At 65.6% G+C, this 230,686-nt stretch carries 189 protein-coding genes and 1 pseudogene (1 of these 190 running past the window's edge); 96 read left to right on the top strand and 94 right to left on the bottom strand.

Annotated elements, in window-relative coordinates:
- Positions 1-106: 106 nt before the first annotated feature.
- The 6 genes from QX070_RS21280 to QX070_RS21255 all read right to left on the bottom strand — a co-directional run bounded on the left by QX070_RS21280 (position 107) and on the right by QX070_RS21255 (position 7,381).
- The gene (locus tag QX070_RS21280) at positions 107-946 is read right to left on the bottom strand and encodes an ABC transporter ATP-binding protein (RefSeq protein ID WP_315739004.1); all 840 of its coding nucleotides are present in this window, start codon (positions 944-946) and stop codon (positions 107-109) included.
- A gap of 142 nt (positions 947-1,088) precedes the next feature.
- Complete coding sequence (locus QX070_RS21275; RefSeq protein WP_315739002.1) at positions 1,089-2,375, bottom strand: ABC transporter substrate-binding protein; 1,287 nt, start codon at positions 2,373-2,375, stop codon at positions 1,089-1,091.
- 58 nt (positions 2,376-2,433) lie between these two features.
- On the bottom strand, positions 2,434-3,507 hold the full coding sequence (locus tag QX070_RS21270) for a branched-chain amino acid ABC transporter permease (RefSeq protein ID WP_315739001.1): 1,074 nt from the start codon (positions 3,505-3,507) through the stop codon (positions 2,434-2,436).
- A 109-nt stretch (positions 3,508-3,616) separates the two neighbouring features.
- Positions 3,617-4,510, bottom strand: a complete 894-nt coding sequence (locus QX070_RS21265; protein ID WP_315739000.1) for a branched-chain amino acid ABC transporter permease — start codon at positions 4,508-4,510, stop codon at positions 3,617-3,619.
- A gap of 121 nt (positions 4,511-4,631) precedes the next feature.
- Positions 4,632-6,563: a long-chain fatty acid--CoA ligase gene (locus tag QX070_RS21260; RefSeq protein ID WP_315738998.1), complete on the bottom strand. Its 1,932-nt coding sequence runs from the start codon at positions 6,561-6,563 to the stop codon at positions 4,632-4,634.
- On the bottom strand, positions 6,560-7,381 hold the full coding sequence (locus QX070_RS21255; protein WP_315712912.1) for an ABC transporter ATP-binding protein: 822 nt from the start codon (positions 7,379-7,381) through the stop codon (positions 6,560-6,562). Before QX070_RS21255 ends, QX070_RS21260 begins: the two co-directional genes overlap by 4 nt.
- A 330-nt stretch (positions 7,382-7,711) precedes the next feature.
- On the opposite strand from QX070_RS21255, the gene QX070_RS21250 reads away from it, so the two are divergent.
- The 3 genes from QX070_RS21250 (at position 7,712) to QX070_RS21240 (ending at position 10,538) form a co-directional block, all read left to right on the top strand.
- Positions 7,712-8,386 carry a Crp/Fnr family transcriptional regulator gene (locus tag QX070_RS21250; protein ID WP_315738997.1) on the top strand — a complete coding sequence of 225 codons (675 nt, stop codon included), beginning with the start codon at positions 7,712-7,714 and terminating at the stop codon, positions 8,384-8,386.
- 159 nt (positions 8,387-8,545) lie between these two features.
- Positions 8,546-9,601: a GDP-mannose 4,6-dehydratase gene (gene gmd / locus QX070_RS21245; RefSeq protein ID WP_409997659.1), complete on the top strand. Its 1,056-nt coding sequence runs from the start codon at positions 8,546-8,548 to the stop codon at positions 9,599-9,601.
- The gene (locus QX070_RS21240) at positions 9,585-10,538 is read left to right on the top strand and encodes a GDP-L-fucose synthase (RefSeq protein ID WP_315738994.1); all 954 of its coding nucleotides are present in this window, start codon (positions 9,585-9,587) and stop codon (positions 10,536-10,538) included. Before gmd ends, QX070_RS21240 begins: the two co-directional genes overlap by 17 nt.
- Positions 10,539-10,604: 66 nt before the next feature.
- Here QX070_RS21240 and QX070_RS21235 read toward each other — a convergent pair whose 3' ends face one another.
- Positions 10,605-11,522: an AraC family transcriptional regulator gene (locus QX070_RS21235; RefSeq protein ID WP_315739135.1), complete on the bottom strand. Its 918-nt coding sequence runs from the start codon at positions 11,520-11,522 to the stop codon at positions 10,605-10,607.
- Between the two features lie 138 nt (positions 11,523-11,660).
- Between QX070_RS21235 and QX070_RS21230 the strand changes: the two genes are divergently transcribed.
- Positions 11,661-12,416: an SDR family NAD(P)-dependent oxidoreductase gene (locus QX070_RS21230; protein WP_315738993.1), complete on the top strand. Its 756-nt coding sequence runs from the start codon at positions 11,661-11,663 to the stop codon at positions 12,414-12,416.
- Positions 12,417-12,441: 25 nt separating this feature from the next.
- Entirely contained in the window at positions 12,442-13,236 is a 795-nt protein-coding gene (locus tag QX070_RS21225; protein ID WP_315738992.1) for an N-acyl homoserine lactonase family protein, read from the top strand.
- A gap of 12 nt (positions 13,237-13,248) precedes the next feature.
- On the opposite strand, the gene QX070_RS21220 is transcribed toward QX070_RS21225, so the two are convergent.
- Positions 13,249-14,091 (bottom strand): uroporphyrinogen-III synthase, encoded by an 843-nt coding sequence (locus QX070_RS21220; protein ID WP_315738991.1) that lies wholly within the window; start codon positions 14,089-14,091, stop codon positions 13,249-13,251.
- A gap of 156 nt (positions 14,092-14,247) precedes the next feature.
- Here QX070_RS21220 and purU point away from each other — a divergent pair, with 156 nt between their 5' ends.
- Positions 14,248-15,111 (top strand): formyltetrahydrofolate deformylase, encoded by an 864-nt coding sequence (gene purU, locus QX070_RS21215; protein WP_315738990.1) that lies wholly within the window; start codon positions 14,248-14,250, stop codon positions 15,109-15,111.
- A gap of 15 nt (positions 15,112-15,126) precedes the next feature.
- On the opposite strand, the gene QX070_RS21210 is transcribed toward purU, so the two are convergent.
- Positions 15,127-15,378 carry a hypothetical protein gene (locus QX070_RS21210; protein ID WP_315738989.1) on the bottom strand — a complete coding sequence of 84 codons (252 nt, stop codon included), beginning with the start codon at positions 15,376-15,378 and terminating at the stop codon, positions 15,127-15,129.
- Positions 15,379-15,710: 332 nt separating this feature from the next.
- Here QX070_RS21210 and QX070_RS21205 point away from each other — a divergent pair, with 332 nt between their 5' ends.
- From QX070_RS21205 to QX070_RS21180, 6 genes are all read left to right on the top strand, one after another.
- Complete coding sequence (locus tag QX070_RS21205) at positions 15,711-16,889, top strand: ABC transporter substrate-binding protein (protein WP_315712906.1); 1,179 nt, start codon at positions 15,711-15,713, stop codon at positions 16,887-16,889.
- 238 nt (positions 16,890-17,127) lie between these two features.
- Complete coding sequence (locus QX070_RS21200) at positions 17,128-17,997, top strand: branched-chain amino acid ABC transporter permease (protein WP_315738988.1); 870 nt, start codon at positions 17,128-17,130, stop codon at positions 17,995-17,997.
- 7 nt (positions 17,998-18,004) lie between these two features.
- Entirely contained in the window at positions 18,005-19,042 is a 1,038-nt protein-coding gene (locus QX070_RS21195; RefSeq protein WP_315738987.1) for a branched-chain amino acid ABC transporter permease, read from the top strand.
- On the top strand, positions 19,039-19,785 hold the full coding sequence (locus QX070_RS21190) for an ABC transporter ATP-binding protein (RefSeq protein WP_315738986.1): 747 nt from the start codon (positions 19,039-19,041) through the stop codon (positions 19,783-19,785). The genes QX070_RS21195 and QX070_RS21190 overlap by 4 nt, the downstream gene beginning before the upstream one ends.
- A complete protein-coding gene (locus QX070_RS21185) occupies positions 19,785-20,501 on the top strand; it encodes an ABC transporter ATP-binding protein (RefSeq protein ID WP_315738984.1) in 717 nt (238 codons plus the stop codon). Before QX070_RS21190 ends, QX070_RS21185 begins: the two co-directional genes overlap by 1 nt.
- Before the next feature lie 423 nt (positions 20,502-20,924).
- Positions 20,925-22,043, top strand: coding sequence for a cobalamin-independent methionine synthase II family protein (locus tag QX070_RS21180; protein WP_315738982.1), 1,119 nt, complete (start codon positions 20,925-20,927; stop codon positions 22,041-22,043).
- A 301-nt stretch (positions 22,044-22,344) separates the two neighbouring features.
- On the opposite strand, the gene QX070_RS21175 is transcribed toward QX070_RS21180, so the two are convergent.
- The 5 genes from QX070_RS21175 to QX070_RS21155 form a co-directional block, all read right to left on the bottom strand.
- Entirely contained in the window at positions 22,345-22,674 is a 330-nt protein-coding gene (locus tag QX070_RS21175) for an addiction module antidote protein (protein ID WP_315738981.1), read from the bottom strand.
- Positions 22,675-22,677: 3 nt separating this feature from the next.
- Positions 22,678-22,971, bottom strand: coding sequence for a type II toxin-antitoxin system RelE/ParE family toxin (locus QX070_RS21170; RefSeq protein ID WP_315738980.1), 294 nt, complete (start codon positions 22,969-22,971; stop codon positions 22,678-22,680).
- Positions 22,972-23,071: 100 nt separating this feature from the next.
- Positions 23,072-24,196: an acyltransferase gene (locus tag QX070_RS21165; RefSeq protein ID WP_315738978.1), complete on the bottom strand. Its 1,125-nt coding sequence runs from the start codon at positions 24,194-24,196 to the stop codon at positions 23,072-23,074.
- 86 nt (positions 24,197-24,282) lie between these two features.
- The gene (locus tag QX070_RS21160) at positions 24,283-24,975 is read right to left on the bottom strand and encodes an SGNH/GDSL hydrolase family protein (protein ID WP_315738977.1); all 693 of its coding nucleotides are present in this window, start codon (positions 24,973-24,975) and stop codon (positions 24,283-24,285) included.
- 57 nt (positions 24,976-25,032) lie between these two features.
- On the bottom strand, positions 25,033-25,410 hold the full coding sequence (locus QX070_RS21155; RefSeq protein ID WP_315738976.1) for a DUF2147 domain-containing protein: 378 nt from the start codon (positions 25,408-25,410) through the stop codon (positions 25,033-25,035).
- Between the two features lie 287 nt (positions 25,411-25,697).
- Between QX070_RS21155 and QX070_RS21150 the strand changes: the two genes are divergently transcribed.
- From QX070_RS21150 to ahcY, 3 genes are all read left to right on the top strand, one after another.
- A complete protein-coding gene (locus QX070_RS21150) occupies positions 25,698-27,047 on the top strand; it encodes a hypothetical protein (RefSeq protein ID WP_315738975.1) in 1,350 nt (449 codons plus the stop codon).
- 57 nt (positions 27,048-27,104) lie between these two features.
- The gene (metK, locus tag QX070_RS21145) at positions 27,105-28,301 is read left to right on the top strand and encodes a methionine adenosyltransferase (protein ID WP_315738974.1); all 1,197 of its coding nucleotides are present in this window, start codon (positions 27,105-27,107) and stop codon (positions 28,299-28,301) included.
- Between the two features lie 121 nt (positions 28,302-28,422).
- Positions 28,423-29,844 (top strand): adenosylhomocysteinase, encoded by a 1,422-nt coding sequence (ahcY, locus tag QX070_RS21140; protein ID WP_315738973.1) that lies wholly within the window; start codon positions 28,423-28,425, stop codon positions 29,842-29,844.
- A gap of 234 nt (positions 29,845-30,078) precedes the next feature.
- Here ahcY and QX070_RS21135 read toward each other — a convergent pair whose 3' ends face one another.
- From QX070_RS21135 to QX070_RS21115, 5 genes are all read right to left on the bottom strand, one after another.
- Complete coding sequence (locus QX070_RS21135; RefSeq protein WP_315738972.1) at positions 30,079-31,101, bottom strand: hypothetical protein; 1,023 nt, start codon at positions 31,099-31,101, stop codon at positions 30,079-30,081.
- Positions 31,102-31,363: 262 nt separating this feature from the next.
- Complete coding sequence (locus QX070_RS21130; protein WP_315739134.1) at positions 31,364-31,945, bottom strand: cytochrome b/b6 domain-containing protein; 582 nt, start codon at positions 31,943-31,945, stop codon at positions 31,364-31,366.
- Positions 31,946-31,992: 47 nt separating this feature from the next.
- A complete protein-coding gene (locus tag QX070_RS21125) occupies positions 31,993-32,265 on the bottom strand; it encodes a PepSY domain-containing protein (protein ID WP_315738971.1) in 273 nt (90 codons plus the stop codon).
- Between the two features lie 270 nt (positions 32,266-32,535).
- Positions 32,536-34,890, bottom strand: a complete 2,355-nt coding sequence (locus tag QX070_RS21120; RefSeq protein ID WP_315738969.1) for a TonB-dependent receptor — start codon at positions 34,888-34,890, stop codon at positions 32,536-32,538.
- A 327-nt stretch (positions 34,891-35,217) separates the two neighbouring features.
- A complete protein-coding gene (locus tag QX070_RS21115; protein WP_315738968.1) occupies positions 35,218-35,598 on the bottom strand; it encodes a DUF2946 family protein in 381 nt (126 codons plus the stop codon).
- 466 nt (positions 35,599-36,064) lie between these two features.
- Between QX070_RS21115 and QX070_RS21110 the strand changes: the two genes are divergently transcribed.
- Positions 36,065-36,556, top strand: coding sequence for an ATP-binding protein (locus tag QX070_RS21110; protein ID WP_315738967.1), 492 nt, complete (start codon positions 36,065-36,067; stop codon positions 36,554-36,556).
- A gap of 112 nt (positions 36,557-36,668) precedes the next feature.
- Here QX070_RS21110 and QX070_RS21105 read toward each other — a convergent pair whose 3' ends face one another.
- Both QX070_RS21105 and QX070_RS21100 read right to left on the bottom strand, forming a co-directional pair.
- Positions 36,669-37,400, bottom strand: a complete 732-nt coding sequence (locus QX070_RS21105) for an alanyl-tRNA editing protein (protein ID WP_315738965.1) — start codon at positions 37,398-37,400, stop codon at positions 36,669-36,671.
- A 175-nt stretch (positions 37,401-37,575) separates the two neighbouring features.
- Complete coding sequence (locus QX070_RS21100) at positions 37,576-38,301, bottom strand: hypothetical protein (RefSeq protein ID WP_315738964.1); 726 nt, start codon at positions 38,299-38,301, stop codon at positions 37,576-37,578.
- 60 nt (positions 38,302-38,361) lie between these two features.
- On the opposite strand from QX070_RS21100, the gene QX070_RS21095 reads away from it, so the two are divergent.
- Entirely contained in the window at positions 38,362-39,912 is a 1,551-nt protein-coding gene (locus QX070_RS21095) for a flavin-containing monooxygenase (protein ID WP_409999178.1), read from the top strand.
- Between the two features lie 174 nt (positions 39,913-40,086).
- On the opposite strand, the gene QX070_RS21090 is transcribed toward QX070_RS21095, so the two are convergent.
- On the bottom strand, positions 40,087-40,539 hold the full coding sequence (locus QX070_RS21090) for a MarR family winged helix-turn-helix transcriptional regulator (protein ID WP_315739133.1): 453 nt from the start codon (positions 40,537-40,539) through the stop codon (positions 40,087-40,089).
- 101 nt (positions 40,540-40,640) lie between these two features.
- Here QX070_RS21090 and QX070_RS21085 point away from each other — a divergent pair, with 101 nt between their 5' ends.
- The 3 genes from QX070_RS21085 (at position 40,641) to QX070_RS21075 (ending at position 43,900) form a co-directional block, all read left to right on the top strand.
- Positions 40,641-42,563, top strand: a complete 1,923-nt coding sequence (locus QX070_RS21085) for an FAD-binding monooxygenase (protein ID WP_315738963.1) — start codon at positions 40,641-40,643, stop codon at positions 42,561-42,563.
- A gap of 136 nt (positions 42,564-42,699) precedes the next feature.
- Positions 42,700-42,945 (top strand): PilZ domain-containing protein, encoded by a 246-nt coding sequence (locus QX070_RS21080; protein ID WP_315712872.1) that lies wholly within the window; start codon positions 42,700-42,702, stop codon positions 42,943-42,945.
- An 85-nt stretch (positions 42,946-43,030) separates the two neighbouring features.
- Positions 43,031-43,900 carry a tetratricopeptide repeat protein gene (locus tag QX070_RS21075; RefSeq protein WP_315738962.1) on the top strand — a complete coding sequence of 290 codons (870 nt, stop codon included), beginning with the start codon at positions 43,031-43,033 and terminating at the stop codon, positions 43,898-43,900.
- Positions 43,901-44,032: 132 nt separating this feature from the next.
- On the opposite strand, the gene QX070_RS21070 is transcribed toward QX070_RS21075, so the two are convergent.
- Genes QX070_RS21070 through cpaB form a run of 4 tightly spaced genes read right to left on the bottom strand, consistent with a single transcriptional unit; the run spans position 44,033 to position 48,367 of the window.
- A complete protein-coding gene (locus tag QX070_RS21070; protein WP_315738961.1) occupies positions 44,033-45,301 on the bottom strand; it encodes a CpaE family protein in 1,269 nt (422 codons plus the stop codon).
- Positions 45,298-46,035 carry a CpaD family pilus assembly protein gene (locus tag QX070_RS21065; protein ID WP_315738959.1) on the bottom strand — a complete coding sequence of 246 codons (738 nt, stop codon included), beginning with the start codon at positions 46,033-46,035 and terminating at the stop codon, positions 45,298-45,300. Before QX070_RS21065 ends, QX070_RS21070 begins: the two co-directional genes overlap by 4 nt.
- A gap of 32 nt (positions 46,036-46,067) precedes the next feature.
- Positions 46,068-47,537, bottom strand: coding sequence for a type II and III secretion system protein family protein (locus QX070_RS21060; RefSeq protein WP_315738957.1), 1,470 nt, complete (start codon positions 47,535-47,537; stop codon positions 46,068-46,070).
- Between the two features lie 17 nt (positions 47,538-47,554).
- On the bottom strand, positions 47,555-48,367 hold the full coding sequence (gene cpaB / locus QX070_RS21055; RefSeq protein WP_315738955.1) for a Flp pilus assembly protein CpaB: 813 nt from the start codon (positions 48,365-48,367) through the stop codon (positions 47,555-47,557).
- Positions 48,368-49,041: 674 nt separating this feature from the next.
- Between cpaB and QX070_RS21050 the strand changes: the two genes are divergently transcribed.
- From QX070_RS21050 to QX070_RS21040, 3 genes are all read left to right on the top strand, one after another.
- Entirely contained in the window at positions 49,042-49,734 is a 693-nt protein-coding gene (locus QX070_RS21050; RefSeq protein ID WP_315738954.1) for a PilZ domain-containing protein, read from the top strand.
- Positions 49,735-49,909: 175 nt separating this feature from the next.
- Positions 49,910-50,065: a hypothetical protein gene (locus QX070_RS21045; RefSeq protein ID WP_315738952.1), complete on the top strand. Its 156-nt coding sequence runs from the start codon at positions 49,910-49,912 to the stop codon at positions 50,063-50,065.
- A gap of 222 nt (positions 50,066-50,287) precedes the next feature.
- Positions 50,288-51,217, top strand: coding sequence for an aspartyl/asparaginyl beta-hydroxylase domain-containing protein (locus QX070_RS21040; RefSeq protein WP_315738950.1), 930 nt, complete (start codon positions 50,288-50,290; stop codon positions 51,215-51,217).
- A gap of 106 nt (positions 51,218-51,323) precedes the next feature.
- Here the strand turns inward: QX070_RS21040 and QX070_RS21035 are convergent, their stop codons facing one another.
- From QX070_RS21035 to galE, 4 genes are all read right to left on the bottom strand, one after another.
- Positions 51,324-53,894 (bottom strand): TIR domain-containing protein, encoded by a 2,571-nt coding sequence (locus tag QX070_RS21035; RefSeq protein WP_315738949.1) that lies wholly within the window; start codon positions 53,892-53,894, stop codon positions 51,324-51,326.
- 1,277 nt (positions 53,895-55,171) lie between these two features.
- The gene (locus QX070_RS21030) at positions 55,172-55,873 is read right to left on the bottom strand and encodes a fumarylacetoacetate hydrolase family protein (RefSeq protein ID WP_315738947.1); all 702 of its coding nucleotides are present in this window, start codon (positions 55,871-55,873) and stop codon (positions 55,172-55,174) included.
- Positions 55,874-55,905: 32 nt separating this feature from the next.
- Positions 55,906-57,711 carry an ABC transporter ATP-binding protein gene (locus QX070_RS21025; protein ID WP_315738945.1) on the bottom strand — a complete coding sequence of 602 codons (1,806 nt, stop codon included), beginning with the start codon at positions 57,709-57,711 and terminating at the stop codon, positions 55,906-55,908.
- A gap of 102 nt (positions 57,712-57,813) precedes the next feature.
- Positions 57,814-58,827, bottom strand: a complete 1,014-nt coding sequence (gene galE, locus QX070_RS21020; RefSeq protein WP_315738944.1) for a UDP-glucose 4-epimerase GalE — start codon at positions 58,825-58,827, stop codon at positions 57,814-57,816.
- 130 nt (positions 58,828-58,957) lie between these two features.
- Here galE and QX070_RS21015 point away from each other — a divergent pair, with 130 nt between their 5' ends.
- Positions 58,958-60,004 carry a glycosyltransferase family 4 protein gene (locus QX070_RS21015; protein WP_315738943.1) on the top strand — a complete coding sequence of 349 codons (1,047 nt, stop codon included), beginning with the start codon at positions 58,958-58,960 and terminating at the stop codon, positions 60,002-60,004.
- Here the strand turns inward: QX070_RS21015 and QX070_RS21010 are convergent.
- The 3 genes from QX070_RS21010 to waaF form a co-directional block, all read right to left on the bottom strand.
- Positions 59,986-60,513, bottom strand: a complete 528-nt coding sequence (locus QX070_RS21010) for an HAD family hydrolase (protein ID WP_315738942.1) — start codon at positions 60,511-60,513, stop codon at positions 59,986-59,988. The genes QX070_RS21015 and QX070_RS21010 overlap by 19 nt on opposite strands.
- A complete protein-coding gene (locus QX070_RS21005; protein ID WP_409998114.1) occupies positions 60,514-61,053 on the bottom strand; it encodes a D-sedoheptulose 7-phosphate isomerase in 540 nt (179 codons plus the stop codon).
- A gap of 110 nt (positions 61,054-61,163) precedes the next feature.
- Entirely contained in the window at positions 61,164-62,228 is a 1,065-nt protein-coding gene (gene waaF / locus QX070_RS21000) for a lipopolysaccharide heptosyltransferase II (protein ID WP_315738938.1), read from the bottom strand.
- Between the two features lie 147 nt (positions 62,229-62,375).
- Here waaF and rfaD point away from each other — a divergent pair, with 147 nt between their 5' ends.
- Genes rfaD through QX070_RS20980 form a run of 4 tightly spaced genes read left to right on the top strand, consistent with a single transcriptional unit; the run spans position 62,376 to position 68,050 of the window.
- Positions 62,376-63,356, top strand: a complete 981-nt coding sequence (rfaD, locus tag QX070_RS20995) for an ADP-glyceromanno-heptose 6-epimerase (RefSeq protein ID WP_315738936.1) — start codon at positions 62,376-62,378, stop codon at positions 63,354-63,356.
- A gap of 37 nt (positions 63,357-63,393) precedes the next feature.
- Positions 63,394-64,866 carry a D-glycero-beta-D-manno-heptose-7-phosphate kinase gene (gene rfaE1 / locus QX070_RS20990; protein ID WP_315738935.1) on the top strand — a complete coding sequence of 491 codons (1,473 nt, stop codon included), beginning with the start codon at positions 63,394-63,396 and terminating at the stop codon, positions 64,864-64,866.
- On the top strand, positions 64,863-66,140 hold the full coding sequence (locus tag QX070_RS20985) for an O-antigen ligase family protein (RefSeq protein WP_315738934.1): 1,278 nt from the start codon (positions 64,863-64,865) through the stop codon (positions 66,138-66,140). The genes rfaE1 and QX070_RS20985 overlap by 4 nt, the downstream gene beginning before the upstream one ends.
- The gene (locus tag QX070_RS20980) at positions 66,137-68,050 is read left to right on the top strand and encodes a nucleoside-diphosphate sugar epimerase/dehydratase (RefSeq protein WP_315738933.1); all 1,914 of its coding nucleotides are present in this window, start codon (positions 66,137-66,139) and stop codon (positions 68,048-68,050) included. The genes QX070_RS20985 and QX070_RS20980 overlap by 4 nt, the downstream gene beginning before the upstream one ends.
- Before the next feature lie 4 nt (positions 68,051-68,054).
- Here the strand turns inward: QX070_RS20980 and QX070_RS20975 are convergent, their stop codons facing one another.
- The 12 genes from QX070_RS20975 to QX070_RS20920 form a co-directional block, all read right to left on the bottom strand.
- Positions 68,055-69,056, bottom strand: coding sequence for a glycosyl transferase (locus tag QX070_RS20975; protein ID WP_315738931.1), 1,002 nt, complete (start codon positions 69,054-69,056; stop codon positions 68,055-68,057).
- The gene (locus QX070_RS20970; RefSeq protein ID WP_315738930.1) at positions 69,053-70,210 is read right to left on the bottom strand and encodes a glycosyltransferase family 4 protein; all 1,158 of its coding nucleotides are present in this window, start codon (positions 70,208-70,210) and stop codon (positions 69,053-69,055) included. The genes QX070_RS20975 and QX070_RS20970 overlap by 4 nt, the downstream gene beginning before the upstream one ends.
- Before the next feature lie 151 nt (positions 70,211-70,361).
- On the bottom strand, positions 70,362-74,279 hold the full coding sequence (locus QX070_RS20965) for a S8 family serine peptidase (protein ID WP_409998909.1): 3,918 nt from the start codon (positions 74,277-74,279) through the stop codon (positions 70,362-70,364).
- Positions 74,280-74,577: 298 nt separating this feature from the next.
- Positions 74,578-77,466: an NF038122 family metalloprotease gene (locus QX070_RS20960; protein ID WP_315738927.1), complete on the bottom strand. Its 2,889-nt coding sequence runs from the start codon at positions 77,464-77,466 to the stop codon at positions 74,578-74,580.
- A 197-nt stretch (positions 77,467-77,663) separates the two neighbouring features.
- Complete coding sequence (locus tag QX070_RS20955) at positions 77,664-79,775, bottom strand: TIGR04372 family glycosyltransferase (RefSeq protein WP_315738926.1); 2,112 nt, start codon at positions 79,773-79,775, stop codon at positions 77,664-77,666.
- A complete protein-coding gene (locus tag QX070_RS20950) occupies positions 79,772-80,839 on the bottom strand; it encodes a glycosyltransferase family A protein (protein WP_315738924.1) in 1,068 nt (355 codons plus the stop codon). The genes QX070_RS20955 and QX070_RS20950 overlap by 4 nt, the downstream gene beginning before the upstream one ends.
- Positions 80,840-80,881: 42 nt before the next feature.
- Positions 80,882-81,631: an ABC transporter ATP-binding protein gene (locus tag QX070_RS20945; RefSeq protein ID WP_315738923.1), complete on the bottom strand. Its 750-nt coding sequence runs from the start codon at positions 81,629-81,631 to the stop codon at positions 80,882-80,884.
- Positions 81,632-81,663: 32 nt separating this feature from the next.
- Positions 81,664-82,506 (bottom strand): ABC transporter permease, encoded by an 843-nt coding sequence (locus QX070_RS20940; protein ID WP_315738922.1) that lies wholly within the window; start codon positions 82,504-82,506, stop codon positions 81,664-81,666.
- 145 nt (positions 82,507-82,651) lie between these two features.
- Complete coding sequence (locus QX070_RS20935; RefSeq protein WP_315738921.1) at positions 82,652-83,917, bottom strand: class I SAM-dependent methyltransferase; 1,266 nt, start codon at positions 83,915-83,917, stop codon at positions 82,652-82,654.
- A gap of 69 nt (positions 83,918-83,986) precedes the next feature.
- Positions 83,987-84,727 carry an SDR family oxidoreductase gene (locus tag QX070_RS20930; protein WP_315738920.1) on the bottom strand — a complete coding sequence of 247 codons (741 nt, stop codon included), beginning with the start codon at positions 84,725-84,727 and terminating at the stop codon, positions 83,987-83,989.
- A complete protein-coding gene (locus QX070_RS20925; protein ID WP_315738919.1) occupies positions 84,724-85,260 on the bottom strand; it encodes a WbuC family cupin fold metalloprotein in 537 nt (178 codons plus the stop codon). Before QX070_RS20925 ends, QX070_RS20930 begins: the two co-directional genes overlap by 4 nt.
- Complete coding sequence (locus tag QX070_RS20920; protein ID WP_315738917.1) at positions 85,257-86,462, bottom strand: class I SAM-dependent methyltransferase; 1,206 nt, start codon at positions 86,460-86,462, stop codon at positions 85,257-85,259. Before QX070_RS20920 ends, QX070_RS20925 begins: the two co-directional genes overlap by 4 nt.
- Before the next feature lie 400 nt (positions 86,463-86,862).
- On the opposite strand from QX070_RS20920, the gene QX070_RS20915 reads away from it, so the two are divergent.
- On the top strand, positions 86,863-87,132 hold the full coding sequence (locus QX070_RS20915; protein WP_315739132.1) for a hypothetical protein: 270 nt from the start codon (positions 86,863-86,865) through the stop codon (positions 87,130-87,132).
- A 149-nt stretch (positions 87,133-87,281) separates the two neighbouring features.
- A complete protein-coding gene (locus tag QX070_RS20910; RefSeq protein ID WP_315738916.1) occupies positions 87,282-89,372 on the top strand; it encodes a TIGR04372 family glycosyltransferase in 2,091 nt (696 codons plus the stop codon).
- A gap of 86 nt (positions 89,373-89,458) precedes the next feature.
- Here QX070_RS20910 and QX070_RS20905 read toward each other — a convergent pair whose 3' ends face one another.
- The gene (locus QX070_RS20905; RefSeq protein ID WP_315738915.1) at positions 89,459-91,669 is read right to left on the bottom strand and encodes a TIGR04372 family glycosyltransferase; all 2,211 of its coding nucleotides are present in this window, start codon (positions 91,667-91,669) and stop codon (positions 89,459-89,461) included.
- A gap of 473 nt (positions 91,670-92,142) precedes the next feature.
- Between QX070_RS20905 and QX070_RS20900 the strand changes: the two genes are divergently transcribed.
- Genes QX070_RS20900 through QX070_RS20885 form a run of 4 tightly spaced genes read left to right on the top strand, consistent with a single transcriptional unit; the run spans position 92,143 to position 99,286 of the window.
- Complete coding sequence (locus QX070_RS20900) at positions 92,143-94,245, top strand: TIGR04372 family glycosyltransferase (RefSeq protein WP_315738914.1); 2,103 nt, start codon at positions 92,143-92,145, stop codon at positions 94,243-94,245.
- Positions 94,246-94,259: 14 nt separating this feature from the next.
- Positions 94,260-96,224, top strand: a complete 1,965-nt coding sequence (locus QX070_RS20895; RefSeq protein ID WP_315738913.1) for an acyltransferase family protein — start codon at positions 94,260-94,262, stop codon at positions 96,222-96,224.
- A 25-nt stretch (positions 96,225-96,249) separates the two neighbouring features.
- On the top strand, positions 96,250-97,329 hold the full coding sequence (locus tag QX070_RS20890; protein ID WP_315738912.1) for a hypothetical protein: 1,080 nt from the start codon (positions 96,250-96,252) through the stop codon (positions 97,327-97,329).
- A complete protein-coding gene (locus tag QX070_RS20885; protein ID WP_315738911.1) occupies positions 97,307-99,286 on the top strand; it encodes an acyltransferase family protein in 1,980 nt (659 codons plus the stop codon). Before QX070_RS20890 ends, QX070_RS20885 begins: the two co-directional genes overlap by 23 nt.
- Before the next feature lie 6 nt (positions 99,287-99,292).
- Here the strand turns inward: QX070_RS20885 and QX070_RS20880 are convergent, their stop codons facing one another.
- The 18 genes from QX070_RS20880 to QX070_RS20795 form a co-directional block, all read right to left on the bottom strand.
- The gene (locus QX070_RS20880) at positions 99,293-100,270 is read right to left on the bottom strand and encodes a TylF/MycF/NovP-related O-methyltransferase (protein ID WP_315738910.1); all 978 of its coding nucleotides are present in this window, start codon (positions 100,268-100,270) and stop codon (positions 99,293-99,295) included.
- A 251-nt stretch (positions 100,271-100,521) separates the two neighbouring features.
- On the bottom strand, positions 100,522-101,496 hold the full coding sequence (locus tag QX070_RS20875) for a hypothetical protein (protein WP_315738909.1): 975 nt from the start codon (positions 101,494-101,496) through the stop codon (positions 100,522-100,524).
- A 7-nt stretch (positions 101,497-101,503) separates the two neighbouring features.
- A complete protein-coding gene (locus QX070_RS20870; RefSeq protein WP_315738908.1) occupies positions 101,504-102,397 on the bottom strand; it encodes a hypothetical protein in 894 nt (297 codons plus the stop codon).
- A gap of 51 nt (positions 102,398-102,448) precedes the next feature.
- On the bottom strand, positions 102,449-103,537 hold the full coding sequence (locus QX070_RS20865) for a GSCFA domain-containing protein (protein WP_315738907.1): 1,089 nt from the start codon (positions 103,535-103,537) through the stop codon (positions 102,449-102,451).
- Positions 103,538-103,594: 57 nt separating this feature from the next.
- Complete coding sequence (locus tag QX070_RS20860; protein WP_315738906.1) at positions 103,595-104,539, bottom strand: TylF/MycF/NovP-related O-methyltransferase; 945 nt, start codon at positions 104,537-104,539, stop codon at positions 103,595-103,597.
- A 702-nt stretch (positions 104,540-105,241) separates the two neighbouring features.
- A complete protein-coding gene (locus tag QX070_RS20855; RefSeq protein WP_315738905.1) occupies positions 105,242-105,904 on the bottom strand; it encodes a class I SAM-dependent methyltransferase in 663 nt (220 codons plus the stop codon).
- A 27-nt stretch (positions 105,905-105,931) separates the two neighbouring features.
- Positions 105,932-106,984 (bottom strand): aminoglycoside phosphotransferase family protein, encoded by a 1,053-nt coding sequence (locus tag QX070_RS20850; protein ID WP_315738904.1) that lies wholly within the window; start codon positions 106,982-106,984, stop codon positions 105,932-105,934.
- Positions 106,962-107,579 carry a hypothetical protein gene (locus QX070_RS20845; RefSeq protein WP_315738903.1) on the bottom strand — a complete coding sequence of 206 codons (618 nt, stop codon included), beginning with the start codon at positions 107,577-107,579 and terminating at the stop codon, positions 106,962-106,964. Before QX070_RS20845 ends, QX070_RS20850 begins: the two co-directional genes overlap by 23 nt.
- 9 nt (positions 107,580-107,588) lie before the next feature.
- Positions 107,589-108,626: a zinc-binding dehydrogenase gene (locus QX070_RS20840; protein WP_315738902.1), complete on the bottom strand. Its 1,038-nt coding sequence runs from the start codon at positions 108,624-108,626 to the stop codon at positions 107,589-107,591.
- An 8-nt stretch (positions 108,627-108,634) separates the two neighbouring features.
- Positions 108,635-109,558 carry a transketolase family protein gene (locus QX070_RS20835; RefSeq protein WP_315738900.1) on the bottom strand — a complete coding sequence of 308 codons (924 nt, stop codon included), beginning with the start codon at positions 109,556-109,558 and terminating at the stop codon, positions 108,635-108,637.
- Positions 109,555-110,403: a transketolase gene (locus QX070_RS20830; protein WP_315738899.1), complete on the bottom strand. Its 849-nt coding sequence runs from the start codon at positions 110,401-110,403 to the stop codon at positions 109,555-109,557. The genes QX070_RS20835 and QX070_RS20830 overlap by 4 nt, the downstream gene beginning before the upstream one ends.
- 42 nt (positions 110,404-110,445) lie before the next feature.
- Positions 110,446-111,444 (bottom strand): NAD-dependent epimerase/dehydratase family protein, encoded by a 999-nt coding sequence (locus tag QX070_RS20825; RefSeq protein ID WP_315738897.1) that lies wholly within the window; start codon positions 111,442-111,444, stop codon positions 110,446-110,448.
- Positions 111,445-111,456: 12 nt separating this feature from the next.
- On the bottom strand, positions 111,457-112,065 hold the full coding sequence (locus QX070_RS20820; protein WP_315712798.1) for an SIS domain-containing protein: 609 nt from the start codon (positions 112,063-112,065) through the stop codon (positions 111,457-111,459).
- Positions 112,062-113,000 carry an SDR family oxidoreductase gene (locus QX070_RS20815; protein ID WP_315738896.1) on the bottom strand — a complete coding sequence of 313 codons (939 nt, stop codon included), beginning with the start codon at positions 112,998-113,000 and terminating at the stop codon, positions 112,062-112,064. Before QX070_RS20815 ends, QX070_RS20820 begins: the two co-directional genes overlap by 4 nt.
- 108 nt (positions 113,001-113,108) lie before the next feature.
- On the bottom strand, positions 113,109-113,831 hold the full coding sequence (locus QX070_RS20810; protein WP_315738895.1) for a nucleotidyltransferase family protein: 723 nt from the start codon (positions 113,829-113,831) through the stop codon (positions 113,109-113,111).
- A 9-nt stretch (positions 113,832-113,840) separates the two neighbouring features.
- Positions 113,841-115,328: a PfkB family carbohydrate kinase gene (locus QX070_RS20805; RefSeq protein WP_409998910.1), complete on the bottom strand. Its 1,488-nt coding sequence runs from the start codon at positions 115,326-115,328 to the stop codon at positions 113,841-113,843.
- A gap of 482 nt (positions 115,329-115,810) precedes the next feature.
- Positions 115,811-116,923, bottom strand: a complete 1,113-nt coding sequence (locus QX070_RS20800) for a hypothetical protein (protein WP_315738894.1) — start codon at positions 116,921-116,923, stop codon at positions 115,811-115,813.
- 306 nt (positions 116,924-117,229) lie between these two features.
- A complete protein-coding gene (locus tag QX070_RS20795; RefSeq protein ID WP_315738893.1) occupies positions 117,230-118,732 on the bottom strand; it encodes an MBOAT family protein in 1,503 nt (500 codons plus the stop codon).
- Between the two features lie 455 nt (positions 118,733-119,187).
- Between QX070_RS20795 and QX070_RS20790 the strand changes: the two genes are divergently transcribed.
- The 3 genes from QX070_RS20790 to asnB all read left to right on the top strand — a co-directional run bounded on the left by QX070_RS20790 (position 119,188) and on the right by asnB (position 124,608).
- Complete coding sequence (locus tag QX070_RS20790) at positions 119,188-120,237, top strand: hypothetical protein (RefSeq protein WP_315738892.1); 1,050 nt, start codon at positions 119,188-119,190, stop codon at positions 120,235-120,237.
- Positions 120,238-120,643: 406 nt separating this feature from the next.
- Complete coding sequence (locus tag QX070_RS20785; RefSeq protein WP_315738891.1) at positions 120,644-122,599, top strand: TIGR04372 family glycosyltransferase; 1,956 nt, start codon at positions 120,644-120,646, stop codon at positions 122,597-122,599.
- Between the two features lie 38 nt (positions 122,600-122,637).
- On the top strand, positions 122,638-124,608 hold the full coding sequence (gene asnB, locus QX070_RS20780) for an asparagine synthase (glutamine-hydrolyzing) (RefSeq protein ID WP_315738890.1): 1,971 nt from the start codon (positions 122,638-122,640) through the stop codon (positions 124,606-124,608).
- Between the two features lie 102 nt (positions 124,609-124,710).
- Here the strand turns inward: asnB and QX070_RS20775 are convergent, their stop codons facing one another.
- Complete coding sequence (locus QX070_RS20775) at positions 124,711-125,673, bottom strand: lysylphosphatidylglycerol synthase transmembrane domain-containing protein (protein WP_315738889.1); 963 nt, start codon at positions 125,671-125,673, stop codon at positions 124,711-124,713.
- 186 nt (positions 125,674-125,859) lie between these two features.
- Between QX070_RS20775 and QX070_RS20770 the strand changes: the two genes are divergently transcribed.
- The 6 genes from QX070_RS20770 to QX070_RS20745 all read left to right on the top strand — a co-directional run bounded on the left by QX070_RS20770 (position 125,860) and on the right by QX070_RS20745 (position 136,491).
- Positions 125,860-127,143 carry a nucleotide sugar dehydrogenase gene (locus QX070_RS20770; RefSeq protein WP_315738888.1) on the top strand — a complete coding sequence of 428 codons (1,284 nt, stop codon included), beginning with the start codon at positions 125,860-125,862 and terminating at the stop codon, positions 127,141-127,143.
- A gap of 10 nt (positions 127,144-127,153) precedes the next feature.
- Positions 127,154-128,170, top strand: a complete 1,017-nt coding sequence (locus QX070_RS20765) for an NAD-dependent epimerase (RefSeq protein ID WP_315738887.1) — start codon at positions 127,154-127,156, stop codon at positions 128,168-128,170.
- Between the two features lie 11 nt (positions 128,171-128,181).
- Positions 128,182-129,594, top strand: a complete 1,413-nt coding sequence (locus tag QX070_RS20760; RefSeq protein WP_315738886.1) for a mannose-1-phosphate guanylyltransferase/mannose-6-phosphate isomerase — start codon at positions 128,182-128,184, stop codon at positions 129,592-129,594.
- A 69-nt stretch (positions 129,595-129,663) separates the two neighbouring features.
- Positions 129,664-131,886: a tetratricopeptide repeat protein gene (locus QX070_RS20755; protein WP_315738885.1), complete on the top strand. Its 2,223-nt coding sequence runs from the start codon at positions 129,664-129,666 to the stop codon at positions 131,884-131,886.
- 81 nt (positions 131,887-131,967) lie between these two features.
- Entirely contained in the window at positions 131,968-134,187 is a 2,220-nt protein-coding gene (locus QX070_RS20750; RefSeq protein WP_315738884.1) for a tetratricopeptide repeat protein, read from the top strand.
- An 84-nt stretch (positions 134,188-134,271) separates the two neighbouring features.
- Positions 134,272-136,491: a tetratricopeptide repeat protein gene (locus tag QX070_RS20745; protein WP_315738883.1), complete on the top strand. Its 2,220-nt coding sequence runs from the start codon at positions 134,272-134,274 to the stop codon at positions 136,489-136,491.
- Positions 136,492-136,504: 13 nt separating this feature from the next.
- On the opposite strand, the gene QX070_RS20740 is transcribed toward QX070_RS20745, so the two are convergent.
- Positions 136,505-137,215, bottom strand: a complete 711-nt coding sequence (locus QX070_RS20740) for a DUF1223 domain-containing protein (RefSeq protein ID WP_315738882.1) — start codon at positions 137,213-137,215, stop codon at positions 136,505-136,507.
- A gap of 360 nt (positions 137,216-137,575) precedes the next feature.
- Here QX070_RS20740 and QX070_RS20735 point away from each other — a divergent pair, with 360 nt between their 5' ends.
- From QX070_RS20735 to QX070_RS20710, 6 genes are all read left to right on the top strand, one after another.
- Positions 137,576-138,586: a Gfo/Idh/MocA family oxidoreductase gene (locus QX070_RS20735; protein WP_315738881.1), complete on the top strand. Its 1,011-nt coding sequence runs from the start codon at positions 137,576-137,578 to the stop codon at positions 138,584-138,586.
- A 55-nt stretch (positions 138,587-138,641) separates the two neighbouring features.
- Positions 138,642-139,793 (top strand): DegT/DnrJ/EryC1/StrS family aminotransferase, encoded by a 1,152-nt coding sequence (locus tag QX070_RS20730; protein ID WP_315738880.1) that lies wholly within the window; start codon positions 138,642-138,644, stop codon positions 139,791-139,793.
- A 1,597-nt stretch (positions 139,794-141,390) separates the two neighbouring features.
- A complete protein-coding gene (gene murJ, locus QX070_RS20725; RefSeq protein ID WP_315738879.1) occupies positions 141,391-142,920 on the top strand; it encodes a murein biosynthesis integral membrane protein MurJ in 1,530 nt (509 codons plus the stop codon).
- Positions 142,921-143,070: 150 nt separating this feature from the next.
- Positions 143,071-145,380 carry a xanthine dehydrogenase family protein molybdopterin-binding subunit gene (locus tag QX070_RS20720; protein WP_315738878.1) on the top strand — a complete coding sequence of 770 codons (2,310 nt, stop codon included), beginning with the start codon at positions 143,071-143,073 and terminating at the stop codon, positions 145,378-145,380.
- 130 nt (positions 145,381-145,510) lie between these two features.
- A complete protein-coding gene (locus QX070_RS20715; protein ID WP_315738876.1) occupies positions 145,511-145,960 on the top strand; it encodes a cytochrome c in 450 nt (149 codons plus the stop codon).
- A 150-nt stretch (positions 145,961-146,110) separates the two neighbouring features.
- Positions 146,111-147,031, top strand: coding sequence for a cytochrome c (locus tag QX070_RS20710; RefSeq protein ID WP_315738875.1), 921 nt, complete (start codon positions 146,111-146,113; stop codon positions 147,029-147,031).
- A gap of 26 nt (positions 147,032-147,057) precedes the next feature.
- On the opposite strand, the gene QX070_RS20705 is transcribed toward QX070_RS20710, so the two are convergent.
- Complete coding sequence (locus tag QX070_RS20705) at positions 147,058-148,218, bottom strand: ABC transporter substrate-binding protein (RefSeq protein ID WP_315738874.1); 1,161 nt, start codon at positions 148,216-148,218, stop codon at positions 147,058-147,060.
- 237 nt (positions 148,219-148,455) lie between these two features.
- Between QX070_RS20705 and QX070_RS20700 the strand changes: the two genes are divergently transcribed.
- Positions 148,456-150,978 (top strand): EAL domain-containing protein, encoded by a 2,523-nt coding sequence (locus QX070_RS20700; RefSeq protein ID WP_315738873.1) that lies wholly within the window; start codon positions 148,456-148,458, stop codon positions 150,976-150,978.
- Here the strand turns inward: QX070_RS20700 and QX070_RS20695 are convergent.
- Together QX070_RS20695 and QX070_RS20690 are read right to left on the bottom strand one after the other, a co-directional pair.
- Positions 150,932-151,996, bottom strand: coding sequence for a helix-turn-helix domain-containing protein (locus QX070_RS20695; protein ID WP_315739129.1), 1,065 nt, complete (start codon positions 151,994-151,996; stop codon positions 150,932-150,934). The genes QX070_RS20700 and QX070_RS20695 overlap by 47 nt on opposite strands.
- 373 nt (positions 151,997-152,369) lie before the next feature.
- The gene (locus tag QX070_RS20690) at positions 152,370-152,615 is read right to left on the bottom strand and encodes an Lrp/AsnC ligand binding domain-containing protein (protein WP_172112765.1); all 246 of its coding nucleotides are present in this window, start codon (positions 152,613-152,615) and stop codon (positions 152,370-152,372) included.
- Between the two features lie 121 nt (positions 152,616-152,736).
- On the opposite strand from QX070_RS20690, the gene thiD reads away from it, so the two are divergent.
- Positions 152,737-153,537 (top strand): bifunctional hydroxymethylpyrimidine kinase/phosphomethylpyrimidine kinase, encoded by an 801-nt coding sequence (thiD, locus tag QX070_RS20685; protein WP_315738872.1) that lies wholly within the window; start codon positions 152,737-152,739, stop codon positions 153,535-153,537.
- 6 nt (positions 153,538-153,543) lie between these two features.
- Here thiD and QX070_RS20680 read toward each other — a convergent pair whose 3' ends face one another.
- Entirely contained in the window at positions 153,544-154,617 is a 1,074-nt protein-coding gene (locus tag QX070_RS20680) for an AraC family transcriptional regulator (RefSeq protein WP_315738871.1), read from the bottom strand.
- A 139-nt stretch (positions 154,618-154,756) separates the two neighbouring features.
- Here QX070_RS20680 and QX070_RS20675 point away from each other — a divergent pair, with 139 nt between their 5' ends.
- Genes QX070_RS20675 through QX070_RS20640 form a run of 8 tightly spaced genes read left to right on the top strand, consistent with a single transcriptional unit; the run spans position 154,757 to position 161,941 of the window.
- Complete coding sequence (locus tag QX070_RS20675; RefSeq protein WP_315738869.1) at positions 154,757-155,581, top strand: alpha/beta hydrolase; 825 nt, start codon at positions 154,757-154,759, stop codon at positions 155,579-155,581.
- A 47-nt stretch (positions 155,582-155,628) separates the two neighbouring features.
- Positions 155,629-156,273, top strand: coding sequence for a hydrolase (locus QX070_RS20670; protein ID WP_315712755.1), 645 nt, complete (start codon positions 155,629-155,631; stop codon positions 156,271-156,273).
- 14 nt (positions 156,274-156,287) lie between these two features.
- Positions 156,288-156,575, top strand: a complete 288-nt coding sequence (locus QX070_RS20665) for a XapX domain-containing protein (protein ID WP_315738868.1) — start codon at positions 156,288-156,290, stop codon at positions 156,573-156,575.
- Positions 156,572-158,449, top strand: a complete 1,878-nt coding sequence (locus QX070_RS20660; RefSeq protein WP_315738867.1) for an amidohydrolase — start codon at positions 156,572-156,574, stop codon at positions 158,447-158,449. The genes QX070_RS20665 and QX070_RS20660 overlap by 4 nt, the downstream gene beginning before the upstream one ends.
- A 1-nt stretch (position 158,450) precedes the next feature.
- Positions 158,451-158,876, top strand: coding sequence for a DoxX family protein (locus QX070_RS20655; protein WP_315738866.1), 426 nt, complete (start codon positions 158,451-158,453; stop codon positions 158,874-158,876).
- Between the two features lie 26 nt (positions 158,877-158,902).
- On the top strand, positions 158,903-159,793 hold the full coding sequence (locus QX070_RS20650) for a glyoxalase (RefSeq protein WP_315738865.1): 891 nt from the start codon (positions 158,903-158,905) through the stop codon (positions 159,791-159,793).
- A 30-nt stretch (positions 159,794-159,823) separates the two neighbouring features.
- Positions 159,824-161,227 carry an alginate export family protein gene (locus QX070_RS20645; RefSeq protein WP_315738864.1) on the top strand — a complete coding sequence of 468 codons (1,404 nt, stop codon included), beginning with the start codon at positions 159,824-159,826 and terminating at the stop codon, positions 161,225-161,227.
- Between the two features lie 21 nt (positions 161,228-161,248).
- Positions 161,249-161,941 carry a YoaK family protein gene (locus tag QX070_RS20640; RefSeq protein ID WP_315738863.1) on the top strand — a complete coding sequence of 231 codons (693 nt, stop codon included), beginning with the start codon at positions 161,249-161,251 and terminating at the stop codon, positions 161,939-161,941.
- A gap of 8 nt (positions 161,942-161,949) precedes the next feature.
- Here QX070_RS20640 and QX070_RS20635 read toward each other — a convergent pair whose 3' ends face one another.
- Positions 161,950-165,273, bottom strand: coding sequence for a CHAT domain-containing protein (locus tag QX070_RS20635; RefSeq protein ID WP_315738862.1), 3,324 nt, complete (start codon positions 165,271-165,273; stop codon positions 161,950-161,952).
- 314 nt (positions 165,274-165,587) lie between these two features.
- Here QX070_RS20635 and QX070_RS20630 point away from each other — a divergent pair, with 314 nt between their 5' ends.
- Positions 165,588-166,853, top strand: a complete 1,266-nt coding sequence (locus tag QX070_RS20630; protein ID WP_315738861.1) for an HlyD family secretion protein — start codon at positions 165,588-165,590, stop codon at positions 166,851-166,853.
- Between the two features lie 13 nt (positions 166,854-166,866).
- Positions 166,867-168,447, top strand: coding sequence for a DHA2 family efflux MFS transporter permease subunit (locus QX070_RS20625; RefSeq protein ID WP_315738860.1), 1,581 nt, complete (start codon positions 166,867-166,869; stop codon positions 168,445-168,447).
- A gap of 123 nt (positions 168,448-168,570) precedes the next feature.
- Here the strand turns inward: QX070_RS20625 and QX070_RS20620 are convergent, their stop codons facing one another.
- Genes QX070_RS20620 through QX070_RS20605 form a run of 4 tightly spaced genes read right to left on the bottom strand, consistent with a single transcriptional unit; the run spans position 168,571 to position 173,256 of the window.
- Positions 168,571-169,422: a fumarylacetoacetate hydrolase family protein gene (locus QX070_RS20620; protein WP_315738859.1), complete on the bottom strand. Its 852-nt coding sequence runs from the start codon at positions 169,420-169,422 to the stop codon at positions 168,571-168,573.
- A 9-nt stretch (positions 169,423-169,431) separates the two neighbouring features.
- Positions 169,432-170,754, bottom strand: a complete 1,323-nt coding sequence (locus tag QX070_RS20615; RefSeq protein ID WP_315738858.1) for an MFS transporter — start codon at positions 170,752-170,754, stop codon at positions 169,432-169,434.
- Between the two features lie 33 nt (positions 170,755-170,787).
- Positions 170,788-172,338, bottom strand: a complete 1,551-nt coding sequence (locus QX070_RS20610; RefSeq protein WP_315738857.1) for a bifunctional 3-(3-hydroxy-phenyl)propionate/3-hydroxycinnamic acid hydroxylase — start codon at positions 172,336-172,338, stop codon at positions 170,788-170,790.
- A 24-nt stretch (positions 172,339-172,362) separates the two neighbouring features.
- On the bottom strand, positions 172,363-173,256 hold the full coding sequence (locus QX070_RS20605; protein ID WP_315738856.1) for a VOC family protein: 894 nt from the start codon (positions 173,254-173,256) through the stop codon (positions 172,363-172,365).
- A gap of 174 nt (positions 173,257-173,430) precedes the next feature.
- Between QX070_RS20605 and QX070_RS20600 the strand changes: the two genes are divergently transcribed.
- A complete protein-coding gene (locus QX070_RS20600) occupies positions 173,431-174,147 on the top strand; it encodes a GntR family transcriptional regulator (protein ID WP_315712735.1) in 717 nt (238 codons plus the stop codon).
- A 2-nt stretch (positions 174,148-174,149) separates the two neighbouring features.
- Here QX070_RS20600 and QX070_RS20595 read toward each other — a convergent pair whose 3' ends face one another.
- Positions 174,150-174,806, bottom strand: coding sequence for a TetR/AcrR family transcriptional regulator (locus tag QX070_RS20595; protein WP_315738855.1), 657 nt, complete (start codon positions 174,804-174,806; stop codon positions 174,150-174,152).
- Positions 174,807-174,995: 189 nt separating this feature from the next.
- On the opposite strand from QX070_RS20595, the gene QX070_RS20590 reads away from it, so the two are divergent.
- Complete coding sequence (locus QX070_RS20590; RefSeq protein WP_315738854.1) at positions 174,996-175,424, top strand: CHRD domain-containing protein; 429 nt, start codon at positions 174,996-174,998, stop codon at positions 175,422-175,424.
- A gap of 30 nt (positions 175,425-175,454) precedes the next feature.
- Here QX070_RS20590 and QX070_RS20585 read toward each other — a convergent pair whose 3' ends face one another.
- The 5 genes and pseudogenes from QX070_RS20585 to QX070_RS20565 form a co-directional block, all read right to left on the bottom strand.
- Positions 175,455-177,029: an EAL domain-containing protein gene (locus QX070_RS20585; RefSeq protein ID WP_315738853.1), complete on the bottom strand. Its 1,575-nt coding sequence runs from the start codon at positions 177,027-177,029 to the stop codon at positions 175,455-175,457.
- A gap of 161 nt (positions 177,030-177,190) precedes the next feature.
- Complete coding sequence (locus QX070_RS20580; RefSeq protein WP_315738851.1) at positions 177,191-178,378, bottom strand: MFS transporter; 1,188 nt, start codon at positions 178,376-178,378, stop codon at positions 177,191-177,193.
- Between the two features lie 27 nt (positions 178,379-178,405).
- A pseudogene (locus QX070_RS20575) lies at positions 178,406-178,715 on the bottom strand (hypothetical protein); the annotation flags it as partial.
- A gap of 59 nt (positions 178,716-178,774) precedes the next feature.
- A complete protein-coding gene (locus tag QX070_RS20570; RefSeq protein WP_315738850.1) occupies positions 178,775-179,080 on the bottom strand; it encodes a helix-turn-helix domain-containing protein in 306 nt (101 codons plus the stop codon).
- Positions 179,081-179,183: 103 nt separating this feature from the next.
- Positions 179,184-179,663, bottom strand: a complete 480-nt coding sequence (locus QX070_RS20565) for a hypothetical protein (protein ID WP_315738849.1) — start codon at positions 179,661-179,663, stop codon at positions 179,184-179,186.
- 76 nt (positions 179,664-179,739) lie between these two features.
- On the opposite strand from QX070_RS20565, the gene QX070_RS20560 reads away from it, so the two are divergent.
- The 4 genes from QX070_RS20560 (at position 179,740) to arsB (ending at position 182,397) form a co-directional block, all read left to right on the top strand.
- Positions 179,740-180,390 (top strand): Crp/Fnr family transcriptional regulator, encoded by a 651-nt coding sequence (locus QX070_RS20560; RefSeq protein WP_315738848.1) that lies wholly within the window; start codon positions 179,740-179,742, stop codon positions 180,388-180,390.
- A 91-nt stretch (positions 180,391-180,481) separates the two neighbouring features.
- A complete protein-coding gene (locus tag QX070_RS20555; protein ID WP_315738847.1) occupies positions 180,482-180,844 on the top strand; it encodes a metalloregulator ArsR/SmtB family transcription factor in 363 nt (120 codons plus the stop codon).
- A complete protein-coding gene (locus tag QX070_RS20550) occupies positions 180,837-181,364 on the top strand; it encodes an arsenate reductase ArsC (protein WP_315738845.1) in 528 nt (175 codons plus the stop codon). Before QX070_RS20555 ends, QX070_RS20550 begins: the two co-directional genes overlap by 8 nt.
- 4 nt (positions 181,365-181,368) lie before the next feature.
- Positions 181,369-182,397, top strand: coding sequence for an ACR3 family arsenite efflux transporter (gene arsB / locus QX070_RS20545; RefSeq protein ID WP_315738843.1), 1,029 nt, complete (start codon positions 181,369-181,371; stop codon positions 182,395-182,397).
- Positions 182,398-182,431: 34 nt separating this feature from the next.
- Here arsB and QX070_RS20540 read toward each other — a convergent pair whose 3' ends face one another.
- Complete coding sequence (locus QX070_RS20540; protein ID WP_315738842.1) at positions 182,432-182,713, bottom strand: hypothetical protein; 282 nt, start codon at positions 182,711-182,713, stop codon at positions 182,432-182,434.
- Between the two features lie 344 nt (positions 182,714-183,057).
- Here QX070_RS20540 and QX070_RS20535 point away from each other — a divergent pair, with 344 nt between their 5' ends.
- The 6 genes from QX070_RS20535 (at position 183,058) to QX070_RS20510 (ending at position 187,405) form a co-directional block, all read left to right on the top strand.
- Positions 183,058-183,363, top strand: coding sequence for a PepSY domain-containing protein (locus QX070_RS20535; RefSeq protein ID WP_315738841.1), 306 nt, complete (start codon positions 183,058-183,060; stop codon positions 183,361-183,363).
- Complete coding sequence (locus tag QX070_RS20530) at positions 183,364-184,029, top strand: response regulator transcription factor (protein ID WP_315738839.1); 666 nt, start codon at positions 183,364-183,366, stop codon at positions 184,027-184,029. It begins immediately after the preceding gene.
- Positions 184,026-185,444 (top strand): HAMP domain-containing sensor histidine kinase, encoded by a 1,419-nt coding sequence (locus tag QX070_RS20525; protein WP_315738838.1) that lies wholly within the window; start codon positions 184,026-184,028, stop codon positions 185,442-185,444. Before QX070_RS20530 ends, QX070_RS20525 begins: the two co-directional genes overlap by 4 nt.
- A 107-nt stretch (positions 185,445-185,551) precedes the next feature.
- Positions 185,552-186,100 (top strand): cytochrome b, encoded by a 549-nt coding sequence (locus QX070_RS20520; RefSeq protein ID WP_315738837.1) that lies wholly within the window; start codon positions 185,552-185,554, stop codon positions 186,098-186,100.
- 60 nt (positions 186,101-186,160) lie between these two features.
- Positions 186,161-186,856 carry a VIT1/CCC1 transporter family protein gene (locus QX070_RS20515; protein ID WP_315738836.1) on the top strand — a complete coding sequence of 232 codons (696 nt, stop codon included), beginning with the start codon at positions 186,161-186,163 and terminating at the stop codon, positions 186,854-186,856.
- 297 nt (positions 186,857-187,153) lie between these two features.
- Entirely contained in the window at positions 187,154-187,405 is a 252-nt protein-coding gene (locus QX070_RS20510; protein WP_315738835.1) for a DUF3551 domain-containing protein, read from the top strand.
- 831 nt (positions 187,406-188,236) lie between these two features.
- Here QX070_RS20510 and QX070_RS20505 read toward each other — a convergent pair.
- Entirely contained in the window at positions 188,237-189,400 is a 1,164-nt protein-coding gene (locus QX070_RS20505) for an IS110 family transposase (protein WP_315737887.1), read from the bottom strand.
- A gap of 300 nt (positions 189,401-189,700) precedes the next feature.
- On the opposite strand from QX070_RS20505, the gene QX070_RS20500 reads away from it, so the two are divergent.
- Both QX070_RS20500 and glgX read left to right on the top strand, forming a co-directional pair.
- A complete protein-coding gene (locus tag QX070_RS20500) occupies positions 189,701-189,973 on the top strand; it encodes a DUF3606 domain-containing protein (protein WP_315738834.1) in 273 nt (90 codons plus the stop codon).
- A 65-nt stretch (positions 189,974-190,038) separates the two neighbouring features.
- On the top strand, positions 190,039-192,273 hold the full coding sequence (gene glgX / locus QX070_RS20495) for a glycogen debranching protein GlgX (RefSeq protein ID WP_315738833.1): 2,235 nt from the start codon (positions 190,039-190,041) through the stop codon (positions 192,271-192,273).
- Positions 192,274-192,294: 21 nt separating this feature from the next.
- On the opposite strand, the gene QX070_RS20490 is transcribed toward glgX, so the two are convergent.
- Entirely contained in the window at positions 192,295-193,212 is a 918-nt protein-coding gene (locus tag QX070_RS20490) for a LysR family transcriptional regulator (RefSeq protein ID WP_315738832.1), read from the bottom strand.
- A gap of 129 nt (positions 193,213-193,341) precedes the next feature.
- Here QX070_RS20490 and QX070_RS20485 point away from each other — a divergent pair, with 129 nt between their 5' ends.
- The 5 genes from QX070_RS20485 to QX070_RS20465 all read left to right on the top strand — a co-directional run bounded on the left by QX070_RS20485 (position 193,342) and on the right by QX070_RS20465 (position 199,345).
- On the top strand, positions 193,342-194,637 hold the full coding sequence (locus QX070_RS20485) for a D-galactonate transporter (RefSeq protein ID WP_315738831.1): 1,296 nt from the start codon (positions 193,342-193,344) through the stop codon (positions 194,635-194,637).
- A gap of 21 nt (positions 194,638-194,658) precedes the next feature.
- Positions 194,659-195,732 carry a tartrate dehydrogenase gene (locus QX070_RS20480; RefSeq protein ID WP_315738830.1) on the top strand — a complete coding sequence of 358 codons (1,074 nt, stop codon included), beginning with the start codon at positions 194,659-194,661 and terminating at the stop codon, positions 195,730-195,732.
- A 155-nt stretch (positions 195,733-195,887) separates the two neighbouring features.
- Entirely contained in the window at positions 195,888-197,306 is a 1,419-nt protein-coding gene (gene pyk / locus QX070_RS20475) for a pyruvate kinase (RefSeq protein WP_315738829.1), read from the top strand.
- A 189-nt stretch (positions 197,307-197,495) separates the two neighbouring features.
- A complete protein-coding gene (locus QX070_RS20470) occupies positions 197,496-198,308 on the top strand; it encodes a UDP-2,3-diacylglucosamine diphosphatase (RefSeq protein ID WP_315738828.1) in 813 nt (270 codons plus the stop codon).
- A gap of 47 nt (positions 198,309-198,355) precedes the next feature.
- Positions 198,356-199,345 carry a threonine/serine dehydratase gene (locus tag QX070_RS20465; RefSeq protein WP_315738827.1) on the top strand — a complete coding sequence of 330 codons (990 nt, stop codon included), beginning with the start codon at positions 198,356-198,358 and terminating at the stop codon, positions 199,343-199,345.
- Between the two features lie 10 nt (positions 199,346-199,355).
- Here the strand turns inward: QX070_RS20465 and QX070_RS20460 are convergent, their stop codons facing one another.
- Together QX070_RS20460 and QX070_RS20455 are read right to left on the bottom strand one after the other, a co-directional pair.
- Positions 199,356-201,089: a caspase family protein gene (locus QX070_RS20460; RefSeq protein ID WP_409999177.1), complete on the bottom strand. Its 1,734-nt coding sequence runs from the start codon at positions 201,087-201,089 to the stop codon at positions 199,356-199,358.
- A 154-nt stretch (positions 201,090-201,243) separates the two neighbouring features.
- Positions 201,244-202,851, bottom strand: a complete 1,608-nt coding sequence (locus QX070_RS20455) for a hypothetical protein (protein WP_315738825.1) — start codon at positions 202,849-202,851, stop codon at positions 201,244-201,246.
- A gap of 75 nt (positions 202,852-202,926) precedes the next feature.
- On the opposite strand from QX070_RS20455, the gene QX070_RS20450 reads away from it, so the two are divergent.
- Positions 202,927-204,114, top strand: coding sequence for an MFS transporter (locus QX070_RS20450; RefSeq protein ID WP_315738824.1), 1,188 nt, complete (start codon positions 202,927-202,929; stop codon positions 204,112-204,114).
- On the opposite strand, the gene dgcA is transcribed toward QX070_RS20450, so the two are convergent.
- A complete protein-coding gene (gene dgcA / locus QX070_RS20445; RefSeq protein WP_315738823.1) occupies positions 204,096-205,091 on the bottom strand; it encodes an N-acetyl-D-Glu racemase DgcA in 996 nt (331 codons plus the stop codon). The genes QX070_RS20450 and dgcA overlap by 19 nt on opposite strands.
- A gap of 158 nt (positions 205,092-205,249) precedes the next feature.
- On the opposite strand from dgcA, the gene QX070_RS20440 reads away from it, so the two are divergent.
- The 3 genes from QX070_RS20440 (at position 205,250) to QX070_RS20430 (ending at position 208,187) form a co-directional block, all read left to right on the top strand.
- Positions 205,250-206,383 (top strand): ABC transporter permease, encoded by a 1,134-nt coding sequence (locus QX070_RS20440; protein ID WP_315739128.1) that lies wholly within the window; start codon positions 205,250-205,252, stop codon positions 206,381-206,383.
- Position 206,384: 1 nt separating this feature from the next.
- Positions 206,385-207,155, top strand: coding sequence for an ABC transporter ATP-binding protein (locus QX070_RS20435; RefSeq protein WP_315738822.1), 771 nt, complete (start codon positions 206,385-206,387; stop codon positions 207,153-207,155).
- Positions 207,156-207,311: 156 nt separating this feature from the next.
- Complete coding sequence (locus tag QX070_RS20430; RefSeq protein WP_315738821.1) at positions 207,312-208,187, top strand: MlaD family protein; 876 nt, start codon at positions 207,312-207,314, stop codon at positions 208,185-208,187.
- Between the two features lie 308 nt (positions 208,188-208,495).
- Here QX070_RS20430 and QX070_RS20425 read toward each other — a convergent pair whose 3' ends face one another.
- Positions 208,496-214,108 carry a methyl-accepting chemotaxis protein gene (locus QX070_RS20425; protein ID WP_315738820.1) on the bottom strand — a complete coding sequence of 1,871 codons (5,613 nt, stop codon included), beginning with the start codon at positions 214,106-214,108 and terminating at the stop codon, positions 208,496-208,498.
- 384 nt (positions 214,109-214,492) lie between these two features.
- Here QX070_RS20425 and QX070_RS20420 point away from each other — a divergent pair, with 384 nt between their 5' ends.
- Together QX070_RS20420 and QX070_RS20415 are read left to right on the top strand one after the other, a co-directional pair.
- Positions 214,493-214,867 carry an Hpt domain-containing protein gene (locus QX070_RS20420; protein ID WP_315738819.1) on the top strand — a complete coding sequence of 125 codons (375 nt, stop codon included), beginning with the start codon at positions 214,493-214,495 and terminating at the stop codon, positions 214,865-214,867.
- Between the two features lie 83 nt (positions 214,868-214,950).
- Positions 214,951-215,271, top strand: coding sequence for a 2Fe-2S iron-sulfur cluster-binding protein (locus tag QX070_RS20415; RefSeq protein WP_315707114.1), 321 nt, complete (start codon positions 214,951-214,953; stop codon positions 215,269-215,271).
- A 50-nt stretch (positions 215,272-215,321) separates the two neighbouring features.
- Here the strand turns inward: QX070_RS20415 and QX070_RS20410 are convergent, their stop codons facing one another.
- Complete coding sequence (locus QX070_RS20410) at positions 215,322-215,786, bottom strand: thioesterase family protein (RefSeq protein ID WP_315738818.1); 465 nt, start codon at positions 215,784-215,786, stop codon at positions 215,322-215,324.
- Positions 215,787-215,960: 174 nt separating this feature from the next.
- Between QX070_RS20410 and QX070_RS20405 the strand changes: the two genes are divergently transcribed.
- Together QX070_RS20405 and QX070_RS20400 are read left to right on the top strand one after the other, a co-directional pair.
- Positions 215,961-216,989, top strand: coding sequence for an NAD(P)/FAD-dependent oxidoreductase (locus QX070_RS20405; RefSeq protein ID WP_315738817.1), 1,029 nt, complete (start codon positions 215,961-215,963; stop codon positions 216,987-216,989).
- Between the two features lie 171 nt (positions 216,990-217,160).
- Positions 217,161-217,772: a DUF2147 domain-containing protein gene (locus QX070_RS20400; protein ID WP_315738816.1), complete on the top strand. Its 612-nt coding sequence runs from the start codon at positions 217,161-217,163 to the stop codon at positions 217,770-217,772.
- Between the two features lie 661 nt (positions 217,773-218,433).
- Here QX070_RS20400 and QX070_RS20395 read toward each other — a convergent pair.
- Both QX070_RS20395 and QX070_RS20390 read right to left on the bottom strand, forming a co-directional pair.
- Complete coding sequence (locus QX070_RS20395; protein WP_315738815.1) at positions 218,434-220,380, bottom strand: hypothetical protein; 1,947 nt, start codon at positions 220,378-220,380, stop codon at positions 218,434-218,436.
- Between the two features lie 103 nt (positions 220,381-220,483).
- Complete coding sequence (locus tag QX070_RS20390) at positions 220,484-221,575, bottom strand: YbhN family protein (protein WP_315738814.1); 1,092 nt, start codon at positions 221,573-221,575, stop codon at positions 220,484-220,486.
- 384 nt (positions 221,576-221,959) lie between these two features.
- Here QX070_RS20390 and QX070_RS20385 point away from each other — a divergent pair, with 384 nt between their 5' ends.
- Positions 221,960-222,466: a ferritin-like domain-containing protein gene (locus QX070_RS20385; RefSeq protein ID WP_315738813.1), complete on the top strand. Its 507-nt coding sequence runs from the start codon at positions 221,960-221,962 to the stop codon at positions 222,464-222,466.
- 74 nt (positions 222,467-222,540) lie between these two features.
- On the opposite strand, the gene QX070_RS20380 is transcribed toward QX070_RS20385, so the two are convergent.
- Positions 222,541-222,975, bottom strand: a complete 435-nt coding sequence (locus QX070_RS20380; RefSeq protein ID WP_315738812.1) for a hypothetical protein — start codon at positions 222,973-222,975, stop codon at positions 222,541-222,543.
- A gap of 108 nt (positions 222,976-223,083) precedes the next feature.
- On the opposite strand from QX070_RS20380, the gene QX070_RS20375 reads away from it, so the two are divergent.
- The 3 genes from QX070_RS20375 (at position 223,084) to QX070_RS20365 (ending at position 225,020) form a co-directional block, all read left to right on the top strand.
- Positions 223,084-223,614 (top strand): hypothetical protein, encoded by a 531-nt coding sequence (locus tag QX070_RS20375; protein ID WP_315738811.1) that lies wholly within the window; start codon positions 223,084-223,086, stop codon positions 223,612-223,614.
- Positions 223,615-223,700: 86 nt separating this feature from the next.
- Positions 223,701-224,288: a YdcF family protein gene (locus QX070_RS20370; RefSeq protein WP_315738810.1), complete on the top strand. Its 588-nt coding sequence runs from the start codon at positions 223,701-223,703 to the stop codon at positions 224,286-224,288.
- Between the two features lie 108 nt (positions 224,289-224,396).
- Entirely contained in the window at positions 224,397-225,020 is a 624-nt protein-coding gene (locus tag QX070_RS20365) for a class I SAM-dependent methyltransferase (RefSeq protein ID WP_315738808.1), read from the top strand.
- Positions 225,021-225,073: 53 nt separating this feature from the next.
- Here the strand turns inward: QX070_RS20365 and QX070_RS20360 are convergent, their stop codons facing one another.
- Together QX070_RS20360 and QX070_RS20355 are read right to left on the bottom strand one after the other, a co-directional pair.
- Positions 225,074-225,499 (bottom strand): universal stress protein, encoded by a 426-nt coding sequence (locus QX070_RS20360; protein ID WP_315712676.1) that lies wholly within the window; start codon positions 225,497-225,499, stop codon positions 225,074-225,076.
- A gap of 53 nt (positions 225,500-225,552) precedes the next feature.
- Positions 225,553-226,095, bottom strand: a complete 543-nt coding sequence (locus tag QX070_RS20355; RefSeq protein ID WP_315738806.1) for a histidine phosphatase family protein — start codon at positions 226,093-226,095, stop codon at positions 225,553-225,555.
- A gap of 105 nt (positions 226,096-226,200) precedes the next feature.
- On the opposite strand from QX070_RS20355, the gene QX070_RS20350 reads away from it, so the two are divergent.
- The 4 genes from QX070_RS20350 to flgK form a co-directional block, all read left to right on the top strand.
- Positions 226,201-227,631: an FAD-binding oxidoreductase gene (locus tag QX070_RS20350; RefSeq protein ID WP_315738805.1), complete on the top strand. Its 1,431-nt coding sequence runs from the start codon at positions 226,201-226,203 to the stop codon at positions 227,629-227,631.
- Positions 227,632-227,728: 97 nt separating this feature from the next.
- On the top strand, positions 227,729-228,232 hold the full coding sequence (gene msrB, locus QX070_RS20345; protein WP_315738804.1) for a peptide-methionine (R)-S-oxide reductase MsrB: 504 nt from the start codon (positions 227,729-227,731) through the stop codon (positions 228,230-228,232).
- Positions 228,233-228,528: 296 nt separating this feature from the next.
- Entirely contained in the window at positions 228,529-230,331 is a 1,803-nt protein-coding gene (locus QX070_RS20340) for a flagellar hook-basal body complex protein (RefSeq protein WP_315738803.1), read from the top strand.
- A gap of 44 nt (positions 230,332-230,375) precedes the next feature.
- Positions 230,376-230,686: the 5' end (the start) of a flagellar hook-associated protein FlgK gene (gene flgK, locus QX070_RS20335; RefSeq protein WP_315738802.1), read on the top strand. Its footprint extends 1,552 nt past the window's final position; only the first 311 of its 1,863 coding nucleotides appear in the window; it begins with the start codon at positions 230,376-230,378; the stop codon falls past the right edge of the window.

Raw genomic sequence — 230,686 nt, 5'->3', positions numbered from 1 at the left:
TGCGGTCGTCATGCCCGGGCTTGTCCCGCGCATCCACGTCGTTCGTCGTTGCGGCTCGCGCGTGGATGGCCGGGTCAAGCCCGGCCATGACGAGGAGAGAGTTCGGCTACAGCCACCGCTTCCGCCGCTTGAAGCTCTTCAGGTTCTTGAAGCTCTTGCGCTGGTCGCCGGCGCCGCCGAGGTAGAACTCCTTGACGTCCTCATTGTCGCGCAAGCTGTCGGCGGTGCCGTCGAGCACCACCTTGCCCTGTTCCATGATGTAGCCGTGGCTGGCGACCGACAGCGCCGCGCGCGCGTTCTGTTCGACCAGCAGGATGGTGACGCCGAGATCGCGGTTGATCTCCTTGATGATCGCGAACACCTCCTTGACCAGCAGCGGCGACAGGCCCATCGACGGTTCGTCCATCAGGATCATCTTCGGCCGTGCCATCAGCGCCCGTCCGATCGCCAGCATCTGCTGCTCGCCGCCGGAGAGATAGCCCGCGAGGCCGGTGCGCTCCTTCAGCCGCGGGAAATAGTTGAACACCATCTCGATGTCGCTGTTGACCTCGCGATCGCTGCGCGTGAAGGCGCCGAGCTTGAGGTTCTCCAGCGAGGTCATGTCGGAGACGATGCGGCGTCCTTCCATCACCTGGAAGATGCCGCGACGGACGATCTTCTCCGGATCGATGCCGTCGATGCGCGCGCCGTCGAACATGATCTCGCCGCGCGTGACCTCGCCGTCCTCGGTCTTCAGCAGGCCAGAGATCGCCTTCAAGGTCGTCGACTTGCCCGCGCCGTTGGCGCCGAGCAGCGCGACGATCGCCCCCTTGGGCACGTCGAGGCTGAGGCCGCGCAGCACCAGGATGACGTCGTCATAGACGACCTCGATGTTGCGGACGGAGAGCAGGGGGGCGGGTGCCCCAGCAGTTGCGGCCGTCCGCAGATTTTCCAGTGTATCGGTCATGGCGACACTCTATCCGTCGTCATGCCCGGGCTTGACCCGGGCATCCACGCCTATCAGCGTGTGAAGCAAGACGTGGATGGCCGGGAGATTGTGCAAAGACGCGCTTCGCGCTTCTGCCCGGCCATGGCGCTGGTGTAAGGAACTACCACCCAGCCCATTCGGCTTTGCGCGGCAGCTCGATGGTCTTCACCTTCTCGAGCTTGATCACGCCCTTGGCCATGAGCTCGTTGAGGTCGCCATCCGTCGGACCCGTCACGCGCACGCGATAGAGGTCGACTTTCATGGTGCCGCGGTGGTCCTTCTCGGTCCAGGTCGAGGGGCTGCAGACGCCTTCCATCCCTGCGGGCACCCAGTCCTTCTTCTGGTAGAAGCCCTTGGCGACGTTCTCGCCGGTGGCGCCGCCGTTCTTCGCAGCCCACTCGATCGCCTCCTTCATGTAGAGCGACGAGCAGACTGCGGCGACGTAGTGCACCGGGCGGTAGACCTTGCCGGTCGGGTCGGACATCTTCGAGATTTCCTGCACCGTCTTCATGCCCGGCGCATCGCCGCCCCAGGCCACCGAGGTGCGCAGCGGAAAGACGACGCCGTTGGCGGCATCGCCCGCGGTCTTGGCGGCGTTCTCGTCCATGCCCCAGACGTTGGACAGGAACTGCACCTCGACGCCGGCATTCTTGCAGGCCTTCATCACCGAGATGTCGGAGGCCGCGGTGTTGCCCAGATAGGCGTAGTTGGCGCCGGAGCTCTTCAGGCTCAGGCACTGCGCGCTGTAGTCGCCGGGCGCCAGCGCGAACACCAGCGGCGGCAGCACCTCGAAGCCGAGCTCGGTGGCGAGCGCTTCGCCCGCGGCCTTCGGCGCGTTGGGATAGGGGTGGTTGGCGCCCATGTGGACGAATTTCGGCTTGCCCGGCTTGCCCTTGGCCTTCCAGTCCTCGGCCGCCCAGGTCAGCTCGGCGCGCAGCGCGTCCGAGTAGCTCGGGCCGTAGAAAAAGTTATACGGGGCGGGCTTGGCCTTGCCGCTGGTGCCTTCGGGGTCGGTCAGCGCGGCGGCGTAGGAGCCCGACATGTCAGGGATCTTGTCGTTGGCGAGGAAGCCGGTCAGCGCCTCGGTGTCCGCGGTGCCCCAGCCCATGATCGCCGCGACCTTGTTGTCCGGCGCCGACCACTTCTTGTACAGCGCGATCGCGCGCGGCACCTGGTAGCCATAGTCGTTGCTATCGACCGCGAGCTGCTTGCCGCCGATGCCGCCGTTCTTGTTGACCCAGGCGAAGCTGTCGACGACGGCCTGGCCATAGGGTGTACCGACGTCGGACGTGCCGCCCGACAGATCCTGCAGATGGCCGATCGCGATCTGCTGCGCCTGCGCCGTTGAAGCGAAGGCGCCTGCGAGCAGCGCGAGAGCCGCCGAGCCCAGCAATGATTTCATCGTCATAGTGCTTCCTCCTGTGGTGCGTTCGGGCCGGATTGTCGCCGGTCCCTGTTGGTTGAGTTCAATGTGAGAACGGATAGAGCTTCCAGTATGTCTTGATCTGTCGCCAGCGATGCGCCAACCCGTCCGGCTCGAACATCAGGAAGGCGATGATGATCAGGCCGATTGCGATCTCGCGCAAAAAAGTGATGTTGTTGTTGAGCGCGAGCGCCTTGTCGATGGCACTGCCCTTCAGATTGTGGCTGAGCCACTCCATCGATTCCGGCAGCAGCACGACGAACGCGGTCCCCATCAATGTGCCCATGACCGATCCGGTGCCGCCGATGATGATCATGGCCAGGAAGAGGATCGAGCGCTCGATGCCGAAACCCTCCTGCGAGATCACGAGCTGGTAATGCGCATAGAGCGCGCCGGCAATGCCGGCGAAGAAGGCGGCGAGGCCGAACGAGAGCGTGCGATATTTGGTCAGGTTGATGCCCATGATCTCGGCGGAGAGATAATGGTCGCGGATCGCGATCAGTGCGCGGCCGTCGCGGGTGCGCATCAGGTTGGTGACCAGGAGGTAGCAGGCCACGACATAGGCCAGCACGACATAGAAATATTGCCGGTCGCCGCGCAGCGTGTAGCCTAGAATCGAGAACGGATTGGCCGAGGCCGGCACCGATCCGCCGGAGAACCATTCGGCGCGGGAGAAGAAGTCGAGCAGGATATATTGCGCAGCGAGGGTGGCGATGACGAGATAGAGCCCCTTCAGCCGCGCTGCCGGAAGGCCGAAGATCAGACCAACGAGGGCCGTGATCACGCCCGCGAGCGGGATCGCGAAGAACACCGGGATGGCATAGGTGTTGTTGATGTAGGCCGAGGTGAAGGCACCGAGCAGGAAGAAGCCGGCCTGGCCGATCGAGATCTGGCCGGTGAAGCCGACCAGGATGTTGAGGCCAAGCGCCGCGATCGCAAAGATGCCGATCTGGATCGAGACCGACAGCCAGTATTCGGAGAACACCTGCGGCGCGAAGCACAACAGGATCACGCCCGCAATCGCGAAATTGCGGCTGGTTCTGGTCGGGAAGATCGTGGTGTCGGCCGTGTAGGAGGTGCGGAAGTCACCGGCGGGGATGGTGGAACGTGCGACCATGGCGGGCTCTATCTCGCCTGAGGCTTGAATTGCGTCATGGGCTCGCCCTTCTTTTTTGTTTGAGCACGATCGTTACCGAAAACCGGCCTCCACTTTTCGGCGATCATGCTCATATCCGTTCGATGTCTTTGGTGCCGAACAGGCCGTAGGGCTTGATCATCAGGATGATGATCAGGACGTAGAACGGCGCGATCTCGTAGAGATTGCCCCAGTGCAGATACTGGCTGTCGACATATTGCGCGATGTTCTCCAAGAGGCCGATGATGATGCCGCCGAGCACGGCGCCGCCGACGGAGTCGAGGCCGCCAAGGATCGCCGCCGGAAACACCTTGATGCCGTAGGCCGACAGGCCGGAGGAGACGCCGTTGACCACGGCGACGACGACGCCGGCCACGGCGGAGACAGTCGCCGAGATCGCCCAGGCCATCGCGAACACGTTCTTCACGGAGATGCCGAGCGACTGCGCGACCTGCTGGTTGAAGGCGGTGGCCCGCATCGCCAAGCCATATTTGGACGCTTTGAAGAACCACGCCATGCCAAGCATCATCAGGACCGACACCACGAGGCTCATGACATAGACCGTTTGGATTTGCAGTCCGAACAGGTCGACGGACGTGCTGGCGAACACCGGCGGGAACGGCTGCGGGTTGACGCCGAACATCCATTTCAGCGCCGCCTGGAACACGGTCGACAGACCGATCGTGACCATGATGACGGAGATGATGGGCTCGCCGATCATCGGCCGGAGGATCACGACCTGGATCACGATGCCGAACGCGAACATGAAGACCAGCGTGAGCGGCATGCCCACCCAGAACGGCACTTGATATTTCGTCAGCAATGCCCAGCACACCCAGGCGCCGATCAGGAGCAGCTCGCCTTGCGCGAAATTGACGACCTGCGTCGCCTTGTAGATCAGCACGAACGACATCGCGACCACGCCGTAGAGCGTGCCGACCACGAGGCCGTTGACGAGGAGTTGGAGGAGGAAGGCGGTGTTCATGATCGGTCTCACTCGTCATCGCCGGGCTTGACCCGGCGATCCATCGCATCAGAGATTTTCGCAATAGGATGGATGCGCGGGTCGAGCCCGCGCATGACGATCTCATGTGACGGAAGACTCATCACTCCGCGGCCTCCGCCATGGGTCCATGGCCGCCGAGGTCGACGACCTTCAGCGTGGTGCGGATGCGCTGGGTGGTGCCGTCCTGGAAGCGGATGACGGTGTCCACCGGGATGTCCGGCTTGCCGCCATAGATCCCGTCGATGATGCCGGCGTATTTCTCGTTGATGACGCTGCGGCGGACTTTGCGGGTGCGGGTCAGCTCGCCGTCGTCGGCGTCGAGCTCCTTGTAGAGCAGGAGGAAGCGGGCGATGCGCTGCGCCGGGGGCAAGGTCGCGTTGACCGTTTCCACTTCCCGCTGCAGCAGCGCATAGACCTCGTTGCGCGAGGCGAGATCGGAGTAGGTGGTGAACGCGATGCGGTTCTTCTCCGCCCATTTCGAGATGATCGAGTAGCGGATGCAGATCATCGCCGCCAGATGCTCGCGGCCGGCGCCGAGCACGACGGCTTCCGCAATGTAGGGCGAAAATTTCAGCTTGTTCTCGATATATTGCGGCGAGAAGCGCTCGCCGCGTGCGGTCTCGGCGAGATCCTTGATGCGGTCGATGACGACGAGCTGCTTCTCTCGGTTGAAATAGCCGGCATCGCCCGAGTGCATCCAACCGTCCTTGACGTCGGCGGTCGAGGCCTCCGGGTTCTTGTAGTAGCCCAAGAACATGTTCGGGTGGCGCACCAGGATCTCGCCGATGCCCTGGCTGTCGGGCTGGTCGATCTTGATCTCGATGTCCTGGGACATCGGCACGCCGGTCGTGTCGGGATCGACCTTGTCGTCGGGGTGCAGCGTGTAGGCCCCCAGCAGCTCGGTCTGGCCGTAGAGCGTGCGCAGGGGCACGCCCATGGCGCGGAAGAACTTGAACGTGTCGGGCCCGAGCGCGGCGCCGCCGGTGGCGGCCGAGCGCAGCCGGGTGAAGCCGAGCCGGTCGCGCAGCGCACGGAACAGCAGCAGATCGGCAAAGCTCGAATGCTGACCCTTCCCCAGCGCGGCGAGGCCGGTCGACATGCCCAGATGATAGAGCCGCTGCTTCAGCGGCGAGGCGTCCATGACGGCGGCACGAACGTCGGCCGCGATCTGCTCCCACACCCTTGGTGCGAACAGCACGAAGGTCGGCGCGATCTCGCGGAAGTCGTTCATCATCGTATCGGGCTCTTCGACGAAGTTGACCTTCATCCGGCAGAGCAGACCTTTGCCGAGCACATAGACCTGTTCCATGATCCAGGGCAGCGGCAGCACCGAGACGTATTCATCGTTGGGGCCCTTGGGATCGAAGCTGAGATAGGTGGCGCAGTGTTTCAGCACGCGCGCCGCTGAGAGCATCGCGAGCTTGGGATGCGATGTCGTGCCCGAGGTGGTGCAGAGGATCGCGACGTCATCGCCATTTGTCGCATCGACCATGTGGTCGTAGAGGCCGGGCTCGCGCGCCGCTCTGTTGCGGCCGAGCTCGGCGAGCTTGTCGGCCGGCAGCAGCCGGGGATCGTCATATTTGCGCATGCCGCGCGGATCGGAATAGACGATGTGCTTGAGCACCGGCACGCGGTCGGCGAGGTTCAAGAGCTTGTCGACCTGCTCCTCGTCCTCGGCGAAGACCAGCCGCGCCTCGCCATAGTTCAAGAGATAGGCCGCCTCGTCATCGAGCACATCGCGATAGAGGCCCAGGCTCAAGGCCCGGATCGCGTGGGTCGCGATTTCGGCCGCGACCCAGTCCGGCCGGTTGTCGCCGATGATTCCGACCACATCGTCCTTGCCGAGCCCGAGCTCGACCATGCCGAGCGCGAAATCGCGCACGCGCGCCTGGTAGTCGGCCCAGGTGAAGGTGCGCCACAGCCCGAGATTCTTCTCGCGCAGCGCAATCTCCTTGCCGTGCTCGCTTGCATTGAGGCGCAGCAGCTTCGGATAGGTGTCGGCCTGCCGGACGCGCCCTGCATAGTCCATCATGCCGCGTCCTCCGCGATGGACGGCGCCTCGTCGGGATCGACCAGCAGCTCGTCCTCCTCGCCGAGATAGGCGCGCTTGACGTGGGGATCGGCGAGCACGGCGGCCGGGTCGCCTTCGGCGATCTTGCGGCCGAAATCGAGCACCATGACGCGATGGGAGATGTCCATGACCACGCCCATGTCGTGCTCGATCATCACGACCGTCATGCCGAATTCCTCGTTGAGGTCGACGATGTAGCGCGCCATGTCCTCCTTCTCCTCGAAGTTCATGCCGGCCATCGGCTCGTCGAGAAGGATGAGATGCGGCTCGAGCGCCATCGCGCGCGCCAGCTCGACGCGCTTGCGCAAACCGTAGGAGAGGGTGCCGGCCGGCGCCTTGCGCACCGACTGCAGGTCGAGGAAGTCGATGATCTGCTCGACCTTCTCCCGATGCTTCAGCTCCTCCCGCCGTGCGCCGGTGAGCCAATAGAGCGAGCCGGTGAGGAAGTTGTTCTTCAAAAGGTGATGCCGCCCGACCATGATGTTGTCGAGCACGCTCATGTGGTGGAACAGCGCGAGGTTCTGGAAGGTGCGGCCGATGCCGATGTTGGCGCGCGCGCTCGGCGGCAGGCCGGTGATGTCGCGGCCGCGATGGAACAGGCGGCCCTCGGTCGGCTTGTAGCGGCCGGAGATGCAGTTGACGATCGAGGTCTTGCCGGCGCCGTTGGGGCCGATGATCGAGAACAGCTCGCCTTCGCGCACGCCGAAGCTGACGTCGGTCAGGGCTCTCACCCCACCGAAACGCAGCGAGACTCCGCGCGCTTCCAACGTATAGTCCAAGTCGTCCTCCCGAACTGTCTTCGGCGCTTGGCGCGCTCTTTAGGCATTGTGTCGTGCGACGTTGAGTTCGTCGCATCGGTTGCAATCCTATCCCGGGCATCGGTTCCGCGCCATCCGACGAATGACGGGCCACCCGAGCGGGTGCATTTTGCCGCATCTCAGGCGCGCGTCATCCCGTCCCAGGATGCGCGAGTCGAAGGCGGTGGTCCTCGATAGGGGAAAGCGCTATCAGGAACTGTCTTGCGCCTGACATTTCCCAGGCAAATTTCACCGCAGGATTGTTGCGATGCAATATGATCGCCGCGAGCTTCGACGAGACGAGATGACGGCTTGATCTCTTCCGATACCCTTCTGCGCATCGCGCCATGGTCCTGCCATTTGAAGCCCGAGGAAATCGACACCGCCTCGTCCGGCATCGTCGAGCGTTCCTATGCGGCCAACGAGCACATCTTCGTTCGCGGCGACCCGTTCGAATACTGGACCGGCATCGTCACCGGCCTGGCCCGCATGAGCACGGTGTCACGCGGCGGCAAAGCCACCACCTTCGCCGGCATGTCGGCGGGCGCCTGGTTCGGCGAGGGCAGCGTGCTGAAGAACGAGCCGCGCCGCTATGATGTCGTGGCACTGCGCGATACGCGCGTCGCGCTGATGGAGCGGCCGACCTTCATGTGGCTGTTCGAGAACAGCGTCGGCTTCAACCGCTTCCTCGTCACCCAGCTCAACGAGCGGCTCGGCCAGTTCATCGGCCTGGTCGAAGTCGGCCGCACCTTGGATGCGACGGCGCGGCTCGCCCGCAGCATCGCTTCGCTGTTCAACCCGATCCTCTACCCGAATACGACCCGTCACCTGGAGATCACCCAGGAGGAGATTGGCGCGCTCTCGGGCCTGTCGCGGCAGAATGCCAATCAATGCCTGAAGACGCTGGAGCGCGAAGGCCTGCTGCGCGTGGAATATGGCGGAGTGACGGTCATCGATCTCGACAGCCTGCGCTGTTACGGGGATTAGATTCCGCTTTTCGCAGGCCCCTTCAGGGTCTATCCGGCGCTGGTTCGTCGTTGAGCTTGACCCGCGGCCTCGGCTGTGGACTGCTCACCGGGAACTCCGGCCTTGAAGGGCCGAGACGGTGTTGGAGTGAGTATGGCGGGGCAGGATTGCAGCGGTCGCGTGGCGCTGATTACGGGCGTCACCGGCCAGGATGGCGCTTATTTGGCCGAATATCTGCTCGGCCTCGGCTACACCGTGCACGGCATCAAGCGGCGGTCGTCATCCTTCAATACCGCGCGGGTCGATCATCTTTACCAGGATCCGCACGAAGGCAACGTGCCGTTCCTGCTGCATTACGGCGACATGACCGATTCCACCAACCTGATCCGGCTGGTGCAGCAGATCCGCCCCGACGAGATCTACAATCTCGCCGCCCAGAGCCATGTCGGCGTCAGCTTCGAGAGCCCGGAATACACGGCCAATGCCGATGCGCTCGGGGTTCTGCGCTTGTTGGAAGCCATTCGCATTCTCGGCATGGAGAAGCAGACGCGCTTCTACCAGGCCTCGACCTCGGAGCTGTACGGTCTGGTGCAGGAGATCCCGCAGCGAGAGACCACGCCGTTCTATCCGCGCTCGCCCTACGGCTGCGCCAAGCTCTATGGCTACTGGATCACCGTGAACTATCGCGAGGCCTATGGGATGTTCGCCTGCAACGGCATCCTGTTCAACCATGAGAGCCCGATCCGTGGCGAGACCTTCGTGACCCGCAAGATCACCCGCGGCGTCGCCCGCATCGAGATCGGCCTGGAGGAGACGATCTATCTCGGCAATCTCGAGGCCAAGCGCGACTGGGGCCATGCGCGCGACTATGTCGAGGGCATGCATCGCATCCTGCAGGCCGATACGCCCGACGATTTCGTGCTGGCGACCGGTGAGGCCCATTCGGTGCGCGAGCTGGTCGAGCTCGCCTTCGCCGAGGTCGATCGCCGCATCGAATGGCGCGGCGAGGGGGTCGAGGAGACCGGGATCGACGCCAAGTCCGGCAAGGTGGTGGTGCGGATCGACCCGACCTATTTCCGCCCGACCGAGGTCGACCTCTTGATCGGCGATTGCAGCAAGGCGCGCGACAAGCTCGGCTGGAAACCGAGGACGAGCTTCGCCGAGCTGGTCAAGGAAATGGTCGCCAGCGATCTGTGCGCCGCGCGGCGGGAGGCGAGCATTGGCAACGCCGTTTGATCTCGGCGGCAAGCGTGTCTTCGTCGCGGGCCATCGCGGCATGGTCGGCAGCGCGCTGGTGCGGCGGCTGGCGAGCGAAGGCGTCGAGCTGCTGACGGTGCCGCGCAGCGAGGTCGATCTGCGCGATCAGGCGGCCGTGTTCGCCTGGTTTGCCCGCGCCAGGCCGCAGGTCGTGTTCCTCGCCGCGGCGAAGGTCGGCGGCATCGTCGCCAACAACACGCTGCGCGCCGAGTTCATTTACGACAACATCGCGATTGCTGCCAATGTCATCCACGCCGCGCATGTGAACGGCGCCGAGAAGCTGATGTTTCTCGGCTCCTCCTGCATCTATCCCAAGCTCGCCCCCCAGCCGTTGCGCGAGGACGCCATGCTGACCGGGCCGCTGGAGCCGACCAACGAGCCCTATGCGATCGCCAAGATCGCCGGCATCAAGATGGTCGAGGCCTATCGCAGCCAGTACGGCGCCGACTTCATCAACGTGATGCCGACCAATCTCTATGGTCCCGGCGACAACTACCATCCTGAATACAGCCACGTCGTCGCGGCGCTGATCCGCCGCTTCCACGAGGCCAGGCTTGCGGGTGCCGGCGAGGTCGTGGTCTGGGGCACCGGCACGCCGCGCCGCGAATTCCTTTATGTCGACGACATGGCGGATGCCTGCGTGCATCTGATGAAGACCTATTCGGATTCGGAGCTGGTCAACATCGGCACCGGCGAGGACATCACGATCGCCGATTTCGCACGCGTCGTTGCAGCGGCCGTCGGCTACACAGGAGCCATCGGCTTCGATACCTCGAGGCCCGACGGCACGCCGCGCAAGCTGCTCGACGTGTCGCGGCTCGCGAAGCTCGGCTGGCGCGCCACGACCTCGCTTCAGGACGGCATCGCGCGCGCGTATCAGTCGTTCCTCACGGAGACGGGGCACGGCGCAGCGTAACGTCCGTCCTTGCGAAGCCGTCCAGAATCGAACGCGAGACGCTGACTTGCTCCGCCGCAAACCCTGTCATTCGGCCGCGCGTCCCTCGGCGGCTCCTTGCACAGCCCCTATCTTGCTGCGCACCGCCTTGATCTCGCGCACCGGCGACGAGCCGAACATCCGGCCGTATTCGCGCGTGAACTGCGGCACACTCTCATAGCCGACGGCAAAGGCCGCGCTGCCTGCGGTCATGCCCTCCGCCAGCATAAGCCGTCGCGCCTCGATCAACCGAAGCTGCTTCTGGAACTGGAGCGGCGACAGTGAGGTGAGGCTGCGGAAGTGCTGGTGGAATGACGACGGGCTCATGCCCGCGACGGCCGCCAATTGCTCGACCCGCAAGGGCCGTGCAAACTCGGTGCGCAGCACGGCCACTGCGCGTGCGATACGCTGCGCGTGGCCATCCGGCCAGCCGAGACGACGGATCGCCGTTCCGTGCCGGCCGGTCAACAGCCAGTAGTGCATCTCGCGCAACAACTGTCCCCGCAGCACCGGTATCGATTCCGGACGATCGAGCAAGCGCATCAGACGTAGTGCAGCGTCGGCCACCTCGCGATCGGTCGGGTCGACTCGGACCGGCGCCTGGTCGTCTCCGCCGGCGTCATCCATCTGTGCCGAGAGATCGGTGAGAATCGCCGGATCGAGCTCGAGCACGAGCGAGAGATAGGGCGCCGCGATGCTTGCGCGCGTGATCTGGCTGACGGTCGGCACGTCGGCCGTGATCAACAGCGAATCCCCAGCGGAAAAGCCGAAGCCCTGGCCGCCCATCGTGACATGCTTGCTCCCCTGCACGACGAGGCAGACCAGCGGCCGCGAGATCGCGTAGAGGAGGCCGCTGGGCGCGGTCGCCCGTACGGTCATCAGGCCCGGGATTGGTGTTTGGCCAATACCGGCACCGTCGGCATGGGCTTCGGCGTGGCGGCCCACGGCGTGAAGGAGCGTGCTCATCATGGTCCGAGCCTAATCGGTCGACGCCGGCGATGCACCGCATTTTGGAGGATTAGGCAAGAAGCGGCGAGCTTCCGGCAACAAAGGCGCGCGCGCCTGGTCGATATCGGGGTGGTCAAGACCGCAGGAGTTCAGACCATGACCAAGATTGCTCTCGTGACCGGTTCGAGCCGAGGCCTCGGCCGCAACGCCGCGCTCAACATCGCCCGCCGCGGTGGCGACGTCGTCCTCACCTACCAGTCCAGAGTGGACGACGCTCACGCGGTCATGGCGGAGATCGCTGCGCTGGGCCGCAAGGCTGTCGCCTTGCAACTGGACACCGGTGACGTCGCAGGTTTCATGTCGTTTGCCGAGCGGCTGCGGACCGCGTTGCGCGAGACCTGGGGCCGAGAGACGTTTGACCATCTCGTCAACAATGCCGGCCATGGCGACTATGCCTTGATCGGCCAGACCACTGAGGCGCAATTCGATCGCCTGGTCGACGTCCATTTCAAGGGCGTCTATTTCCTGACGCAGACATTGCTGCCATTGCTCGCCGATGGCGGCCGCATCGTCAACCTGTCCTCCGGCCTGACCCGTACGTCGTTTCCCGGTTACGCCGCCTATGCGGCGGTCAAAGGCGCGGTCGAGGTGCTGACCCGTTACATGGCGAAGGAATTGGGGGGCCGCGGGATCGCGGTCAACACGGTGGCGCCCGGCGCGATCGAGACCGATTTCGGCGGCGGGGTGGTTCGCGACAATCCCGAGATCAACAAGGTGTTTGCGGACATCACCGCGCTCGGCCGCGCCGGCCTGCCCGACGACATCGGGCCGATGATCGCGAGCCTGCTGTCGGAGGACAATCGCTGGGTCAACGCGCAGCGGATCGAAGTCTCGGGTGGACAAGGCATCTGAGACGAGCAAATCCGGGAGATCTCCCATGTCAGTTTCAGCAGGACCCGCCGGCACCATCGATCGGCTCTACGTGCTGGATGCCGGGCTCGCGGTCGCGCCTGATCGATCGGTTTATACGCCGGGACAGTGGGAGGGCGAACAGGTCACGTTGAGCTGCAATGCCTACCTGATCCATCGTGGCGGCGCCTGGATCATGTGGGATACCGGCATCGAGGATACGATCGCAGAGGAGGCCGGCGGCCGGATCATCGCCCACGGCATCAGGGGCGTCGTTGCGCGCCCGATCGTCAGCCAACTCGCCGATATCGGACTTGTGCCCGAGGATGTGGCGACGGTCATTCTGTCTCATGCGCATTTCGACCATGTCGGCAATGCGCGGCTGTTCGCGCATGCCACGTGGCACATCCAGCGGGACGAGCATCGGGCGATGTTCGGTCCCGACTATCGACAGCATGGCTATGTGCCTTTGCTTTATGAATGCCTGAGGCAGGCAAAGGTCGAACTGATGGACGGAGACCATGACATGTTCGGTGATGGTTCGATCCGTGTGATCGCGACCTCAGGACATACGCCAGGGCACAGTTCGCTGCTGGTCCGGCTCGCGAACACCGGGCCGATCCTGCTGTCAGGCGACGTTGCGCATGACCGCTACAACATGGAGCATCGCCGCGTGCCGACCATGAACGCCGATGCGGAGCAGTCGCAACGATCGATGGCGCGCGTCGATGCCGTCGTTCGGGCCGAGGGGGCGCAGCTCTGGATCAACCACGATATCGTGCAGAATGCGACGATCGCACACGCGCCGTCCTACTTCGATTGAGTTCCGGGCCGTTCAGCTCGTCGCCGTCCGCGGCGGCTTTCCACTGAGCGTCACCGCCATGGCCGAGATCAGCGGTTTCATGAAATAGGCCTCGCCCGCGGGCGTGATCGTCGGCGCAACGCCATGGGCATGCAGCTCCTCGGTGACCACAGGCCCCACGGAGGCGATCGGCGTGCGCGCCAGTCCCTGGCGCAGGCGGTCTTCGACGCCATGTGCCTTGGCGACGTCGAACAGCCGCCGCGGCTGGCCCGAGCTCGTCAGCGCGATCGCGTCGACCTTGCCGGCGATCATCTCGTCGATCGCGGTGAGGATGTTCGCATCCGCGGCCTTGGCGTCGTAGACGTAGGGCAGCACCGGATCGACCTCGGCGCCCGCGGCCGCGATGGCGCCGATCAGCGCCGCATGATCCTTGTCGGGATAGAGCTGGAGGCCGAGCCGGTGGCCTTTGAGGTCGAAGCGCGCCAACAATTCGGCGACGCCTTCCGACGTCGGCTTCTCGGTCGTGACCTGCGGCTCGAGCCCGAGCTCGCGCAAGGCGCGGCCCGGCTTGGGGCCGCGGGTGAACTTGCGGGCCTTGCGAAGCGCCGCGATGAATTCGGTCTCGAGCCCGATTCTCCGCACCACCGTCATCAACCGCCGCAGACCTTCGCCGGTCATCAGCACGAGATCATCCAACGGCCGCTCGATGCAGCGGCGGATCCAGGCCTCGATCGGCGCGGGGTCCGGCGCATCCTGGATCGTGAACATCGGACATTGCAGCACGTCGGCGCCTTGCTCGGCGAGCAGCCGCGAGAACTGCGCCTCCTCGCGGGTTTCCAGGATCAGGATGCGGTTGCCGGTCAGCCTGTCAGCCATGGCGATGCTCGAAGTTTGAGAGTTGATGTTTTGTTCATCCTGCCCCCGCGCCGAGCGTTGGCGCAAGGGCGTGGAGGGTGATAGAGCAGGGCCCGAACGGGCGCCAAGCCTGCCGCATCATTCATCCTCACATCATCCGCCCGGTACGTCATCGCCATGTCCGACCACCAGTATGTCCTGACCCTGTCCTGCCCGGATCGTCCCGGGATCGTCTCGGCCGTTTCGACCTTCCTCGCCCATAATGGCCAGAACATTCTCGATGCCCAGCAGTTCGGCGACTTCGAGACGGGTCACTTCTTCATGCGGGTGGTGTTCACGGCCGCCGATCTCGCCGTCAACCTGCCGGCGCTGCAGACCGGCTTCGCCGCGATCGCCGAGCGCTTTGCGATGGACTGGCAGATGCGCGACCGCGCCGGGCAGCGCCGGGTGATGCTGCTGGTGTCGAAGTTCGACCATTGTCTGGTCGACATCCTCTATCGCTGGCGCACCCGTGACCTCGCGATGATTCCGACCGCCATCGTCTCCAACCATCCGCGCGAGACCTATGCCGGGCTCGATTTCGGCGACATCCCGTTCCACCACATGCCGGTGACCAAGGACACCAAGCGCGACCAGGAGCAGGCGATCCTGAAGCTGGTCGATGAGACGAAGACCGATCTCGTCGTGCTGGCGCGCTACATGCAGATCCTGTCGGACGAGATGTCGGCGAGCCTGTCGGGCCGCTGCATCAACATCCATCATTCATTTCTGCCGGGCTTCAAGGGCGCAAAACCCTATCACCAGGCCTATGAGCGCGGCGTCAAGCTGATCGGCGCCACAGCTCATTACGTGACCCGGGATCTCGACGAGGGTCCGATCATCGACCAGGATGTCGAGCGCATCAGCCATCGCGACACGCCGGAGGACCTCGTGCGCAAGGGCCGCGACATCGAGCGGCGCGTGCTGGCGCGGGCGATCCGCTATCACCTCGAGGATCGCGTCATCCTCAACGGCCGCAAGACCGTCGTCTTCATGGATTGATGTCGCGACCGCGCGTCAGCGGCCGGGGACGGTCGCCTGCGCGTTGGCGTTCGACTGCGTCTCCTTGTCGCGTTCGGCGGCCGGCATCTGCCGCTGCCGCTCGCGCTCCTGCATGAAACGGTCGTATTCCGGGGTTCCTGGACGGGGCGGCGCACCGGCCGGCAGGCCGCCGGCCCATTGCGGCATCAGATCGCCCATCCCCGCGCCGACCTTCTCATTGATCGACGAGCAGCCGGCGAGGATCGGCCCGGCCACGGCCAGAAGCATCGTTGCGGCCGGAAAGAGCCTGGTCCGGGGGTGGCGTCTGGCCGGCATTGACGGGGGACCTTTCGTGCTGCGGGCGACCCGCGGCCCGGACCCTAACGATTTGCCATCAATTGGTAAAATTTGGCCGTTCGATGATGTAGGTATTAATATACCAATCACGGATTGGTGGTTCGTGGCGGAAACCTACCGTTCACGAAGCCTCCCATGATCGCCATTGACAACGGGGTCCCGAGTCCGCAGCGATGCGCCCGCGATATCGTGAACGAGATCGCACGGTTAAGACAACAATGGCCGGGGGCTGCGGTCCTGATCCGACCAGGGAGGTAGTTTCAATGTTCGTGCGAAGCAAGACACTGACGCTCGCCAGTGCGGCTCTTGCCGCGGCTGCGCTCGCGTCCGGTGCGGCGCGGGCCGAAGACGCATTCAAGATCGGCTTGATCGTGCCGATGACCGGCGGCCAGGCGTCGACCGGCAAGCAGATCGACAATGCCATCAAGCTCTACATGCAGCAGAACGGCGACACCGTCGCCGGCAAGAAGATCCAGGTCATCCTCAAGGACGACGCCGCGCTGCCCGACAACACCAAGCGTCTGGCGCAGGAGCTGATCGTCAACGACAAGGTCAACGTGATCGCCGGCTTCGGCGTGACGCCGGCGGCCTTCGCCGCCGCGCCGCTTGCCACCCAGGGCAAGATTCCGGAAGTCGTCATGGCCGCCGGCACCTCCATCATCACCGAGAAGTCGCCGTACATCGTCCGCACCAGCTTCACCCTGCCGCAGTCCTCCACCATCATCGGCGACTGGGCGGTCAAGAACGGCATCAAGAAGGTCGCCACCCTGACCTCGGACTACGCGCCGGGCAACGACGCGCTGGCCTCGTTCAAGGAGCATTTCACCGCCGGCGGCGGCGAGATCGTCGAGGAAATCAAGGTTCCGCTGGCGAATCCCGACTTCGCTCCCTTCCTGCAGCGCATGAAGGACGCCAAGCCGGACGCCATGTTCGTGTTCGTGCCGGCCGGCCAGGGCGGCAACTTCATGAAGCAATATGCCGAGCGCGGCCTCGACAAGAGCGGCATCAAGGTGATCGGACCGGGTGACGTCACCGACGACGACCTGCTCAACGACATGGGCGACGCCGTGCTCGGCGCCGTCACCGCGCACATCTATTCGGCGGCGCATCCGTCGGCGAAGAACAAGGAGTTCGTCGCGGCCTACAAGAAGGCGTTCAACAGCCGTCCAGGCTTCATGGCGGTCGGTGGCTACGACGGCATCCATCTGATCTACGAGGCGCTGAAGAAGACCGGTGGCAAGACCGACGGCGATTCCCTGATTGCTGCGATGAAGGGCATGGCCTGGGAGAGCCCGCGCGGTCCCATCTCGATCGATCCGGAGACGCGCGACATCGTTCAGAACGTCTACATCCGCAAGGTCGAGAAGGTCGACGGCGAGCTCTACAACGTCGAGTTCCAGACCTTCGACGCCGTCAAGGATCCGGGCAAGGCCAAGAAGTGACGCGATAGGCGTCATCTCAAGCGCGCACGGACCGTGCGCTCCCTCCCCCGCCTGCGGGGGAGGGCTGGGGTGGGGGCACCCCACGGCACACGCGTCGTGTGGAGAGATTTCCCCCACCCGGATCACATCGTTCCGATGCGATCCGACCTCCCCCGCAAGCGGGAGAGGCGCAGACTGAGCAAGCGTTGTATGCATGCCCTTCGGATGAAGGGATGACCGGGGACTGAAACTCGACTCCATGACCGCCATCCTCACCAACCTGTTCGACGGCGTCGCTTACGGCATGCTGCTGTTCGTGCTGGCCTGCGGGCTCGCCGTGACGCTCGGCCTGATGAACTTCGTCAACCTCGCCCACGGCGCCTTCGCCATGGCCGGCGGCTATGTCTGCGCCGTGCTCGTCAACCGAATGGGATGGCCGTTCTTCGCAGCGCTGCCGCTGGCCTTCGTCGCGAGCGCCATGATCGGCGCGCTGCTGGAGCGGACACTCTATCAGCATCTCTATGCGCGCAGCCATCTCGACCAGGTGCTGTTCTCGATCGGACTCGTCTTCATGACGGTGGCCGCTGTCGACTACATCATGGGCTCCTCGCGAATCTTCATCAAGCTGCCGGACGTGCTGCAGGGCCAGTTCGACGTCTTCGGCGTCGGCATCGGCCGCTACCGGCTGATGATCATCGTGATATGCGGCCTGCTTACAGTGGGGCTGCAGCTGGTGCTCTCCAAGACGCGGTTCGGCAGCCGGCTGCGCGCCGCGGTCGATGATCCGCGCGCGGCGAGCGGCCTCGGCATCAACGTGCCGCAGGTGTTCGCCTTCACCTTCGCGTTCGGCTGCGGACTGGCCGGCCTCGGCGGCGCGCTCAGCGCCGAGATCCTCGGCCTCGATCCGTACTTCCCGCTCAAGTTCATGATCTACTTCCTGATTGTGGTCACCGTGGGCGGCTCGTCCTCGATCACCGGGCCGTTCCTGGCCTCGCTGCTGCTCGGCATCGGCGACGTCGCCGGCAAATATTACGTGCCGAAGCTTGGCCCTTTCGTCATCTACACCATCATGATCGTGATCCTGATCTGGCGCCCGAACGGTCTGTTCGGTCGCACGGCGACGCGGTGAGGATCGCATGACGACGAATGCACAAACCGAGGTCGGATTTCACGCCAGGCAGCACGGCCGCTGGCACTGGAGCGAGTTCGCCTTCTGGATCGTCGTGCTGGCGGTTGGCCTCGCGTTTCCATCGCGCTACCTGATCATGACCGAGATCCTGCGGCTGGCGCTGTTCGCTCTGTCGCTCGACCTGATCCTCGGTTACGCCGGCATCGTCTCGCTCGGGCACGCGGCCTTCTTCGGCGTCGGGGCCTATTGCGCGGGCCTGCTCTCGGTGCACGGCATCATCAATGAGCCGGTGCTGGCGCTGATCGTGGCGGGACTTGCCGCCACTGTGCTTGGCTTCGCCACCAGCTTCCTGGTCATCCGCGGTGTCGACCTGACGCGACTGATGGTGACGCTCGGCATCGCGCTCTTGATGGAGGCGCTGGCGGAGCGCTTTTCCAACATCACCGGCGGCACCGACGGTCTCCAGGGCATCGACATCCAGCCGATCTTCGGCGTGTTCGCCTTCGACATGTTCGGCAAGACGGGGTTCTTCTATGCGCTTGCGGTGCTGTTCGTGCTGTTTCTGCTGGCGCGGACGATCGTGCACTCGCCGTTCGGCCTGTCGCTGCGCGCGATCAAGAACAATCCGCTGCGGGCCGCCGCCGTCGGCATTCCCGTCAACAAGCGGCTGATCGCGATCTACACGGTCGCGGCGTTCTATGCCGGCATTGCCGGGGCGCTGTTCACGCAGACCACGGCACTGGCCTCGCTCGACGTGTTCTCGTTCGAACGCTCCGCAGACCTGGTGCTGATGCTGGTCATCGGCGGCTCCGGCTATCTCTATGGCGGGCTGATCGGCGCCGCCGTGTTCCGGATGCTGCAGGAGCTGTTCCAGTGGATCACGCCGCAATACTGGATGTTCTGGATCGGCCTCGTGCTCGTCGTCATCGTGCTGGTGGGCCGCCACCGCATCCACGCCTATGCGCTGTGGTTGCCCAACCTCATCCTGCGCCAGATCGCCGGCCGCAAGGCCGCGGTGGCCCTCACCGATAACGAGGCGCCATGACCTACGCATTGGAAACCCGCGGCCTCGACAAGCATTTCGGCGGCCTTCACGTCACCCGCGACCTGTCGCTGCAGATCGTGCCGGGCGCGCGCCACGCGCTGATCGGCCCGAACGGCGCCGGCAAGACGACCGTGATCAATCAACTGACCGGCGTGCTGGAGCCGAGCGCGGGGCGCATCCTGCTCGAAGGCCAGGACATCACCGACCTGCCGGTGCACAAGCGCGTGCTGCGCGGCCTGTCGCGCACCTTCCAGATCAATCAGCTCTATCCGGACCTGACGCCGCTGGAGACCATCGGGCTTGCCGTGTCCGAGCGCCTCGGCGGCGGCGGCAATTGGTGGCGGCGCATGGGCACGCGCGACGACATCAATGCCGAGATCGCCGAGACGCTGGAGAGCTTCCGCCTGCTCGACGTGATGAATGATCGTACCTCGACCTTGCCCTATGGCAAGCAGCGCCTGCTCGAGATCGCCGTCGCGATCGCCGCCAAGCCCCGCGTGCTGCTGCTCGACGAGCCCGCCGCCGGCGTGCCCGAGGGCGAGCGCAAGGACATTCTCGCCGCCGTCGCCGCGCTGCCGCGCGATGTGACGGTGCTGCTGATCGAGCACGACATGGATCTCGTCTTCTCCTTCGCCGACCGCATCTCGGTCCTGGTCTCCGGCGCTCTGCTGGTCGAAGGCACGCCGGACGAGGTCGCGCGCGATCCGCAGGTCAAGGCGGTCTATCTCGGCGAGGCTGCGTGATGACCGATCTGCTGACCATCGAGAACCTGCGCGCCGGCTACGGTCAGGCGGTCGTGCTGCCGAACATGTCGCTCAAGCTGCCCGAGGGACAGGTGCTGGCGCTGCTCGGCCGCAACGGCACCGGCAAGACGACGCTGATCAATTCCATCGTCGGCGTCACCCGCCGCTTCTCCGGCAAGCTGGCCTTGGCGGGCACCGACATCACGAGCCTGCGCGCCGATCAGCGCGCCCGTGCCGGCATCGGTTGGGTGCCGCAGGAGCGCAACATCTTCCGCTCGCTCACGGTGGAGGAAAACATGACCGCGGTGGCGCAGCCCGGCCCCTGGACGGTCGAGCGCGTCTACCAGATGTTTCCGCGGCTGAAGGAGCGCCGCAACAATTTCGGCAACCAGCTGTCGGGCGGCGAGCAGCAGATGCTGGCGATCGGCCGCGCGCTGACCCTGAACCCGAAGGTGCTGCTGCTGGACGAGCCGACCGAGGGCCTGGCGCCGATCATCGTCGAGGAGCTGCTGGCCGCGATCGGCACCATCAGCCGGGCCGGCGGGCTGTGCTCCATCATTGTCGAGCAGCACGCGCAGAAGCTGCTCGCGCTGGCCGACCGCGTCGTCATCCTGGAGCGCGGCACTATCGTGCATGATGCCCCGTCGAGCGCGCTGAAGGCCGATCCGGCGCCGCTTGAGCGGCATCTGGGGGTTGCGAGCGCGGCGGCGCATTGACCCGATCAACCGGCTCGACGACAGCCGGGCAGCGTCATCTTCAGTTGCAGTTGTGATATGGTTCACGCACGCGGTGCGGGAGTCGATTGCGGTGTGTCGCGCCGCCTTTGCCACATTGGTATGCAGGATTCGTCATCGCAGGGAACGATCGTGAAGCGCCGACAAAGGGCAACCCGGCCCTTCCGCCTCGCCCCACCCGGAGACGGTCGCAAAATCACCCCTGGATGATTTCTGGCAGCCCAGGCGAGTGGTGTGGCGGGGGACCGGGCCAAGCTCCCCGTTCCAACGGAATTGTATACCGATCGGATACGGGGTAGGGGATGGACCCGTCCATGACGCTTTGCCCGGATCGCACGCCAAGGCAGATCGCAACCGGCCCAACAAGTCTATCCAACGAATCGACGCCTTCCAAGGAGTGAGCACATGCAACGCACCAAGCCCCCATTCCGCGCCGACGAAGTCGGCAGCCTCTTGCGGCCCCAGAAGATCAAGGAAGCCCGCGCCAAACTCGAGAAGGGCGAGATCTCGGCCGACGATCTCCGAAAGATCGAGGACATGGAGATCGAGAAGGTCGTGCACCGCCAGGCCTCGACCGGCCTGAAGCTTGCGACCGATGGCGAGTTCCGCCGCTCCTGGTGGCATTTCGACTTCCTCGCCAAGCTGACTGGCTGCGAGCTGTTCCATCCCGACACCGGCATCCAGTTCACGGGCGTGCAGACCCGTCATGACGCGGTGCGCGTGATCAGCAAGCTCGACTTCCCGACCGATCATCCGATGCTCGACCATTTCCGCTTCCTGAAGAAGCACGCCGACACCGCGCATGTGACGGCGAAGATGACGATCCCGTCGCCGGCCGTGCTGCACTTCCGTGGCGGCCGCAAGTCGATCTCCAAGGACGTCTATCCCGATCTCGACGCCTTCTACGAGGATCTCGGCAAGACCTATCGCAAGGCCGTGAAGGCGTTCTACGACGCCGGCTGCCGCTATCTGCAGTTCGACGACACCGTGTGGGCCTATCTGTGCTCGCAGGACGAATTGCAGAAGGCCAGGGAGCGTGGCGACAATCCTGATGGCCTGCAGCAGATCTATTCGCGCATCATTAACTACGCGATCGCCGAGCGGCCCGCCGACATGACGATCACGACCCACGTCTGCCGCGGCAATTTCCGCTCGACCTGGATCTCCTCGGGCGGCTACGAGCCGGTGGCCGAGACCATGCTCGCCAACACCAACTACGACGGCTACTTCCTGGAGTATGACAGCGAGCGCGCCGGCGGCTTCGAGCCGCTGCGCTTCCTGCCCAAGGGCAGCAAGGTCGTCGTGGTCGGTCTCGTCACCTCGAAGGTCGGCGAACTCGAGAAGAAGGACGACATCAAGCGCCGCCTGGAGGAGGCCTCGAAGTTCGCCCCGCTCGACCAGCTCGCGCTGTCCCCGCAATGCGGCTTCGCCTCGACCGAGGAAGGCAACATCCTCTCCGAGGAAGAGCAGTGGGCCAAGCTGCGCCTCTGCGTCGAGCTTGCCGAGGAGATCTGGGGGAAGTAAGCCTGCGGACAGGAGCCCATTGAAGTCAGACCCGTACCTTACCCGGGGCGGCTGACTAAGACGGTCGCTTCGGAACAGGATCGCCGCGGCAAATGCGCGGCGATCCTTCACGGCGATGGATGCAAGAGCCGCCATGTCCGTGACCTGATTTTGACGATTGCGATTTCAATAGGTCTGGTCGAGGTGGACTCATCAAGCCGCCCAAGCAATCCCGTCGGGTCTTGGCTCTGTTGCAAGAGGCCGATGATCTGCTGAATGGCTGGTAACGACCAGCACATTCAATGCCATCTCGAAGATCTCACTACGCGGCCCGGCGGCCCGCCTTCTTGGTGGTCTTCCGCTTCGGAGCCCTCTTAGGCGGAGCCGAGGTGAGCTTCACGCCGAGAGCGCGGAGCACTTTCAGGATGGTGGCGAACTCCGGGTTCCCGTCTTCACCAAGCGCCCGATAGAGCTGTTCGCGACGGATGCCGGTTGCCTTTGCGACTTCCGACATGCCGCGCGCCCGGGCAATTGTGTTGATCGCGGCGCGGATTTCATCAGCGGTGCCGTCCTCAAGCGCCGCGGCCAGAAACTCGGCTTGGGCCTCCGGCTCTGCAAGATATTCCGCGGCATCGAAGCGCGTTGTTGCCATTCGCTACCCCTCTCTCTCGGCCAGTTCTTGAGCGCGCCGGATATCGGAACGCTGGGTGCTCTTGTCACCACCGCAAAGCAGGATCACCAAGACGTTGCCTTTCTGGCGAAAATAGACCCGATAGCCGGGGCCGTAATCGATCCGCATTTCGGAGACGCCCCCACCAACGGGCTTGCTGTCCCCGAGGTTGCCACCTTCAGCACGGGCAATGCGGGCAGCAATACGTGCCTTTGCTCTCGCATCTCGCAGACCAAGAAGCCATTCCTTGAATTCGCTGGTCTGCCGGATTTCGAGCATGAAAGAGTGTATCTTAAAAGGTACAGAGGCGCAAGGGTGCGAGAGCGAGGCGCGCCGGCAATGCCCTCCTGCCCGAGCGCTGGGCTCGGCGGTCTTGCGATCAAGGTTGGGCGGCCGGAGCAATCCGCCCCGTTTCGTTTTTGCGTAGCAGTGCGCGACGAATCAGCCGCTGCGCTGGCGCCTCGAACCCGCGATAGGTGACGTACGCCGCCGACAGGGTCAGCGCCATGAAGCCAATCCAGAACGACTGGCTGCCGTATGGAATTGCTCGTCCTAAAAAGCCAAAAACCAGTGCGATCGCAAGCTGGATCGGGAAGTGCAGCAGATAGCAGGAATAGGTCATGTTGCCGGCGGCCTGCAGCAGGTTCTCGATGCGCCGCGGCAGGGCGATCGGCCTCGCGCAGGCGAACAACAGGATCGGCGTGGTGACCAGCAGCAGAGCTGCGGCCCGCTCGGCCAGCTCAATGCCGGAGATCCAGAGAGCGACCGGAATTCCGACAGCCGCGCTCAAAGCGAGGGCCTCGAGCTTCGGCCGATACCAGGCATCGGCGACGCTCTGCCGCGCCATGGCGGCCAGTCCGCCGGCATAGAAGAACACGAAACACTTGCCGACCAGTGTCCCGCTCGCGATGCCGGCCAGGATCATCGCCAGGTTCAACAGCGGTGATGTGGTGACGAAACGCAGCGCCAGGAAGAACACCGCATAGGCAAGGACCTCGATCGAGACCGACCAGATCGGGCCGTTGAAGCTGACCCCGGTCGGCGGCAGCCAGTCGCTCGCCATGAAAAGCTGGGCGACGAAATGAGCGAGATCGTTGCTCTGGTAGACGAAGAAGAAGCCGTGCTGCGCGACATAGAGGGCCTGCAACCCCGCGACCAGCAGCAGCGTTGCGAGATGCAGCGGATAGAGCCGCGACAGCCGGTTGACGAAGAAGGTCCAGCCGTCGACCGTGCCGTCCGGGATGATCGCGCCGTACTTCCAGAAGAAGATGAAGCCCGAGATGCACCAGAAGATCACGACGCCGTATTCGCCGAGATCATAGAACGGAAACAGGACATTGTAGAACGGCAGCTCGCTGCGGACGAGATCGACAGGGGCATCGGCGATGTAGGCGAAGTGCGGGTAGTGCCACAGCAGCACCGAGATGGTGGCGAGGAAACGCAGCAGCTCGAGCCCGAGCAGCTTGTGAGTCCCAGGCGATGTCGATGTGTGAGGCAGGGCCATGCGGTGATCGTTAACCGTCTCGACGGGATGTGCGGTCCAATCCTAGCCGGCGCGAAGTGAAGGATTGTTTTCGCTGCCTGCGGGGATCAGCGGCAGGCGAGCTCGGTTCCCTGCAGGATCGCCTGGTCCCAGGATCGATAGCCCGTGGCATTCAGATGGATGCCTTCGAGCGTGAACGGCGACTCCATCGGCGGCAGGGGCAGGAAGGTCGCGCCGGTGCGCCTCGCGAGGTTCGGCAGCATGGCGCGATAGCCGGTGATGCTCGCCATGGCGGCCTTCTCCATGGCCGGCGTGAATGGCCCGCGCGCCTCGACGAGGGGAAACTCAGCGATGAAGATGCGCGTGGTGAGCTTTGACAGCTCGCGCAGCAAGGCCTCGTAGCGTCCAGCGAAGACCTCGCTGGAGTCGGGCTTGGCGGTCAGTGCATCGTTCACGCCGAGGGAGACGATGATCGCGAACGGCCGCTTCGGTCCGAGTGCGGGCTTGAGCCAGCCGGCGAGGTCGCTGCGCGTCCCGGCGCCGGCGAGACCGGCGTTGACGACCGGATGCCCGCAGGTGCTGGCCGGCAGCGTCGCCGCCTCGACGATGCTGTCGCCAAGCACGATGATCGGATCATCGGGGCGCGCCAGCAGGTTGTAGTGGATGATGAGCTGGCGAACCGTCCGGTGGTCGCTGCCGGACGGCGCCGCAGAGCGGCGCACCAGCACGAACGTCGCGGCTGCCGCGGCAATCACCGCAAACAGCACAAAACCCAGTCGCGCCTGTGCCTTCGCTGCCATGTGGACGATTGGTGCCCTCGATCGGTGAAACCGTAGTGCAAATTCGCAAACGGAGCTCTAATTCGCCCGCGTCCAGGTCGAGGACCGGCAGACGATGCCGCCGAGCGCGCAGCCCGCGGTCGTCAAGGTGCCGCCCGACAGCGTCATCTTGGCATCGTAGGTCTTGCCGTCATCGGGATTGCTGTAGCTGCCGGCCCAGGCATTGGGTCCGGTCGGCTTCATCCCGGAGAACAGCCGCTGGCCGACCTTGGCCGGGGTGTCGGTGCCCTCCTTGATCCAGACCAGTGTGCCGCAGATGGCGCCGCCGCAGGGGGTGAACTTGACCTTGGAGGCGCCGCTCTCGCGCAGCCAGACGCCGGTGACGTCGTCGGCGAGCGCCGGGCCTGCGGCCAGCGCGAGCGAGAACCCAAGTCCAAGGACAAAACGACCGATCATGCGTGCCTCCCTAATCCTTCGAGACGAGCTTGTTGCTGGCGGATCGTGTCGGCGATGCGGCGGGCCGACGGCGATACGCTTCGTCTCCATTGTTCAACAAAGATAGCAGGTTCGGACATGCTGCACCTCGCGACCGGGCGTGCCGATGTGGCGCGACAGCGGCGTATCCGGTGTTTCTGCGTCCGGAAGGTTCCGGGTTCGGGCTCTTTCCAATGGTGGGCAGATGGTGCTAGGAGGTTGGGCCAGGGGCGCGCTGCCCACTCATGTTTCCCACCCCGCCGGGCCGAATGAAGAACGACCAGCTGCTCGCCCAGATCACGGAGTTCTGCCGCCAGTCCGACATGGCGGAATCGACGTTCGGCCGGCGCGCCGTCAACGACGGCAAGCTCGTGCAGCGGCTGCGCGAGGGCAAGCGCATCACCATCGACACGCTCGACCGCATCCAGGCCTATATCGCGGCATCCACCGGCACCCTGCCGCCGCCGCGGCTCGATGTCGTGCCCGAGAAGCGCGATCCCAAGAGCAATTTCCGCTTCTTCGAGAACCGCCAGAAATATCTCTTGTTCGTGCACACCTGCAGCGAGAAGCGGGTGGTGGCGGAACGCGTCGGTCTCGAGCTCGCCAGCATCCATCCCCGGCCCCCGGCGCTGCGGCTGTTCGATGCCGGCGTCGGCGACGGCACCGTGCTGTCGAAGGTGCTGCGGACCATGCATGGCCGCTTTCCCCACATCCCGTTCTATGTCGCCGGCAAGGAGCTGAGCCTCGAGGACGTCCGGCTGACCTTGGAAAAGGTGCCGGACCGGCTGTTCGAGCACCCCGCCAGCGTGTTCGTGTTCACTAACATGAACTATGCCGAGGCGCCCTGGCTGACCCCGGCCTCGCCGTCGGTGGCGGCATCGATGATCTGGCACGAGGTCGTGCTGCAGGGCGATTCGTCGGGGGATTTCGAGACCCAGATCGCGGCGCTGAAGCCGTTCCTGGAGCAGAACTGGCGCGCCAACGTCTCCCAGCGCACGGGCATGCCGGTCTATGAGCGGCCGATCGCGCTGGTGCTCTACCGCGAGGATCACCGCTTCCTGCTCGACGGCATCATCCCGCGGGCCGGGCGGGTCGAGGCCAATTTCGACCTGATCATCGCCTCGCAGCCCTACCGGGCCCGTTCCTCCGTCAATTTCCGCGCCAAGCGCATCATCGCACCTCTGGCGAGGGCGCTGAAGCCGGGCGGGCGGCTGATCGGAATCCACTCCCACGGCCAGGATCCGGGCCTGGACATCATCCAGGCGGTCTGGCCCGGAGAAAATCCTTTCTCGGTCAGCCGCCATGAGCTATTGCGCGCCGTGAAATACGAGCTCGGCTCCAGTGGGCGGGACTTAAATTTTAACGCCTATGCGGACAATCGCTCGATTTTCAGGTATGAGATGGAGGCTCTGCCCAACGAGGTCACCGGTACCATCGGAACCTCGACGGCCTTTGCAGCCTGGAACGCGGCGGTGTATGTCGCGCAGATCGAGGAAGACCGCCTGACGGAGGTCGCCCACTCGTCTCGTGCGCTCGACGCCGCCAGAGAGGTTCTGCGAAAGCACAACGGGCTGTGGTTCTACGACGAGTCCTACGTCATCTCGCGGCGTCGCGACTGACATTCCTTAGGGATCAATACAAACGACCGCCGTGGGCGGCGAAGAAGGGGTTGCTTGATGCGCGCGTCATATCTGTTCACCTCGGAGTCGGTGTCCGAAGGCCATCCGGACAAGGTTTGCGACCGTATTTCCGATGAGATCGTCGACCTGTTCTACCGCGAAGGGCCGAAGGCCGGCATCGATCCGTGGCAGATCCGCGCCGCGTGCGAGACGCTCGCCACCACCAACAAGGTCGTGATCGCCGGTGAGACCCGCGGCCCGGCTTCGGTTACCAACGAGCACATCGAGCACGTCGTCCGCGAGGCCATCAAGGACATCGGCTACGAGCAGGAAGGCTTCCACTGGAAGACCTGCGACATCGAGATCCTGCTGCATCCGCAGTCGGCCGACATTGCGCAGGGCGTCGACGCGCTGCAGCCGGGCGAAGTCAAGGAAGAGGGCGCCGGCGACCAGGGCATCATGTTCGGTTACGCTTGCAACGAGACGCCCGATTTGATGCCGGCGCCGATTTTCTACGCCCATAAGATCCTGCGCCTGATTTCGGAAGCCCGTCATTCGGGAGTCGAGAAGGTGCTGGGCCCGGACTCCAAGAGCCAGGTCACCGTGCGCTATGAGAATGGCAAGCCGGTCGGCGTGCGCGAGATCGTCGTCTCGCACCAGCACCTGGTCGAGGACATGACCTCGGCGCAGGTGCGCGAGCGCGTCGAGCCCTACGTGCGCGAGGCGCTGCCGAAGGACTGGATCACCAAGGACACGATCTGGCACATCAACCCGACCGGCAAGTTCTACATCGGCGGTCCCGATGGCGACACCGGCCTCACCGGCCGCAAGATCATCGTCGACACCTATGGCGGCGCGGCCCCGCACGGCGGCGGCGCCTTCTCCGGCAAGGATCCGACCAAGGTCGACCGCTCCGCGGCCTACGCCGCCCGCTACCTCGCCAAGAACATCGTCGCTTCCGGTCTCGCCGACCGCTGCACCCTGCAGCTCGCTTATGCCATCGGCGTGGCGCGGCCGCTGTCGATCTACATCGACACCCACGGCACCGGGAAGGTTTCCGAGGACAAGCTCGAGAAGGCGGCGGCCGAGGTCATGAACCTTACCCCGCGCGGCATCCGCTCGCATCTCGACCTCAACCGCCCGATCTACGCGCGCACCGCGGCCTACGGCCATTTCGGCCGCACGCCGGACAACGAGGGCGGCTTCTCCTGGGAGAAGACCGACCTCGCCGAAGCGTTCAAGCGCGCGGTGTAGTTGTTAGGGCCGTCATTCCGGGGCAGCGCAATAGCGCTGAACCCGGAATCTCGAAGTGATGGATTCCGGGTTCGCGCTGACGCGCCCCGGAATGATGTTTTTTGACAAACAGGAACCCCACATGACCGCCAAGCCAGGTTTCACCGACTACATCGTCAAGGACATTTCGCTCGCCGAGTTCGGCCGCAAGGAGATCTCGCTCGCCGAGACCGAGATGCCCGGCCTGATGGCGACGCGTGAGGAGTATGGCCCGAAGCAGCCGCTGAAGGGCGCGCGCATTGCGGGCTCGCTGCACATGACCATCCAGACCGCGGTGCTGATCGAGACGCTGAAGGCGCTCGGCGCCGACATCCGCTGGGTCTCGTGCAACATCTACTCGACCCAGGACCACGCCGCCGCGGCGATCGCTGCCGCCGGCATTCCGGTGTTCGCCGTCAAGGGCGAGACGCTGGTCGACTACTGGGACTACACCGCCAAGCTGTTCGACTGGCATGGCGGCGGCCATCCGAACATGATCCTCGATGACGGCGGCGACGCCACCATGTACGTCCATCTCGGCCTGCGCGCCGAGAACGGCGACGCGGCGTTCCTCGACAAGCCTGCCTCCGAGGAGGAGGAGGTGTTCTTCGCGCTGCTCAAGAAGCAGCTCAAGGAGAAGCCGAAGGGCTACTTCGCTGGTATCGCCAAGTCGATCAAGGGCGTCTCGGAGGAGACCACCACGGGCGTGCACCGTCTGTATGACATGCAGAAGGCCGGAACGCTGCTGTGGCCCGCGATCAATGTCAATGACAGCGTCACCAAGTCGAAGTTCGACAACCTCTATGGCTGCCGCGAGTCGCTGGTCGACGGCATCCGCCGCGGCACCGACGTGATGATGTCGGGCAAGGTCGCGATGGTTGCGGGCTTCGGCGACGTCGGCAAGGGCTCGGCCGCCTCGCTGCGCCAGGCCGGCTGCCGCGTCATGGTGTCCGAGATCGATCCGATCTGCGCGCTGCAGGCGGCGATGGAGGGCTATGAGGTTGTGACGATGGAGGACGCCGCGCCGCGCGCCGACATCTTCGTCACCGCCACCGGCAACAAGGACATCATCACCATCGAGCACATGCGCGCGATGAAGGATCGCGCCATCGTCTGCAACATCGGCCACTTCGACAACGAGATCCAGGTCGCCTCGCTGAAGAACCTGAAGTGGACCAACATCAAGCCGCAGGTCGACGAGATCACCTTCCCCGACGGCAAGCGCATGATCCTGCTGTCCGAAGGCCGCCTGGTGAACCTCGGCAATGCGATGGGCCACCCGTCCTTCGTGATGTCGGCGTCCTTCACCAACCAGACGCTGGCGCAGATCGAGCTCTACGCCAACAACAAGGACGGCAAGTACAAGAAGGAAGTCTACGTGCTGCCGAAGTCGCTGGACGAGAAGGTGGCGATGCTGCACCTCGCCAAGATCGGCGTGAATCTCACCAAGCTGCGCCCCGACCAGGCCTCCTACATCGGCGTCAAGCCGGAAGGCCCGTTCAAGTCGGACCACTACCGCTACTGATAATCCGGCGCGACGCGCGGCGGAGACGGTGAAGGCCGGGGCATTGCCCCGGCCTTTTGTTTTGTCGTCATCGATGCTCCGAAGATGGGACGTCGTCATTGCGAGCGAAGCGAAGCAATCCAGGGTGTCGCGCGCGACTCTGGATTGCTTCGTCGCTTCGCTCCTCGCAATGACGGAGAGAGTGTGCGCTCTACGAAATCAGCGAGATACTGCCACCTGCAGTGTACGTGACAATCACCCTGTCCGCCGCGAGGCCAGCGCCGACGCGCGCACCGCCTTCGTGCGCTTTGCCGCATGATGCTCCGGTCGCGCGGCGATCCGCTTGCCCTTCTTCGTCTCCGCCGCCGCCACCCTCACCGCAGGCGCGCGATGCTTGGCATATTCCTCGCCGTCGACCGGGCCGACATGCGGCGGGTCGCGATCGAGATAGGGCCGGCCGATGCCAAAGCTCTTGCCGTTGGCGTCGACCCATTTCCATAACTGCTCGGTCGCCACCCAGCGCTGCGCGCGCGTCGCGCCGTTGACGCTGACGATGTCGGCCGCGAGTCCATGGCCGTAGCCGCCGCGCAGGCTGCCGCCGTGATAGGAGCGGTTGCTTGCGGCCTTCAGGCCGCTCGCGATCTCCTGCCGATAATCGTCGCGGAAGCCGCTGGTGATGCCCGGCGCGAGACCCGCGGCCTCGGCGGCGTGCAAGGTGTGAAACAGCTTCAGCTTGAAGCCGCGGTCCATGCCGCCGATCACGTACTCCATCATGCTGCGGCCGACGCGCTCGGCCGCCTTCGGATCCTTCCAGGTGAAGTCGTTGTCGACCAGCTTGGTGAAGCTGCGCGTCACCTTCACCATGCGCCCCTTGCGCTTGACCGTGACGACGCGGCGCTCGGTCTCGCGGATCTTGTCGAGCTTCGGCGCGCGCTCGTACAGCGCCCACAGATAGCGATCGATGCAGGCATCGATGGCGGGGCACTCGTCGAGGATCTCGATGCGGTCGGCGCTGGCGACGGTGGGCCGAGGCGGTTCGGTCGCTGCGCTGGGCGCGGCCTGTTCGTCCGCTGGCAGGACGGCCGATGGCGTGATCGACGCGGTCGTCAGCGCGGGCTCGGCTGCGGTCGGCTGCGGCGACGTCGCGATCGGCTCCGCGACGACGGGCGGCGTCGCCGCCTCGATCTCGGCGGCGGCCGCGGGCCATGCCGCCGCACAAGCTATTAGGACAACGGACCGACACAACGCACGGGTCGAAAGCTGCTGCGAGCTCATCATCCGGCCTCCCCCAAATCCGAGCCCCTGCTGGTGAGGGGCGGTCAGGCATCCGATACCTGCGATTGTTCGGTGCAAGACGGCCCGGCGCAATAACGCATCTCCGCGCCCGCGCAGCTTTTGCGAGAACTGTGGCCTGCGTGCAACGCTCGTGAGTTCCGTGTGTGGCGCGATTCGCCGCGAACGATCGTTCGGCGACGACAGATGATGGAGACCGCAGGGCCTCCGGCTGACGCCCTACGCCGTACTCGGCTGAGCCGGCCAGTCAGCTCGTGCGCGAGCTGCGCCGCAGCAGCTTCCGCCCTGTCAGCATGGCGCGGGCGAGATTCTCGCGCTGCAGGCGGCTCACCAGCACCACGCCGGCGACATGCAGCACCACCAGCGGGATCAGCAGATATGACGTCACCTCGTGGGTGTCCTCGACCCACCAGAGGCCGAAGAAGCGCACGGTCACCTGCATTGCGCCGGTCACCACGGAGACGATGAGCAGAAGCAGCAGTGCGAGCTGCATCGCCGTGCCCGCAGGGTTCAGCCCGAGATAGCGTCCGGTCCTGCCGCGCCGCAGATTCCACAGATAAGCGGGCGTCGCGCGCAGCCGGGCGCCGATGCTGCGGAAGCGCGAATGGCGGGTGCCGATGATGCCCCAGATCAGGCGGAACGCAAGCAGTCCGAGGATCGCGTAGCCCGCGATCCGGTGCAGGCCGTCATGGACGTTCGGCGTCACCCACGCGACGAGCACCAGCACGGCCAGCATCCAGTGCCACAGCCGCAGCGGAAGGTCCCAGACCCGTACGGTCTCGGCGGCGTCCCGGTGTTTCAGGCTGGCGCTGGGGGCTGTGCCGTGCATGGCTTTCACGTCAGGTCATCCAGCACGCTGGACGACGCTTGCGCCAACTACTTGGCGATCGTGTGCTTCAGGCTGAGATCCTCCGGGCTGTAGAACAGCTCATACAGCTTGCCGCCCTTGACGCCGTAGACCTCGTAGCAGGTGCCCTCGACCTTCGAGCGGCGCACCTCGTAGCCCGCATCCTTCGCCTTGGCTTCCGCCTCGGCCGCCGGCTTCCACGACGCCTTGTCGAGCTTGGTGCAGTCCTTGTAGCCGTCCGCCAAGGCCGGCGAGATGGCGGCAAACGCGACAGCGAGCGCGGCCGCAATGGTCAGTCTCATCAATCCCTCCAATGAGCAAATACAAATACGATGCATCGTGGGATCAGTGGAGACGGCAACCGCCCCGATGTGTCAACGGAGCGGCGGCTGGAATTGCTCTTAGAGCTTTTCCAAATTCGCCAGGGTCGCGATTTTTCAGCCGAGAATCGCAGACGGTGTGATGCGCGACGTTACGTCTCGCTCGCGCTGCTCATCGCGACACTGTGGTCGTCTGGCGTCCGCTCTCGCCCGGTCCCGCTGGCGGGACAGGGCGAGATGCGAATGCCGGCGTCAGAATTCCAGGTTCGCACCCAGATAGAACGAACGTCCGGGACCGGGAACGGCGGTGCCCCACATCGTCGCGGTGCCCGATACGCCGCCGCCGGTGGCAGCGACGGTGCCGGCCTCCTTGTTGAACGACATCGATGCGCCCTCGCCGATATAGGCGCCGCCGAGCGGCAGGTAGTAGAGCTTGTTGAACAGGTTCTCGACGCCGAAGCTGATGCGCAGCTTCTGCCAGCTGTAGTTGCTGCGCAGGTTGACCAGGCCGTAGGCCGGGGTCTTGAGCTCGTTGCGCGCGACGGAGACGTCGGACTTGCGGCACACCATCACCAGCTCGAGGCCGCTGTCCCAGCCGTCGAGCCGGTGCGTGAGCGTCAGCTTGCCGTTGATCGGCATGATGTTGTAGAGGCCGCCTCCGGTGTCGAGGTTCCTGCCGTTGGTATAGCTCAGGACTCCTTTCAGGCCGAAATCGCCGATCGGCGTCCTGCCCAGCGCCACCTTGCCGGACAGATCGAAGCCGTACAGCCGCGCCTGCTGGTTCATGTATTTCATGATCACGAACTGGTTGGCGACGGCAGGCGCGGCAGCGGTGTTGGTGGCGGCCTTCCACTGCACCGCATCGATGTAGTCGCGCACATGGGTGTAATAGGGTGTGAGCCGTATCTCGGCCTCATGGTCGGCGCTGTGCCAGGCGCCGGTGAAGCTCACGGTATGGGCGACCTCGGGTCTCAGATTGGGGTTTCCGAGATAACCGTTGCCGTCGCCGACGAAATTGTTCATCTCCAGCGCCATGGTGTTGCGCGACCAGGAATAGCGTTCGTACAGATTTGGCGACCGGGTCTTCTGCATCGCGCCGAACTCGAAGGTGAGATGGGCGCTCGGCGTATTCCGGAACAGCGCCGTCAGATCGACATTGTTGTCCTTTCGCGAGCGATCCATGGCGTTGAACGCCGCGCGGGAGCCGACCGAGCTCGTCTCGTACATGCCGGACATGAACCCCGATGTCAGCGGCGTGGTGCTGGTGTTGTAGCCGACGACCGGTCCGGTGTCGGTCTCGACGCGTTCGAACCGCACGCCCAGCAGCGACAGCCAGGACGGGCTCCACTTCGCCTCCCACTCGCTGAACACGCCGGCCCGGTCGCGCTTGCCGCCGTTGATGTTCCAGAACGTCAGCGGCGCCATGCCGCCGATGCAGTTGCCGACGCCGCAATCGGGGGCCGGCGGCCACCAGTCGTCGAGACGATAGGTCTGCAGGTCCACGCCGACGCGGACCACGTCGCGGGGCGACAGCGTGATGTCGGCCTTGGAGGTCAGGCCGTTGGTCTTGGTGCGCGTATACATCGGCATGCCGTTGACCGGATAGCTCGCACCCGTCGTGTTCGGCGGGCGCAGCGTGCCATACGAGAGCAGCCGATCGCCGCCGAAGTTCATGTAGTGATCGACGGACTGGTGATAGAGGCGGGTGTCCAGATCGCCCCAGTCGAACCGGCCGAGATGGTGCAGGTTGAGGCTGTAGGCATCGTTGCCCAGCATGTCCATGCGCTGGTTCGGGTAGAGCTGATAGGGGACCTCCTGCACTCCCGCCTTCAGCTCGATGAGCTGGCCGTCCTTGCTCCAGGCGATGCCCATCAGATGATTCCTGGTCTCGTAGGCGGATGAGCCGACCTGATCGAGGGGAAGCACCGGCGTGATCGAACTCCTCAGGGTGAAGTTCTTGAAGTTGCCGCCGGCCGTATAGTTGTCTGCCTTGACCGCAGCGCCGCTGTAGCTGACGCTGTAGTTCTCGGTGGCCATGGTGGCTGACAGGTTGACGCCGCGCACGTTGCCGTTGCTGCGGTAGAACGTGCCGATGCTGCCTTTTGTCAGCAGGCTCTGCCCCGGCGCCGCGAACAGGGCCGCCGGCGAGCTGACGGCGACGGTGCCGCCGATCGAGTCGCCGCCGACGCTCACGGGAGTGATGCCCGCCCAGACCTTGGCTGCGGCGACCTGGGCCGGATCGATGTAGGACAGCGCCGGATTCATGTGATTGGGACATGAGGCGATGGTGTCCATGCCGTCGACCTTGACGCGCAGGCGGTCGTCGGCGAGGCCATGGATCGCCGGCAGGCTCGAGGCCCCGCCGGCCGAATAGAGGCTGACGCCGGGCACATCGGCAAACAGCGCAGCGGTGTCGTTCGTGATGGCGCGCTTCGCCAGGATGTCACCCGGCGCAACCGAAGTGGCGCCGGGAGGCGAGGCGACGCCGTCGGATGAGGTCGCCTGCGGCGGCGGCGCGCTTGCCGGATTGGTCGTCGCCGCATGTGCGCCCCTGCGGCGGACGGCCGTTCGGGCGGCCGGGCGGGGCTGCGGGACAGTGACCGTCACCTGCGGCAGCGTGGCGGCAGAGCGAGCCCGCGATGGGTCCTGCGCAAGCACGGGGCTCGAGAGGGCGAATGCCAGTAGCGCAGGCGATGTCAGCACGGTGGTTGAGCGGAGCAACCGCCGCCGGACGGGTGTCGAACATTGGTCCATGATGGGATCTCGGAATAGGAATGGGAGAGGCGTCCGGCGGCGAGCGCGCCGTGGCCCCGTGAACATGTCGCGACGAGGCGGCTGCGGGCACGGCTGCGGCGACCGCCGGACGGCAGCCCACAGCGCGCGCGGACGAGACCGGCCGCATCGTGACGGGATGAGATGTCTGGAGTGATCGGCCTAGACGGCCGCCGGTGGTCCGCGAGCGACCGGCAGTTCGAGCGCGGGCCGGAGCGCCGCAACGACGTCGATCCGCTCGATCAGGATCGCCACGACCACCGGCATCGGCCGCGCCACGGCGGGTACGTGCGGGACGGCGACGCCGCGTCCGAGCGCACAGAACGGACAACTCGCGCATTGCTTGGCCGCAGTGCCGATATCGTCCGACGACGGACCGTCGGTGGAGCTCTGACAGATGATGGCGACGGTGTCGGGAGCCGCAACCGCAGCGCTCATTGCGGAGAGCGCCAGCGCGGACTGGAAGATCAGGGCCCATGCCGCGAACCAGACGAGAGCGCCGCCGAGCCGCGACAGCGCTGCGCGGCGCCGCGCTGAGCGCATGCGCGCCTCACGTCGTCCTGATGCGATGCCTTGTAGTTGACGCCCCTGACGAGCCACCGACTGACGCCCCCGTCCCTCGCAACTACCTACAGGAGCGGACATCCGGTTGGCAATGGACGACACGCGGCCGGCTCGACTCCCGTCGCAGTGGATCAATTCGGCCACAGTGAAGTGACTTCAACTCATTCGCGAGCGGCCGGCGCGACTGAAACGCGCGCGGGCCATTCTTGCGAGTCGAACTCAATCGCGGCGGGGTCTCGCGACGGATGACGGCCGGGCCTGGACGCCGTCAGCGACATCTGTCAAATATAGCCTCATGACCTTCCGCATTCGCATCGCAGGCGCTGCCGTCAGCAGCCGAATTACCGACCCGGCCTGATCCGTCGGGCCGGGCGCTTCTGCCTGTGAGAATTGCCTGTGAATGCTCTTGGCGCCCGAAGAGGCGCCGTATGCGAGGTCTGTATCCGTGTCTCCCAACCAACCGACGCTGCACCTCGTGTGCGGCAAGATCGCTGCCGGCAAATCGACGCTCACCGCGGAGCTCGGCCATCGCTCGGCCACCGTCGTGGTCGCCGAGGACGACTGGCTGGCGCGGCTCTATCCCGGCGAGCAGAGCAGCTTGGCGGACTACGTGCGCAATTCGTCACGGCTGCGCAGCGTGATGGGGCCGCATGTCGTCGCGCTGTTGCGGGCCGGCGTTTCGGTCGTGCTCGACTTCCCCGCCAACACGCCGGCGAGCCGCGCCTGGATGCGCGGTCTGTTCGAAGCCGCGGGCGTGTCGCACCAATTGCATCACCTCGACGTCCCCGACGAGGTCTGCAAGGCGCGGCTCCGCGCCCGCAACGCAGAAGGCCGCCACGCCTTCACGGTGACCGATGAGGAGTTCGACCTGTTCACGAGCTACTTCGTGGCGCCGACGCCCGAGGAGGGATTCGACGTGATCGCGCATCGGACGTGATGCCGCTCGCGGATGAGCGAAGCGACATCCGGGTTCACCGGCACACTGCGTGAGACCCCGGATGTCGCTTCGCTCATCCGGGCTACGTGTCGTGAGCCGCTGCAAGTCGCTCCTAAGCGCTCTGCATTCCGATCCTGAAGCGCCGATTCTGCCGGCCCTTGTTGTCGACCTTGAGAATGCGGATGGGCCGCGCCTGCGCCGTCGAGACCAGATGCGTGCCGCCGCAGGCTTGGCGGTCGAGGCCGTCGATGTCGACGATGCGGATCAGGCCGTCGGCCTGGCGTGGCGGGGCGACGGATTTGGCGCGGAACAGGCCAGCGGTCGCCTGCGCCTCGTCGTAGCCCATGTCGAAGGCGCGGACCGGGCGGTCGTCGGCGATCGCGGCGTTGACCGCATCCTCCACCGCGCGCAACTGCTCCGGTGCGACCTTGGGCAGGTCGAAGTCGACGCTGAACTCGTTGGTCTCGGTCATACGGACGCCGGTCAGCAGCGCGCCGTCGAACAGCGTGTAGACGGCACTGTTGACGAGATGCGCCACCGTGTGCTGCTCGTTCATGCGCTGCCGGAACGCCGGATCGACGCGCAGCTCGATCGCCCCTTCCGGGATGGCGTCATCACCGATCAGGTGCCAGATGCCGTCGGCGGTCGGCTCGAACCCGGTGACGACGCAGACGATCCCGTTCCACGCGATCGTGCCGCGGTCCGGCAACTGGCCGCCGCCGCCGGGATAGAACGGCGAGCGCGCCACCAGCACCGCGCCGGGGCGCGCGTCGAGCGCGGTGATGTCGAGATCCAGCACGTCGGGACGATCGACAGCGAAAGGGCGGGGCAGGAAGTCGGTCATGCAGAACGGCTCGCAATCGCATAGCCCGGATGAGCGGCACGACGTCCGGGTTCATCGAGACGGCGTGTGAGGCCCTGCATATGGCTGCGCTCATGCGGGCCACGAAGCTACGACGATACGCAGCATCGTCGCGCTGCGCAAATGGCCGTTCCTGGCTCGGCCGCAGCGCCGGGTCTCAACGGCATGCGGCCACCGTGAACCACGGCATGCGAAACGCGCCATCGCCCAGGCGCAGGCACACGGTGTCGCCCGGCTGCAACCTTTCGTACAGCGCCTGCGCAACATGTGCATCGGTGGCTCTCGCGAACGGGCCCCACGGCTCGAGCGTCACCTGATGTGTGGCGAGCCGGCTGTGGCCGAGATGCTTGGCGAGCACACGGCTGCGCAGCAGCGCCGGCGCCGAGCGGTCGAGTGCGGTGTTGAACTGACCAAGCGCCCCGAACGCATAGGCGGCGACGAAGAGAGCGGCGAGCAGCAGCCGCCAGCCGCGGCGGCGGAGCTGGGTTTCGAACCGCGCGGCGACGATGAGGAAAATGATCGCGACCGCGGTCGCGAAGGCCGTCAGCGGCAGCCAGTCGACGAGGTTGATGTCCGACAGCGTGCGCGCGGCGAGCGTGCCGGCCGCCACGATGCAACCGGTGCCGAGATTGGCGCCGTAGCCGGAGCCGAGGCCGATGCGGAACCGGCCGGGAAAGCGCAAGGTGAGGACGAGCGCCAGCAGCGGGATGACGGTGACGACCGCGATCAGCTGGCCGGCCGGAAAGCTCGGGAACAGCGACCAGGCTGCGAGCCCGATTGCGAACAGCGAAAAGCCCAGGGCGATGCGCTGCGACGGCGCGCCACTGCCGTCCCGGCTGTCGCTGTCGCCGGGCCTGTCGTCGCGCGGGTGGGGAGCGTTCATCACCAGATCCGTATCGAGGGTGTTTCCCGCTGATAGCGAAAGAGGGTTGACCGACGACGAATGCGCCGGCGATTTGACAGCGACGAGCCGGGTTGCGACTGTCCGCAGCCAGAGCAAGAAAGCCGCACCAGGAAACGCCAGGAACACCTCATGTCAACAGAGCATGTCGACGTGCTGATCGTCGGCGCCGGGCTGTCCGGCATCGCCGCCGCCTATCATCTGCAGCACAAGTGCCCGGGCAAGCACTTCGCGATCCTGGAGGGGCGAGGCGCGATCGGCGGCACATGGGACCTGTTCCGCTATCCCGGCATCCGCTCCGACAGCGACATGTACACGCTCGGCTATTCGTTCAAGCCGTGGACCGATCCGAAGGCGATCGCCGACGGGCCGCAGATCCTGAAATATGTCCAGGACACCGCGACCGATAACGGCATCGACCGCCACATCCGCTTCAACCATCGGGTCCGGCGCGCGTCGTGGTCGAGCGCGGACGCACGCTGGACCGTCGAGGCCGAGCGCCGGACGGAGCAGGGCACGGTCGAGACCGTGCGGATGACCTGCGGCTTTCTGTTCATGTGCTCCGGCTACTACCGCTACGAGTCGGGCTATCTGCCGGACTTCAAGGGTATGGCCGATTTCAAGGGCCGCATCGTGCATCCGCAGGCCTGGCCTGAGGATCTCGACTATGCCGGCAAGCGCGTCGTCGTGATCGGCTCCGGCGCGACCGCGGTCACATTGGTGCCGGCGATGGCCAAGTCCGCCGCGCATGTGACGATGCTGCAGCGCTCACCGACCTATGTGGTGTCGCGCCCGGCGCAGGACGCGCTCGCCAACAAGCTGCGCCGGCATCTGCCCGCTGGTCTCGCCTATCACCTGATCCGCTGGCGCAACGTGCTGTTCGGGATGTACTTCTTCCAGCTCAGCCGGCGCAAGCCGCAGCGGGTGAAGCAGCTGATCCTGGGCGGGGTACGCGCCGCGCTGGGTCCCGATTACGACGTCGCCACCCATTTCACGCCGCGCTACAACCCGTGGGACCAGCGGTTGTGCCTGGTGCCGGACGGCGACCTGTTCAAGACCATTCGCGAGCAGCGCGCCTCGGTGGTGACGGCCGGGATCGAGACCTTCACCGAGCGCGGCCTGCGCCTCGCCGACGGCCGCGAAATCGAGGCCGATATCGTGGTCACCGCGACCGGGCTGGTGCTGCAGGTGCTCGGCGGCATCGAGGTCGTCGTGGATGGCCGCACCGTCGATTTCGCAAAGACGCTCAACTACAAGGGGATGATGTATTCCGACGTGCCGAACCTGGCGGCGACGCTCGGCTACACCAACGCGTCTTGGACGCTGAAATGCGACCTCACCTGCGAATATGTGTGCCGGCTGCTCAACTACATGGACCGGCACGGCTACCGCCAATGCGTGCCGCACAATGACGATTCCACCGTTACGCCGCTGCCGTCGCTGAGCTTCAGCTCCGGCTATGTGCAGCGCGCGGTTGCCGACCTGCCGAAGCAGGGCTCGAAGCGGCCGTGGCGGCTGTACCAGAACTACGCCCTCGACATCGTCTCGCTGCGCTTCGGCAAGGTCGACGACGGCGTGATGCGGTATTCGTGAGGGCAGGGGGGCACGAGCGGCGCTCGCCTCTATGACGTCAGCTTGGGGCGGCTCTCTCCACATCGTCATGGCCGGGCTGGATCCGGCCATCGATGTCGTTGGGCTTGGAAGAACGCGGATGCCCGGAACCGGTCCGGGGCATGACGGGTAAGCAACCAGCAGTTTGCTTGGCGCTTACCGCTCCGCCGCCCCCTCCCGCAGCGGCGCGCGGCTGAGTTCGTTGGCGGCCGCAATCGCCTTGCGCATGAGGCGCACCAGCTCGTTCGCCTCGGCCTCGCTGAGGCCGCGCACCATCAGCCGCTGCGCCGCCTCGACCGCCGGCGTGATCGCCTCCAGCGTCCTTCTCCCCTCATCGGTGATCAACAGCTCCCGTGACCGGCGGTCGCGCGCGCTCGCACGGCGGACGACGAGGCCCTTCTGCGCGAGCCGGTCGATCACGCCGGTGATCGTGGTGCGGTCATAGGCGATCAGGCCGGCCAGCGTGATCTGGTCGATGGCCGGGTTGGCCGCGATCGCCGCCAGCGCCGCATATTGCACCGGCGTGAGGTCGAAGCCGGCCGCTTCCACCTCCGCCAGGAACACCGCCACGGCGATCTGCTGAAACCGGCGCGCCAGGTGCCCCGGCATGTCCCGCATCTCGGTCAATTCGAATCTCCTGTCACGAGCTTGACAAGTATACTGATGATCAGCATACTGATCAATAAGGAACAGCGAGGGAGGGTGGTCACGTGCAGTTTCATCTCAACGGCTTCCAGCCGGGCGATCCCGAGATCTTCGACGCGGCCGAACGTGTGGCAAGCCAGGGTGCGCAAGGCGCGCTACCGGGCGAAACCGATGTCCTCATCGTCGGCTGCGGCCCGGCCGGGTTGAACCTCGCTGCCCAGCTTTCCGCTTTTCCGGACATCAGGACCTGCATCGTCGAGCAGAAGCCGGGCCGGCTGCTGCTCGGCCAGGCCGACGGCATCGCCTGCCGCACCATGGAGATGTTCCAGGCCTATGGTTTTGCCGAGAAAGTGCTGAGGGAAGCGTGCTGGATCAACGAGACCACGTTCTGGAAGCCGAGCGACCAAGACAGCAAGCATATCGCGCGCAGCGGTCGCGTGCAGGACGTCGAGGACGGCCTGTCGGAGATGCCGCATGTCGTGCTCAACCAGGCTCGGGTCCACGATTTCTTCCTGGACGTGATGCGCCGGTCGGCCGCGAAGCTCGAGCCGCATTACGCGCGGCGACTGCGCGATCTGCGGATCGATCCGGCCGCAGGCGTCGACGCACACGGCGTGACCGTCAGCTTCGATCGCATTGATCCGGAGCATGAAGGCCCGGTGGAGACGGTGCGCGCGCGCTACGTCGTCGGCTGTGATGGCGCGCGCAGCGTCGTGCGCAAGGCGATCGGCCGCGAGCTGCACGGGGATTCCGCCAATCATGCCTGGGGTGTCATGGACGTGCTCGCCGTGACCGATTTTCCCGACATCCGCTTCAAGTCGCTGATCCAGTCCGCCAAGGACGGCAGCCTGCTGGTGATCCCGCGCGAGGGCGGCTATCTCGTCCGGCTCTATGTCGAGCTTGCCAAGCTCGAGGTCGGCGAGCGCGTGGCGGGGCGCAACATCACCGTCGACGAAGTGATCGCCAAGGCACGGCGCATTCTCGCGCCATATACGCTCGAGGTGAAGGAGGTCGCGTGGTGGTCGGTCTATGAGATCGGCCAGCGCATCACTGACAAGTTCGACGACGTGCCGGAGGCCGAGGTCGCAACGCGGCTGCCGCGCGTGTTCATCGCCGGCGACGCCTGCCACACCCACAGCCCGAAGGCGGGGCAGGGCATGAACGTGTCGATGCAGGACACGTTCAATCTCGGCTGGAAGCTCGCCGCCGTCCTGGGCAAGCGTTGCGCGCCGCAGCTCTTGCACAGCTATTCGGCGGAGCGGCGGGCCATCGCCCAGGAGCTGATCGATTTCGATCGCGAATGGGCAGGAATTCTTGCCTCCGCCGCCAAGCAGGGCGGCGCCGACGCGGCCAAGACCCAGGACTATTTCGTCCGTCACGGCCGCTACACGGCGGGCACCGCCACGCACTATCGACCCTCCGTTCTCACCGGCGACGACACCTTCCAGCCGCTCGCCACGGGCTTCGTGATCGGCAAGCGCTTTCACTCGGCGCCCGTGATCCGGCTCGGCGATGCCAAGCCGGTGCAGCTCGGCCATGTCGTCCAGGCCGACGGCCGCTTCCGCATCTTTGCGTTCGCGGCGGCGGAGGATCCAGCCGCGCCGGAGTCCGCCATCCGCCGCCTATGCAAATTCCTCGGCGAGGATTCGGCCTCACCCGTGCGCCGACACACCCAAGCGGGCGCCGACATCGATTCCGTGATCGATCTGCGCGCGGTGTTCCAGCAGGGGCATCGCGAGCTCGCGATCGAACACATGCCGGAGCTGCTGCTGCCGCGGAAGGGGCGTTACGGCCTCATCGACTACGAGAAGATGTTCTGTGCCGATCTGAAGAGCGGCCAGGACATCTTTGCGATGCGCGGCATCGATCGCGCGGCGGGCTGCATCGTGATCGTGCGGCCCGATCAGTATGTCGCCGACGTCCTGCCGCTCGACGGCGTCGGGAGACTGTCGGCGTATTTCGACGGCGTGCTGCTGCCGGTCCGCTGAGGCACGCCGATGGTAAACGAAACCCAAATCCGTCCCTCGGATTTCCAGGCTTTGCGCTAGTCAGATCCCAAGGTTTCCTTGCTACAAACGAGGTCTCCGGAATGGACGATTGAGTGGGTGAGACGTCGAAATGTTGATGTTGGCGAACCGTCGCAAGAGTGAACGTCGGCTGTGCAGGAGGATCGCGAAGATTCACTACGGCAACGGCAGCCTGCCGCGGGACTGCACGGTCACGGATATTTCCGACGGCGGCGTCAAGGTGATCGCCGAATTCGTCGAGATTCCCCCGCAGTTCACCATCGTCTTCGCGCCCGACCACCAGCGCAAGTGCCGGCTGGCCTGGCGCATCGGCTGCGAGTTCGGCGCCGAATTCATCGATTGAGGCGGGCCGGCCGCGCCTGCTTAACGGGACCTTAGGGTTAATCTGCCAGCGTGCAGATCATCAGGTCTCGAAGTAGTTCAGTTGCATGCGTACGCGGCCCCTTCGCTCTCTCCCTCTGCTCCGGCCGGCTGCGTTCGCGCTGTCGTTCACGGCCGTGCTGCTCGGTCTCGGCGCCTGCCAGACCACCGATCTCAGCGAGGTCACGGGGGCACTGGGCGGCAATCCCGAAAAGAGCCGCGCTGCCGCTGCCGACCCGCGCGCCGAGATCGATCAGCTCCGCGAGCGCTTCCGCGCCAATCCCAACGATCCCGAGGTGGCGCTGCGCTATGGCAGCGCCCTGCGCGGCACCGGCCAGCGCTCGCAGGCCGTCGCCGTGCTGGAGCAGGCGAGCATCGCCAGCCCCGGCAACAAGGCGCTGCTGGCGGCCTACGGCCGTGCGCTCGCCGACAACGGCAATTTCCAGCAGGCGTTCGACGTGCTCAGCCGTGCGCATTCGCCCGAGGATCCCGACTGGCGCATCCTGTCGGCGCAGGGCGCCACGCTCGACCAGATGGGGCGCAACGAGGAGGCCCGGCAATACTACATGACGGCGCTGAAGATCGCCCCTGACGATCCCTCGGTGCTGTCCAATCTCGGCCTGTCCTACGCGCTCTCCAACGAACTGCCCAAGGCCGAGGAGCAGTTGCGCAAGGCCAGCGCACACCCCGATGCCAGCCCGCGGGTCCGGACCAATCTTGCCGTCATCGTCGGCCTGCAGGGCCGGATGAGCGAGGCCGAGAGCATCGCGCGGTCAGGGCTGCCGCCGGAGCAGGCCAATGCCAGCGTCGCCTATGTGAAGCGCATCCTGGAGCGCCGCAAGATCGCGCAGCGCGAGCTGTCGCCGCGCCGCGACCGTCCGGTGGCCGGCGAGCCCGACAAGGCGCTGGCGCGGGCGCTCAGCCGGTCCGACGACTAGAGCATGATCCGGAAAAGTGGAAACCGGTTTTCCCTCGCGACAAACGCCAAAGGCGTTTGCGCGGAGATCATGCTCAAACAAGCAGATGAGATCATGATGCCATTCCGTGGAATCGCATCATGATCTAAGGCGCTATTTTGCGCCGAGAAGTTTCGCGATCGGCGCCAGCAGCGAGCCGCGCTGCGGCTTGTGGTCGATCCGTCCCGTGAGCCGGTTCGCGATGTCCTGGAACAGTTTTGGCGTGCGGCTCAGCCCCGATATCTCCGCGATCATCTGGCCGTTGTTGGCGGCGGTGCCGAACAGCTTGCAGTCGAACGGGATGATCGCGACCGGCTCGGCCTCGACGGTCTTGGCGAAGCGCTTCAGGTCGATCTCCGGCCGCTTGGGCATGCCGACCTGGTTCAGGCAATACAGCGGCGGCCGGTCGTTCGGGCGCGAGGCCTTGAGCACGCTCAGGAGATTCTTGGCGTTGCGCAGGTTCGCCAGATCGGGCTCGGCGACCACCAGGATGTCGTCGGCATTGATCAGCGCATGCCGCGTCCAGGCCGACCATTGGTGCGGCACGTCGAGCACGATGCATTGCTGGGTCATGCGCAGGGTGTCGAAGATCGCGTCGAACGCATCGGCGCCGAAATCATAGACGCGGTCGAGCGTCGCGGGGGCGGCGAGCAGGTTGAGATTTTCGGTGCATTTGGCGAGCAGGCGCTCCATCAGCGCCGTATCCGGCCGGTCCGGCTGGAACACGGCGTTGGCGATGCCCTGCAGCGGATCCTGGTTGTAGTCCAGTCCCGCGGTGCCGAACGCCATGTCGAGATCGATGACGACGGAATCCAGCGTCAGGTCGCGCGCCATGCTCCAGGCGACGTTGTGGGCGACGGTGGAGGCGCCGACGCCGCCCTTGGCGCCGACCACGGCGATGATGCGGCCGGTGATGACGGCCTCCGAGGCCGAGAACAGGCTGCAGACCGAGCGGATCACGTCGATGGTCTCGACCGGGCCGATCACATAGTCGTTGACGCCGCGCCGGACCAGCTCGCGATAGGCGACGCCGTCGGACGGGCTGCCGATCAGCACCACGCGGGTGCCGGGATCGCAGACGCTGGCGAGGTCGTCGAGGCCGCCGAGAATGTCGCCGCCGGGCCTGGTCTCGATCAAGATGACGTTCGGCGTCGGCTGCGAGTGATAGGTCTCGATCGCGCGCGGCATGCCGCCCGCCTTGATCGTGATGTGCGCCTTGCCGAGTCTTCGGTCCTGGCTCGCCGCGAGGATCGCGGCCGAGGTCTGGTCGGTTTCGCAGAACGCCTGCACCGAGACGCGCGGGACCGGCGCGATGTGATCGTCGAGGGCCGGGCCGGTGGGGCCGGGCTGCTCATCCTGGCTCTGACGGGACGCGTTGATCATTTGCCTGTATCGCTGAGCTTGGCCTTGTCTGACTCCGGATACGCCACCGCCGTCGACTCGCCCTTGCGGTACTTCTCGAACAGCGCGGAGCGGCGCGGCGTGTAGGCGGCCATCTCCGAGCGCGGCTGCTCGAGATCGGCCGGGTTGTCGATCATCGCAGCGAGATTGCGCTGCGTGGCGCAGCCGAAATTCTGATAGTGCTGGTTGCTGCTGTAGCCGGGATTGTTGATGTTCGGCCCGAGATCGTCCGGCCACAGCCCGCAGGGACCGGCGACGGCGGCGATCTTCGGATAGCTCAGCCGGATGACGGCGAGCTGCCGCGGATCGTCGGGCATGGTGTTGCGCATCGAGATCGCGTGCGAGGGAACGCCGCCGGCGGTCAGCACGGCGCGGATCTCGCGATAGGCGTCGGCCGCGGCGCGCGCATTCGACGTGCCTGCCGGCACCTCCGCCATGATCCCGCCGGTGCCTTCGCGCAGCCATGAGCGCGCGAGCCCCGCGACGTCCACGCGCTGCTGGTAGGTCAGGCCGCCGCGTCCGCTGCCGATGAAGACGACGGTCGACTGCCGGCCTTCCTCGATCGCGATCGGATGGCGGATCTTGTAGTCGTCCGGGATCGTCGCGACGACCTCGCCGGTGGTGGTGTTGCAGGCGCCGAGCGTGAGCGCCAGCCCCGCGATGGCGCCGATCCGGCGCAGCGTGCGTCCGCCGTCTGGTGTGGATGTTGCCGACATGATCGTTCCCCCGTACCCGTCGTCCCGCAATCTCAGTCGATGATGAAGCCGAAGCCGGCCGGCTGCCCCGTGGCCGCGTCGACCCTGGCGGCGATGCCGTACAGCCGGTTCATGCGGCCGAGCAGCGCCGACTCCGAGTCGGTGGCCGGCGCGAAGCCGTCGTCCGGACGCGACAGCTCCTTCTGCGCCACGGCGCGCACGACATAGGGCGTCACCAGCACCATCAGCTCGGTCTCGTTGTTGACGTAGTCCTGGCTGCGGAACAGCTGGCCGAGCACCGGCAGCTGATTGAGCCCGGGCAGGCCGTTGATCGCCTGCTTGGTCTGGTTCTGGATCAGGCCGGCCATCGCCATCGAGCCGCCGGAGGGGATCTCGACCGTGGTCTCGGCGCGGCGGGTGCGGATCGCGGGGATCGTCACCGACGAGGTCGAGGCCGAGGTCAGCGCATACGACACCGTGATCGCATTGTCGTTCGACAGCTCCGACACCTCGGTCATCACCCGCAGGCTGATGCGTCCTTCGCTGAGCACGACCGGCGTGAAGTTGAGCGAGATGCCGAACTTCTTGTAGGTGATCGACGTGCTGCAGACCCGCGTGGTGGGATCGCAGGAATAGCCGCCGGGAATCGGGAATTCGCCGCCGGCGATGAAGGTCGCGGATTCGCCGGAGATCGCGGTCAGATTGGGCTCGGCCAGCGTCTTGGTCACGCCCGCCGTCTCCATCGCGCGCATCGTCGCCGAGACCGACGACAAGCCGCCGCCGGTGGCGGAGAGGCCGTTGGTGCCGACCAGCGACCTGCCATAGGCGGTGAACGGGTTGGTGTTGTTGAAGTTCACGACCGCGGTGCCGTAGGTCATGCTGGCGCTGAGATCGATGCCGAGCTGCTTGACGATCTCGCGCCGGACCTCCGACACGTTGACCTTCAGCATCACCTGGTCGCGGCCGCGCACGACGATCGAGTTGACCACCTTGTCGGCACCGCCGACGAGGCGAGCGGCGATCTCGCTGGCCTGCTGCGCCTCGACCGGGCTCGACACCGATCCGGTCAGGATCACGCCTTCGCCGACGCCGTCGATCTTGACGCCGGGAATGCTCTGGCTCAGCGCCTGGCGCACGCCGTTGAGATCGCGCTTGATCGCGATGTCATAGGCCGCGACCTGCTGTCCCTCGCCGTCGAAGAACACGACGTTGGTCTGGCCGACCGCCGCGCCGATGATGTAGGCGCGCCGGGCCGAACGGACGACGGCGTTGGCGACCTTGGGATCGGCGACCAGCACGTCCTTGACGTCCTGCGGGAAGTCGACGACCACGGACTTGCCGATGCCGAGCGAGAGGAAGCGAACCTTCGACGACCCGACCGACACCACAGGCGTCTCCAGCCTGTCGTCAGCCGCCTTCACCGGCGTCAGCGCCGGATTGAGCGCGAGGCCGATCACGGCCGATGTCGATAGCGCGCGGACGACCCACGTCCCGAATTTTGCGCGTTGATGCCCACCCATCATCTTCCTCGTCCTTTCGGTCACTTCTGCGCCGTGAGCGAGCTCGTGATCCCATAGCGAATGATCTCGATGGCGCTGCCCCGTCGCGCCATCTGCTGCTGTTGCTGCGTCTCGGTCTTGTTGCCGTCGGCGGCGTTCACGTCGGCGATGCTGCGCAGCGCCAGCGCCAGCGAGCCGGCCTGTCGCGCGCGCGCCAACGTCTCGGCCTGCTCGGGCTTGAGCTCGAGCGTCACCGTCTTGCCGACGACGGTGTTCTGGCCTTCCTTCTCCTTCGGCGCCTGGTCGATCGCGAGCACGCGGACGTTGGAGAGAATGATCTCGGAGCTGACGAAGTCGGCGGCACCGGGCTTGTCCGGATTCTTGTCGCGCTTCGACAGGATGACGTCGACGCGGTCGTTCGGCAGGATGAAGCCGCCGGCGCCGGTCTCGGGCGAGATCTCGGTGGAGATCGCGCGCATGCCTGCAGGCAGGATCGCCGCCATGAAGCCGGAGCCGTCCGCCTTCACCAGCTTCTGCTCGCGGATCGGCTCGCCGATCACGAACGGCGAGCGGGCGATGGTGCCGACCAGCTGATTGGCCGCCTCGGGACGGTCGCCGCGCCGGATGAAGATGTTGCTCGCGGCCTCGGGCCAGGTCTGCCAGATCAGGTCGCCGGGCTTGATCGCCTGACCGAGCCCGATGTCGTTCTTGGCGACCAGCACCTCGACCGTCGGCAATTGCACGACCGGCGCCGCCGGCGTCTGCCGCTGGCCGTCGGAATTGCTGACCAGATAGGCCGCAACGCCGCCCGCGCCGAGAGCGATGGTTAACACCACGATGCGTGCGGTCATCATACGCGTGACTACTTTGCTTACTCATACGCCTGGGGCGACGCGCGAGCCGACTGACAGCCGTCCCCCTCACTTACGACTAAGCGGCAATAGTATATGCGAAATTGAACAGCATAGGCGGCAGCCGCTGCCGTGCGGACCGATTGCGCAAGTGGTGAACAGGTTGTTAGCGAGCAAATAGCGAAACGACGCGAACGTGTTAGCTGTTTGCTGGCAGCGCGGTTGCGCGCGCTGATAGTTGCTCACCCGATTGAATGAAATTGTGAGTTGCAGCCGCGCCTCGGTGGTCGCCCGTTAGGATGAATCATTGACTAATCACGTTGAACGCGAACGCACTCTCATCGTGAGACGGTGTGCGTCTTGACGCGATCGCGCCGCGGCTGATGCGATCAGCCGTTCGTGCCTGGGACGAACACGTGCCGCGCCCCACCGTAATCTGACGGGCCGGCATTTTCAGAAAGCGGAAACGGGTTGGACATACGATTCCGTTGAGCGGGATTTCCGTTTCGGATTCAGATTTCCTCAAGAATTTGCGCGCACGGTCCGGGGCATGGCGGCTTTGCCCATTTCGAGTTAGTTCGACCGAAAATGCACGCAGAAATTGTAACAGGCATATCGTGCCTCGGCGGGGGCCGGGCCATCGTCGGGGACATCATGGGTTCGAGGGGAGACGTGCAATGTCGGTTGCTCGATTCCTGAAGCAGCGCGCGGTCAGGATTCAGGCGGTCGGGTCCTACACGCTTTCGAACTGGTATTCCCCGGAAGGACGGCTGCGATCCTTCGCCTGCCGCACCACGCGGGTGTCGCCGTTTCGCGCGCTGCTCGAGGTGCCCGTGGTCGGCAAGGTCGGCGATCGTCTGACCTCGTATTTCCGCGACTTCGGCAAGTTCGAAGGCGAGATCAGCGACACCGTGCATGGCGGCTTTCTGCTCGAGCTGGAGATGACGCGCGCCGAGCGCGCCAAGCTCGCCGAGAAGCTGGTCTGGCTGGAGAAGAAGCAGAAGGATCCGTCGATCCGCGACTCCCGCCGCGATGCGCGCTTCGTGCCGAACTCGCCGCATTCGGCGCTGACGCTCGCCGACGGCCGTTGCATCCCGTGCTTCGTGATCGATGCCTCGATGTCGGGCGCGGCGGTGTCGGCGGAGATCCAGCCGGAGATCGGCACGCCGCTGGCGGTGGGCAGTTGCATCGGCCGCGTCATCAGGCATTTCCCCAGCGGCTTCGCCGTCCGCTTCGTCGACCAGTTGCCAGGCGCCAACGAGCTCGAACGGCGGGTGATCACGCCGCCGGCGCGCCCGATGCGGCGGAAGCTCGTGGCCCACGGCGATGACCGCCTGATCGGGGCGCCCGAGGACTTCTTCCTGGTGTGACGGCGGCGCTCCTGCGGCGTTCGACGGCGGCCGCTCCGGCCTGCGCGGTTTCGCGTATGGAGCGATGGCGGGAATCGCGGCATGGGAACTGGCGGCCGTCCGCACGGTTAACGCGATGTTAATCGGCATCGTGAAAGCTTGCGTTGCCGGGTGCATTGCCAGGAGGACCAGTCCCATGGAGGCCCAGAAGACCGCGGTGGATGCCATCGTCGTCCTGACCGGCTGCGACCGCGATGCGGTGGCCGTCTTCATCCGCCGCATGTATCTCGCCGGCGTCCGGGACCCCAAGCGGCTGACCTTCAAGGGCCTGCAGGAGCTGACGCGGGCTTAGCATGATTGCAGCCGGGGCCGGCGGCTGTTGCAGCCGGGTCACGCCGTAGAACTTTCAACCCCGATTCCCGTTCACAACCCATGTGCGAAGGGATGCGGCCGGCCGCGCTTGCGGCTAAATTGAGGCGCTTGGCCGGCATCAGAGCACCATCTGAATCCTCGCCCAGAAGGCGACACGGTTCTGCGCAACACGCTCTGAGCGGCCGGATCATGGGTACCGGACATGCTCAGACAGCTCTTCGCGCCACAGCTCATCGGCCTCTACATCCTGATCGGGGCCACCCTCTACGTTCACTTCCGCGGCAAGCAGCGGCTGCGCTTCGCCCGCCAGCTCGGCGACCACTCGACCTATCTCGCCCCCTATAACGTGCTGATGTATGCCGGCTCGGCCGTGCCCAACACGCCGGTGATCCCGGTCGAGCAGTTTCCCGAGCTGAAGACGCTCACCGACAATTGGCAGGAGATCCGCGAGGAGGCGGTACGCCTGTTCGACGAGGGCTTCATCCGCGCCGCCGCCGCCAACAACGACTGGGGCTTCTACTCGTTCTTCAAGAGCGGCTGGAAGCGCTTCTATCTGAAATGGTACGACGACTTCCTGCCGTCGGCGCGCACGCTGTGCCCGAAGACGGTCGAGCTGCTGAACGCCATCCCGAACGTCCACGGCGCGATGTTCGCGATGCTGCCGCCCGGCGGCAAGCTCGGCGCCCACCGCGACCCGTTCGCCGGCTCGCTGCGCTATCACCTCGGCCTCGTCACGCCGAACTCCGACAAGTGCCGCATCCTGGTCGACGGCGTGCCCTGCGTCTGGCGCGACGGCGAGGCCTTCATGTTCGACGAGACCTTCATCCACAGCGCCGAGAACGCCACCGAAATCAACCGCATCATCCTGTTCTGCGACGTCGAGCGCCCGATGAAGCTCGGTTTCATGACCGCGATCAACCGCTGGGTCAGCCACCACATCGTCAAGGCGTCTGCGACCCAGAACATCGAGGGCGAGCACGTCGGCGTGCTGAACAAGGTGTTCGGCAAGCTGTACGAGTTTCACCTGGCGACGCGCAAGGTGAAGGCGTGGAATCGGACGGTGTACTACGCGGCGAAGTACACGCTGACGGTGGTGATCGCGGGTGCGATCGTGGTGTCGGCGTTTCGGTGAAGGGGAGTAGGACGGATTGGCGGAATGCAATCCGCCGTTCTTCGGCAACAAGGAACGCGGCCAAGCATGCATACGCCCTTCGATTGTCGCGTCTATGCGCAGCATTCTATGACGACTCCGCAAAATCGTACTCGAAGGCAAAGTTGTAGTCTGCTCGAATTTGCGCGGCCATACGCCTTAACTCGATTGCGTCAGGTGCAAGAGTTTCAGCTAGCTCTGCTTCGACCTCCAATGCTTTGGCGTATAGGATCCATTCCTCCGGTCCTTTTTCTGGAAGCTTATCTAGGAGTTGTCTTGCATCCTTCGGTCGCTTCTGTTCAATCAGCAGGCTTGCGTCGAGACTAACCACTGCATCGCTCGACCCTGGAAAGCTCTTGACAAAATCGATATCCCTTCTCGCGACGTCGTACTTGCCGTGTTTTGCTGCGCAAACTGCTCGAATGGAGCGAACTCGTATGCTGTCGACGCTTTCGGTCGTAAGCAAATGATTAAGTATCTCCAATGCAGCCTTGAAGTTCTGCTTCTTCATAAGCAGTTGCGCCATGCGTATGTCTGATTGACCGTTATCATCAGGCATCTGTCGAAGTCCACGAATCGCCGCTTCTGCTGCAGCGAAGTCATTTCGCGCTAAATCTACTCCGATCTGAAAATCAGCAAACATCGCGCTATCGCGTATTAAGTCAGAATTGTTGCGGAGCAATTTTCGTAAGTCCGCTAGTCGGCCAGATTTCTTATAGGCAAGAGCTAGTTCGTGGACCGCCGATCTATTCAGTTTTTTGTCTCGTGCCGCTTCGATTAGTAGTTCTATCGCTTTCGAATACTTTCTTTGTCGTCTAAGCGAGTGTCCACGTAAAAAGGCAACTGACCGGTAGCGCTTTTTCTGCATTGTTTCGATAATCTCATCCGCATCTAAGTATTTTCCGAGCCGAATATTGGCGCGGGCGACGGTCGATAGCACCTCTTCTCTAGCGGCCTCGCTCATCTTCATTTGATCGGAAAGATGACCCCACCGGATTACGAGGTTAAGTTTTTCAGGGTCGTCTTTTCCGCGAGCGTACGTGTCTCTCAAAACATCTACTAGCATACCGGGAGTCAGTAGAGGGCGAAGTTCGGGCGGAAGTGATGATCCCTCCAGGGAGTGCATAAAAACGAACGCCTCGAAAAGATCGTTGTTAAACTTCCCCTTTGCCTGCGCTTCTTTCCATTCTGCGGACATCTGCCTTGCGAACTTCTTCAGGAGTTCGGGCGAAGTAACATTGAATCTGCGATAGAGGAAGCGGATGGCTGGCGATATTGAGTATAGCGGTCCTGTCGCTGTAATAAGGCAGCCAAGGACCAAATCGTCGACGGCTTTGAAAAAACGTTCGTGGCTAATGTTGTTGTCTGATGTAAGTATTCTCTCCAAAAGCCCTCCATTCAGGGACGGTACCCAGCTTAGCAGAGAAAGTATTTTGCGTTGATCGTCAGAGAGTGCTTCGGACTCAATGTTTTCACCGAGTATAGTGTTTTGAATATTGAAGAGTTGGCGAGGGTCGCGCTCTAGAGTGTGTGCTCCTTTGATTGCCGCCAGTCGGATCGCTGCGTTTGCAACGTCGGCATGTCCGCCGATTGCACGAATAAGCTCATTTGAAATCGACATATTCTGTAAGCCGAATCGCTCAGAGGTTCTAATCATGAGCGCTCGGATATCTTGATCATCTAGTTCTTCAACTCGCATTTGTACCACATTGTCGGTCGCTTCGACGGTCTCGTGCGGAAGTTGGCGGTTGCTGATAGCGAACAGAAGTGCCTCTTTAGGTATGGCTGAAAGCAGTGGAAGTACCCAGTCTTTCGGTGCTCCTGAGTCTTCAAAAAAGCCGCCGGCCGAAACAACCGTAACGGCTTGTCCAAGGCGACTAAAGTGATCAATTAATCGGATGACTTCTGCAACTTGATTTGCAAGGCTCAGATCTTCAAATGTCTTCCGTTCTCGTATAGCTTCTGTCGTTGGAATAACGGGCGAGATCTCCGTTCTGAGCGACTGAAAAAGGTCGATTAAATCAGCTGAACCCGACAGAGCTAGGGTGGGTCCAAAAGTTAGATTGGCATCAGTGGAGAGTGCGCTGCGCATAAAATACGCGGCAAATGTCCGCCTACCCACCCCACGGAAGCCAGTCAGAAAATATGCATTCGGACTTCTGCGCTTGCGCGCAACGTGGTCAGCAGCGATTCTTTCAAGCCTGTCTAATGTCTTGCCTCGACCAATTACCCTGGGGGCTCCTGGTGAAAGCCCGACGTTTGGTTCCAGCAGGATGCCTGTGATGTATCGTGCTATGTCAGCCTCAGACCAGCCCGCTCTCGGTATCCAGTAATTTCGGAGCCACTCAGGTAGGTCTGAAAGTTGGACGTCGTGGTCAGTAGGAAATACGAGGATGCGATGGTTCTTCTTCTGTATTTGCTGTAGCCTTGCAACGTCGATTTCAAAGCCAACCCAAGGTGATTGTTGGCTGATCTTTGAGGCAAATAGTACGAAGATAATGGAATCTTGTACGTACCTCGCCATTTCTTCGAGGAGGCGCTTGCCATTGCTGAAGCTCTCTTCGTAGAAGTAGGCTAATCCGGCTGGAAGTCGGCGACGAACTGCGGCTACAAACTCTTTGTCTACATAAGATAGGGAGAGAAACACCTTTGTGCTCATGAATGCCTCACAAGTTGTTGTTTCTACTCAATTCGGAATTGCGTTGGAAAAATCGAAGTCGTCGTGCTGGGCGTGAATCGGGTTATGATATACGTTTACGAGTGGATTGTTTAGAAACAATCGGGTGACTTCACTTGGGTTCCGGGCTCGTCATCCGCATTGCTCTAGATCTTCGCAGACTCGTCAAGTGTTCGGTAAAACATTAGCCTCTTGACGTATTCGCCAAATCAGCATTAGAATATTACCCATCCCGTTGCACGGTAGGGGACGGTTCGCGGTCGTCACGGACGTTGGCAGCGGGGAGCGGTGGACGCGGGCGGCGGCGTGTGATGAGCACGGACGAACGCTTGGCTCGCGGACGGTGAAGGCGTGTGGTTCTGATACTCCGATGCTAGTGTCAACGTCGCGACGAGGCTATGCCTCGCGCGGGGGATGGTGGCCAGAAAGCCCGGTGCACCAGGAAGAGCACGCTATAGCCTGTTAAAACCATCGTGCGGGGAGGGCCGGGTGTGTTCGGCCAGACCTGTGGTACCTGCCGCCTGCATTTTTTTCGCAGGCGGGCCACGGGCGCGGCCAGCGCCCGGCCTTCCCTGCGCCCTCCATCTGGAGAGGGCGAGAGTTGGAGCATCACTCGGGCGCGGAATGCGTCGCGAGAAGGTGGGTGCTCGTCTCAGCCTGAACGCTGTTTGAGATTGTGGATCAGTGTAGCCGCAAGGGCGGTGCCCACCCTCCCCTGGAGGGGGAGGGTCGCTCGCGCGCAAAGCGGGCGAGCGGGGTGGGGTGATCTCTCCACGCGCACCGGTGCCAGAGGAGAGATCACCCCACCCCGCTTCACGTGTCGCTTCGCTCCTCGTGAGGCGACCCTCCCCCTCCAGGGGAGGGTGAACCAGTCCTCGGCTGCGATTGGGCTTCAATGAAGGAAAGCCGTTCAGGGCGCGGACTGCGTCGCGAGAGCGTGGATGCTCGTCTCAGCCTGAACGCTGTTTGAGATTGTGGATCAGATGATGTCGCAAAGCAGGTCTCACCCTCCCCTGGAGGGGGAGGGTCGCTCGCGCGCGAAGCGGGCGAGCGGGGTGGGGTGATCTCTCAGCGGGCGCCGGTGCGAGCGGAGAGATCACCCCACCCCGCCTCACGTGTCGCTGCGCTCCTCGTGAGGCGACCCTCCCCCTCCAGGGGAGGGTGAACCCGGTGCTTGGCTGCGATCGGGCGCCAGACCGAAAAAAGCCGCGCAGAGCGCGGCTTTTTGGAAGTGTTGCGAGGACCGTGGGCGCGTCGGCTTACGCCGCCGCTGGCCCAATCGACACCTTCAGCGTGCCGACGCCGTCGACGCCGCATTCGATCTTGTCGCCGGGGACGATCGCGGCGACGCCCGCGGGCGTGCCGGTCATGATGATGTCGCCGGCGCCGAGCTCGACCTGCTGGGAGAGCTTCCAGATGATCTCCGGCACGTTCCAGATCAGCTCGGAGAGGTCGCCCTTCTGGCGCTCGGTGCCGTTGACCGACAGCCAAATCTTGCCGGTCGACGGGTGGCCGATCTTGGCTGCGGGCTGGATGGCCGAGCAGGGCGCGGAGTGGTCGAACGACTTGCCGACCTCCCAGGGGCGCTGCATCTTGCGGGAGGCGAGCTGCAGGTCGCGGCGGGTGAGGTCGATGCCGACGGCGTAGCCGTAGACGTGCTCGAGCGCCTTGTCGGTGGGGATGTTGAGGCCGCCGCTCTTCAGCGCGACCACCAGCTCGACCTCGTGATGCATGTCCTTGGTCAACGGCGGGTAGGGGATCACGGCGCCGTCCGGCTCCAGCATGTCGGCATGCTTGGCGAAGAAGAACGGCGGATCGCGCTCGTCATTGCCCATCTCGCGGATGTGCTCGAGATAGTTGCGGCCGACGCACCAGATGCGGCGAACGGGAAAGACGCCGGCTTCGCCCACCACGGGCAGCGACGGTTGCGGCAGGGCCGGAATGACGGTGGAGGCGCTCATGAAACGATCTCGGGTGCGGTGAAATGGGAGGATCAGGACGTCGCGGTCATGGGGATCACGTTCGGCCCCATGTCGCGCTGTTGCAGGCGGAAGAACGAAGCATAGCGGCCGCCACGGCGCAACAGATCGTCATGCCGGCCGCGCTCGACGATCTCGCCGGCCTCGACCACCAGGATGGCGTCGGCGTTCATGATGGTGTGCAGGCGATGCGCGATGACGATGGTGGTGCGGTTCTGGCAGAGATGCTCGATGGCCTCCTGCACCTGCCGCTCGGACTCGGAGTCCAGCGCCGCGGTGGCCTCGTCGAGCAGGATGATCGGCGCGTTGCGGATCAGCGCGCGGGCGACCGCGATGCGCTGGCGCTGGCCGCCGGAGAGCTGGGTGCCGTGCTCGCCGACCGGGGTGTCGTAGCCGAGCGGGAAGCTCATGATGAAGTCGTGGGCGCAGGCCGCCTTCGCCGCCTCGATGATCTCGGCCTCGGTCGCGCCCGGCTTGCCGAAGGCGATGTTGGCGCGGATGCTATCGCGGAACAGGTAGACGTCCTGGCCGACATAGGCGGTCTGCTCGCGCAGGGAGCGGCGCGACACGTTCGAGATCGACTGACCGTCGATCAGGATGTCGCCTTCGGTCGCCTCGTAGAAGCGAAGGAGCAGCGCCAGCACCGTCGACTTGCCGCCGCCGGACGGGCCGACCAGCGCGGTGACCTTGCCGGGCTCGGCGACGAAACTCATGCGGTTGAGCACCGGCTCGTTGTCGCGATAGGCGAAGGAGACGTCGCGCAGCTCGATCCTGGCCTGCGTCAGCTTCAGCGCCGGCTTGTCGTCGTCAGGCTGCTCGCTGGCGGGGCTGTCGACCACTTCGAGCAGCATGCGCGCGCCGACGAGCTGGCTGTTGAGATCGATGTTGAGCCGCGCCAGCCGCTTGGCCGGCTCGGTCGCCATCAGGAAGGCGGTCATGAAGGAGAAGAACTGGCCGGGCGTGGCGTTGAGCGCGACCACGGCATAGCCGCCATACATCAAACAGCCGGCGACCGCGAAGCCGCCCAGCATCTCCATCAGCGGGTTGGAACGGTTCGAGACGCGGGCCATCTTGTTGGCGTTGCGCTCGACCACCGCGATGTTCTCGTCGATGCGGGCGCGCATCGCGTCCTCGAGCGTGAACGCTTTCACGGTGCGGATGCCCTGCAGCGATTCCTGCATCGTCTCGAGGATGTCGGCATTGCCGGTGAACTGGCTGTGCGCGAGGCCCTTGATGCGCTTCACCAGCTTGCGCAACACCAGCATGGCCGGCGGCACGACGACCAGGCCGAGCAGCGACATCCAGGGATCCTGCGCGACCATCACGGCGATCATGCTGATGAGCAGCAGCAGGTCGCGGCCGATTGCGTTGATCAGCATGGTCAGGACGTCGGTGATCGACTTGGCACCGGCGGTGAGGCGGGCCAGGAACTCCGACGAATGGCGCTCGGAGAAGAAGCTGATGCTCTCGCTCATCAGCTTGGCGAACAGCTGGCGCTGGTTGTTGGCGAGGATCGCGTTCGAGATCTTCGACAGGATCACCGCGTAGCCGTAGGTCGAGACGCCCTTGACGAACAGCAGGAGCACGGTGACGCCGGAGAGCACCGCGATGCCGGGGATGCTCTTGTCGACATAGGCCTTGTTGATGACCTGGCCGAGGATGTAGGCGGCGCCGGCGCTGGCGCCGGCCGAGACGGCCATCAGCGCGAAAGCGGTGAGATAGCGACGCCAGTAGAGGATGCCCTGTTCCATCACGAGGCGGCGGATCAGGATCGCGGCGCCATAGGGATCGTCGGTGATCTTCTTCGGAAATTCGGCCATTCTGGTCCCTGGCCGCCGGGACAAATCGCCGGGCGGACAGCAGTGCTTGCCCGCTCGGGGCGGCTTTTTCAAGCCCCCCGGCGTCCGGCTAAGTCGTTGATTCTAGGCCGAGGCCCGCTGCAGCGTGCCGCTGTGGCGTTCCAGGAACAGTTTCTCCTCCCAGGTCAGGGCGTGGGCGGCGATTGTTTCCAGATCGTCATAGGTCGGGGTCCAGTCGAGCAGCGCCTTCAAACGGCTGGTGTCGGCGACCATGCTCATGATGTCGCCGGGGCGGCGCGGCGCGTATTGGACGGGAATGGCGCGGCCGGAGACGCGCCGGACGGCCTCGATGGTCTCGAGCACGGAATAGCCGCGGCCGTACCCACAATTCAGCGTGACCGAGCCGCCGCCGGTGCGCAGATAGGCCAGCGCGGCGCGGTGCACCTGGACGAGATCGCAGACATGGATGAAATCGCGGATGCAGGTGCCGTCGGGGGTCGGATAGTCGGTGCCGAAGACGTCGATCTTGGCGCGCTGGCCGGTCGCGACCTCCATCGCGATCTTCATCAGATGCGTCGCGCCGACCGTGGCAAGCCCGCTGCGTCCGAACGGATCGGCGCCGGCGACGTTGAAGTAGCGCAGCACCACGTAGTTGAGGTCATAGGCCGAGGCGACGTCGTGCAGGATGATCTCGGCCATCAGCTTCGAAGTGCCGTAGGGCGAGGTCGGACGGGTCGGCGCGCTCTCGGGCACCGGCACCTCGTCCGGATTGCCGTAGACGGCCGCGGTCGAGGAGAACACGAAGCGGCTGACACCGCGCTTGACCGCCGCATTCAACAGGCTGCGCGTGGTCATCGTGTTGTTGCGGTAGTACAGCAGCGGATCGCGCACCGATTCCGGCACCACCACCGAGCCCGCCAAATGGATGATGCTGTCGACGCCGTGCTGGCTGATGACGCCATCCACGAGATTTTCATCGCCGGCATCGCCGATGAACAGCGGTACGCCGTCCGGGACGAATGCGGAAAAGCCGGTCGAGAGGTTGTCGATCACCACGACGCTTTCGCCGGCTTCCGCCAGCGCCAGCACCATGTGGCTGCCGATATAGCCGGCGCCGCCGGTCACGAGCACGGTCATTGTTTGACGCGATCCCTGTTTGTTTTCCGGCAAACTAACGCCGGCGAAGTGAAGGACCTCTTGCGTGCATAGCGAACTGGCGGCGATGCTTAATGTTGCGTATAGGGAACCGCTGCAATTGGAGTGAGTGGTGCAAGCCGAGCGTGTTTCTGCCGCCGATCTCGACGTGATCGTGCCCAACCTGCACCGGCGCTATTCCGGCGTGACGGCGACCAACCGGATGGTGGCGCCGAAGCTGGCGCAGCGCGTGCGCGCCGCCTGGCTCGGTTCCTACGCGCCGGATGGGATTGCGCGGATCGGTGCGAGCGGCCTCTTCAAGCTGCGGGGTCGGCGGCGGCCGCTGATCTGGCACGCGCGCCGCAACAACGAGATGATCGTCGGCGTGATCATGCGCGCGCTCGGCTGGCCGTTCAAGCTGGTGTTCACCTCGGCCGCGCAGCGCCATCACAGCTGGATCACGCGTTGGCTGATTCGCCGCATGGACGCGATCATCGCCACCAGCGACATCTCGGCGTCCTATCTGAAGCGCGACGCGACGGTGGTGACGCATGGCGTCGACACCGAGATCTATACGCCGCCAGCGGATCGCGCCGCGGCCTTCGCCGAGAGCGGACTGCCGGGAAAATATGCCATCGGCTGCTTCGGCCGCGTCCGTGCGCAGAAGGGCAGCGATGTGTTCGTCGCCGCGATGTGCCGGCTGCTGCCGCGTTTTCCGGATTTTTCCGCCGTGCTGGTCGGCGCCGTGACGCCCGAGCAGATGCCGTTCGCGAGCGAGCTGAAGAAGCAGATCGCCGCCGCGGGCCTGGAGCAGCGCATCGTCATCACCGGCGAGCTCGACATCGCCGACGTGCAGCGCTGGTACCAGCGTCTCACGATCTACGCCTTCACCTCGCGCAACGAAGGCTTTGGTCTCACGCTGATCGAGGCGATGGCCGTCGGTGCGGCGCTGGTCGCGGCGCGCGCCGGGGCGGCGGAGATCGTGGTCGAGCATGGGGTCACAGGCGTGCTGGTCCCGCCCGGCGACGTCGATGCGCTGGTCACAGCGCTCGAGCCATTGATGCAGGATCCGGATGCCGCACAGGCGATGGGCGCGCGGGCGCGGCAGCGCGTGGTGGAGAAATTCAGCCTCGAGGCCGAGGCCGACAAGATCGCCGCCGTTTATCGGCGACTGGTCTGAGCGATGATGTCGGCGACGAACGCATCGAGATCGCCGCCGGCGAACAGGAAGCCGGGCAGGCCGGCCGCCTCGGCGGCGGCGATGTCCGAGGCGCGGTCGCCGATCACGAAGCTGCCCTCGCGCCTGATGGGCCAGTGCTGCATCAGGTCGAGGATCATGCCGGGCGCCGGCTTGCGCCAGGGATGCTCGCGCAGATAGCGCTCGACCGAGCCTTCGGTGTGGTAGGGGCAATAGCGGATGTCGTCGATCACAGCCCCCTGCGCCGCGAGCTCCGCCCGCATCCAGTCGTGCAGATCCATGACGTCATCTTCGCTGAACAGACCGCGGGCAACCCCGGACTGGTTGGTGAAGAGGAAGACGTGATAGCCGGAGTCATTGAGGCGCCGGATCGCGTGGGCCACATTCGGCATCCAACGGATGCGCTCGCGCGAGCCGATGTAGTTGTCGTCGTGATTGATGACGCCGTCGCGGTCGAGAAACGCCGCCGGCTTGAGCTGAGCAGTCGTCATCTAGCCCTCGTCCTGCATCAGCGCCGCTTCGATCACCTCGCAGATGCCGTGCGCCGTCGCGAGGTGGATCTGCTGGATCAGCGGCGTGTCGTCGCTCGGCGCCACCAGCATCTCGTCGCACGATTCGCCCATCGCGAGGCCTTTGGCGCCGGTGAAGCCGACCGTGACCAGCCCGCGCTCGCGCGCCTTGCGCAGCGCATTGAGGATGCTCGGCGAGCGGCCGGAGGTCGAGATCGCCAGCAGCACGTCACCCGGTGTACCGAGCCCTTCGACCTGGCGGGCGAAGACATGATCGAAGCCGTAGTCGTTGCCGATCGCGGTCAGCGCCGAGGTGTCGGTGGTCAGCGCGATGGCGGCATAGGCCGGCCGCTCCTGCTTGTAGCGGCCGACGATCTCGGCCGCGATGTGCTGGGCGTCCGCCGCGCTTCCGCCATTGCCGACGATGAGCAGCTTGTGGCCGCCGCGCAGCGCCGCGATGATCCTCGCCGCGATCCGTCGGGCGCTGGCGAGCATCGCGGCATCGTCGGCGGCGCGCTCCATGGCTGCGCGGGAGCGGGCGAGATGGTTGGCGATCGGGTCGGGTGCGCGGGTCACGTGGCGGCTCGGGTTACGTCAGGGCCGGTGTATGGGGCGCGGTGCCGCTTCGCAAGCTAGTGCGCGACCGGTATCGCCGCGTCAGCAAGGATCCGCTGGGCGATGGTGGCAACATCGGTCGCCGGAATGTCGCGCATGCAGCGGTGGTCGTTCATCCGGCAGACCGGGCGGTGGCAGGGCTGGCAGGGGACCTGTGTCCTGGTCTGGACCGTCGCCGCAAGACCGTTCAGCGGCGCCCAATGGTAGGGGCTGGTCGGACCGAAGATACCCATGGTCGGCGTCCCCAGCGCCGCGGCGATGTGCGTGAGCCCCGAATCATTGGAGATGGCGACGCCGGCCGCGGCCATGGCCAGGATACCGTTGCGCAAGTCGGTTCCAGTCAGGTCGCGGACGGCCGGTCCGCCGGCGGCGACGATCTCGGCGGCCAGCGCCTTCTCGCCGGGGCCGCCGACCACCCAGACGTCGAGGCCGGCATTGCGCAACAGCCGGGCCGCCTCGCCGTAATAGGGCCAGCGCTTGGCGGCACCCACCGACCCCGGTGCCAGCGCCACGGCCGGGCTGTTTCCCAGGTCATTGGCCTCGCGCCAGCGCGCGACGTCCTCCGGCGGCACCCGCAGCTGCGGGACCGGCCATTCCGGCGGCAGCGGCGCCCCGTCGGGCAGCGCCAGCGCGGCATTCTTGTCGATGAAGCGGGGCAGCGCCTTCTCGCCCCAGCGCCAGCGGTTGAGCAGGCCGAAGCGGACCTCGCCGACGAAGCCCACCCGCTCGGGGATGCCGGCCAGCGCCGGTGCCAGCGCCGATTTCCAGGTTCGCGGCATCACCAGGGCGGTCCGATAGCGACGTTCGCGCAACATCGCGGCGAGCTGCCATTGCCGGCCGAGCGCCAGCCGGCTGCGCGGCAGATCCCAGACGATGCCAGAGCGGACCCCGGGCATGTAATCCACCAGCGGCGCGCACAGCGAGGTCACCAGCAGGTCGACCGGCCGGTTCGGCCAGCGCTCCTTGAGCACCCGCACGACGGTGTGGCCGCGCACGAAATCGCCGATCCACATATAGGGAATGATCAGGATCGGGCTGGTGTCCGCCGCGTCCACCTCGACCTTGGTCGAATTCGAATTCATTCTTTGTCTGCCTGGCTTTGGCGCGCTGGTAGCCGCTCGGCCGCCGCAGGTAAAGTGGCCCGAGCGAGCCGACACCAAAGCGCTTACACTTTGCCGTCGCATGCGCTACGCGAGGGCGGGGTTTTCGGGATCAGGACGGGTTGCTGAATGTTGCTGGTGACCGGCGGCGCCGGGTTTATCGGATCGAATCTGGTTGCGGCGTTGAACGACGCGGGACGCACGGATGTCGTCGTCTGCGACACGCTCGGCAGCGAGGGCAAGTGGCGCAACCTCGCCAAGCGGCAGCTGGCGGACGTCGTGCCGCCATCCGATCTGGGCGAATGGCTAAGGGGCCGTCGGCTCGACGCCGTCCTGCACATGGGAGCCATTTCCGCCACGACGGTCACCGACGGCGACCTCGTGATGGAGCAAAATTTCCGGAGTTCGCTGCGCCTGCTCGACTGGTGCACCGAAAGTTCCACGCCGTTCATCTACGCCTCGTCGGCGGCGACCTATGGCGACGGCGCGCAGGGCTTCGTGGATGATCCGTCGCTCGCGGCGCTGAAGACGCTGCGGCCGATGAATCTCTATGGCTGGAGCAAGCATCTGTTCGACATGGCGGTCGCTGCGCGCGCCGAGCGCGGCGAAAGGCTGCCGCCACAATATGCCGGGCTCAAGTTCTTCAACGTGTTCGGTCCCAACGAATACCACAAGGGATCGATGATGAGCGTGCTGACCCGCCGCTTCGACGACATCAAGGCCGGGCACACCCTGCAACTGTTCAAGTCGCACCGTGAAGGCATCGCCGATGGCGACCAGCGCCGCGACTTCATCTACGTCGACGACGTCGTCCGCGTGATGCTGTGGCTGTTGGCCTCTCCCACCGTCTCGGGCCTGTTCAACGTCGGCACGGGACAGGCGCGCAGCTTCAAGGACATGATGCTGGCGGCCTATGCCACGCTCGGTGCGACGCCCCGGATCGAGTACATCGACATGCCCGAAGCGATTCGCGGCAGCTACCAGTATTTCACCCAGAGCAAGGTCGACCGGCTGTTGGCCGCCGGCTACAACGGCGGCTTCACGTCGCTCGAGGACGCGGTCGCTGGCTATGTCCGAGACTATCTCGATTCTACCGACCGCTTCCGCTAGACGATCTGGTTCTGACCACTCACCGAGACTGCCGCTGATGTTCGACTTTGACGATCTCTCGCAAGCGATCGCCCGCCAGACGGTGCTGTGCATCGGCGACCTCATGCTGGATGAGTTCGTCTATGGCGAGGTGTCGCGGATTTCCCCCGAAGCGCCGGCGCCTGTCATCGCGGTCCAGCGCAGCGAGATCAACATCGGTGGCGCCGGCAACGTCGCGCGCAACATCGCCGCGCTCGGCGCTCGCTGCATCTTCGTCGGTCTCGTCGGGCAGGATGCGGCCGGCGACCAGCTGGAGGCCGAGCTCGCCAAGGAGGGCGGCATCGAGAGCGTGCTCGTGCGCGATCCCTCGCGGCCGACGACGCGCAAGGTGCGCTTCGTCTCCGAGCATTTCTCCACCCACATGCTGCGCGCCGACTGGGAGCGCGCCTCACCGGCGATCGGCGAGGTCGAGCAGAAGCTGATCGAGGCCATCCTGCCGCTGATTGCGCGGGCCGACATCGTGCTGCTGTCGGACTACGCCAAGGGCGTGCTCACCGCGCGCGTCCTGCGCAACGTGATCGACGCGACCCGCAAGGCCGGCAAGCGCGTGATCGTCGATCCCAAGAGCGCAAATCTCGCGATCTATCGCGGCGCGAGCGTGCTGACGCCGAACCGCAAGGAGTTTTCGGAAGCGACCCGCAGCCGGGCCGAAACCGAGCACGAGATCGCCGCGGCCGCGCAGGATGCGATCTATCTCGCCGACTGCGAGGCAATTCTGGTGACGCAGAGCGAGCGCGGCATGACGCTGGTACCGCGCGAGGGCGATCCGATTCACGTGCCGGCCTATCCCGTGAAGGTGCGCGACGTCTCCGGCGCCGGCGACACGGTTGTTGCCGTGCTTGCCGCGACGCTCGCGGCCGGCGCCGCCTGGGCGGATGCGTTGCGGATGGCGAGCGCCGCTGCGGCGGTGGCCGTCAGCAAGCACGGCACCGCCAGCGTGACATCGGCCGAACTGCGCCGAAAGATCCTGCCGCATGCCTATCGTGCCGCTGAGGAAAAGATCATCGAGAGCGATGACGAACTCGCCGCCCGGGTCGAGGGGTGGCGGGGAGAGGGCCTGCGCGTCGGCTTTACCAATGGCTGCTTCGACATTCTGCATCCCGGCCACGTCAAGGTGCTGACCGCGGCGCGCGCCGCCTGCGACCGTCTCGTGGTCGGGCTGAACAGCGATGCCTCGGTCAGGCGGCTGAAGGGCGAGAGCCGCCCCGTTCAGGACGAGCGCGCGCGCGCCGAGGTGCTGGCCGCGCTCGAGGCGGTTGATGTCGTCGCCATCTTCGCGGAGGACACGCCGCTCCGCTTGATCGAGCTGGTCCGGCCAAGCGTGCTGGTCAAGGGCGGCGACTATACGCGCGAACAGGTGGTGGGGCACGAGGTCGTCGAAGCCGCCGGCGGCGAGGTGATTCTGATCGACATCCTGAAAGGGCACAGCACGACCGCGCTGGTCGATCGCGCCCGGAGCGAGACGCAATGAGCGCGCTGGCAGGTCATCCCGGCCCAGCGCTGCTGGCGCGCCGCTGGCGCGATCCGGCGGCGTGGCGGACGACGGTCGATGTCGTGGCGATCTTGCTCGCGGCGTCGCTGCCGTGGTCGACGTCGCTGGTGTCGATCCTGGGCGTGGTCATGCTGATCACGATGCTGCCGTTTCTCGACGTCGAGCGTCTGCTGCAGGTCCTGAAGCGGCCGATCTCGCTGGCGCCGATCGCGCTCTTCCTGTTGGCGCTGATCGGAACGCTGTGGTCGGACGTGGCGTGGGGCGCACGGCTCTACGCGGTGGGACCGGCGGCGAAGCTTCTGGTGCTGCCCGCGCTGCTCTACCATTTCCAGCGGTCGGAGCGCGGCCTGTGGGTCTTCACCGCGTTTCTTGCCTCCTGCGTGCTGATGGTCGTGGTGTCGACCGCGGTCGCGTTCAATCCTGCGCTCGCGCTCAAGGCCAATGCCGATCGCGGCATCTTCGTGAAGAACTACATCGACCAGGGCCAGGAGTTCTCGCTCTGCGCCGTGGCCCTGGCCTATCCGATCGCCCAGTTGCTGCGCGCCCGCCGCTTCCTTCCGGCCGGCCTGCTCACCGCGATCATGATCGCGTTCCTCGCCAACATGATCTTCATCGTTGTCTCGCGTACCGCGCTGGTGACGATCCCGATCCTGCTTGCGGTGTTCGGGCTGATCCACTTGAAATGGCGCGACAACCTGCTGATCGCGGCCGGTGCCCTTGCGCTGGGTCTCGCTGCATGGACCGTGTCCCCGCAATTGCAGGGCAAGGTGGCGACGTTCACGAGCCAATATCAGGACTACAGGAACGATCGCGCCGTCACGTCGATCGGCGAGCGGCTCGAATTCTGGCGCAAGTCGTTGCGGTTCCTGGCCGACGCGCCGCTGATCGGACACGGCTCGGGCTCGACGCGTCACTTGTTCGAGCTGGCCGCGAGCGGGTCGCGCGACCTCTCCTCGAGCCAGGTCGTCGGCAATCCGCACAATCAGACGCTCTACGTCGCGGTCCAATGGGGAGCGTTCGGGATCGTCATTCTCTACGCGATGTGGGCCGTGCACCTCCTGCTGTTCCGCGGTGACGGGCTGGTGCCCTGGATCGGACTTCTCGTGGTCGTGCAGAACATCTTCACCTCGCTCTTCAACTCCCACATCTTCGATTTCCACGAGGGGTGGATGTATGTCATCGGCGTCGGCGTGGCCGGCGGCATGGTGCTGCGATCGAGGATAAAGCCCGATGCGGAGCCCGTCACAGCATGACGCGCCTCTCGCAACTCACCTCCCGGAACCTGCTGATCGCCGCGCATGACCTCCTGGTCAGCGTCGTCGCGCTGTTCGCGGCGTTCTATATCCGCTTCGAAGGCGCCAGCACCTTCTGGGAGCGGGTGCCGCTGCTCTTGCAGATCCTGCCGTACTTCATCGCCTTCAGCTTCGTCGTCTTCTACTTCTCGAACCTTCTGACGACGAAGTGGCGGTTCATCTCGCTGCCGGACGCGCTGAACATCGTCCGCGTCGCGACCGTGCTGACGCTGGCGCTGCTGGTGCTCGACTACATCATCGTCGCGCCGAACGTCCGCGGCACCTTCTTCTTCGGCAAGCTCACGATCATTCTCTATTGGTTCCTGGAGATCTTTGCGCTGAGCGCGCTGCGTTTCGCCTATCGCTACTTCCGCTACACGCGGGTGCGACGGCACGCGCGGTCCGAGGACGCGGCCCCTGCGCTCCTGATCGGCCGAGCGGCCGACGCCGAGGTCGTGCTGCGCGGCATCGAGAGCGGCGCGGTCAAGCGCATCTGGCCGATCGGCATTCTCTCGCCATCGGCCGCCGACCGGGGGCAGTTGATCCGCGGCGTGCCGGTGCTGGGCGGGATCGATGATGTCGAGGACGTCGCCGCCGACTTTGCCCGTCGCGATCGGCCGATCGCGCGCGCCCTGATGATGCCGACCGCGTTCGATCCGGACTGTCATCCGGAGACCTTCCTGATGCGGGCGCGCCGGTTGCGCCTGATCGTGAGCCGCCTGCCGTCGCTGGAGAGTGGCGATGCGCCGAGGCTCGCGCCGGTCGCGGTCGAGGACCTCCTGCTGCGGCCGAGCGAGAAGATCGATTACGGCCGGCTGGAAGCGCTGGTGCGTGGCAAAACCGTCGTGGTGACCGGCGGCGGCGGCTCGATCGGCGCCGAGATCTGCCAGCGCGTCGTGGCATTCGGCGCGGCGCGGCTGCTCATTCTGGAGAATTCCGAGCCGGCGCTCTATGCGATTACCGAGGCGCTCGCCGCCGATCCCGAGGCGAACGTCGCCGTCGAGGGGCGCATCGCCGACATCCGCGATCGCGACCGGGTGTTCGCGCTGATCGGCGAGTTCAAGCCGGATCTGGTCTTCCACGCGGCGGCGCTGAAACACGTGCCGATCCTCGAGCGCGACTGGAGCGAGGGCGTCAAGACCAACATCTTCGGCTCCATCAACGTGGCCGATGCCGCGGTGGCCTCAGGGGCCGAGGCCATGGTGATGATCTCGACCGACAAGGCGATCGAGCCGGTGTCGATGCTCGGCCTCACCAAGCGCTTCGCCGAAATGTACTGCCAGGCGCTCGATCGCCAGCTCGCCGACCGGCCGACGGGACGGCCGCCGATGCGGCTGATCTCGGTGCGATTCGGCAACGTGCTGGCGTCCAACGGCTCGGTGGTGCCGAAGTTCAAGGCGCAGATCGAGGCGGGCGGCCCCGTCACGGTGACGCACCCGGACATGGTGCGCTACTTCATGACCATCCGCGAGGCCTGCGATCTCGTGATCACGGCGGCCTCGCATGCGCTGGCGCCGCAGCGCCCGGATGTCTCGGTCTATGTGTTGAACATGGGCCAGCCCGTCCGCATCGTCGATCTGGCCGAGCGCATGATTCGCCTGTCCGGCTTGCAGCCCGGCTACGACGTCGAGATCGTGTTCACGGGCATCCGGCCCGGCGAGCGCCTGAACGAGATCCTGTTCGCGAGCGAGGAGCCGCCGGTCGAGATCGGCGTCGCCGGCGTCATGGCGGCCACCCCGAACGAGCCTCCGATGCAGACGCTGAAGGCATGGATCGCGGCGCTCGATCAGGCGATCGCGCGCAATGATCCGGTGACGATCAAGTCGGTGCTGAAGGATGCGGTGCCGGAATTCGGCTCGAGCGCGGCCTGAGTCTTCAATGGCGCCGCCGCGAGAAGCGGCTCAGCACCCAGGTGACGGCGCCGAGACCGAAGACGAGCAGGATGGCGTCGGCCGTCATGGAACGCTGCGCGACCGAGATGGCTGCGAGCGTCGCAAGCACGACATTGAGGATGAACACCTCGCTGACGACGCGCGAGACGGTGAAGCCGTTATCGGTGGCCTGTTGATAGAAATGCGTGCGGTGCGCCGCCCAGAATGACTCGCGCCGTGCCATCCGCCGCAACAGGGTGAAGGTGGCATCGATCAGATAATAGAGCGGCAGCAGCAGCGCCGCCGCGACGTAGCCCTGCCAGGCAAGATGGAGCAGGCCCCAGCCGAGCAGCAGCCCGATCGGCAGGCTGCCGACATCACCGAGAAAGACTTTTGCGACGGGACGGTTGAAGGGCGCAAAGCCGAGCATGGTGCCACCCAGCGCCGCAGCGATGGCGGTCGCCGGCCAGGGCAGTTCACCGGAGAGGCCAAACAGGGCGAGAGTCGCCGTGATCGGCACGGCCTCGGCCACGGTCATCAAATCGAGCCCGTCCATGAAGTTGACGAGGTTGACGAACCACAGGCCGGCGATCAGCAGCAGCGTGCGCTCGACCAGCAGTGGCATCGGAAACAGCTTGAGGTCAGCCGGTGCCGTGAACAGGATTAGGCCGACGGCGATCCCCTGCAGGATGAACCGCGGCAGCACCGGGATCGGCCGGATGTCGTCGACCAGGCCGACCAGCGCCAGCATCGGTGCCGCGATGAACAGCATGAGCAGCGGTGCAAAGCCCGTCACGGATGCAAAGGCGCCGCCGACCACGAGCGTTGCGCCGACGACGGCAATGCCGGCACCCTGGGGCGTCGGGATCTTGTGTGAGGAGCGCGCGTTGGGCCGCGCCAGCGCGTAGCGCTGCAGCACCGGGCGCAGCAGCACGATCAGCACACCGCACATTGCGGCCGCGAGCACGGCAATGGTGACGAGAATTGCGGCTGGATGGACGATCATCCGCGCGCGTCCGGCGCCGAGGTGAGGCGGTCATAGAGCGCGACCACCGAGCGGCCGATGATCCTGGCCGAGAGCTTGTCCTCGACCAGTTGACGGGCCGCCGCGCCATAGCGGGCGCGCAGCTCGGGCGAGGTCGCCAGCTGCGCCATTGCCTGCGCCAGCGCGGGCGCGTCCTCGACCGGCACGGAGAGGCCGGTCTGGCCGTGGATCGCGATCTCGCGGCAGCCGGGTGCATTGGTGGAGATCAGCGGCCGGGCGCAGGCGGCGGCCTCCAGCAGGCTGACCGGAAGTCCTTCGCGATGCGACGGCAGCACGGCGACGTGGCAGCGGCGCCAGAGCTCGGTGATGTCCTTGATCTGGCCGAGCAGGGTGATGCCCGGTTCCTTCCGCCAGGCCTCGACCTCCTCGGCCGAGACCGAGGCAGGATTGGCCGGATCAGGCGAGCCGGCGATCAGCAACTGGACGTCGCGGCCCTGCTGGCGCAGCATGCGGTGCGCAGCGACCAGGGCGCGGACGCCCTTGTCGGTCAGCAGCCTTCCTGCGAAGCCGAAGGTGATCGGTCCGTCCGGCTCCGGCAGCGGCTGGAAGCGATCGGTGTCGACGCCCGAGCCTGGGATCAGCGTGATCTTGTCGCCCCGGACGCCCATGGCTTGAAGCGCGTCGCGATCATCCGGATTCTGCACCAGCACGCAGCTCGGTGCCCGGTTCATCAGCCGCGGCAGCAGCCACAGCAGGCCCTGCTTGAGCAGACGCGAGCGCCAGCTCGCCGACGTGAACACATAGCCGAGGCCGGTCATGGCATTGACGACCGGAGTGGTGCGTCCCAGCGCGGCGAGCGATCCGAGCACGCTCGATTGCAATCCGGAATGATGCACCACGTCGGGGCTGATCGCAGCCTCGACGGCGCGGATCGCGCGGATCGTGGGCAGGGCTGATGACGGCGACAGCCCGCCGCGCTGGAATGGGATCGGATGCAGCATGAAGCGCTCGGCGGCGATCGCGGCGGCGCCGGCATTGACGTTGGTCGCGACATGCACCTCGTAGCCGGCCTCGCGCGCTGCGCGCGCCATCGGCAGGCGGTGCATCAGGAAGGCGTAGTCCTCGTTGGCCACGTAGAGCAGGCGGCGCGGCGAAGGGAAGCGGGGCGGGGACATCAAACTCACGATCTCGGGCGGTCGAAGCGCCGTATAGGCCAAGAGCGACCCTCGCGCGAGCCGTTATCTGTCCTGTGACGGGCGGAAAACCACCTGCCGGGCACCCTTCGACCCCGAACGGCGGAGACGACGCCTCGAATGCCGCCGGTCCTCAGACCAGATGGAAGCTCGACAGGTGAGACAGCAGCTCGGCCGTCGACACGTGCTGAATCGTGATGGTGTCCAGTACCGCATCGGTGATGACGGCGTTGCCCGCGGCGTCGTCGTGGATGGCGGCCTGCAATGCGGACGGGTCTGCGAAGATGCTCTGGCTGAACGCGATCTTGTCGGTGCCGACCGCAAAGTCGGAAATGCTCACCTGACCGAAGTGCTCGGCGAACACGAAGGTGTCGTGACCCTGCAGCGACACCGATTGGGATGCCGTGCCGCCTGCTGACGCTGCCACGCCCGAGATCAAAGTGCCGGAGATCAAAGTGCCATCCTGGCCGTCAGTGGCGAAGTGGAAGTTGTCCTGCGACAGCGGGCCGACGAAATGCAGCGACGCGCTGTTCGCCCCATCGCTCAGCGACAGCATTCCGCTGGTTTCGTCGAAATGCATCTGAAGCGACGTGAATGCGATGCTCTTGAGATCGATCTGAGCGGCCGTGCCGCCGAATCCAATGAGATTGCCGCTGAAGGATGGCGCGGCGAGGACCAGATCGACAGCGCCCGACGTCGTGGCCGCCTGTGCGCTAGCCGTCAGCGAGCTGATGGTCGGGATCCCGATCGTGCCGTCGCCGTTCAGGTCCTGATGGAAGCTGCTCTCGAGGGCTTCAAGGGACGACGAGCTGCCGGAAACGGCGCCGATGGCATTGCCGGTGTAGTTGCCGCTGCTATCGGTGTTCCAGACCGTGTAGAGGTCGGAGCCGTTCATCTTCCAGGCGACCTGATAGCCGCTGCCCGAGGCCTCCGCAGCGATCGCCGCCCAGCCGCTGAGCTGGCCGGCAACGATGACGTTGCCGCCGAACATGACCTGCGTTGCGGTACCTCCCGACACCGGCGCCATCAGGTAGGTCGTGCCCGACAGCGACAGGCTGGTCGACCCGAGCGCTTCGATCACGCTGCCGCCCGGTGTCACGCTCGGGGCGCCGATGGTGCCGTCGCCGTTCAGATCCTGGTGGAAGCTGGGCTCCAGCGCTTCCAGGGATGCGGAGCTTCCCGCAACCGCGCCGATGACGTTGCCGGTATAGTTGCCGCTGCCGTCGGTGTTCCAGACGGTGTAGAGATCGGCGCCCGCCATTTTCCAGGCGATCTCATAGCCGCTGCCGGACGTCTCCGCGGCGATCGGCGCCCAGCCGCCGAGCTGACCGACGGTCACGATGCTGCCGCCGAACATGATCTGCGGGCCGGTGCCGCCGCCGACGGGATTGAGGAAATAGCTCGACCCGGCCAGCACCAGGCTTGTCGATCCCGCGGCCTCGATGACCGTGCTCGGAATGCCGATCATGCCGTCGCCGTTCAGGTCCTGGTGAAAGTTCAGCTCCAGCGCCTCGAGCGCGCTGCTGGTCCCATTCACTGCGCCAATGGCATTGCCGGTGTAGTTGCCGCTGCTGTCGACGTTCCAGACCGTGTAGAGGTCGCTGCCCGCCATCTTCCAGGCGATCTGATAGCCGCTGCCGACGGCTTCCGCAGCGATCGGTGTCCAGCCGCCGAGCTGTCCGGGGCTGACGGTGCTGCCGTTGAAACTGATCTGCGGACCTGTCCCGCCTGCGACCGGATTGAGGAAATAGCCGTTGCCGGACTGTACGAGGCTGGTGGTCCCCACGGTTTCGATGACCGTGGTGACGACGCCGATCGTGCCGTCGCCGTTCAAATCCTGATTGAACGACGTCTCGAACGTTTCGAAAGCGGACGAGCTTCCGGAGACGGCGCCGATCGCGTTGCCGTTGTAGTTGCCGCTGCTGTCCACGTTCCAGACGGTGTAGAGATCCTGACCCTGGAATTTCCAGGCGACTTCGTAGCCGCCGCCTCCATTGGATTCGACGCCGATCGGCATCCAGTTGCTGAGCTGGTGAACGACCACGTTGGCGCCGTTGAACCGCAGCGCCACCGAAATGCTGGTCCCGATGGTGTTGAGATCGTAGATCACGCCGTACTGGGCGAGGCTGACCGATCCGAGCGCCTCGACGATGGTGTTGGCGAAATAGGGCGCCGCACCGACGGCAGGATTGATCTGGGCCAGGCCCGCGCCCGCCACCGCCTGGTTGCTCATCGGTATGGCGGTCTGCTGCAGGATCTCCGAGACGTCGGCGTAGCTCAGCGTCGAATTGGCCGTCAGGATCAAGGCCGCGATCGCAGCAACGCTGGGGGCGGCTGCAGACGTGCCGTAAAAGGCGGTGAAACCCGAGACCGTCGTTGCGATGTTGTCGATGCCGGAGACCACGACAGGGCTGAGCTGAAGCGGCGTTGCGAGGCGTGTGCCGTCGTTGGCAAACAGGATCTCGGTTCCGGCTCCCGATGACGAAAAGCTTTCCGAGACCGGGGTATAGCCAAATGCCGGCGTATTGGCGCTATTGACCGCTCCGACGGTGATCACCCCCGGTGTCATCGCGTGACCGAAAACCGTTCCGACATTGGCGCCGGTGATGGATACGGGGACACCGTTGCCAGCCAGGATCTCCTTGATCGTCGATGGCGTGGGACCCGAAACGTCCGCAATGACGATCTGATAGGTGCCGGACACCGAGAAATGCAGGCCGATCCACGGATTCTGATAACTGTTGGGAACGTGTCCGAGGTATTGTCCATTCTGGTACACGTTGACCGAGAGATGCGACGCGGCTTGACCCCAAGCCTGGTCCCATTGCACGAGCAGGTTGGCGCCCGCGGTCACGGTGATGGTTTGCGCGATGTTGCCGCCGAAGCTCAGCGCATTGCCATCGTAGTACATTCCTCCGATGCTGCCGGAGATCGAGGTCCAGGACGTCTGATAGGCCGAGCTTCCATTGTTGCCGGCCGACGTCACATAGGTCACGCCCATGGCCTGAACGGTCTGAATGGCCTGGGCGACAATGCCGTTCTGGAAGAACGGCTCGTCGGAGTAGCTCACATCATCGACGATGACCTTGCAGCCGGCATTGGCAAGCGCGATGATGCCGTTGGCGAAATCCTGCTCGCTCTGGAACGCCGTATAGAACGCAAGGCTCGCATCGGGCGCGATGTCGTGGATGATCTGCATCATCGCACGGCCTTCGTCACTGCCCCCGGAGGGCATGTCCTTCAAGATCTGGATCTTGGAAGCGGAGGGCAAGGCTCCGCTGGCTTCGTCAGCCGTCGCGCCGCCGAGATTGTCGAAGCTGCTGGAGAGGACACCGATCTTGAGACCGGCTCCCGTCACGCCGGTGGAATTTCCGCCGAGCGCCTGCACGACCTGGGCGCTGGTCGCACCCTGTCCATTCGCGGCCGACGCGATGGCTTCCGTCACCGCGTCCTGAAGCGACGGCGCGGGCTCGCCGCTCGGTCCGGCGTGCGCTGTCGCAACCTTTCCGGGGCCGCTCAGCGACCATGTCTGCAGCGATGCGCTGGCGCTTGACCACATCTCGACGCTGATCGAGAGGACGACTCCGCTCGAGTTGATGCTCTGCCCGGCATGCGCCGGTTCGATGGAGACGTTGCCGGCAATCGGTGTGGTCGGATCGACGGACGTCTCCTGGGTGACTTGCCAGGTCGAGCCGGCGGCCACCGTCCAAGCCGTTGGCTCTGCCGCCTCCTGCGCCGACGTTTGGGCCCGCGCGCTCACGTCGAAGAACTGTGCGACCACCGTTGCCCCGGCGTCGCCTTGCGCGAGGATGCCGGGCGTCTCGCTCGGAGCATCGGCGGTCGGCGCTGGGGCCGCAAGATCGATCTGCTCGGCCGGGCCGTGCTGCGTCTGCTCGATGGTGGAGGCCGGCTTGGGTTCGTCCGCGACGTCCGCGGCAGGCTGCTGCACATGCAACTCATGACGGCCAGCAGCAGGATCGAAAATGAGGGACTCGGCAGCTTCACGCCAACGGTCAGGGATGTCTTCGGTGCGGCCAGATTCGTAAAGCATGCATGCAACGATGGTGATCCTGTCCTCGAGGCCGACAGGCGAAATGGAATTGAAGCATCGTGCAATGATGCCCCTCGATCTTGTATAAAATTGTACCGAAGAATGGCGGCTCCGACCATACGCCATTGTTCGATCTGTCCGATCGAGTTCAACCATTGATTGTATTCAGGAGGACGGCTATTGCCGCGGGTTCAAGCTAGCCTTCGCAGGGGGCCACCCCGGACAGAGGCAGAGATCGGAGAGGGCGTTGCGTCGGATTGCTCCTGTCAGCCCGCCCCGAAGACTGCTGGCGTGCCGATCAGACCAGGTGGAAGCTGGACAAATGGGTCAGCAGGTCCGCCGTCGTGACGTGCTGGACGGTGATCGTGTCCTGCGCGGCATCGGTGATCACGGCGTTGCCGGCCGCATCGTCGTGAATCGACGCCAACAGCGCCGCCTGACTTGCGAACAGGTTGTGGCTGACGACGAGCGTGTCGCTGCCCAGATGGAAGTCGGCGATGCTGACCTGACCGAAATGCTCGGCGAAGACGAAGGTGTCATGTCCTGCCAAGGAGACGGCTTGTGGAGCCAGGCCGCTCGCCGGATCCGCGGTCGCGGCGATCATCGTGCCGCCCTGGCCGTCTTCGGTGAAACGGAAACTGTCCTGCGACAGCGGTCCGAGGAAATGCAGGGAGGTGCTGCTCGCGCCGTCGCTGAGCGACAGCAGCCCGCTGCTGTCATCGAATTGCGCCCGCAGCGAGTTGTAGGAGATGCTGTTGAGGTCGATCTGATCGCCGCTGCTGCCGAACCCGATCAGATAGCCGCCGAAGCTGGCGGGCACCGTCAGGACCACGTCCGGGCCACCGGCCAGCGTCACGGCTTGCGTGCTCGCTGCGACGTGAGCGGGCACACCGATGGTGCCGTCGCCGTTCAGATCCTGATGAAAGCTGGTCTCCAGCGTCTCCAGCGCTGCCGAGCCGCCCGGAACGGCGCCGATTGCATTGCTGACGTAAGCGCCGCCGCTGTCGGTATTCCAGACCGTGTAGAGATCGACGCCCGCCATCTTCCAGGCCACGAGGTAGCCGCCGCCGGAGCTCTCCGCGCCGATCGGGTTCCAGCCGCCGAGCTGACCCGCGGTGACGACGCTGCCGCCGAAGACGATCTGTGGCCCGGTGCCGCCACCGACCGGATTGAGGAAGTAGGTCGAACCGGATTGCACCAGGCTCGTCGACCCCAGGGATTCGATCACGGCCGAGGGGATGCCGATCGTGCCATCCCCGTTCAGATCCTGATGGAGGTTCGTCTCCAGCGCTTCCAGCCCGCTGTTGGTGCCATTGACGGCGCCGATCGCGTTGCTCGTATAGGCGCCACTGCTGTCGGTGTTCCAGACCGTGTAGAGGTCGGCGCCGGTCATCTTCCAGGCGATCTGATAGCCGCCACCGACGGTGTCCGCCGCAATCGGCATCCAGCCGCCGAGCTGACCGACCACGAGAACAGAGCCGCCGAACTTGACCTGGGGACCTGTGCCGCCGCCGACCGGGTTCAGATAGTAGCTGGACCCGGACTGCACGAGGCTGGTCGATCCCAGCGCTTCGATGACGGTGGTCGGAATGCCGATCGTGCCGTCGCCGTTCAGATCCTGGTGGAGGTTCGTCTCCAGCGCTTCCAGGCCGCTGTCGGTCCCGCTGACCGCACCGATCGCATTGCTCGTGTAGGCGCCGCTGCTGTCGGTGTTCCAAACCGTATAGAGGTCGGCGCCGGCCATCTTCCAGGCGATCTGATAGCCGCTGCCCACGACGTCGGCGGCGATCGGCGTCCAGCCGCCGAGCTGACCGACCACCAGATTGGCGCCGCCGAACTTCACTTGCGGGCCCGTACCACCACCGACGGGATTGAGGAAATAGCCGTTGCCGGCCTGGACGAGACTGGTCGATCCGACGGCCTCGATGACGGTCGTCGGAATGCCGATCATGCCGTCGCCGTTCAAGTCCTCATGGAAGGACGTCTCGAACGCCTCGAACGCGGCCGTGCCTCCCGAGACGCCGCCGATGGCGTTGCCGGTGTAGTTGCCGCTGCTGTCGACATTCCACACCGTGTAGAGATCCGCACCCGACATCTTCCAGGCGACTTGATAGCCGCTGCCGCTGGTCTCGCCGGCGATCGGGGTCCAGCCGCCCAATTGTCCGGGCTGGACGACGCTGCCGCCGAACTTGATCTGCGGTCCGGTACCGCCGCCGACCGGATTGAGGAAGTAGCTCAGTCCGAGCTGGACCAGGCTGGTCGATCCCAGCGCCTCGATCGTCACCGGCGTTGCGGAAACGAGATGGAAGCCGAGCGCGTCCATCTGCTTGAGATCCACGGCCGTCAACGTCTGCAGCGTGCTGTAGGTGTAGAACTCGTTGAACGGATCGTTGCCGCCCTGCACGCCGCTGTTCAGGAAGTCGCTGGGGTCCGAGGACTGGCCGTAATCCGCGAGCTTCGTATAGCCGCCATCGAGGGAGAAATAGGCGGTCCCCGCCGTCGCGCCGCCGGTCATCAGCCGGACGCCCGGGCTGGAGAAGCGGAACAGATCGAACACGTCCGGCTGCGGCCCGTAGGGCACGCGGCCGAACGCGTGCGTCAATTCGTGCAGCGCCACGCCGACCAGCAGGTTTGAGTTGATGTCGGTCGCGAAGGTCGCGCTGCCGTCGTCGGTGGTCGCATCGTTGGCGCCGAGGCCGCCCCACAGCTTCAGCTGCGAATTCCACACCGCGACGTAGGACTGTCCCTGGATGCTGGATCCCGCCGGCAAGGCATTGAAGGTGGTATCGCCTGGGCTGGCATAGTTGATCAGGTTGGACCTGACGGAGGAGTAGCTCATCCACTGACCGCCGTCAGGACCGGCCGCCGCGCCGCCGCCGACGCCGCTATAGTCGATCTTGATATTGACGGTGATGCGATCCGAGATCATCGAGGTGAGGATCGCGGCGGCCTGCTGAATGCCGGCGCGAAAGCTCGCAGGCGCATTCATCGCCGCCGTGTCGAACAGCAGGTTGATCGTCAGTCCGCCGGCGCTCACCGCGGTGACGGCGCCGATACCCGCGAAATCGCCTTGCGCGAGCAGGGATTCGACGGCTTCTTCGGGAAGCTCGACGGGGTTGGACGGAGGAGGGCCGACCCCCTCGTCGATCGGGTCGGTGTTAGGGGAGCCCTGTAACAACGCTGGCATTGCCTCAGTCCCTGCCGTTCGGATCGACGGAGCACGGATCGCAAATGTCGAGTCTCGCTCAAGGCGATTCGCGACCGTGCCGACGTTACCTATCAGGCCGATCGTCTTGCCCGAAGGTTAATGGGCGTTGCGAGAGCGCGGAAAACGACGGGTGGCGACTGATGTGGGCGTCGATCGAACGGGCTTCGGTCGCGCGTTCATCCCAGCAATTCCGGAAGCCGATCGAGAAAATCCGGCACTGGTAATGCAGCACCAAAGTTATAGGGATTGCCGCTGAGTGCGGCGCGATAGCGATCGAGCAGGGGCCCTCCTGCGCGCAACGACCGGCCTGGTTCGTCCAGGCAGTCGAGCTTGTAGCGAACCGCTGCGGCGATGTCCTGCGCGGTATTCGGATGGATATCGAGACCGTGACGCGCCAGCACGGCTGTGTCGATCAGCAGCGCCTGCAAGGGCTGACGATAGGTCTCACGTAGCGACAGATAGCGCCGCGTACGGCGGTCGTAGACCGGGCGCACGGTGAAGTCGGTGTGCTCATGCCAGAACTGGCAGTCGTTGGAGATGCAGTTGACCAGCAGCATCGGCGTTCCCAGTGCCTGCACGGCCGTGGTCAGGCCCGATGTCGTGCCGACGAACAGACGAGCGGCGGCGCAGAGATAGAGGTCCATCTCCGCCGATTTGATGTCGCTGTGCGCGTAGTCGAACACGCCGGCCATGCCGCGCAGCGGCGTCATGCTGCGATCGCCGAGCCTGACCACGGCGCCGCCGCGTGCGGTGATCGCGGCGATGGCATCGAGGTAGTCGCCGACATTGGCGGAGCGATGCTGCCGCGTGGTGCCGGGCCCGTCGCCGTGATAGCCGCCCTCGCGGATGTGCATCGCGACGAACCAGTCGGCGGTGACACCCGCGGCGCGCAGCCTGGCAGCCCCGGTTTCCATCAGCTCCGATGGGACCTTCACGATCGGCCGGCGCTGCTGTTCGGCCCAGGCGACCTGCGCACGCGACGCCGCGTGGGCCCATGGCTCGGCCAGGCCGTCCTTGCCCCGGACGGCGATGAACTGGTCGCCGACCAAACGCTGATACGGCAGCAGATCGTCGACGAGAGCGGGGTCTTCGACGATCGTGACATGCGGCGCGAACAGCCTGAGGAAAGGCTGGTTGACGACCTTGCTTGGCGGGGCAAGCAGCACGTAGTTGGCGCGCGGCAGCATGCCGAGCGCGGCCATGCGCAAATGGCAGTCGATGAAACCGATGTGGCCGATCAGCGTCACCCATTCGTAGCCGAGCAGCCGGACCGGAAGCGCGGGATCGAAGATGTTGCTGGTGGAGGCGATGCGCTGGATCAGCGCGTCGGGAATCGACCATTTGGCCGCCAAGGCGTCCTGATGGTCGAGCGCGGCCTGATAGCAGCGGAACGTGTCCTCGTAACGGCCCTGGTGATAGAAGTTCTCGCCGAGCTGGATCAGATTGTCGTAGATCAGGAGCTCGCCGGCATGCTCCAGCTCCCAGGCGCTCGGCGTGTAGGTCGATGGATCATAGCCGCCGGCATAGTTCTGGTGCGCCATCACCGAGCGAGGATCGCGTGCGACCGACGCCTCGAAGCACGCGGCGGCCTGGACGTGGTCGCCCGCCAGGGCATGGACCGCACCGAGCTTGCGCAACGCGTTGCCGTCGCCCGAAGCCGCAGCCGCTGTCAGGAAATGCGCCGCGACCGGAAGATTGCCGCGATACATGTGAGCGACGCCGACCGCGAAATTGATGGCGAAGCTGTCGATCGTCTCGGGCCGTGGCACCTCACGCACGATCCGGTCATAGGCGCTGCACAGCGCCAGGGTGGTGAAATAGGCCTGCGCGCCCACACCGGCCCGCGCGCGCACGTTGCTGCGGAAGATCAGGTTCAAGATCCGCACGGCACGCAGCGCGCTCAGCTTGCGGCTCGCGGCGAGATGAACCTGCGCCGCCGCGGCCAGCGTGGTCGAGGTCGTCAGCGCCAGAACCGGGCCGATGAACGTGCCTCGTTCGAGCTGCTTGTTCATCAGCCGCAGCAATCTCGCGCCGGCCGGCGCAACGACCAGCCTGCTGTCGACGATGTCGGCGGCGCGGGTGGTCAGCGGCAGCAATTGCCGGCGCCGCGCGCTCAGGAACGCATAGAGACGGAACGCCGATGCCGTCAACCACGTCCGCGGCGACCAGCGGCTTCGCGGCGCCTGCGGCGATGGTTGCTCCGTTGGCATGGCGCGCATTGGCGCCGCCATCGCCTTCCGCGCGCCGAGGCGATGCCGGAGAGAGCCGAGGGGGGCGCGGACCGTCATGACGCGCGATAGCCGGGCGTAGCGGACAAGATCGCCCGTCGTGTGGCGGTCTGGGCGAGCAGGCGAGACAGCGACATCGGCCGCGTCCGCAAGGTGATCCAGGCCAGCGCAGCCAGGCGGCCGCTTGAGCCGAGGCTCAACATCAGCCCAAGCAGGTGCGTATCGAGCGCATTGCCGTCGAGCAAGGCGGATACGCGCGCTGCCTTGGCCGACGCTGCCGTATCGCCGCCCAGTACCATCCGCGCTGCGCCGAAGCGATTGCGCCGGGCGAACACATCCTCATAGCCCATTGGGAACAGCCTGCTTTGCGCAATCAGCGCGCCGATCTCCGCGAGCTTGGCGTCGAGCGAGGCCGGATCGGTTGCCGTCGCCGTCGAATAGTTCTGGCCGTGGATGCGCCAGTAGCCGAGCGCCTCGGCGACGAAGTAGCAGCCATAGGTCAAGGCCAGCCGCCGGGCGAGAAAGGCATCGGAGAACGAGCCGAGCTTGACGTCGAACCCGCCGAGCGCCTGCAAGGCCGTGCGGCGATAGAGCGAGGTCGTGCCGGAGAAGTAGTTGTCGCCCTGCCGCAGGATTCGGCGGACGTCCGCGGGCGCCAGCATCGCCGATGACGACGCGGGCAGCATCATCGGCCGCAGCATCCGTCTTGCGGACGGCCCCTGAGGGCCGATGATCTCGCAGCAGGCGAAGACCAGGCCGGCTTCGGGATGGTTGGCCGCCTGCGCCATCGCCTTTTCGAGATAGGCCGGATGCAGCGCATCGTCGGCGCCGAGAAATCCGATCCATTCGGTGTCCGCGATCGCCAGCGCCTCGTTCTGGCCGCGCACGACGCCCTGGTTGGCGTCGTGGCGGATCAGCCGCCAGCTCGGCCGGTCCGCTACGAAGCGTGAAATGACCGCGATGCTGTCATCCGTCGAGCAGTCGTCGATGATGATGACGCGGTCTGGGGCTCGGGTTTGGTTCGCGATGCTGCCGAGCGACTCGGGCAGGTAGTGGGCGTGGTTGAAGTTCGGGACGACCAGCGTGACGGTCGGGGAGGCGGCGCGGGCGGTCGTCGTGGTCATGGTTCAGCGAGCTTCCTGCCGCATGCTGTCGAGCCCGGCCGCTCAAACCTTGGGCAGCTCTTTGAGAACGTCGTCCAGGGCGCCGAAGGCCCGCACGCGGCCGCCATCGAGATAGAGCCCGAGATTGCAGGTGTCGCGCAGCAGGCCATGATCATGGGTGGCGAGCACGACGATTCCCGAGCGCATCGTGATGTCCTGCAGCCGGCCGTGGGTCTTCTTGCGGAACTGCGCGTCACCGACCGCGATCCACTCGTCCATCAGGATGATGTCGCCGTGAATCGAGGCTGCGATCGAGAACACCAGACGCAGCAGCATGCCTGAGGAATAGGTCCGGATCGGCAGCTCCAGATAATCGCCGAGCTCGGCGAATTCGGCGATCTCCGGCACGCGCTGCTCGATTTCCTCGGGCGAGAGCCCCAGGATCAGGCCGCGCGTCCTGATGTTCTCATACCCCGACGCCTCTTCGTCCATGCCGAGACCGATGTCGAACATCGGAACGTTCCGTCCGACGACCCGCAACGAGCCGCGCGTGGGCTCGTAGATGCCGGCGAGCACGCGGATCAGCGTGGTCTTGCCGGCGCCGTTGTGGCCGATCAGGCCGAGCCGGTCGCCCTGCTTCAGGGTGAAGCTGATGTCGTCGAGCGCCTGGACGAACTGGAACGAGCCGTCGCTCTTCGAGACCCGGCCGCCGACGCGTGAGGCCGCCTTGATGGCCAGATGCCGGAATGATCGTGCGTTCGGCGGCGCGACCGGAAATTCGATACCGATTTGCTTGGCTTCAATGAGAGTCATTCGAGGCGGATCCAGAGCTCCTGGCCATGATATCAGGCCCAATACACGACGCGCGACCGATAGCGCGTGTAGATATAGATCATGGCGGCGGTCAGGACCGCGACCGATCCAATGGCACCGGCCCAGGTCGCAAGGCCGGGAACGTCGCCCATCAGCGGACCGCGCGTGACCGCCAACAGATAGGCGATCGGATTGAGCGTGACGATGAACTCGCCGCCGCGGATGCTCGACGGTTCCCAGATGATCGGAGAGACGAAGAACAAGAGCTGCAGCACCGCCGCCATGACCGGCGGCACGTCGCGATAGCGCACGCAGATCATTGAGACGATCACCGAGGCGCTGACGACGAAGACGTAGACGATCATCAGGCCGAGGATGGCCAGGACCATTCCGAATCCGATCGACCATGGATAGACGAGCCAGATGAACGGGATCACCGCGATGTTGTGCAGGAAGATGATCAGATTGCGCTGAACCATACGCATGACATGGATCAGAATCGGCATGTCGACGGCCTTGATCATGCCGCCTGCATTGATCATCGTGTAACAGGCTTCGCTGAGCGAGGACGAGATGAAGCTCCAGATGGTCATGCTGACCATGAAGTGGGGCAGGTAGGTCTTCATGTCGGCGCCGAGGAAGCGGCCGGCCACCGTGCCCATGATCAGGGCGGTGATCGCGTTGGTGGCCGTGATCCACCACGGGCCCAGCATGGTACGGCGGTATTTCGATCGGATGTCACCGGCAGCGAGCGCGCGCCAGGTGACGTGACGGGTGATGAAAGGTGCGATGTCCTCGCGGCAGCGCGCCCAGGAGATGCGACGCCGATCCGCAACCACGAACCGCTCGACCTGTCCATCGGTCAGGGTGGTCATCCTTGTACCTCGCGTGAGCCGTAAGTGTTTGTCTTACCAGCCGAATGCGGTTGGACCCCCGCCACGCCGGCGGCCAATCGCCGGGGCTTGCTGGACCATGTTACGAGGGCACTGTCAACCGGTCAGCTCAGGCCGCCGCCGCGGCTCAGATCGCCACCGAGCCCGCGGCGCCGACGATCCGCGGCTCCGGCAACGGCACCAGGAATCGGCCGCCTGCGTCCAGGTAGGCTTGGTTGCGCTTCAGGATCGGGTCCGCATAGATCCAGGCGAGGATGACGACGATGTCGGGCTTTCGCGTCGCGAGCTCGCTGGAGGGCAGCACCGGGATGTGGGCGCCCGGGCTGAAGCGGCCGTGCTTGAGCTGGTTGTCGTCGACGATGAACTTGATCCGGCTTTCCAGCTCGAAATGGTAGAGCAGGGTGGTGGTGGTGGTCGAGGCGCCGTAGGCCGCGACCAGCTTGCCCGCGGCGATGGCCTCGTCGAGGGTGGCGAGCACCCTGCGCTTGCAGTTTTCGATGGCGACGAACCAGTCCCGGTAGATCTGCGGCTTGGTGACGCCGCGCCGCTCCTCCTCGGCGATCAGTTTCGACAGCTCCGCCGAGCGCGGCCGCTTGCCGGTCGATTTCGGCTGCGCAAAGGCCCGGATCGAGCCGCCCTTGGTGCCTGTCCTCTCGACATGGAACAGCGTCATGTCGTGCCGGTTCAGGAAGGTCTCGAGCGGGATCAGCGCGTGATGCGAGACGTGCTCGTGGTAGATGGTGTCGAACACCATGTTGTCGATCATGTCGACGATGTAGGAGACCTCGAAAACGAAGGCGCCGTCGTCGGCGAGCAAGAGGCGGATGCCCTTCACGACGTCGGACATGTTGTCGATATGCGCAAACACGTTGTTGGCGCAGAACAGCTTGGCTTCGCCCTGCTCCGACTTGATGCGGGCCGCCAGCGCGCTGGTGAAGAAATCCGGGATCGTCGGCACGCCTTCCTTGGTGGCGGTCGCCGCGATGTCGCGGGCGGGGTCGATGCCCTGCACGCGCATGCCCTCGTTCTTGAACGCCTTGAGCAGCGAGCCGTCATTGCTGCCCATCTCGGCGACCAGGCTGCCCTTGGGTATGGCGAGCGAGGACACCACCGATTGCGTATAGCGCTTGAAGTGCTCGACGAGGCCGAGCGAGACCGAGGTGCGGTAGGTGTAGTCGCGAAACAGGATGTCGGGATCGACGACGTCGAGATTCTGCAGATGGCCGCAGTCGAGGCAGAGATAGCAGTCGAGCGGGTAGAGGTCCTGGGTCTCGCTCAGCCGGTCCGCCGTCACGAACGCGTCGCCGATCGCCGAAGGCCTGATCGGCAGCACGTGATCGAGCGAGGTCGAGCCGCACAGGCGGCAATCGGTCTTGTGCTTGACGTGCTGCATGAGGTGTCGATCCTGGGTTGGCGATCCCGCAGGCGGGATGGTCGGCCGGAGAGGAGTTTGCGGCGGCTTTTACAGGCCCGCGAAGCTCTTGGCGACCTCTTCTTGCCAGACTGTGGACACTCCGCCATCCAGGAACAGGCTCTGCCCGTTGATGAACGAAGCGCGCGGGCTGCAGAGGAAGTCGAGGGAGTCGGCGCATTCCTCGGCCGTCCCGAGCCGGCCCAGCGGGACCAGCTTCCGGTAGGTCTCCATCAGCTTCTCGTTCTGCTCGTAAAAGATGCGCGATTCGCGCTTCAGATAGGTCAGCGGCATGATCGCGTTCACGCGGATGCCGCGCCGGCCGAGCGTCGCGGCGTAATGCCGGACCATCGCATTGAGGCCGCCCTTCACGACGTGGTAGCCGACCGGCTGCGAACTGCCGACGAATTCGGCATAGACCGAGCTGACCACGCCGATGGCGCGATCGCCATCATCAGCGAAATGGCCGGAAAAGCCCTCGATCAGGTCGCGCGAGGCGGTCAGGCCGACCTGGATTTCCCCGGCCCAGGGATCGCCCTGGCCGCGAAAGCGCTGGCTCAGGACGAGGTAGCGGACCGGGCCGCTGGCCTCGGCGATCTCACCCCAGAGCCCGGCAAAGCTCTCGCTGCGCTCGAGATCGGCGGAAAAATGCTTCAAGCCGGGCTGATCGGGAAAATCGGCCGGGCGCTGCCGCGACACGACGCTGACGGCGCAACCGCGCGCCAGGAAGCGTTCGACGACCACGCGGCCGAGGCCGCGGGTGCCGCCGACCACGACGGCATGGCTGGTCATGCGGCGGCGTCCTGCCGTGCGGCGACACGCCGGACGAGATCGGCCTGATAGGCCTCGGCCCCGGCGGTGTCGCTGTCCTCTGGCGCGAAGTCGGCGAACACGCTGGCGCCGGGGCGGAACGGGCCGTTGGTGATCTCGTGCACGATCAGCAGGTCGCTGCGGATGATCAACGTATGGAAGAACGCGTTCGACATCCGGTAGTAGAACGGCCGCGCTCCGCCCGGCGGCCCCAATTCGACCACGCGCTCGATCCGGCCGTCGTCGTCGAACACCACGATATCGACCTCGCCCTCGATGATGTGGAACGCTTCGCTCTTGCCCGGGTGCTTGTGCGGCCGGATGTAGGAGCTGGAATCGATCGCGATGATCATTTCATGCAGGGTGTCATCGCCGTCCGGATGGGCGTTGATCCGGGCCCGCCGCTTCGGGCTGGCCTTCACCGCGGCCTTCAGGGTGCTGATCTCGGACTGCCCGACCGCCGCAATCGGGCCCTCGGCGAGGAACACCTCGGGGGATTTCTGGACGAGCGTCATGCGTGATCCCTCATGATCGAATTGTCGAGCGCGGCGTAGATCGAGCGGAATTCCACGCCCCTGGCGGCAAGCGGAGCAAGCTTTTCACGCACCTTGCCCTCGATATGGGGGGCCACGGCGAACAGGCACAGCCTGATCCGTTCGTCATCCAGCAATCGTTGCGAGCCTACCACAGGCGTATGGAGGCCGGGGGGGAAAAAGCCCGCCTTGTCGGCGTCATCGTCGACGGCCACCGCGATCAGGTCGGCCAGGCCGAAGGCGTTGACGAACATGATGGCGTGATGGCCGATGCCGAACAGCGCGATCCGGTCGCGGTCGGGACCGGCCAGGGCCATCAGCTTGCTGCGCAGTTGCGCGCGGGTGGCGGCGAAATTGTCACGATAGGCCTGGAACAGGCTGGAAGGTCCGCGAGGCGCGACCGGCGGGGCGGGACTATCGGCCGGGGTGAGGACGGCGACCAGGGCATCTTCCAGGGCGCCCGGATAGCGAAGCAGGGCCAGAACGCGATAGCCGCTCACCTCAGCCAGACGCCGCAGCGTGTCCTCGACGAAGTAGCAGCTGTGCTCCTCCCACAGGAAGCAGTAGTCGCGCGCCGCGAGGAACTTGCTGCTGTCGGGGACCTCGATCAGCAGCAGGCCATCGGGATTTAGCAGAACCTTGAGTGCTTGCAGCGCCTGCACCGGCTCCGGCGTGTGCTCGAGGATGTAGCGGCACGATACAATGTCGAAAGTGCCAAGCTGCGCCGCTTCTGCAGCCAGCCGTTCGGCACGGAGGGTGGCCTGCCAGGTTTCCAGATAGGGATAGCGCCCCGGAGCGCCGTCGACACCGAGCGCAAGGGCGCTCGCGGTGAGCCCGCGGGCCTGCAACCTGCCCAGCAGAGGCCCCTCGAACGGACCGGTGCCGAGGGCGGTGCAGGCCCGCGGCTTCAACGACAGCAGTTCTCCGACCAGGGCGTCGAGATGGCCTTCCGGCTCCCGGTAGCGGATCCATGGCACCTCGGGAACAAGCACGTCTGGCGGTGGAGGCTCGCGGAACTGGACGAGCTGACACGTGTCGCACGCGACGATGTCGAGGGTTATCCGAAGCTGGACATGGTTCTCACGCGCGAACCGGTTGCAGACCGGGAGCTCACCAAGCGGGAGCGCCTGCGTGGAGATCGGCTGACCGCACAATCGGCAGCCGGATCGTGGTCCGGTGGACATGGCTCGGCTGGATCGCTCGATCAATGGACACGCTCAGGCTCGCCGCTGCGTCCAGCGCGCCGGCTGCTATGGATGTTGCCATCTGGAGGCAACCTCCATAGCAGTGTAATCGGGAACATGACAACGTAAAATGTTCGGCTTGGCACAGACCCTGGAACTCGCGTCATTTGTGATGTTTCGCGTTACTATTGCTCTTTGAGCGCTCGCATCACTCCTTCTCGGTTCAACCGACGAATCAGTGTCAAGAACGCCAGTAGATATTTGTTCTACAGTAGCGGGGATTGTGCGACTGGGCAGTCTTCCAGCGAAGATGCTACACATGATGACCAGGGGCTTTGGCGGCTATTGTTCCGCCGCATGAGATCTAACGTTGGTAAGAGGGGGCGCCGGCGTGAAGGATATGGTTTTCGTTTTAAGATCGATCTTGCGCACCGTCTGCGTGAGCACGGTCCTCTTCTGTGTTCTTCTTGCAGTCGGCGCAGGGTTCCTCAGCGCCTTGCTTGCGGGATTTGTGGCTTTCGTCTTCATCTTGCTGGGGATCGGCCGGCTCGTGCTCGAGCGGCTGGCTCTGTGGTCGACAATTCTGCTGATTATCGACAGGGCAGGGCTGTTGCCGATCACCGAGTGGGTTCACGGGATCATCACGCTCATTGGTCGCGGGTTGGCTTGACAGCCCGACAGGCATGCGGCGTGTATTGCCGACAGCCAATTCGAGACAGGCGACAAACGGCATAGCCTTCTCCTGGTCTGCCGCAGGGCGGTCTGGATGTTCGAGAACGGGGGCCTGGCCGTGAGCCGAAGACGGATTTGGGGTAGCCGATGCAGCGCTTCAAGGAGCCGCTAGTTCTGCAGAGCCCAGTGCGCAGACGCGGATTCCTTGAGCTGTTCAACGCACTGGAGACTCTGCCAGCCGAATCGGCCCGTTGGGGAGAGCAGTCTCTGCTGGGGCCGCAGCGATGGGCGCGCATCCTGATCGTCGGGACTGCCAAGCTGCTGCGCCTGCTGCCGCCGCGGCTGGCCTTCCTGATCCTCGCCTTCTTCGAGATCGGAGACCTTCGCGATCGCCGCCTGCTGCAAAGAGCCTATCAGGTCTACTGCGCGTCTCTGCTGGCGAAGGATCCGGACCTGCGGCTTTCGGGATTGCTCGGACGGTGCTTTCCAATGCTGTCAGCGGAACTGCTGCTTCGGATCGGGGCCGATTGGGAAGCCTATGATCTGGTCCTCCAGGATCAACTCGCAGCCCGCTCGCCGGAACTGGCGAACATGATGATTCGCGCGCTCTTCGAGCTCGGGGAGTTCGACAAGGCCTATCGGCTGGCCTCCCAGCTGGATCTGAGGGCAAGGTCGGAATCGGAGATACATCTCGCCTTTCTCAAGGGCATGCTTGAGATCATGGTGGGCAACGAGGCCCGCGCCGTCGAATGCATGTCGGACGCATGCCGTGGCATTCCCGACTACATGCGTCCTCACCAGAACATGGCGTCGCGGCCGGCGCGGAACTATCATCCCAACCCCCTCGATTTCACCTGCGGCTCCGCGGGCAGGCTGTTCGATCTGTGCAACTTCACCGGTCAGCGCGTGACTCATGTCGGCTCTGGCGACGTCGGCATCGGTCTGTTCACGAGAGCGCTTGCGGCGCAGTCGGAGCTGCTCGGCAAGGCGGCGCCGGCCGTATCAGCGGAGGCCAGCCACCTGTTGCGCAGGTTGGGAATTCCACTGGAGCAATTGCGGGTCCTTCCCGAGGAATGGACGACCCAGATCGGTCACCTCGGGATGCTGGACATCCTGTTCCGAATGCGCGACCTGGGGTGGTGGTCGGGAAGACCGCTGATCGTCGTGCGACCGAACTGCGTGGCGAACAGGGCGTTTCTTCGGCTGTTCGAAAGGTTCGCCGATATCGTCGTGATCGGGGAAACCATCTCTCACGCGCTCGGCGAAGAGCTGCTGTCGCTGCAGCGTTGGTACGGCATGAACTTCAATGTGTTTCGACTGCCGAACGGCGACGTGGTGCCGTGGCAGGAAGCCGGGGCGCTTGCCATCCTGCAGTGGGAGCGGGATGGCCGCGGGCATCCCTTGCGCGACGAGTATGACCGCATCTACGAGGCGGCGCCGAAATTGCAGGACGACTATCGGCGGATGCGCGAATCCTGGGGCATGAAGCCGGACGACTGGTACGTGTGCCTGCACACCCGCGACGGTTCCCATTATTCCGAGGTCGACGGCACCGGCCAGACCCATCGCAATGCGCCGATCGAGACCTACCTCGATGCGATCCACGCGGTCACCCGCAGGGGCGGCTGGGTGATCAAGCTCGGTGGTCCAAATTCACCCGGACTTCCGCCGCTCGACCGTGCAATCGATTATGCTCAGAGCAAGTTCAGATCCGAACTGATGGACATCTGCCTCATCCGGAATGCCAAAGCCTTCATTGGCACGACTTCAGGATTGACGAATGTAGCGATCAGCTTCGGCATTCCAAGTGCCCTCGTGAATTGCATCACCACGGATCCGCAATTGTGGAACAGCGCTGTTCGGTTTGCGCTGAAGCCGGTGCGTCTCGCCGACGGAAGGATGCTGACCCAGACTCAGCTCACCTCGCCCCCCTGGCGCTGGCGCTTGTTCGACGCCTGCGTTCTCAACCGCAACGGAGCGCAGCCGTTGAACAACACGTCAGACGAAATCCTCGCGGTCGTCGAAGAGGTCGTCGATCTCGCTTGCGGGCACGCGGCCAACACCGCCTCGCAGCAACTCCTGTCGCTCTGGAGGGAGCAGCTTCTGCTGCCTCACTATTACGGCGGCGGCACGATCAGTGCCCACTATCTCGCGAAGTACGAAAGTGCATTCTTGGTGCCTGGACCGGCTCCGCTGCGGAAGAGCCTCCCCGAGGCCGCCATGGCACGACAACGCTAGTCCGACAGCACGCCCAACTATTCGCGGCCGACGTCCTCAGGTGCGCGCCTGGCCCAGGCGGCATCGCTCGATGCGTTGCGCTGTCCTCACGGTTCTCTCAGCAGGTCCTGAGCGTATTTCTCGAGGAAATACCGGCTCGGCCGTGAACTGCCGAAGAAGCCCGGCACCTGGACGTGACGCTCCCATTTGCCGTCCACGCCGGGGGCGGGTCCTTTCCGCCGGGGATCGGAAATTTCGAGCACCTCGCGCACGGCTTCCAGGATTTCGTCGGAGCTGCTCTCGCTCACGACGAGTTTGGCACGCGCCATGGATTCATGGGTCGGGTAAGCCCAGCGATACTCTTCTGAGGTCCATTCGCTCAGCGAAAGCATCTGGCCGTCCGCCCTGTGCACGGGCTTGAGCGCAAAGCGGGTGTCCGTCGACCACAGCAGGCCGATCGAGCTCAATGCATTCACCATCGCGGTGGGGATGCCGAAGCTGCTTGCCACATAGGCAAAGCCGGAGGTCGTGCCGATGAACATGCGGGCACGGCGCATCAAGTGAATGTCCATCTCTGGAAACGCATCGTCGCTGCGGGCATAGTCCACCACCCGTTCCATTTGCGGGAACGGCGGCACCTTGCGACCGCCCATCCGGACAACCCATCCGCCGCATTCGGTGATGTGGCGGACCGCATCGAGATAGCTCGCGAGCGACGCGTTGCGGATGGATTCACCGACGCCTTCGGTATCATTCCGGGTCTGGGCGTCGCGCACGTGCAGGCAGACGAACCAGTCGCCGTCTGCCATGCCCCACCTGCGCCGGTAGTCCTGGTACGTCTGCTCGACGCGGTTGTCGGCAAGCAGTCGGCGGTCGTAGATGTCGCGCAGCGGAAAGCTTCGTTGCCGGCTTTCCCATTGCTTGAGCGCGAGTGAGCCCGCATCGTTCCAGTACACCGCGCGTCCGTCCTCGAAGCGGAATGCCTGGTGGGAATCCCCGATGAACGGGGTGAGGCTGGCGAGTTCGTGCCATAGTCCGGCGCTGACGTTCTCGCCCAAGGTGAGCGTCGGACAGATCTCGGAGAACAGCGACAGGAACGGCTTGTTGGCGATCCGGTCCTTGTAGGCCAGGAGCAGCGGCTGGCCCTGCCACCACTCCATCTCGCGCATCATCAGATGAACGTTGAGATGGCCGTTATGCCCGATCAACGCGCTCCAGTCCGGAGAGAGCAGCCTGACGTCCGACAGATCGGTGTCGAGCTTCTTGAGAAGGGCCTTGAGCTCGGGGCTTGGCGCGGGAAGATGACGGCGCAACCGCTTCTGTGTCTCCGTCAGCTTGGTGTAGACCTGCGGGACATGGAAGCCCTCGCCGCTGTGATATGTCGTCAGCAGAAGGTGGCGATAGGCGTAGAACAGGTTGATCTCCGACAACACCTTGCGCTGCGGATGGTCGGCGGGAAAGCGCTCCCAGTATTGGCCGCGGTCCTCGCGTGCGGCGAGGATATCGTCGTGCCGGGGGAGACCGAGCTGAGTGACGAGGGTCTCGATCAGCTCCTTGTCGCAGAAGAAGTTGGGAACGTAGCGGTCGAGCGGGGCTTCGAACAGCTCGGGGTCGCCGTCTCGGCGCGCATCATATTGCCGTCCTTCGAAGGACGTCTGCTCGAAACGAAAGTTCCGGTGCTCCAGCATGATCTTGATCAGCTCGGCAAACCGGCGCAGGTCTTGCGGACGAAGTGCGGTCCAATTGATGGTGTGGGCCTGCGCCAGCAGCTCCATGAAGTAGCCGGACGTCAGCTTTTTCGTCAGCTTGCCGATCGCCTCCATGAACTCGTCATCGACCCGGTCCCAGTCGATTCTGGGAAACAGCTCCAGAACGCGCTTCTCCTTCTCGCACATGAGAAGGAAGAGAATCAGCTCGTTGCAGTACTGACCCGAGTGGCCGCGGGCGAGCACCCATTGCATCTCCTTTTCGATGTCGGGACCGCAGAAATAGCGAAACTGCCGGTCAAACTCGTTCCGGTGTGCATAGCGGTGGAAGACGAGCGCCACCATGAAGGCCTGTTTGAAGGTCAACAGGGCGAAGATCAGGTCCTTCAAAGATTCCGCCCGTTCCTGGCCGGCTGCATTCAGAAGCCAGCCGATCGCTCTCGCGGCACGTCCGGCGAGGTTCGACTTCAACGCTTGTACCCGACTGCGTTGACGTGGCGCGGGATGCCCGGCTGGATCTGAGTGAACGGACTCGAAGAACATTTCCAAGGCCCCATGACGATATCGAAGGTTTCTCCGGCGCACTGCTTCTGCAGCCCAACCGCCCGGCATTGAAACGGGCCTGCCAGCTTTCCAGACCAGACAGGGATTGCGCGCAGGCGTGGCAGGAGCATAGAGCGCGAGTCGGTTGGCCGCCAGTCCAAGCGCTCGCCGCCTGTCAGGAGAGGGGGACTTGAACGGACCGCTGCCAACGACGATGGCAGCTCTCCGACGGGCCGTTCGGATGGCTGTTGGGCTCGCGAGAGCGGGTCCGGGGCCCCTGGGGCGTCGGCAAGTCCGGCGGCAGTGCTTCGCCCGATTGAAGCCGGGCGCGCCGCAATTCTGACGGTCTCGCCACAAGCGAGGGAGGCGAATTCACGCTGTCTCCGATGCAGGCATCACTAGGCACAACGTGCGGCTTATGTCCCCGAAGGCGGATCTCGAAGGCGGGCGCGGCGGCTCCTTCCGCCGGATTCGGGTTGATCGGGTGGGGCCTTCACAGTAATCGTTGCCTGCTGTTTCCGAGGTTGCGCCGGAGGTGCGGTTTGCCGCTCGACACCATTTCGACCGAGGGCCCGCCCGTCGGCAGCTCTCCGGTCCGCGACCTGACGCTCGCGGAACGTGCATTCGGACGGCATTATCCTCTATTGCGCCTTCTCGCGCGGCTTCCGGGTCGGCATTTTCTGCGCAATCTGGCATTCACGGTGTTGCCGTTCAGGGCGAGGTTTTGGCTGACGGTACAATTCCGCCACTTCTTCCAGCATCCGGGCCTGGACCGCCACTTCGTCTTTTTCTGCGGTCCCTTTCTGGGCCGGTACTTGCCCTGGATCTTCAACAGCCCTGTTTGGGAGCGCTACCCGAACGAGGTGGCATTCTATCTTCTACTCGCCGGGTACCGGAAAGAAGCGCTGCCGTTGTTCCGCCGGTTGAAGTGGGATGGAGAGCACCCGATTGCCGAGCTCGCCTTGCACGGAACAGGCGTCGTCGGTGACGGATACTCGATGGATATGCTGACGCAGATCCATTATCTTGACTGGCAGCAGGCTGCCGAGCGGTCGCCAGCGATGCGGACCTTCGTCCGGCTGATGTTGGAGCATCGCAACTTTCAATATGAAGAACGGGCTTTTCGCGGGCGTGTCGAGTTCGATCACGTTCCGAGGGACGTTCCGGCCGAGCAGTTCATTCCTTATTTCTTCCGCGACCGCGAGGTGATCGCGCGCCTGATGCAGGAACTCGGTCTCGTCGATTCGACGGGTGTCCTTCGAGAGCTGGATGAGTCCGGGCAGTACTGGGAAAGCCTCCCCGCGCATCTGCCTGATCGCGGGGTCTGTCTCGACATCTACTTGTTCTATGCTTATCGCGAACTCCTGCTCAGGACTTACCACAACGGTGAAGGAGATAAGGTCCCTCTCGTTTACAGACGCGGTCTGGACACGCAACGTCGCCTTCGCCGTCATCTTCCGAAGCCGTCTGCCGAGCTGAAGCGTGTGCTCGATGGGATCGGTGCCGAGCTCGGCGATGTCAGATTGCTCTCACCCGATTGGAGCGCGCTGATCGGTCACAATGGTCATCTGAACGTGCACCTGATGATGCGGAGCATGGGCTGGTGGAAAGGACAGCCGGTCCTGCTCGCCTACAAGGATCGGATCGCCAACAAGCCTTTCCTTTCCCTGTTTTCCGAGATCTGTCCGACGCTCACCCTGGGCGAGAACGTTTCTCCCGGTGTCTGGTACGAGCTCGCCAGCCTGACGCCTTTCCTCGGTGACTCGCATCAGGCCTTCCAGTTCGAGGACGGCCGGACGATGTATTGGAACGATGCAGGCGCGATGGCTCTCCAGCAGTGGGAGCGCGAAGGCAAGGGGTTTCCGTTGCGCGACATCTATGACGCGCGCATGCAGGCGGACGACAGGACCGAAGTACTGTACCAGGCGCTGCGTCGGAAATGGGGGCTTGCACCCGGCGATTGGTTCGTCTGCCTGCACATGCGCGACGCCGAAGCGCGCGGCGAGACCCTCGGCACGGGCGAGTCGATCCGCAGTGCCACCATCGGCAACTATCTCGACACCGTCCGCTACGTCACCCAGCAGGGCGGCTGGGTGATCCGCATGGGCGGACGCAAGGCGCCGCCGCTGCCGGACATGCCGCGCGTGGTCGACTACGCGAGAAGCGAGGATCAGGTGGCGGAGATGGACATCCACCTGATGCGCCGCGCCCGCATGTTCATCGGCACGACCTCGGGCTTTGCCTATGTCGCGAGCAGCTTCGGCATCCCGACCGCAATGGTGAACGCCCTGAGCTCTGTCGGCCTGTTATGGTCGAAGGATACGCGCTTCTCGCTCAAGCCCGTGCATACGCGCGAGGGGCGCATGCTGTCATTGAGCGACGTCACCTCCGAGACCTGGCGCTGGACGTTTCCGACCTATGAGACGGTCAAGGCTGCCGGCCTCACCGTCGGCGAGAGCTCGGCCGACGAGATCCTGGAGACCACCCGGGAGGTGCTGGATCTGTCCTCCGGGGCGCCGCCCGTCATCCCGCCGGTCGACGATGCCTGGGAAAAATGTGTGAACATCCAGGGATTCTTCGGCAACTCGCGACCGTCCCGCTATTTCCTGGACAAATATGCGGCGTCGCTGCTCGATCGCTCCTGAAACGAACCGGTCCGATGAACTTTGCACAACCGAACATGTCCCTGGAAGAAGCCCGCGCCACGCCGCTCGGCTACCGCGAGGAGATCGACGGTCTGCGCGCCGTGGCCGTGCTGCCGGTTCTCCTCTACCACGCGTTTCCCTCAGCCGTGCCCGGCGGCTTCTACGGCGTCGACATCTTCTTCGTCATTTCCGGTTATCTGATCACCGGAATCATCCACAAGCAGATGCTGTCGAAGACGTTCAGCATCGCCGATTTCTATGCTCGCCGGATCCGCCGCATCTTTCCGGCACTGATCACGGTGGTGCTGGTCACCTTCCTGATCGCCTGGTTCCTGCTGCCGCCGCGCGAGCTGAAGTCGCTCGGCACCAACATCGCCGGCGGTGCCGTCTTCATCCAGAACTTCGTCCTGCTCGGGCAGGTCGGCTATTTCGATCTTGCCGCCGAGAAGAAGCCGTTGCTGCATCTGTGGTCGCTGGCGATCGAGGAGCAATACTACATCGTCTGGCCGCTGCTGCTGATGCTGATCGGCTCATGGCGGCGCAGGAGCCTGGCGATCACGGTCGCGCTGGCGGCGGCGTCGTTCGTCGCGTGCCTGATCGTGCAGCCGCGCGCGCCCGACTATGCGTTCTATCTGCCGGTGACGCGGGCTTGGGAATTGCTGGTCGGCTCGGCCCTCGCGCTCTGGGTCAATGGCCGCAGTGCGGAGGCTCGTCCGCAGCCGCTGATCGGCGTCCCGCTCGTCCGCGAACTCATCGCGCTGGCCGCGATGCTCGCGATCGTGGTCGCGTTCTGGCGCTACGGTCGGCTCACCCCGCATCCGGGCGTTCACACGTTGCTGCCCGTGCTGGGCGCAGCCGCCTTGATCGCGACCAGCGGCACGCTGGTGCATCGCTATGTACTGTCGTCGACACCGGCCGTCTTCGTCGGCCTGATCAGCTATCCGCTCTATCTCTGGCACTACCCGCTGATGGCCTATGCGCGCATCCAGTTCATCGATGCGGTGCCGGTGTGGGTCATGGTCGCGATCATCGTGGCCAGCATGGTGCTGGCCTGGGCCACCTACCGCCTCATCGAGCGGCCGATCCGCTTCGGCCGGCGCCTGGTGCCGCTCAAGGTCGGCGGACTGCTCGGCGGCATGGTCGCGCTGGGCATCGTCGGCGTGGTCGCCGACCGCACCAATGGCCTGCCGGCGCGCATTCCCGCCGAGCTTCGCGGCTTCATGCTGGACGGCAGCGAGACTGCCCGCTTCTGGCGGGCCGACAAATGCCTGCTGAAGCCGGATCAGAGCGCGTCCGAATTCTCTCCGGAATGCGCGGGCACCGGCCGCCATCCGCTCATTTTGGTCTGGGGCGACTCCTATGCGGCATCGCTCTATCCGGGACTTGCTCATTTCGGTGCCGAGCGGGGATTCGAGGTCGCGGAATTCACCGCCTCCGCCTGTCCGCCGCTGCTCGGTTTCGTCCATCCGGAACGGCGGTTCTGCAAGGGCGCGAACGACTTCGTCATCCAGAAGGTCGCCGAGCTGAAGCCGGATCTGGTCCTGTTCTATTCGACCTGGAGCTATGGTCCGGACGACCTGCGCAATGGGCTGGATAGAACGGTTGCCGCCTTGAAGGAGCTCAATGTTCCGAAGATCGTACTGCTCGGGCCGCCGGCGACTTGGCTCGGCGAAAGCCTGCCCGCGAACATGCTCGACTATTATTTCCGGACGCATTCGCTGTTGCCGGAGCGCACCAAGTTCCGCTCCAACGACAACTGGACGCGGGCGCTCGACGAGTTCCTGGAGGCGCACGCGCAGCGCGTGGGCATTCAATACATCTCGGCGCGCCGCATGATGTGCAACGACGACGGATGTCTCGCCCGGATCGGCGCGGACGGATCCGACCTGACCGCGTATGACAGCGGCCATTTGACCTATCCCGGCTCCGTCTTCATTGCCAGACAGGCGCTGGAGGCGTTGCCTGGCTTCGACAAATAGCCGCGTCGTCCGCCCCGGGGCCGCCATGGATCGTCGGACAGAGCAGACCGGTTGGGCCGGGCATGAGGCCGGGGACGGCCTCGGCCGGGCAGGGCGCTATCTCGCCAGCCTGCTCGGGATGACGGCGGCGATGCTGGGCGGTGTCAGCCTGTGGCTGGCTGCGCAGGGCGGCGACCATTTCAGCGCGATCAGCAGGGCCGGCGATCGGTCATGGTACCGCAATTTCGGCGGCGACAGCATCACCGAGATCCAGGACCAGGATCTGTTCTACCATGGCATCGGCCGCTCGATCGACAACGCCCGCCGGGCCGACGTCATCATCCTCGGCTCGTCCCTGGTGTCGTTTGCGGTCGACGAGACCGTCATGCGCGAGCGCCTCGAGCAGCCTTACGGCCTCAAATTCTACAACATGGCGTTCGTCGGCGTCGCCAGCGGCGAATTCGCGCGGCAGATCGCGCTGAAGCATCACCTCCGTCCGCGCCTGTGGATCTTGAACGCCGACGATGGCGGAGGCGGCGGCAACTTCTTCCACCGCAACCTCACACGCGCGTTCGGCGCCGACGTCCGTCCGATCCCGAGCACGAAGCTCAGCCGTTTCGGCGCGACCTACGAGATCATCCGGCGCAATCTGCGCTGGCGCTTCGAGGACGTGACGCGGCCATGGCGCCAGGCGCTCGCCGGTCCGCGGGCCGGACCGCTGCCGCGCTTCGACCGCGATGATCGCACCGGCGCAGCCGACATGAGCACGTTTCCGCGCTTTCTCGCCGAAGGCAATCCGGGCGTGAAGATGACGCGCGATCCCGACTGTCACACCACGCCCGACGTGATCGCCAATGCGCGTGACCTCGTGCAGTCGCTCGGCGCGCCCGTGGTCTTGACTTTCGTTCCCAATTTTCACGGCTGCCTGACCCAGGTTCGTGAGATTGCGGATGCCGTCGGCGTCGAGACGGCGCTGCCGGCGCGGACCGACTATTCGAGCTGGGATGGCGGCGGCCATCTCGACGCCAGGGGCGCGGCTGACTTTACCCGCGACCTCGTCGGCGCTCTGGAAAAGACGCGAGCGTTTCAGGGAATGCGTGAGAATGGCGATCACCGAAAGCCTTGATCATGCGGCCGCAGCGGATCGCCATGAGCGGCCGATCAGCCGGGCGCACGCGCTGCTCTATCGTCCCGACATCGACGGCCTGCGCGCGATCGCCGTCGTCGCCGTGCTCGTCTTTCATACCTTCCCGCGGCTGCTGCCCGGCGGTTTTGCCGGCGTCGACGTATTCTTCGTGATCTCCGGCTATCTGATCACGGGCATCATCGATCGGCAGTGCGCGGACAAGAGCTTCAGTTTTGCGACCTTCTACGCCCGCCGCATCCTCCGGATCTTCCCGGCTCTCATCACCGTGGTGCTGGCGACGTTCGTGATCGCCTGGTTCGTATTCCCGGTCGCCGAGATGGAAGCGCTCGGATCCAACATCAAGGGCGCCGCCGCCTTCATCGAGAACTTCATGCTGCACGAGCAGATCGTGGGCTATTTCGATCCCGGTGCGGAGCGCCTTCCGCTGCTGCATCTGTGGTCGCTCGGCATCGAGGAGCAGTACTACATCGTCTGGCCCGCGATGTTCGTGCTGATCGCCCGATGGCCGTCACGGAAGGCGGCCATGGTGGCCGCGCTCGGGCTCGGGTCGCTGGTGGTCTGCCTGTCGACCCCTGCAAGGGAGGCGGCGTGGGCATTCTATTCGCCGACCACGCGGGGCTGGGAGCTGCTGGCAGGCTCGCTCCTGGCGGTGTGGCTGCGGCAGCGTGCCGATCGCCCGATCGGTCCGACCACCAGCAGCATGCTAGCGGCTGTTGGTGTGGCGGGCATCGCCGTCGCCTTCCTCGCGTTCAGCGCAGCCTCGCCATGGCCCGGCATTCGCACCATCGTCCCCGTGCTGGCGACCATGGCCCTGATTGCGGCCGGCGGCACGCTGGTTCAGCGGGTGTTGGCGTGGCCCGCGCTGGTGTTCGTCGGCCTGATCAGCTACCCGCTCTATCTCTGGCACTTTCCGCTGATCGCCTTCACCAAGCTGCAGTTCGGCGGGGCGGCTCCGGCGTGGATCCTGCTCGCGGTGCTCGGGCTGAGCGCCGTGCTGGCCTTCCTCACCTATCGCTTCATCGAGCTGCCGATCAGGTTCGGAGCCGCGCCCGTCGCGTGGCGGGCGTGGTCTTTGCTGGCCGTGATGGCGGCGATGATCCCGATCGGCGTCGCGGCGACGAGCACGCGCGGCCTGCCGGTCCGGTTCGCGCCGGAGATCAGGGGCTTCATGCTGTCGGGCAGCGAGACCAATTCGCATTGGCGCCGTGGCCGCTGCCTGCTGCTCCTGCAGCCTGCCTCCGCATTCGGCGCCGACTGCGCCGGGCAGGGACGCCGGCCGCTGCTGCTGATCTGGGGCGATTCCTACGGCGCGGCGCTCTATCCGGGGCTGCTGCATCTGTCGACGGAGCGCGGCTATGACGTCGCGCAATATACGGCCTCCGCCTGCCCACCGCTGATCGGCTACACCTTGGAGGCCCGGCCGTTCTGCAAGAGCATCAACGACGACGTCGTGTTGCGGATCGGCCGTCTCCGGCCGGACGTCGTCATCCTCGACGCGACCTGGGGCCACGCCGAGTCCGTGCTGCGCGAGGACCTGCCGCGCACGGTCGCGCTGCTCAGGGCCAACGGCATTGCGAAGATCGTGCTGATGGGACCGCCGCCGAGCTGGCAGGGCGTCGGCCTGTCGCACAACGTGCTCGACTACTACCGGCAGACCGGAACGGTGTTGCCGGAGCGGACCCTGTTCCGCTCCAACGACGAATGGACGCGCGGCCGCGACGCGCTGTTTCGCGAGCTGACCCGTGAGCTCGGCATCGATTACATCTCCGTGCGCGACGTGTTCTGCAACGACGAAGGCTGTCTCAGCCGGATCGGTCCGGACGGCTCGCAATTGACGGCATTCGATCCCGGGCACCTCACGGTGCCCGGTGCCGTCTTCCTGGCGCGCCACACCATCAACAGCCTGCTTGGCCCGGCCCAGCGGCCGTCGCCGTGAGCCGCATTACTCCGGATCAGCCGGGATGCCGCGATAGGCGTGGATGATGAAGCGGGTGCCGCCGACCGAATAGTCGCCGCCGTTGGAGGCCTCGATCGCGAACATCTCGACCAGCTCCTTCCAGGCCTGCCGTTCGCCCGTGGTCGGAATGGCACGATTGGCGTTCCAGTCGTCGAAGCAGATGACGGCGCCGGTCGAGATCATGCCGCGCTCGAACAGTGGGACGAGCGCATCCATGGTCGACTGGTAGAGGTCGCCGTCGAAATGGATCATCGCAAACCGCGTCTCGGGCGGCAGCGTCTTCACGGTGTCGGCGAACCAGCCTTCGTAGAGCTGAAAGCGGTGCGGCGGAATAATCTTGCCGATCACGGCGCGCAGCTGCGGCGCGGCCAGCACCTTGCAGCCGCCCTTGGCCCACGCGCCGGAGATGACGTGCGGAGCGACCTGGTCGACCGGCGAGGTGATCTCGGGAAGGCCCTCGAAGCTGTCGAACAGGCGCAGAATACGGAACGGGTTTTCTCCGGACGCGCTCTTGCCGAGCGGCTGGCGCTGCAGGTCGAACACCATCGACGTGGCGATCGCGCGGGCGCTGAAGCCGCCCATCGTGCCGAACTCGGCGATGTCGCCGTTGACATGGGCGCTGTTGACGTATTGGACGCACAGGGTGAGCGTCTTGGCGATCTCCTGTGCCGGCAGGATCAGCACGTCGGCATAGCTGTAATATGCGCCGGGCGAGGGAAGCTGCCGCGCGCTGTATTTCTCCAGCGCGATGTCCTGGATGATGCGTCCGTCATCGACAGTGTCGGCGGACGGGGCTGCGATTGCCACGGCCGGAGGCCTTTCCTGTACGGTGGCGCTGCTGCCGTTCCCGTAGGGCCAGGGCAGCGGCGGCTCGAACATGATCGCCCGTTTGACCGAGCGCATCCAATACAGCGCGTCCGGCGGCAGCGAGGTGGCGAGCGCATTCTTCAACGGTTGCAGCATTCAAATTCTCCAACGCGGCGCTGTTCGATGACCGCAAAACGGCCTTGAGGGATGGCGCAGATGCGACGCTGCGCCGAAGAGAGGTGTTCGCCTGGCAACGCCCGACAGGCGGCGTCACGTCGAGACGGGATCGCGCGCTCGGTGACGGCGATATCGGCGGTGAGTGCGCGCCTTCTGCGTCGCGCGCAAGCCCACCTGCTGCCTTCTGGCTTAGCCGTCCTCCATCCATGGTGCAAGCGGGCGGCCATGCGTCAATAGAGGCTGGCAGCCCGGCGTCCGTCGGCCAATGCGTCGTGGGCGTCGGCGGGCCGCTCCTTCGGCAGCTTGACGAAGAACGGGTCGGCGGGCCAGTGGTTCATGCCGACGACCATGATTGTCATCTCCTCGTCGGGCATGCGCGGCATGAACACCAGATCGATCGCGGAGCGTGTCTTGTGCGATGGCGGGCTGCCGCGATGCATGAGGCGGGTCGCATCGAACACCAGCAGATCACCAGTCTTGCCCAGAACCGTGTGCTCCCGGTAATTCGCGTCGCGATACTGGAACGGACCGGTCTGCTCGTCGACATCGCAGAGATAGAGCACGCCGCGGATGACGCCGGCCGGGCAGCCGTCGCTGTGCCATTGCTGGGGACCGATACCCTCGGTCAAATGCGGCTTCGAGCGCACCAGCCGGACATTGGCGACCTTGGCGGGGCAGCCGAGCACGCCGCGGAAGAAGGAATCGAAATCGCCGCCGCTGAACAGCGCGTGCAGATAGTCGACGAGCGCCGCCGATGGCATCCCGGTCTGTAGATCCTGCGTGTAGGGAGCGACGCTGTTGCCGGCCCAGTCCCATGCCGAGTGGCGGTTGCTGACGTCGCGGTCGAAGCTCTCGGTTTCCCGGAACATGGCCGCCTTTTCCGGATTCGTGCTGATCACCGTGACGCCGTTCTGCTGGAAGGCGACGATCTTGTCGGCGAGCTGGCTCGGCGTCTTCTGCGGATCGAACTTCGGCGCATGGGCCGTGCACATCGGCGGCGCGCTGTTCGCGGCCGGCAGCAGCGTCAGCTGGCGCGGCTGCGCCGTGCCGTTCTTGTCCGCGGGGGCTGCGTCTGGACTGGGATGTCCGTTCAGGCGGTCGAACGTGTCGGCCCGCACCAGGCGGTAGCCGAGAGCGCTGAGCGCCTGGTTGACGCCGCCCTTGAGCCGCTGCTTGGCAGTGCTGATCATCGGTCCCAAGGCCATGATGTCCTCATGCTGCGTTCGGCTTGGTGGGCTGGAACGGATCCAGGCCGCACGCCATTCGATAATAGAGTTCGTATCGCGGATGATTGGCGACGAGGCCGCGGCTGTCGATCGCATGATCGATCAGCGACTCGAGCAGGAGACGGGCGCCCTTGGGCGGCAGATGCACCCCGTCGAAATCGAACTCCGGACGCAAGAGATCGCCCTCGGTCAGGTCGGGCCAGCGGTCGACCGTGAAGAGGTTCACCGAACGCACCTTCTGCGCCAGCTTCCAGTTGAACGCCTGAACCAGCTTGGTCCGGACGGAGACAGGGCAGTCGTAGTTCTGCAGCTCTCGGATGCGCGCTTCCTGCCGGGTCGGGGGAACGACGCTCTGCACGTAGACGCGCTTGAAGCCGGCCTTGACCAGCTGATCGAGCCCGGCGACGAACGGCCCGAGCCGTGCCTCGATCGCCTCGTCGATGAGATCCCACGGCACCAGCGGCTTGTCGAGCAGAGGCAACGTGGTGGCGAACGGCGGAACGAAGTCGTGGGTGTCCTTGAGGAGTTGCAGGAGCGGACCGCGAACGTCGATCTCGCCGACGGTGATCATGATCAGCGGCGGCCGCACGGCCTGGCCGACCGCCTTGGCAATGGCGAAATCGACCTCGTCCATCGACAGATGCGTCGCGCGTCCGTTGCGCACCAGGCCCTCATATTCGAGGAAGGCGATGAAGTCAGGATGAAACTCGCCGGTGGCGGGATCATAGAACTCCCGCGCCGTGGCGCCGGGGATGTACTTGGTACGGGCCATCACCCAGGCGCCGGTCCACCGCTCCCGGAACACCATGTTCCGATACGGCAGGGAATGGCTGTCGCCGACGATATAGACCGGCAGAACCGCTTCGAGCTCGGTGTCCACGCTGATACGTCCCCCTCACATCACAGGCTCGGCCGCGGCCGCCGCTCGTCCTCAGTTGTTACGGCTCGCGGCCAGTGCGCGGTAGAACTCGTCCTCGTCGCAGATGATCTGCGGCGCGGCCGGAGGAGCCGCCGGTTGCATTCGTTCGTCATCACGTGCGGATCGCACCTCTGCGCCAGCGTCCTCGCCGGTGAACTGCGCGAAGAACAGCTTCATCGCGCGCGCGACGCCTTCGGACGTGACCGAGCGCGCATCGTCGGCGAAATACGCCCCCGCGTTCTTCGCATTGGTGATGATCTCGTAGGACGCGAAATAATGCACGTTGTCGAAGCGCCGGACCATCTCCTCGGCGGCGACGCGCAGCACGCTCTTGGAATAGGTCGTGGCCTGCAGCACGTGGCGCGGCTCCATGGTGGCGGCGAGCGGGACCGGCGAGACCGTCAGGATGATCTGCAGGCGCGGATTTGCTGCCGACATCAGGTTGATCGCCTCGGCAAGATAGCCGGTGGTCTCCATGACCGATAGATTGTGGAACGCGTATTTGGCATCGTCGAAGTCGCCAGCGCTGCCGCACCCCGGACAGGTCGGATACACCGTGCCGTCGAGCTTGGACACCCAGCTCTCGGTCAGACCGAGCGTGAAGATGAAGATGTCGGTGGTTTCGAAGAGCCGCCGCACCGCCTGCAAATGCCGCTTCAGATCTGCTTCGGCCTCGACCATCGAGACGTAGCCGCGCGGCGTGATGCGGGGGCGCAGCAGATCGAACACCCAGCCGTCGCTGTCGGTCCAGAACTGATCGGCCGGTTGGAAACCGCCGAAGGCGCGCTGCAGCAGTTGCAGCAGTTGCAGGGTGCTGTAGATGTTGCCGTAGCGCGCGGAGAACACGCCATAGCCGAAGCGCTCCTCCTGCTCGGGCGTCAGATGCGGCGGCGCGGGCTCGGTGACATAGTAATTGTAGCCGCGCTCCTTCAGGGCGCGCGAGATGTGCTGCGCGAAGCAACTGCCGGCCGAGGCGACGCGCTGATCAGGACCGAAGCGGAGCCGCGCGGTCAGATGAGGATCGAGATCGGATGGGCTGCGCTCGGCAACGGCCTGACGCCAGAAGCTGCTCGCGGGCAGCGTGGTGTAGGGACAACTCATGCACTCACCCTCTGACCGCATGGGGCCGCGACGCAACGAAAGCGAAGCGCATGCTGCTCAAGCCCTCGGCTTCATTCCGAGATAGGAATGAATGATGAACTTGGTGCCCTGGATCGAGTAGTCGCCGGAATGGCTGGCGACGATGTTGAAGCGGCTGACGAGGTCGGCCCAGGCCTTGCGCTCGCCGGCCTCGGGGTCGGCCTCGTTGCAGTTCCAGTCGTCGAAGCAGAGCACGGCGCCCTTCGAGATGAAGCCGCGTTCGAAGCACGGCACCAGAGCATCCATGGTGGATGAGTAGAGGTCGCCGTCGAAATGGATCAGTGCAAAGCGCGTGTCGTCCGGGAGCAGCTTCACCGTGTCGGCGAACCAGCCTTCATAGATCTCGACCCGGCTGGGCGGAATGATGGCCTCGACCATGGTCCGCAGATCCGCGGCGCTGAGAATCCTGCAGCCGCCCTTCGACCAGGTGCCCGATTTCACGTGCTGCGACTCGAGGTCGACCTGCGCCGTGATTTCCGGCAGGCCCTCGAAGCTGTCGAACAGGCGCAGCTTGCGCAGCGGCTGGTTCGGCTGATAGCGCGGGTCGAACACCATCGCGTTCGCCAGGGTGCGCGCGGTGAAGCCGCCCATGGTGCCGAATTCGGCGATATCGCCTTTGACATCGGCGCTGTTGATATACATCACGCTCAAGGTCAGCGTGCGCGCGATCTCCTTGGCGGGCAGGATCAGGACGTCGTCGATATCGAAGAACAGGTACGGCGCGCTAATCTTGTGGGCGTCGAGCCGTTCCAGGGCTTCGGTCTGCCGCGTCCGCGGCTCCGACCCCGCTCCGGCGGCCGGCGCGGGGACCGGTTGAGGCTCGGGTTCGGGCTTTGGCTCCAAAGCGGCCTGCGGCCGTTCCGGAGGCGGCTGCCCCATCAGCGCGCGCTTGATCGAGCGCAGCTTGAACAGGGTCTGGGGGGGCAGGCCTTCGGCGATCGCCACCTTCAACGACTTCGTCATGACAGCCCCGTTCCCTGCCGCTCGCGATGTTTCGCTGCCAATCTATAGATACATTTTGCAAAGATCGCAAAAGCGGCATGCGGGATCCGCACTCGTTTTGCGTGGGTCTTCAGCCGGGGAGGCCGACAAAGCCGCAATCCGGGTCGCCGGCGCTCGAGCCGGTTCCGACGTGCGCGTCGACGACGAATTGGCTCGCATCTTCAGGTGCATCACCCTTGTCCAGTCAGGTGACGAAAAATATTCTTCTTTCGTTTTTCCAGAAAACGTGGTTTTCTCTCGCCATCCCGCCTCGTGCAGAGGGACGTACGCGTCGTCACGATACGTGGAGGTGGGCTGCGATGGACGTGACGGCTGCGCCCGACGAGCGCAAGCGTTACGGACGGCGAAGTCGTGTGGTCCTGGCCTCTCGACGCTGAGGTCTGCGCAACGCGCCAAAGGCGCGTTGTCGCAAAATGGGGGCAAGAACGCCGATCCCCAGGGAGAGCACGAAGGACACCGTTAAAACCGATCGCGCGGGGAAGGCCGGGATGTCCCAGCCGAACCTGTGGTACCTGCCGCCTGCATTTCTTTCTGCAGGCGGGCCATGGGGGCGGCAGGCTCCCGGCCTTCCTCGCGCCCTCTCAATCGAGAGGGCGACGATCTACAGCAACACTCGGACGCCAATGCGTCGCGAGAGCGCCTGTCGACGCTCTCAGCTCGCACTCATTCGAAGAAGATGAATTCGTGGTCGCCGGTGTAGCCGGAGCGCTTGAATTCGAACGCCCATTCCTCGGGGGTGTGGAAGATGCGGCAGGTGAGCTGCCAGTACATCAAATTCACCTTCTCGCGCTCGTTGCGGTAGCCCTCGACGCAGAGATATTTGGCGCCGCGGCTGACGCGCTCCATCTCGCGCAGGGCGGCATCGAGATCGTAGTTGTAGAGGTTGTGCAGCGTGTTGATCGAGATGACCAGATCGAAGTGCTTGTCGGGGTAGGGCAGCTTGGCCGCGCTGCCGACCTGGCAGAACGGCTTCACGCTCTCCATCGTGTGCTCGACGCCGTAGGACGAGACGTCGATGCCGGCGACCTCGAGATCCGGGATGGCCTCGCGGAAATCGTGCAGAATGAAGCCCTTGCCGGAGCCGACGTCGAGCACGCGCATGCCCGGCTTGATGCCGTACGTCTCGATCATCGCGTCGGCGACCTTGCGCCAGCGGCCGTCATATTTGTAGCCGCCATAGCCGGTCTCGCGGCTGCCGTCCCAATAGTCGTAATCGTACTTGATCGCCATCTCCGCGACATCGGCCTTGTCGCGCTGGGTGACGCGCGCGAGATAGTCGCGCTTGGTCGATTTGTGGACGAGACTGACGAACTCGCGGTAGGCCATGAAGATCTCCGGGCGTGGGATTGTCGGTTAGTCGGATGTGGCGCCGATCAGGCCGAGCTGCGCCTCGGCCTTGGCGAGCTGCGCGGCGCAGCGCTGCGCCCAGGCGCCGGTGTCGGCGAAGGCGCGCCTGATGGCGCCGAGCGGCAGGAAGTCGTTCAGGATGATGCAGGTCCACTTGACCTGGTAGGCATCGAGCAGCAGCCGGCAGCGCGCGACGCTGGCCGCGTCAAGCCCGAGGCCCTCCGTCAGCCGCTCGATGAAATGCTCGTGCACGGCCAGCGGCACCGGCACCTCCGGCTGGCAGAAGAAGTCCGACACCAGCTTGGCCGGGTCGTCGCGGCCGGCATATTCGAAATCGAGGAAGGTCAGCTTGCCCGCGTCGTCGATCAGCGCGTTGTGGAAGCCGAAGTCGGACGGCGATAGGCAGACCTGATCGGCGGGGATGGCGGCCTCCAGGCCGAGCCCTTCGGCCGCGGCGCCGCTCAGAATGGTCGCCTTCACGTCGGCCCAGGCCGGCTGCAGCCGCGCCGCCACGAATTGCCGGGCCTCGGCCACATGCGGCACGTCGGCATCGAGCGTCGCCAGCCGCGCGACGCGGCGCTCGACGGTCGCAATGTGCTCGGCCAGCGAGAAGCAGGCCTCCGAGCCCGGCGCCAGCGCAGGGCGGGGCGGGGCGTTCACCGCGAGCACGAAATCGATCGCGGCCTCGACATGAACAGGTGCCAGCTCGGCAGCCGTCAGCTTGCGTCCTTCGACGAAGCTGTAGAGGCCAGCCTGCTCGGCGCGGTCGCAGGCCAGCGGTTCCGGCACGACGCGGACGCCGCGCGACCAGGCATGGCTGATGAAGCTCCATTCAGCGCCGAGCCGGTCGCGGGTGTCGCGGGCATCGGTGAAGTAGCGCTTGAGGACCAGCGGGCCGTCGGCGGTGTCGACGCGAAAGACCTGGTTGTTGCGGCCGCCGGCCAGCCGCGTCAGCGCCCTGGGGCTCGCCTTGCCGGCCTGCGCGGTGAGGCGCTGCGCCAGCGCCAGCAGCGCGGCATCGGCGCCCGCGCTGGCCTCAGCCGCGGTCACGGACGACATCCGCCGCGATCTCAGCCCAGGAGGTGCGGCGCTCATAGCCCGTGGCCTTGGTCGCGAACTGGTCCTCCGGATCGAACAGCACCTTGCGCATGCCTTGCGGAAATCCGGCCATGGCCAGGATCTCCGGCAGGTCGTCGACGAACAGCTCGCAGGCCAGCGCGTGGGCGCGGGCGACCTTGTCGTCCTTGGTCAGCTCGAAGAACACCCGCTCCGGCGCGATCTGGCCGGGCGCTGATCCCATCAGGCCGCGGTCGGTCAGGAAGCCGCGCGCCGCGGCATGCATGTCGTGCTTCGGTCCGAGAATGGGGTGCCGGGTCTTATGGCTGACGATGAACAGGTCATGGCCGGCGGCACGGGCCGCATCGACGAATTCCGCGAAGCCGGGGTAGGGCGACACCAGATCCATGCGGGCGCCGTAGACATAGCCCTGCAGCTCGGTGAAATCGTCCTTGCGCCCGCTGCCGTTGAGATGGTCGCGGACGCTGTTCTTGTCGCGGCCGAGATCGGCCGGGATCAGGCCGCGCTCGAGTGCTGCCGCATGAAACACGCCGTCATAGCAGGCGATCGTGTTGTCGAAGTCGATCCCGATCCGCATGGCCTGGACTTAACGCAGCGACATGTCGATCAGCGGACGGCCGACCTTGCCGGCGGCCAGATCCTGCAGCGCCTGGTCGGCCTGGGCGAGGCTGTAGGGCTTCGACAGGAGATCCCGCACCGGGAAGCGGCCGGAGCTCAGCAGCCGGCCGTAGCGGCCGTAGTCGCGATCCGGCACGCTGTCGCCGCCCCAGGTGCCGAGCAGGCTCTTGCCCTGGTTGAAGACGCCGGGATTCAGCGTGAGCGCCGCGCCATGCTTGGCGTTGCCGATGACGACGGCACGGCCGCCCTGCTGGCGCGTCGAATTGATCGCCTGCTCCATAACGGCCGGAATACCGGAGGATTCGACCGCGAGATCAACGCCCTGCGGCACGATCTTCTTGATCTCGGCCAGCACGTCGCCACCAGCGTCGATCACGTGGGTCGCGCCGTAGATATGCGCCAGCGCGCGGCGGGTCGGATTGGGATCGATGCCGATCACCGGCATGGCGCCCGCGAGCGCCGCCGCCATCAGCGCGTTGAGGCCGATGCCGCCGGTGCCGAACACGGCGACGGCGTCGCCCGGCTGGACCTTGAGCACGTTGTAGACCGCGCCCATGCCGGTCGGCGCCGCGCAGCCGAGCAGCACCGCGACATCCATCGGCAGGTCGGGCGGCAGCAGGGTCAGGCGGTTCTCGCTGACGACCGCATGGCGCTGGAAGGTGGTGACGCCGCCGGCGTTGACCTTCTTGCCGTCCCAGTCATAGACGGCGCCGCCGGCCTCGATGCCCGTGCCCTTGATCCAGGACAGCACGACCTTGTCGCCGACCTTGACCTTGGTGACGGCGCTGCCGGCCTCGATCACCGTGCCGGTACCCTCATGGCCCAGGCAGTGCGGCACCCATTTGTCCTCGCCCTTGTCGCCGCGCCACTCCATGACCTGCGTGCCGCAGGCGCCGGAATAGGCGATCTCGACCAGCACCTGGCCCGGCTTCAACGCGGGGGTCTCGATCTCGGCCAGCACGAGCGGTTGGCCGGTCTGGACCAGGAGGGCAGCTTGGGTCTTCATGTGATGTCTCAGCTCAACGCGTGGATGATCTTGTCCGCGATCTGGTGGCCGGTCAGTCCCAGCACCTCGCGGGCATATTCCTGTTCGCCTGATTTCTTGAAGAAGGCGTCCGGCGTGCCGAAGCGCAGGAACTTCTGGTGCTTCGTCTCGGTGTCGGCGAGCCATTCGGAGACGGCGGAGCCGAAGCCGCCGATCAGCGAATGCTCCTCGATGGTCGCGACCAGCTTGAAGCGGCTGAAGGCCTGCTTGAGCTTGTCCTCATCCAGCGGCTTCACGGTGTGGAAGCTGACGACCTCGGCGGAGATGCCCTTCTCCTTCAATCTATGTGCGGCTTCAATGACTTCCGGCAGCATGTTGCCGGTCGAGAGCAGGCAGACGTCGGAGCCTTCCTCGATCGTGATCGCCTTGCCGATCTTGAAGTCCGTGATGGGGCCCTTGTGAACGACCGGCTCACCCTTCTTGCCCATGCGGATGTAGACTGGGCGGTCCTGCTGCATGGCCGCGCGCAAGGCGCCGCGCACCTCGAAGGCATCGCCCGGGCAGATCACGACCATGTTCGGGATCGAGCGCAGGAACGAGATGTCCTCGCAGGCGTGGTGGGTCGGGCCGAGGCCGGAATAGGCGAGGCCGGCGCCGACCGCGACGATGGTCACGGGGACCTCGTGATAGCAGACGTCGGTGCGGATCTGCTCCAGGCAGCGCGTCGTCACGAACGGCGTGATCGTGTAGGCGACCGGGCGCAGGCCGTTCATGGCCATGCCGGCGGCGACGCCCATCATGTTGGCCTCGGCGACGCCGCAGTTGAAGAAGCGGCTGGGGTGCTTGTCCTTGAACTTGTCGAACAGGCGGTTGCCGATGTCGCCCGAGAGCATGACGACGCGGCTGTCCTCGTTGCCGAGCTTGGTCAGTTCGTCAGCGAACGCGTTTCTCATGACAGGCCGAGCTCCTTGAACGACTTGACGACTTCCTCAGCGGTCGGGGCGCGATAGTGCCAGTTGTTGTCGTCCTCCATGAACGACACGCCCTTGCCCTTCACGGTGTGGGCGATCAGCGCCACCGGCTTGCCCGAGCCGTTCGGGATGTTCTGCATGGCTTCCGCCAGCGCGCCGATGTCATGGCCGTCGATCTCGTGGGCGTCCCAGCCGAAGGCGGCCCATTTGTCGCGCAGCGGCGCCAGCATCAGGGTTTCGTTGGAGCGCGCGGTCGCCTGCCACTTGTTGTAGTCGACGACGACGCAGACATTCTCGAGCTTCTGGGCGGCGGCGAACATCGCCGCCTCCCACACCGAGCCCTCGTTGTTCTCGCCGTCGGAGAGCAGGGCGAACACGCGGTAGTTCTCGCCCTTGATGCGCCCTGCGAGCGCCATGCCGCAGCCGAGCGGCAGGCCGTGGCCGAGCGAGCCGGTGGCCGCCTCGACGCCGGGCAAAAGGTTCGCCGGCGGATGCTCGGCGAGCCGGCCGCCGTCCTGGCAGTAGGTGTCGAGCTCCTCGATCGGGAAGTAGCCCTTCATCGCCAGGGTCGCGAACAGCGCCGCGGCGGCATGACCCTTGGAGAGGATGAAGCGGTCGCGCAGCGGGTCGGAGGGATTCTTCGGGTCGATGTTCAGCACATGCCAATAGGCTGCGGTCATCGCATCGGCGCAGGACAGCGACGAGGCCAGATGCGCGGCCTGCGCCTTGTGCGACATCTCGATGATCTTGCCGCGCAGCCTTGCGGCCTGCGCCTTCAGGGCGGCGGCGTCAGGCTTGGCCGCCGGGCTCCGGACTGCAACGTTCATCGTGCTCTCCAGTCGCGCTTCTCCGGGAAGCGCAGGGATCGATCAGGGTTTATGTTCGTACTTGGTCGGCAGCTTGGCCATGACATCCTCGAAGCGTCGCGCCCAGGCGATGACGTCGTCGATGCCCTGTTCCAGCGAGTAGGTGTCGCGCCAGCCGAGCTCAGTCCGCAGCTTGAAGCTGTCGAGCGTATAGGCAGTGTCCTTGCCGGGACGCTCCGGGCCGATCTCGACGCAGTCCTCGAAGGTCTTGCCGAGGCGGGCCAGGATCATCTCGACCAGCGTGCGGATCGAGACCAGCTCGTAGCCCGAGATGTGATAGGTCTCGCCGAGCTTGCCGCTGCGACCGATCTTCACCGTCGCATCCGACACGTCGGTCATGTGGATGAAGACGCGGATCGACTTGCCGCCGCCGTCGAGCCGCAGCTTCTGCCCGGTCATCGCCGCCACGATGGTGCGCGGCACGATGCGATAGAGCTGCTGGCCCGGGCCGTACACATTGGCCGCACGTGTGAAGACCACGGGGAACTGGTAGTTGGCGAAATAGGTGCGCAGGCTCATGTCGCCGGCCGCGCGCGACACCGCGTAGGGCGTCGACGGGTTGAAGGCTGCGTCCTCGCGCACCCAGCCCTCGGTCGAGCCGTAGACCTCGGGCGTCGTGACGTGGACGTAGCGGTCGAGGCCGTCATAGTTGCGCAGGATGTCGTGCAGCCGGACCGCGGAGACGACGTTGGTCATCATCCAGTGGTCTGGATACAGCCAGCTCTCGCCGACCATGCTCTGCGCCGCGAAGTTCACGACGTGAGTCGGCCGCTCCGAGGCCAGCAGCGCCTTGAGCGCATCGAGATCGTGATTGAGATCGACGCGCTGGAAGCGGACCTTGCCGGGACGCTTCTGCCACTTGTACGGCAGGAAGGCGTCATGCGGCTCGTCCGAGCGGCTGGTCGCGATCACGTCGTGACCGGCCGCGGCCAGGAAGTCGACGAAGGTTGCGCCCGAAAACGAGTTCGAGCCGAGGATCAGGTACTTTTCGTTCGCAGCCATCGTCCCTGTCCGTCAGACCTCGCGCGTCGTGATGATGTCGCCGCGCTGGGCGTACAGCCACTGCATGATCATGTGGCCGATCACCATCTGCGCGTCCTCGGCGATCTGCATGTCGTCGACCGCGAAATGGATCGGCACGTCGGCGAGGGCCTTGGCCTTGCCGCCGGAGAAGCCCAGCACGGCATAGCTGGTCATGCCGATCTTCTTGCCTTCTTCCAGCGCCTTCAGGATGTTCGGCGAGTTGCCGGAGCCGGAGAAGGTGATCAGCACGTCGCCCTTGCGCGCGAGCACCGCGAGCTGCAGCGAGAACACCTGGTCATAGCCTTCGTCATTGGCGAGGCAGGTGATCACGGATGGGTTCGACGACAGCGAGTGCACGCGCAGACCCGAGCCTGGCGTCTTCGAGAGCGCGTAGAGGAAATCGTTGGCGAGGTGGTTGGCGTTGCCACCGCTGCCGCCATTGCCGCAGAAGAACACCTGCCGGCCGGTCTGCCAGCAGTCGCGCAGATCATAGGCGAGCTTCTCGACCGGGCTCCAGTCGAAATCCTTCAGCACGGTGCTGAAGCGGCTGGTGTAGTCGGCGAACAGGCTGCCGGGGGTCTTGAAGGCCAGGACGTTCATTTCACGACCTCCTTCTCCATCCATTTCAGATTGTACCAGCGATCGTCGTTCTTGAGCTGGCCCTGCGAGTACATGCCGATGATTTCCTTGATCGCGTCTTCCACTGTCTTCTTCGGGCGGAAGCCGGTCGCGAGCAGGCGATCGGAGTTGACGCGATAGCTGCGCGGGTCGTTCGAGGGCGTCACGATGACCTCAGCCGGCACGTGCTTGGTGACCAGATTGGCGATGTCGAGGATCGAGATGTTCTCGAAGCCCGCATTATAGATCCCGGTGTGCTCAGGATGATCGAGCAGGAAGAGATAAAGGTCGGTGATGTCGTCGATGTGGATGTTCGGCCGGGTCTGGTCGCCGCCGAACACGGTGATGCGGCCGTTCATCAGCGCCTGCATCGTCAGCATGTTGACGGAGACGTCGAGCCGCTGGCGCGGAGAGTAGCCGCACACGGTCGCGGGACGGACGATCTGCACCACCATGTCATCCTTGTAGGACAGCACGATGCGCTCGCCGCACATCTTGGTCTTGTTGTACTCGGAGATCGGCAGCAGCTCGAGATCCTCGGTGACCTGCTCCTCTTCCTTCACGCCGTAGACGCTGCCGGAGGACGCGTAGATGAAGCGCTTGATGCCGTGGCGATAGGCGCGGTCGGCGAGCTGCATCGTGGCGAGGCAGGAGATCTCCCAGGTCAGCTTGGGGTCGAGATCGCCGCACGGGTCGTTGGCGACGCTGGAGAGATGGATGATGGCGTCGACCCCGGTCAGGTCGATGGCGTCGGGATTGCGGACGTCGCCCTGGACGACGGTGAGATCCGGATGCGGCTCGAGGAAATTGCCGAACCACATGATGTCGAACGCGACCACCTTGTGGCCGGCCTTCAAGAGCTTCGGCACGAGCACGCTGCCCTTGTAGCCGCACGCTCCGGTCACGAATATCTTCATCTGAGCAATCCCCGTGGCTCGCCTGTCGTGTCGCCGGCTGGCGCGTCGCGCGCACCTTTATACAAATTGGCTAGGGAAGGCGACCAGCCCGGCGGCGCAAGCCGCCCGTCAGACGTCCCCGCCACGGCGCGGTTCGTGATTAAACTCCAAATGGGCCCGGCGCAAGCTTTCCGGGTTACCGATATCCCGATGATAACCGCTGGTTTCCACGCACAAAATGCGTCCGAGATAGTTGGGGATGATTTCGGTGGAGAGATCGACGATCGGCTTTCCCAACGCGGCGATGTCGGTGATGACGGCAGGATCGAACACGTAGACCGCGCCATTGGCGAGGTTCCCAGGCGGATTCTTGACCTTCTCATGGAAGGCGATCACCCTGTGCTGATCGTCCAGCTCGAGAATCCCGCACGAGCTCGGATCATCGGTGCGGAACGCGAGCATCGTCATGATGCAGCCATCAGGGCGGTTGCGATGGGCGGAGAGCAGCCCCGCGACGTCGAAATCCGTCAGATTGTCGGCGTGAGCCACGAGGAAGGGCTGGTCGCCGAACCAGGCGCGGTTGGCAAGCACGGTGCCGCCCGTCCCGAGCAGTTCATCTTCGTGAACGAGATCGATGCGGTCCCGCCAGCGCGATTGCGCCACGTGCACGCGCACCTGTTCGGCGAGCCAGTGTGTATTGAGCAGCGCGCGCTCGATGCCGCCTTCGAACACGAGATCGAGCCAGTAGTCCAGCAATGGCCGGTCGTGCACACGCACCAGGCATTTCGGCGTCGTATTGGTCAGCGGGCGCAGCCGGCTTCCGATCCCCGCCGCGAGCAGGAGGGCACGCATGACGACATCCTACTCCTGGCTGAACCCGGTCTCGTCGATTTCCCGCACCAGCTCTGCCGTCGTCAAGGGAAGGTTGCCGACGCGGGAGACCTGGAGGGCGGCCGCCAGCGATCCGAGATAGGAGGCCCGCCAGATATCGGCGCCCGCGCGCAGGCCCATCGAGCAGGCCATGAAGAAGCTGTCGCCGGCGCCGGACACGTCCTTCGGCGACGGATTGAACGCCGGCAGCCGGTCCGAGGTGAAGGTGCCATCCGCCAAGGTGTTGATCAGCGCGCCTTCGGCGCCGAGCGTGATCACCAGATTCTTGGTGCGGGCCCGCTCGACCAGTCGCTCGCTGATCACGGCGAGGCCCGAGATGAAGTCGTTCAGCGCGACGCGCGCCTCGCGCTCGGTCGGCGTCAGCAGGGTCATGCCCTTGAAGCGGGAGACGTCGCCGGTCTGCGAGGACACCTGGCTGTCGGCCGCCATCATCACGCCCTGTGCGCGGGCGCGATCCGCGATCGCGTCGACCAGATCCTGCGGCAGGCAGCCATAGTTGAAGCAGGAGAACAGCAGCAGATCGCAGGTCTTCAAGGCACGCTCGACCGATGTCAGCATTTGCCGCTGCAGGTCGGCGTCCGAGGCGTGCTGGCGCAGATGGTTGACCCGCAGCAACGTCTTGTTGAGCGCGCGAAAACGCTGTTTGCGCGTGGTCGGCCGGCTCTGGTCGGTGAAGGCGTTGAAGTTGACGCCATGCTGTTCCAGCGTGTTGCGCGCGAATCGCGCCGCCTCGTCGTCGCCGACGAGCGTGAAGAACTTCACGTCCGCGCCGAGGCCATGGGCATGCGCCGCAACCGCGCCGGCACCGCCGACGAAGGTGCGGGTCATCAGCGGCGTCACCACGATGGTCGGATCCTCCTGGGACATGCCGACCGCATCGCAGGTGACATATTCGTCGACGATCAGGTCGCCGATGACGGCGACCCGCATGCCGGAGAGCTTGCGGAGCAGATCCTTCAGATTCGTGATCTCGAAGCCGTGGCGCTTGGGAAATTCCTGCGGTTTGCGAACCGTGGAGATGTCGATGTTGGCGTCGCGTTCCAGCAGCGACAGCGACGCAAAGCGCAACTCACCGGACGAGAAGATCAGCCGCCCGCCATAGACGTCCACGGCCTCCTGCTCGGGATTGGCGCGATCCTCGAACTCCTTGCCCTTGACGACGACGGTCGGCTTCAGATGCGCGATGAAGTCGGACGCCGACCTATCCAAGCGCACGGCATGGTGCACAAAGGCGATGGAACGCACATTTTCGAGGCGCATGTCCTGCGCCAGGGTCACGCCGGGCGTCGAATCGGGATTGACGCCCACGACCAGCACGTCGGCCTGCTCGGCGGCGAACTTCAAGAGCCGTAGATGTCCGGGGTGCACGACGTTGAAGTTGCCGGACACGAACGCAATCGTCTCCCCGGAGTCACAAGAGGCGCGAACAGTCTGGCAGGCCAGATCCATCTCACTCATATCGATCACCTGATCCAAGGAATTCGCCTCCGGCTCGATCGGGCTGAGGTAGGACATCCGGCCACCGTGTCATTCGCCGGCCGAAGAACTCCGATGCAAAGCGTCGCTGTCGCCCGGCACATCTGCACCGCGAATCCCGTTCCGATCTGCATCTTTCATGCTCGACATTGATTTCGTTGCGAAAAAAACAAGCGTGACCCCGAGATCGGAGCGATGGAGGGGCCGGCGGCCGATCATTTCCAATGGTCTCTTTATCAGGTGTGCGCAGCAGCACAAACAGTCCTGTTAGCTTGCGGTTGTGTGGTCGCGTCGGAATGCGGCTTCCGGAGAGCTCATCGTCCTTCACGGCAATGCTCGGCGCTGTGCAGACGAATCAGGCGAAGGATGGATCCAAGAATGCTCCGGCGAGAGACGGACTGCGTTGCGCTGGTCGGCGGGCCACGCGGAAAAGCCTCGGGGACGCCAGTCTCTCGCAGGACGTCTCAGTGATAGAGGTCGAACTGTTCACCTTGTCCTTTTTCAAGATCGGCCGTCAACGCGCTGCGGTCGATCAGCGGAAACAGCTTGCTGAACTCGGGGCGGTCCAGCAGTGCGAGGTAGGTCTTGAGCATGCCCCGTTCCGAAGGATGCGCGGGATCGAAGAAGTTGCCGGCATCGCGCGATATCTCGGTGCGGCTCATGTCGAAGAACTGAATGCCTAGCTGCGCAAATCTTTCGACGGTCTGTGGACTCCTGATCTCGCGCCAGAGTCCGGAATAGGGCCAATAGGCCTCATCGGTGTCGAGAAAGGCGGCAGCGCTCTCCAGGAGCGGATACTGGATTGCAATCACCGAGAACCCGCGCTCGCGGGACAGCCGAGACAGCCGCTCGATCTCGCCAAATTCGCGTTCGCTGAGATGGGGCGCGCCCGGAAACGAGGAGGTGACGTATTGAGCGCCGCGCGCCAAGGTTTCGGCTGCTGCATTCCGGTAGGGTGGCGCGACCATGACGGAACCATCCTTGCGGAACCCGAACTTGCCACGGATCGCCTCTGTTCCTATCAGCCTGTTGTTGTCAACAGGCTCGAGCTGCGGCGTCATCATGGCCGAACGGATTGCATCGAGGTCTCCGTGGGCCCGCGTGACGAAGTCTGCGACGTCGTGCAGCTTCCGCCGATGCGAATCGATGCCCTGGGCGAAGTCCATCGTGCGTTCTTTCCGCCAGACGTCAGCGAGGAAATCGCCAAACAGGAAGTAGTCCAGCGCTACGACGACTACGCGCGGCTTCGCCACCGTGGTTGCGCGATCGACAAAGTCCACAACGTGCGTGAGAGGCCAAGCCGTCAGGCACGCATTGTAGGTCACATAGGGGCGGAACATCTGCTCGCGCGCCTGACCGCACCGCGAACTTCCTACCAGCAGAACCTCAGGACGGACCTGTTTGATTCGTTCGAGCTTGTAGGGTGCATAGTCCTTGAAGGTGCCGAGCCAGACCAGCCGTTCTGTGCGCGATTGCTGGGCTGCAATCATGGAGAGCGGAACGGTCGCGCCCAATCGCCAGCCGGCCCATTCGAAAACAGCCAGCAGCGGCAGGAAAACGACAGCAAACAGCGCCACTACGATCGCAAGATACCGCGCCAAAGTTCGAGCCCGCCTTGATGATTGTGCTTCGGGAGTTAGCGAGTTTGGCTCGCAATCCGCGTCGTGCTGGGAGTTGGTTGCGCTAGAATCAGGCTAATAGCTTGGCGTGGTTGCCGCAAGCGGATGATGCGCCAGCGCCACGCCGCCTGCCTGGACAGCTTCGACGAGAACATATTCGGATTCCTCAGCAGGATCGGCGCGATCGACGGCCCTTCTGCGTTCACTAAGCCAGAATGTCGGTGGCGAGGGCTCGAGGCCCGTCGCTTGCCACGCCCGGCTCGTTCAGAATTGGAAGTAGAGGAACTGCGAGGTGTCTCCGGCAATGATGTTCATCAGAACTGCCGCCACGAGCGCGATGGAAGTTCCGATTGCCCACGGCAAGGACGGTCGCCACTTCAGGTTCAGAATGCTCCAGGGACGAGGGTTGTGGTAGGTTTCCAGCCCGACCTTCCAACGCTCGAACATTGTGTTCACGTTGGGCAGGGTGAAACAGGCGACATAGCCTGCCAGGATCGCGATCATGACGCGCGGATCGACGAGGTTCGTTGCCGTGATCTTCTCCGGGTTGGACAGGGCGAGCATCCCCTTGATCAGCCTGACCGCGGCATTCGGATTGTCGGCCCGGAAGAAAACCCATGCCAGAACCACGACGAACTGTGTCAACAATAGAGCCGCCACCGCATACCAGGCGGTCGCCGACAGGCGGGTGAGGGCCGGTCGCTGCGCGACGAATTTGCTCCAGCGATGATTGACGATCAGAAACAGCCCGTGCAGGGCGCCCCAGATGATGAAGGTGAAGCCGGCGCCGTGCCAGAGACCGCCGAGCAGCATGGTGGCGAAGAGGTTGGCGTTTCTCCGGTGCTCGCCGTAGCGGTTGCCGCCAAGCGGGATGTAGAGATAGTCGCGCAGGAAGCGCGACAGCGAGATATGCCAACGGCGCCAGAATTCGACGATGCTCAGCGACTTGTAGGGGGAATCGAAGTTGAAGGGCAGCCGGATCCCGAACATGATCGAGATGCCGATCGCCATGTCCGAGTAGCCTGAGAAATCGAAGTAGATCTGCAGCGAGTATGCGAGCGCGCCGCCCCAGGCGTCGATCAGGTGAAGGTGGCTCGAATTGGCGGCCTGGAACACGGGATTCGCGATCAGGCCGAACCCATCCGCGATGAACGACTTCTTGAATAGCCCAATGGTCAGAATCGTGAGGCCGACCGCGACTTTTTCGAGCGAAATCCTTCGGCTCTCCTCCGAGCCGAATTGCGGCATCATCTCGCGGTGATGGAGGATCGGGCCGGCGACCAGATGCGGGAAATACGTGACGAACAGGCCGTATTTCACGAAGCTTCGCTCATCGGAATACCCCCCGTAGACGTCGGCGAGGTAGGCGATCTGGGTGAAGGTAAAAAACGAAATGCCGAGCGGGAGAACGATCGCGAGCGAGGGGTGTTTCGACGCGGTGATCGCATTGAGGATCTGGATGCCGAAATTCGTGTATTTGTAGAACGCGAGCGCAGCCAGGTTGAGCGTGATGGCAGCTGAAAACAGGCCAGTGCGGAGCTTTCCGGTCTGTCCGGCAATCAGCAGGCCCATCGTATAATTGAAGACGATGGAGACCAGGATGATCGGGACGAAGTGAATGTCCCAATAGCTGTAGAAGGTGAGCGACGCCGCGGTGAGCCAGCTGAGGCGCACGACGGGGGCGGCGAAAAAGCGAGCCAGCAGAAAATAGCCGACCAGGGTCACCGGCAGGAACAGGAACAGAAACTCAAACTGCGTGAAAAGCATAACAAGTTTCTTGATGTTGCTGCATATTGCGTTGCTTTATCAATGATTGAGGGCGCTGCCAAGTTGGGTGCACCTCTCCCGCTGCGAATTTCGGGGGATGCCGCCTCCTGACGGCAGCGACGTGCGGCCGGCCTCTCGAAAAGAGCGGGCCCTTTTCGATCAATGATTCTTCTGCTATGGCAGCTCGAAAATCTGACCAACGACGCCAATCCGACGACGCCATGATGGGGTTTCGCGCAATCACTCTCGCCGATGATCGTAGCGGCGAGGAAACCCTCTATGGGCCATGCAGATGACATCCCGATAGGTCTGCGCTCTCGCGCGCAAAGCAAACTGGGGAGGAGCGGGAAACCCTCTGTTCCACCGGCTGACGTCGTGTCTAGACTCTCGTTGTCGAAGCCGAAAGCAGCTGCCACGACACCCACCGAGACAACCTATCGAGCGGGAATTGCGTCATGTCGACAGTCGGCCGGTCTGCACCGGAAAAGTCAGCTGAACCGGGTGGATTCGGGCGCTATCTCATCGCAGTCGGAATTGTGGGCCTGGCGGCCGCGTTCGCGTTTTCGCTCGGTTTGTCGCTGTTCTCGTCCGACGTGTGGACGTTGCGCGATGGAGTGCTGCAGATTCCGCGCCAAGGCGACACCAACTGGTATCGTGATTTCGGAGGCCGCAGCATTCCGCAGATCCAGGACCAGGATATCTTCTACAGCAACCTCGGAGGATCGGTCGAAGCCGCCAAGCGGGCTGACATTGTCTTTCTTGGTCCGTCCTTCGTCAGCTATGCCGTGGACCGGCAGACGCTCGCGCAATCGCCGGTGCTCGGTCGATTGGGGATCTACAACATGGCCTTCGTGGGCATTCGCGGCGGTGAGTTCTCGCGGCTCGTGATCCAACGCTGGAAAATCCGTCCGCGTCTGTGGATCATCAATGCCGACGATCAGTTCGTGCACTTTTTCAGCAACGATCTCAACGTCACTCTTGGTCCGCAGAAACAGCCCATTGCCGCCGTCCAGCGCAATCGAATGCGGGGGTACCTGACGGTGATCGGCCGCAATTTGCACTGGCGTATCGAGGACTTGGTTGCGGCGTATCAGAATGGCTATTTCTCGCCCACCGGCCTCTATCGCAACATCACTGATGGTGACATGGCGCTGGATGCCAATCCGGGCTACGTCGCCTTGGGCAACAAGCCGATGCTGTCGGCCCGCAATCCTGACTGCCATACGACCCCCGCGATTGTCGACTATGCGAAGAGATTTCTCAATGAGGTGGGCGGAGAGGCCGTGCTCACATTGGTCCCGCATAGCCAGTCTTGCGTCCAGCAGGCCGCAGAACTGGCAAGGGAATTGAACATCGAGCTGATCGCGCCGCCATTCGATGGCCTGACGACGATTGACGGCGGCGGCCATTTGGATCGGCAGGGCGCTCAGGTCTTTACGAGCCATCTTGCTCGCGAGATCGTCAAGACGGCGGCCTTCAAACGGGCATTTCCCGACGGCAAATGATTGTGCGGGATTTCAGCAAAAGGAGACGCCGGCGCCATGCCGGTTCGTCCGAGACGTCGACGTCTCCCTGCCATCAGGGGCGATGTGACCAGGTGCGGTTGGATGCCGGAATTTCTGAATTCTCCTCTCTCTTAGGTTTGCTCGCGTTCATCCCCATGTTCGGCTTGGAAAATTCCCGACACCTCTGTTATAGGTGCGATCCAAACGGTTCAATCCCTGGTTGGCATTTGCGGGGCGATGTCTCCTTGGGGGAATCTCGCATCCGACCCGGCGAGCGTGCTGTCCTCATCCCGAGAAGTGATCCCGGGCGCGCAGCGCAGGCGACTTGAACGGCCGGTCGTCCAAGCTCTGCCTTGATCCGAACGCGCGGAATCGGGGATTTCAAGGTTGTGTGGAACTTGGTCGTATGAAACTGCAAAAGCGAAGGCCGATGCGCGGCGGGCGCCGACGGTTTGTCTACCAGGTCTTTGTCATAGTCGGGGCGACCCTCAATCTGCTGCCGCGACGCGTGGTGTTCCTTGGCCTGGTGATCGCCTTCGCCGCGAGACTTCCGCTCAGGCGGCGCCTGGCTCAGGCGTATTTTCCCTATGTGACGTCATATCTTGCAACTCGGCCGGAGTTTCGTTTTTCGACAGCTCTCAGCCGCCATTTCCCCGCTGCCTCGCTTCGAGCCCTGAGCAGCATCGGTGCCTATCGCGAGGCCGCCGGCATGGTCGGCCGCGATGCCTTGGCGTCCGATGACGCGGAGACCAGATACGCGCTGGTTCGATCCTTGTTCGAGCTGGGCGAGTTTTCGGAGGCGCGCGACGCCGCGGCAGGAGCGAAGCCCGAACAGCTCGAGGCGATGGTCGATCTCGCCTTCTACAAGGCCATGGTCGACCTCATCGAAGGGGATGAAGCGGCGGCGCTCGATGCGATGTTCTGGGCGTGTCGGAGCAGCCTGCATTTTTTCCGTCCCCACCAGAACATCGCGGCTCGGAATTCACCGCGTTACTTCCCGAACAGCCTCGATTTCCTCTGCGGGGCTCGCGGCCGGCTGTTCGACCTGTGCAACTTCACGGGCCAGCGCGTGATGCATGTCGGTCGCGGCGAGATTGCAATTCGCTTGTACGAGCGGGCTTTGAACGTGCAGCAGGAACTCCGGGCATCGCCGCCACCGCTTTCTGATGAGTTGAGGCGGCTGCTCGACCGGCTCGGCGTGACCCTGGATGCGCTGCGGCTCGTTCCTGAGGAATGGGCGACGCAGATCGGCCATCTGGGCATGCTCGACATCCTGTTTCGCATGCGAGAGCTGGGCTGGTGGTCAGGCGAAGCCGTGATCGTCGTCCGCCCCGACAGCATCGCCAATGCGGTCTTCTTCAAGCTGTTTGAAAGTTTCGGCAAGGTCGTGGTGATCGGTGAAACCGTATCGGAGCGACTGGGTGAAGAACTGCTGTCCTTGCAGCGCTGGTACGGGTTGAATTTCAACGCGTTCAGGCTGCCGGACGGGCGGGTCGTACCTTGGCAGGACGCCGGTGCGATCGCCATCGAACAATGGGAGCGCGAGGGAAGAGGGCATCCGCTGCGTGACGCCTACGATCGGAGTGCGGCCGCCGCAGCGGCTGGCTTCGACGCGTTCCGTTCCAGCCACGGCATGAAGCCCGACGACTGGTATGTGTGCCTGCACACGCGGGACGCTGCGCACTATTTCGAGTTCATGGGCACAGGGCAGACCCATCGCAATGCGCCGATCGAGACGTCTTTGGACGCCATTCGTCTGATCACCACCCATGGCGGATGGGTCATCAAGCTCGGTGGTCCGAACTCGCCGAGGCTTCCGCCGATGGCTCGCACGATCGATTACGCGCTGAGCGAATTCAGATCGGAGCTGATGGACATCCACCTGATTCGCCATGCCCACGCATTCATTGGGACGACGTCCGGGTTGACGAATGTCGCTGTCAGTTTCGGCATTCCTTGTGCGATCGTGAATGCGATCACGACCGACGCCCAGCTGTGGAACAGCAACGTCCGTTTTGCCCTCAAGCCCGTCAGGCTAGCAGACGGCACCGTGCTGACGCAGCATCAACTGACGACGTCGCCCTGGCGCTGGCGCGTGTTCGATGCGGCCGTGCTGGGCCGGAGCGGTGCGCATCCGGAGACCAACTCGGCGGACGACATCCGCCACACGGCCGATGAGGTCCTGGCCATCGCCGACGGTCGGTTGGCTGAATTCGAAGGCGATCACGATGGCGCAGGACTGTTGTCGCGCTGGAGGCGTGCGCTGGGGCTGCCCTATTACTACGGCACCAGCCGTCCGAGCCTCGGTTTCCTGGCCAATCATGAGACGGAGTTGCTGCGCGACGCCGTCGAGGGCCACTGAGCCATGCAGATGGGGGACGGGGTGGCGGAGATGGCACCATGTGCGGCATAGCCGGCCTGCTTCGCCCCGGCGGAGCCGACGAGGCCCAACTGACCGGGATCATTGATCGCATGACGACGGCGCTGGCGCATCGGGGGCCAGATGCGTCCGGCACTTGGATCAGCGCTGCGAGGGGCCTCGCCTTCGGACATCGCCGTCTGGCGATCCTCGATCTCTCCGAGGCCGGGGCGCAGCCGATGCACAGTGCCTGCGGGCGCTACACCGTCACCTTCAACGGCGAGATCTACAACCATCTCGATGTCCGTGCCGAGCTGGAGGCCGGTGGCGACGCGCCGAATTGGCGCGGTCATTCCGATACCGAAACGCTGCTCGCCGCGATCAGCCGATGGGGCGTTCGACCGACGCTTCAGCGCCTGATCGGCATGTTCGTCTTCGGGCTGTGGGACGCCGAGACTCGGCAATTGATCCTGGCACGCGACCGCTTCGGCGAAAAGCCGCTGTTCTACGGCTGGAGCAACGCTGATCTGGTGTTCGGCTCCGAGCTCAAGGCGCTGGCGGCGCATCCCTCCTGGGCGCCGTCGCTCGACCGAGCGGCGCTCACGGCGTTCATGCGCTATTCCTACGTGCCGGCGCCCGCCACGATCTGGACCGGCATACGCAAGCTGCCCGCGGCGTCGTTCGTGAGCTTCCCCGCGGATGCGGCTCCTGGCGGCTGGCCGCTGCCGCAACCCTATTGGTCGCTGCGCGATCGTGTCGCCGCCGCTCAGGACGATCGCATTGCCGACGAGGGCGAGGCGGTCGAACGGCTGGAGCAGCTGCTGTCGGTGGCCGTGAAGCGACAGTGCTTGTCGGACGTGCCGCTCGGCGCGTTCCTGTCCGGCGGCGTCGATTCGTCGACGATTGTCGCCCTGATGCAGGCGCAGGCGGGCCAGCCTGTGCGCACCTTCAGCATCGGCTTCGCCGAAGGCGGCTACAACGAGGCCGAGGACGCGCGCAACGTCGCGCAGCATCTCGGCACCGATCACACCGAGCTCTATGTCGATGCGCGGACCGCGATGGACGTGGTGCCCAAGCTGCCGCGGATCTATGACGAGCCGTTCGCCGACTCCTCGCAGATCCCGACGCATCTGGTCGCGCAGCTCGCGCGCCGGCATGTGACTGTCGCATTGTCAGGTGACGCGGGCGACGAGCTGTTCGGCGGCTACAACAGGCATGTATGGGGCGGCGCGCTGCAGGCGCGCCTTGGTCGCGTGCCGATGTCGCTGCGGCGTGCGATTGGTGCCGTTCTCGGTGCGATCGCCCCAGAGCCGGCCGATACGGTTCTCAGGGCGCTGCAGCCGGTGTTGCCGGCCCGATTGAAGGTTCGGCATGCCGGCGATCAGGCGGCCAAGCTCGGCCGCGTCATTGCCGCCGACGGCTTTGATGGCCTCTACCGGGCGCTGTGCTCGATCGATCAGGATCCGGCCGGGACGGTGGTGGGCGGCACGGAGCAGGAAAGTTGGGCAGGGAACGAGATGCGGCAGCTTGCGGCGCAGCTCGACCCGCTCGACCGCATGACCCTGGCGGACTCCCTCAGCTATCTCAGCGACGACATCCTGCAGAAGGTGGATCGCGCGGCGATGGCGGTGGCGTTGGAGACGCGCGTGCCGTTCCTCGACAAGGACGTCGTCGAGTTTTCAGCCAAGGTTCCTTCCAGCATGAAGGTGCGGGACGGTCGCGGCAAATGGCTGGTACGACAGGTGCTGTATCGCCACGTGCCGGCTGAGATGATCGATCGGCCGAAGACGGGCTTCAGCATTCCCCTCGACGCGTGGCTGCGTGGGCCGTTGAAATCGTGGGCCTCGGACCTGCTGTCGCCGGAGCGGCTGAGGCGGCAGGGTCTGTTCGATCCGGTGCGGGTGACGCGCATGTTCGACGAGCATCTCAGCCGCCGCCACAATCATTCCTACTGGCTTTGGAACGTGCTGATGGCGCAGGCCTGGCACGACGAATGGGCGCGCGCCGCCTAGAGCATGATCCGGAAAAGTGGAAACCGGTTTTCCGAAAAGATCATGCTTAAACAAAGAGATGAGATCATGATGCGATTCCGTGGAATCGCATCATGATCCAGGTCAGTCTTCGACCGTCGCGGGAACGGCGAGGCGGCCAGCGCTCTTTTCGGCGCTGAGAATCCACACGAGTCCGCCCATGCCGCCGACGATGAAGTAGACCGCGCCGAACAGGATCGAGACCACGGTGCCGTCGGCCGGCGCAAGCCCGGCATAGCCGAATGCGACCATCATCGTCGCCTCGCGGACGCCCCAACCAGCGATCGAGATCGGCAGCATCGTGATCAGCATGATCGGCGGGGTCAGCAGGAACAGTTGTTCGAATGCGGCTGGCGCCGCGATGGAGCGCACGGCGCACCAGGCGATGACGACGGCCAGCACGTGGATCGAAAGCGACAGCACGGCGATCTTCGCGGCCGTGGTCCGGCCGAAGATTACCCTGTTCGCGATCACCGAGCAGGCATAGACGTGGCGCGTCGGCCACCACGCCTTCATCCACGCCGCCGGCAGATGGCCGATGGTGAGGAAGCCGACGCCGGCCGCCAGTGCGGCGGCGTCGACCAGCACCAGGGCCAGGCGCCCGTGCTGGTCGGCGATCATGCCATAGCTCCACGGCAGGCTCGCGACGATGATCAGCGCCAGCGCGATGAAGCCGACGGCGCGGTCGGTCAGGATCGAGTAGCTGGCTGCGCGCCAGCCGGCGCCGGTGCGCCCGATCAGCCACAGCCGCACGGCGTCGCCGCCGATCGAGGACGGCAGGGTCTGATTGAAGAAGGCGCCGATCATGTTGTAGCGGAACGCCTGCATGTCCGTCAGCGGCGCGCCGCACAGCGCGGAGATCTCGCGCCACCGCAGGGCGCCGATGAAGATCTGCACCAGCGTGATGGCCACCGCCAGCCCGATCCAGCCGATGTTGATCTGACTGAGCCGCTCGCGGATCGCCGCAAAGTTGATCCCGCGCAGAGCGAGATACAGCAGAGCCAGCGACACCACGATCCGGAGGAGAAGAATCAAAAACGCACGCATGCCAGGCTGGCTTCGCTCTTGGTTGAAACGGTCCAAGCCGAGTGCGATACGCGCAACGCCCGTCCTGGCAGGGCCGGACCCCGGGTAAGGGGAGCCGTAGCCGCCCCTTGCGGTCCTGATGCCCCGGTGGCTAAACAGTCGCAGGGGTGGCGTCAATGGCCTCCGAAACGACCGGAATATCAATTTATGTCTCATGGCCGGAAGATTGCGGTGATAGGCCTTGGCTATGTCGGCCTGCCGGTCGCGGCTGCGTTCGCGCGGACAGGCTGCCCGGCGATCGGGTTCGATATCGATGCGGCCCGCGTCGCAGAGCTGAAGGACGCCAGGGATCGGACCTGCGAGGTCGATGCGGGCGATCTGCGGCGGCCGGGCCTGCGCTTCACCAGCGAGCCGGCCGATATCGAGACTGCCGATTTCTTCATCGTCACGGTTCCGACCCCGATCGACAGCGCACGTCGGCCCGATCTGGGCGCCATGCTGGCCGCGACGCGCGCCGTTGGCGCCGTTCTGAAGCCCGGCGACATCGTCGTCTATGAGTCGACCGTCTACCCGGGCGCCGTCGAGGAAGACTGCGTCCCGTTGCTGGAGAGCTGCTCGGGCCTGAAGGCGGGGGCCGATTTCAACGTCGGCTATTCGCCGGAGCGCATCAATCCCGGTGACAAGACGCATCGCTTCGAGACCATCACCAAGGTCGTCTCGGCACAGAACCCGCAGACGCTCGAGATCGTGGCGGCCGTCTATGGCTCGGTCGTCACGGCCGGCATCCATCGCGCGCCCTCGATCAAGGTCGCCGAGGCGGCCAAGGTGATCGAGAACACCCAGCGCGATCTCAATATCGCCTTCATGAATGAGCTGTCGCTGATCTTCCAGGCGCTCGAGATCGATACCGGCGACGTGCTCGCAGCCGCCGCCACCAAGTGGAACTTCCTGCCCTTCACGCCCGGCCTCGTCGGCGGCCACTGCATCGGCGTCGATCCCTATTACCTCACCTATCGCGCCGAGAAGGCGGGCTACCATCCCGAGGTCATCCTGGCGGGCCGCCGCATCAACGACGAGATGGGCCGGCGCATTGCGCGCGAATGCATTCGCGGGCTGCTGCGGCGGAAGGGCCGGGGGGGCGTCGTCACCATTCTCGGCATGACGTTCAAGGAGAATGTGCCGGACATCCGCAATTCGCGGGTGATCGACATCATCAGCGAATTGCAGTCGTTCGGCGTCGAGGTGCAGATCGCCGATCCCCTCGCCGATGCAGCGGCGGTGCACGAGGAGTATGGCATCGGCCTGACGGCGATCGAGGCGCTGCGCCCAGCCGACGCGGTGGTGTTGGCCGTGTCGCACGATCAGTATCTCGCCGGAGGCTGGGCTCTTGTGCAGGGCCTGCTGCGCGAGGAGAGCGGCCTCGTGCTCGACGTCAAGATGAAGCTCGACCGCGCGAGCAAACCCGCCGCCATCGAACTGTGGCGACCCTGACGGAGCGACCATGGCAGATCATCCCATCCTCGTGACCGGCGCCGCCGGCTTCATCGGATTTCACCTGACGCAGCGGCTGCTCGCCGAGGGACGGCAGGTGGTCGGCATCGACAACATCAACGCCTATTACGATCCGAAGCTGAAGGAGGCGCGGCTCGACCTTCTGAAGGCGGCGCCCGGCTTCACCTTTCACAAGCTCGACCTCGTCGACCGTGCCGGCATCAAGGCGCTGTTTGCCCAGCATCGCTTTCCCGCCGTGGTGCATCTCGCGGCCCAGGCCGGCGTGCGCTACTCGCTGGAAAATCCGCACGCCTATGTCGATGCCAATCTCGAGGGCTTCATCAACGTCCTCGAGGGTTGCCGCCATCATGACTGCGAGCATCTGCTGTTCGCATCGTCCTCATCGGTCTATGGCGCCAACACCAAGCTGCCGTTCTCGGTCAAGGACAATGTCGATCATCCGATCAGCCTCTATGCGGCAAGCAAGAAGGCGAACGAGCTGATGGCGCATTCCTACAGTCATCTCTACCGCCTGCCGGCCACCGGGCTGCGCTTCTTCACCGTCTACGGCCCCTGGGGCCGTCCCGACATGGCGATGTTCCTCTTTGCCAGGGCCATCCTCGCCGGGCAGCCGGTCAAGCTGTTCAATCAAGGCCGGATGCGGCGTGATTTTACCTATGTCGACGACATCGTGCAGGCCATCGTCCGCCTGATCGGCCGCCCGCCCCAGGGAAACCCGGATTGGGATGGAAACAGGCCCGATCCGTCGAGCAGCCGGGCGCCATGGCGGATTTACAATATCGGCAACAATCATCCCGAACAGCTGATGGACGTGATAACACTACTAGAGAAGGAGTTCGGGCGGCCGGCCATCAGGGAGATGCTGCCGATGCAGCCCGGCGACGTCGAGGCGACCTATGCTGATGTCAGCGACCTCGAACGCGACATCGGCTTCCGGCCGGCGACCTCGATCGCCGACGGCATCGGACGTTTTGCGAAATGGTACCGCGACTATCACCGAATTTAACGGGTTGATTCATGACCGGACGCATCATTCCTCTCATCATGTGCGGCGGCGCTGGGACCCGGCTGTGGCCGGCATCGCGGGAGGTTCGCCCGAAGCAGTTCCTGCCGCTGTTCGGCACCCGTTCCACGTTCCAGGACACGCTGCTGCGCGTATCCGATGCCGACTTGTTCGAGCGGCCGATCATCATCACCAACCTGGCCTATCGCTTCATGGTGCTGGAGCAACTGGCCGAGATCGGCATCGAGGCCGACGTCCTGCTGGAGCCGATGCGGCGTGATTCAGGCCCGGCCATCGCAGCCGGAGCCGCCTTCGCCCAGTCGCGCCATCAGGACGCTGTCGTGCTGGCACTCGCGGCCGATCACGTCGTTCGCGACACCGCGGCCTTCCTCGCGGCGTGCCGGCAGGGGCTCGCTGCCGCCGAGGCCGGCCGCATCGTCACCTTCGGCGTCAATCCAGAGCGCGCGGCCACCGAATATGGCTATATCAGCCCGGGTGCATCGGTATCCGGGGAAGTGCGGGCCGTCGCAAAATTCGTCGAGAAGCCGGATCAGCCGACCGCCGAGCGCTACATCCGCGAGGGCTATCTCTGGAACAGCGGCAACTTCATGTTCCGCGCGTCGGTCCTGCTCGATGAATACCGCAAGTTCGATGCGGGCAGCGTGCAGACGGTGATCGACGCTGTCTCCAAGGCCGGCCGCGACCTCGGTTTCATCATCCTGGATTCCGATGCCTTCGCGGCGGCCAAGCCGATCTCGATCGACTATGCCGTGATGGAAAAGACCGGACGTGCCGCCGTGGTGGCGGTGTCGTGCGGCTGGTCTGACGTCGGCTCCTGGCACGCGGTCTGGGAACTGTCCGACAAGGACGGGCAGGGCAATGCCGCGCGCGGCACCGCCGTGTTCGAGGATTCCCGCAACTGCAACGTGGTCACCGACAAGGCGCTGGTCGCGCTCGAAGGCGTCGACGATCTGGTCGTGGTGGCGGCGCAGGATGCCGTGCTGGTGTCGCGCCAGCGCGATGCCAACGGCTTGAAGCGGCTGGTCGCGAAGCTCAAGACCGTGGCGCCCGAAGTGACCGAGGCGCACATCAAGGTGCACCGGCCCTGGGGCAGCTATCAGTCGGTCGACAATGGCGAGCGTCATCAGGTCAAGCGCATCATCGTCAAGCCTGGCCAGCGCCTGTCGCTGCAGAAGCACTATCACCGGTCCGAGCACTGGATCGTGGTGCGCGGCGCGGCGCGGGTCACCGTGAACGAGACCGTCAAGACCGTGCATGAGAACGAATCGATCTACATTCCGATGGGCGCGGTGCACCGGCTGGAGAACCCGGGCAAGATCCTGCTGGAGCTGATCGAGGTCCAGACCGGGTCCTATCTCGGCGAGGATGACATCATCCGCATCGAGGACGATTACCGCCGCGAGTAGGGCGGGTCTCGCCTCGAATCACGCGAGCCGTGCTAGACAGCCCCGGACGTCGTCCGCCGGAGAGCTTCGTTGCAAAGCACGATCGGATCGCGCGCGTTCCAGAATGCGCGCCTGCAGAAGAAGAATCGCAAGCAGGCCGATAGCCTGCTGCCGAAGGCCGTCGAGGCCTACCGGGCGGGCCGGCATGCCGATGCCCAGGCCATCTGCGGACAGGCTCTGGCCCTCGTGCCCGATCATTTCGACGCCTTGCACCTTCTCGGCGCCTCCGCGCTCGATAGCGGCCGGCTCGACCTCGCCGAGCAGGCCCTGACCCGCGCGGTCGCCGTGGAGCCGCGCAATGCCGAGGCCCTGGCCAATCTCGGCCTGGTGCTGTTCAGCATGAAGCGCTACGAGGAGGCGCGCGCGGTACAGGAGCGCGCCGTTGCGCTCAAGCCCAATTTTGCCGCGGCGCTGACGAGCCTCGGCAACACCCTGATGAACATGCAGCTGTTCGCGCAGGCGATCGAGATGCATGACCGCGCCATCGCCCTCAAGCCGGACTTTGCCGACGCTTATTGCAATCGCGGCATGGCGCAACTGCTCCTGCTGCGCAACGAAGAGGCCAAACAGAGTTTCGACCGCGCCTTGGCGCTGGCGCCGCGGCACATGCAGGCGACGTTCGGCAAGGGACTGGTCAGCGTCAATCTGCGGCATCTCGAGCAGGCGCTCGCTGCCTTCAACGCGGCGCTCGCCATGAAGCCGGGGACGGCGGCGGTCATCGCGCAGCGTGGCCGTCTCTACGTGCAGATGGGACGGTTCGCCGAGGCCGAGGCCGATTTCGATGCTGCGCTGGCGACCGACCCCGGGCTGGAGGCGGCGCTGCTCGGCAAGGCCCATGTCTGCGTGCTCACCGAGCGGATCGCGCCGGCCATGGTGGCCTGCAAGCGGGTGCTTGAGCAGAATCCGGCGTCGGAGGTGGCGCTGATCTGGCTCGGCACGTGCCTCGCAAAGCAGGGCGATACCGCCGGCGCCATCCAGCACTTCGACCGCGCCCTCGAGATCAAGCCGGATTTCGAGGATGCGATCATGAAGAAGATCTTCGCGCTCGATTTCTATCCCGGCGCCGACGTGGCCGTGCATCAGGCTGTCCGCCGCGAATGGTGGGAGCGGATCGGCGCGCATATCCCGCAGCGCCAGCTTGCCGCCATCGACCGCGATCCGGATCGCCGCATCACGGTCGGTTACGTGTCGTCCGACTTCCGCAGCCATTCGGCCGCGCTGACCTTCCTTCCGGTGCTGCGCCATCACGACCACGCGGCATTCAAGGTCATCTGCTACTCGTGCTCGCCGCTGGTCGATTCCGTGACGGAACAGTGCAAGGTCGCGGCCGACGGCTGGGTCGACGGCTCTCAATTGTCCGACGATGAGTTGGCCGATCGCATCCAGGCCGACCAGGTCGACATTCTGGTCGATCTCTCCGGCCACTCGGCCGGCAATCGTCTCACCGTGTTTGCCCGCAAGCCGGCGCCGATCCAGGTCACCGCGTGGGGCAACGCGACCGGCACCGGATTGCCCACCATGGACTACTTCTTTGCCGATCCGGTCACGGTGCCATCGGCGGTGCGGCCGCTGTTCGCCGAACAGGTCTACGATCTCCCGGCGCTGATCACGACGGATCCGCTGCCGGGAGCGCAGGCGACGCCGCTGCCGATGCTGCGCAACGGCCACGTCACGTTTGGTGTCTTCAACCGCGTCGACAAGATCTCCGACGAGGTGCTGAGGGTCTGGTCGGCGCTGCTCCAAGCGTTGCCGGACGCCCGCATCGTCATCAAGAACGGCGCGCTGGAGGACGCATTCCTGCGCGACACGCTGATCGCCCGCTTCGCCGCGCACGGCGTCAACGAGAGCCGCCTCACCTGTCTCGGCGCCTCGATGCGCCACGAGCACATCGCAGCGTTCGCCAACATCGACATCTCGCTCGATCCGTTCCCGCAGAATGGTGGCGTCAGCACTTGGGAATCGCTGCAGGCCGGCGTGCCCGTGGTCGCCAAGCTCGGCAGCAGCGCGGCGTCGCGGGCCGGCGGCGCGATCGTCAAGGCGATCGGGCTCGACGACTGGGTGGCCGAGGACGACGAGGGGTACATTGCGATCGCCCTGAAACACGCGGCGCGGCCGGCCGAGCTCGCTCAGCTCCGTGCGGAGCTGCCGACGCGGGTGGCCAACTCGGCCGCCGGCAATGTCGAGACCTACACGCGCAAGGTCGAGGAGGGGTATCGCCAGTTCTGGCGCCGCTATTGCGCCACTGGCGGCTGAGGCCCATCCGTCGCGGCCTGAAGCAAGGTCGCGCGTGAACAAGCCCGATATGTAGTTCCACGCGTTATTCGGAGGCCGTCTTTGGCAAGCGATGTCGGTTCCCGCGCGTTTCAGAATGCGAGGTTGCAGAAGAAGCATCGCAAGCAGGCCGATGCGCTGATGCCCGCGGCCGTCGCCGCCTATCGCGGCGGTCGCCGTGCCGAAGCCCAGGCGATCTGCAGCCAGATCCTGGCGCTGCTGCCCGATCATTTCGATGCCCTGCACCTGCTCGGCGTGACGGCGCTGGACGGTGGCCAAATTGATCTCGCTTCGCAGGCGCTCACCAAAGCCGTCGAGATCGAGCCGCGACATGCCGAGGCGCTCTCCAATCTCGGCCTCGCGCTGTTCAACCGCAAGCGCTTCGAGGAGGCGCGCAAATACCAGGAGCGGGCGATTGCGCTGAAGCCGACCCTCGTGGTCGCGCAGACGGGTCTCGGCAACACGCTGATGCGCCTCGGCCTGCCGGACGAGGCGATTGCGGCGCATGACCGCGCGATCGCGCTGAAGCCCGACTATGCCGACGCCTATTGCAACCGCGGCATGGCGCTGCTTCCGCTCGGTCGCAACGCCGAGGCCAATCAGAGCTTCGATCGCGCACTGTCGCTCAATCCGCGCCACATGGAGGCGATGTTCGGCAAGGGGCTGGCGAGCATCAACCTGCGTCATCACACCGAGGCGCTCGCGGCCTTCGATGCCGCGCTTGCCGTCAAGCCCGGTGCGCCGCAGGTGCTGGCGCAGCGCGGCCGGCTGCATCAGATGGCCGGCCGTTTCGACCAGGCGAAGGCGGACTACGAGGCGGCGCTGGCGCATGATCCGATGCTGGAGATGGCGCTGCTCGGCAAGGCCCAGCTCGGCCACTTCAAGGACGTCGCCCAATCCGTCGATGCCTGCCGCAAGGTGCTGGAGCGGAATCCGCGCTCCGAGGAGGCCTGGTTGTGGCTCGGCATCTGCTACGCCAAGCAGGGCGAGGTCGTTGCGGCCGTCGAGCATTTCGATCGCGCTCTTGAAATCAGGCCCGATTTTGCCGAGGCCATGACTGCGAAGATTTTCACGCTCGAGTTCATGCCGGAGGCCGACTTTGCGCTCCAGCAGGCGGCACGGCGCGAATGGTGGCAGCGGATCGGCGCCAACGTCCCGCGCCGGCCAGCGTCGAAGCGCGATCTCGACCCGGAGCGGCGTCTGACGATCGGCTACGTCTCCTCCGACTTCCGGAATCATTCGGCCGCGCTGACATTCCTGCCGGTGCTCAGGCATCGCGACCCGCAGAATTTCGCAGTCGCCTGCTACGCCTGCTCGCCGGTGCAGGATGCCGTCACGGCGCAATTCCGTGCCTGCGCCGATCTCTGGGTCGACGTCGCGCAGATGTCGGACGACGAGCTCGCCGACCGCATCGACGCCGACGGCGTCGATATCCTGGTCGATCTCTCCGGCCACTCCGCCGGCAATCGCCTGCCGCTGTTTGCCCGCAAGCCCGCCCCGGTCCAGGTCACGGCCTGGGGCAGCGGCACCGGCACGGGGCTGCCGACGATCGACTACTTCCTGGCCGATCCGGTCACGGTGCCCGCAACGGTGCGTCATCTGTTCGCCGAGCAGGTCCATGACCTGCCGGCGGTGATCACCACTGAAGCGCTGCCGGACATCGCGCCGACACCGCTGCCGATGCTCCGCAATGGCTTTGTGAGCTTCGGCGTGTTCAATCGGTTGGACAAGATCTCCGATCCTGCGCTGATCGTCTGGACACGGATCATGCAGCAGCTGCCGGACTCGCGCATCGTGATCAAGAGCAGCTCGCTCGATGATCCCCTGTTGCGTGACCGTCTCCTGGCGCGCTTCGCCGCGCAAGGCGTCGCGCCGGAGCGCGTGGTCTGTCTCGGCTGGTCGACGCGCGAGCAGCAGATCGCGCAGTTTGCCGAGGTCGACATCTCGCTCGATCCGTTTCCGCAGAATGGCGGCGTCAGCACCTGGGAGTCGCTGCAGGCCGGCGTGCCGGTCATCGCCAGGCTCGGACGCAGCGCGGCGTCGCGCGCCGCGGCGGCGATCGTCACGGCGGTCGGGCTCGGCGAGTTCGTCGCCGAAGACGACGACGGGTATGTCGCGCTCGCCGCGAAGTGGGCCTCGAAGCCGGCTGAGCTGGCGAAGCTGCGGACCGCGCTGCCGGCGATGGTCGCGGGCTCGGCCGCGGGCAATGTCGAGACCTACACGCGCAAGGTCGAGGAGGGCTACCGCCTGTTCTGGCGTCGCCATTGCGCCAGCGCCGGCTAGTCTTTGTGTCGCGGCATCCGGTGGTGCCGCACGTGATGTCACTGCGTTCCCGCGATCTGCACGCCGCCCGTGGAGGCAAGTCTCTTGACAAGCAATGTCGGCTCTCGCGCCTTCCAGAATGCGAGACTGCAGAAGAAGCATCGCAAGCAGGCTGACGAGCTCATGCCGCGCGCCGTGGCGGCGTATCGTGCCGGCCGTCACGCCGAGGCGCAGGCGATCTGCAGACAGATCCTGGCGCTGCTGCCCGATCATTTCGATGCGTTGCACCTGCTCGGCGTCACGGCGCTCGACGGCGGCCAGCCCGATCTCGCCGAGCAGGCCCTGACCAAGGCGGTCGAGATCGAGCCGCGGCATGCCGAGGCGCTCTCCAATCTCGGCCTCGCGCTGTTCAACCGCAAACGCTTCGAGGACGCGCGCAAATGCCAGGAGCGGGCGATTGCGCTGAAGCCGAATCTGCTCGTGGCGCTCACGGGTCTCGGCAACACGCTGATGCGCCTGGGGCGGCCGGAGGAGGCGATCGCCGCGCATGACCGGGCGATCGCGCTCAAGCCGGACTATGCCGACGCCTATTGCAATCGCGGCATGGCGCTGCTTCCGCTCGGTCGCAACACGGAGGCCAATCAGAGCTTCGATCGCGCGTTGTCGCTCAATCCGCGCCACATGGAGGCGATGTTCGGCAAGGGGCTGGCGAGCATCAACCTGCGCCATTCCGATGAGGCGCTGGCGGCCTTCGACGCTGCCCTCGCCATCAAGCCCAACGCCGCGCAAGTGCTGGCACAGCGCGGCCGGCTGCATCAGCAGGCCGGACGTTTCGACAAGGCGATGCCCGATTTCGAGGCCGCGCTGGCGCTCGATCCGCGACAGGAGGTGGCGCTGCTCGGCTTCGCGCAGCTCAGTGTGATCAGGGACAACATCGCGCCGGCTATGGACGCTTGCCGCAAGGTGCTGGAGATCAATCCCGCGTCCGAGGTCGCCTGGACCTGGCTCGGCGAATGCTTCTGCAAGGAGGGCGATCTCACGACCGCCCTGCAGCACTTCGAGCGCGCGCTCGCGCTCAAGCCCGACTATGGCGATGCGATCACCGCCAGGATCTTCCTGCTCGACTTCATGCCAGACACCGATTTCGCCCAGCACCAGGCGGCGAGACGCGAATGGTGGACCACGATCGGCAGCCAGGTCGCGCGCCGTCCGCCGCCGGTGCGGGATCGTGATCCGGAGCGGCGCCTGACGATCGGCTATGTCTCGTCCGACTTCCGCAGCCATTCGGCGGCGCTGGTGTTCCTGCCGGTGCTGCGTCATCACAACCACGCCGCGTTCGAGGTGATCTGCTACTCCTGCTCGCCGCTGCGCGATACGATGACGGACCAGTGCCGCGCGGCCGCCGACCTCTGGGTCGACGCCTGGCAGATGTCGGACGAGGAGCTGAGCGATCGCATCGAGGCCGATCAGGTCGATATCCTCGTCGATCTCTCCGGCCATTCCGCCGGCAACCGGCTGCCGGTGTTCGCGCGCAAGCCGGCGCCGGTCCAGGTCACGGCCTGGGGCAGCGGCACCGGCACCGGCCTCCCCACGATCGACTACTTCTTCGCCGATCCGGTGACCGTGCCCGAAGCTGCACGTCATCTGTTCGCCGAGCAGGTCTACGACCTGCCGGCCGTGATCACCACCGATCCCTTGCAGGGATGGCAGCCGACGCCACTGCCGATGCTGCGCAACGGTTACATCACCTTCGGCGTCTTCAACCGGATCGACAAGATCTCCGAGCCTGCGCTCGCGCTCTGGTCGCGCCTGATGGGCGCGCTGCCGGACTCGCGGATCGTCATCAAGAACGGCGCGCTCGATGAACCCTTGCTGCGCGACGGCCTCGTCGCGCGGTTCGTGGCGCATGGCATCGCGCAGGAGCGCATCACCTGCCTCGGCCTGTCGACGCGCGATCTGCACATCGCGCAGTTCGCAGGCATCGACATGTCGCTCGATCCGTTTCCGCAGAATGGCGGCGTCAGCACCTGGGAGTCGCTGCAGGCCGGCGTCCCCGTGATCGCGAAGCTCGGCCACGGCGCGGCAGCGCGCGCGGCAGCCGCCATCAACACGGCGGTCGGGCTCGGCGACTTCGTGGCCGAGGACGACGACGGCTACATCGGTCTCGCCCTGAAGCAGGCCGCGCAGCCTGCGGCTCTCGCGAAGCTGCGCGCGGAGCTGCCGGCGATGGTTGCCCGCTCCGCCGCCGGCAATGTCGAGACCTACACGCGCAAGGTGGAGGAGGGCTACCGCCTGTTCTGGCGCCGCACCTGCGCGTCCGCCTGACAGGCGGTCGAAGCTATAGCCGCGCGGCACCGACGATGCGCCCCTCCGGGCTTTCGAGCAGCACGGCCGCATCCTCGCCCTCCGGCATCGGCTCGGTGAGGCGCAGCGCCGTGCCGCTCCAATCGCCGAGCGTGCGCACCGAGCGCACCACGTTCAGCTCCTCCAGCGTGCGGCCGTCATTCTCGCCGCGGCGGATCGCCGTCTCATGCCGATGATCGAAGCCGACCAGCACGACGCGTCCACGTCCTTCACCGCCGCCGACCTCGACCGCGAGCTTGTCGCCATCGCGTGCGAGCTTGACCGGCGCCGCCGTCGCGCTCGCGCCCCTGGCGCGATCGATCGCGGCTCCCACCTCGGCCCTGTTGGAGCCGACATGACCCGTCACCCCGTCGACGACGATCTCCGGCGTGTAGGAGCCGTCGCCGAAGCGGCTGCCGTAGCGGGCCTGGCGATCGGTGGCGGCCGGCAATGAGAACGGGTCCTTCCAGCCCAGCCGGTCCCAATAGGTGACGTGAAAGGCCAGCGGCAGCACGTCGCGGCGCTGCCGCACCAGCTCGTTCAGATAGGCATTTGCAGGCGGGCAGGAGGAGCAGCCCTGCGAGGTGAAGAGCTCGATGACGACAGGCCGATCCACGGCGGCAGCCGACGGCGACCACGGGGTAAGCGAGGCGAGCAGCACGGCGAAGGATGAGGCGTAGCGGAGCGAGGCGAGGCTGAGGGTCATGGGTGTTCTCCCGCGATGTGACGTGATCTCCTTCGCTGGCGGGATCCACCGCGTTACCTCCGGCTGCGGCCAACACGCAGGCGTGAAGGCGCCGCAACCGTTCTGTCCGCGGCCTGTCGTGACGCGTGAACAGGGCACTTGCCACACGTGAAGGGCATCGCGCACGCCGTTCAAAAGACAGCGGTTTTCGTCCGAACCCGATGTAACTTTCTGAATCAAATCGTGTCCTGAAAAAGGTTTCCGCATTCGCCTCGCTTCAACCGGCATGCTAGGAGAGCTTCGACCGGTGATTTGCAGTTCGTTAACCGTCATGGCCAATCCGTGACGTCGCAATCCGGGGACATTGATGGGGTCGATGACATGAGTTCCAAGGGGGCGGGCCACAAGGCCGAGCTGAGGCAGGCGCTGCGAGTCGGCGTCATCGGAGCCGGCGTGATGGGCAGCAACCATGCCCGCGTGCTCGCCGGACTGCCCGATGTGCACTTGGTCGGCGTGGTCGATCCGCTGCCCGCCCATCGCAACCGCGTCACCGAGCTTGCGAACTGCCCGACCTTCGAGACGCTCGATGAACTCGTCGCCGAGGGCGTCGACGCGGTGACCGTCGCGGCTCCGACGCATCTGCATCACGAGCTCGCGCTCGCCTGCATCGCCCGCAAGGTGCACCTGATGGTCGAGAAGCCGATCGCCTCGACGGTGGACGAGGGCAGGGAGATCGTCTCGGCCGCGCATCGCGCCGGCGTCACCCTGATGATCGGTCATGTCGAGCGCTTCAACCCGGCGGTGGCCGCGATCAAGAAGGCGATCGCCGGCGAGGACCTGCTGTCGATCGCGATCACCCGCGTCGGCCCGTTCCCGCCGCGCATGTCCAATGTCGGCGTCGTCATCGATCTCGCCGTGCATGACATCGACCTCATCCGCTGGTTCACCGAGTCCGACATCATCGAGGTGCAGCCGCAACTGTCGAGTGCGGTGGCGGAGCGCGAGGACATCGCGCTCCTGCAGTTCCGCACCGCCTCCGGCGTGCTCGCCCACATCAACACCAACTGGCTGACGCCGTTCAAGGCGCGCAACGTCACCGTGGCGACGCGGGGCAAGTACATCATGGGCGATCTGCTGACGCGCCAGGTCACCGAGTGCTTCGGCTTCAAGCCGGATGGTAGCTACTCGATGCGCCATCTCCCGGTCGGCCATGACGAGCCGCTGCGCGCCGAGCTGATCGCGTTCCTGCACGCGGTGCGCTCGGGCACGGCGCCCGCGGTCACCGGCGACGAGGGCGTCGCGAGTCTGGCGATCGCCACGCAGTGCCTGGAGACCTCGAGCCATCGTCCCGCCGAGGCGGCTGCTACCAAGCGTCGCGCCGTGGCCGGCTAGCCGGCCACGCCTCCGCTTCACCCTCTTTTCTCGATCCGAACATGTGTCAGAGCTCATGAACCAGCACCTGCGCCATCAGCCCATTCCGTTCATCGACACCGCCGCGCAGCGCCAGCGGCTCGGCAAGTCGCTCGATGAGGCGGTCGCCCGCGTGCTCGCGCACTGCCAGTTTCTCGGCGGCCCCGAAATCATCCAGCTCGAGAAGGAGCTGGCTGAATTCTGCGGCGCCAAATACGCGGTGAGCTGCTCCAGCGGCACCGACGCGCTGCTGATGGTGCTGATGGCCCAGGGCATCGGCCCGGGCGATGCCGTGCTGTGCCCGTCTTTCACCTTCTGCGCGACCGGCGAAGCCGTGGCGCTGACCGGCGCCACGCCGGTGTTCGTCGACGTGCTGGAGGACACCTTCAACATCGATCCGGCCTCGCTCCACCGCGGCATCGCAACCGCCAAGCGGCTCGGTCTCAAGCCGAAGGCGGTCATCCCGGTCGACCTGTTCGGACAGAGCGCGGACCACGATGCGGTCGCCGCGATCGCTGGGGACGAAGGCCTGTTCGTGCTCGACGACGCCGCGCAGGGTTTCGGCGCCAGCTACAAGGGCCGCCGCATCGGCACCTTCGGGCTGGCGACCGCCACCAGCTTCTATCCGGCCAAGCCGCTCGGCTGCTTCGGCGACGGCGGTGCCATCCTCACCGACGATGCCGGCCTCCTGGAGCGCCTGCGCAGCGTGCGCGCCCATGGCGGCGGCAGCGACAAATACGACAACGTCCGCCTCGGCCTCACCGCGCGGCTCGACACCATCCAGGCCGCGGTCCTGATCGAGAAGCTCAGGATCTTCGAGGACGAGATCGTCGCGCGCAACAAGGTGGCCGAGCGCTACACGGCCGCGCTGGCCGACGTCGTGAAGGTGCCGCGCCTCGCCGAGGGCTGCACCTCGGTCTGGGCGCAATACACCATCCGCCTGCCCAAGGGCATCGACCGCGACACCTTCGCCGCGGCGCTGAAGGCGCAGGGCATTCCGACCGCGATCTACTATCCGAAGTCGATGCATCAGCAGACCGCCTACCGCATCTTCCCCAGCGCCGATGGCGGCCTGCCGGTCAGCGAGCAGCTCTCCGCCGACGTCATCAGCCTGCCGATGCACGCCTATCTCGACGAGCCGACCCAGGCTCGCATCATCGACGTCGTCCGCGGCGCACTTCAGGGCTGAGGCATAAGGCATCGTTGACGTCACGCCGCTTGCAGCGGCGCGGCTCACAGCCCCGGCGGGCGGTCTGCCCCGCCGACAGTCCCAACCAACACTGTCGTCCCGGCGAACGCCGGGACCCATACCGCGTGATCTCCGAAACGGGCAGGCGGCCCGTTCCGCGCACCCCACCAGCTGCACAGCGTATGGATCCCGGATCTGCGCCCGCCGCCGCTTCGCGTCGGCCGGCTTGTCCGGGATGACAGCGGAGTGGGAAGCGCGCCTCTCGCCTCCCCACCGGCGTCGCACGTGCTGACGCGGGATCGGCATATTCACCGTCATTGCGAGCGAAGCGACTTGTCCGCCATAGCCCGAAGGGCGACGGCGGAAGCGATCCAGAGTCCCCATGCGCGACTCTGGATTGCTTCGTCGCTTGCGCTCCTCGCAATGACGGCGGTGAGACATGACTCCGCTCTCTCGCGGCGCATCTTCGCGTCCGAGCTTTGCCGATGGACCCACCCTCTCCTCGAAGAGGGCACGGGGAATGCCGGGCGCTGGCCGCACCCATGGCCCGCCTGCGGAAAAAAATGCAGGCGGCAGGTACCACAGGTTCAGCCGAGACATCCCGGCATTCCCCGCGCGATGGTTGGAACGGCTGCTTCGCGTTCTCCCCGGTGCTCCGGGCTTTTTGGCCACCGTCATCGGCACTGCGCCTTTGCGCATCAGCACCGACTTGGCATCAGCGTCGGGATGCCAGGACCACGCGACTTGACCGTGCGCATCGATGTCGTTCGTCGGCATGGCGAACCACGCTGCAACATCGACACACCCACCGCATCCCGCCTCAACGTCCGTGACGACCGCGAAGCGCCCCTCTGATCGAAGCGGGACGGCGGCATACAATCATGATTTCTGGTAAAAAGAAAGATAATCTTTTTCAGAGAAGGGCTGAATAGGGATATGCGTTTGAACTGGCTCGCGAAATGAGTTTTCGGCGCGGCCGGTTAGCGGAGCGTAATCCGCCGTCATGGCATGCCTAATATTGCGCGCAAAAATGTGTGAGCTGGTTACGTCCGCATACCACTGTCGACGATATGGACGATGACGCGACATTTATTGGTGTTCGCAACGAGCGTGGCGGATTACGCTCCGCTACTAACTAATCCGGCCTACGGGCCTGAACGGCCTTATCTTCTTCCATGTTGTCCATTACTCTGCGTACGTCATGCTTACTGCACCAATGATTGCGACCAAAGCTGTCAGCAAACCCGACCCTAACGCACTTGTGGCTGAACCAGTCAATTTGCCGTGGAAAATACGAACTGAACGATTCGCCAACAATAATCTTTTTTGGTAGCCCTCCGCTGAACGGTCCGATGCTATGGTCTAGCCGTTGGGGCGATGGGGAAGCAAACGGGCGCAATATGCAGATCGCCATGTGCGAAAACCTGCTGCAAGCGGGGACAGGTTTCCAGCCGGCGCCCGCTGGCCCCAGAAATCCATGCTAGCCGTTGCTTCAAGCGGGACGGGGGGCGCGCGACAGGGCGCCGCATTTTGGCCGCACGCGGCAAGAACGGACGTTCCGCTTCAAACTCCCCGCCCAATGCTCTAGAAGCCCCCCATGCTCGGACGCATTTTCACGGTCGGCGGCTATACGCTGCTGTCTCGGCTCACCGGCTTTGCCCGCGACATCATGCTGGCGGCGATTCTTGGCGCCGGGCCGGTGGCCGACGCCTTCTTCATTGCGTTCCGGCTGCCCAACCATTTCCGGGCGATCTTCGCCGAGGGCGCGTTCAACGCCGCCTTTGTGCCGGCCTATGCGCATGTCCATGGCGAGAAGGGGCCGGTCTCGGCGAGCCTGTTTGCCGACCGCATCTTCACGCTGCTGCTGGCCTCGCAGATCGTGCTCTTGATCCTGGCCTGGGTGTTCATGCCGCAGGCGATGACGATCCTGGCGCCCGGCTTCACCGACGATCCGGTGCAGCGGGACCTGGCGATCACGCTGACGCGGATCACCTTTCCCTACCTGCTGCTGATCACGCTGGTGACGCTGTATGGCGGCATGCTCAACGTGATGCAGCGCTTCGCCAGCGCGGCGGCGGCGTCCATCTTCCTTAATCTCGCAATGATGGCGACCTTGGCGCTGGCGGCGTTCTTTCCCGGCGTCGGTCATGCCGCCGCCTGGGGCGTGCTGATCTCCGGCTTCCTGCAATATGTCCTGCTCGCCGGCGATCTCGCCCGCCATGGCGGGCTGCCGCGCTTTGCGCCGCTCAAGCTCGACGATGACATCCGCGCCTTCTTCAAGGCGCTCGGTCCCGCAACGCTCGGCTCGATGGGCACGCAGGTCGCGATGTTCGCCGACACCATCATCGCGACGTTCCTGCCGGCAGGCGCGATCTCGGCGCTGTATTACGCCGATCGTCTCAACCAGCTGCCGATCGGCGTCATCGGCATCGCCATCGGCACGGTGCTGCTGCCGGAGATGTCGCGGCGGCTGACGGCGAATGACCAAGAGGGCGCCATGGAGCAGCAGCGCCGCGCCTTCGAGTTCACATTGCTGTTCTCGGTGCCGTTCGTCGCCGCGTTCCTCGCCGTGCCCGACGTGATTACGCGGGCGATGTTCGCGCGCGGCGCCTTCACCAAGGGCGATGCGGCGGCGGCGGGGGCGACGCTCGCCGCCTATGCCGTGGGGCTCATTCCGTTCGTGATGATTCGCAGCGCGGTCTCGACCTTCTATGCGCGCAAGGACACCGCCACACCGGTGAAGGCTTCGCTCACGGGGCTGACCGCCAACGTCGTGCTCAAGGTGCTGCTGATGGGCTCGCTCGCGCAGGTCGGTCTTGCGCTGGCGACGGCTGTCGGCGCGTGGATCAACCTGCTGCTGGTGCTCGGCTTCGCCGTGCACAAGGGTTATCTGCGTTTCGATCGGCGGCTCACCATGTCGCTGATGAAATTTGCTGGAACTGGCGTGGTGCTCGCGGCAACGTTGTGGGCGACGGCCTTCGTGGCATCGACCCATCTCGCATCGCTCGGCCGCATGCAGGATGAAGCCGTTCTCGGTCTGCTGATCATCGTCGGCGCCGTCATTTATGCGGGCGCCATTCTCGTTCTGTTCGGCCCGCGCTGGCTCAAGGCGCTGGTGCGGCGCTGAGGTTTGCGCTGCAGCATCGCTTGCTGGCATGCCTGCCGAGAGTTGACCGCGCGTGTTGCGGCGCCGGCCATATGGCGTTTGCGCGAGTCCTCGTTCCGCTGCAATATGCCGTCCAATAGTTGCGACAATGCAAGCGGGAAGTGAAACCAGATGGCAGCTCCTATCAAGTTCGGCGTCGGACAAGGCGTTCTCCGGAAAGAGGACGACGCGCTGATTCGCGGCAAGGGCCGCTACACCGATGATCTGGCGCCGGCTGCCGCCTTGCATGCCCTGGTGCTGCGCTCGCCGCAGGCCCATGCCAAGTTCACCATCGACGTCACCCAGGCGCGGCTCTTGCCGGGCGTGGCGCTGATTCTGACCGCCGCCGACACCGCGGAGCTCGGTGGGCTGCCCTGCCTGTTCAACCTCGAAACCGATCCGTTCACCGCGCCGCCTTATCCGATCCTTGCCAAGGACGAGGTGCGCCATGTCGGCGATGCCATCGCCTTCGTCGTTGCCGATACGCTCGATCACGCGCGCGACGCGCTGGAGGCGATCAAGGTCGAATGGACGACCTTGCCGGCAGTCACCGGCGTCGTGAATGCGATCAAGCCGGATGCGCCGCAGGTGTGGGCCGAGCACAAGGGCAACGTCCTGTTCGACGTTGCGATCGGCGACAAGGCCGCGGTCGAGGCCGCCTTTGCGAAAGCGCATGCGGTCGCCGAGATCCGCATCGTCAATCCGCGCGTGGTGGCGAGCTTCATGGAGACGCGTGCCGCGGTCTGCGAATACGACACCAAGCGCGACCATCTGACGCTGACGGCGGGCAGCCAGGGCAGCCACCGCCTGCGCGACATTCTCTGCCAGAACGTGCTGAAGATCCCGACCGAGAAGATGCGGGTGATCTGCCCCGATGTCGGCGGCGGCTTCGGCACCAAGCTGTTTCCCTACCGGGAATATGCGCTGCTCGCGGTCGCCGCGCAGCGGCTGCGCAAGTCGGTGCGCTGGGCCGCCGACCGCTCGGAGCATTTCATGGGCGACGCGCAGGGCCGCGACAACGTCACCACCGCGAAGATGGCGCTCGCCGAGGACGGCAAGTTCCTCGCGATGGACGTCGACCTGATGGGCGACATGGGCGCCTATCTCTCGACCTTCGCGCCCTATATCCCGCATGGCGGCGCCGGCATGCTGCCGGGGCTCTACGACATCCAGGCCTTCCACTGCCGGGTGCGCACGATCTTCACCCATACCGTGCCGGTCGACGCCTATCGCGGCGCGGGCCGCCCCGAGGCGGCCTATGTCATCGAGCGTCTGGTCGATGCCTGCGCACGCAAGCTCGACATGAGCGTCGATGCGATCAGGCGCAAGAACTTCATTCCGCCGCGCGCGCTGCCCTACAAGACCGCGACCGGCAAGGTCTACGATTCCGGCGACTTCAACGCGCATCTCAAGCGCGCGATGGAGATCGCGCAGTGGAAGGAGTTTCCGAAGCGCGCCAAGGCCGCCAAGAAGCACGGGCTGATCCGCGGCATCGGGCTCGCGAGCTATGTCGAGGTCTGCGGCACCATGGGCGAGGAGACCGCCAATGTGCGGCTCGATCCCAATGGTGACGTCACCATCCTGATCGGCACGCAGTCGAGCGGGCAGGGCCACCAGACCGCCTATGCCCAGATCGTCGCCGAGCAGTTCGGCCTGCCGCCGGAGCGCGTCCACATCCACCAGGGCGACACGGCCGAAATCGCGACCGGCCTCGGCACTGGCGGCTCGGCCTCGATTCCCTCCGGCGGCGTCAGCGTGCAGCGCGCCACCCATGAGCTCGGCGACAAGCTCAAGCAGATCGCCGCCGAAGCGCTCGAGGCCGGCCTCGGCGATCTCGAGATCGCGGACGGCGTGATCCGCGTCGCCGGCACCGACCGTGCGATCTCGTTCGCCGATCTCGCCAAGCGTCCGGGCACAGATCCCGCCAAGCTCAACGGCAGTGCCACCTTCGCCAGCGCCGACGGCACCTATCCGAACGGCACGCATGTGGCCGAGGTCGAGATCGATCCGGCGACCGGGATCATCAAAATCGTCAACTACGTCATCGTCGACGATTTCGGCGTGACGCTGAATCCGCTGCTGCTGGCCGGCCAGGTGCATGGCGGTGCGGTGCAGGGCATCGGTCAGGCGCTGATGGAGCAGGTGGTCTACAGCAACTCCGACGCTCAGCTCGTCACCGGCAGCTTCATGGACTACGCGCTGCCGCGTGCCGCCGACGCGCCGTCCTTTACCTTCGAGACCCACAACGTGCCCTGCAAGACCAATCCGATGGGTGTCAAGGGCGCGGGCGAGGCGGGCGCGATCGGCTCCTGCCCGGCTGTGGTCAATGCGATCGTCGAAGCGCTCTGGCGCGAGTACAAGATCGATCACATCGACATGCCGGCGACCCCGGAGCGCGTCTGGATTGCGATCCGGGAGCAGCATCGCCGTCATAGTCTCTGAGTACTCTCCCTCCGTAGCCTCTCCGATATCCGCCTCAATTCCGGAATAATCCGCGGGCTGAGGGGTTGATCTAACCGAGCGACCCGTTCAGGTGGGCTGGACGGGATTGTGACAACAAAGGAGCGAATTGATGAAGCGGACTGTCGTGGCTGTCGCAGCTTTGCTGCTAGGGGCGGGCGCCGTGATGGCACAGCAGGATCTGGTCAAGCATAGCCAGGACACGATGAAGGCCAACGCCAAGAACCTCGGCGGTGTTCTCATCGCCATGGTGAAGGGCGAGAAGCCGTACGACCAGGCCGCGGTCAATGCCGCTCTGGCGCAGCTCGACGAGACGGCCAAGAAGCTGCCGACGATGTATCCCGCCAGCGTCAAGGGCGCGAAGTTCGAGGGCGACTACAGCCCGTCGCCGAAGATCTGGGAAGACCATGCCGGCTTCAAGACCAAGATCGACAGCTTCGCCAAGGTGGTCACCGAGGCCAAGGCGAAGATCAAGGATCTCGACAGCCTGAAGGCGACCGCGCCGGCGATCGGCAAGGAGTGCGGCGGTTGCCACGAGACCTTCCGGCTCAAGGCCAGCTGACCTGATGTGATCTCATGCGAGGGGCGAACGCGTGCTGCGCGTTCGCCCCGTTTGTTTGTGCGCCCGAGCGTCCTGTCGTATCGATCGCCGCCGACGCCTTGGAGCTTGCGGCGAAAACCACGACATCCTCCCCGCCGTGACGGAGCGACCATGTTGCGACGCCTTCTGCTTGCTGTCTGTGTGCTCGGTGCCGCGGGCCTTGCGGTATTCTGGTGGCTGACGAGCCCGTCGACCGTGGTGCTCGCGGCGGCGACACGGGCGCCTGATCTCGCCAATGGCCAGGAGATGTTCAACATTGGCGGCTGCGCGTCATGCCATGCCGTCCCGAACCAGCCGGATCGACTGAAGCTCGGCGGCGGGCTGCCGCTGACCTCGCCGTTCGGCACGTTCTACGCGCCCAACATCTCGCCCGATCCTACTGACGGCATTGGGCGCTGGAGCGAGGCCGAGTTCGTCAATGCGGTGGTGAGGGGCGTGTCGCCGGGCGGCAGCCACTACTACCCGGCGTTTCCCTATCCCTCCTACGCGGCCGCGAAGATCGACGACGTCCGCGATCTCTTCGCCTACATGAAGACGCTGCCGCCGGTCGCCGGGGCCTCGCGCGCGCACGACATGCCATTCCCGTTCAACATCCGCCGCACCGTCGGGGTCTGGAAGCTCTTGTTCTTCGGTGACAAGCTCTTTGCCGCCAACGCCTCGCGCCCGGCGGAGTGGAATCGCGGCGCCTATCTGGTCAATACGTTCGGCCATTGCGCCGAATGCCACAGCCCGCGCAATGCGCTCGGCGGCATCGTCTCGGCGCAGCGTCTGGCGGGTGGGCCCGATCCGGAAGGTCAGGGCTTCGTGCCGAACATCACCCAGAAGGGCCTATCGGACTGGAGCGAGAGCGACATCAGCTATTTCCTCGAGACCGGACAGCTGCCCGACGGCGACAGCGCCGGCGGCTCGATGGCGCGGGTGATCCGCAACACCTCGCAGCTCACGCCCGAGGATCGCAAGGCGATGGCGGTGTATCTGAAATCGCTGCCGCCGGTCGAAGGCCCGCCGAAGCCGAAGAAGCCCGCGGGCTGATCAGTTCGGCCGGTGCGCAACGCGGATCAGATCGGCTTGAAGCTGCCGTCGCTCTGGATCACCGTCAGCGACACCGGCGGTGGATTCTCCTTGCGCGCGTTGCCGAAGCTGACCACCAGCCCGCCGATGTCGAACTGGCCGACCTCGTTGATGATGCGCAGCAGCTCGGCGCGGGTCGGGTTAGGCCCGGTCATCGCCAGGGCGCGGGCCACCAGGCGGCCGGTGATGTAGCCCTCGAGCCCGATGAAGTCCGGCGTCTGGCTCGGATCGAGCGTCTTCATCGCGGCCTGATAGTCGGCGACGATGCGGAGGTCGGTGTCCCACGGAAACGGCACCACCTCGGAGACGATGACGCCGCGGCCTTCCGGGCCGAGCTCCTTGGCGAGCGCGTTGCCGCCGACGAAGGAGACCGCCGTGAAGGTCGGGTTGAAGCCGCTGCGATGCGCCATCTTGATGAACTCGGCGCACGGGCCGTAGGTGCCGACCAGGATCACCGCTTCCGGCTCCGCGCGCCGGATGACCTTGAGCGCCGCGCCGACCGCGCGCGTGTTGCGCTCGAACGTGCCTTCGGCCGCGAGCTCGAGGCCGCGGCGATCGAGATGTGTCTTCACGCCGGCCAGCACGTCGCGGCCGAACGCGTCATCCTGATAGAAGATCGCGATCCGGGTCAGGTGAAGCTCTTCGGTGAGGTACTTGATCGAGGCTTCTGCCTCGGCCGCGTAGCTCGCGCGGATGTTCACGATGTTCTGGAATTCGGGCGCCCGCAGGAATTCGGCGCCCGAGATCGGCCCGATGAAGGGGACGTCGTTCGACGCCGCGATCGGAGCGGTGGCCATCGCGGTCGGCGTGCCGACGGCGCCGATCAGCGCGAACACCTTATCCTCGTAGATCAGCTTGATGGTCTCGACCACCGAACGATCGGGATCGTAGCCGTCGTTGCGGCTCGCCAGCTTGAGCCTGCGTCCGTAGACGCCGCCCTTGGCGTTGAGCTCGTTGAAGGCCGCCAGCAGTCCCTGGCGCGCCGCCTGGCCCAGCGCGGCCGACGGGCCTTCCAGCGCCGCCACCTGGCCGAACATGATGGAGTCGTTGGTGACGCCGAGCTCGTCGGCGCGCGCAGGCCCGGGCGGGAGCACGCCGGCGATCAGGATGAGAACGATGGAGATCCGAAGGCTTGAAAACCAGTTCATTGCGATCTTCGATGCACGGGTACGCTGGATGACAACTCAGTCTAGGCGTGTTGAATGAAGACCTCGCTAAGGACGTGGCCCGCGCTTGATCGCGTTTTGGGTGGCCCTCAACAGTCAGCCGTTAACCAAGCCCCGGTTTCTGGTACTCCACAACGGATCATCTTTGACCGTCCTTAACTTACCGCGGCCAGCATCGGCCGCATCGTGGTGAGGGGCAGCCGTTTGGCGGGGGCCATATTGCAGGTTGAAGAGTACAGCGCACCGACGCTGCCGGAAAAGGATGATGCTCGCAGCGGTAGCGGGCGGGAGAGGCTGCGCGCGTCGTTATCGCGATACCGCCTTTATCGCCCTGCGATCATCGCGGCATGCGTCGGCGTCGTGCTGTCGGTCGTCGGGACGGTTGCCGTGGGACGCTGGGAAAACCGGCTGGCGCGCACCGATTTCGAAGGCGTGGCCGAGGCCCAGGCGATCCTGGTCCAGAACGGCGTCAACGAATATGTCAGCCGGCTGACCGCGCTGCGCACCCGCTTCGAATCCGCCAACGACGACATTACCCGCAGCGAGTACCAGACCTTCAGCGCGCGCCTGTTCGAGGCGCATCGCGGCATGCTCCGCCTGGCCTGGCTGCCGCGGATCAAGCGCAAGGAGCGCGGCGAATACGAGGCGGCGGCGATCACCGATGGCGTTCCCGCCTTTCGCATCAAGTCCTATCCCGACGGCACGGTGGCGCCGGAGAGCGACGAATACTATCCGGTCTACTTCTCCACCGAGGCGAAGACCTCCCCGGTCTACGGTCTCGATTATTGGAGCATTCCCGACCATCGCGCCGTGCTGGAGCAGTCGCGCGACTACGACGTGATCGGCGCGCTGCGCACGCGTCAGAACCTGATCAATCAGAACGAGCGCAACAACGCCGTGATGATCGGCATCCCCGTCTACGCCAAGGGGACGTCGCGCACGACGGTCGCCGACCGCCGGCGCAATCTCAGCGGCTTCATCATCGGCGTGTTCGACCTGCCGACGCTGCTGCAGTCGGTGCGCGCGAACAATCCCAACAGTCCGGCGCTTGCGATCAACCTTCTGCCGCCCGAACGCGTGATCAACGCCTCCGGCGTGGACCCGCAGCGCTGGCCCGCGGACCCCAGCATCTGGTCGACGACCTTGCGCATCGGCGATGCCGACTGGGTGTTCCAGGCGGCGCCCGCCGGCGGCAGCCTGATGGCGAGCCACAATCGCGCGCTGGCGCTGTATGCGGCCGGCATGGCGACGACGATCTTCCTCGCCGTGTATCTCGCGCTGTCGAGCCGCAACGCCCTGCAGCTCGCGCTCGCCAATCGCCGCGTGCTCGAGCTGGCGCAGACCGACGCGCTGACGGGCCTCGCGAACCGCGCCTTCTTCCTCGAGGAGATGGAGCGCATCAACGACGAGAAGAACGGCCGCTTCACCGTTTTCCTGCTCGACCTCGACCGCTTCAAGAACGTCAACGATTCACTCGGTCATGGCGCCGGCGACGAGCTGCTGGTGCAGGTCGCGCAGCGGCTGAGATCGCAACTGCGCGACGAGGACGTGCTGGCCCGGCTCGGCGGCGACGAGTTCGCCCTGATCCAGGCCGGATCCGCCGACCAGCGCGCCGCCGCGATCGAGCTTGCTCAGCGCATCACCAAGCTGATCGCCGAGCCGTTCCAGCTCGCCGGGCAACGGGTCGAGATCGGCACCAGCATCGGCATCTCGCTCGCGCCCCAGCACGGCCGCGACCAGGAGCACCTGCTCAAGAAGGCCGATCTCGCGCTCTACCGCTCGAAATCCGCCGGCCGCAGCTGCTACACGCTCTACGACGATGCGATGTCGGCCGAGCTCGAGGCGCGCAACACGCTCGAGGGCGATCTGCGCGACGCCATCGCGCAGTGCCAGTTCGAGGTGCACTATCAGCCGTTCTACGACGCCGAGACGCGCGAGCGGCGCGGCGTCGAGGCGCTGGTGCGCTGGCGTCATCCGGTCAAGGGGCTGGTGCCGCCGGACAAGTTCATCCCGCTTGCGGAGTCGACCGGCCTGATCGTGCCGCTCGGCGAATGGATCATCGGGCGCGCCTGCGACGACGCCACCGCATGGCCGGACGACGTCAAGATCGCCGTCAATCTGTCGCCCGTCCAGTTCAAGCAGGCGGAACTGTTCGACGTCATCCAGTCGGCGCTCGCGAGGTCCGGCCTCGATCCGAAGCGTCTCGAGATCGAGATCACGGAGTCGGTGCTGCTGGAGCGCGCGGCCGAGAACGAGAGCTTCATCGACAGGCTGAAGGGCCTCGGCATCTCGCTGGCACTCGACGATTTCGGCACCGGCTATTCGTCGCTGCGTTCGCTGACGGCGTTCCCGTTCAACAAGATCAAGATCGACAAGTCCTTCGTCGCCAATCTGAGCGTGCGCAACGAAAGTGCCGCCGTCATCTCCTCGGTCGTGACGCTGGCGCGGGGGCTTGGCATCCAGATCACCGCCGAAGGCGTCGAGACCGAAGAGCAGCTGGTGCAACTGCGCTCGCTCGGCGTCAACTTCGCGCAAGGTTATCTGCTGGGCCGGCCGATGCCGGTCGAGCAGCTCGAGCAGCATCTGGAGATCGCGCGCGCTGCGTCCGAGGCCGACGAGCCGCAGCCGGCCGAAGACGCATCTGAGGACGGCGCAACCGAGGACGACGATCCGCACTCGGCGGCCGTCGTCGCGCTCATTCCCCGGTCCGGGGCGCTGCTATCCCTCGCATCCAACGGCTGAGCGGCGAGGCGGTTTCGGCGTCCGCGTCGACCGACAGGCGTGGCGAGCCCAGCATGGCGGCCTCGCGCGCGGCGCTCGGCGTGATGCCGTAGGCGGTCTTGAACAGCCGCGTGAAATGCGCATCGGTCCCGAGCTGCCAGCGCCGCGCGACCTCGCTGATGCGCAACGCCCGCGATCCGGTTCCCGCGAGATCGAAGAACGCACGGTGCAGTCGGCGGCGGCGGATGTAGTCGGCGATGCCGCCGATCGGCGCGAACAGGCGATAGAGCGACGCGCGAGACATCCCGAAATGCAGCGCCACGGCGTCGGCGCTGAGTTCGGGGCTCGACAGCCGCGCTTCGATATATTGGCGGACGCGGAGCAGCGAGGCGTCCGGCGTCACGCTGCGGTCGGCATCGCGGCGTTCGAGCTCGCCGCGCAGGCACGCCGAGATCAGTGCGATCGTGCCCTCGACCGCAGCCTGGCACTCGTCGAAACTCATGCGCGGCGCATAGTCGAGCAGTGCGCCGAAGTGCCGCGCCAACAGCGGCGCCAGCGCGCCGCTGCGCGGCAGCACCAGGCCGTGCAGGTCGTCGACCTGCAGCAGGCGCGCATCGAACATCGGACGCGGCACCACCAACGTGACGTTCTCGAACGGCGTCGCGCGCGTTTCGAGTGTCTGGGCGAGATCGAGCACGCAGAGGTCGCCGGCCTCGACCCGGATCGGCGAGGCGCCCGCGACGCCCTCATAGCTGCCGTTCACGTAGAGCTGCAGGATGATGTGATCCACGCCGCTGCGGGCGACGGTCTCGGCCGATCGCCGGAACCGCTGGCCGCTCGCACGGGCCGATCCGAGCAGGACGGAGCCAAGCGCGTAGGACAGGACGTCCGCCCGGAACGGAGCGGCCTCGCCGGCCGCGAGCTCGTCGACCTCGAAGAACGTCGACGTGGCCTCACGCCACGCGGCAATGTTGGTCTCGGTGTCCATCTGCTCGGCGGAAAAGCCATAGCTCGGCAGCAGGGACGAAACGGCTTTGATCTCACTCTTCACACGGCGCCGCAGTCATTCTTGAGTTTTCGTCTCAACTTCTTGATCGACCGTATCGGATCGGTCGCCCGCCTTGACCCGATGCTCCGCGCACCGGTTATAGACGCCTATCGCCAAGTTGCCCGAAAGGAAAGCCGGGCCGTTCGACGGTCCCCCCATGACCCCTCGCGATCGAAAGGTCCGGCTTTTCAGCCTGCTGACACGCACTGGCGGACACGGCCCTCCGGCCGCCCACCGTCTTTCATGACGAAACCATGCTTGACTCATTTTCAGGACCTCGGCGCCCGTCGGTCACGACGGGCGCCTTTGTCGTGAGGCAGGTGGCCGACGGGCAGGCCGTCCCCGGGCTTGGACGAGCTCGTCGCTAGGTGGCGCCGAAGGCCTTGAACGTGATGATGGTGTGGGTGTCCTGAATGCCCGGCAGCACCTGGACCTTCTCGTTCACGAAGTGGCCGATGTCGGTGGCATTGTCGACGTAGAACTTCACCAGCAGGTCATAATTTCCCGCCGTCGAGTAGATCTCGGAGGCGATCTCGGCTTCCGCCAGCGCATTGGCGACCGTGTAGGACTGGCCAAGCTTGCACTTGATCTGGACGAAGAAGGGAACCATTGCGGGCTGTCTCCGGAAGGCATCTTTCGCCTCAATATAGCGTTTTCCGGCGAAGTCGATACGCTTTCTCCGGTGGCCGGGCCTGCTTGCCGGGCGCGGCCGGCCCGCGCTAGGAAGGGGCATGAGCACCCCCGTCGCACTCACCATCGCCGGTTCGGATTCCTCCGGGGGAGCCGGTATCCAGGCCGACCTCAAGACCTTCGCGGCGCTCGGCGTCTATGGCGCCTCGGTGCTGACGGCGCTGACCGCCCAGAACACCAAGGGCGTGACCGGGGTGCACCTGGTGCCCCCCGATTTCGTCACCGCGCAGATCGATGCGGTGTTCGACGACCTCGCCGTCGGCGCGGTCAAGATCGGCATGGTGGCGCAGGCGCCGATTGCCGACGCCATTGCCGCAAGCCTTGCGCGCTGGGCGCCGTCACATGTGGTGCTCGATCCGGTGATGGTGGCGACGTCGGGTGCCCGGCTGTTGCCGGAGGATGCGATCGACGCGCTGCGCCGCGGGCTGATCCCGCGGGCGTCGCTGATCACGCCGAACCTGCCCGAGGCGGCCGCGCTGCTGGACGAGCCGGTTGCGACCTCCGACGAGGCGATCGCGGCGCAAGGCCGCCGGCTGCTCGCGCTCGGCTGTCCGGCCGTGCTGATCAAGGGCGGCCACGGGCAGGGCACCGACAGCACCGACTATCTGATCACCGCGGATGGCTGCATCGCATTGGCGTCGCCGCGCATCGACACGAAGAACACCCACGGCACGGGGTGTTCGCTGTCGTCGGCCGTGGCCGCCGGGCTGGCGAAGGGCGAGAGCCTCGAGGCGGCCGTGCGCAATGCCAAGGCCTTCATCTCCGGCGCCATCGCGGCGGCCGAGCGCTTCACCGTCGGGCATGGCCACGGCCCGGTGCATCATCTGTACCGGTTCTACTGATTGAGATCACCCGATTCTGGTTCGAGCCGTGCGCATCAGCCGCGCGGCGGCGATCTCCTGCTGATGTCCCCCCATCACGCGGGCGCGATATTCGCCTGGTGATTCGCCGAACCAGCGATTGGACGCGCGGAAGAAGGTGCTCTGGTCGGCATAGCCGAGCAGATAGCCGATGTCGGTGAGCGTCATGCGGAAATCGGCGAGATGGCGCTGGGCGAGCTCGCGCCGCGTGACATCGACGAGATCACTGAAGGAGAGGCCTTCATCGGCGAGCCGGCGCTGGAAGGTGCGATCGCTCAAGCCGAGCTCGGCGGCAATGGCCGAGCGCAACGGGCTGCCGTCGGGCAGCAGCTTGGCAATGGCGATGCGGGCGCGGTACGCGGTGTCGGCCGTGACCAGCCGCTCCAGCGCCTCGCCGGCGATGCGATCGTGGATCGCGGCGAGCTCGGGGGCCGAGGTGGTCAGCTTGCAGGCGAGATCCTGATCCGATACCAGAAAGCCGTTGAACGGTGCATCGAATTCAAGCGGGGACTGGAACGCCCTGTTGTAGCACGCGATCGACAGCGGCACAGCGTGCGAGAAGCGGGTGGCGAGCGGCGTCAAGCGACGGTCCAGCATCCACCGGCATAGATTGAGCAGATTGACGACGCCGTAGTCGTAGCGCTGCCGCGGAATCGGGCATTCACCGCCGAACACGTCGGTCCGCACCCAGCGGCCGCCATTGCCCTGCTCGAGCGTGATGGTGACGGCGTCACTTACCAGGCACATGTAGCGGATCAGGCGCGTCAGCCCGGCGAGAAGCGTGGGGCTCGACATCATGGCGTAGCCGGCGACGCCATAGTTGTCAGGCCGCGGCGCATCGAGCTTGGCGAGCCCGATGTCCGGATTGCCCGAACGCTCCGCCGCCAGCACCCACAACCGGCTCAGTGCCTCGGTCGGCCAGCGGCGATCGCAATCGTCGAGATCGTCGATCGACAGGCCGACCTCGGCGAACAGCGCGGCCGCATCCAGACCTTGCTCGTTCAGTGTCGTCGCGACGCCGCGCATCCAGGACGACGATGTGGTTCGAATCTGCTGAGCCATCCCTTGGCCTTCTGGAGCCAGTGCTTTGGCCTCCTCGGGTCATTGTGCAGATGCACATGAGATTGCATAGCACCGGGCATTGGCGATCGCGACACGAAATTCGTTGTGCGACCGCATGGCTGGCGCGCAGGAGAAAATCATGCCCGTTCTGAAAACCAATGACGGCACAGAGATTTACTACAAGGATTGGGGCTTCGGCCAGCCGATCGTGTTCAGCCATGGCTGGCCGCTGTCAGCGGATGATTGGGATGCGCAGATGCTGTTTTTCCTCAATCACGGCTTTCGCGTCGTCGCCCATGACCGCCGCGGCCATGGCCGCTCGGCCCAGGTCGCCGACGGCCACGACATGGACCATTATGCCGACGATCTCGCGGCATTGACCGCGCATCTCGATCTCAAGAGCGCGATCCATGTCGGCCATTCGACCGGTGGTGGCGAGGTCGTGCATTATCTGGCGCGTCACGGCGAAAGCCGCGCGGCCAAGGCGGCGATCATCGCTGCCGTGCCGCCTCTGATGGTCCAGACCGCGGCCAATCCGGGCGGACTGCCGAAGTCCGTGTTCGACGACTTCCAGACCCAGGTCGCCACGCGCCGCGCGGAGTTCTATCGCGACGTCGCCGCTGGGCCGTTCTACGGCTACAACAAGCCCGGCGCCAAGCCGTCCGAGGCCGTGATCCAGAACTGGTGGCGCCAGGGCATGATGGGCAGCGCCAAGGCGCACTACGACGGCGTCGTCGCATTCTCGCAGACCGACTTCACCGAGAATCTCAAGAAGATCACGCTGCCCGTGCTGGTCATGCACAGCGAGGACGACCAGATCGTGCCTTACGCGGATTCCGCGCCGCTGTCGGCCAAGCTCCTGAAGAACGGCACTCTGAAGACCTACAAGGGCTTTCCGCACGGCATGCCGACCACGGAGGCCGCGACCATCAACGCTGACCTCTTGGCCTTCATCAAGGGCTGACGCCCTCGCGCGTCCTTCCGCATCACAAATCTGTCACGGAGATTCTCATGTCGAAGCTCGAAATGCTGACCCCGCAGAACTGCGCGGTCGCGCTGATCGACTATCAGCCCGCGATGTATCAAGGCGTGCAGTCGCACGATCGCCTCGGCGTCTTCAACAACATCCAGATCGTCGCCAAGGCGGCCAAGCTGTTCAAGATCCCGACCGTGCTCACCACGGTCGCCAAGGACTCGTTCTCCGGTCCCTTCATGCCGGAGGTGACCGAGCTGTTTCCGGAGCACGACATCGTCGACCGCACGGCGATGAACTCCTGGCTCGATGCCGGCTTCCGCAAGCAGGTCGCCGCGACCGGCCGCAAGAAGTTCATCATCGCGGGACTCTGGACCGAGGCCTGTGTGCTGTTCCCGACGCTCGACATGCTGCGCGAAGGCTATGAGATCTACATCCCGGCCGATGCCTGCGGCGACCTGTCGCTCGAAGCGCACAACCGGGCGATGGACCGTGCGGTGCAGGCCGGCGCGGTGCCGATCACCTCGTGCCAGTTCGCCTTCGAGCTGCAGCAGGACTGGGCGCGTGCCGAGACCTATGACGGCATGATGGAGATCCTGAAGGCGCATTCGCCCTACGGCATCCAGATCCGCTTCTCCAAATGGGCGCTTGGAGAGCACGCCTCGGAGGGCGGGGCCAAGTAGTCCCGGGACGAACGATGAAGATCTATCTGTTTTCGCTCGGGGCAGGGCTGCTGGTCGGCGTGATCTACAGCCTGCTTCAGGTCCGCTCGCCGGCGCCGCCGCTGGTGGCGCTGGTCGGCCTGCTCGGCATCCTCGTCGGAGAGCAGGTGATCCCCGTGGGCAAGCAGCTCCTGAACGGCACCACGCTTGCTGCCGCGTGGCAGAAGGCGGCCTGCGCCACGCACATCTTCGGCCTGCTGCCCGGCCACCACGGCCGGGCAGAGACGACCAATTCTACCGCGCAGAATGAGAAGGCCTCATGACCGATTACCCCGATCTCATCCTCCATCGCGGCCTGTTCACGACGCTCGATCGGTCCAATCCCACGGCGAGCGCGGTGGCGATCAAGGGCGGCGCCTTCACCGCGGTCGGCCACGAGCAGGACGTGATGAAGCTCGCCGGTCCCCGAACGAAGATCATCGACCTGAAGGGCCGGCGCGCGCTGCCGGGCCTGATCGACAATCACCTGCACATCATCCGCGGCGGTCTCAACTTCAACATGGAGCTGCGCTGGGACGGCGTGCGGTCGCTCGCTGACGCAATGGCGATGCTGAAGGCGCAGGTCGCGATCACGCCGCCGCCGCAATGGGTGCGCGTGGTCGGTGGCTTCACCGAGCACCAGTTCGCCGAGAAGCGGATGCCGACCATCGATGAGCTCAACGCGGTCGCGCCGGACACGCCGGTGTTCCTGCTGCATCTGTATGATCGCGCCATTCTCAACGGCGCCGCGCTACGCGCCGTCGGCTACGACAAGGACACGCCAGAGCCGCCCGGCGGCGAGATCGCGCGCGATGCCCAGGGCAAGCCGACCGGATTGCTGCTCGCGAAGCCGAACGCCGCGATCCTCTATGCGACGCTCGCAAAGGGCCCCAAGCTGCCGTTCGACTATCAGCTCAACTCCACGCGCCATTTCATGCGCGAGCTGAACCGGCTCGGCGTCACCGGCGCCATCGATGCCGGCGGCGGCTTCCAGAACTATCCGGACGACTATGCCGTGATCCAGAAGCTCGCCGATGACGGCCAGCTCACGATCCGGCTCGCCTACAATCTGTTCACGCAGAAGCCGAAGGGCGAGAAGGACGACTTCCTGCGCTGGACGCAAAGCTCGTCCTACAAGCAGGGCAGCAACTACTTCCGCCACAACGGCGCCGGCGAGATGCTGGTGTTCTCGGCCGCCGATTTCGAGGACTTTCGCGTGCCGCGACCGGACATGCCGGCCGAGATGGAAGGCGAGCTCGAGGAGGTCGTGCGCATCCTGGTCCAGAACAGGTGGCCGTGGCGGCTGCACGCGACCTATGACGAGACCATCTCGCGCGCGCTCGACGTGTTCGAGAAGGTGAATCAGGATACCCCGCTCGACGGGCTGCACTGGTTCTTCGATCATGCCGAGACCATCTCGGACCAGTCGATCGACCGTATCGCCGCGCTCGGCGGTGGCATCGCCGTGCAGCACCGCATGGCCTATCAGGGCGAGTATTTCGTCGAGCGCTACGGCTTTGGCGCGGCGGAGGCGACGCCACCGGTGAAGACGATGCTCGACAAGGGCGTCAAGGTCTCCGCCGGCACCGATGCGACGCGCGTCGCCTCCTACAATCCGTGGGTCTCGCTGTCCTGGCTGGTGACCGGCCGCACCGTCGGCGGCCTGCGACTGTATCCGCAGCGCAACTGCCTCGATCGCGAGACGGCGCTTCGGATGTGGACCGAGAACGTCACCTGGTTCTCCAACGAAGAAGGCAGGAAGGGCCGCATTGCGGTCGGGCAGTTCGCCGATTTGATCGTGCCGGATCGCGACTTCTTCTCCTGTGCGGAGGCCGAGATCGCCGACATCACCAGCGACCTCACCATGGTCGGTGGCCGCATCGTCTACGCAGCCGCCGCGTTCAAGCCGCTGGACGACGCGGCTCCGCCGCCGGCGATGCCGGATTGGTCGCCGGTGCGCCGCTTCGGCGGCTATGGCGCCTGGCTGGAAAAGGGCGACGATGGCACCGTCCGCGCCCAGGCGATGCAGATGTGCGGCTGCGCCAGCGCGTGCGGCATGCATGGCCACGACCACGCGCGGGCATGGTCCTCCAGCCTGCCGGTCTCCGATCTCAAGAGCTTCTGGGGCGCGCTCGGCTGCGCCTGCTGGGCGGTCTGAGATGGCGGGGATGTCCGACACGCCGCGGCCGATCGCCGCGGTGCTCGACTGGCGCTGGCTGTGGCCCGCGGCGCGGGTCGCGCTGGTTTCAGCCTATCTGATCGGCGGCGTCCAGAAGTTCATGGACTTCCCAAGCGCCATCGCTGAGCAGGCGCATTTCGGCCTGCAGCCGGCGGCGCTGTGGGCGTCGGCCGCGATCGCCGTCGAGCTGATCGGCTCGGTGCTCGTCATCGCGAACAGGTTCGTCTGGCTCGGCTCCGGCGCGCTCGGTGTGCTCACGCTCGTTGCGATGCTCACCGCCAATGATTTCTGGCACATGGCCGGCCATGAGCGCTTCATGGCGCTGAACGCCTTCTTCGAGCATCTCGGCCTGATCGCCGGCCTCGTGCTCGTCTCGATCATCTCCTGGCGCGCGCGCCGCGCTTGATCCACATCTGCTCATTCGAGGTCGTCATGGTCCGTTCCCGTCATCTGCTCGGTGCCGTCATTGCCACCACGCTGCTCGCCGCGCCCGCTCTCGCCAAGGACGCGGCGCCGCTGATCGGCGTGGGCGCGCAATACGACACCACGCATGTCTATGTCGCGCCCGACGACGTCGAGAAGTTCGCTACCTCTTTCCTCGCCACCTTCGGCGGCCTGAGCACCAAGCAGGTGGTTGCGACGGTGACGCCTGCTCCGAGCAGCACGACCTCGCAGCTGCTGCAGACGCCGGTCGGGACCGTCTCGCTGTTCGGCTTCAAGACACCAATCCCGTACCCATTCGGCGCCGAGCGCACCGGTTATCTCGTCACCGATCTGGACGCGGCGATCAAGGCGGCCAGGACCGCCGGCGCCGACGTGGTGGTTGCGCCGTTTCCCGATCCGATCGGCCGTGATGCGGTGATCCAGTGGCCGGGTGGCGTCAACATGCAATTGTACTGGCACACGACGAAGCCGTCCTACGCGGCGTTCCAGACCGTTCCCGACAACCGCGTCTATGTTTCGCCCGATCGCGTCGAGGCCTTCACGCGCGCCTTCCTGCGCTTCTCCAAGGGCAAGGTCGTCTCTGAGGACCCCAAGGCGCCTGGGGTCGAGATCGGTCGTCCCAACGATCACTATCGGCGCCTCCGCATCGAGTCGGTGTTCGGGCGGATGACCGTGCTCGTGACCGACGGCCATCTGCCATATCCGTTCGGGCGCGAGATGACCGGCTACGAGGTCGCCGATCTCAAGGCGACCCTCGACAAGGCGAAAGCAACAGGCGCGACCGTGCTGGTCGAACCCTTCACCTCGGATAAGCGCGAACAGGCGGTGGTGCAGTTTCCCGGCGGCTATGTCGCGGAGATTCATGCGCCGTCGAAGTAGGGTATTGCTGCGATTCCCGAGAGGTGACGGATGGCGTGGGTCCTGAGAAAGACGGTGGTCGCGAGCGCGCTGCTCGGCGCGCTATGTGCGGCCACGTCAGCTCTCGCCGAGGACAACGCCTCACGTCCGGCGATCCGTACCAACCGCTGGCAGGAGGACTGGTCGGTGCTCGCCGATCCCGCGCTGCGCACGGCGCCATCAGATCCGATCAAGTACATCCCGCTGCAGCAGGATCATCCGCAGAGCTACGTCTCGTTCGGCATGAACCTGCGCGAGCGGTTCGAGAGCCTGGATGCCGCGAGCTTCGGCATCGGTGGAACGAAACCCGATCAGCATGTCCTGCAACGGCTGCAGATCCATGCCGACGCACATCTCAACGAGCACTGGCAGCTGTTCGTCCAGCTGGAGGACGACCGTGCCTTCGGCAAGGCCAAGATCACGTCCGTCGACCAGGACCCGCTCGACCTCCGGCTCGCCTTCCTCGCCTATGTCAATGCGACGGAGAAGGGCACCTTCAAGGCCCGGGTCGGGCGCCAGGATTTCGACTTCGACCTGCAGCGCTTCGTCTCGTCGCGCGACGGGCCGAACGTGCGCCAGTCCTTCGACGCGCTGTGGGCCGACTGGGAAAGCGGCCCATGGCGCTTCATCGGGTTCGTCAGCCAGCCGGTGCAATACAATCTGGTGCGCCCGTTCGACGATACGTCGAACGGATCGTTCCTGTTCCACACCTTCCGAATCGAGCGCCAGGTGCTCGGCACCAACGAGCTGTCGTCGTATTATTCCTACTATCAGCGTGACAATGCGCGCTTCCTCGACGCAGCGGGTGCCGAGCAGCGCCACGTGCTCGACATCCGCTTCGCCGGCAAGCTGGCGGGCTTCGACTGGGATCTCGAGGCGATGGGGCAGGCGGGCTCGGTCGGGACGAAGCAGATCCGCGCCTGGGGCGCCGGGGCGCGCGCCGGCTACACCTTCGCCGATTTGGCTTGGCAGCCGCGCATCGGCCTTCAGCTCGACGGCGCCTCCGGCGACCGCCATCCCGGCGACAGCAGGATCGAGACCTTCAATCCGCTGTTCCCGAACGGCTATTACTTCACGCTCGCGGGCTTCACCGGCTACACCAACCTGGTCCACCTCAAGCCGTCGCTGACGGTGAAACCCGCGACCGATCTGTCGTTCATGGCGGCCATCGGCCTGCAATGGCGCGCGACGACGGCGGACGCGATCTACGTCCAGCCCAATGTCGCAGTGGTCGGCACGGCCGGGCGGGGCAGCGCATGGTCCGGCGTCTACGCGCAGCTGCGCGCCGACTATCGCTTCAGCGCCAATCTCACCGGCGCGCTGGAAGCCGTGCACTACAAGATCGGTGATGCGCTGCGCCGCGCCGGCGGCCACGATAGCGATTACATCGGCATCGAGCTGAAATACGCGCTCTAAACAACGAAGGTAGGACCACACATGTCGCAATTCGTGTCCCGCAACGTTGTGCCGCTGCTGCTCAGCGTCAATGCCGGCTATGTCGACACGGCCGGCTTCCTGGCGCTGCAGGGCCTGTTCACGGCGCACGTCACCGGCAACTTCGTGACGCTCGGCGCGGCGCTGGCGCTCGGGACCTCGGGCGCGGTCGCCAAGCTGCTGGCGCTTCCGGTGTTCTGCGTGGTCGTGATCGCGACACGCCTGACCGGCACCTTGCTGTCGCGGCGGGGGGCGCGCGCCTTCGAGATCCTTATCGCGGTCAAGCTCGTGCTGCTGATCCTCGGCGCCGCGCTCGCGGTGCATTTCGGCGCGTTCCATGATGGCGACAGCCGCGAGGCGATCATCACCGGCATGGTGCTGGTCGCGGCGATGGCGATCCAGAACGCCGTGCACCGGATCCATCTGCCGACCGCGCCGCCCTCGACCCTGATGACCGGCACCACGACGCAGGTGATGATCGATCTCGCCGACAGGATCTATGTCGGTGACAAGGGCCAGGCGCCGCCGCCCGCGCGGCTCATGCAGATGGCCATCAACGTGCTCGCCTTTGCGCTCGGCTGCGGCGGCGCCGCGCTGCTGTTCGTGCGCCTGGGCAGCTGGTGCTTCGTCGTGCCACCGGTCGTTGCCGCGCTGGCTCTCGTCGTGCGTCTCGCCGGGCCGGAGCCGGCGCGCTGAGGACGCTGTCAGGTGCCGGTGCCGAGCGCCGGCTGCACGTTCGGCGCGGGGGCCGTTGGCGGCAACCGCGGCAGTGATGGCGCGACCTGGGTGTCGCCGTCGCAATGGACCGCGTAGAGCAGTCCGAGCGGGTTGCCGTGCTCGCGGAGAAATTCCCGGCGCAGGCTGAGGAACGTCTCACCCAGCGGTACGCCGTCGAGAAAGCTCTCGAAGAAGCGCTTCGCCCAGGCCGTGGCGAAGATCGCCGGCGTCTTGCATTCCGTCCCAACCACGCCGCGCGCGCCCTTGGCCATGAAATACGGCACGAAGCCGTCGTAGAACGCCGGCGACAATTCGGCCGACTCGCAGGCGTTGATGAAGACGAGGGGGTTGCCGGGAAGCAGCTTGCTGGTCGGGGCGTCCAGGCTGAGCTCGCCCAGCGTGATGCCGGCATCGGTCAGCACCAGGCTGGAGCCGTCGGGACCGCCGGGATCGTCGAGGCCGGTCGCCCGGGCGTGACAATAGAGGTAGAGGATCTGGTCGTTGGTGGTCTCGTCGGCCAGCGCCTTGACCAGCTCCTTGCTGGTCGTGCGCGAGACCACGTGGACGTTGCGGCGTGCCGCCTTCTCCGCGACCCAGAAGCGCTGCTGCTGGGCGACGAGGTCGGCGCCCATCTGCCGGTCGATGTTGTCGTTGACGTTGACGCTGATGCTGAGTTCGGGCTTGTCGCTGGGGATCAGGCAGTCGGAGACGCGCGGCGTGTTCTGCATCGGGATCTGCTCGATCACGTGGCGCATGCCGATGAAATTGTCCCAGTCGAGCTTGGCGCCGGCCGAGGCATCGCCGACATAGAGCAGGCCCCACGGCACCGTGGTCGCCTCCGCCACGATCTGCAGCTTCAGCCGCCTGGAGCGGTCGCTGGTCAGCTTGCGCAGGAATTCGCCGATGTCCTTGGAATCCTGCGCGGCGGCGGGGCCGAAGAACAGCTTCGTGAACAGTGCCGCTCCCGCGCGCGCCATGATCTTGAGCGCGGCGTCGCGGTCGGCATCGGCGATGTCGATCCCGCTCTGGAAGACGAAGCTGCCGGCCGCGTTCTGATAGGTCACGACCTTCATGAGCTCCTGACGCGCGATCTCGATCGACTTGGCGAGGTAGTCCGGCAGCAACGGCAGCCGGGCGCGCACCGTGACGGGCTTCCAGACGAGACAGTCGTAACCGCCCGCGATCGGCATGATCGACAGGCCGACGTCGCGCGGATTGAGCACGCTGGCGGAGGAATAGGGCCGGCCATGCGCGCCCTCGACGCGGGGCGAGGGCGCTGCGCCGACATCGATGACGAGGTCCATCTGCTGGACGAAATTGCCGTCCTTGTGGACCGTCGCCCGCAGCGCCGACGGGCCGAATTTCTTCGGCGACAGGTCGAACCGCGCCTTGTTGCGCGACTTGCCTGTGCGCGGCAGCCGCAGCGGGCGGCTCTTGTCCGACAGCTCGAAATCGTCGCTGTCGAGCTGGATGGTCAAGGTGACATCGGACGTCCCTTCCGGGAACAGTTGCTCGTCGGCGAGCGGCACCGACGAGACGCCGCTCTGCTGGATGTCGACGTCGAAAGCGAAGGTGTACCACTGGCCCGGCTTCAACGGCTCATCGAGATCCTCGAAGCCGGCGTTGATCCAGCGCTGCTCGCCGGACGGATAGGCTTTGCGGTTCTCGAACGGGGGTGGCTGCGCGACCGGCGGCGCCGGCACCCATTGCGGATATTGCAGCTGAACCTGCTGCTGCTGGTCTTCCTGCTGCCGCTGCTGCTGCTGATGCTGACCTTGCTCCCGCTGCTGCCGCTGGGCCGGCTCGACCTGCTGCTGATCCTGCTTCTGCACCTGCTCCGGGAACGGAGCACGCTCGAACGTCCGCTGACGCCAAAGCTGCTGATCGTCGCCCTGCTGATGGAGTTGCCTGAAGTCGGGGCTGAGCAGCCCGCCGCCCATGCCGGGTTGCGGCTTGACGGCTGCGGGTGCAGCCAGGATCGCAGCCCAGAAAGCGTGCGCCACTTCGGGGTGGGCGATGTCGCTGTGGGCGCCGGCTGCGCCGCCGCCGTTCCTGATGATGCGGCTCGCCTCGATGTTGTAGACCCGGCCGCTGCCGAAATTGTAGCTGAAGCCGACATCCTGGATCGGCATGTCGACGATCGCCAGGGGCTGGGTGCCGCGGACGCCGAAGCTGCCGATGGCGCCGTACAGCGGATAGTCGGTATCGAGCAGATATTGCTGCTTGAGCCGCGCTCCGAGCGGGTAGAACCATCCGTTGGCCCGGTCGTAGCTCGAGCGGGTGGTCACGAAGGCGCCGCGCACGAGCCCCTTGAGCAGCGTGCGCCGGAAATAGCCCTGCGTCGGCGCGGCCTGCGGAATGTTCTCGGCATAGCACCACAGCGACAGTGCGCCCTGGACCAGGAACATCGTCTCGACTGGACGCGGCAGCGCGCGGCCGTCGGGCGTGCCGGCGACGGCCGCCGACACGACGATGCAGCCGAAGCTGTGGCCCATCAGGTGAACCCGGGCCGTGGGCGCCGCCTGCTGCAGTCTGACGAGGACATCATGAGCGCCGGCCTCGCCGAACTGGCGCGCGCGATCCTTCATCTTCCAGAACGACAGGATGCGGAGCGGCGCCAGCAGCGCGTCGCGCAGATCATCGCCGAGGCCCAGCGTCCCGGCGGTTGCGTCGGCCGGCGCGCTCCGCGCCTCGCTCACGATCACGGACGGATCGAACCGGTCCTGCTCGGCGCCGGGGCGTCCGCTCGCATCGCCCATCGCAAGGCCGGCCGCGGCGAACAGCCTGAGATAGGCATCGCGCATCGCGTCCGGCAACGTGGCCGCCGCCGGCGCAATGCGCGCCTGCTCGAGGATCGAGCGGATGTCGGCGCGTGCCGCCGGGGTGTCGGCAATGCGGGCCGCATAGCGTTCTACCTCCGCCTCGAGCGATGCCGCCGGTGTGTCGGCGGACAGCAACCCGCCGCCGCCCGATGGCAGCGTCTCGTCTCCGAACGGCAGGCTCGGCCAGTGCAGTCCGATGATGACGGGGGCAAAGCCGGGACGCTGCCGCGCGGCGGCGAGCCGATCCGCTTCGAGCGCCGCCATGGCGGCAAGCCAGCGATCATACTGCTCGATCGCCGCAGGGACGTCGCCCATCCAGCCATGGCTCAGCAGAAGAATATCGGTGACCGCCCCGCCCAGCGTCTGGAGGCGGTTCACCACCATCTCGCTCGCGAGCGAACCGTCGGCCTCTCGCCGCTCCTGCCCCGTCGCGTCGAAGGCGATGAGCACGTATTGCAGGTCTGAGCCTGGTACCTGACGGACGGGCATGCGCGCCTCGCAATATGACCATGTCGGCACCCGCTGTGGTGCTTGGTTGCCGACCCTAACAATTTCTTATTATGCGTGTGTTGTATTTAGCCGAGTTCATCGAGTCAACGCGATGACGTGAGGCTGCAACCCCGGCTGCGTCACGCAGTTGGTCCTGCTGACGGCGGACCGCGGTGAAGGCGCAGGGGATCGCGCGCCGGCGGCCTCCGATGACGAAAAGTTTAGCTGTCCGCATCGCGGTCCGCCATTGCATCCCATCTGCATAATCCCCAATTCTAGAAACGAAACGGTTCCGTTCTATTCAAGGAGACGTGATGACACAGCAAGCTCTGTCATCGGCTGAGGTCCCATCGGCGGCCAACGACGGTCCGGCGGTCTCGGCCCGCGATCGTGCCGTGCGGCAATGGCGCGGGGATGCCTCCGGCGAGACTCCGCAGCAGATCGAGGCCAAGGCGCCGGCTGCGGAGCCCGGCCCGTCGCCGACGGAGCACGGGCAGCGCCAGGAGGGGTCCCGGAGGAGCCTGATCCGGCGGCATCCGCTTGGGGCAGCGCTGGGTCTCGTGCTGCTGCTCGCCGTCAGCGCCGGCGGCTACGTCTACTACGATGCGGCCGGTCGCTATGAGACCACCGACGACGCCTTCATCGCGGCCCGCCAGTTCTCCATTGCGCCAAAAGTCTCCGGCTACATCACCGCCGTCCCGGTCACCGACAACCAGCACGTCAAAGCCGGCGACGTGATCGCGCGCATCGACGATCGCGACTACAAGACTGCGCTGGCGCAGGCCGATGCGCAGGTGAAGTCGGCGCAGGCGGCGATCCGCAACATCGATGCGCAGATCGAGGTGCAGCAGGCGCAGATCACCGCGGGCCAGGCCCAGGTCGAGCAGGCCCAGGCCGGGCTGACCTTCGCCGAGCAGCAGGCCAAGCGCTATCAGGACCTCGCCCGCACCGGCTCCGGCACGGTGCAGAGCGAGCAGCAATACACATCGCAGCTCCAGCAGCAGAAGGCGGCGCTGACCTCGGCGCAGGCCAACCTCTCGGTCGCGCAGCGCCAGTTGGAGTCGCTGAAGGCGCAGCGCGAGAGCGCCGAGGCCAACCTCACGCAAGCCCAGGCACAGAGCGACCAGGCGCAGCTCAATCTGTCCTACACCACCGTGACCGCGGCGCAGTCCGGCCGCGTCGTCAATCTCAGCGCCGCCGACGGTCAGTTCGCAGCCCAGGGCACGGCACTGACGATGTTCGTGCCAGACGAGGTCTGGGTCACCGCCAACTTCAAGGAAACCCAGCTCGACCAGATGCGCCCCGGCGAGCCCGTGACCTTGGAGATCGATGCCTATCCCGAGCGCGAGATCCGTGGCCATGTCGCCAGCGTGCAGTCCGGCTCGGGCCCGGCCTTCTCGTTGCTGCCGCCGCAGAATGCGACCGGCAACTATGTCAAGATCGTGCAGCGCGTGCCCGTGAAGATCGAGATGGACGATCCGCCGACCGACGTCGCACTCGGGCCGGGCATGTCGGTGGTGCCGACCGTGCGCGTCGATCCCAAGCCGTCGCTCTATGAGCGGCTTAAGGCTGCGCTGTGAGAAGGCTGATGCCATGAGCGAGGCCGCTGCTCTCTCCGCGCCGCGCGCCGGCAGTCCCTGGATCATCGCCGTGCTGGTTGCGCTCGCGACCTTCATGGAGGTGCTCGACACCACCATCGCCAACGTCGCGCTGCCCTATATCGCCGGCGGCATGGGCGTCAGCCAGGACGAATCCTCCTGGGTGGTGACGACCTATCTCGTCTCCAACGCGATCATCCTGACCGCCTCGAGCTATCTCGCCAAGCGTTTCGGCCGCAAGACCTTCTTCCTGCTCTGTCTCGGCCTGTTCACCGTGAGCTCGGTGCTGTGCGGCTTCGCCTGGAATCTGCAGGTGCTGCTGCTGTTCCGGATCATGCAGGGCCTCGGCGGCGGCGGCATGGTGCCGGTGGCGCAATCGATCCTGGCCGACTCCTTTCCCCCGGAAAAGCGCGGCCAGGCCTTCGCGCTGTTCGGCGTCGCCGTGGTCGTGGCGCCGGTGGTCGGCCCGACGCTCGGCGGCTATCTCTCCGACAACGCGTCGTGGCACTGGTGCTTCCTGATCAACGGCCCTGTCGGTGTTGCGGCAATGATCCTGATCGGACTGATCCTGAAGGAGCCGGCCCCAGTCACGGCGGAGCGTCGCAAGCAGGCGCACGGCTTCGATGTCGTCGGATTCCTTCTCGTCGCGACCTTCCTCGGCGCGCTCGAACTGATGCTCGATCGCGGCCTGGAGGACGACTGGTTCGACTCGCGCTTCATCATGGTCACCGCCGCGGTCTGCGTCGCGGCCTTCATCGCCATGATCCCGTGGGAGATGAACCGGAAGAATCCGACCGTGGACGTCCGCATGCTGGCGTCGCGCCAGTTCGGCGCCAGCTTCCTGGTGATGCTGGCGACCGGCGCGATCCTGCTCGGCACCACGCAGATGCTGCCGCAGATGGTGCAGCAGGATTTCGGCTACACCGCCACCTGGGCCGGCCTCGTGCTGTCGCCGGGCGGTCTCGTCACCATGGCGATGATGTTCGTCGTCGGACGCCTCTCGGGCAAGGTGCAGCCGAAATACATGATCATGACGGGCGCCGCCGTCGTGGCGTTCGCGATGTACGACCTCACCCGGGTCTACGCCAATGTGGATTTCTGGTTCTTCGCCGAATCCCGCATGCTGATCGGAATTGGCCTGCCGCTGATCTTCCTGTCGATCACGACCGCGTCCTACAACGGCATTCCGCCTGAGAAGACCGACCAGGCCTCGGCGCTGATCAACGCCGCGCGCAACACCGGCGGCTCGATCGGCGTGTCCTTGGCGGCCAACATCCTGGCGCACCGTGCGCAGTTCCACCAGAGCCGGCTGGTCGAGAATGCGATTCCGTCCAATCCGGCCTATCAGGACACGCTGCACCAGGTGACCAACTACTTCACCGCGCATGGCAGCTCGCTGGTCCAGGCGCAGCAGCAGGCGCTCGCCTGGATCGGCCAGACCGTGCAGATGCAGTCGTCGCTGCTCGCTTATGTCGACGTCTACTGGGCGCTGATGCTGATCTCGCTGTCGGCGATTCCGCTGGCGCTGACGCTCCGCAAGGTCAAGCTCGGCGGCGGGCCGGCGATGGCGCATTGAGTAGGCACTGTGGTTCGGCTGTCATTCCGGGGCGATGCGCAAGCATCGAACCAGGAATCTCGAGATTCCGGGTTCAGCCCTGGCGGGCTGCCCCGGAATGACGGTCAAGAACATCAGGGGCGCTCACACCGTCTCGTCCGCGATCCCGTTCCGCAGCAGACCGATCCGGTCGATCTCGACCTCGACGACGTCGCCGGGCTTCATCCACAGCGGGGGCGTGCGGCGGGAGCCGACGCCGCCGGGCGTTCCCGTGGCGATCACGTCGCCGGGCTCGAGCCGGGTGAACGACGAGCAGTATTCGATCTGGCGCGGGATATCGAAGATCATCTGGCTGATCGTGGCGTCCTGCACCACCTCGCCATTCAACCGTGTCTGCAGCCGCAGCGGACCGAGATCGTCGATCTCGTCCGGCGTGACCAGCCACGGGCCGAACGCGCCGGTCGCGGGAAAATTCTTCCCCGGCGTGAACTGGTGGGTGTGGCGCTGGAAGTCGCGCACGCTGCCCTCGTTGTAGCAGGCATAGCCGGCGATGTGCTGCCAAGCCTCGCTGCGCGGGATGTAGCGGCCGGGCTTGCCGATGACGATGGCGAGCTCGCCCTCGAAATCGAGGTCGGTCGAGACGCGCGGGCGGATGATGTCGGTGAGATGCCCGGTCTGGCTGTTGGCGAAACGGCCGAACACCGTGGGGTTCTCGACCTCGGAGCGGCCGGTCTCCTTGCGGTGCGTCTCGTAGTTCAGGCCGATGCAGAGGATCTTGTCCGGGTTCGGGATCACCGGCAGGAAGCTGATGGCGGAGAGCGGATACCGCCTCGCGCCCGAGGCCGCTGCGGCCGCCTCCTTCAGCGCGTCCGCTGCGATCGCCGATTTCAGGTCGGGGAAGCGGTCGCGCAGGATAGCACCGAGATCGGCGATCTCAGTGCCCTCGACCAGTCCCCAGGTTGACGCATTGTCGATGGTGAAGCTTGCAAATCTCATCCGATGTCCTCAGGTCGAAACCGCCGCTACGGCGGAGGGAGAAGCCGGTTCTTGCGCCGATTTCGCGAAGCGCGCGATGGTGCGCTCCGGGAAGATCAGCGCGAAGGCCGAGATGGCGCCAACGATCAGCACGCCGGCGGTGAATGTCATGGCGTGGGCGTAACCGAGCGGCGCGTTGTTTCCGGCCTCGCCGACGATCCAGCCGGTGAGCGCATTCGACACCAGCGCGGATGCCGCGTTGCCGGAGTAGATCACGACGATGAGCCGGCCGCGCTGGATCGCCGGCGCCACGGCGCCGAGCGCGACGGGGCCGAAGATCGTGGTGAGGCTCGGTGCGGCGAAGGCGATCGCGATACAGGCGAGCTGCAGCGGACCCGTCGTGACGATGCTGAGCAGCAGCGCACAGCCGGCGGCGAGCAGCGCGAGGCCCGAAGCGTGGCCGAGGCAGGCGCGCAGGCTGAAGCCACGACGCTGCAGGAATTGCGTGAGCCAGGAGCCGCCGAGCAGCAGCGGCGACTGGAACAGATAGATCCCTGAGATGATCCAGCCGACATCGACCTGCTTGTAGCCGAGCCCGAGCTGCAGAAAAGGCGGCAGCCAGGTCGCGGACATGCCGACGATCCAGTACGACGCGGTCGACATGATGATGACGCCGATCACGGTCGGATCGGCCCACAGCACGCGCGCCGGCAACGCCTTGTCCTTCGCCGCCGAAGCCTCCGGCGCAAGGGCGGAGTAGGGGCCTTCGCCGCCGACCAAGAACCAGCCGAGCATCCAGGCGAGGCCGAGCAGGCCGCAGAACAGGAAGCCGGTGCGCCAGCCATAGCTCACGATGACATAGGTCAGGATCGGACCGCCGGCCAAGAGACCGACGCTGATGCCCTGCAGCACCACGGCGCTCGGCACGCTGCGCCGGTCGGCGGGAAACCAGTTGTAGCAGGCGTGCAGCGCGGTCGGCAGTCCCGGCCCTTCGCCGGCGCCGAGGATGATGCGGCAGATCACCAGCACGGCGATCGAGCCGGAGAAGAAGATCGGGATCTGCGTCGCCGACCAGACGCCGGCCATGATCAGGAGCAGCCATTTCACCGGGAAGCGGCCGACGACGAACATGCCGACCGCCATGCCCGACAGCGAGAACAGCAGGAAGAAGCTGCTGCCGATCAGGCCGAACTCCTTCGGGCTCAGACCCAGCTCCTTCATCATCGGCACGGCCGAGAGGCCGAACACCAGCTTGTCGAAGAAGTTCAGCGTCTGGAACAGGAACAGCATGACGAGGACGGCGATCGCGCGTCCTCCCACACTGGGTCTGGCGGTGTCGGATGATGTCGTCATGGCGTTTCCCCGTTTGATAGTCTCTTGTTTTGATTAGTGCAGTCGTTCGTTCAACTCGCTCAGCAGCGCGGCGAGCTCCGGCGCGTCCGTCGCGACGCCGTAGACATAATGGTCGGGTCGCACCAGCGCGGCGCTGCAGCCGTGGCGTTCGAACCAGCGTGCGACGACGGCGCTCTCCTCGTGCAAGCCGTGACCGCCGATGACGATCACACTGATCCCGGCGTCGCGGGTGGCAGCGTCGATCGAGCTCGAGTTCAGCGCACCCCGCCCGTCGAGGACGAGCCGCCATCCGGTGCCGGCGACGATATCGAGCAGGGCACGCCCGCCATCACCGACGATCCAGGGCTGCGGAAACAGCGTGCCATTGGCCGCGTTTGCCTTGGTCGCGAGCAATCCCTGCGTCAGCGGCGGCACGATCTCCTGCCGGGTGATGGTGCGCGGCACGCCGCCGCCTTCGGCAAGGATACGCGCATCGCGTGCCGCTGCGGCCTCCGGATCCTGCTCGCAGATGACGCGGCCGATCGCCTTGATGCGCGTGGTCAGCTCGCGCACATGCGTGCTGCGCTCGATCTCGTAGCTGTCGAGCAGGGCCGCGGTCGATTGTCCGCGCAACACGCGCGCGAGCTTCCAGCACAGATTGGCGGCATCGCGCAGGCCCTGGCACATGCCCTGGCCGATGAAGGGCGGCTGCTGATGCGCGGCATCGCCGGCGAGCAGGACGCGGCCCTGGCGCCAGCGGCTTGCGACCAGCGCATGGAAGCGATAGCTTGCCGCGCGCCACAGCGTGGCGTCCTCGGGCCTGAGCCAGGGGGAAAGCAGCTGCCAGACCTGCTCCGGCTGCTCCATCGCCTGGCGGTCTTCCCCCGCTCGCAGCATGATCTCGAAGCGACGATGGTCGCCGGGACCCATGATGTAGGTGGTCGGACGCGCGGGATTGCAGAATTGGGCTGCGGTGGCCGGGAGCTTGCTGACGCCGCCGTCATTCACGAGAAGATCGACCACCAGCCACGGCTCGTCGAAGTCGAGATCGTCGAAGCTGATGCCGAGCTGCTGGCGCACGGTGCTCGAGGCACCGTCGCAGGCGATGACATAGTCCGCGGTGACCTCGCGCATCGTGCCGTCCGCCCGCTGCAGCGTGATGGTCGCCGCCGTTGCATCCTGCCGGATTGCGACGAAGGTCGTGCCAAGCTCGACCGTGACGGAAGGACAGCGGCGAACACGATCGCGCATCACCTGTTCGACCGGCGGCTGCGTGAACACCATGCTCGGCGTGTAGCCGAGAGGATAGGGCTCGCCAACCATGTCGATGCGGCGGATCAACTGCCCTTGCGCGCCGAAATGCTCGGACGCGGGGAACGGCGCGACGTAGCGGCTGACTTGTTCGGCGATGCCGAGATTGTCGAACAGCCGCATGATCTCGTGATCGAGCGCGATCGCGCGCGGCTTGTCATAGATGTCGATAGCGCGGTCGATCGCGAGCGTTTTGATGCCCTGCGTGCCGAGCAGGCTCGCGGCGATGGCGCCGGTCGGACCGAAGCCGATGATGACGGCCTCGAAATGCTTGTGATCTGACGTGGCGGACATGGAAACTCGGAGTTGGAGAATGAGTCAGGCGGCGTAGCCGACCGCGAGCTGCGCGGCCTTGACGTGCTCGGCCTTGGGCGGAGCGATGCCCCATTGATCGGTGCGGCCGGGCGGCCAGACCCAATGCTCCGGCCCGCGCACGACGTAGTCGTCGTCGACCTGCAGCACCTCGGCGGTGTATTCGATCACGGTGCCGACAGGATCGATGAAGTAGGCGAAGACATTGTCGCCGGGGCCGTGGCGTCCGACACCCCAGGCGATCGGATGACCGGCATCGATCATGCGGCCCGCGCCGCGCATCACGCCCTCCCAGGTCGGCATCAGGAAGGCGACGTGGTTGAGCCCGTTGACCTTCGCCGCAGCGATCACGACGGCATGGTGGTCCGAATTGCAGCGAACGAAGGCCATCGCCGCGGAGCGGTCGGTCAGGCGGAAGCCGAGCGCCTTCTGGTAGAATGCCGCCGAACGATCGACATCGGTGCTGTTGAGGTTGACGTGGGCGAGCCGCTCCGGGAGCTCGGGCCGCGGCGGCTTGGCGTCGTGCCTGATGTCGCCATGCACGAAGCGCAGCACGCCGCCTTCGGGGCCGCGCAGGCTCATGATCACGCCGCCGTCGGGGCCGAGGTTCGGCGCTGGCGCTGCGATCAGCGTCGCGCCTTCATGGATGGCGTTGCGGCCGACGGCATCGAATTCACTGGAATCGGCGAGGCGGAATGTCACCGCCTGCAGCTCGGTGCGCTCGCTCCGGTGCAGCGCCACGACGTGATGGTCGCTGCCGGTTGCACGGAGGTAGACGATGCCGTGGGCCTCAGCGACGCGCTCCAGCCCCCAGGTCTGTCGATAGAACGCTTCCGAACGCGCGAGATCTGGCGTGCCCAGATCGACGCTGCGCAGAGCCGCGACCGGAAACCGGGTCATGAGCGTGTCCTCCTGCGCGATGCCCGGGTGAGGACGCGCGACGTTTCTGTCCATGGCCGGCGAAACCGGCTCGCCCCTTTTATTACAGAAAAAATCGAAATCAATCAGAATTTATAAATTTTATGTTCTGTGGCCCGGCTCTATATATGTCGTCTGATTCAGAGGAGATCGGACGTGGATGCGGTTTTGGAGGCCGAAGGGCAGGGCCCGTCGACCCAGGCGAGTCATGTGTATGACCGGCTGCGCGAGGACCTGCTGTCCGGCCGGCTGGCGCCGTCGCGCAAGCTGCAGATGCGGTTTTTGACCGAGACCTATCAGACCGGGCAGACGCCGCTGCGCGAGGCGCTCAACCGCTTGACTGCCGACGGACTGGTCGAGGTGCGCGAGCAGCGCGGCTTCTACGTCAAGGACATCAGCCGCGCCGAGCTCGCCGAGCTGACCAAGACGCGCTGCTGGGTCGAGGCGCTGGCGCTGCGCGAGTCGATGGCGGCGGCGACGCCTGATTGGGAGGAGCAACTGGTGCTGGCGCAGCATCGGCTCAGCCGCGCGCCGCGCTCGCTCAGCGCGACGACGTTCGAGGACAATCCGGAGTGGGAGAGGCTGCACCGGATCTATCATCGGGTCCTGATCTCGAACTGCGGTTCGCAATCGCTGATCGCGTTCTGCGGCCAGCTTGCCGACCAGCTCTATCGCTACCGCCGGCTGTCGATCCGCAAGGCGTTTCCGTCACGCCCCGTCGGCGATGAGCACGCCGACATCGTAAACGCCGTGCTCGACGCCGACACCGAACGCGCGGTTGCGCTGCTCACAGCGCACTATCAGCGCACCGCGGACGTCATCCTGCAGGACGAGACGATCTTTCCGGAGCTGCGGAAGGACAAAAAGATTTAGGATCACGTCGTCGCGGCGAGGAAGAAGTCGACGCGCTTCTCGACATGCGCCTGGGCTTCCTTCTTCAGGGCGCGCATGTCCTCGCCGAGCAGGCTGCGAATCAGCACGGCGAACACGACGAGATCGAGGAAGATCCGTGCGCTGTCCTCGATGCGGTCGGCCGAGAAGGCGCCCTTGCCGGCGAGACCTTCGGCGCGCGCGAGCTCGCCGATCGCATGGCTCACATTGCAGGTGGCGCGCTTGCGCGCCGTGTCCTGGATCTCGAGCGTCAGCTCGGGAAAGCGCGGACTTTCCGCAATCGCGGTGCGCATCAGGCCGATCGTGTCCTCGACGAAGGCGCGCTCGATCAAGGTGAGCCCGAGGCTGATCAGCCGGGCGCGGAAGGTGCGGCCCTGCGGCACCAGGTTCTCATACTGCGTGTTGCGCGCGGCCTGGCGGCCGATGACGGCCGCGAACAGCGCGGCCTTGCTGGGAAATCGCGCGTAGATGGTCGGCTTGCCGGCGCGCGCGGTCTGCGCGATCTCGTCGACGCTCGCGCCTTCGAAGCCGTTTGCGAGGAACACGGTCTTTGCCGCGTCGAGAATGCGCTCCTCGACCTCGCCGGCACGTTCGAGCGGAGGCCGCCCCACCTTGCCGCGCGCCGTCTTGGAAGCAACCATTCGATCCGCCATGGCTTTCTTTCGAGGCCTTTGTGTTCCCGTCCTGTTTGGCACAGGGGTCGGGATTGTTCAATCAACGCGGCCTGGGCCGCTGCCCATGCCTGGGCTGTTAACGCGTGCCACGGAATATCGGCTTGCCCGTGGGGTCTCGAACACCGAGACTGCACAAAACGATTTAGGAGGAAAACCATGGGACGGACATTCGTTCATTTGGCGTTGCTCGCCGTCGCCTGCGTCGCGGCCGCGCCACTCGCTCATGCTGAAACCGTCGTTCTGAAGTCTGAACTCAAGGCAGCCAACGAGGTGCCGCCGAACGCGTCCGCCGCGTCGGGCGCGGCCGAAGCGAGCTTCGACACCGCAACCAAGACGCTGAGCTGGAAGGTTACCTTCTCCGGCCTCAGCGGCCCGCCGATCGGCGCGCATTTCCACGGGCCCAGCGAGCCCGGCAAGAACGCCGGCATCGTGCTGCCGTTCAAGAGCCCGGAGCCGCCGATCACGGGCTCCGCCGTGATCACCGATGCGCAGGCGGCCGATCTGCTGGCCGGCAAATGGTACGCCAACGTCCACACCCAGGCGAACCCGGGCGGCGAGATCCGCGGACAGATGACCAGGCAGTGAGGCGTGTGCCCGACGCGCGCGGGCTCGCCGTCACGCGGCCAGTTCCGGCTCGCCGGCCTGGCCGGGAACGGCCGAGGCCCGGCGCACGTCGAGGAACTGCTTGAAACGGCCGAGCGACATCGGCTGTGCGACCAGATAGCCCTGGCCTTCCTCGACGCCGCAGGCGACCAGCGCATCGACCTGCTCCTGATGCTCGATGCCCTCGGCGACCACGGACATGTCGAGCTCGCGCGCCAGCGCCACCAGCATCTGCACCACCACCACGGCGGACTGGTCGCGGGTGATCGCGTCGACGAAGAACTTGTCGATCTTCAGGATGCGCGCGCCGAGCCGCTGGATGTAGGACAGGCCGCTATGGCCGATGCCGACGTCGTCGAGCGCGACGCGGAAGCCGAGCTCGCTGAGCTCCTTCACGACATCAGTCGCCTTGGTGAGATCGGCGAGCTCCTCGCGCTCGGTGACCTCTAGCACGACTTGGCGGGGGGAGACCGACGAGGATGCGACCGTCTTGCGTAGATCGTCGATGAAGCGGTCGCCGAGCAGATGGCGCGGGGTGATGTTGACGGACAGCTTGAACAGCTTGTCCTGCTTCATCTCCGGCTGCAGCTCGCGCAAGGCGGTCTTGAGAAGCTGCCAGGTCAGCTTCTCAATGCGGCCGGTGCTCTCGGCGAGCGGGATGAAGCTCATCGGCGGGATCAGTCGGCCGTCCGGCTTCTCCCAGCGCGCCAGGATCTCGCAGCCGACGATGTCGCCGGTCTTCAGTCGGAAGGTCGGCTGCACATAGGGCTTGAACTCGTTGGCCGCGAGCGCGCGATCGAGCTCGGCGACCGGGTCCACTGGCCGGCTGAGATAGCTCGCCAGCAGCAGGCCGAACATGCCGCCCAGCGTGCCGGCGGCGAGCATCGTCAGGAGATAAGCGAGGTCGCGGCGCGCGCTCAGGCTCTGCGGTCGCACATGGATCGTGGCCTGCAGCGGATAGCGGTCGGACACGGTGGTGAAGGCGACGGTCTGCGCCGGCGTCTTGGCTGATGTCTCGGGTTGATAGCCGGCCACCTGCTCGCCATCGGGCAGGGTCAGGGTGACGTTGCTCTCGGCGCGCAGGCCGACCGGCATCACGTCCAGCAGGTTGCCGTCGATGCGCAGGATCGCCGCCAGCGACCGTTGCGCGTCGATGTCGCGCATCACGCCGAACGCGGCGCCGGTGAACTGCTCGACGCGGAACAGCCGCAGCTCGCCGTCGGCGGACTTGAACATCTCGTCGCGCCGCGCCCAGCCATTGTCGAATTCGAGCGTTTCGGAATAGGCCGCGCACTCGACCGCGCCGCCGCGATCGACGGTGCGGATGTCCTTGATGATGGTGCCTTGATAGACGTGAAGGCGCAGCGCCTGTAGCGCGACGGCGCTGCAATCCATCGGTCCTTTCGCGATCAGACGGTTCAGGATCGATCCGGCCGAGTCGATCGCGGCCTCGGAACGGCGCAGCGCCACCTTGCTGAGCTCGCTGAGCTGCCGCGCGGTCTGGTTGCCGATCAGCGCGGTCACGGCGAAATCGGCGCCGGCCAGGAAGATCCCGACGCAGGCGGCCACCGCCCCGACACGAAGCATGTGTTTGCGCTGCAATGCCATCGTGTGGTGAACACCCCCGTATGACCACGGGTATCCTTCAATCCAACCTTCAACTTTCCGTATATGCGCCCCAGGATGCCCGTCCGCAGCGGCAAGGTGGGCTGTGCGCGCAGCAAGCTGGTTAAGGAAGTGCTACCGGCTCAGGCCGCCTTGTCGGTCGTGCTGCGCGGCACCGCCGCCTCGGCGCGCCCGGCCGGGAGCAGCATCAAGGCGGCCAGCGCCGACAGGCTGAGGCTCGCCGACACGATCAGCACGCCGCGGCCGAGCCCGTCGATCAGCAGGCCGAACAGCAGCGGCGCGAAGGCCTGGCAGATCCGTGACGGCGCCCCGATCAGGCCGAGCCGGTAGGCGTAGTTGACGGGGCCGAAGATCGCGAGCGGCAGGGTGCCGCGAGCGATCGTCAGGATGCCGTTGCCGGAGCCGTGCAGCAGCGCGAAGGCCGCCGCGGCGCCGCCGCCGAACAGCCCGATCGTCACGGCGGCGATCGGATGGGTGATGCAGGCGAGCCGCGCCGAGGCGAGCGGATGGAAGCGGCTGAGGAAGCCGGCCTCGAACACCCGCGCGGCGACCTGCGCCGGCCCGATCATCATGCCTGCGAACAGCGCCTGCGCCGGCGTCGCGCCGAACGCCTGCATCAGCCGCGGCAGATGCACCGCCATCGCCGCGGTCACGGTCCAGGCCGCGGCCATCGCAAACGCGATCAGCACCATCGGGCGGTCGAGCGGGATGTTCGGCTTGCCGGTCGGCATCTCGCCGGGCGCCATCTGGGTCGCACGCGGCAGCGACAAATTGAGCGGCAGGCCGATCACGAGGTGCGCGGTCGCCCAGGCGAAACAGGTCTCGCGCCAGCCGATCGTCGCGAGCCCCAGCGTGCTCAGCGGCCAGCCGACGGTGGAGGCGAAGCCCGCGATCAGGGTGATGCCGGTGATCGCGCCGCGCGCATCCTTGCCATAGATGCGCCCGAGTGCGCCAAACGCGGCGTCATAGAGGCCGAGCCCCATGCCGACGCCGAGCCACAGCCACGCCAGCGCCATCACCCACAGCGAATGCGACAGGCCGAGCAGCGCCAGCCCGATCGCCAGCACGATGTTGGAGGCGCACAGCACCTGACGGCCGCCGACGCGGTCGATCTGGCGGCCGATGCGCGGACCCAACAGGCCGGAGATGATCAGCGAGGCCGAGAACGCGCCGAAGAACCAGTTGTTGGACAGGCCGAGATCCCTGGCGATCGGGTCGGCGAGGATCGCCGGCAGATAGTAGCTCGATCCCCAGGCCAGCGTCTGGGCGGTGCCGAGAGCGATGACCACGCCCAGCCGTCGTGCCTGCATTCCGTTAAACCTCTGCTTGGCTCTACGTCACGAACAGCCGCAGCCGCTGCGGCCAGCCTCCTTGGCCTTGGCATCATCGGCACAGCAACTGTCTACGCCGGACGGCGCCGGTCCGCCACAGCAGCCGGACAGGGCTGCAATGCTCTCCAGTCCGCCGCGGGTGCAGACGCCGGTCTCCGGCAGCTTCAACGGCGCTGCCGCCGCCGAACGCCTTCGCGGGATCGTCGCTGCGCAACAGCCAGATCGCCTGCGTGCCCGGCGCGTCCTCGGCCAATGCGGCCAGGTCGATCAAGGTGCCGATCGCCGAGTGGCCGGCGCCGATGATCGCGACCGTCTTGGCGTCCGTCATTTACTACTCCTATATTTCTAGAAGTATCGAATTAAAAGGCGAGATCATCAAGCGGCCGGCCTCGCGGTGCCGCAGTCGCGCTCCTCGACGCAGCATTCGGAAACCAGAAAGCCGAGCAGGGACCGCATCACGTCGTATTCGGCATGGCAGACCAGCGTCGTGCCCTCGCGCATCTGCGAGATCAGCCCGACCGCGACCAGCGTCTTGACGTGGTGCGACAGCGTGGACGCCGGGACCTTCAGCCGGCCGACCGGCATCCCGGCATGCCCGGCGCGCACCAGCGCGCGGTAGATCGTCAGGCGCGTGGTGTTGCCAAGGGCTTCCAGGCGGGCAGCGGCGTCATCGAGCTTCATGGTGTGGAGGATGCGGCATGCGGCCCGCCGGAGTCAAACGATATTTCTAGAATATTGGAAATATCTATGAGCGCGCGCCGCGCGCGGTCGGTTGTCCGGCGCGCTATCTCAGCCGGTAGCCGGCATGGCAGCCGACGCAGGCGGCCATCGTCTCGCCGAGCGCCTTCAGCGCCGGCTTGAGGTCTCCGGTTACGCCCGCGTTCTGCGCTTCGATGGCGAACCGGCTCGCCGCCTTGTGCATCGTCGTTCCGGCCTCCTGCATGCCCTGCGGCATGAACCCGGCGACCTCAGCGGCACCGTGCAGCCGCAGCGAGCTCATCCCCAGGCGTTGCTCGGCGATCTGGCCTGCCTTGTCCGGCTCGCCCGCCGCCAGCGCGTCGTTGATCTGCTGCAGCGCCAGCAAATGGTCGCGCATGTTGGCGAGGGTGTGCTCGGCGAGATCGGGGGGAAACGCCACCCGCTCGCGCGGGTCTAGCGGAAGCGCCCCGTGGCTGCCGTGGTCGTGATGGCCGTGGTGCTGCGCCGTGGCGATGCCGGCGGACGCAACGAAGGCCAGCACAATGGCGGCAAGACGCAGGCGCATGAGGACCTCCATTTGAGCGAACGCGGTGACGTCTTCCCTAGACCGCGCAGCCGGCGGCACATATGATCCTGATCATATGCCGAGGATCATCCATCGCCCGCCCGAGGGCACGCGCCCGCCGCTCGACTGGCGCGCCCTTGCACGGCTGTCGCCATTGCTTGCCGCTCTGCCGGCGGCCGCTCGGTTGCAGACCCGGCACATCCAGGTGCCGCACCAGGGCACGGTGTTCTGTCGGGGCGATCGGCCGCGGGCGATGTTCTTCGTGCTGACCGGCGAGGTGCGATTGCTGCGCCGCTCGCGCGCCGGCGACGACATCATCCTGCAGCGTGCGCGGCGGGGCTTTCTCGCCGAGGCCAGCCTCGATCAGGCGTCGTATCATTGCGACGCCGTCGCGGCGCAGGATTCAGCGCTGCTCGCGATCGACCGCAAGGCCTTCGCCGAAGCGTTGCGTCGTCCCGAGATCGGGGACCGATGGTGCGATCATCTCGCCCGCGAGTTGCGCAAGGTCCGGGCACAGTCGGAGCGGCTCAGCCTGAAGACGGCGCGCGAGCGGATCGTGCATTTCATCGAGACCGAAGGGGAGGGCGGCGAGGTCGAGCTCGGCCGGTCGAAGAAGGACTGGGCCGCCGAGCTCGGCGTCACCCATGAGGCGCTCTATCGCGCCCTGGCACGCATGGAACGGGACGGCGAGCTCATCGTCGACGGCACCCGCCTGCGCTTGCGATGAGCCTTCGGGCGTGTCGTCTCCGTTCGTCGACAACGACCATTCGAACTCGTCGGCCTTGACGCCGACTCTATCTATCGATAATTCTGGATATATGGAAAACGAACAAGCCGTTCTGGCCTTGGCGGCGCTGGCGCAACCGACGCGCCTGCAGGCCTTTCGCACCCTGGTGCAGCACGAGCCCGACGGTCTGCCGGCCGGCGAGCTCGCACGTCTGCTGGAGGTGCCGCAGAACACGCTGTCGGCGCATCTGTCCGTGCTGGCGCGCGCCGGCCTCGTCAGCTCGATCAGGCACAGCCGATCGATCGTCTACCGCATCGACCTCGCGCAATTTCAGAAGGTCGCGCTGTTTCTGCTGCAGGACTGTTGCGGCGGCCGACCGGAGGTCTGCGCGCCCGTCGTCGCAAGCCTCACCCCCTGCTGTCCGCCCAAGCGCAAGGAGAAGAATCGTGTCTGACCGCGTCTACAATGTGCTGTTCCTCTGCACCGGAAATTCGGCGCGCTCGGTGCTGGCGGAGTCGATCCTGCGCAAGGACGGCGCCGGCCGCTTCCGCGCCTTCTCGGCCGGCAGCACGCCGAAAGGCGCGGTGCATCCGTTGGCGCTCGAGCTGCTCAGGCGCATGGACTATCCGACCGACGATCTGCGCTCGAAGAGCTGGAGCGAGTTCGCCGTCGCCGGCGCGCCGGCGATGGATTTCGTCTTCACCGTCTGCGACAACGCCGCCGGCGAGGCGTGTCCGATCTGGCCGGGGCAACCGATGACCGCGCATTGGGGCATCGAGGATCCGGCGGCGGCCGAAGGCACGGAGCTGGAGAAGCTCGCGGCGTTCACGACCGCCTTCCGCTATCTGAAGAACAGGATCGACGCCTTCATCAATCTGCCGCTCGGTCGCATCGATTCGATGTCGCTCGGCACGCGGCTGCGCGAGATCGGGACGGGCGAGGGGGCAACGTCGTTCCGCTCCGACGTGGCCTGATCTGATGACGATCTTCGAGCGCTATCTGACGGTCTGGGTCCTGCTCTGCATCGTCGCAGGCATCGGTCTCGGCCATCTCATGCCGGGGCTGTTCGCGGCTGTCGCGTCGGCGGAGGTGGCGCGGGTCAATCTGCCGGTCGCGGCCCTGATCTGGCTGATGATCATTCCGATGCTGCTGAAGATCGATTTCGCCGCGCTCGGCAACGTGAAGGAGCATTGGCGCGGCATCGGCGTCACCCTGGTCGTGAACTGGGCCATCAAGCCGTTTTCGATGGCTCTGCTCGGCAGCGTTTTCATCGGCCATGTGTTCGCGCCGATGCTTCCCGCAAGCCAGTTGTCGTCCTACGTGGCCGGTCTGATCCTGCTGGCGGCGGCGCCGTGCACGGCGATGGTGTTCGTCTGGTCGAATCTGTGCGAGGGCGAGCCGCACTACACGCTGAGCCAGGTCGCGCTCAACGACGTCATCATGGTGTTCCTGTTCGCGCCGCTGGTGGGCCTGCTGCTCGGCGTCGCCTCGATCTCGGTGCCATGGACCACCCTGCTGCTGTCGGTGCTGCTCTACATCGTTGTGCCCGTCGTCATCTCGCAACTCTGGCGTCGCGCCTTGTTGCGGACGAAGGGCGGGGCATTGGAGCGCACCTTGCGGGTGCTGCAACCGGTCTCTCTCGCGGCGCTGCTCGGTACGCTCGTGCTGCTGTTCGGCTTCCAGGGCGAGCAGATCCTGAAGCAGCCGGTCGTCATCGCGATCTTGGCCGTGCCGATCCTGATCCAGGTCTATCTGAACGCGGGGATCGCCTATTGGCTCAGCCGCCGGCTCGGCGTGGCTTGGTGCGTCGCGGCTCCGGCCGCCTTGATCGGCGCCAGCAACTTCTTCGAGCTGGCGGTTGCCGCCGCGATCAGCCTGTTCGGGCTCGACTCGGGGGCCGCGCTTGCGACGGTCGTCGGGGTTCTCGTCGAAGTCCCCGTGATGCTCTCGGTCGTGCGCATCGTCAGGGCGACGCGTCGCTGGTACGAAGCGGGACTGCCGGCCTAGCTCCGGTCAGTGCTTCGCCAGGGGCCGGTTCGCCTCACCGCCGCGGCTCGTCCTGATCGTCGTCGTCGCCTTCGCGCTCGCGGCGGGCCGGCTCGTAGCTCAGCGGCGGGCTTTCGGCCCGCGCATGCAGCGCCGCAAGATGCGGGTAGGCCCCAAGACCAGCTCCAAGACCAGCTTCAAGATCAGCTTCAAGACCGCCGTCCACGGCACGGGCCACCGGCACCAGCGTGGGCGCCGTCTCCCGGCTGGCTTGTGACATGGCCAAGATGCCGCCCAGCCCCGCCAGCACGGCTGCCAATGTCATCGTCTTACGCATGCTCGTCTCCGAACTCACCGCCCCCGGCTCGCTCCGTCCTGAAGCGATCATGTTGCAACGAGACTGACGGCATCCCGTCGGGTCGTGTCAGCGGGGAGTCAGCTTGCCTCGGGCAGGATGCCGATCCTGTGCGAGTTTCCACCCCCGCATCTGTCTGATGCGCAATTCCGACATCGGAAGTTCAAACTATCATCCGCACCACCTCGTTAGCATTTGCGAATGCTCCGCAATTCGTGCCCCGCAATTCGAACCAGTGGCGAGAGCGCAACGAATGACGACGATCTCTGAAGATGACGGCGTCAGGCCCCGGAAGGATCATGCATTTGCCTCAAATTGGACGGTTCATGCGCATCACGGCATCTGCGATGCTGATCTCTACGGCTGCGTCCGCGGCGACGGTGGCGCGCGAGGATGATCGTGAGCGCCGTGATGCCATGCGTCATGCCGTGGAGGCGGGCGACGTCTTGCCGCTGTCGCAGATCCTGCCGAGATTGCGTGGCCGGGTCGCCGGCGACGTGATGGGGATCGATGTCGAGCGCCTGCGTGGTCGCTGGCGCTATGAGTTTCGGGTGATCGGCCGCGATGGCCGCGTGCGTGAGGTCTATGTCGATGCGCGCAGCGGCGAGATCGAACGGATCGAGGAAAAGTAGATGCGTGTGCTGCTGGTCGAGGATGATCCGCGGCTGGCGTCCGACCTGGTGCGGACGCTGCAGGCGGCGGGCTATCTGGTCGAAACGTCCGACAACGGCGAGCAGGCCTGGTTTCTCGGCGACACCGAGGATTATGGCGCCGTGATCCTCGATCTCGGCCTCCCCGGCATGGACGGCCTGTCGGTGCTGAAGCGCTGGCGCGGCGTGGGGCGACACATGCCGGTGCTGATCCTGACGGCGCGCGCGAGCTGGGCGGAGCGGGTCGACGGCATCGATGCCGGCGCCGACGACTATCTGCCGAAGCCGTTTCGCAACGAGGAGCTGCTGGCGCGATTGCGCGCGATCGTGCGGCGGTCCGCCGGCCGTGCGGCGCCGGTGCTCTCGTCCGGCGACCTGACGCTCGACGAGCGCCAGATGAAGGTCAGCCTGTCCGGCGTGCCGGTGACGCTGTCGCAGCTCGAATACCGGCTGATCGCGTATCTGCTGCGGCAGAGCGGGCGCGTCGTGCCGCAGCATGAGCTGGAGGAGAACGTCTACGGCCTCGGCCACGAGCACGATTCCAACGCGCTCGAGGTGCTGATCCGGCGCGTCCGCAAGAAGCTCGGCGCCGACATCATCGAGACCCGCCGCGGCTTTGGCTACATGATCCCGGAGACGGCGGAATGAGGCTCGGCTCGCTGCGGCTGCGGCTGGTGGCGGCGGGCACCATCGCGCTGCTGGTCGCGCTCGGCGTCGCCGGCTTCGGCATGGTCGTGCTGTTCAAGCGCCACGTCGCGCGGACGCTCGCCTCCGATCTCGACATTCACCTGCGCCAATTGCTGAACGGCCTCGAGGTCGATGCGGAAGGGCGCATCGTGGTCGCGCGGCCGCCGGCCGATCCGCGCTTCGTGGTGCCGCTGTCGGGGCTGTACTGGCAGATCTCGGACGATCATGGCCAGTTGCTGCGCTCGCGCTCGCTGTGGGACACCATCCTGCCGCTGCCGATCGACGAGCCCGGACCGAGCGACGTGCATCAGCATGAGCTCGCCGGGCCGGATGGCGAACACGTGCTGGTCGCCGAGCGCGGCATCGTGATGAATCCGGAAAGCCAGATACGCGTGCGCGCGGCCGTGGCCTACGGCCTCGACGGTGCCACCAGCGCGGTGCTGACCTTCGCCAAGGATCTGTCGATCGCGCTCGCCGTGCTGGCCGTCATCCTCGCCGTCGGCACGTCGGTTCAGGTCACTCTCGGCCTGCGTCCGCTCGGCGTGCTGCGCCGTGGCGTCGCCGAGATCCGCAGCGGTCGGCGCCAGCATCTTCCCGTGGACGTGCCGACCGAGGTGGCGCCGCTGGTCGAGGAGGTCAACGCGTTGCTCGATGCGCAGCAGCGCGAGATCATGCGCTCGCGCAGCCGTGCGGCCGATCTCGCTCACGGCTTCAAGACGCCGCTCGCCGCCCTCACGGCCGACGCCGCGCGCTTGAGGGAGCTCGGCCAGCTCGAGCTGGCGCGCAACATCGAGGATGTCGCCGAGGCGATGAGCCGGCAGGTTGATCGCGAGCTGGCGCTGGCGCGGCTGCGCGGCAAGGCCCGCGGCGGGCCGGAGGCCGCGACCGAGCTCGCGCCTTTGGTGAATGCGCTGCTTGGGACGCTCGGCCGCACGCCGGCGGCCGCCCATGTCAGCTTCGATGGCGAGGTGCCCCCGGGCCTGAGCGTCGCCATGGATCGGACGGATCTCGCCGAGGTGCTCGGCAATCTGCTGGAGAACGCCGCGCGTCATGCGGCGAGCACGGTTCGCATCGTCGCGAATGCGACCCCTCTGATCGTCATCGTCGAGGATGACGGTCCGGGCATTCCGGACGCGAAGATCGGCCGCGTGCTCGAGCGCGGCGGCCGCCTCGACGAGCAGGGGCCGGGCAGCGGGCTGGGGCTCGCGATCGTGCAGGACGTGCTCGAAGCCTATGGCTGGCGGCTGCAGATCGGCCGTTCCGAGCTGGGCGGCGCCAGGATCACGATCGCGCCGGCCATCGTCTCGGCGCTCCGCTGGCCGCAGCCCGCGATGTCCCAGGCGACCCCGGCGCCGTCCATTCTGACAGTAGGCTGACATCCCGCGTCAGCGGCGCGACGCCCCCGGTCAGCTATTACCTCAGGTCATGACGCCCCGCGCGGCTTGCCACCGCGGGGGTGCCCAATGGTCGAAGGAAGCTGATCATGCGTATTCGAAATTCCGCCAAGGCGTATGGGTCCGTCGCGATCGGGCTGCACTGGATCGTCGCCGTGCTGGTGCCGGCGGCCTGGATCTCGGGTCATCTCGGCGACATCCTGCCACGCGGCTCTCATGACACGGGTCTGTTCATGCACGTCTCGCTCGGGCTGGCGATGCTGGGCTTTGCGCTCGCGCGCTTGGCCTGGCGTCTGGCCGATCCGCCGCCGGCGCCTGAAGCGACCAAATTCGGCGCGTGGACCGTTCACGTCGGCGAGATCACGCATCTGCTGATCTACGGCATCATGTTCGCCATTCCGGTCCTCGGCATCGTCACCCAGTTTGCCCGCGGCTACGGCTTGCCGGTGTTCGGCCTGTTCGAGATCGCCTCACCCTGGGTCGGCGACCGCGGCTTCGCCCACGACTTGAAGGAGATGCACGAGGCGCTGGCCAATGGCCTGATGATCCTGATCGGCCTGCACGCCGGTGCGGCGCTGCTGCATCATTACTGGCTGCACGATCGCACCCTGCGGCGGATGGTGCCGGGACTGCGGTGATCGGTCCTGTCATCCGGGCCTGCTAAGAGGCCTCCGTCGATCACGCCATCGGAGGCCGTCATGCCGGCAACGCCGCACATCGAAAAGCACTTCACCGCGTCGGAAGTCGTCCGCGACGTCGTGATCGGCATGGCCGACGGGCTCACCGTGCCGTTCGCGCTCGCCGCCGGTCTTTCGGCTGCGGTCGCCAAGACCGACGTGATCGTCACCGCCGGCCTTGCCGAGGTCGTCGCCGGCGCGATCGCGATGGGGCTCGGCGGTTATCTCGCCGCCCGCTCCGACGCCGAGCACTATGCCGCCGAGGAGAAGCGGGAGCACGACGAGATCGAGCACCTTCGCGGCCGCGAGGTCGAGGAGGTTGCGGCGATCTTCCGCGGCTATGGTCTCGAAGGCCAGGCCTTGGCGACCGTGGTCGACGCCATCGCGTCCGATCGCAAGCGCTGGGTCGACTTCATGATGCGCTTCGAGCTCGGTCTCGAACGCCCGGATCCGAAGCGCGCGCCGGTCAGCGCCGTGACCATCGGCGGCTCCTACGTGATCGGCGGCCTGATCCCGCTGATCCCCTACATGCTGGCGCCTGACATCTCGTCCGCACTCCGGATCTCCGTGATCGCGACCGGCATTGCGCTCCTGATCTTCGGCGCCATCAAGGGCCACTTCACCGGCGTCAACAAGATCAAGTCCGCGCTGCAGACCGCCCTCGTCGGCGGCCTCGCCGCCGGCGCCGCGTTCTGGCTGGCGCATCTGTTCGGGTAGGGCGGGACAGGATTGCGGTCGAGGCCATTCGGAAGAAGGTCACTGGGCCGGTCATGATTGACGAGGGACCGTAGGGTGGGCAAAGGCGCGCCGGGGTGAGGCCTTGTCGGGCGAGCTTTCGCGCGCGCCGTGCCCACCGCCCGCACCCAGCGCCGCCGATGGTGGGCACGCGCCGCCTTTGGCGTCGCTTTGCCCAGCCTACGGCAGCGTCGTCTGCGGCAAAGGGCTTTACCCGAGTTCGAGATCGCCGCGCCGGCAGACCCTTTCGGATTGATCAGCCTCGTGCCATGATGTGTGATGATGCGCGCGCTTCTCCTCATGACTTCGATCACAGTGCTTGCAACCGCTCCGGCCGCAGCTCAACGGTTCGATGGCATTGATCCGGTGTGCCTCCAGACATGGGAGTGGGGCGGTTCCAGCACAATCTCGTGCCAGTATAGGTCGTGGGAGGCGTGTAGAGCGGGGGCTGCGGGCATTTCGGCCATGTGCTTGCCGAACCCCTATGCACAACGGCCGTCTGAGCCAAGCCGCCGTCGGCCGCCCCGGTAGGCGCCGATAGCGGCCTGACAAGACCCCAATCGTCAACGGAGCAGGCACGCGCCGCCCGATGCTTGCTCGGGCTGATCGGAACCAGTCTGTATTTCTGAGAAAAATAAATCTGTTGCCATTTTTCGGAAATCGTGCTTGATTGTCTCCATCCCGTGCTCCTCGAGAGGGGCGCTTCGCGATCGTCACGGAACGTTGGGCGCGGGATGCGGTGGCTGTAGGATGCCGCAGCGTGGGGCGACTCGCGCAGACGAACGGCAGCTTGCGGACGCGAAGTCGCGTGGTCCTGGCGCCCCGATGCTGGCGCCAAGTCTTCGGGCGATGATCCCGAGGGCGACGGTGACTAACAAGCCGGTACACCGAGGAGATCGCGAAGTAAGCGTGAAAACCATCGCGCGGGGAATGCCGGGATGTCTCGGCTGAACCTTGTATGGGGAGTAAGTTGTCAAGAGGGGCGTCGTTTGTTGGGGGCGGTCTTTGGCGCCAAGGAGAGGCGCGGTCAAGGCTGGCCGAAGGCCACCGCCGGAGGCGGCGCGTCAGCGGCCTTGAGCGCGCCGAGCTTGGCGCCATCATGGCGCGCCCGCAACGCGCGGTGTCGCGATGGCAGGCCGGACGTGATGCGAGGATTGGGCCGTGAACGACAATGCGGAACGACCGCATCACCTTGTATCCGGTCGGGCGCGAGGCCCGGTACCCTGATCTTTCATGCACGGGGGAAGGTAAGGCCCAGTCAAGACGGGACCCCTCTGTGAGAGCGGGAGGTTTATGCCCCCGGTTCAGCACGGTCACGCGTCGGTCCTGGCTCACGTCGGCTGTCATGGCGCGCGCAGCCGTTTACGAAGTTGGACGCAGCACGGCGCCTTCGGGAACAACGCCGGTCACCAGATAGCGCCACAGCGCCACCATCAGCTTGCGTGCCAGAGCGACAATGGCAATTCGCCGGATGCGTCCCTTGATGTCGCGCACCCGCTCGCGGAACCAGCGTGTCAGTGCGCTGTCCGGCTGATGAACGGTCCATAGCCACGCCAGCTCGACCGCGAGCTCACGGGCGCGCCGGTTGCCGGCTTTGCTGATGCCCTGCTCACGGCTGCGCTCGCCACTGTCATAGGGCGTGCCGGTGAGACCAAAGTAGCTGCCGACCTGACGACGGTTGTCGAAGTCGCGATAGAACACCTCGTTGACCAACTTCTGGCCGCCGACCGGGCCGATGCTCCTGAGATCCATGAGCTGCATGATCCTGGCTTCCGGCGAGCCGGGCCGAGCGGCGCACAGCTCGGCTTTGCTTTTGGCCTCGAGCTCCTTGAGCTGCCGTGCCACCAGGCACAGTCGCTCGTGTTCGCGCACGATCTCTTCCTTGAGCCGCACCGGCAGTGGACGACCGTCGCCAGTGCGCAGGCTGGCAAGGCTTTCCAGGAACGAGCGATCGAGCGGGTGGACGTCGCGAATGCCCTGGCCGTGCAGCAGTCCCTTGATGCGGTTGCTGTGAGCCGTGCACTCCTGGATCAGGCGATCACGTTCACGGGTACGGCGCTTGCGATCCTCATCCTCGACGCTTGGCACGTGGACGATGCTGCAGACCCGAGGCTCGCCCCGCAAATGGGCGAGGAACGCCCGCATCAGCTTCTCCAGATCGATCCGGTCGGTCTTGGCGCGCCGGGCACGACGGTTCACCTCGATGCTGGAAGGGTCGACCTCATGATTGACGATGCCTTGTCCGCTCAGCCATCGGTGCAGCCAGTGGCCATCCAAGCCTGCTTCGTAGCATGACAGGATGCGCACCGGCCGGCCGCCCCCGGCAGCCGCAGCCTTCTTGCGCATGTCCGCAAGCCGGGCCGCCAAGGCGGCCAAGTCACCGCCGCCGATCGTGTACCGGCTCAGTTTCTGCGAGCCAGGAAGCAGCACGCCGAGCTTCCATTTCGCTTTGCTCAGTTCAAACGCGAGGTAAACCGTGGCATGCTCCGCCGCGGCGGGTGTGTCAGTGCGATCGAGCTTGATCATCTTGATCCTCCGAGGGCCGGATGGTTCGGAAATCCAATCCTAACCCTTCTTGACCACCCGCCGCCCCATAGGATCTGTGGTGACTGCCGCCTGCTTTTTTTCTGCAGGCGGGCCATGGGGGCGGCCAGCTCCCGGCATTCCCTGCGCCCTCTGCCTGATCGGGGGGCAACACCGATGACATCACTCGGGCGCATGGCGCCGCGAGAGCAGTGACGCACGTCTTCACGGCGATGCCCAGGGGAGGGAGCGCGGGAACCAAATTCCGCACTCAAGGTTAGCTGGCATGCAGGAGGACTCCCGATGCGCCGTCCGAAGATTCAGCCGTCCCGCAACAAGCTCGACATGACCGATCAGGCCCAGGTCCGCGTGGTGACCAAGCGGCTGAAGATGTCGCCTGGGGAATTGTCCGAGATGGTCGAACGCATCGGCAACTCCATCGCAGCCATCACCAAGGAAGTCGCGCAGCAGCGAGCCGCGAAGGCAGCGCCGGAAGGAGCCGTGATCGCGTCGGTGACGGTGACCGAGACCAAGGCGGAAGTGATCGTGCCGGACGAGACGCCAGCGGCAACCTAGCAATCGACGCTGATCATCGAGACCCCCGGCAATAGATCTGGGGAATTGGACGAAGGGGGCAAAGGATGGACCAACGCACCGACCTCGGTGACGCGTTGACGCGGGCCGCATTCAACCTGCGCAGGACCAAGATCAGCGAAGGCCGGCCGTTTCCGCTCGGCGCCACCTGGGACGGGCTCGGCGTCAACTTCGCGATCTTTTCCGCGCACGCGACCAAGGTCGAGCTGTGCCTGTTCGACGACACCGGCGAGACCGAGCTCGAGCGCATCGAGCTGCCCGAATACACCGACGAGGTCTGGCACGGCTACCTGCCGGCCGCGCGGCCCGGCACGGTGTATGGCTATCGCGTGCATGGACCCTACGAGCCGGACGCCGGTCACAGGTTCAATCCGAACAAGCTCGTGATCGACCCCTATGCCAAGCAGCTCGTCGGCAACCTGCGGTGGGGGCCGGAGCTGTTCGGCTATCGGCCCGATCATGCCGACAAGGACCTGTCGTTCGACGACCGCGACAGCGCGCCCTTGATGCTGAAGTGCCGGGTCATCGATCCCGCCTTCACCTGGGGCACCTCACGCAAGCCGGAAATTCCGTGGGAGCGGACGATCTTCTACGAGATGCACGTCAAGGGCTTCACCAAGCTGCATCCGCTGGTGCCCGAGGCCGACCGCGGCACCTTCGCCGGTCTCGCGCATCAGGACATTCCGGCCTATCTGCGCTCCCTGGGCATCACCTCGGCCGAGCTGTTGCCGATCCACGCCTTCATCGACGACAGCTATCTGGTCGAGAAGGGGCTGCGCAACTACTGGGGCTACAATTCGATCGGCTTCTTCGCACCGGAGCCGCGCTATCTGAAGACGCCGTTCGCGACCGAATTCAAGACCATGGTCAACCAGTTCCACGCCAACGGCATCGAGGTGATCCTCGACGTGGTTTACAACCACACCGCCGAAGGCAACGAGCTCGGGCCGACCTTGTCTTTCAAAGGCATCGACAATGCCAGCTACTACCGGCTGATGCCGGACCAGAAACGCTACTACATCAACGACACCGGCACCGGCAATACGGTGAACCTGTCGCACCAGCGCGTGCTGCAGCTCGTCGCGGACTCCTTGCGCTATTGGGCGACCGAGATGCGGGTCGACGGCTTCCGCTTCGATCTCGCCACCATCCTGGCGCGCGAGCCCTATGGCTTCGACGAGGGCGGCAGCTTCCTGGATGCCTGTCGTCAGGACCCTGTGCTGTCGAGCGTCAAGCTGATCGCCGAGCCCTGGGACATCGGTCCGGGCGGCTATCAGGTCGGCCAGTTTCCACCGGGCTGGGCGGAATGGAACGACAAGTTCCGCGACACCGCGCGTGCGTTCTGGAAGGGCGATGGCGGCACGCTCGCCGATTTCGCCAAGCGCATCTCCGGCTCGGGCGATCTGTTCAACAAGCGCGGCCGCCGCCCCTGGGCGAGCGTGAACTTCATCACCGCGCATGACGGCTTCAACCTCAACGACCTCGTCTCCTACAACGACAAGCACAACGAGGCCAATGGCGAGGATAATCGCGACGGCCACAGCAACAACCACTCCTGGAATTGCGGCGTCGAGGGACCGACCGACGACCCCGAGATCACCGCGTTGCGCGAGCGCCAGAAGCGCAATCTGCTGGCCACGATGCTGCTGTCGCATGGCACGCCGATGCTGCTCGCCGGCGACGAGTTCGGCCATACCCAGAACGGCACCAACAACGCCTATGCGCAGGACAATGAGACGACCTGGCTCGACTGGATGGGCATCACGCCGCAGGGGCGGGCGTTGCGCGAATTCACGCGCAAGCTGATCGCCATGCGCAAGGCGTTTCCGATCCTCTATCGCAGCCGCTTCCTGATCGGCTCGCACAATGAGGACCTCGGCGTCAACGACGTGACCTGGCTCGACCCGTCGGGCGAGGAGATGACGACGGAGCAGTGGACTGACGATCACGCGCGTTGTTTCGGCATGCTGCTCGACGGCCGCGCCCAGGAGACCGGCGTTAAGCGGCGTGGCTCGGATGCGACGCTCCTGCTGGTCTACAACGCGCATTTCGACGTCGTGAACTTCACGCTTCCGTCCGTGCCCGAAGGCCATAATTGGCTGGCGCTGCTCGACACCAACCAGCCGGATGCACAGCCGCAGTCGTTCCCGTTCGGCCACGTCTACGCGGTGACCGGGCGATCGCTGCTGGCACTCGGCCTGTCCTCGGAGCAGCAGCCGATGCGCAGCCTGCGCCATGGCCTCGGCGCGTTGCTCGACGTCGCGGAGGCGCCGCTGGGGTAGGATGTTCGGCGGATTTTGCGGTCAGGCACCGCGGGCGTATTTCGCAAGCCGCGCGTCGAGCACGCCGAGCATGGCCTCGCGCGCCGGATCGCGCGAGCCGCGCAGCCAGACGGCCGCGAGCGGAAGCCGTCCGGCGGTGCTGCCGCGTGTCATCCGCAGCGGCACGAAGCGGACGCCTGAGACCGCGAGCCGCGAGGTCCAGCGCGGCACGATGGCAATGCCGAGTCGCGCGGCGACGAGATGCACGATGGTCTGCTTCTCATCGGCGAACTGCGCGATATCCGGCGACAGCTCGGCCTGTGCGAACAGCTTCATGGTGAGGTCGTGGCTGTGCGGGCGCGACCGGCGGTCCGGGACGATCAGCGGCTGGTCGGCGATGTCGGCGAGCGAGACCGCGGCACGCGAGGCCAGCCGGTGCCGCTGCGGCAGCGCCACCACGGCGCTCTCGCTGAGCAGCGCGCGGAATTCGAGCCTGATATCGGTGCGCTCGGGCGGCCTGACAAAGGCGAGGTCGAGCGCGCCGGAGAGAATCTTGGGCAGCAGCCGGATCGTCTTCTCCTCCATGAGCTGCACCGCGATGTCGGGATGCCGCGCGCGAAAATCGTGCAGCAATTGCGGCAGCAGCCCGGCGGCCGCGCTGTCGATGGCGCCGACGCGCAGCCGCTGCGCCTTCGTGCTTCGGGTACGGCGGCGGAAGCCGGTTTCGACCGCCTCGACGCGGGCCAGGATCGCCCGGGCGTCGCGCAGCAAGGTCGTGCCGTGCTCGGTCAGCGACACCGCGCGCGTGGTGCGGGCGAACAGCGGCGTCGCGAGATCCTCCTCCAGCAGCTTGATCTGGCGTCCGAGCGCCGAGGGCAGCATCTGCAGCCGCTGCGCCGCCTTGCCGAAATGCAGTTCCTCGGCGGCGGCCACGAAGCAGCGGAGCTGGTGCAATTCCATGGTGGGATCCTGAAGAGGCGATGGGCCGGATTATATCATTTTTTTGTATAATGATGCGAGCATTGAAGCCGGCCTGGTTCGCCGCCTACGCTTGTCAGATCAACGACAAGACGGGATAGGGAGGTGACGATGGCCGGAGAGCTGGAGATGCGCGTGCTGCGCAGGATCACGTTGCGCATCGTGCCCTTCATCATGCTGCTCTACTTCGTAGCCTTCATCGACCGTGTCAACGTCGGCTTCGCAGCGCTGACCATGAACAAGGACATCGGGCTGTCAGCCTCGGCCTATGGCTTCGGCGCCGGCATCTTCTTCTGGGGCTATTTCCTGTTCGAGGTCCCCTCCAACCTCGCGCTGGACAAGTTCGGCGCCCGCATCTGGATCGCGCGGGTCATGATCACCTGGGGCATCGTCTCCGGCGCGATGGCGTTCGTGCAGGGACCGACGAGCTTCTATGTGTTGCGCTTCCTGCTTGGTGCTGCGGAAGCAGGCTTCTTCCCCGGAATCATCCTCTATCTCTCCTACTGGTTCCCGGCCCGCCAGCGCGCAGCCGTCACCGCGCTGTTCATGGCCGCCGCGCCGCTCTCCACGGTTCTCGGCTCTCCGGTTTCCGGCGCGCTGCTGGAGATGGACGGCATTCTCGGCTTCAAGGGCTGGCAGTGGCTGTTCCTGATCGAGGCGCTGCCGGCGGTGCTGCTCGGCTTCGTCGTGCTCGCCTACATGACCGATCGTCCGGAGCAGGCGCGCTGGCTCGCCGACGACGAGCGCGACTGGCTGGTGCGCACGATGAATGCCGAGCTGGCGAGCAAGGCCGCCACCGCCAGCCACAGCATCTGGCGCGGGTTGGCCGACATCCGCGTGCTCGCGCTCGCGCTGGTCTATTTCGGCACATCGGCCGGCCTCTACACGCTCGGCGTCTGGGCGCCGCAGATCATCAAGCAGTTCGGCCTGTCGTCGTTCGCCGTCGGCTTCCTCAACGCGGTGCCACCGACCGTGGCCGTGGTCGTCATGATCCTGTGGGCGCGCCATTCCGACCGCACCGCCGAGCGCACCTGGCACGTCGTGCTGGCCTGCGTCGTCGCCGCCGTCGGCCTCTGGCTGGCCGGGCTGTCGACCAGTGTCGCCGCCGTGCTCGCGGCACTTACGCTGGTCAATGTCGGCATCTCCTCCTCGAAGCCGCCGCTGTGGAGCATGCCCACCATGTTCCTGTCCGGCTCGGCCGCCGCGGCGGGCATCGCGACCATCAACTCGATCGGCAATCTCGGCGGCTTCGTCGGTCCCGCGATGATCGGCTGGATCAAGGACCAGACCGGCAGCTTCAACGGCGGGCTCTATTTCGTCGCCGGGCTGCTGGTGGTATCGGCGGTGCTGACCCTGTTGCTGTCACGTTCACAACGTGCAAAGGCCGCTGCGGCCACGCAATCCTGACCCATCACACGGAGCCCTTTCATGCGCACCCATTCCATCGCCGCGATTCCCGCCGACGGCATCGGCCCCGAGGTCATCTCCGAAGGTGTCCGTGTGCTCGAGGCGCTCGCCAAGCGCTCGGGCGACATCAGCTTCAACGTCAAGACCTTCGACTGGGGCTCGGACTACTACAAGAAGCACGGCGTGATGATGCCGGCCGACGGCCTCGCCGAGCTGAAGACGTTCGACGCGATCTATTTCGGCGCGGTCGGCGCTCCCGACGTGCCCGACCACATCACGTTGTGGGGCCTGCGGCTGCCGATCTGCCAGGGATTTGATCAGTACGCCAATGTGCGGCCGACCAAGATCCTGCCCGGTGTGGCCTCGCCCTTGCGCAATGTCGGCGTCGGCGATCTCGACTGGGTGATCGTGCGCGAGAATTCCGAGGGCGAATATGCCGGCATGGGCGGTCGCGCGCACCGCGGCCTGCCGGAGGAGGTCGGCACGGAGGTTGCCGTCTTCACCCGCGTCGGCGTCACCCGCATCATGCGCTACGCGTTCAAGCTGGCGCAGTCGCGGCCGCGCAAGTTCCTCACCGTCGTCACCAAGTCGAATGCGCAACGCCACGGCATGGTGATGTGGGACGAGATCGCCGCCGAAGTGGCGCGGGAATTCCCCGACGTGACCTGGGACAAGATGCTGGTCGACGCGATGACCGTGCGCATGACCCTGCAGCCGAAGAGCCTCGACACCATCGTGGCGACCAATTTGCATGCCGACATCCTGTCCGATCTCGCCGGCGCGCTGGCCGGCAGCCTCGGCGTGGCGCCGACCGGCAACATCGATCCGGAGCGGCGCTTCCCCTCGATGTTCGAGCCGATCCACGGCTCGGCCTTCGACATCACCGGCAAGGGCATCGCCAATCCGGTCGCAACATTCTGGACCGGCGCGCAGATGCTCGAGCATCTCGGTGAGCGGGACGCGGCCGCGCGGCTGATGGCGGCGGTGGAGAAGGTGTGTGCAGCCGGCATCCTCACGCCCGACGTGGGCGGCAAGGCGACGACCAGGGAGGTGACCGACGCCGTCATCGACGCGATCCACGGCTCCAACGTCTGAGGCGTGCTGTTCTCTTGCACAATTCTGGCGTGTTTCGTGTCGCGCTTGCAATGGACGCTGCGGGGCGTATATCAGCGCTTCCGCTGCGTCCGCGCATGCCAATCACATGCGTGTCATAGAGACGCGAGACACGGCTTAAGGAGAAAGGACCCATCATGCGTCGTCACCGTCGAGCCAAGATCGTTGCGACTGTCGGTCCCGCGAGCAATTCTCCGGAGATGCTGAAAGCGCTGTTCCTCGCCGGTGTGGACACCTTTCGTCTCAACTTCAGCCACGGCACCCAGGCCGATCACGCCAAGGTCCATGCCGCGATCCGCGCGCTCGAGAAGGAAGTGCAGCGGCCGATCGGCATCTTGATGGATCTGCAGGGTCCTAAGATTCGCGTCGGCACTCTGCGCGACAAGAAGATCCAGGTCGAAGTCGGCGAGACGATTCGATTTGTCCTCAACGGCACCGAGGGCGACAAGACATCGATTCCGTTGCCGCATCCGGAAATCTTTGCGGCGGTCTCGCCCGGTCACGATCTTCTGATCGATGACGGCCGCGTGCGCGTCCGCGTCACCGGCCTTGGCGACGACTGGATCGAGGCCAAGGTGATCGTCAGCGGCGCGATTTCCAATCACAAGGGCGTCAATCTGCCGGGCACCATTCTGGAGCTGTCGCCGCTGACGGCCAAGGACCGCTCCGATCTCGCCTTCGGGCTCGAGCTCGGCGTCGACTGGGTGGCGCTGTCGTTCGTGCAGAAGCCGTCGGACGTGCTTGAGGCGAGGGGCCTCATCAACGGCCGCGCCGGCATCATGTCCAAGATCGAGAAGCCGGCGGCGCTGGAGCGGATCGACGACATCATCCAGTTGTCGGACGCGATCATGGTCGCGCGCGGCGATCTCGGCGTCGAGATTCCCAACGAGGACGTGCCGGGTAAGCAGAAGGAGCTGGTGCGTGCCTGCCGGCTCGCCGTGAAGCCGGTGATCGTCGCGACGCAGATGCTGGATTCGATGGTGGCGACGCCGACGCCGACGCGCGCCGAGGTCTCGGACGTCGCCACTGCGATCTATGACGGCGCCGACGCGGTGATGCTGTCGGCGGAGTCTGCCAGCGGCCAATACCCGCGCGAGGCGGTGGCGATGATGGACAGCATCATCAAGGCCACCGAAGGCCACAAGATGTATCGCTCGATCGTCGAGGCGACGCAGCCGGGCGAGGAGCAGACGCCGCCGCATGCGGTGGCAACCGCGGCGGCCGATCTCGCCTCGGCGATCCACGCCAGGGCGATCGTGGCCTATACGTCGAGCGGAACCTCGGCCTCGCGCGTTGCGCGCAAGCGGCCGAGCCTGCCGATTCTGGCGATCACGCCGAACGAGGACACCTCGCGGCGCATGTGCCTGCTGTGGGGCGCGCACAGCGTGCTGTCGCAGGACGTGCAGAGCTACGAGGAGATGGTCGAGCGCGCGACCTTCTTCGCCGTGCAGGAGGAGTTCGCTGAAGCCGGCGATCTGCTCGTCGTCGTTGCCGGCATCCCGTTCGCGCGGGCCGGCACCACCAACAATCTGCGCGTCGTCACCGTGCCGAGATAGGAGGCTGATTTTCCCTGTTCGCGCCGCCCGCCTGTCGCCTGATTGTCGCACCCCGCTGGTATCGCGGGGCAGTGACGAAGGACGTCGCGAGTCGAACGAGCGGTGTCCGGTCGCGGTCCGGCAGGATGGGTTCTGCCGGTGGGGCGTTTCGTCATCGCGGTGTCATCAGGGACTGTTAGGTGGGCGCGCATGGGACTTGAGACTGCTGGTGAAGAAAGCCCGGCTCGGCGCTTTCGGACGTTGTTCATCTCGGACGTTCATCTCGGAGCCCGCGGCTCGCAGGCCAATCTCCTCGTCGATTTCCTGCGCCACCATGATGCAGATACGATCTATCTGGTCGGCGACATCATCGACGGCTGGGCGCTCAAATCGAGCTGGCATTGGCCGCAGTCGCATAACGACCTGGTGCAGAAGATGCTGCGCAAGGCACGCAAGGGCGCCAAGATCGTCTACGTCCCCGGCAATCACGACGAGTTCCTGCGCGGTTATTACGGCACGCATTTCGGCGGCATCGATGTCGTCGAGAACATCGTCCACACCGGCGCTGACGGCAAACGCTATCTGGTGATCCACGGCGACATCTTTGATCTGGTCGTGCAGAACGCGCGCTGGCTCGCCCATCTCGGCGACAAGGCCTATGACTTCGCGATCCAGATGAACCGTCTGGTCAACTTCTTCCGTCGCATGTTCGGCGTTCCCTATTGGTCGCTGTCGCAATGGGCCAAGCAGAAGGTCAAGAACGCGGTGAACTACATCGGCGCGTTCGAGACGGCGCTGGCCTCCGAGGCGCGAAGGCATGGCGCTGACGGCGTGATCTGCGGCCACATCCATTGCGCTGTCATCCGCGATCAGGACGACATTCGCTACATGAATTGCGGCGACTGGGTCGAGAGCTGCACGGCGCTGGTCGAGCACGAGGACGGCCGCTTCGAGATCCTCACCTGGACCGATCCGCTGCGGCAGCGCGCGCCGGTTCCCCAACTGGCCGCTCGCGCCGCCTGACACCGGCTCCCTTGCCTCTCGGCAATCGGGCGCGGTAAAATAGGGGCATGACAGCTCATTCCCCGATCCTGCCCGTGACCGCCGCCGACATCGATGCGGCGGCACGCGTCCTCGCGCCCGTGGCCGTGCGGACTCCGCTGCTGCCGGCTCCCGTGCTGAGCGAGCAGTTCAAAGCGAACGTCTTCGTGAAGCCGGAGGTGCTGCAGCGGACCGGCTCGTTCAAGTTCCGCGGCGCCTACAACAAGCTGGCGTCGATCCCGCAGGCAGCGCGCGGCAACGGCGTCGTCGCATTCTCCTCCGGCAATCATGCGCAGGGCGTCGCCCATGCCGCCACATTGCTGGGCATGGACGCCACGATCGTGATGCCCTCGGATGCGCCGGCGGCCAAGCGCGAGCGCACCAAGGCGTTCGGTGCCGAGGTCGTGCTCTATGATCGCGATCGCGAGGACCGCGAAGCGATCGCGCGCGACATCGCAGCAAAGCGCGGCTCGACGGTGGTGCCGCCCTATGACGATCCCCACGTCATCGCAGGGCAGGGCACCGTCGGTCGTGAAATCGCCGAGGACCTTGCGGCGCTCGGCCTGTCGCCGGATCTGGTGATCGTCCCGGCTTCGGGCGGTGGACTGCTTGCCGGCGTCTCGACCGCGGTCAAGGCGCGCTTTCCCAGCACCCGGATGGTCGTGGCTGAGCCCAAGGGCTTTGACGACCATGCGCGCTCGCTGCGGGCCGGCCACCGCGAGGCCCATGATGCGAAGGGACGCACCATCTGCGACGCGCTGATGGCGGCGATTCCGGGCGAGATCACCTTCGCGATCAACAGCCAACTTCTGTCGGCTGCGGTCGAGGCCTCGGATGAGGAGGTGGGGCGCGCGGTCGGCTTTGCCTTCCGGGAGCTGAAGCTCGTCGTCGAGCCCGGTGGTTCAGTCGGGCTTGCGGCATTGCTGGCTGGCCGGCTGGATGTGGCGGGCAAGACGGTGGTGATCGTTTTGTCCGGCGGCAATGTCGATGCTGAGCTCTACGCCAGGCTGATCGCCTGACGATCAAGCCTCAGTGAAAGCTGAGGCCGCCTTTTGCAGATCCCCCACCGCCGATCCGCAGTCCGGACTGCGCGACGTGCGGCGTGCCCCGCGTCGGGCCGCCCTGCATCCCTCCTTGGCCACGCGCCATCGACGGACGCGACGCGTTGACGTTCGGCTTGAACGGTCCGGAATTGCCGGGGAAGGGACGCCGGACCTCGCGGGTGTCGAATGGCCGCCCAGGACTGCGCTTCACTGGGTCGCGCTGGATCTTCGCGGCGACAGGCGGATTTGCCGGCGGCATGATCCTGTCGCGCAACCTGGTCTGAGCGATAGGCCTGGGATCGACGACCTTGTTGGGACCCGCGTTGTTGATGGCATTGCCTTTCGTGACCACCGTTGGCGGCATCGGTCCGCGCGGCGGCACGGTGGTGACCGGCAGCTTCGATTGCAGGCCTGGATGGCTCTGGATCTGGGCGCCGGGATTGAACGGCCGCGCGATCGGTGCCAGTTGCGGTGGCATGATGAGACGGCTCGGTTGCAGCACGGGGATGGGCCGAGGCTGTCCCTGCAGCCGCAGCGCGACCGGCGCATATGGGCTGTCGGCATAGGCTTCTCGGAAGCTCTGATAGGCGGCCGGCGAATTCGCCAGCACGGCCTGGTGCCACGCCGCGGCCTGCACGAGGCCAGCGAGCAGTGCGCGGATGCGGTCGGCGAGCGGATCGCGCGGGTACATCGCGATGAACTCGCGATAATACTGCGGACGATTCTCCGACAGCACGTAGTCATAGGCCTGCCGCACGGAACGGCTCGGCAGGTCGGCGGCCATCTGCACCACCGGCGCGTTCTCCGGCGCGCGCGCTGCGGCAACCAGGGATTCGCCGAAGAAGGTGAAATCACTGGTCAACGACGAGCTTTCCCACGGCGTCTGTCGACCATCGGTGCTCTGGTTCACCTGCAGGCGAATGCGCTTGAACAATTGCTCGATCGGCAGGTTCGGCTGCCGCGCCAGGTTCAGGAACGCCTGCGCGTACGGGCTGTGCTCGCCACGCCCGTCGAGCGCCTCCTCGCCAGGCGAGGTCGAATATCCGAGGATGGAGCCGTTCGGTGCGTCGACGATGGCAAGTCCGCGTCCGGCATCGTTGATGGCAGGGAATGGATTGTTGCGGCAGGCGTCCAGCACGACGATCCGCATGCGGCTCGGGATGGCGTCGAGCGTTGCCATCAGGTCCACCAGACGGATCGTCCCCGTCGCCAGGTCGGAGGGCGCTGAGATACGGGCATCGATCGGGATCAGATAGTTCTCGCCCGCGAGCTGAACCCCGTGGCCGGCGTAGTAGACCATTGCCACGGTGTTCGGGCCGTTTGCTGCCACCCGGCTCGAAAAATCCTGGACGACCTTGAGCATCTCGTTCTGCGTCAGGTCGGTCGCCGTGATCACCTCGAAGCCGGCCGAGTTCAACAGCTTGGCGACAGCATGGGCGTCGTTGTCCGGGTTCTCCAGCGGTGGCGCGTTCTGATAGCTCGCATTGCCGATCACGAGTGCGACGCGTGGCTCGGCTCCTTGAGGGATCGCTGCGGGGGTGTTGCTCTCCTTTGCAGGTGAGGGAGCTGCCAGCGCGCGCGGTGGCGTGTGAAGGTTGTCGATCTCACTGCCGGCGGCGAACGCCGAGTCCGGGCCGACCCAGGCCATCAGGCCCAGCAGCGCGGACATGAGCAGGGATTTCCAGGCGGATGTTACAGCGCGAAATTTCGGAACGGACACGGCGTTCTCCTCGAGCATGCGCCAAGCGAATGGCTTGAGGATCAGGCTACGCAGATCACGCAGCAGCGTACGTGATCCGCGTCACCTATCAACGCAGCACCTTTCGGTGCTCAGTGATCGGGGTTCGATAGGAGGTGGCCGAGACGCTCTCGCCCTACGAGAAGAATGCGATCTTCTCAGGCTGGGTCATGCGACGGATCGGCGCCAGCAAGTCATTGGCGGGCGCCTGTGGCCGCTGCAGAAGGCCGTTCGACAGGAGCGTCGATCCCAGCGACGGCTCGTAGGCAGGCCTGGGCATCGCGGATGCACTGGTGCTGTGAGCCGCGGCGGCGGTCGGGCGGACCTGCTGGCTCGGCGCAACGTCGGCCTGCGGCGCTGCGGGAGATTGAGCTGCGACCGCAGCCGCCACGGCGGCCAGGGTCTCGATGGTGATCGCCTCCGGAAGCGGTGCCGATACGGGCACGCTGGGGACTGGCGCCGGGGCTGGAGGCGAGGCCATGCGCGGGGCAGCCGCGGGCGGGGCCGGCATCGGCGGGGCATACATTGGCGGGGCAGACATCGTAGGCGCAGCGGGAGCCGACGCCGCCGTGGCAACCGGGACTTCTGCCGTGGTCAGCGCGAGATCCGGCTCCGACGGCGCCGGCTCGCTGAAGCTCGCGACGATGTCGTCGTCGACCGAGGTTGGCTCCTCAATGTCGAAGCCAAGCGTCCTGGCCCGGCTGAACTCCTCGTCGTCGATCGGATCGGGAGCACCCATCTCCGCCGCGACCAATTCCAGGATGGCTTCGTCGTGGGCTTCTGCGGCGACAGCGTCATCCAGGGCCGCCGCGGCGTGCTGCTCGATTTCGAGAAGGGTTTCGTCCACCGACGGCTCGGTCGCAATTTCGGGGGGCTGCACCACCGCCGCAGCGTCGGTGTCAACCATCCTGGCTTCAACCGCTGCGGCCGCCATGATCGCGGTGTCAGCGCCAGAGGATGTCTCGACCGATTCGATCGCGGCCACCGCTGCAACGAGCGGAATGGTCATCTCGAGCCCGGCTTGGGCCGCCTCCGTCTGTTCCGGCACGGGCAACGGCCCCGAAGCCACCTGCGGCTCAGCCGAGACCGTCGCCTCCGCAGCCGGACCCGATGCGACATCAGGTACTGGCGGGGCGGCGGACTCGGTCGCCGGCTTGATCTCGTCAGCCGCGGGCGGAACGCTTGCTTCCGCCGCGTCGAGCTCCTTCAGCCGCGTCTTGATGATCTCGAAGGCCGCAAGCAGTGCGACCTTGGGGTCGGCACTCGCAAGCTGGTCGCACGCGGCCTCGATCGATGTGACCTGTGAATCGATCAGGTCGCAGATCCGGGAATCGGCGCCGATCTCGCGCCAGCGCCAGGAAATTTCCTTGATGATTCGGATGCCCTTGCGCACCGGCGCCAGGTTCTGCTCAAGGGCCATGCTGTCGACCGCAGAGGCTGCGGCGAGTGCAGCGTCTTCGACCGAGGCGCGGATCGCGGCCAGCGCCTCGGGCAGCGCCTTACTGTCGGCCTGCTCGAACTCCTGCTGCTGCTGACGCTGCGAGGCCAGCGCATGCTCGATGCGGGCCACGGCGTCGAGCACCATGCTGGTGTCGGCATTGCGGTTGCGTTTGGCGTATTCGCCGAGGAACCAGCGGCCTCGGGACGTCTCCATGAAGGCGTCGCGGATCGCCTCGTAATCGGCCTCGTTCGGCTGAGCCGCGCGGGCGGATATCGGCGAGAGGGCGAAGACTTCATCGACCATGGCAAACCTATCGCGCACATTGCTGCGCGTTGGCATAACGATCACCATGATATTGATCGAATCGCAATTGAATTGATGCCACTGTCCCGACAAATCTCCACCACATCGCCGGTATTGTCGCGCCGATTCGCGGACAGGTTGGGGCTGTTCTATGGCGCGGTGTTCATGCTGTCGGGGACGCATCTGCCGTTTTTCCCCGTGTGGCTACGGGCGATCGGGCTGGACGCCTCGTGGATCGGTGTGATCATCGCGGTTCCCGCCGTGACCCGCTTCACCGTCCTGCCGTTGATCACCGCGGTTGCCGAGCGCCGGCAGGCCCTGCGCGCCGCGATGCGGCTGACCACCTTCGCAACGGCATCGGGCTTTGTGGTTCTCGCCTTCCAGCGCGAACCTTGGCTGGTATTCCTGGTCTACGTGGCAACCTGCTGTCTATGGACACCCGTTGTCCCGCTGACGGACGCTTATGCGCTCCGTGGCGTGATGAGCTATGGCCTGAACTACGGTCGCCTGCGGCTGTGGGGATCGGCCGCATTCATCGCCGGAACGCTGCTGTGCGGCGGGGTGGCCGACCTCGCGCCGTCGTCCGAGCTGATCTGGATCATCCTCTTGGTCGCGCTGTGCGGTGCGGCAAGCAGCCTGCTGCTGCAGGCGCTGCCGCCCCTGCCGCATGGCGCCGGCCTGGCCCGGGACGGGCGCAGTCCGCTGGGCCATCCGAGCTTCCTCTGCATCATCGCGGCTTCGGCGCTGATCCAGGCCAGCCACGCGGCCTACTACACGTTCTCCGCCATCGCGTGGAAGGCGCAGGGCTTCAGCGGGCTGACCATCGCTTGGCTCTGGACCATGGGCGTGCTGGCCGAGATCGTCGTGTTCGCCCTGTCACCACGCTTCACGTTGGCGCCCGCCAACCTGGTCATGATCGGTGCAGCGGCGGCCGTGCTGCGCTGGAGCCTCACGGCTCAGGAGCCGCATGCAGCCGGGCTCGCCGCGGTCCAGATCAGTCACGGCTTCACCTTCGGGCTGACCCTGGTCGGAACCATGGGGCTGCTGGTCCGCCATGTGCCGGCGCAACTGACGGCGCGCGGGCAGGGCTATTATGCGGCTGCGAGCGGCGTGGTCGGCTCGGCGGCATCGGCCCTCTCGGGGCCGGTCTATGCGGCCTATGGACCCGGTGTCTACTACGTGATGGCCGCGATGGCCGGAGCGGGTGGCGTCCTGATGTGGATCGCGCACCGAAGCCTGTCGCTTCAGCCCCACAACGCCTGATCGGGCGGATAGACCAGGCTGTCCTCGTAGTGCAGGCCGTGCTCGCAATCCTCGGCGAGCAGCAGCGGTCCGTCCAGATCGACGAAACGGGCGAGCGGCGTCAGCAGCATGGCCGGTGCCATCGAGAGCGATGTCGCCACCATGCAGCCGACCATGATGTCGAAGCCGAGCGCGCGCGCGGCATCGGCCATGGCAAGCGCCTCGGTGAGCCCTCCGGCCTTGTCGAGCTTGATGTTGACGGCGTCGTAGCGTCCGCGCAGCGCTTCGAGCGAGTTGCGGTCGTGCACGCTCTCGTCGGCGCACACCGCGAGCGGGCGCGCGATGTTGGCGAGCGCTTCGTCGTTTCCTGCGGGAAGCGGCTGCTCGACCAGCGTGACGCCGGCGGCGGCGCAGGCCGCGAGATTGGACTCCAAATTCGCCTCGGTCCAGGCCTCGTTGGCATCGACGATCAGTTGTGACTGCGGAGCTGCCTCGCGCACGGCTGCAATCCGCGCCGGATCGCCGTCGCCGCCGAGCTTGATCTTGAGCAGCGGGCGGTGCGCGGCCTTGGCCGCAGCTTTGGTCATCACGTCGGGGGTCCCGAGCGAAATCGTGTAGGCGGTCACGCATGGCCCCGGCGCGCGGCGTCCGAGCAGGTCCCAGATGCGCCGGCCGCTCCGCTTGGCTTCAAGGTCGAGCAGCGCGCAGTCGAGCGCATTGCGCGCCGCCCCCGGTGGCATCGCCGTCTGCAGGGCGTTGCGGTCGAGACCAGAGGCGATCGCATCGCGCATCGCGAGCAGCGCGCTCAACGATGCCTCGGGGGTCTCGCCATAGCGCGCATAGGGCACGCATTCGCCGCGGCCGACGATCGTGCCGTGTCGCACTTCCGCGATCACCGTGACCGCTTCGGTCTTGGCGCCGCGGCTGATCGTGAAGCTGCCGGCGATCGGCCAGTGGCCGATCCGGGCGTCCAGTATTGGAAAACCGTTGGAAGTCATTTGAAAGTCTGGCGATTTGTGAACCGGAATGAGGCGCTTGGGGCTTGCGCGATCTGACCGACTATGGCTGTTGATAGTGGTCTCCGGCAAGGTGGTAGCGACGCGGTGGGATTTTTCTCGTCAAGGAGCGGACGTCCGAGGCTCCGAGGATGGCCGTCGTGAAGGGCGGCCCTGATTTGCAGCGCAGTGGCGATGGCAACGCGCTGTCGCTGCGCGCGACCGGCGCTTGGACTGCGCCCTTTGCGCCGTCGCTCGAACGGCTTGTCGCCGATGCCGAAAAGCTCGCCGGCAAGAAGATCGATGTCTCGATCGACGTCTCCCAGGTGTCCAAGCTCGACACGTTCGGCGCCTGGCTGATCGAGCGGCTGCGCCGCAGCTTCACGACCGGAACCGTCGAGGTCCGGATCGATGGGCTCTCTGCGAACTACGCCAGCCTAGTCGACGAGGTTCGCCGCGTCAGCACCGCGCCCAATGGCGACGCGACGATGGTGACCATCACCGGCATGCTCGGCCAGATCGGCCTCAGTGTCGCCGGCATCTTCGGCACGGTCGCCGCGCTGATCGACATGCTCGGCGCCGTGATCGTCGCCAGCGGCCGGGTCCTCGTTCATCCCCGCAGCTTCCGGCTGACCTCGACCATCCATCATCTCGAGCAGGTGTGCTGGCGCGCGGTGCCGATCATCGTGCTGATCACCTTCCTGATCGGCTGCATCATCGCCCAGCAGGGCATCTTCCATTTCCGCAGGTTCGGCGCCGACATCTTCGTGGTCGACATGCTCGGCGTGCTGGTGCTGCGCGAGATCGGCGTGCTGCTTGTGGCGATCATGATCGCCGGCCGCTCGGGCAGCGCCTACACGGCCGAGCTCGGCTCGATGAAGATGCGCGAGGAGATCGATGCGCTGCGTACCATGGGCTTCGATCCGATCGAGGTCCTGATCCTGCCGCGCATGCTCGCGCTGGTGATCGCGCTGCCGATCCTGGCCTTCCTCGGCGACATCGCCGCGCTCTATGGCGGCGGGCTGGTGGCGTGGTTCTATGGCGGCGTCGATCCCGAGGCCTTCCTGCTGCGCCTTCGCGATGCGATCTCGATCGATCATTTCACGGTCGGGCTGCTCAAGGCGCCGGTGATGGCGGCGGTGATCGGGATCGTCGCCTGCGTCGAAGGACTGGCCGTGCAGGGCAGCGCCGAGTCGCTCGGGCGCCACACCACCTCATCGGTGGTGAAGGGTATCTTCTTCGTCATCGTGATGGACGGCGTGTTCGCGATCTTCTTCGCCGCGGTCGGGATGTGACATGACGCAGGAGATGTCCGATCCGATCATCCGCGTGCGTGACGTCACCGTGCAGTTCGGCAAGACGCGCGTGCTCGACGGGCTCGACCTCGATGTCAAGCGCGGCGAGATCCTGGGCTTCGTCGGTCCCTCCGGTGCGGGCAAGTCGGTGCTGACGCGCACCATCATCGGCCTGGTGCCCAAGCTGTCGGGCAACATCGAGGTGTTCGGCGTCGATCTCGACGCCGCCGATCGTGCCGGCCGCCGCGCCGTCGAGCGGCGCTGGGGCGTGCTGTTCCAGCAGGGCGCGTTGTTCTCCTCGCTCACGGTGCGGCAGAACATCCAGTTCCCGGTCCGGGAATATCTCAAGGTCTCGCAGCGTTTGCTCGACGAGATCATGGTCGCCAAGCTGGTGATGGTCGGATTGCGGCCCGATGTTGCTGATCGTTTCCCGAGCGAGCTGTCGGGGGGCATGATCAAGCGCGTCGCGCTGGCCCGCGCGCTCGCGCTCGATCCGGAGCTGGTGTTCCTCGATGAGCCGACCTCGGGGCTCGACCCGATCGGCGCCGGCGATTTCGACGAGCTTGTCCGTACCCTGCAGCGCACTTTGGGACTGACCGTTTTCATGGTAACCCATGATCTCGACAGCCTGTATACGGCGTGCGACCGCATCGCCGTGCTGGGCAACGGCAAGATTATCGCTGCGGGATCGATGGCCGACATGCAGGCCTCGGAACATCCGTGGCTCCGGCAGTATTTCCACGGCAAGCGTGCACGGGCCGTGATGGGTTAGTGCGTAGCGCCCCTCGGGGCGATTATTTTTGTGAGCGGGAGTGGGGACTCCTGCGACATAGCTGATGGGGTGGGTGCCGCAGTCCGGCGCCAACCGAGAGCGCATGGGAGCGGCGGCTGGGATCTCCGCTGCGACGTGCCGGTACCGGAGTTGGTAATGGAAACGCGGGCGAATTACGTCCTGATCGGATCGTTCACGCTGGCAGTGATTGCCGCGGCGGTCGGGTTTGTCCTCTGGTTTCAGAGCCTGCACACGACCAAGCAGCGCAGCCCGCTGCGGGTCGTGTTCGAGGGGCCGGCCGCGGGTCTGCGCAACGGCGGCAGCGTCAACTTCAATGGTATCCGGGTCGGTGAGGTCATCTCGGTCAAGCTCGACAATCCGCGCCGCGTCGTGGCGCTGGCGATGGTCGAGAACAACGCGCCGATCCGCAAGGACACCCTGGTCGGGCTCGAGTTCCAGGGACTGACCGGCGTCGCCGCGATCTCGCTGAAGGGCGGCGAGGAGGCTGCGCCGCCGCCGCCGCTCGACGAGGATGGCGTGCCGGTGCTGCGTGCCGATCCGACCCGGCTGCAGGACGTGACCGAAGCGATCCGCGCCACCCTGCAGAACATCAACAAGGTGGTCGCCGACAACCAGGACGCCGTGAAGAACTCGATCAAGAACCTCGAGGTCTTCACCCAGTCGCTGGCCCGCAATTCCGAGCGCATCGATGGCGTCATGAGCCGTGTCGACGGCATCATGGGCAAGGCCGATACCCTGATGCTCGGTCTCAACACGCTGGCCGGCGGCAAGGATGGCGGCGAGCTGTTCCTGACGGTGAAATCGATCCGCGAGCTCGCCGAGGATCTGGACAAGCGCTCCGGCGCGCTGATGGCCGATGGACGGCGCACGCTGTCCGACATCAGCCGCGCCGTGAACAATTTCGATCGCAATCCGACCCGGGTCCTGTTCGGGGCCAGCAACGCCAGCCCGAGCAACGCCCAGGCCTCGCAGCCCGCGCCCGCACCGCCGGCGGCGACGGGACGGCGGTGACGCGAGCGAGTTGCGAATAGGGAAGTAGCGAATAGGGGCGCGCGGCAGCGGACTGCGCTCCATCGTTGTCGCTATCCACCGCTGCTGGCTGGCTACGGAGCACGTCGCACACCGTTGTGCCGGCGATGCGGGGCCCGAACGGCCAAGGCCGAAAGCGCCTTCATTGCATCTCCAAACGCGAAGCGGAGGCCTCGTGGCCTCCGCTTTTTCTTCTTGTCGCAGCGCTGGTTCTACTGAACCCTTCGCTACTCGCTACTCGCTACTCGCTACTCGCTACTCGCTACTCGCTACTCGCCCATTCGCTCCTATCACGCCAGCCGGCCGGCGGCGTGGGCGAGCAGGGTGTAGACCAGCCCGGTCTCCGAGGTGAGCTGGGCGCGCAGCGCCTGCGGGTTGCGGTCGTCGCGGGCGACCTCGTCGAGCAGCCGTTCGAACTCGGTGATGTAGCGGTCCACCGTCTGCTTGAAGGTGCGGTCGGCGCGGTACTTGCGGGCGACCTCGTCGAACGCCTTCTGGCCGGCCGGGGTGTAGAGACGCTTGGAGAACGCCTTGGTCTCGCCGCGCTGGTAACGGTCCCACATCTCGGCCGCGAGATTGCGGTCCATCAGCCGTGCGATGTCGAGCGACAGCGACTCCAGCGGATTGCCCGGCTGCTGCTGGGCCGGTCCGCGGCCGCGCGGCGCTGTCTGGCCGGCGGTGCTGTTGTCGGCCCGGTTGAGCAGGTCGGACAGCCAGTTGTCGCTGCGCTGATCGGCGACCGGACCCATCGGCGGCGCCTCGACCCGGCGCGGCTGCGGCGGCGGGGCCGGCGGCTGCATGCCGAGATCCGGCGGCGGCAGGTTGGCGACGCTGGTCGCAGCCGGCTCGCGCAGGCGCATGTCCGGGCGGCCGCCGACGGCTGCGGCGACGATCGGCTCTTCCTGACGGATCACGGCTGCGGGAGCGGCGACCGCGGCGGGACGCGACGCGCTGACCACGTCGAGACCGCGGCCGTGATGCGCGACGATCCGGTTGAGCTCGGCCAGCGCCTCGATCTGGTCGACGATGACCTTGCGCATCTGCGCCGTGCTCTCGGCGGCCTCCTGCGGCATCTCCAGCACGCCGCGGCGCAGCTCGTTGCGCGTCGCTTCGAGCTCGCGATGCATCTCGGCGGTCATCTGCTTCATGCTCGACACCAGCGTGGCGAACTTCTCCGCCGACTGCTTGAACATCGCATCGGCTTCCTGCGTGCTCTGCTGGTAGATCTCCTGCATCTGCGACGTGGTGAGGCGGCGTTCCTCCTCGGCGTTGGCGCGGATGGCCTCGAACTGCCGGCTGAGCGCGGTCGAGCCGGCCCCCGCCGTTTCCGCCACGACCCGGGCGATGTCGCGGGCGCGCTCCTCGGCGGCCGCCAAGGACTCGTCGAGCAGGGTGGTGAAGCGCGTCAGACGCTGGTCGAGATCGGCGGTGCGCAGATCGATGGTGGTGACCAGCGATTCCAGCGTCGTCTTGCGATCCGAGATCGAGACGGTCGCATCGCGGTTGCTCTGCTCGACAATGGCCGCCGCCTCGATCAGCGCCTTGCCATGCGCGTCGAACTGGCCGGACAGCGAGTTGAGATCCTCCAGCGCCCGCGACGTCTTGGAGTTGAACACGTTGAGCTGGTCCTCGAGCGTCTGCGTCGCGGTGCCGTTGCGTGCCGTGACGTCGTTCATCGCGGTGACGAAGTCGGCCACCCGGGTGACCAGCGCCCGCTCCAGCGAGTTGAGGTTGTCGTGGGCGCCGGTCAGGACCTCCTGCAGCAGGATGTTGCCCTCGCGCAGACGTTCGAACAGGGCGACCGTGTCGGTGCGCAGGATCTTGCTCGTCTCCTGCATCTCGGTGACCGCAGCCACCGAGACCTGGCGCGACTGCTCGATCGCCGCGCGCGAGGCCTGCTCCAGCTCCTTGAGCGACTTGGTGATCGCGGTGGTCGCGAGCTCGCCCGCGGAGGTGATGGTGCGGGCGACCTCGGAGCCGTTGCCATTGACGCTCTGGGCGAAGTTCTGGCCGCGGACCTCGATCGCCTTCAGCGCATCGGTGGTGACGCGATCGATCTCGATCGTGAGCTGGTTGGTCTTCGAGTTCAGCGTCTCGACCAGCGTGCCGCGCTTGCCGTCGAGCATCTGCGACAGTCGTTCGCTCTGCTGCTGCACATAGGTGACGATCTCGTCGGTCTTGCCGGTCATGGCCGAGCCGAACGAGTTGCCGGCGGCAAGCACCGAGCGCTCGATCTCGGTCGAGGTCGATTTGACCCGCGTGGAGACCTCGTTGGAGGCGGCGACGAGTGCGCTCTGCGCATTGAGCGCGCTGCTCTGGATCGCATCGGTGGTGTTCGCCGCGACGGAATTGATGACGCGCTCGATCTCCGACGACATCGCCTTGAGCTGGCCCGCGGTGTCGGTGGAGGTGGCCGTCAGCAGGTTCTGGGCCTCGCGCGCGCCGCCGACGATCACCGCGACCGTCTCGGTCGTGGTCGTCGTCAGCACCGCCTGGGCTTCGCGTGCGCTGCCGACCAGGGTGGCCGCGGTGTCGGCCGACGTGGCGGTCAGCGACATCTGCGCCTGGCGCGCGCTGTTGAGGATCGAGGCCGCGGTATCGGCGCCGACCGACGACAGCGTCCGCTCGACGTCGACGGCCAGCGACTTGACGTGCTCGGTTGCTTCCGTCGAGGCGGTGACGAGCTTCGTCTGGACGTCGCGGGCGCTGCCGACGATTGCCGCAGCCGTGCTGGTTCCGACCGCGGCGAGCGTACGCTCGACGTCGGCTGCCAGCGACTTGACGTGATTGGCCGCTTCGGACGACGCGCTGATCAGCGTGGTCTGCGCTTCCCGGGCGCCGCCGGTGATCGCTTCCGCGGTCGTGGTTCCTGCGATCGACAGCGAGCGCTGGACGTCGACGGTCAGCGCCTTGACCTGTTCGGCCGCTTCGCTCGATGCCGCGAGCAGGGCATGCTGGGCGTCGCGAGCGCCCGCCGTGATGGCTTCGGCGGTTTCCGTCCCGGCACTGGTCAGCGAGCGCTGCACGTCGGCTGCGAGCGACTTCACGTGCTCGGCCGCGTTGGAGGAGGCGGACACCAGCGTGTTCTGGACCTCGCGTGCACCGGCGAGGATCGAGGCTGCCGTGGCCGAGCCGGCGGCCGTCAGCGCCTGCTCGACGTCGACGGCGAGCGACTTGACGTGGGTGGCGGCATCGGAGGAGGCGGACACCAGCGTGTTCTGAGCCTCGCGCGCACCGGCGAGGATCGAGGCTGCGGTGGTCGAGCCTGCCGCCGTGAGCGTACGCTCGACGTCGGCCGACAGCGACTTGATCTGGTCGGCGGTCTCGCCGGAGGCCGCGACCAGCGTGGCCTGGGCCTCGCGCGCACTGGTCAGGACGGCCTCGGCCGCGCCGTTGCCCGCGTTCGACAGGGCGCGCTCGACCTCGGCGGACGTGTTCTTCAACTGCGAGCCGACGTCGGTCGAGACGTTGAGCAGCGCCTGCTGCGCCGAGCGGGCCCCGGTCTGGATGGTCTCGCTGGTGTTGACCACGAGATTGGTCAGCGCCCGCTCCGCGTCTTCCACGTGCGACTTGATGCTGGCGGACAGCAGCTCGGCGCGGGTCATCAGCTCGTCGCTCGCCTGGCGGCCGCTGCTCTCGATGCGGCCGGCCACGGCCTCGACGCGCGAGCCGAGCAGGTCTTCGAACTGCGAGACGCGCTGGTCGATGTCCTTGGCGATCGAGCCGACGCGGGTCTCGATGCCCTGATGGATGTCCTGGAAGCGCGCGGTGACGGCTTCGGTCAGCTCGTAGCTGCGGCCGTCGATGATGTTCGACAGGCTGTGGATGCGCTGATCGATCGCTTCGAGCGCCTTGTCGGTGCCGTCGGTCAGCGAGGAGGTCAGAATGTTGAGGCGGGAATCGATCGACTGGATCGCCTGCGCCGAGCCATCGGTCAGCGAGGAGGTCAGCACGGTCAGCCGCGAGTCGATCGCGTGCAGCACCTGGGCAGCGCCGTCGGTCAGCGAGTTGGACAGAGTGCCGAGGCGGCCTTCGATCGTCGAAGTGACCGAGGTCGCGCGGTTGTCGAAGTTCTCCTCGAGCGACTTGAGGCGGCCCTCGACGCTGTCGTCGAAGGTCTTGATCTTCGCATCGAGCGAGGTGTCGAGGGTGGTGATGCGAGCCTGCAGATTGGTCTCGAACTGGTTCAGCCGCTGATCCAGCGTCGCCGTGATCTCACCGCTGTTGGACGACAGCCGCGTATCGAACGTATCGACATAGGACTTGAGATTGTCGGAGATTTCCTGGGTCCGCTGGCCCATGCGCTCGACGATCTCGCCGCCATAGGTCTTCACCGTGCGGTCGAACTCGGTGATGTGCCGGGTGATCAGCGCGCCCAGCGTCGAGCTGTCGCGTGCGAAGCGCTCGGCGAGCTCGGTGCCCTGGTTCTTCACCAGCTCGTCGAAGGCACTGATCTGGATCGACAGCGTGTCGTGGGTGCTCTCGGTCTGGCTGACGACCTTGGCGACCAGCGAATTGACGGTCGCATCGAGCGACTCGCTCGCCTTCTCGCCTGACGTGACGATGTGGCCGGACATGCGCTGGCTCGCCTCGTCGATCTTGGTCACGAGATCGCCGCTGCGCAGCTCGAGCTCCAGCAGGAGGGACTCGCCGGACGCCTTGAGCTGGTCGTGAACCTGCTCGGTTCGCACCGAGATGCCGTCGACGATGGCGGCCGTGCGCTGCTCGAACTCGCTGGTGATGCGGTCGATGCGCTCGTTCAGCATCTCGTGGACTCGGTCCGACAGGTCGGCGAACTCGTCGTGGACGTGGCCGGTCTTGAAATTGAGGCTGGTGGTGAGCCGCTCCGAGGCGTCGAGCACGGCGCGGGTGGTCTCGGCGCTGGCCTCTTCGAGCCGGTCGAGCAGATCGCCGCCGCGCTCGCCGAGCGCGAGGATCATGTTGTCGCCGGCGTTGCCGAGCGCGGCCGTGATGTGGGCGCCGCGCTCTTCCAGCGCGCCGGTGATGCTCTTGGCGACCTCGTCGACGCGCGAGGCGATCGCGTCCGAGATCAGCGCGATGTCGTGGCGAAGGTCGATCTGCACGCCGGAGATGGCGCTGCGGACCTGCTCGGCCTGGCCGACGAGGTTATCGCGCTGATGGGCGATGTCCTGCAGCAGGGCGCGGATGCGGACCTCGTTGTCGCTGTAGGCGCGCTCAAGGGCTGCAACCTCGTTGGCGACCAGCATCTCGAGCTCGCCTGCGCGCGCGATCGCGCGCTCGACTCCGTCGCCCATCGCCGCGACCTCGCGGCGGATGGCCTGGCCGACGGTCACGATGGAATCGCTGACGGCGCCTTCCGGCTCGGAGAAGCGGATCGCGACCTGCGCCATCGACTGCGCGATCATGCGCAGCTCCTGGCCGCGCCAGGCGAGACTGGCCAGGAAGTAGAACAGCAGAACCGGTGCGAAGAACACCGCGGCGAGACCGGCGAGCACCAGCACGCCGCCGCTCTGGCCGATCAAGGCCTGCAAAGCGGGCAGGAAACCGATGGTCAGCAGGACGCAGCCGACGATCCAGATGCCTGCAAAGGCGGTTGCCAGCGTGTAGACGCCGCGTGACGGGCGGCCCTTCTGGATCGCCTGCAGCAACTGGCCGATGGTCTCGCGGTCGTCATTGGCCGGGCGGCGCGCGGCGAGCGGCGGCGGCTCGATCTCGTCAAGGCTGCTGCGGTCGATGCCCGGACGCGAGTCGAACGAATCCAGACTGGACACGCCGTTCGGCATGACGGGCGGGGCGCCCTCGGCGTGGACCGAGCTCTGCGAGTCCGTGGGCGCGGACGAATCGCTGATGTTCAAAGCCTCCTGAATGGCGGACAGCGCAACTTCAGTCGGGTCTTTGACCTTTTTCGGAGTGTTCGCCATGTTGAGTCCGAGCCCTCGTCTTAATTTCGATCCGGCGAGCCGCGTACGAGTGCCCTCTCGCAACGCTCGAACCGGACGTCATCCCTCGCAGGCACCAGGGGTGGCAAATTCCGCCAGGTGACCCACTCCATCCGGGCATCATCCTATTGGCAGTGCCTGTTGAAAGAAATGGCCGTGGTTAAGAGATTCTTAATCATCGTTAACAGCACCCGCCGTTAACACTTTAGAAGTTCTGCGAATTCCCGTTTCTGCCGCGATTGGGGCAGAGCCGGGCCCAAATCGCGGCAAACCCGCGGCAATTGGGCCGGTAACAATGCATTAACCATTGTCGTGCTTGACTTACCACAGGCGCGCGCGGCGCGCCCGCCGGACCGGATTGCCGCCATGATTCCCGACCTTTCACGGATCGAATGGATGCCCTCGCCTCCGCTGGTTCCCGACGACGGGCCGATCAGCCTGGACCTGCTGCGGCGGATGACCCTCGGCGACAGCGCGCTCGAGCGCGAGGTGCTCGCCATGTTTTCGGACCAGGCTGTCCGCCTGCTGGAGCGGTTGCAGGTGATGCCCGAGGATGCGGCCACCGTCGCCCACACGCTGAAGGGCTCGGCCCGCGCCGTCGGCGCGCTCGATGTCGCCGACGCGGCGGAAGGGCTCGAAGCGGCGCTGCGGGCGGGCGACCCGGCCGATGCGCTGGCCTGGCTGGGCACGGCGATCGCGCAGGCCCGCGCGGCGATTTCGGAGATGCTCGGCGCGGCCTGAGCGGCCGGCGGCAGCACTAGCGCGGAGCGGAGCGGTCCGTTATAGGACAGCCCGACCTCATTCCCTGCGCAGCACGAGCACACATGGCCAAGATCACCTTTGTCGACCATACCGGCGAATCCAGAACCGTTGAGATCGAGAACGGCGCGACCGTGATGGAAGCGGCGATCCGCAACGCCATTCCCGGCATCGAGGCCGAATGTGGCGGCGCCTGTGCCTGCGCGACCTGCCATGTCTATGTCGACGAAGCCTGGCGCGAGAAGGTCGGCCCGCCGACCCCGATGGAAGAGGACATGCTCGATTTCGGCTACGATGTCCGGCCGAATTCCCGTCTCTCCTGCCAGATCAAGGTCTCCGACGAGCTCGACGGCCTCGTCGTCTCCACCCCCGAGCGTCAGGCCTGACCGTTCGCCTCGCGTCCTCATCGCCGCGCCCCCGGTGATCGCCGCCAGGCCTATGCCGGCAGCGCGATCGTCACGCCGCGGCGGACCCACGGCTGGAGCGCAGCAATGAGCTTCGGCGTCAGCGGCGCCGGCTTGCGCGTCGCCTCGTCGATCAGAACCATGACCGCGGTGGCCGACGCCACGCAGCGCCCGTCCGAGAACACGACCTGCTCGCAGGTCACCGACGTGCGCCCCAGCCTCACGACCCCCAGTCCGAGCTCGATCATGCCCGGCCAGCGCAGCTCGGCCCGGAAATGCATGTCGAGCCGCACCATGATCCAGGCCAGCCCCTCCTGTCCGAGGCCATGGCGCGGGTCCTTCATCAAGGTCACCCGGCCGGTCTCGAAATAGGTCGCATAGACCGCATTGTTGACGTGCTGGTTGGGATCGAGGTCGCCGAAGCGGACATTGTCCGTCAGCCGATAGGGAAAGTCCTCCAGGCGTGGCGCGTGGTCGCGGCGGGCCGTCTCTGTCACCGATTGATCTCCATCATTCATGTCCCCTTCAAACCCGGCTAAGCCCGCTGCTGCAAGCCGCGCGCGAGCGAGGGGCGGCTTTTGTGCCTTCCCTGCGACCACCCCGTTGGCTACAAATTCGGAACCGCCATCTGCCGCCATCCGTCGAGCGGCGCCTCCAACGAGAAGAGCGACATGAGCGAAGCGATCAAGACCGATGTGCTGATCATTGGCGCGGGCCCTTGCGGACTGTTTGCCGTTTTTGAACTGGGGCTGCTCGACATCAAGGCGCATCTGATCGACATCCTCGATAAGGTCGGCGGCCAATGCGCCGAGCTGTATCCGGAGAAGCCGATCTACGACATTCCCGGCGTGCCGATGGTGACGGGGCAGGGCCTCACTGAGCAGCTGATGGAGCAGATCAAGCCGTTCAGCCCGACCTTCCATCTCGGCGAGATGGTCGAGAAGGTCGAGAAGATCGGCGATCCCGGTTTTCGCATCACCACCGACGCCGGCAAGGTGTTCGAGTGCAAGGTCGTGGTGATCGCGGCCGGCGGCGGCTCGTTCCAGCCGAAGCGTCCGCCGGTGCCGGGCATCGAGGCATACGAAGGCACCTCGGTGTTCTACGCCGTGCGCAAGATGGAGCAGTTCCGCAACAAGAATGTCGTCATCGTCGGCGGCGGCGATTCCGCGCTCGACTGGACTCTCAATCTGCATCCCCTCGCCAAGCGCATCACGCTGGTGCATCGGCGCGACGATTTCCGCGCGGCGCCGCACAGCGTCGAGCAGATGCGCGCGCTCGTGGCGAGCGGCAAGATGGATCTGCGCATCGGTCAGGTGACGGCGCTCGAAGGTGCGAACGGTCAGCTTTCCGCGGCCACCATCAAGGGCAACGACAATGCGGTCGAGACCGTGCCGTGCGAGATGATGCTGCCGTTCTTCGGCCTGACGATGAAGCTCGGCCCCGTCGCCGAGTGGGGCCTCGCGCTCGAGCACAATCTCATTCCGGTCGAGACCTCGGCGTTCGAGACCTCGGTGCCCGGCATCTTCGCGATCGGCGACATCAATACCTATCCCGGCAAGATCAAGCTGATCCTGTGCGGCTTCCACGAGGGTGCGCTGATGGCGCAGAAGGCGCACCGCTACGTGTATCCGGAGAAGCGGCTGGTGTTCCAGTACACGACGTCGTCGTCGAGCCTGCAGAAGAAGCTCGGCGTCAACTAATTGCTCGGAAGCGTGGAACCCGGCGCCGCCGGACCAACTCAAATGTGAAGAAATGTTTCCTGCGCGTGCCGGTTTCACCGGCGCGCCAGACCTGTTATGGGCTGGAACGATGCACGAAACGGCCGTACTGTGCGGCCATTCATTTTGTGACTTGGTCAAGGTGAGATGATGATGCGCAATGCGTTTCCCCGACTTCGGCTGGCGCCTGGTGTGACGAAGCTCGCGATCGGCGCGCTCGTCGTTGCCGGTGCTCTGCTGACGCGGCCTGCGCTCGCGGCTGAGCCGACCGCGGCCGGTCTGTGGCAGAAGGTCGAGGATGGCAGGCCCGTCGGCTGGTTCCTCTTCATCGACCACGACGGCGTGTTCGAGGGCGTGATCGCCAAGACGTTTCCGCGCCCCGGCGACAATCCGAACGAGGTCTGTTCGAAGTGCAGCGATGACCGCAAGAATGCGCCGGTGCTCGGCATCTCCTTCGTGCGCGACATGAAGCGCGAGGGCCTGAAATACGAAGGCGGCAACGTGCTCAATCCTCGCGACGGCAACATCTGGAAGGCCAATATGCGGGTCAGTCCGGACGGGCAGACGCTGATCCTGCACGGCTATCTCGGCATCTCGCTGTTTGGCAAGGACGAGACCTGGACCCGTCTTCCAGATACCAACATGGCCCAGATCGACCCCGCGATCCTCGCCAAATATCTGCCGGCCCAGGCGACCACGGCAACTGGCCCCGCGACCAAACAGGCGCCGCCGCCGATGATGAAGAAGCCGGCGCCGACTAAGTAGTTCGCCGCCGAACTGCAGCTTGGTGGTCGTTGTTAAGCGACACACCATCGTGATCTCGCGGCGCATGGCGTCCGAGTTTTCAAGCTGAACGCGACCCTCTCGAGCGAGAGGGCGCAGGGAATGCCGGGTGAGGGCCTCACCCATGGCCCGCCTGCTAAAAAAATGCAGGCGGCAGGAACCACAGGTAAAGCCGATCAACCGGCATTCCCTGCGCGATGTTTGACGGCTTATACGTCCTCTCCCCGGGGACCGGCTGTCTTGCCCCCGTCACGAGCGGATCATCACCACCGCTCGCTTGGCATCAGCATGCCAGGACCCTACGACTTCACCGTGCGCCGCCGCTCGTTCGTCGGCATGATCGGATCACGCTGCGACCGGTGGCGCCCACCGCGTCCCGCACTCCACGTTCGTGACGACCGCGAACCGCCCCTCTCATGAGCACGGGATGCGCTCATCAAAGCATGATTTCTGGAAAAAAGAAACAGGAAATTTTGTCACGAGGCGGCCGGACGCAGTCATCGACCTGGAATGGCGGGCGAATTTCGACCTTTTGCGGCAGGCCGTTTCGGCGCAATCGACGGACTCCGCTCGCGACCGGGACGCAACGTCGGGCCGACGGGCGACTCGGTGCATCGGCGGTGAGCCGATCGTTGGCCGCGCGCTACTGCCGCACGACTCCCGCCGGCGGCAGCGGCTGGCTCGTGACGTTGGGCTCGGCCGCATCGAGGTTCAGCACCTCTGCTGCGGCCGGAAACGCGGCATCGGCCATGGCGGCGTGGCCCTCGGCGGTCGGATGCACGGCGCCGCCATAGACGGCCGAGAGCACGCCCCAGCTCGCATCGTGGATGTCGGAAGGCTGCATCGCCGCGGGCAGCCCTTGCGGATAGGTCATCGCCGAGAAGTAGCTGTCATTGGCGTCGCGGATCCAGCGCGCGCGCGGCAAATAGGGGCGATATTCGCTGGCGCCGCGGCCGCACAGCAGCGGCTCGTTGGCGGCGCTGACGATGTTCGGATCGAAGCTGGCGCCGTCGGCCGAAAAGCATTCGCGGTCGAACGGCGGATCCTGCGTCGAGCGGGCGCAGAAGCCGTGATCGGCAAACGCGGCCTGATGAGCATCGACGAAGGTCATGCGGTCGGCCTGCGGATCGCGGCACAGAACTCCCGCGGTGCATTGCGCCAGCCCGCGCAGCGACGGCAGGAACTCGTTCTCGACGAAGCCCGCGACCTTGGCGAGCCGCTGCGGATTGGCATTGAACGACGGATGGACCTCGAAGCCGGCCGGGCCGCCCGGGCAGGGCGTGCCGGCACGGCTCAGCGCCGGATTGCCGTAGGAGGTGTAGATGACATGCGAGAGGTCGCCGACCAGCGGCTTCAGCGCCTCGCGCAGCTTGGCAAAGCCCTGCGGCAGGTCGCTCGCCAGCTCGCTGCGCGATTCCTCCACCGAGCCGATCACGCCGGAGCGCTTGAACAGGGTGCGCTCGGTCGGCGTGTCGACGATGACGTCGGCGACGAGGCCGGAGAAGTTGATGTCGTTGGCGCCGATCGACAGCAGAATCAGGTCGAGCTTGCGGTCCGGCTGGCGGCGCTTGGCCGCGGTCAGCGCCTCGCGGAGTTCGCCGAGCTGGCCGTTGACGCCGCCGGCGCAGGTCGCGACCGAGCGGCCGGGCGTGCATTCGCGCGCGCGCTGGCTGCCGAACAGGCCGTCGGCAATGGTGGCGCCGGTGCAGGCGAGCGGCAGGTAGGTGACCGCGACGTGCGGATAGCGCACCGCAAGCGCCAGCGCCGTGCGGGTCTGGTAGCTGTAGAGCGAGCGGTGGCAGGCAGCGTTGAGCCAGACCGCGCTGTGCTTCTGCCAGTTCTGCAGCGTGTCCGGCGCCTCACAGGCGCGGCCGCCTTTGAAGCCGGCCCGGCTCGGCCGATAATATTGCGCGGTCGGGCCGCCGAGATAGGAGCGGAAGCAGAAGCCGTCGTCGGCGAGCGCGATCGGGCGGTCCGGATTGCCCTCGCCGGAGGCGATGCTGTCGCCGAGGCCGGCGATCAGGACGTCACGGACCTGGATTCCGGTCGAGACCTGCCGCGTGCCTTCGGGACTGGCGACATCGACGGATGCCACGGTCTGGCGGCCGTAGCGGACGCGCAAATTGACCGGCTCGGCGCAGTCGAAGGTCGAGGTCTGCGGCCCGTCGCCGTCGTCGAACGACCAGGCGCAGGTGGCGCCGACCGGCACCGGGCCGGTCAGGCGCACGGTGACCGGATGGTCGATGGGGGTGAGATAGCTTTCCTTGACGTTGTCGCGCGTGCACGGCTCGTTGACGCGGCCGGCGAGGTCGATGCAGAGCCGGTTGACGACGTTGCGGGCCCAGCCGCGGCCGTCGCTCTGCACCCCCAGCGCCTGCTCGGCGGCGAGGATGGAGCGGTCGCGCGTGCTCTCGGTATGCAGCAGGAAGTCGCGCTCCTCGCGGAAGAGACGGAAGCGGTTGCGCACCTCCCAGCTGATCTGCAGCGGCGCTGCGCCGAACTGCGCGGCCGCCTCGGTGGCGGCGAGAGGGGCGAGCAGGCTGGCCAGGACGCAGGCGGCGAGCAGCGGACGAGGGGGAATTCGGGTCATGCGCAAGGATTCACGTCAGCGATGGGGCGGAAATAAGAGGACCGCACGCGAGTTCAACCGGTCGAGGATCGAACCGTCGCATCGTCCGCGAGAGAATTGCTGCTCAGCGCTGGGAGTGGCGCTTGATGCGCTGGGGAACCGCAGCGGGTGCTGCGGCCGCGGCGCGCTTGGCGGCGACCTCGTCCTCGCAGGCGGCGTTCAGCCGGCGCCGCTCCTGCCACGGCTTGACGACGTTCATCCAGAGCTCCCTGATGCCCATGATCGAGATCGCGATGGCGAAGGGGATCACGAAATAGAGCACGCGGAAGACGAGCAGGGTGGCCAAGAGCTGCTCGCGGCCGAACTGCGGCAGCGCCACCAGCATCGCGGCATCGAACACGCCGATGCTGCCAGGCGCATGGCTGGCAAAGCCGAGCAGGGTGGCGAGGATGAACACCACCGACAGCGACAGGAAGTCGATCGGAGGATCGGCGGGGACGAGCAGGTACATCGCCAGCGCGCAGAAGCCGAGGTCGACGACGCCGATCAGGATCTGCACCAGCGTGAGCTGCGCGGAAGGCAGCACCACCTTCCAGCCGTTCTGGCCGAGCTGCCGGCGGTTCTTGCCGGCGGTCAGCCAGCCGAGATAGGCGAAGATTGCCCCGAGGATGCCGATCGCGATCAGCTGGTTCATCGCCGGGGGCAACTGGTCCATCGCGGTGGCGGCGGCCGGATGCAGGGTCATGCCGATGCCGAGCACGAACAGGTTGCCGAGCCAGAAGGTCAGGCCCGACAGGAAGCAGATCTTGGCGACGTCGATCGCGGACAGGCCGTAGTCCGAATAGATCCGGAACCGGATCGCGCCCCCGGTGAAGACGGTGGCGCCGATGTTGTGGCCGATCGAATAGCTGGTGAAGGCGCTCATCGCTGCGATGCGATAGGGGACGTGTTTCTTGCCAATCGTTCGCAGTGCAAAATAGTCATAGAAGGTCAGCGTGCAGAACGCGCCGATCACACACAAGGCCGCGAGCGCGATGTGACCGAGCGGGATTTCGGTGAGCGCCGTCAGGATGACGCCGGCATCGACGCCCTTGAGCGTGCGCACGAGCGTCGTGATCGCGAAGGCGATGATCGCAAGGCTCGCTGCAATCCCCAGCCGCTTCCAGCCGATCCATTTCTTGAAGCCACGCGAGAGCGTGGTCAGCAGGCGCTGCATTCATCCTCCCGGCGGGGCGGTACTAGTTCTTGGAAAAGAGGCGAAACCATTGGTCGATGGAGGCGGGCAATTCGTGACAGCCTGTTCCTTATGCTAAAATGCGCGCCTTGTGCAGTCCTTGACACAGCTCAGCTCCGACCCATGCGGCGCGGGTCTGTCACACTCCAGTCACATGGCTGGCGGCCGCCTCAGTTCGGTCCAATTGGTTACGCGCGCGGTTCACGAGCAAACCTGGCCCTCTGCGACCGGTTCCGGCCGGCAGGGCCGGTTGCGCCGGAACAACCGCCGTGGCCGCCGGTTAGCGCCCCGCGGGCACAGCGAATATGGCGACGATCGGTCGGGGAGGGACCTGCCATGTTCCCGAACCAAGAGGACATGAGGCAAATGGGACTGTTCACCAAGGACATCAAGACGATGAACGATTTGTTCGTTCATCAGCTGCAGGACATCTATTACGCCGAGAACCAGCTCGTCAAAGCGCTGCCAAAGATGGCGGACAAGGCGACGGATCGGAAGCTCAAGCAGGGTTTTCTGACCCATCTCGATGAGACGAAGACGCATGTGACGCGTCTCGAGCAGGTGTTCAAGATGCACGGCATCGCGGCCAAGGCGGTCGACTGTCCGGCGATCGACGGCATCATCGAGGAGGCCGAGGAGGTCGCGGGCGAGGTCACCGACAAGGCCGTGCTGGACGCAGCGCTGATCAACGCCGCCCAGGCGGCCGAGCACTACGAGATCACGCGCTACGGCAGCCTGATCGCCTGGGCCAAGCAGCTTGGCCGCAGCGACTGCGCCGCCGTGCTGCAGAAGACGCTCGACGAGGAGAAGGCGACCGACATGAAGCTGACCAAGCTCGCCGAGAGCGGCGTCAACCTGCGCGCCGCAAGCTGATCGCGTCACCAGTCGATGAGACAAAACGCCGCGCGGACATCCCGCGCGGCGTCGTCGCATCCGGATGCCGCGCGTCAGCTCTTACGCAACGCGAAATTGGCGCCGCAGAACGCCATCAGGGCACCGAGGCAGAGCGCGGCGAGGCCGGCCAGCACACCCGAGGCCGACGGCACCGGGCTCGGGCCGGAGATCGCCTGGCCGATGCCGGCCAGCATCAGTACGCCGACCACGACCAGGAAGTTGCGCATCCGCTGCGGGATCTCGCCCGACACCGCGCTGTGCATGATGTTGGCGATGAAATAGCCCGAGGAGAAGCCGACCGTGGCGATCAGCCACCAGGCGATCGCCGATCCCGCCGGCATGAAAGCGCCGCTCTCGGTCTGCCACAGGCCGCCGAGATCGAGCCCGTAGCGGGCGCCGAGCATGTGCACGGCCAGCGCCAGCAGCACGCCGGCGGCCATCGCTCCGGCCAGGATCAGGTGGCGCGGAAAATAGATCGTTTCGCTCATGCTCCGTTTGTAGGATAAGGCGCGCGCCACGCGCAACAGGACCGATCCATTTCCCAGGACATCACCACAGAAGGCCATGACGCGATCCGCTACGCCTACAAGGCGTCGTTGATCGGCGCCGCGCAGCAGTTCGAGCTCACGGGGCAGGGCCTGTCGTGGCGGTTCGCCGGCCGGACCGGCCTGTGGCCGTACGCCGACATCGCCGCGATCCGGCTGTCCTACCGGCCGGTGTCGATGCAGGCGAAGCGTTTTCGTGCCGACATCACCCATCGCGATGGCCGCAGGCTGAGCATCATCTCGACTTCCTGGCAGACGGCGGCGCTGATGGCGCCGCAGAGCGAGGCCTATCGTGCTTTCATCCTCGGCCTGCATGCGCGGCTCGCCTCGAGCGGCAGCAACGCGCGGCTCACGGCCGGCCTCGGCCGCTTCACATATGGCGCCGCGCTCGCCGCGATCGCGCTGTTCGCGGTGGCGATGACGGGGCTTCTGGTGCGTGCGCTCGTCATCGCCGAATGGTCGGGAGCGTTGTTCCTGATCGGCTTCGCCGCGCTGTTCGCCTGGTATGTCGGCGGCTTCATCACCCGCAACAGGCCGCGCAGCTACACGTTCACGGATATTCCCGGCTCGCTGCTGCCGTGATCACGCGGCGTCATCGCCGGTCATCGAATGTGAGCGCGCGACAGCGCCGCGTCATGCCAGGATGAGCCGACGTTGGGAGAAGAACGATGCAGGATCGCGCGCTGCGCAGACCGGATGACGCCGAGATCGCCGTGGTCAACGCGCGGCATTTCGCCGATACGCCGCTGCGGCCGGCCGATCTCCTGTTCGTGTTCGGGACCCGCGTCGACGAGGAGCTGCGTGCCGAGACGGCGGTGAAGCTGTGGCAGCAGGGCTACTTCCGCCACGCCATCGTCAGCGGCGGGATCACGCCGGGCGCTGATCTTTCGGAGTGTACGCTGATCAAGGCCGCCATGGTGAGGCGCGGCATTCCGGCCGAGCGCATCCTCGAAGAGCACCACGCCACGAATACCGGCGAGAACGTCGCGCTCGCGCTGCCGGTGATCGACGCCGCGCTCGGCCTCGCCAATGTCGGCAGCGTGATCTGCCTCGGCAACAGCTGGACCGCGCGGCGCTACGCGATGACCCTGCAGCGGCACTGGCCCGAAGTCGAGAAGATGCTGCTGACGGTCGATAGCTTCGGCGTACCGCGGCAGTCGTGGCACACCCATCCGGAGTTCCGCCGCCGCGTGCTGAGCGAATGGGACAAGATCGAACCTTATAAGGCGAAGGGCTTCATCGCGGAGTGGCCGTGATCGACTCGGCGCGTGCTCGCACTTCGATGACAACAGCGTCCATCGGGTCTCATGGCAGACTTTGATGGTCATCCAGATGGGGCATCTGGCCCCTGCTACGGAGTTTCCATGAACCAAGGTGCAGGCCGTATTGTCGCCCACTACGAGCACCATGCGCTGTCGTGGGACGCCGACCGTCGCGCGGCTGCCTGGACTGACAAGCCTCCCATCGAACGCTTCCTTGCGTGTCTCCGACCGGGCGCGGCCGTGCTCGATCTGGGCTGCGGGGGCGGTGCGCCCGTCGCAGCGCACATTTCCGGACAGGGGTTTTCCGTCACCGGCGTGGACAGCTCGCCGACGATGATCGCACTTTGCCGAACGAGGATGCCGGATCAGGAATGGATCGTCGCCGACATGCGGTCGTTGACCTTAGGTAGGCGGTTTGACGGGGTGCTGGCGTGGGACAGCTTCTTCCATCTCGGACACGACGACCAGCGGCGAATGTTTCCAGTCCTCGCGGCCTGCACGGCTTCGGGCGGCATTCTGATGTTCAACGCAGGCCCCGCACATGGTGAAGCCATCGGGTGCTATCGCGGCGATCCGCTCTATCATGCGTCTCTCGATCCATCCGAGTACGCGGCGCTGCTTCGCGACAATGGTTTCGAATTGATCGCACATTCGGTTGGCGAGCCAGCGAACGGCGAGCGTAGCTTCTGGCTTGCTCGCGCGGCTGAAGCTGGTCCGACCGTCTGACTCACGGCTCGGTCAAAGCGGTCCGACATGCGAAGATCCGGTGATCTGCCGCCTCACGGCCTCACTACCAGCACCGAGCACTTGGCATAGCGCACCACGTGCCCCGCGTTGCTGCCGAGGAAGTAGGTGCGCATCGCCGGGCGGTGCGAGGTCATCACGATCAGGTCGGCGTTGACCTTGGCCGCCTCCTCGAGGATCTCGTGATAGATGCCGCCCTGGCGTACCGTGTAGCTGATGCGCTCGGCCGGGATGCCGGATTCGCGCGCCACGATCGACAGCGCTTCCTCGGCGGTCTCGCGCTGCTGCGCATCGAAATCGGCTGGGACGTATTCGGCGAGCATCACCGGCGTCATCGGCATCACGTTGAGCAGATGCACCGTGCCGCTCCAGGTCTGCGCCAGCGTGGCCGCGGTGGCGATGGCCGGCTTGGCGAGGTCGGTGTCGGCCAGATCGATCGGCACCAGAATCGAGTTGAACATCGAAGGTCCTCCTCTCTCTCCGCCGGCATTACGCGCCGGCCCCGACCTGCCTGTCAATCGACCGAGCCGTGCTTGAGCAGTTTCGGCGTGATGAACCTCAGCAGGTTGCCGCGGGCGAAGCTCACATCGCCCCAATCGTCGGTGTCGAAATCGAGCACCGCGAGTCCCGCGGTCGGCATGTTGCGCATCAGCTCGTGGCGGGCCTCGGAATCGCCCTCGCCGGTCAGAGCCAGCGCCAGCTCGTGCATGCCGGGATTGTGCCCGACGAGCAGGAGCTGCTTCGGATCGTGCGCTGCCGCAAGGCGGATGTGATACAGGATCTGCATCGGCTCGGCGCCGTAGAGCTCGGGAACGGACTCGACCTGCGGGGCCGGGACACGGTCCTTCATCGCCGCAAGCGCGAGGTCCCAGGTCTGCTGCGCCCGAACCGCGGTCGAGACCAGCACCAGCTCCGGCACTGGCGGGTGGCTGGCGATGAAATCGCCGATCATGGCGGCATCCTGGTGCCCGCGCTCGTCGAGACGGCGGTCCTGGTCGCGGCCGGTCGGCGCGTCAGTCTCGGTCTTGGCGTGGCGCAGCAGCATCAATCGGCGCATGGAATTCCGTCTCGAATCGTTCAGGCTGGGTCAGCCTCTACCACGTCTCTTTATCGCCATTAAAAGCGTCATGACGTCCGCCGCAGGGTTCGCTAAGAAAACGCCATGAGCGAGACTTCCACAAGCATGAACGATGACGCCGATGCCGCAGGTGCACACGGCCGCACCAGGTTGAATTTCGACCTCGATGTCGACGTCTGTGTGGTCGGGGCGGGATTGGCCGGCTTGACGGTGGCGTTGTGCGCGGCCCGGCAGGGGGCGAGCGTCGCGGTGCTGGAAGGTCGCCAAGTCGGATGGAACGCATCCGGTCACATGATCGGCACGGTCATGCCCGGGTTCGACCTGCCGCTGCCGGACCTGATCGAGCGCGTCGGGCTCGCGCATGCGCGGGCGCTGTGGGCGTTGTCCTGGTCCGGCGCCGAGTTCATCCGCGCCCAGGCCACCGAGGCGGCGATGCCGGGCATCGGGCTCAGCGAAGGCGCGCTCGAAGTCTCCAATGTCGATGCCGGCGACGCCTTGATCCGCCGCCTGCAGATGCTGCACGAGGATTTCGACACCGAGGTTGAGGGCTGGCAGGTCGAGCGCGTCAGGACCAAGCTCAAGACCGACCGCTACTTCCATGGCGTCCATTACCCCCGGGCGTTCCAGCTCGATGGCCGGAAGTATGTTCATGCCCTGGCGCGGCTTGCGCACAGGGCCGGGGCGCGGATCTTCGAGGATACGCCGGTGGTCAGCATCGATGCGTCAGGCGTGCGCAAGCGCATCGTGACGCCGTCGGCGCGGATGCGGGCCTCGCATATCGTGCTGGCCGGCAACATCCATCTCGGCGCGCCGCTGCAGAAGCTGTCCGATACGCTGCTGCCGGTGTGGCGTTATGGCGGCGTCACCGCGCCGCTCGGCGAGCGGCTCGCCGAGGCGGTCGCTTTCCAGGGATCGGTCAGCGATACCGACGGCATCGATCATTTTCGTATCGTCGACGGTGACCGGCTGATGTGGGCGAGCCCGGAAACGACCTGGGACGCCCGGCCCAGCGGATTTGCCGCGGCGTTGCAGCGCCGGATCCGGACGGTGTTCCCGCAGCTCGGCCGCGTCGAGATCGCCGAGACCTTCGGCGGCGTGACCGGCCAGACCGTGCATGGCATGCCGCAGATCGGCCAGCTTCGCAAAGGGCTGTGGGTCGCGAGCGGCTTCGGCCGGCAGGGGCTCAACACCTCGGCGATGGCCGGGCAGCTGATCGCGCAAGCGATCCTCGCCGGCGACGACCGCTGGAAGCTGTTCTCGCCGTTCGAGCTGGTTTGGGCCGGCGGCGTCAGCGGCCGGGTCGCCGGCCACGTGGTCAATCTCTGGATCCGTGGCCGCGCCGCCGCGGCCGGGACGCTGGCGCGGCACCGCGAGCGCGTGCGCGTGCAGGAGCGTGTGCGCGAGATCAGGGCGGCCGAAGCGCGGCGCCGGGCAGCCGAGCGTCCCGGCTCGCGGCTGCCGTTGCGGCCGCAGCCATCCGATCTGAACCGCCGTCCCGACGCCGGGGAGGGCTGACCCCTCGCAAGAAAGTGAGCCGTCGCGCCCGCGCCTGACGTAACTTCGCGGGATCCCATCCGTAGATCCGGTAACCCATCGCCGCACGGAGACGTCCATGATCGACCGCCGTCTGATGTTCACCACCGCCGCCGGCCTGTTCGGCTTCGCTGCCCTGCGCTGGCTCGGCGGTTCCGCGCCGGCCCGCGCCGCCGAGAAGTTCGAGATCGAGAAGACCGAGGCCGAGTGGCGCGCGCAATTGACGCCGCAGCAATACGAGATCCTGCGCGAGGAGGGCACCGAGCGGCCCTGGACCAGCCCGCTGCTGAAGGAGCATCGCAAGGGCACCTTCGCCTGCGCCGGCTGCGACCTGCCGCTGTTCTCCTCCGACACCAAGTTCGACAGCGGCACCGGCTGGCCGAGCTTCTTCAAGCCGCTCGACAATGCCGTGGCGACGCGCCAGGACAAGACCTACGGCATGGTCCGCACCGAGGTGCATTGCCGCCGCTGCGGCGGCCATCTCGGCCACGTGTTCGACGACGGCCCCAAGCCGACCGGCCTGCGCTACTGCATGGACGGGCTGTCGCTCGCGTTCCACCCGGCAAATCCGTCGTCGACCTGACAGGAATTTGCGCCCGGATTGTCCGGCCCGTCCGTTCAAGGCTCAGATGGGGGTCTTCAGGACGCGCCGGCAGCCGCGACGAGCGGTCGAGCCGGAGCGCGATTTGGCGCGTCCGGCCCGGCAAGAACTGCCGGCTCGGCAATTGTTCACCAGTTTTGACGCCGCTCTTTTTACGTTGCTATTTTCCAACCTGCTGATTTAACAGCATTTTCACATCTGGCACAGCGATTGCGACAGCTCTCCACGAAACGCGGTGCGGGCCGACCCGCCACCGGCATCACAGTGGAGAGATTGGTATGGGTATCTTCGACGCGATGAACACTTCGGTGAGCGGTCTGTCCGCTCAATCATTCGCGCTGCAGAACATTTCCGGTAACATCGCGAACGCGTCGACCGTCGGCTACAAGGGCATCGGCACCAGCTTCGAAGACCTCATCCCGAACGCCACCAACCCCACGCGCCAGAATGCCGGCGGCGTCACCGCCTTCGCCAAGGCCACCATCACCACCCAGGGCACCGTCTCGACGTCCTCCGTCGCCACCAACATGGCGATCAACGGCGACGGCTTCTTCAACGTGCAGAAGGCCTCCTCGGTCGTCGACAACGTGCCGGTCTTCACCGGCGTCACCAACTACACCCGCCGCGGCGACTTCCAGCTCAACGCCAACGGCAACCTGATCAACGGCGCCGGCTATTACCTGATGGGCGTCGCGGTCGATCCGAAGACCGGCAACGCCACCGGCAACGTGCCGACCGTGCTGCAGTTCGCCAACAACTTCGTGCCGGCGCAGGCGACCACCGCGATCCAGTACGCCGCCAACCTGCCGACGCAGCCGAAGACCGCAGCGAGCGGCAATGCTGCGACCGGCACGCTGGTCGCGGCCGGCGGCCTCAACTCGGCCGATCTCTCCAACGTGCCGCTGCCGGTCGGCACCAACTTCTATGCCGACTCCACCGTGACCGGCGCCACCGCCATGAACAAGGTCCCGGCGCAGATCACGACCTCGACATTGTTGAGCGGAGCCAGCGGCGACTCGATCTCGAGCAACTTCACCGCCGGCGACACCATCACCCTGACCGGCAGCGCCGGCGACGTCGTCACCTTCACCTTCGTCGCCTCCGGCGCCTCGGGTACCCAGATCAATGTCGGCGACTCCGTCGGCACGCTGTTGGCGAAGATCGCGACCGTCACCGGCGTGCAGCCGACCATCACCGCCGGCAAGATCACGCTGCATTCCGGCAGCGGCGAGGACTGGAACTTGAGCAGTGCCTCCCCAGGTTTCACCGCGCTCGGCCTCACGTCACCCGTGGCGCTGACGCGCACGTCGAGTCCCGGCACCGGCATCGTGATCGGCAACGATCTCACCAACTTCAACAACGAGACGATCTCGGGCGGCGCGGTCACGGCCTACAACTCGTCGGGCACGCCGGTGAACGTGCAGCTGCGCTGGGGCAAGGTCGACAGCTCGACGCTCGGCACGGGCCACAAGGACACCTGGAACCTGTTCTACCAGACCGACTCGAACGCGACCGGCTCGACGGTGGCGTGGCAGAACGTCGGCACCAATTTCGTGTTCGCCTCCGACGGCTCGCTGGTGTCGCCGACGACCTCCAACATCTCCATTCCCAACGTCGTGGTCGACGGCACCACGCTCGGCACCGTCAGCCTCAACATCTCCTCGGGCGCGCTGACACAATATGCGAGCACGATCGGCTCGGCGACCATCAACCAGATCAATCAGAACGGCTTCGCCGCCGGCCAGCTGCAGTCGGTCGCCGTCAACAACAGCGGCGTCGTCACCGGCACCTTCTCCAACGGCCAGACCATCAACCTGGCGCAGGTCACGCTGTCGCACTTCAACGGCACCAACTACCTGAAGGCGCTCGACGGCGGCGCCTATGAGGCGACCGACCAGTCCGGCCAGGCCATCATCGGCGCGACCGGCAAGATCTCGGGCGGCTCGCTGGAAGGCTCCAACACCGACATCGCCGACGAGTTCACCAAGCTGATCGTGACCCAGCAGGCCTATTCGGCCAACACCAAGGTGATCACGACGGCCAATTCGATGGTGCAGGATCTTCTGAACGTGCTGCGCTGATCGCGCTGAGACGTGGCAGTTGAATTGACACAAGGCTACCGAACATGGGTTTGAGTTCTGCCCTCGCCACCGCGATGTCCGGCCTGCGTTCGACGCAGGCCGCGCTCTCGATCATCTCCTCGAACGTCGCCAACGCGAACACGCCCGGCTATGTCGCGCAGAACCCGAACCAGATCGAGGTCGCCAGCGGCGGCTTCGGCTCGACGGTGACGACGACGGGCGTCAACCGTCAGCTCGATTTGTTCGTCCAGAACCAGCTCCGCACCGAGACCTCGGGCGGGACCTATGCCAATCAGATGGCCAACATCCTGGGTCAGCTGCAAACCGTGTACGGTACGCCCGGCGGCAGCGGCAC

Origin of the sequence: Bradyrhizobium sp. SZCCHNR1093, assembly GCF_032381175.1 — a bacterium.
Lineage (GTDB): Bacteria > Pseudomonadota > Alphaproteobacteria > Rhizobiales > Xanthobacteraceae > Bradyrhizobium.
Note: the sequence above shows the minus strand (reverse complement) of the source record. Positions and strands in the feature narration are given on the sequence as shown.

Bases quoted from the DNA above. Each gene is read 5' to 3' on its own strand.
- QX070_RS21280 (WP_315739004.1), bottom strand. From the start codon at position 946: ATGACCGATACACTGGAAAATCTGCGGACGGCCGCAACTGCTGGGGCA.
- QX070_RS21275 (WP_315739002.1), bottom strand. From the start codon at position 2,375: ATGACGATGAAATCATTGCTGGGCTCGGCGGCTCTCGCGCTGCTCGCA.
- QX070_RS21270 (WP_315739001.1), bottom strand. From the start codon at position 3,507: ATGGTCGCACGTTCCACCATCCCCGCCGGTGACTTCCGCACCTCCTAC.
- QX070_RS21265 (WP_315739000.1), bottom strand. From the start codon at position 4,510: ATGAACACCGCCTTCCTCCTCCAACTCCTCGTCAACGGCCTCGTGGTC.
- QX070_RS21260 (WP_315738998.1), bottom strand. From the start codon at position 6,563: ATGATGGACTATGCAGGGCGCGTCCGGCAGGCCGACACCTATCCGAAG.
- QX070_RS21235 (WP_315739135.1), bottom strand. From the start codon at position 11,522: ATGAGCACGCTCCTTCACGCCGTGGGCCGCCACGCCGAAGCCCATGCC.
- QX070_RS21230 (WP_315738993.1), top strand. From the start codon at position 11,661: ATGACCAAGATTGCTCTCGTGACCGGTTCGAGCCGAGGCCTCGGCCGC.
- QX070_RS21225 (WP_315738992.1), top strand. From the start codon at position 12,442: ATGTCAGTTTCAGCAGGACCCGCCGGCACCATCGATCGGCTCTACGTG.
- QX070_RS21220 (WP_315738991.1), bottom strand. From the start codon at position 14,091: ATGGCTGACAGGCTGACCGGCAACCGCATCCTGATCCTGGAAACCCGC.
- purU (WP_315738990.1), top strand. From the start codon at position 14,248: ATGTCCGACCACCAGTATGTCCTGACCCTGTCCTGCCCGGATCGTCCC.
- QX070_RS21210 (WP_315738989.1), bottom strand. From the start codon at position 15,378: ATGCTTCTGGCCGTGGCCGGGCCGATCCTCGCCGGCTGCTCGTCGATC.
- QX070_RS21205 (WP_315712906.1), top strand. From the start codon at position 15,711: ATGTTCGTGCGAAGCAAGACACTGACGCTCGCCAGTGCGGCTCTTGCC.
- QX070_RS21200 (WP_315738988.1), top strand. From the start codon at position 17,128: ATGACCGCCATCCTCACCAACCTGTTCGACGGCGTCGCTTACGGCATG.
- QX070_RS21195 (WP_315738987.1), top strand. From the start codon at position 18,005: ATGACGACGAATGCACAAACCGAGGTCGGATTTCACGCCAGGCAGCAC.
- QX070_RS21190 (WP_315738986.1), top strand. From the start codon at position 19,039: ATGACCTACGCATTGGAAACCCGCGGCCTCGACAAGCATTTCGGCGGC.
- QX070_RS21185 (WP_315738984.1), top strand. From the start codon at position 19,785: ATGACCGATCTGCTGACCATCGAGAACCTGCGCGCCGGCTACGGTCAG.
- QX070_RS21180 (WP_315738982.1), top strand. From the start codon at position 20,925: ATGCAACGCACCAAGCCCCCATTCCGCGCCGACGAAGTCGGCAGCCTC.
- QX070_RS21175 (WP_315738981.1), bottom strand. From the start codon at position 22,674: ATGGCAACAACGCGCTTCGATGCCGCGGAATATCTTGCAGAGCCGGAG.
- QX070_RS21170 (WP_315738980.1), bottom strand. From the start codon at position 22,971: ATGCTCGAAATCCGGCAGACCAGCGAATTCAAGGAATGGCTTCTTGGT.
- QX070_RS21165 (WP_315738978.1), bottom strand. From the start codon at position 24,196: ATGGCCCTGCCTCACACATCGACATCGCCTGGGACTCACAAGCTGCTC.
- QX070_RS21160 (WP_315738977.1), bottom strand. From the start codon at position 24,975: ATGGCAGCGAAGGCACAGGCGCGACTGGGTTTTGTGCTGTTTGCGGTG.
- QX070_RS21155 (WP_315738976.1), bottom strand. From the start codon at position 25,410: ATGATCGGTCGTTTTGTCCTTGGACTTGGGTTCTCGCTCGCGCTGGCC.
- QX070_RS21150 (WP_315738975.1), top strand. From the start codon at position 25,698: ATGAAGAACGACCAGCTGCTCGCCCAGATCACGGAGTTCTGCCGCCAG.
- metK (WP_315738974.1), top strand. From the start codon at position 27,105: ATGCGCGCGTCATATCTGTTCACCTCGGAGTCGGTGTCCGAAGGCCAT.
- ahcY (WP_315738973.1), top strand. From the start codon at position 28,423: ATGACCGCCAAGCCAGGTTTCACCGACTACATCGTCAAGGACATTTCG.
- QX070_RS21135 (WP_315738972.1), bottom strand. From the start codon at position 31,101: ATGATGAGCTCGCAGCAGCTTTCGACCCGTGCGTTGTGTCGGTCCGTT.
- QX070_RS21130 (WP_315739134.1), bottom strand. From the start codon at position 31,945: ATGCACGGCACAGCCCCCAGCGCCAGCCTGAAACACCGGGACGCCGCC.
- QX070_RS21125 (WP_315738971.1), bottom strand. From the start codon at position 32,265: ATGAGACTGACCATTGCGGCCGCGCTCGCTGTCGCGTTTGCCGCCATC.
- QX070_RS21115 (WP_315738968.1), bottom strand. From the start codon at position 35,598: ATGCGCTCAGCGCGGCGCCGCGCAGCGCTGTCGCGGCTCGGCGGCGCT.
- QX070_RS21105 (WP_315738965.1), bottom strand. From the start codon at position 37,400: ATGACCGACTTCCTGCCCCGCCCTTTCGCTGTCGATCGTCCCGACGTG.
- QX070_RS21100 (WP_315738964.1), bottom strand. From the start codon at position 38,301: ATGAACGCTCCCCACCCGCGCGACGACAGGCCCGGCGACAGCGACAGC.
- QX070_RS21095 (WP_409999178.1), top strand. From the start codon at position 38,362: ATGCGCCGGCGATTTGACAGCGACGAGCCGGGTTGCGACTGTCCGCAG.
- QX070_RS21090 (WP_315739133.1), bottom strand. From the start codon at position 40,539: ATGCCGGGGCACCTGGCGCGCCGGTTTCAGCAGATCGCCGTGGCGGTG.
- QX070_RS21080 (WP_315712872.1), top strand. From the start codon at position 42,700: ATGTTGGCGAACCGTCGCAAGAGTGAACGTCGGCTGTGCAGGAGGATC.
- QX070_RS21075 (WP_315738962.1), top strand. From the start codon at position 43,031: ATGCGTACGCGGCCCCTTCGCTCTCTCCCTCTGCTCCGGCCGGCTGCG.
- QX070_RS21070 (WP_315738961.1), bottom strand. From the start codon at position 45,301: ATGATCAACGCGTCCCGTCAGAGCCAGGATGAGCAGCCCGGCCCCACC.
- QX070_RS21065 (WP_315738959.1), bottom strand. From the start codon at position 46,035: ATGTCGGCAACATCCACACCAGACGGCGGACGCACGCTGCGCCGGATC.
- QX070_RS21060 (WP_315738957.1), bottom strand. From the start codon at position 47,537: ATGATGGGTGGGCATCAACGCGCAAAATTCGGGACGTGGGTCGTCCGC.
- cpaB (WP_315738955.1), bottom strand. From the start codon at position 48,367: ATGATGACCGCACGCATCGTGGTGTTAACCATCGCTCTCGGCGCGGGC.
- QX070_RS21050 (WP_315738954.1), top strand. From the start codon at position 49,042: ATGTCGGTTGCTCGATTCCTGAAGCAGCGCGCGGTCAGGATTCAGGCG.
- QX070_RS21045 (WP_315738952.1), top strand. From the start codon at position 49,910: ATGGAGGCCCAGAAGACCGCGGTGGATGCCATCGTCGTCCTGACCGGC.
- QX070_RS21040 (WP_315738950.1), top strand. From the start codon at position 50,288: ATGCTCAGACAGCTCTTCGCGCCACAGCTCATCGGCCTCTACATCCTG.
- QX070_RS21035 (WP_315738949.1), bottom strand. From the start codon at position 53,894: ATGAGCACAAAGGTGTTTCTCTCCCTATCTTATGTAGACAAAGAGTTT.
- QX070_RS21030 (WP_315738947.1), bottom strand. From the start codon at position 55,873: ATGAGCGCCTCCACCGTCATTCCGGCCCTGCCGCAACCGTCGCTGCCC.
- QX070_RS21025 (WP_315738945.1), bottom strand. From the start codon at position 57,711: ATGGCCGAATTTCCGAAGAAGATCACCGACGATCCCTATGGCGCCGCG.
- galE (WP_315738944.1), bottom strand. From the start codon at position 58,827: ATGACCGTGCTCGTGACCGGCGGCGCCGGCTATATCGGCAGCCACATG.
- QX070_RS21010 (WP_315738942.1), bottom strand. From the start codon at position 60,513: ATGACGACTGCTCAGCTCAAGCCGGCGGCGTTTCTCGACCGCGACGGC.
- QX070_RS21005 (WP_409998114.1), bottom strand. From the start codon at position 61,053: ATGGAGCGCGCCGCCGACGATGCCGCGATGCTCGCCAGCGCCCGACGG.
- waaF (WP_315738938.1), bottom strand. From the start codon at position 62,228: ATGAATTCGAATTCGACCAAGGTCGAGGTGGACGCGGCGGACACCAGC.
- rfaD (WP_315738936.1), top strand. From the start codon at position 62,376: ATGTTGCTGGTGACCGGCGGCGCCGGGTTTATCGGATCGAATCTGGTT.
- rfaE1 (WP_315738935.1), top strand. From the start codon at position 63,394: ATGTTCGACTTTGACGATCTCTCGCAAGCGATCGCCCGCCAGACGGTG.
- QX070_RS20985 (WP_315738934.1), top strand. From the start codon at position 64,863: ATGAGCGCGCTGGCAGGTCATCCCGGCCCAGCGCTGCTGGCGCGCCGC.
- QX070_RS20980 (WP_315738933.1), top strand. From the start codon at position 66,137: ATGACGCGCCTCTCGCAACTCACCTCCCGGAACCTGCTGATCGCCGCG.
- QX070_RS20975 (WP_315738931.1), bottom strand. From the start codon at position 69,056: ATGATCGTCCATCCAGCCGCAATTCTCGTCACCATTGCCGTGCTCGCG.
- QX070_RS20970 (WP_315738930.1), bottom strand. From the start codon at position 70,210: ATGTCCCCGCCCCGCTTCCCTTCGCCGCGCCGCCTGCTCTACGTGGCC.
- QX070_RS20965 (WP_409998909.1), bottom strand. From the start codon at position 74,279: ATGCTTTACGAATCTGGCCGCACCGAAGACATCCCTGACCGTTGGCGT.
- QX070_RS20960 (WP_315738927.1), bottom strand. From the start codon at position 77,466: ATGCCAGCGTTGTTACAGGGCTCCCCTAACACCGACCCGATCGACGAG.
- QX070_RS20955 (WP_315738926.1), bottom strand. From the start codon at position 79,775: ATGACGGTCCGCGCCCCCCTCGGCTCTCTCCGGCATCGCCTCGGCGCG.
- QX070_RS20950 (WP_315738924.1), bottom strand. From the start codon at position 80,839: ATGACCACGACGACCGCCCGCGCCGCCTCCCCGACCGTCACGCTGGTC.
- QX070_RS20945 (WP_315738923.1), bottom strand. From the start codon at position 81,631: ATGACTCTCATTGAAGCCAAGCAAATCGGTATCGAATTTCCGGTCGCG.
- QX070_RS20940 (WP_315738922.1), bottom strand. From the start codon at position 82,506: ATGACCACCCTGACCGATGGACAGGTCGAGCGGTTCGTGGTTGCGGAT.
- QX070_RS20935 (WP_315738921.1), bottom strand. From the start codon at position 83,917: ATGCAGCACGTCAAGCACAAGACCGATTGCCGCCTGTGCGGCTCGACC.
- QX070_RS20930 (WP_315738920.1), bottom strand. From the start codon at position 84,727: ATGACCAGCCATGCCGTCGTGGTCGGCGGCACCCGCGGCCTCGGCCGC.
- QX070_RS20925 (WP_315738919.1), bottom strand. From the start codon at position 85,260: ATGACGCTCGTCCAGAAATCCCCCGAGGTGTTCCTCGCCGAGGGCCCG.
- QX070_RS20920 (WP_315738917.1), bottom strand. From the start codon at position 86,462: ATGTCCACCGGACCACGATCCGGCTGCCGATTGTGCGGTCAGCCGATC.
- QX070_RS20915 (WP_315739132.1), top strand. From the start codon at position 86,863: ATGGTTTTCGTTTTAAGATCGATCTTGCGCACCGTCTGCGTGAGCACG.
- QX070_RS20910 (WP_315738916.1), top strand. From the start codon at position 87,282: ATGCAGCGCTTCAAGGAGCCGCTAGTTCTGCAGAGCCCAGTGCGCAGA.
- QX070_RS20905 (WP_315738915.1), bottom strand. From the start codon at position 91,669: ATGCCGGGCGGTTGGGCTGCAGAAGCAGTGCGCCGGAGAAACCTTCGA.
- QX070_RS20895 (WP_315738913.1), top strand. From the start codon at position 94,260: ATGAACTTTGCACAACCGAACATGTCCCTGGAAGAAGCCCGCGCCACG.
- QX070_RS20890 (WP_315738912.1), top strand. From the start codon at position 96,250: ATGGATCGTCGGACAGAGCAGACCGGTTGGGCCGGGCATGAGGCCGGG.
- QX070_RS20885 (WP_315738911.1), top strand. From the start codon at position 97,307: ATGGCGATCACCGAAAGCCTTGATCATGCGGCCGCAGCGGATCGCCAT.
- QX070_RS20880 (WP_315738910.1), bottom strand. From the start codon at position 100,270: ATGCTGCAACCGTTGAAGAATGCGCTCGCCACCTCGCTGCCGCCGGAC.
- QX070_RS20875 (WP_315738909.1), bottom strand. From the start codon at position 101,496: ATGGCCTTGGGACCGATGATCAGCACTGCCAAGCAGCGGCTCAAGGGC.
- QX070_RS20865 (WP_315738907.1), bottom strand. From the start codon at position 103,537: ATGAGTTGTCCCTACACCACGCTGCCCGCGAGCAGCTTCTGGCGTCAG.
- QX070_RS20860 (WP_315738906.1), bottom strand. From the start codon at position 104,539: ATGACGAAGTCGTTGAAGGTGGCGATCGCCGAAGGCCTGCCCCCCCAG.
- QX070_RS20855 (WP_315738905.1), bottom strand. From the start codon at position 105,904: ATGGCCTACCGCGAGTTCGTCAGTCTCGTCCACAAATCGACCAAGCGC.
- QX070_RS20850 (WP_315738904.1), bottom strand. From the start codon at position 106,984: ATGTCGTCCGTGACCGCGGCTGAGGCCAGCGCGGGCGCCGATGCCGCG.
- QX070_RS20845 (WP_315738903.1), bottom strand. From the start codon at position 107,579: ATGCGGATCGGGATCGACTTCGACAACACGATCGCCTGCTATGACGGC.
- QX070_RS20840 (WP_315738902.1), bottom strand. From the start codon at position 108,626: ATGAAGACCCAAGCTGCCCTCCTGGTCCAGACCGGCCAACCGCTCGTG.
- QX070_RS20835 (WP_315738900.1), bottom strand. From the start codon at position 109,558: ATGAGAAACGCGTTCGCTGACGAACTGACCAAGCTCGGCAACGAGGAC.
- QX070_RS20830 (WP_315738899.1), bottom strand. From the start codon at position 110,403: ATGAACGTTGCAGTCCGGAGCCCGGCGGCCAAGCCTGACGCCGCCGCC.
- QX070_RS20825 (WP_315738897.1), bottom strand. From the start codon at position 111,444: ATGGCTGCGAACGAAAAGTACCTGATCCTCGGCTCGAACTCGTTTTCG.
- QX070_RS20820 (WP_315712798.1), bottom strand. From the start codon at position 112,065: ATGAACGTCCTGGCCTTCAAGACCCCCGGCAGCCTGTTCGCCGACTAC.
- QX070_RS20815 (WP_315738896.1), bottom strand. From the start codon at position 113,000: ATGAAGATATTCGTGACCGGAGCGTGCGGCTACAAGGGCAGCGTGCTC.
- QX070_RS20810 (WP_315738895.1), bottom strand. From the start codon at position 113,831: ATGCGTGCCCTCCTGCTCGCGGCGGGGATCGGAAGCCGGCTGCGCCCG.
- QX070_RS20805 (WP_409998910.1), bottom strand. From the start codon at position 115,328: ATGAGTGAGATGGATCTGGCCTGCCAGACTGTTCGCGCCTCTTGTGAC.
- QX070_RS20795 (WP_315738893.1), bottom strand. From the start codon at position 118,732: ATGCTTTTCACGCAGTTTGAGTTTCTGTTCCTGTTCCTGCCGGTGACC.
- QX070_RS20790 (WP_315738892.1), top strand. From the start codon at position 119,188: ATGTCGACAGTCGGCCGGTCTGCACCGGAAAAGTCAGCTGAACCGGGT.
- QX070_RS20785 (WP_315738891.1), top strand. From the start codon at position 120,644: ATGAAACTGCAAAAGCGAAGGCCGATGCGCGGCGGGCGCCGACGGTTT.
- asnB (WP_315738890.1), top strand. From the start codon at position 122,638: ATGTGCGGCATAGCCGGCCTGCTTCGCCCCGGCGGAGCCGACGAGGCC.
- QX070_RS20775 (WP_315738889.1), bottom strand. From the start codon at position 125,673: ATGCGTGCGTTTTTGATTCTTCTCCTCCGGATCGTGGTGTCGCTGGCT.
- QX070_RS20770 (WP_315738888.1), top strand. From the start codon at position 125,860: ATGTCTCATGGCCGGAAGATTGCGGTGATAGGCCTTGGCTATGTCGGC.
- QX070_RS20765 (WP_315738887.1), top strand. From the start codon at position 127,154: ATGGCAGATCATCCCATCCTCGTGACCGGCGCCGCCGGCTTCATCGGA.
- QX070_RS20760 (WP_315738886.1), top strand. From the start codon at position 128,182: ATGACCGGACGCATCATTCCTCTCATCATGTGCGGCGGCGCTGGGACC.
- QX070_RS20740 (WP_315738882.1), bottom strand. From the start codon at position 137,215: ATGACCCTCAGCCTCGCCTCGCTCCGCTACGCCTCATCCTTCGCCGTG.
- QX070_RS20735 (WP_315738881.1), top strand. From the start codon at position 137,576: ATGAGTTCCAAGGGGGCGGGCCACAAGGCCGAGCTGAGGCAGGCGCTG.
- QX070_RS20730 (WP_315738880.1), top strand. From the start codon at position 138,642: ATGAACCAGCACCTGCGCCATCAGCCCATTCCGTTCATCGACACCGCC.
- murJ (WP_315738879.1), top strand. From the start codon at position 141,391: ATGCTCGGACGCATTTTCACGGTCGGCGGCTATACGCTGCTGTCTCGG.
- QX070_RS20720 (WP_315738878.1), top strand. From the start codon at position 143,071: ATGGCAGCTCCTATCAAGTTCGGCGTCGGACAAGGCGTTCTCCGGAAA.
- QX070_RS20715 (WP_315738876.1), top strand. From the start codon at position 145,511: ATGAAGCGGACTGTCGTGGCTGTCGCAGCTTTGCTGCTAGGGGCGGGC.
- QX070_RS20710 (WP_315738875.1), top strand. From the start codon at position 146,111: ATGTTGCGACGCCTTCTGCTTGCTGTCTGTGTGCTCGGTGCCGCGGGC.
- QX070_RS20705 (WP_315738874.1), bottom strand. From the start codon at position 148,218: ATGAACTGGTTTTCAAGCCTTCGGATCTCCATCGTTCTCATCCTGATC.
- QX070_RS20690 (WP_172112765.1), bottom strand. From the start codon at position 152,615: ATGGTTCCCTTCTTCGTCCAGATCAAGTGCAAGCTTGGCCAGTCCTAC.
- thiD (WP_315738872.1), top strand. From the start codon at position 152,737: ATGAGCACCCCCGTCGCACTCACCATCGCCGGTTCGGATTCCTCCGGG.
- QX070_RS20680 (WP_315738871.1), bottom strand. From the start codon at position 154,617: ATGGCTCAGCAGATTCGAACCACATCGTCGTCCTGGATGCGCGGCGTC.
- QX070_RS20675 (WP_315738869.1), top strand. From the start codon at position 154,757: ATGCCCGTTCTGAAAACCAATGACGGCACAGAGATTTACTACAAGGAT.
- QX070_RS20670 (WP_315712755.1), top strand. From the start codon at position 155,629: ATGTCGAAGCTCGAAATGCTGACCCCGCAGAACTGCGCGGTCGCGCTG.
- QX070_RS20665 (WP_315738868.1), top strand. From the start codon at position 156,288: ATGAAGATCTATCTGTTTTCGCTCGGGGCAGGGCTGCTGGTCGGCGTG.
- QX070_RS20660 (WP_315738867.1), top strand. From the start codon at position 156,572: ATGACCGATTACCCCGATCTCATCCTCCATCGCGGCCTGTTCACGACG.
- QX070_RS20655 (WP_315738866.1), top strand. From the start codon at position 158,451: ATGGCGGGGATGTCCGACACGCCGCGGCCGATCGCCGCGGTGCTCGAC.
- QX070_RS20650 (WP_315738865.1), top strand. From the start codon at position 158,903: ATGGTCCGTTCCCGTCATCTGCTCGGTGCCGTCATTGCCACCACGCTG.
- QX070_RS20645 (WP_315738864.1), top strand. From the start codon at position 159,824: ATGGCGTGGGTCCTGAGAAAGACGGTGGTCGCGAGCGCGCTGCTCGGC.
- QX070_RS20640 (WP_315738863.1), top strand. From the start codon at position 161,249: ATGTCGCAATTCGTGTCCCGCAACGTTGTGCCGCTGCTGCTCAGCGTC.
- QX070_RS20635 (WP_315738862.1), bottom strand. From the start codon at position 165,273: ATGCCCGTCCGTCAGGTACCAGGCTCAGACCTGCAATACGTGCTCATC.
- QX070_RS20630 (WP_315738861.1), top strand. From the start codon at position 165,588: ATGACACAGCAAGCTCTGTCATCGGCTGAGGTCCCATCGGCGGCCAAC.
- QX070_RS20625 (WP_315738860.1), top strand. From the start codon at position 166,867: ATGAGCGAGGCCGCTGCTCTCTCCGCGCCGCGCGCCGGCAGTCCCTGG.
- QX070_RS20620 (WP_315738859.1), bottom strand. From the start codon at position 169,422: ATGAGATTTGCAAGCTTCACCATCGACAATGCGTCAACCTGGGGACTG.
- QX070_RS20615 (WP_315738858.1), bottom strand. From the start codon at position 170,754: ATGACGACATCATCCGACACCGCCAGACCCAGTGTGGGAGGACGCGCG.
- QX070_RS20610 (WP_315738857.1), bottom strand. From the start codon at position 172,338: ATGTCCGCCACGTCAGATCACAAGCATTTCGAGGCCGTCATCATCGGC.
- QX070_RS20605 (WP_315738856.1), bottom strand. From the start codon at position 173,256: ATGACCCGGTTTCCGGTCGCGGCTCTGCGCAGCGTCGATCTGGGCACG.
- QX070_RS20595 (WP_315738855.1), bottom strand. From the start codon at position 174,806: ATGGTTGCTTCCAAGACGGCGCGCGGCAAGGTGGGGCGGCCTCCGCTC.
- QX070_RS20590 (WP_315738854.1), top strand. From the start codon at position 174,996: ATGGGACGGACATTCGTTCATTTGGCGTTGCTCGCCGTCGCCTGCGTC.
- QX070_RS20585 (WP_315738853.1), bottom strand. From the start codon at position 177,029: ATGCTTCGTGTCGGGGCGGTGGCCGCCTGCGTCGGGATCTTCCTGGCC.
- QX070_RS20580 (WP_315738851.1), bottom strand. From the start codon at position 178,378: ATGCAGGCACGACGGCTGGGCGTGGTCATCGCTCTCGGCACCGCCCAG.
- QX070_RS20570 (WP_315738850.1), bottom strand. From the start codon at position 179,080: ATGAAGCTCGATGACGCCGCTGCCCGCCTGGAAGCCCTTGGCAACACC.
- QX070_RS20565 (WP_315738849.1), bottom strand. From the start codon at position 179,663: ATGCGCCTGCGTCTTGCCGCCATTGTGCTGGCCTTCGTTGCGTCCGCC.
- QX070_RS20560 (WP_315738848.1), top strand. From the start codon at position 179,740: ATGCCGAGGATCATCCATCGCCCGCCCGAGGGCACGCGCCCGCCGCTC.
- QX070_RS20555 (WP_315738847.1), top strand. From the start codon at position 180,482: ATGGAAAACGAACAAGCCGTTCTGGCCTTGGCGGCGCTGGCGCAACCG.
- arsB (WP_315738843.1), top strand. From the start codon at position 181,369: ATGACGATCTTCGAGCGCTATCTGACGGTCTGGGTCCTGCTCTGCATC.
- QX070_RS20540 (WP_315738842.1), bottom strand. From the start codon at position 182,713: ATGCGTAAGACGATGACATTGGCAGCCGTGCTGGCGGGGCTGGGCGGC.
- QX070_RS20535 (WP_315738841.1), top strand. From the start codon at position 183,058: ATGCGCATCACGGCATCTGCGATGCTGATCTCTACGGCTGCGTCCGCG.
- QX070_RS20530 (WP_315738839.1), top strand. From the start codon at position 183,364: ATGCGTGTGCTGCTGGTCGAGGATGATCCGCGGCTGGCGTCCGACCTG.
- QX070_RS20525 (WP_315738838.1), top strand. From the start codon at position 184,026: ATGAGGCTCGGCTCGCTGCGGCTGCGGCTGGTGGCGGCGGGCACCATC.
- QX070_RS20520 (WP_315738837.1), top strand. From the start codon at position 185,552: ATGCGTATTCGAAATTCCGCCAAGGCGTATGGGTCCGTCGCGATCGGG.
- QX070_RS20515 (WP_315738836.1), top strand. From the start codon at position 186,161: ATGCCGGCAACGCCGCACATCGAAAAGCACTTCACCGCGTCGGAAGTC.
- QX070_RS20510 (WP_315738835.1), top strand. From the start codon at position 187,154: ATGATGCGCGCGCTTCTCCTCATGACTTCGATCACAGTGCTTGCAACC.
- QX070_RS20505 (WP_315737887.1), bottom strand. From the start codon at position 189,400: ATGATCAAGCTCGATCGCACTGACACACCCGCCGCGGCGGAGCATGCC.
- QX070_RS20500 (WP_315738834.1), top strand. From the start codon at position 189,701: ATGCGCCGTCCGAAGATTCAGCCGTCCCGCAACAAGCTCGACATGACC.
- glgX (WP_315738833.1), top strand. From the start codon at position 190,039: ATGGACCAACGCACCGACCTCGGTGACGCGTTGACGCGGGCCGCATTC.
- QX070_RS20490 (WP_315738832.1), bottom strand. From the start codon at position 193,212: ATGGAATTGCACCAGCTCCGCTGCTTCGTGGCCGCCGCCGAGGAACTG.
- QX070_RS20485 (WP_315738831.1), top strand. From the start codon at position 193,342: ATGGCCGGAGAGCTGGAGATGCGCGTGCTGCGCAGGATCACGTTGCGC.
- QX070_RS20480 (WP_315738830.1), top strand. From the start codon at position 194,659: ATGCGCACCCATTCCATCGCCGCGATTCCCGCCGACGGCATCGGCCCC.
- pyk (WP_315738829.1), top strand. From the start codon at position 195,888: ATGCGTCGTCACCGTCGAGCCAAGATCGTTGCGACTGTCGGTCCCGCG.
- QX070_RS20470 (WP_315738828.1), top strand. From the start codon at position 197,496: ATGGGACTTGAGACTGCTGGTGAAGAAAGCCCGGCTCGGCGCTTTCGG.
- QX070_RS20465 (WP_315738827.1), top strand. From the start codon at position 198,356: ATGACAGCTCATTCCCCGATCCTGCCCGTGACCGCCGCCGACATCGAT.
- QX070_RS20455 (WP_315738825.1), bottom strand. From the start codon at position 202,851: ATGGTCGATGAAGTCTTCGCCCTCTCGCCGATATCCGCCCGCGCGGCT.
- QX070_RS20450 (WP_315738824.1), top strand. From the start codon at position 202,927: ATGCCACTGTCCCGACAAATCTCCACCACATCGCCGGTATTGTCGCGC.
- dgcA (WP_315738823.1), bottom strand. From the start codon at position 205,091: ATGACTTCCAACGGTTTTCCAATACTGGACGCCCGGATCGGCCACTGG.
- QX070_RS20435 (WP_315738822.1), top strand. From the start codon at position 206,385: ATGACGCAGGAGATGTCCGATCCGATCATCCGCGTGCGTGACGTCACC.
- QX070_RS20430 (WP_315738821.1), top strand. From the start codon at position 207,312: ATGGAAACGCGGGCGAATTACGTCCTGATCGGATCGTTCACGCTGGCA.
- QX070_RS20425 (WP_315738820.1), bottom strand. From the start codon at position 214,108: ATGGCGAACACTCCGAAAAAGGTCAAAGACCCGACTGAAGTTGCGCTG.
- QX070_RS20420 (WP_315738819.1), top strand. From the start codon at position 214,493: ATGATTCCCGACCTTTCACGGATCGAATGGATGCCCTCGCCTCCGCTG.
- QX070_RS20415 (WP_315707114.1), top strand. From the start codon at position 214,951: ATGGCCAAGATCACCTTTGTCGACCATACCGGCGAATCCAGAACCGTT.
- QX070_RS20405 (WP_315738817.1), top strand. From the start codon at position 215,961: ATGAGCGAAGCGATCAAGACCGATGTGCTGATCATTGGCGCGGGCCCT.
- QX070_RS20400 (WP_315738816.1), top strand. From the start codon at position 217,161: ATGCGCAATGCGTTTCCCCGACTTCGGCTGGCGCCTGGTGTGACGAAG.
- QX070_RS20395 (WP_315738815.1), bottom strand. From the start codon at position 220,380: ATGACCCGAATTCCCCCTCGTCCGCTGCTCGCCGCCTGCGTCCTGGCC.
- QX070_RS20390 (WP_315738814.1), bottom strand. From the start codon at position 221,575: ATGCAGCGCCTGCTGACCACGCTCTCGCGTGGCTTCAAGAAATGGATC.
- QX070_RS20385 (WP_315738813.1), top strand. From the start codon at position 221,960: ATGGGACTGTTCACCAAGGACATCAAGACGATGAACGATTTGTTCGTT.
- QX070_RS20380 (WP_315738812.1), bottom strand. From the start codon at position 222,975: ATGAGCGAAACGATCTATTTTCCGCGCCACCTGATCCTGGCCGGAGCG.
- QX070_RS20370 (WP_315738810.1), top strand. From the start codon at position 223,701: ATGCAGGATCGCGCGCTGCGCAGACCGGATGACGCCGAGATCGCCGTG.
- QX070_RS20365 (WP_315738808.1), top strand. From the start codon at position 224,397: ATGAACCAAGGTGCAGGCCGTATTGTCGCCCACTACGAGCACCATGCG.
- QX070_RS20360 (WP_315712676.1), bottom strand. From the start codon at position 225,499: ATGTTCAACTCGATTCTGGTGCCGATCGATCTGGCCGACACCGACCTC.
- QX070_RS20355 (WP_315738806.1), bottom strand. From the start codon at position 226,095: ATGCGCCGATTGATGCTGCTGCGCCACGCCAAGACCGAGACTGACGCG.
- QX070_RS20350 (WP_315738805.1), top strand. From the start codon at position 226,201: ATGAGCGAGACTTCCACAAGCATGAACGATGACGCCGATGCCGCAGGT.
- msrB (WP_315738804.1), top strand. From the start codon at position 227,729: ATGATCGACCGCCGTCTGATGTTCACCACCGCCGCCGGCCTGTTCGGC.
- QX070_RS20340 (WP_315738803.1), top strand. From the start codon at position 228,529: ATGGGTATCTTCGACGCGATGAACACTTCGGTGAGCGGTCTGTCCGCT.